The organism is Alteromonas sp. K632G (assembly GCF_017653625.1).
Classification (GTDB): Bacteria; Pseudomonadota; Gammaproteobacteria; order Enterobacterales; family Alteromonadaceae; genus Alteromonas; species Alteromonas naphthalenivorans.
On sequence record NZ_JAGGDM010000002.1, the window covers coordinates 173,015 to 341,704 of the forward strand.

Here is a 168,690-nt window from a genome sequence, read left to right on the forward strand (position 1 = left end):
TCTAGTTGTTGCTGCTGCGAAGACAGCGCTTCGTTTAAGGCTTCAATAGTATGCTCTTGAAACGCTATTTTCGTTTGGAGCTCTTCAATACTGTTGTTCGTACTATCGAGTTCTACCCGAAATGCGACACTGTCAGTACCGCTATTTTTATCTGTCATAATCTACTCTATTTACTGCGCTGCCATACTTCGGCAAGACCACTGCTACTTTCTGTCACAATATTACCATTGGACATAAAGCCAACGCCATAAACAACTGCAGTTGGCGGTGAAACAGTGTCTCGTGAAGCAACCTGCCAAGCATCTACTTCCTTACCACTTTTCAAATCCCACAAATACACTTGGCGTGATGGTGAGCCTGTTAGCAAATACTTACCATCATCAGAAAATACAGCATCAGTGAAGATCTTTTGTCTCGCAATAAAACTCAGCCCACTAATGGCCTCGCCAGTTTGCACGTTCCACACTTGTGATTTGCTTTGGCTATCGGCAGTAAAGGCAAAACGGCCCTTGTCGTCTAACGCCACTTTAGTTACCCGGGAAGGGTGCGTGAAGGTATGGATTATTTGCCCTGTATCTGTGCTCCACAAATACGCGATATAGTCGTTGCCACCGGTGAGCGCAAACTTGCCATTCGGGGAGATATCAATAGAGTTCACTTTTTCTTGATGCCCTAAAAACTCTAACCTGCGCTGCGTTTTAGGCTCAAAAAACATGACCTTACCATTCGAACGAGCCACCAAGATGCCATTACCGTTATTCGAGATGGCGACATCTCGAATCGACGCTTCGTCAATACGCCAAAAGCCAATTGGGTCGCCGGTTTCAATGCTCCACAGCGCAAACGCTTCTCTGTCAGCAGTGACTACATGAGTATTGTCGGCTGATATATGTAACGAAACGACTAAATTATTGCCTTCCCCTTGATGGCTCCATTGATATAAAGGAGTGTCTTCGCCAATTCGCCATACATTGATGCCATTGTTGATACCTGATACAACGGAAATAGTGCCATCCGGCGATATATCAGCTGCATAGGCCCCTTCTTCAACGTGCCGCCATTGTTTAATTGGTGTGGTCTCGGGGAAGCTACATCCTATAGATCCACTTATTAATAAGGTGAGTAACAATAATCTGGGGAACATTTGAGCCCTAAACATAATCAAATAGGTTTCGCTTTGTGAATGCTAGGTTTAACATAGCATGGATCACGCATCTTTCACTATCGTGCAGACTGCCCTGGATGCAGCAGTTTAAACATAGACGCATGATGATAAAAATTTATGGAGACGTTTTATGCAGAAGTCGCTTGTTGCCTTATCTACTATTGCTGCCCTAGGCCTTTTTGCCTGTCAGCCAAATACCTCTGATGAGGCCGCTACTACCGGCACTGACATCGCTGAAACCGCCGATGTTTCGACAGAATCAATGACAGACGTACAAAAACAAGCGTACGCTATGGGTGCAAGTATGGGCTTGTTCGTGAGCAACCGCGCACAACAGCAAGAGCAACTGGGCTTTCCGCTAGATGAAGCGGCGTTGAAAGAAGGCTTTGAAGATGGCCTTAACGATACATTGAAATTTACCCCACAAGAAATTCAGCAAATTGCTCAGCAAGGCGAAGAAGTACTTCGTGCTAAGCAACAAGAAATGGCGCAAAAGGCCGCACAAGACAATATTGAAGCCGGCGCGGCGTATTTAGAAGAGAACGCTAAAAAAGATGGCGTAACCACCACCGAGACTGGCCTTCAGTATGAAGTGTTAGAAGAAGGTGAAGGCGCAAGCCCAGCGGCTGAAGACATCGTTAAAGTTCACTACCGTGGCACATTACTAGACGGTACTGAATTCGATTCCTCATACAAGCGTGGTGAGCCAGCTCAATTCCCACTTAACCAAGTTATTCCTGGTTGGACTGAAGGCGTGCAACTTATGAAAGAAGGCGCGAAGTACCGCTTCCATATCCCTTCTGACTTAGCCTATGGCGAACGTGCTACCGGTTCAATTACACCTAACTCAACGCTAATTTTCGACGTTGAATTGCTAGAAATCGTTGAAGAAGAAGCTGCTGAGTAATATCACGCCGCGCTTTAACGCCGAGTAGCGGCTACGCAATTGCGTTTGCCGTTGCTATTAAAAGCCGATACTTGTTTAAGTGTCGGCTTTTTTAATGCGTTAACTGACTGTAGTACTGGGAAAAACGGATAGAAGTGAAGGCTGCACCATAGACATCACTGCAGATACAGCAAATGCACACCTTACGCACAAGGTGTATTAGACAGTTGGCCATTCGATAACTCGCTTATTGTGCGGCCTATCGACAACTTATTTAAGTATGACGTGGTGGCGCGCGACGCCGTTCACGCTGCACTTTAAATACCGCAAAGTGATTTAACAGATATTGCCCAACCTTATACATCAATAAGCCAATCACGAGATACCCTGCGGTTATTAGGCTGTCCATACGTACGACAATATCAAGCAAGCCGTATAGCACCAATAACGCGCCAGTTAAAAACAACATGAAGCCTGCAATAGTGCCGCCCATTGAACTGTTAGTTACAGCTCTGCGCCTGTCTACAAGCTTTTTTTCCACCTTTCGTGCATCATCTTCCATTCGAGTTCCCGCTCATTAGCCGGTTATTATTTATACTGCGACAACAACCTAAAGGTTTATGTTCAATATTTACACAAAGTGGTTTAAATGGGAGATTTCGACGCATTTGTTTATTGCGTTCTATTAATTCACCCACATACACTAGCCATAAGATTTCAATTTAGCTAAATAATTGTGAAAACACCACTGATAACACGAAAAGGATATTTAAAGTTAAAACAGGAACTTGACCACTTGTGGCGGGTAGAACGGCCTGAGACCACCCGAAAGGTAACGTGGGCTGCTAGTTTAGGTGATCGGAGTGAAAACGCAGATTACCAATATAATAAGAAAAAATTACGTGAAATCGACAGGCGCGTACGTTACTTACGTAAGTGTTTGGAAAACCTAAAAGTTGTAGATTATAGTCCCCAGCAGGAAAATAAAGTTTATTTTGGTGCTTGGGTAGAAATCGAAAACGAACAAGGGCAGGTGCTAGAACTTCGCCTTGTGGGTTACGATGAAATATTTGGCCGTCGAGATTATATTTCTATCGACTCTCCTATGGCTCGAGCCCTAGTGGGGAAAGAAGAAGATGATGATGTTACGGTAAAAACTGAAACAGATGTAAAAGAATGGTGGATAAACCGTATCTGGTACGATCCAACCGATAAACTGTAATAAAGTTAAAACGTTTTCCATGAATACTGACCATACAAACAGGCTTCTCCTGACCCGTCGCGGTGGTATAATTGCCGCCAGTTATTCCAACTAAAATGAAAGCGGTGTAAAAAGGCTAATGCTAGCCCCTACATCCTTATTTGCTATTGCCTAGAGCGTATTATGATTATTAACAAAATTGCCGAAGAACTTGCCGTACAAACTTCCCAAGTCAGTGCTGCGGTTAAGCTTCTTGATGAAGGTTCAACGGTGCCGTTTATTGCACGTTACCGTAAAGAAGCCACTCAAGGGCTAGACGACACTCAGTTACGTACGCTTCAGCAACGTCTTACTTACCTTCGTGAACTAGAAGACAGACGCCAAGTCATCTTAAAATCTATTGATGAACAAGGAAAACTGTCTGATGAGTTGAAGCGCAATATAACCGGCGCTGACAGTAAGACCACATTGGAAGACTTATACTTACCCTTTAAGCCTCGTAGACGCACCAAAGGTCAAATAGCCATTGAAGCAGGCCTTGAAGGCTTAGCAGATACCTTATTTGCTAACCCTGACCAATCTATCGACGAATTAGCTGCTGAATATGTTAATGCCGAAAAAGGCGTGGCTGATACTAAAGCCGCGCTTGAAGGCGCTCGCTTTATTTTAATGGAACGGTTTGCTGAAGATGCGGCACTGCTTGGTAAAATTCGTAACTACCTTGTTGAAAACGCACATATTAAAAGCACAGTAGCAAACGGTAAAGCGCAAGAAGCGGTTAAGTACAAAGACTATTTTGAACACAGCGAAAAATACAAAAATGCACCCTCACATCGCGCCCTTGCTATGTTTCGTGGTCGTAACGAAGGCATGTTGAATATTCAACTTGATGCCGACCCGCAGCAAGATGATGCCAGTGCGCCTTCTCACTGTGAACACCTTATTGCTAGCCACTACAATATTATGCACCGTCAACGTCCTGCCGATGATTTCTTAACGCAAGTAGTGCAGTGGGCGTGGAAAATTAAAATCGCCTTACACATGGAAACTGAGTTATTCAGTAGCCTTCGTGAACGCGCTGAAGAAGAAGCGATTGAGGTGTTTGCTAAGAACCTTAACGATTTGCTAATGGCCGCTCCTGCTGGCGCTAAGACCACCATGGGTCTTGATCCTGGTCTGCGTACGGGAGTGAAAGTCGCCATCGTTGATAAAACAGGTAAAGTTGTCGCTAAAAATACCATCTTCCCCCATGCGCCTCAGAATCAGTGGGACAAGTCACTGCGTACCCTCACCACTATATGTAAGCAACATAAAGTTGAGCTTATTAGTATAGGTAATGGTACAGGCTCCCGCGAAACCGATAAGCTTGTCGGGGAAATGCTTAAAAATAACCCAGAGCTAGGTGCACAAAAAATCGTGGTAAGCGAAGCCGGCGCCTCGGTTTATTCAGCCTCTGAATTAGCCTCAAACGAGCTACCTGATTTGGACGTGTCTATACGTGGTGCAGTTTCAATTGCTCGTCGTTTGCAAGACCCGCTAGCCGAGCTTGTAAAAATTGAACCTAAAGCCATTGGTGTAGGCCAATATCAGCATGACGTTAGCCAAAGCCAGTTAGGTAAATCTCTCGACCGCGTTATTGAAGACTGTGTAAATGCTGTGGGTGTAGATTTAAATACGGCCTCACCCGCGCTACTTAGTTATGTGTCTGGGTTAAACAAGACGCTGGCAAATAACATTGTGCATTTTAGAGATACTAATGGCGCCTTCGACAATAGAAAAGCACTAATGAAAGTCGAGCGTTTGGGGCCAAAAGCCTTCGAACAAGCCGCTGGATTCTTACGTATTGTAAATGGAAGTAACCCGCTAGATGCGTCTGCGGTTCACCCCGAAGCTTACCCTGTGGTTGATAAAATTGTGGATACGGCCGCAGTAGCGGTTAACGATCTTATCGGTAACACAGAGCTACTAAAAACCTTATCGCCTGATACATTTACCAGTGATGCTTTCGGCTTACCCACGGTAAAAGATATTTTAAGTGAGCTTGATAAGCCAGGCCGCGATCCTCGCCCTGAGTTTAAAACTGCCACCTTTAAAGAAGGGGTAGAGACCATTAAAGATCTTACCCCGGGTATGATTTTAGAAGGCGTGGTGAGCAACGTTGCTAACTTTGGCGCATTCGTGGATGTTGGTGTACACCAAGATGGTTTAGTGCATATTTCAGCGCTAACCAACAAGTTCATTTCAGATCCACGGGATGTAGTGAAAGCAGGAGACATCGTTAAAGTTAAGGTACTTGAGGTAGACGTACCACGTAAGCGTATATCGTTTACTATGCGTTTAGAAGATACCCCAACCTCGTCGAATCAAGCAGACAAAAGCAATAACAGCAATGGCGCTGCTAACGCAAAGTCTAATGGGAATCCACGAACTAATGGGTCTCAGCGTGGTAATCCTCGCGCAGATAAGCCCCACAAGCGTGGTGGCGGACAAAGCCAGCAGCAAAACAGTGCTATGGGTAATGCCTTTGCCGATGCGTTCGCTAAAGCAAAGAAATAACGCCTAACGCCATTGTTTACTCGCGCGATTATAATTTTAAAGCCAGCATACATGCTGGCTTTTTTGTATCTATCCAATGGAAGTTTGTATTTATGAGAGTGGTGCTGTTAAGAATACATGTTGTTGGTCGTGGGCGGTAAGCGGGGCTAAATAAGCGCTATAAGTATTAAGTGATAGGCACCAAACCCTAGGCGCTAGCGGAAAAACCTTCACGTACTGGTGTATAGGCTTGCGTGTAGAAATTTTGGATGCGGCCAATACGGGCTGAATTGGCTTGGCTTTCTTGGTCACTGCCGCTATTGGCTTCATCTTGTAAGGCTTGGTCACCAAATGCTAATGAGCGCGTATCAAAACCACCACCAATCTCATTTGAAGCTTCACTAGTACTTTGTGCTCCTTGGCTCGCGGCGCTTGGTGATCCTTGGCTTACAGCATCTTGCTCAACCGTTTGCGCTTGTAAAACAGCTTCGTCTAATGCCCTTGTAGGGCGTTCAACACCCGCATTATCGGTAATTTCATCAATATCAGGGGGCGTGATATCTGATGCGCTAGGCGATACCGATGATGTTGTAGCATTGTCTTCAGCGATTTCGCTGCGAGCTTCAAACGATTTTTGGGTAGCTTCTGCTGCCACTTTTAAATCTTGTGCCGAAGGCTCAGCTGGGGCGAGTGCAGCAGCACGTACTTGCTGCATTTTACGAAGGGTTTCTTCAGGGCTATTTAGTTCAGAAATATCAATAGACACTTCACCATCGGTAACATAACGCTTGTTATCTGGCCCAGTGGTATATTCGTATTGCGGCGACCCAGCGTATTGTCCACCCGCAGCGGCATGCGCCTGTTCGTGAGTACGGACCTCTTGATCACGTGCCTCTAAATTACTTATCTCTTGCTGTTCTTCTGTTTGCTGTTCAGACTGTGAGGCTTGCTGTTGGCTTGATTCCCGTTGGCTTGATTCCTGTTGATCGTGGGCATTTTGTTTACCCGCGCTTTCATCAGAGCCATTGTCTTTTTGTTCGCCAAACACGCTTTCAAACGCGCTTTGCAGTTCAGTTTGGACTTGGGGGCGATCGTAGGTAACAGGCGCAGGCGTTTGTCCCGGATTTCGAGCTTTGTCACTGTCCGAACCTAGGCCTTTTTGCGATGCCCCTTTCTCTGCATCTCCCGACTGAGGGATAGTTTCACGTAATGCATTGTCTCTTCTTGCAGACTCAGTATTAACGTTTGCAGTAGGGTACGCTATGGCCGTGAGGATAGGGGTAACAATGTTCACATTACACTCCTACACTACTACGCTAACGTATCGATTATGGTGCCTATGGTGTCATTTGCCACATCAAGCACCTTGGCGGAAGCCTGAGCATTGATACTGTTGATTTTCAATGACAACAGATTAGTGGTGACATCATCTTGGGAAGAGGGAAGTATATTGCGTACATTCTGTAAGCTTTGGGTGACAGGATTGGCTAAAACTGCTTGCGGATCTCGCTCTGCGTTCGTGGTTTGCTGGGCAATATTAGACGCAGCCTGCGTAATACCATTATTGGCATTCTGCAAACCAAATTGTCCGGACAAAATCGCGGAATTTATATTGTTACTATTTACACCTGATATACCAGACATACACTACCTCTACACTCTCATGTGCAATTATTAACCAAATTGCACTAAATGAAAAGGTCTGTACCGCTCATAAGACTTAACTGGCTGTGAAAACGAGCAATATTCTTCCCTCTCGCCTAGTCTTTCACTGGCTCGACATTAAGGCGTATATACTTGCAGCCGCTATACAACACCTAAACACAATGTTGAAAGCATCGGGTCACGATGCTTTTTGTTGATATACGCTTGATGCAAAGCTAAACAGAATATCGGCGCTTTGTTGAGGGTGAGAAATAAACGGCGCATGCGCTGCGTGGGGTAACACCACCGTATCGGCTTGAGGGTGCAACTCGCAAATACGATCTATGCCACTGGTAGGCACTAGACTATCTAAGCGACCATATAGACGAAGAGTTGGCACCGTTATACGGCCAATGTCTTGGCGTAAATCTTCTGTAGAAAGAATTCTCAAGCCTTGTTTCAGTGCGTGCTGGTCAGGTTCTGGGTATTCACTGATATGCCCGCGAATGGCTTTGATATCTTGGCGGGCCGTATCGCTTCCCATCGCTTGAATAGCCAAAAAGCGCTCTAGCGTTCTATTGTAGTTACTCTCTAACTGACTTTCGAACATGGCCAGTAAATCACCTGCAATACCAGGCCAGCAAGGGCCAGCGATGAATCGAGGTGTAGAGGCTATCGTAACTAAACCTTTAAGCGCTAAACCCTTAAAATCTTTACCAATTAGGGCTAATCGTTGCGCCACCAAACCACCTAAAGACCACCCTACAACAATACTTTCTGGTGGGATATATGGCGCTATCATTTGTGCTAAAGACTCAGCGTCATAAGGGGAAGGCACGTGCTGAGCGTTTTCGCCGAAACCGGGAAGATCGATAGTGGTGACTCGAAAACTATTCGTTAAATAGGGGATAAACGAGGTAAAAGCGCCACTATTCATACCCCAACCGTGAAGGAAAACCAGATCGTTTCCTGTACCTTGAGTTCGGGTGACAAGCGGTGTGTTTGTATGCAAATCTTTCACTGTATACATCCTTTGGCTGTTGCATGAAGAAGCAAACCTAATAGGCTGCCATGTATGCATGATTACCCATTATCTCAAAAAATGCTTAAAGACACGTCATCGCACTGTCGCTACGTGCGAGAAAAAGCGACTTAACATAGGAATACAAAAATTCACGTACTATGAATCTTTCATGCTTACTATGTTATCAAGCAAGTCCTGCGCCAGTATGTCATTGGTGTGAACATGATATATTTTTTTTCTCGGCCAAAGATCACGGTAATAATTTACTATCCTTTGGGCCAGTTGGTCGGCACGTTAAGCATAGTGCGTATCAGCAACTGTCGGTACTGGCTTTACATACTTACCCAATAACCACCTTAATTCATGGCTTTAAGTTTCAACATTCACTCACTTCGGGGAAGGTATTAGCCAAGTGGTTTGTCGGTAAACAGCAACACTTAGCTCATCATACACCGCCTCTACCACACACCACGGCGCAACTTCTCTTACCAGTGCCTTTAAGCTCGTGGCGGCTGGCAACGCGGCATTATAATCAGGCTGCAGTGCTAGCTAAATCCATTGGTAGTGCACTGAATATTCCCATTTGCACCAATTGGGCGATTCGACAAGGTAGGTCTGCTCAGCATCATTTAGGGAAAGCACAAAGGCTTCAGCATGCTAAGCAGGTGTTTTCACTAACGCCACAATGTATTGATAAACTAGTCGCTTCTAACCCTGATCTTAAGCGCATTGCCATCGTGGATGATGTCATTACTACCGGTGTTACGGTAAACGCATTGGCAAGCTTATTGAGAGCTCGCTACCCACAACTTAGTATTTTAGTGTGGGCAATGACCTTTACACCGCCCCCCAAAAGCTCACTGCTGGCAGCAAGGTAATCGAAACCGCTACCACTACAATTCTTACTACCTAACAACTCGCGACTTACTTAAGAAAGCCTGACTGATAAATAGCATTACTTAGCATTTTGTTCGTGCCATACCAATAGCCTCGGAATTGCGTATTGTCGGTAAACCCAATCACTACACCTTTACCCTGCTTTGTAGTTATCACAGCAGGCGTTTCGGCAATAAGTTTCACCAGCTTTTCATCACTGAATCCTGCCAGCAACGGCGCTGAGGTATAACGCGCTGGCGTAGTAAATGGCGTGTAGTAATTGTTCACCACCATATTACTGGTTTTAAACATAGGCAGGGTGGTGTCGGTATAACCGTAAAAAAGTGGATGGGTAATATCAATTTCAGCTTCATAAACCGCGCCAGCCACCAACTTTCTTGCATATAACGCCGATTTATCGCCAAACGTCAGTTTATCTTCATCAAACTTACTGTCTATTTCTTCTCTATCTACTATATCGACGTTTAACCATTCATTGGCTGCAAAATAACGAAGGGCAGATTTTTGTCCAATCAACACACCGCCATTTTTAACCCAAGTAGATAGTGCGTCTATCGTATCATTCGATAGCGAATAGCGACCACTGGCAAACACAATATGGGTATAACCTGACTGTAGCGCATTACCTAGCTTTTGTTGCTCCACAATACTAACCGGCAACCCCACTCGGGTGTCGAAATAATGCCACATTTCTCCCACTTCATATTCACTTACGCCCTCGCCCCCCACTAGCAATACTTTAGGCGCTGAAATGGGCTGGATTGAGCGGCTTCCTATATCACTGCCTGTAGGCGTTAACCCACTTGCCAGTGCGTAAACCGGAATTTTTAAAGCGCTAGCCTGTTCTGTCAACAGGTTAAGTAAGTTATCAGGTTGTGCTAAGTCCGTAGGAATAACAATGCTTCCCGAGGTAAACGTATGACGCTGATTATTAACCAGCTTAGCTTCAAACGCATTTTCGCTACTTCTTACACTTACCCCTGCTTCTAATAACGATTGAAGCAAGGCTGGCGCGTAGTAATCGTTCCATGAAAAGGCGTATGCATAGGCATTGGCAGGTAACGAATCGCTAAGTACAGGCATTGCTAATTGTGCATTGGCAGCCGTTTTTACGTCGCGAAAATCCCGTTTTTCAACCACCTCAAACGGTAGATTAAACGCCATCGCCATGTTCCACGATGACACGTCGTAGAAGGTGTTATTTTCAAACGAGGTTTGGGTTGAGAATATAGACGTGATGAGTCGATACTGGGCCTGCGCGGCAGGAATATAGATAGCACGATTAGCGCGAAAGGTTTGCTTGCCTATTTCAGAATCTTTGCTTACCACCTCGAACTTAATGTTGTGCTGCTTAAGCAGCGACAACATGGCGTTAAATCTGCCGCTATCATTCGATTCACCCACAATGTAACCGCTAATATCACCGTCTTTTGCTAGTGCTTGCGTGTCTTTAACAAAAGCAGACTGATAATCTAAAATAGCCGGTTTGTTGGCAAGGGCGCCTTCAAAAGTACTTAACGACGTTGTAATTTGATTTGCGATGGTGGTAGAAAATGCCAATGGCCCATTGATAGATTCTTGTAAATGTCCGCGAGAGCTCGCTTGTTCGAACAAAATACCTATGCTGCCATGTAAATCAGGGTAGGTACTGCCCTTACCGGCGTAAAAGTCGTCAAATGCCTCTTCCGAGAAATACAGCTTCCCTTGTTTATCAAAGGCTTTGGCGTGATAAGCCGCCAGCGCTTCGGTTAAGGTTACGTTCTCATCCGGCGTAATTGGGTTTTTACGCGAGCGTACACCTGGCTGAAAAAAGTAGGTACTATCGGTGCCCATTTCATGAAAGTCGGTAAGAATATGCGGGCGCCAGCGGTGAAATTGCTTTATACGCGCTTGGGACTCAGGGTGAGCCAACAACAACCAGTCGCGATTTAAGTCAAACCAATAGTGGTTTGTGCGCCCTGATGGCCAGCCTTCATCATGTTCACGGGTATTACTATCTGCAACAAGTTGCTTTCCTCTGTGCATATTCGCCCATTGCGCGAAACGAGATAACCCATCGGGGTTGAAAGATGGGTCTAACAGCACAATATTGTTGTTCAGTAACGCATCGATTCGCGTACCTTGCCCAGCGGCTAAGTAGTAAGCTAGGGCTAATGCAGCATTGGAGCCTGAAGGCTCATTACCGTGAATGCTGTAACCCATATAGAAAATAAGTGGCGCACCCGCTTTTACTTTATTGCCTGAATTCATGGCATCGATATGCGCGGTACGCATACTTTCTATGTTAGGGCGGTTCGACGGTGCAGTAATGGTAAGTAGCAATAGCTCACGATTTTCATGGGTTCTACCGGTGACTTCTAATGAAATACGGTCGGAATGATCAGCGAGTACACGCATGTAGTGGGTTAGTTGATCGTGACGCACGTGCCACTGACCAATGTTCGCACCCAGTACTGATTCTGGCGTAGGAATATCTGGATTGTATGTCACATCGGTTGGTAAATAGGCCTGAACCGGTTTACCGCCCTTATCGAGAGTCACCATATTGGCATTTGCCGAAGCACATACGCACAAGGCGGTTAACACGATAAATGGCGCAAACCATTTTTGAAAATTCGAGTTTGAGGCGGTGCGAACCAAAGTTGCGAGCATAGTGATATCCGTCTTGTCGTTATGCGGTTACATCGAAACTAGTCAATACTTGACTGTTTTAGTCAGGTAAATTTGTTATCATAAACCAAATTTTAAATTAATAGGACTTACTGATGATTACTATATCAGAAGAAGCCCAGGCTCACTTCGTAAAACTGTTGGATAAACAAGAGACTGGCACAAATATTCGTGTATTCGTCGTAAATCCGGGCACATCAAGCGCCGAGTGTGGCGTGTCCTATTGTCCGCCAGATGCCGTTGAAGAAACTGATACTCGTTTAGAGTTCAATGGCTTCAATGCAGTGGTAGATGAAGAAAGTGTTCCATTTTTACATGAAGCAGAAATTGATTATGTCACCGATCAAATGGGATCTCAGCTTACGCTTAAAGCGCCAAATGCTAAAGCACGCAAAGTCGCTGATGATGCGCCTTTGGCTGAACGCATAAGGTACATGATTGAAGCTGAAATCAACCCTCAACTTGCTAGCCATGGCGGCCAAGTCATGTTGGCTGAACTTACCGAAGATGGCTTTGCTATTCTTCAATTCGGCGGCGGCTGTAATGGCTGTTCTATGGTTGATGTCACGTTGAAAGACGGCATAGAAAAGCAAATGCTTGAGCAATTTGCTGGGGAACTAAACGGTGTTCGTGACGCTACTGAACATGAAGCCGGTGAGCATTCTTACTACTAAGATGTTGTATCTCAACTATGTTTGATGTGCACAAAAGCTGGCGACGATTTAAATTAGGCCTTGCCTTGTTCGTTGCTGGCGTTGTGCAGCTTTTCACGTTAAGTCATCTAAGCACCTTCCTTTACTATTATTCTGTTACCACCTTGCTGGTAGGCTTTGTGATTGCCATGTCTGGCTATATAGGCATTTTCATGCAGCGTTTCGCCTTTTTAAAAGACAAGAAAATCCCCTCTAGCTTTAAAGACGATTAGTCGTTTACCTTCCGTTTTTTCACTCATACGTTTTCTTACATACTTTTGCTAATTCTCACGTTCAATGACCTTGTACTGGGCCGCTGATTGCACGTAGTCTAGTATTTATAACCTTACATTGGTTGTTCTTAACGTCATGTTTGTGACGGTTTTGCATACGTTTTTTGTCGTGCTTATTAAAGGGGGCTTAGATGAAAACCATTGGGCTTATTGGTGGTATGAGTTGGGAATCAACGGTTAGCTATTACCAAGTAATTAACCGGCTGGTGAATAGCCAACTTGGGGGACTACACAGTGCAAAAATATGCCTCTACTCGGTTGATTTTGCCGAGATAGAAGCTTTCCAGCGTAGCGGTGAGTGGGATAAAGCTGCCGATGCGTTGAAGCATGCCGCCCAGTCATTAGAGGATGCCGGCGCCGACTTTCTACTTATATGTACCAACACCATGCATAAGGTCGCTGCACAGGTAGCAAGCGCAGTAGCCATTCCTTTGTTGCATATTGCCGATGCCACCGGCGTGGCCCTGTGTGAAAACTCGGTCAAAAAAGTGGGCTTGTTAGGCACCCAATTCACCATGGAACAGGCGTTTTACAGCGAACGATTAGCGCAACAGTTTGATTTAGATGTAGTCGTGCCAGATAGTGACGACAGATTAGCCGTACATAAAATTATTTATGAGGAATTATGCAAAGGGGTTATTTGTGAAAAATCCCGTGACGCGTATATTGATATTATCAACAAACTAAAGGCGCAAGGTGCACAGGCCGTTATTTTAGGCTGTACCGAAATTGCCTTGTTGGTAAAGCAGTCAGACACTGATATGCCTCTTTACGACACCACAGCGCTCCATGCTGCTGAGGCTGTAAAAATGGCGCTAGAATAATCAGATAACAATATTTTGCCGATAAAAAGGAAATGCTATGTTTAGTCATGTAATGATTGGCGCGAACGACATTGAAGCCTCGAAGAAATTTTACGATGCCTCTCTTGCTGTATTTGGATACGATGAAGGTGTTTACGATGAACACGGGCGTGTTTTCTACTTCACCCCGAAAGGTGTATTAGCCCTTACCAAGCCAATTAACGGCGAAGCCGCTACCCACGGGAATGGTTCAACGATTGGTCTTGCGGCGGCAAACCCTGGGCTTGTTGATGAATGGCATAAAGTGGGCGCAGCCAACGGAGGTGTTCCTTGTGAAGATCCTCCCGGTATTCGTGGTACCGAAGAACGCCAGTTGTACCTTGCGTATTTACGCGACCCTTCTGGCAATAAACTATGCGCAACTCACTTCGTTAAGAAATAGCCGAGAGTTTTTACACAGCTTTGAGCTTACAAACAGCCTTGAGCTTATAAACATCTACGATAAGCTCGTCAGTGCTACACTGGCGAGCGATTAGTCAAAATAGGTAAGCGACCATGACACCAGTAGAAACCGGGCTTGCTTACGATCAAATTACCCAGCGCTGGACTCGCCCAGAGTTTAATCGTAACAATGGTATTGCTCAGCATAAGGTCGCATTATCATTTCTTGACGTATTTCCGTCAGAACATGACTCCCCCCGAGCAACCTCAAATCTTCCGCCCTTAGCCCTTGATGTAGGGTGCGGATGTACGGGTAGATTTATTGATTTACTGCATGACAACGAGTTTGTTGTAGAGGGCATAGATATCTCAAGTGAGATGCTGACGTTAGTCAGAGAAAGGCACCCTAACAACACGTTTTATTTTGGTGACATTTGCACCTTCAACTTGCCCCATCAGTATCGTTTTATCAGCGCTTGGGACTGCCTGTGGCACGTACCACTTCACAGCCAAGCGGCGCTAATTACCAAACTTTGCCATGCACTACAGCCAGGTGGCGTATTGATATTTAGTTGTGGCGGTGTGGATGAACCCGGCGAACATACCAATACCATCATGGGGCCTGAAGTTTATTACGCTTCACTAGGTATCAACGGTTATGTGCGCCAAATTATCGAAGCCGACTGCTTTATTCGGCATATTGAATACGAGCAGCTGTCCGAGTTTCATACCTATTTTGTGGTGCAAAAGGCAATACCGCAAAAATAGTCGGGTATTATTTTATTCAACTTTGTATTGTTTGCTTAACTTAGATAACGCTAGTAACGTATGAACCCTTTATATCTTCGCCTTGATAAGGTTGCCGACGCCATTACAAAAGCGCCCGAGCGTGCCAGTGATCTTAGTCAACTTGCCTCCCTCGCGTGTACCTCTGAGTACCATCTTCATCGCGCATTTAACGCAAAGTTTGGTATTAACATTGGCGACTACGCTAGACAGCTTCGGTTGCACGAAAGCGCGTATAAATTAGCGTTTCGGCCACAAAAACGCATATTGGATATTGCAATAGAAGCGGGATTTAGTTCCCATGAAGGCTATGCCAAAGCCTTTAAAAAACATTATCGCCTGACGCCTTCAAGCTTTCGAAAAACACCTAACATTGAAGCGCTACATCAAGGCACGCTCGTCACCTCGCTATTAAACGCAAACGAAAAAGGAACGTCGGTACTTATGAACGCTTCACATAACGTAAATAGCGCTTCTGAAAATCATCAACTCGATGTGTCAGTGGTTCAATTTCCAGCCCTAGAGATTGCGATGATGATGCATGTCGGCCCACCTAGCCGCATTATGAGCACGGTAGGTGAATTTATTACGTGGCGCAGAGAAAACAAGCTTCCTCCATCCACCAACCGCACTTTCAACTTACTGTATGATGACCCTGACAACACCCCACATGAGTTTTACCGGTTTGGTGTGGCGTGCCAAATTTTTGCGCCTATTACTGGGTCAATTCCTGCGCCAAGTAGCCAGCCCGCAAAAACAAGCGACCCTATCGCCACGCAGCAGTCTACAGTTACCAATCACGCTAACGTCATCACCACTACCATACCGGAAGGTTACTGCGCTAAAGTCCGCCATATTGGCACCGATGCAGCGTTAGGGGCGGTGGTGCACGATTTATATCACCAGTGGTTGCCTGATACACAATTTGAACTAAGAGACTTTCCTATTTTTTTAGAGCGTATTCGCTTTTTCCCCGACGTAGCCGCACATGAAGCCGTTACCGATGTATTTCTGCCTATCGAGATTGCTAAGTGATGTGGCCTTTTCCTTTGGCTAGGCTTAATTTGGTTTAGATTAGCTGTCGCACAATGCATTGCGCTGACTTAGCCGTTCGAAGCTCCATCCAAGCGTAATACCACGAGCAAGTAAGAACGCCAGCAATGCATACCACAAGCTGATATTGCCGAGAGACTGAGTAAAAAACCATACAGGGAAATATACTGCGATAGCACTAATAATCATGGTGTCGCGCATAGAAGATGACTTTGTAAGGCCAACAAATACACCGTCGTACAAAAAGCACCAATGTGCCAGCAGTGGCAGAATAACCATTAAAGGAAGGTAGGTTAATGCTGCGCTTACAATATTTTGATGTTCAGTTAGTAAGCTTATAATACCGTGACCGCCAAAATAGAAGATAGCACTGTAGCCTATTGCAAAAAGCGATGACCAAAATAACCCTTGGTACGTTCTGCGTTTTATTTCTGACGCATTGTTTGCGCCTTTGGCTTCACCCACCAGCGCTTCTACTGCGTAGGCGACCCCATCTAATCCTAGCGCTATTAATACGAAAAACTGCAGCAGAATAGCATTCACTGCCGCCGGCATTTCACCGAAACGTACGCCTTGTATCGTCAAAAACGCTAAGCAGGCTTGTAGCGCCAAATTACGCAATAGCATATCAGTGTTGAGCTTCATCAGTATTTTACGCGCTGCACGGTTGAACCAGCTTGCTTGTGGAGTAATACCTCTCACTTGCTTTAAGGCAACATACATCGCCATAAACGCCATGGAATATTCAGCAATAAGACTGGCTAAGGCAACTCCAGCCACCGACATAGACAGCACATAAACGAAAGTAATATCTAATCCTGCATTCACGAGGTTGCCGATTATCTGAATAATCATCACCGTGCGCGTTTTTTGCTGGCCCACCAAATAACCGATAAGCGCTAAATTAAGCATAGCAGCGGGCGCGCCCCATACTCTAACCTGATAATACTCCGTCAAATGCACCGCCACTGCATCTGATGGGCTCGCCAATGCCAGTCCTGCTGTAAGTATAGGCGCCTGTAATATGAGTAAACCCAGCCCTAAAATTGAGGCGACAGCAAGGGTCTGCCAAAGGACTTTGGCAGAGGAAAGTGTTGCATCTTTATGCCCTCTTGCCTGTGCGCTTAAGCCTGTTGAAGACATGCGCAGAAAACCACACACCCAGTAAATTTGGGTAAGAATAAGCGCCCCAACTGCCGCACCGGCTAACATGGCGGGCGCCGACATATGCCCTAAAACAGCCGTATCCACCAAACCTAGTAAAGGAGTGGTAATATTGGCCAAAATCATGGGCAGCGCTAAAGTGAGTAAGCGTGTATGATCGTGCCAAAACGACTCAGATTGGTGTAGAGATTGCTTACGTTTATGCTCTTGCACTCGCTTTTGCATTAATTATAGTCTCTGCATTAGTAGAACGCCGTGCTGACACGCAGTACAAAGCACTGCTATTAAATCAACTTCAACTCGGAGAAAACATGAAGTTTATCATGCCTTTCAATATCATTTCGTGGATTAAATGTGACGCTATATTGGCGCAAATGAAAGGCAACCGACCACACTGGTTAGCACTTTTCTCTCTTGTTTGTTTTTCTGGCTATAGTCTGGCTGCTACTGATAACACTACGCAGCCAACCCGTGAAATTCTCACTCAAAACGGTGTTATTTTGCTGTATCATCATGTGTCTAACCACACGCCGAAAAGCACCAGTATATCGCCAGATATGTTTAAACAACATATGGTGTATTTAAAGCAACATCACACAGTTTTGCCTTTAGCAAAGGTCGTTGATGCTATCCAAAGTAAAACACCTCTGCCTGCCAACACTGTGGTGATAACCTTTGACGACGGGTACGAAAACATCCTCAAAAATGCCCACCCGATTATGGTTGATATGGGCTTCCCGTACACAATATTTATCAACCCGGGGGAAATTGGTACCAATAGAAGCCAACTCACGTGGGCACAAGTTGAGGCAATGCATAACGACGGCGTTACTTTCGCTAACCATACACTTGACCACTTGCATATGCTGGATGGCAGAGTTTCTTACAACGGCGCTGATAGCGGAACTAATGACGAAGCATGGCTTAATAAGGTATGGCAGAATGTTGCTGAAGCCGAGGCTATTATTGATAGCAAAATTGGCGAATCACTTAAATATCTGGCCTATCCCTTTGGTGAGTTCAATCAAAATCTAGCAGATAAGCTGGCGCAAGAGGGCTACATTGCGTTCGGACAGCACTCAGGCGCTGTAGGCCCTCACAGTAATTTTCAAGCATTACCTCGCTTTCCTGCAGCTGGCCCTTATGCCAACTTAACCACACTAAAAACTAAGCTAAACAGTATTGCTATGCCGGTCTTATCCACCAGCTTTGAGGGTGAGCATATCCCAGAGGTAAATCGAGATACGGTGCAAGGTTCTAGTGACGAATCGAGAGTCCCCCCTATAACGCTAACGATTAAGGGCGATGATGTCCGCTTAAGCCAAGTAAATTGCTTTTTTTCAGGCTCTGTGGTTGAAACCAACGTTGAAGGCAATGCGGTTACCTTCAGTATTACTCAAGCACTTCCTGTAGGCCGTTCGCGAGTAAATTGTACCGCTCCGAGTAACTCTCAATCAGGAAGATATTATTGGTATTCTCAGCCATTTTTTGTTGCAGATAAGAACGGGAATTACCCAGATTAGTTAAGCCGAAAGTGCATGAACAAAACGCACGAAGGTGCCGTTCACTGATTGCTCTTTAAAATTAACGTTTTGATAAAACCGAATGGCAGCAATATTACTAATTTGCACGTCTAGCACCAATGCCTGCTTTTTAAGTTCTATGGCGTAATCACGCATATGGGCAATCATAGCCCTGCCGATTCCGCCGCGCCGAGCAATGCTATCTACCGCCACATGACCTAGCATAAGCTCTGTTGTACTTGGCGGCGTTAAGCCTACAGCAACCGCTTGATTGCGCATTAGCACTGCCATTGCATCATCGAGATTGTAGAAGGTGGTAATACTGTCTAACGAAGCACGGTCAAATACTGGCCCCAACTTGGTATGCCACGCCGTAATGACACCTACAACAACGTCATCGACTAACGCAACCCAGTGATTATTGCAGCCATATTGCCCATACTTACCTTTCCATGCATGGGTTAAAAAATCGATAGTATGACTTGTATCGCCATTGCCAAAAACGGAAACCAATAGATCTTCAGCGGCACTTAATAATAAGGGAACCGCTTGGCTAGCATCAGACACAAGACCTTGTCGGATTTTTATATCCATGCCTCCCATACCCACCTATAGTGCCGAGTTTAAATTAAATGATGATGTAATCCCTGGCATATCATTGAGAATTTGCTGTGCGTCACTAATCGACAACTTTCCAGGTTCACGTTTTGGTTTAAAACGCCCTATCACCTGTGCTTTAGGATTAATAAGTATTACAGATGCACTATGATCGACAAGATAATTAGGGTTGTCTGTACTTTCAGCAATGGCGTACATCATGCCCAAGTTTCTAGCGAAGGGAAATAAGGCTTTATGCTCTCCAGTCGCGGCAATGAAATTAGGGTTAAAGTAGCTAATGTACTCGTCTAGTCGTGCTATTGAGTCACGGTTAGGATCGATAGAAATAAACACCACTTTAATTGGAAATTCAGACTCAATAGCCTGCATTTGTGGGTAGATGCTGTTCAGTTCGGCCATCGTAGTCGGGCAGATATCGGGGCAAAACGTGTAGCCAAGAAATAACAAACTCCACTGATTCTCTAGCGAAGCTTGGTTAAATTCATTCCCTTTACTGTCTGTCAGCGAGAAAGGAGCAATGGCGCGAGGCTCAGGATAAGCCTGAAAATATTCGGGAGAGCTGCCATTAGACTGCCCCGTTGGCGACAAATAAATTGCCCCAAACACCCCAGTCAATAATGCTAATAATGCAACAACGCCTACAAAAATCCGTCGGTTCATAAACTCAGTGGTACGTAGTGATCAAGCAACAATACTACAAACAATACCATGAGATGAACAATTGAGAACTTAAAAGTTTTCATCGCCGTTTGACTAGTGGCGGCAAATTTTAGTTTTACCGCATAATACATAAACCCAATATTTAAAAGCGAAGAGCCAATAAGGTAAATTAAATCGCTCATGCCCACCAAGTAAGGCAATAGGCACACCAAGCTAAGTAACACGGTATAAAGTAGCACCGAGGTTTTAGTAAATTCTACCCCATGGGTAACCGGTAGCATGGGCACTTTCGCTTTCGCATAATCTTTTTCACGATGAATAGCCAATGCCCAAAAATGTGGTGGGGTCCACGTAAACACTATGAGTACTAACAACAACGCATGCGCATGAATTTCACCGGTGACAGCGGTCCAGCCAAGAAGCGGCGGTGCGGCACCTGCAATACCACCAATCACAATGTTTTGCGGCGTGGCCCGTTTTAGAAACATGGTATACACCACGGCATAGCCCACTAAGCTAGCAAGGGTAAGCCAAGCGGTAAGCATGTTCACCCATAAACTCAATACAACAAAGCCCATTACGCCAAGGCCCGCAGCAAACCATGATGCTTTAGCGATACTCACTTTGCCTTTCGCCACAGGACGATTAAAAGTACGTGCCATTTGGCTATCGATTTTGTGGTCGACCACATGATTAATCACTGCGGCTGACGCCGACAACATACCAATACCGAGTAATCCACACACCAACGCTGTGACATCTACCCAGCCCGGCGAGGCTAGGCACATCCCCACTAACGCCGTGAGTAAAAGTAGCATCACCACATTGGGCTTTGTCATTTCGTAATAGTCACGCCAGGTGATTTTTGCGTGCGAGTTGCTCTTTGTTTGCGAGATTGGCGAGTGCTTAGCTGCAACAGCGTTATTTAAAGGGATAGATTTAGCCATGATGACCTCCAGTAGAGTAGGAGAAAGAAGAGGTTGAAGGAGCAACTGACCACGTCAGCCATATCAATGTGAGTAATAGCATGGCGGCAACTGCATTATGCGATACCGCGATAAACAAAGGTAAACTAAACAAAACGTTACTTAGACCAAGCGCGACCTGCACACATAGCACCCCAATCATAAGTACACATCCCCTCTTTACAGAAGGTGGCAACCTGCTGCTTCGTAGCCACATGAAAGCCAATACCGTAAGGTAAACAAAGGTAATTACAGCGCCGAATCGATGCACGATATGCATGGTGGCTCGCTCACCATAATTGTGTGCGCCAAACTCATAGTTTTGTGCTTCAGGCACACTGTATGCACCTTGAAAATCTAACCGCTGCTGCCAGCCAGGCTCACAAATTGGCATATCGGTACAGGCGAGGGCTGCATAGTTGGCTGATGTCCAGCCGCCTAAGGCGATTTGCCCTACTAAGATGGCCATACCTAAAAATGCCATTGCAGTCAGCTTGTTGTTTTTACTTGGGTAATAGGCATCCTCATTTAACGGTAGCGACGTATTGCTTTTGGGTTGTTGCACGCTAACTGCGCTGTGCTTTCTAAGGCGTAAATAAAGTAAAAATAAACAACTTAGTACAGTAAAGCCTCCTAACAAATGCCCCATTACCACCACAGGCAATAAATTAAGGGTGACTGTCCACATGCCAAGCGCCGCCTGAAAAGTCACAAGACCGAGCAGCAACAAAGGCAGCTTAACGGGTGTACCTTTATGACGCTGCCTTACTGCGATAACGGCAATGGCCAAAATACATATCCCTAATGCCCCTGCAAAATAGCGGTGAATCATTTCGTTCCATGCTTTGTGCGCCTCCACAGGGCGCTCTGGAAACGCCGTATTGGCCGCAGCAACTTTCGCATCGCTTAATGGCACGGTAAGGTTACCGTAGCATCCCGGCCAATCAGGGCAGCCTAAGCCAGCGTCGGTAAGGCGAGTATAGGCCCCTAAAATGATGACTACTGCGGCAAGAAAAAGACTAAACAACACCAGTTTTTTCATGGCATCTCCTACCCAATCCGGGACAGTTTCAGAAGCTTTTTAATGTCAGCCAGCATGCTTCGGCTTTCCATTACAGCAGTACTTCTGTCACTGTCTATTTGGTAATACAACATGGCATTATTTAAGGTATCGACGATGTACACGTTTTGCTGTTTAAGGTTGGTGATAGGCGCATCGCTGACGCTCAAGGTATGCACGTTGGCGTACTCAGATAGTTGCTCTAGTGCTGTTACATCACTTTTTCCAGTGAACAAAACTAAAGCTTGTGCCCTGTCAGACTCTTTGCCTAACGCCAGCCATACTTGGTTAATGCTAAACAATGCATTTTCACAAATCGCATCACAGTTTTCGGGCAATACATACAACAAGCGCCATTTCGGCTCAGTGCCTTCTAAATGCGATGAAACATCAATGGTAGGCTGCAGCAACGCTCCTTTATTTGTAGCACCTTGGTTGAACCAGTCATTTTCTAACGCAAGCTTAGCTAGAATCACTGGTAGCACGAACACGGCGACCATGATAATTAAGGTTTTCTTCGAGGCAGGATTACTCATATTGACGTCCTTTTTTCATAATTGCGAAACCGCCAATCAAGGCGGCTGCGATAGCAAGACCAAACCATTGAATGGCATAACCCAAATGCTTTTCAGGCGGCATGACAACACTGTTATAACGCCTAACAAAAAGGTCATTCTTTGAAGTAAGTACTACTACATAAGGTAATAAGTTAAGTGATAGCAATTCACTGGCGGTACTGATTGAAATTTGCTGAATACGTGCCGGAAAGCGTGATGCTGATGTAAGCGTTTCTTTTACTAACGGGTTATGACTGGGCTGACTCACCACCCCTTCAAATTGTTGTGAGTGATGACTAATTTTCACAGCCGGTAGCGAGCGCGATAAATCTGGTGCAGGCAACCAACCATAGTTAACCAAAACCCACCCTGCGTTGGTCTGCACTGGCGCCAATACATCGTAACCTACCCGTTGTTCATGTATTTGGTTATCGAGCAATAACACCTTGTCGCCGTTTGGCGTACCTTCAAAAGAAACGATTCGATCTTCGGGCGCTTTCATTGAAAGGGCATCGATGAGCGACAAGCTTTCTTTCCCCTGTTTTTCGGTTATGCTAGCTATGCGTTGTTGCTTTTGTGCCATTCGGTCTAGTTGCCAGAACCCCAAGCTACACATCGCCATTACACATAAACTGGTTATGACGATAGCGATTAATTTGGATGCTCTCACCTGATTCATTTGGCCAACCTGCACACTACTATTGAGGTTTATATGTTGATAAAAATAATCTTGGTTGCGTTGGTACTTTTCATGATCGTTAACCTTTTTATGGCCATGCGAGTCATGATGAAAAACGATCCCAAAGACGGTCCAATGAGTAAATACATCGGTCGCAGGGTGCTCACTTCTGCCATCATTGTGATTTTAATTTTAGTGGCAATCGGCACCGGTTTAATTACGCCAAACCCTCGACCTTACTAGGGTTTGACGGTGTTTTTTAATCGGCATTTATAAAACGTAAACAAAGATATAAAGCATCACCCACACCACATCAACAAAGTGCCAATACCAACTTCCGGCTTGAAAGGCAAAGTGGTTATGCGGAGTAAAATGCCCTTTTAGCACTCTAAAAAACATAACAATCAGAATGATGGTGCCAAGCGTCACGTGCATACCGTGAAAGCCCGTCAGCATGAAAAAGGTATTACCGTAAATGCCTGACTGTAGCGTTAGCCCTAGGTCGCGGTAGGCGTGAACATACTCTTCAACTTGTAAGAATAAAAACCCAATTCCCAACAAGATAGTAACGCCTAACATGAAGGTGAGTTGCTTGCGTTTGTTCTGCTCTAAACCAACATGAGCAAAGTGCAATGTGACCGATGATATAAGTAAAATAACTGTATTAATCGTGGGTAAACCAACAGCACTCATTTCTTGCGTAGTGATGCCCCCAGGGGTAGAGACTAGTGGCCACATGGCTTCAAAGGTGGGCCATAACACCTCGTTAGTCATTGCGTTATTTGATGCACCGCCTAACCAAGGCACTGAAATGAATCGGGCGTAATAGAGTGCGCCAAAGAAGGCGGCAAAAAACATAACTTCAGAGAAAATAAACCAACTCATTCCCTGTCGGTATGAGCGCCCTAATTGGTCGCTATAAAGCCCAGACATAGACTCATCAATTTGGTTTTTAAACCAGCCAACCAACATCACCATTAATACGACAAACCCAGCGAGAAGTGTATAACCTCCATAGCCTGATTCACCTTTAGTGGCTTCAATTACAAAGTTGCCCGCGCCAACGGCAATTAAAAATAGCGCCACCGCACCTACAATTGGCCATGGGCTTTGGGCTGGTACATAGTATTTCTGATAATCTGGGTATTTCTGATATTCTTGCTGCATTACTCTCTCCTTATCCCAATACCTGTTATTTACCACTTTCAGGTTGAGGGACCATGTAGGGATTCGGTTTTGTTTTCATATCTCTCGCGCGCGCGGTCACATCAAACAAGGTGTATTGCACAGTAAAATAACTAATTTCTTCAGGAAGCTGTGGGTCGACATAAAACTGCATGGGCATATACGCCTCAGCCCCCGCACTTAAAGGTTGCTGATTAAAGCAAAAGCATTCCGTTTTATTTAAATATAGCGCTGCCATACCTGGTGAAACAGACGGAATAGCTTGCGCCATCATGTTGTTAGATGCAGGGTTTCTAACGTAAAACGACACCGTATTAAGCTCTCCTGGATGCACTTTCATACGGGTAGTTTGTGCGCGAAACTCCCAAGGCATACCGGTATTCGTGCGGGTGATAAACTCCACCGTCACCTCACGGCTTTCATCTATTTCAATAAACTCATATACCGCTGCAGTATTTTCGGTTTTGCCGTTTATCCCGGTTACATCGCAAAACACATCGTATAGTGGCACTAGGGCGAAACCAAAACCAAACATGCCAAACACAATAACGACGAGTCTTATCACCATTTTGTTGTTTGCATTTATTTGTGTCATGGTTATCTCCCGTGCCTACTTTTTGTGCTGATACATCACCACAATTTAGCGACTATTTTGCCTGTATTGCTTATCTCACTTTCACTTAACAACAGGCGGCGTTTCAAAGGTGTGATAGGGTGCAGGAGAAGGAATTTCCCACTCTAGTCCCTCAGCACCTTCCCACACTTGAGCAGATACTGGCTCACCTTGCTTCTTACAGGCCTTAATCAACAACGCTAAGAAGATAAGCTGAGACAGCCCAAAGGCAAACCCACCTAGGCTTATCCATTTGTTAAAGTCAGCAAATTGCAAGGCGTAGTCAGGAATACGACGTGGCATTCCTGCCAGACCCACAAAGTGCATAGGGAAGAACAGCACATTCACCGACACTAGTGAGCACCAGAAATGCCATTTTGCTAGCCCCGTGTGGTACATTTTTCCTGTCCACTTGGGTAACCAGTAATACACCGCAGCCATGATCGAGAAGATGGCACCGGTTACCAGCACGTAATGGAAGTGTGCGACCACGAAATAGGTGTCGTGGTATTGGAAATCGACGGGTACGATAGCCAGCATTAACCCTGACAGGCCCCCAATGGTAAACAATACGATAAACGCAATGGCAAACATCATGGGCATTTCAAAGGTAAGGGAGCCCCGCCACATAGTCGCCACCCAGTTGAAGACCTTCACGCCCGTTGGCACCGAAATAAGCATGGTGGCAAACATGAAGAACATTTCCATATACACCGGCATACCGGTAGTAAACATATGGTGAGCCCACACCACAAAAGACAGCAGCGCAATAGAGCCTGTGGCGTATACCATAGAGGCATAGCCAAACAGCTTCTTGCGGGAAAACGTAGGGACAATTTGAGAGATAATGCCAAAGGCTGGCAATATCATTATGTATACCTCGGGATGCCCAAAGAACCAGAATATATGCTGGAACATAACGGGGTCGCCGCCACCTGCTGCATCAAAAAAGCTGGTGCCAAAAAACTTATCTGTCAGCACCATGGTGACCGCCCCCGCCAACACCGGCATTACTGCAATAAGTAAGAAAGCAGTAATAAGCCAAGTCCAGACGAATAAAGGCATTTTCATCCATGTCATGCCAGGGGCACGCATGTTGAAAATGGTCACTATTACGTTTATCGCCCCCATGATGGATGAAATACCCATGATATGTACCGAGAACACAAACAAAGCCGTAGAGTCACCGCTGTAAGTGGTGGAAAGCGGTGCATAGAAGGTCCACCCAAATGCTGGGCCGCCGCCCTCTAAAAAGAGCGAGCTAAGTAGGATCAGGAAGGCTCCGGGTAATATCCAGAAACTCCAGTTATTCATTCGCGGCAGGGCCATATCTGGTGCCCCTATCATCATTGGAATCAGCCAATTTGCTAGCCCTGTGAAGGCTGGCATTACTGCACCAAACACCATGATAAGACCATGTACAGTCGTCATTTGATTAAAGAAATTTGGCTCAACAATTTGTAATCCAGGCTGAAAAAGCTCAGCACGGATCACCATTGCCATGGCGCCGCCAATTAAAAACATGATAAAGGCGAACCATAAATACAAGGTGCCTATATCTTTGTGGTTAGTGGTAAACAACCATCGAGTTATTCCTTTTGGAATATGGCTATGATGGTCATGATCTTCGTGATGCGCCGCGGTATCCGGCGCAATGACATCAGTTGCTTTACTCATTACGCACTCCTAGTTTCCATTTACGACAGCATTAACATCTTTGGCCTGCACCATATCGCCCGTATTATTGCCCCACGCATTTCGTTCGTAGGTCACCACAGCCGCAATGTCTTTTAGGCTTAACATTTTTCCGAACGCCTGCATCGCCGTGCCGGTTTTACCGTTCAACACAATATCGATATGTGCAGTTTGGTCTTCAAGCACCATTTCACTGCCCTTAAGCGCAGGAAATACACCGGGCAACCCTTCCCCATTAGGCATATGGCAAGCTGCACAGGTGGCGTTATAAACTCGCTTACCTTCCTTCATTAGTTCATCCATCGACATATTCATCGACAGTAAACGTTGTTCTTCTTCTTTCGCTTGGCGAGCGGCTTCTTCTTGCTCGTTCATCCACGCATCAAATTCGGCAGGTTCTTTTGCGATAACCACTACCGGCATAAAGCCATGATCTTTTCCGCAAAGCTCGGCGCACTGCCCGCGATAAATACCAGGCTCGTTCACCTTTGCCCAAGACTCATTAATAAACCCTGGATTAGCATCTTTTTTCACCGCAAAATCTGGAACCCACCAAGAGTGAATAACGTCATCTGAGGTAATAAGAAAGCGCACTTTTTGCCCTGTGGGGATCACCAGTGGACGGTCGACCTCAAGCAAATAATTCGTGCCTTTCTCGAATTTGTTTTCAATTTGTTCTCGCTGAGTCGCCATTAACGAATAGAACTCAACATCTCTGTCCATGTATCGGTAATGCCATTTCCACTGAGAACCTGTAACGACAACAGTAAGATCGGGCTCACTGGTATCTTCCATCGCAATAAGGGTTTTAGCGGCGGGAATAGCCATAAGAATAAGAATGATGAAAGGTACTACTGTCCACGCAATTTCAACTTTTACATTTTCATGGAAGTGAGCAGGCTTCGCTCCTCTGGATTTACGGTGTAAGTACATTGAGGTAAACATAACCCCAAAAACCACAACGGCAATGGCGATACAGATAAAGAACATCAACATATGAAGGTCGTACACTTGACCACTTATGTCGGTTGCGCCTCGACGTAAATTCATGGTTGAGCCTTCACCTGTTGCTACATCCGCAAACAGCAGTGGTGAGGTAAGCAAAAGTGGCAGCCCGTAAAGCCACTTTGTCGCTTGTGTCGCCGCTCGTGTCGTTACTCGTTTCACTCAACACCTCCGTTATAACAGAAGCATTACCGCAATAAATGCGCTGCGCTTCTGGCAACTGATACCCGAAATCCAACTTTTAACTTAATTGCCCAGCTTTAGTTGTAAAACAAAGTTGCAGCTATTGTTATTATTTTGTTAAATACAGTATAAGAATTGCTCAATAAAACGCACAAGTCTAGTCTTTTCTAAGAAAAAACAATTCCAGCGTTTAATTTTTAATCAAAAGTTGTAAGTAAGAGAAATGAATCACGCCACAGCGTATGGGCGTTATAAGGATAATTAATGTGGCCGTTTGAAACGCTCATTTTGAACGAAATCGACGAATATAAAGTGTAATAAGTTTCTTATAATCAAAAGGTAGTTACGTAATATTGAATGCTTTTCAAACAGAATAGATAACAGACATAGCGGTAGTTAGTACTATAAAAGATGACATAAATAGAAGATAAAATGTAGGAGCCGAATCAACTGGCCTCTAAGGTATTTCTGAGGCTTAAACAAGATTATTGTGCAAGCAAGGTATGGTAAACATACAAAAAAGCGGCCTATAAGCCGCTTTCTTTACTAAATAGCTAAAAAGTTACATCCAATCGGCATTTCGAATAACACCAACGGCAATACCTTCAATAGAAAAAGGCTCTGAAGCTAAGTCGACCTTAATAGGAGAAAATTCATCATTTTCAGCATGAAGTAGCACTTCACGGCCACGCTTTTCAAGGCGTTTAACGGTAACGTCTTCATCGACACGTGCCACTACCACCTGCCCATTATGGACATCCGTAGTGCGGTGCACGGCTAACAAGTCACCATCAAGTATACCTATGTCTTTCATACTCATACCGCTTACACGAAGCAAGAAGTCGGCGTGAGGCTGAAATAGGGCAGGGTCGACCTTATAATGAGATTCTATATGCTCTTGCGCTAGAATAGGTTCGCCCGCAGCCACTCGGCCAATAAGAGGTAGCCCTTCTTCTTCAGGAGCTTCATCTTCAAGTGGGATATTCAATTTAATACCACGGGAAGTACCTGGAAGAATCTCGATGACACCTTTTCGGGCCAACGCTTTTAAATGTTCTTCAGCGGCATTCGCAGAGCGAAAACCTAAATGACGGGCAATTTCTGCACGGGTAGGCGGCATGCCAGTTTCGAGCATGGTTGTTTTTATCAGCTCGAGAACTTCTGTTTGTCTTGCTGTGAGTGGGCGCATAAAAGACCTGTCTGTCTATACAGTTCCTGTAAGTATATACACCTAAAAGGAAATGACAAGCACAAAGCTTTGCAAAGCATGTTTTTTATACTGACCTAACCACAACGCAAAAAGCGGCCATGAAGGCCGCTTTGTATATCACTACTATTTAGCGTGACTAAAACTTATATTGCAAACTCAAACGCGCATTAAGCGGCTCGCCGGTGGCAATATTGTTGTCGTTATGTGCTGACGGAAAATAATCTTCGTCGAATAGGTTTTCCACGTTTAGCTGAATTTTAACGTCTTCGCTATAGTCGTAATAAAGTGCAGCGTCTACGCGAACAAAGTCAGGTAGCTCAACCGTATTATTTAATGAAGCATACTGCTCAGATTGATAAATCACGCCTAATGCAACACGCCATTCATCATTTACTTCATACTGATTCCATAACGTCAGCATATGTTCTGGTAGCTGCGCTAAGTCGCGGTTCGCCAATGTGCCATCTACAATTCGACCCATTTCTTCGCCATCAAGGTTGCTGTAACCAGCATTGATTACCCAACGTTCTGAAAGTTTACCCACCACCTGCACTTCAAAACCTTTGGTTTCGGTACCGGTCAAAATAGACGCTTCCGGGTTGTTAGGATCTTGCGCTGTGCCGTTTTCACGTTCAACTTCAAATGCCGCTGCTGTCACGCTAAGCGAGTCAGATAAATTCCACTTCACGCCAATTTCTTTATTTTCAAACTCTTCAGCTTCTAGCGCTTGGCTTGTCAGCGACAGTGAAAGGAATTGATCACCTGAACGAGGTAAAAACGATTTGCTGTAACTTGCGTAAATCGATACTGATTCCGCTGGCTTGTAAATTAAGCCTGCACGCGGAGACACTTGTGAATCAGAACTTGATAGAAAACCGTTGTTGCCATCATCTGCACCGTCAGCCACTTCAATACTATCTACGACATCGATATCGAAGTTGTCGTAGCGAAGACCCGCTACCACGATCCAATTATCGTTAAGTTTAATTTCATCTTGAACAAACGCTGAGGTAAAGGTGACATCAGAAGCACGATCTCTTACTGGGTCGGTCAGCGTCATTGAAGGAATAACTAGTGGGTCACTAAACACGAAGGATACTTGGTCGTCTTGACTGTCTGCAAAAAACGCATCACGGCGAGCATTTTCTGTATCTTGGCTGCCGTATTCCATTCCCGTCAGCAAGGTATGGTTAATATCACCCGTGGCAAACTGCCCAATAAGGTTCAATTGAACCAACGTGTTCTCACGGGTTGTAGTATCACGATATCCGTCTAACGTAACTGTGCCTGCATCAGCATCAAAATTAACGGGGTACAAGTTTTGATAAGCTTTGTCATAGTCAGCATACTGAACCGTACCGTTCAAGTTCCAATTTTGCGATAGTGAATGGTCAACGCGAATGCGGGCAATATGTGCTTCAAGGGTAGTATTGTTGAAGTCTGGATCACCAAAGTAGGTATCGTCATAGCCTTCCAGCGGCGCACCATCTAATGAAGGAATCCCCCTATCGACTAAACGGTCATCGTTTACGTATTCGTAAGATGCCACCACCGTAGTGTCGTCGTTAGCCATCCATGTATAGGTAGGGTTTAATGCGTAACGTTCACCATCTTTAAAATCACGGTGGTTATCAATGCTGTCGAACACACCATTAAAACGAAACGCATTGTTGGCATCTATGGCTCTATTGGTATCTACGCTAATAGAGCCAGCGCCAAAAGTATCAATACCTGCTGACAATGTGGTGAAGTCTTCCGCAGTACTGGCTACTTTAGTCACACGGTTAACCACGCCACCGCCGCCACCGCGTCCAAATAAAAGTGCGTTCGCACCACGTAATATTTCAACGCGTTCTAAATTATATAATGGGCGGAAGTACTGAACGTCGTCGCGAAGCCCATCAACAAAGAAATCGGCAGTAGTGTTCTGACCACGAATAGTCACCTGATCGCGATGATCTTCACCCAGCCCAATGCTCACACCTGGCGTGTATTGCATGACATCGGCAATACTAAACAGTGCTTGTTCTGAAATTTGCTGTGCACTTACTACCGATACAGATTGTGGCACGTTAACCAATAGTGTTGGGGTTTTTACCGCTGTGGCGACTTGTTGACCAAAGAATGCGCCGCGTACTGTAATACGTTCAACGCTTTCATCTGATTCAGCTACAGTGTCTTGAGCCAAAACAGATGTGCCATAAAGTGCCAATAGAACAGCAGTAGAAATAGTTGCTTTACCAAGTTTCAAGCAAGTCTCCTCGAGTGATAATTCAAACAGTATTGAAAATGATAGATATTCTTATTTAGAGCGGATTCTAGTCATAATTGTTAATAATTAAAAGGTGTATTAATAAAAATTAAACTTTTGTTATAAATGAAAGCGTCAGTTTAACTAGACAGTCTGTTTAGACAGGAAATAGTGAATAGGCGCCTTACCTTTAATTGGGTTTACGCCGAGGTGACAAGTTTGGCATTAAGGCATAAAGTAACCTTTCTTTTATCTATCTTTCATCAGTGTATTTAATTCCGTCATGTTGCATTACCTCGACTATACCCCCGAGCTAGCCCCCCACTTTGACCGCATAAATAGAGAGTGGATCACCAAGATGTTTCGTTTAGAGAGCGTTGATGAGGCCGTTATTGGCAACCCTCAGCGTAATATTATCGATAAGGGTGGATACATTTGGTTTGCTGAACATCCCGATTTTGGCATTGTAGGCACATGCGCATTAATGAAAAAAGGGGAAGGGGTATTCGAACTTACTAAGATGGGTGTGGTCAGTGAAGCAAGAGGATTAAAAGTAGGCGAAGGCTTGTTGCAATATGTATTGAATAACGCCCCTGCCATTGCTTTTAATACATTATTTCTTTTAACCAATAAGAAGTGTGAGGCCGCTATTCATCTTTATAAGAAAAATGGCTTTGTTCATTGTGAAGAAATCATGCAAAAATTTGGTTGTTCTTATGAACGCTGTGACGTGGCTATGCATTACAAAGGTAATGCCACTAATTGATATGTAGGTAAAAACACGCTCAATCAATATGCTATGGCGACGATTTATACTAATGACTCTTTCAAACAGCCCCACGCCCTCTGCATGACATTGCACGAGATGTGGTACACTTCTCCCGTTTTAATTTCATAGGATTACAGAATTCATGTCGTGGATGCGAAAAGCCCTTTTGTCGCTATTTCATTATCCTGTTAAGTTGCTGGTTAAAGCCCACAGCATTCCCGTAAACGTAGAGACTGAGCTTGGCATTGATAAGTCGAAGCCCATCGTTTACTTGCTTCCAGCAAACTCGGTAACCGATCAATTAGCACTTAGAATGTCAACAGAAGCACTAGGTCTACCGAGCCCGACTGATACGCTTACGTTAGCGGGCAGAGAATACCCTTCTACGCTGTTTCTGCGTAAAACCCAACCGATTTTTCGTTCACAAGCTGACGATACCGGTATTGAAGATGTATTTACTGACTTGTTTCATTTGCATAGAGACCATCATCAATTAGATCTTCAAGTGGTTCCAGTATTTGTAACTTGGGGCCGAGCGCCTGGGCGAGGTACGCCTGGATTAGCTGACCTTATTGCCGATAATGCCGCGCCAAGTTGGCTGAGAAAACTCTTTATCGTGATGTTTTTAGGCCGCGATAATTTTATCAATTACTCAAAAGCCGTTTCGGCTCGTGCCATGTCAAACCAACATGGTAGTGATAAAAGCATTGCGCACAAACTGGTGCGTGTAGCAAGCACTCACTTCCAGCGTAAGCGCCAGAGCATGACTGGCCCTACATTGTTAGAGCGCCAAGAGTTGAACAACAGTGTACTCGGTTCTGATGCCGTGCGCCGTGCTATGGCAGAAGAGTCTCGCAGTAAAAAAATTACCCATGACGCATCTAAAGACAGAGCGCAATCGTACGTTACCGAAATAGCGGCTGATTATCGCGAAGGGTTAATTCGTTTTGGCGATCGACTGCTTACCCGTATTTGGAACAAAATTTACAATGGTATTAGTGTTGGCCACTCTGAACGTATTCGCGAATTAGCCGCTAACGGCCATGAGATTGTTTACGTGCCTTGTCATCGCAGTCACATGGATTACCTGTTGCTCACTTACGTGATTTATCATGAAGGCATGGTAACTCCCCATATTGCCGCGGGTATTAACTTAAATTTCTGGCCGGTGGGTAAAATTTTTCGTCGCGGCGGAGCCTTCTTCTTACGCCGTAGCTTTGCTGGGAACAAATTGTATACCGCGGTATTCCGCGAGTACTTAGAGCTACTTTTCAACAAAGGCTATTCGGTAAAGTATTACCCTGAAGGTGGCCGTAGCCGCACTGGTCGACTTATCCCACCGAAAACAGGCATGCTTGCCATGACCATTCAAGCCATGCTGAAAGGTGTGAATAGACCCGTTAGCCTAGTACCAGTCTATATTGGTTACGAAAACGTGATGGAAGTGAAAAGCTACCTGAACGAGTTAAAGGGGACTAAGAAGCAAAAAGAATCTAACTGGCAAGTGTTCTCGGCCATCCGCAAGCTTAAAAACTACGGTCATGGCTATGTGAATTTTGGTGAGCCTATTCAGCTGAACCAATTTTTAGAAACTCATGTGCCAAACTGGCGCGATTGCCGTGATGCCGAGCCAGAGAAAAAACCCGCTTGGCTAACGCCGGCGGTAAACGAGTTGGCCAACAATGTTATGACCCGTATTAATCGCGCAGCAGCGGTTAATGGCATGGCATTAACATCGCTGTGTTTACTGTCATCAAAAACACAAACCATGAGTGAGTCTGAGCTTAAACAAGCGATGGGCGACTTTATCAGTTTGTTCAAAAACGTGCCTTTCAGTGCCGATGCCACCATCCCTGATGCCAGCGCGAAGGAATTATTCGACGATACTTTGAAGCTTGGCAAGTTTGAGGTTAAGGAAGACGATTATGGGCGATTAATTAGCCCCAAGCCTAAGTCAGCGGTTTACCTCACCTACTATCGCAACAATATTCTGCACTTATTCGCATTGCCGGGCTTAATCATGGCCTGTGTATTTGCTCATAAGGGCACTAGTAAAGCCACAGTATTCCAGTTAATTGCTGCGTTATACCCACTGCTTCAGCGTGAGCTATTTTTACACTTGTCTCAAGATGAAGCCCTTGCACACACAGATGCTCTTATCGATGCATTAGTTGACCAAGGCTTACTGCGCATTAAAGAGGGTGATTTACTTCCACCTGATGCTCAGCAAAAACAGTTTCATTCAGCATGGTTGTTAAGCCGTTGTATGCAAGAAACCTTGCAACGTTATGCGGTAGTTCTAACTATTTTAGACAAAGAAAAAGTGATAAGCCGCGGCGCACTTGAACGCACTAGCCGCCAAGTGGCAGAACGCTTATCTACCCTTTATGGGCTAAGCTCACCTGAGTTTTACGATAAGAACGTACTGTCTAGCTTTATTAGCGCTTTAAAAGACAATCATTGGTTAGACTCTACAGAAGATGGCAGTCTGAAATACTCTGAAGAGTGTGAAGCACTTCGGGAAGACGTGATGGCGCTAGTATGGCCTGAAATGACCCAGCACCTAGAGAACGTGGTATTGCATAACTAGCCTATACTTCGTCAGTGTGTTTGCAACTAGTTAGTAGTTACAGTGCTGCACACTGAAGAGACTGTTATCGATGCCACAAAAAAGCCGAAACGTTGAAATACAACGCTTCGGCTTTTTTATTGATTTGGAATACGCTTTACCTCGCCCCAAGGTAAGCCGTGCTTAACATGAAGCGAGGTAAAGCGAAAACGGTTTGCTCTTTACTTAGATGGTTGTGACAAGAAGAACTTATAGGCAGGATCTTGTGTTACTTCATCTACTTTGTAGCCAAGCTCAATAACATGCTCATTGAAAGCGTCTCGGCTTTCTGGCGCAATATCAAACCCAACCAATACTAAGCCTTCTGCCGCACCGTGGTTACGGTAATGGAACAAGGTAATGTTCCACGATTCACCCAAGGTATTTAAGAAGTTTAGCAATGCGCCAGGGCGCTCTGGAAATTCAAAACTGAACACTTGCTCGTTCAATATCGCCGGAGGTCTTCCCCCTACCATGTGACGAACGTGTAGTTTGGCTAATTCGTTATTGGTTAAGTTAAAGCATTGGTAGCCTTTATTTTCTAAGTCGCTTTGCAAGCTTAAGAACTCTTGCTGGCCGCCTTTTAATTTAACGCCAACGAAAATATGAGCTTCGTCGTCATTAGCATAACGATAGTTAAATTCAGTAATCGCTTTTGCGCCAACACATTCACAAAACTGCTTAAATGCCCCTTTGCGCTCAGGTATTTTCACTGCGAATACGGCTTCTTTTTGCTCGCCCAGTTCACAGCGTTCAGACACATAACGCAAAGTATGGAAGTTAATATTCGCGCCGCATAAAATGCCGCCTAGCTTCTTGCCGGTAAGGTCGTGCTGCTTGGCATACTTTCGAATAGCCGCCACAGACAAGGCACCGGCAGGCTCAGCAATAACGCGGGTGTCATCAAAAATATCTTTAATGGCACCACATATTTCATCGTTGGTTACCGTCATGGTTTCATCAATTAGGCGATTACACAGCCTAAAGGTTTCTTGCCCCATCACTTTAACGGCAACGCCATCGGCAAAAATGCCTACGTTTTCAAGTGCAGCAGGTGCACCTTCTTTTTGCGCCAAGGCAAAACAGGCAGACTCTTCCGATTCAACGGCAACAATTTTAATCTCTGGCTTTAACTGCTTTAAATAAACCGCAATACCGGCCGCTAAACCGCCACCGCCTACCGCAACAAACAAAATATCCAGATTAGGGTTTTGCTCTAGCAATTCCCTAGCAACCGTTCCTTGACCCGCGATTACATCAGGGTCATCGAATGGCGGCACAAAGGTATAACCATGTTCTGCACAAAGCGCTTTCGCGTGGCCACTGGCTTGATCGAAACTCGTGCCATGAAGCACAACGCTTACATGGTCGCCGCCAAAACGACGTACTGCATCCACTTTGATGTCAGGGGTCGTTTCAGGCATCACAATAGTTGCCTGAATGCCCTTGCGCCTCGCACTGTACGCCAAACCTTGTGCATGATTACCGGCTGAAGCACCGATAACACCTGCTTTAAGCTGTGCTTCGCTTAACGAACTTATTCGGTTGTAAGCGCCGCGTAACTTAAATGACTTAACGGGTTGCTGGTCTTCACGCTTTAAGAATATTTCATTGCCTAATTCGGCAGACAACAACGACATGTAAGAAAGCTCACTGCTTACGGCTACGTCGTAAACAGGGGCTAATAGAATTTTCTTTAAATAGTCGTGATCGCTAACGGTCATAGATTTTCCAGTTTCGATACATCACGTACTGCGCCTTTATCCGCACTGGTGGCCAATGCGGCAAAGGTTTTCAATGATGTTGATACTTCACGAACGCGATCTTTCGGGCGCCAAGGCTTATCGCTGGCTTCCATTTTCGCGCGGCGCTCTGCAAGCTCCTCATCGCTAATAGCGATGTTGATGCTACGATTTGGAATATCAATTTCAATCTTATCGCCGTGCTCAACTAAACCAATACCACCGCCACTGGCAGCTTCTGGCGAGCAGTGACCAATCGACAGACCACTAGTACCACCAGAGAAACGGCCATCGGTAACGAGCGCACACGATTTACCTAAACCTTTCGACTTCAAGTATGAAGTGGGGTATAGCATTTCTTGCATACCCGGTCCGCCGCGTGGGCCTTCGTAACGAATGAATACCACATCGCCTGCTTTCACATCGTCAGCCAAAATACCGGCTACGGCATCATCTTGGCTTTCATAAATACGTGCAGTACCGGTGAACTTCAAAATTGAGTCATCAACACCAGCGGTTTTAACAATACAGCCATCTTCTGCCACATTACCGTATAACACAGCTAGGCCGCCTTCTTGGCTAAAGGCGTTTTCAACCGAGCGAATACAACCGTCTTCGCGATCTGCATCTGCTTCATCCCAACGACAGCTTTGGCTGAACGCTTGGGTCGTACGAATACCAGCAGGGCCTGCGCGGAAAAATTTAATTGCATCGGTATTCTCTGGGTTAGTGATATCCCAATCGGCAATCACTTCTGTAAGCGACTTACCTAACACATGGTTTGCATCACCATGCAGTAAGCCACCTTTATTTAATTCATTCAAAATACCCAATACGCCACCAGCGCGGTGCACATCTTCCATATGGTATTTCGGGGTGGACGGTGCCACTTTACATAAGTGCGGAACCTTACGTGACAGTCTATCGATGTCGTTCATAGTGAAGGGTATTTCACCTTCCATTGCTGCTGCTAACAAATGCAAAATCGTGTTGGTTGAACCGCCCATGGCAATATCTAAGCTCATGGCGTTTTCAAAGGCATTGAAGTTAGCAATGTTACGCGGCAAGACGCTTTCATCATCATCGCCATAGTAACGTTTACACAGCTCTACAATTTGCGAACCCGCTTTTTTGAACAAACCTTCACGGTCTGCGTGGGTCGCTAGCATTGAACCGTTACCCGGAAGCGATAAACCTAGCGCTTCGGTTAAACAGTTCATTGAGTTTGCAGTAAACATACCTGAGCATGAACCACAGGTAGGGCATGCAGAACGTTCAATTTCGTCGGTATCAGAATCACTTACTTTATCGTCAGCAGCGGCCACCATGGCATCTACTAAGTCGAGTTTGATGATTTGATCAGAAAGCTTGGTTTTACCCGCTTCCATCGGACCGCCTGATACAAACACTACAGGTACGTTTAAGCGCAATGACGCCATTAACATTCCTGGGGTGATTTTGTCGCAGTTAGAAATACATACAATGGCGTCGGCGCAGTGCGCGTTCACCATGTATTCTACTGCATCAGCAATAATTTCACGGGAAGGCAAGCTGTAAAGCATTCCGCTGTGGCCCATAGCAATACCATCATCTACTGCGATAGTATTAAATTCTTTTGCTACACCACCCGCGGCTTCAACGCTTCGTGCGACTAATTGACCCATGTCTTTTAGATGCACATGCCCCGGCACAAACTGCGTGAAAGAGTTAGCAATAGCAATAATAGGTTTACCGAAATCAGAATCCTTCATTCCCGTTGCACGCCATAAAGCGCGTGCGCCGGCCATATTTCTACCTTGCGTAGTCGTTGCAGATCGTAACTTGGGCATAAAATCCTTCCCGTTTAATAAATAGCTAAATTAATTACTTGTAAACCGGTGTTAACCAGTTCCATTTGTCTTCGGTAGTACCGTTGAAAAGACCGAAGAACATATCTTGTACTTCTTTGGTGATTGGGCCACGGCCGCCCGCACCTACTTCAATGCCATCTACACTGCGTACTGGCGTTACTTCTGCCGCTGTACCACACATGAAGACTTCATCAGCTAGATACATAGCTTCACGAGGAATATTTTCTTCGCGAACTTCGTAGCCTTTATCTCTAAGTAGCGTCATACACGTATCACGAGTGATACCTGGAAGAATGGCTGCAGTTTTAGGCGTGGTAATCACAATGCCGTCGCGAATAACAAAAATGTTTTCGCCAGCACCTTCGCTGATGTAACCGTTGGTATCAAGGGCAATACCTTCACCGTAGCCATGACGACGGGCTTCCATCGAGATAAGCTGTGAAGATAAGTAGTTACCACCGGCTTTAGCACCCGTAGGCATAGTGTTAGCGGCTAAGCGGTTCCAAGAAGAGATACCTGCATCTACACCATTTTTAAGGGCTTCTTCACCTAAGTAAGCGCCCCATTCAAATGCAGCAATAGCCACTTCAGCTTCCGTACCGAAAGGCACTTGAAGTCCCATACCAATATCACCGTAAAACGCGATAGGGCGAATGTACGCTGATTTCAATTTGTTCTCACGAATGATATCAAGGGTAGCTTGGTTTATTTGATCTAGCGTGTATGGAATGGTCATACGATAAATTTTCGCTGAATCGAACAAGCGGCGGTTGTGATCGTTTAAACGAAAAACACAAGTACCTTGATCGGGAGTGTCGTATGCACGTACACCTTCAAATACAGACGAACCATAATGAATAGCATGCGTCATTACATGAACAGTCGCATCTTTCCAATGTTTCAATTCGCCATTAAACCAAATATGTTCGGCAGGTTGCTTAGCCATGAGTAATCCTTCAAAAATTGAGCGTAAAGCCCGAACCGCGTTTTGCGGAAATATTAATACCGAGACGAATGATACATGACAGTGCGCGAGCGCCCAATACGCTGGATGCAATACGCGACGCGCGGACACATAAATTTACGCATCTGTGCTTTATCACTGACATTGAAACACTGTCGTTTGTCGTGAAAACAAAGGACATCAGATAAAAACAATAAGCTTATGCTATTGAATTTAAAGATTTAATTGACGAGCAACACCCAGTTCCTTGGATGAATGCTAAAATGAATGGTTGTACGATAGGGCTATGGCTTTTTCACCCCAATTAAACGTGAATTGGCCGTTACACGATTAATATGCGCAAAGAAATAGCATGAAACCGCTGCCGAAATCAAGTATTTTGCGGTTCAAACGCTGTTTTCGTCAGATAAAAAAGGGTATCGCAATACAATGGTAGACTGGTTTCACTGGTTAAATTTAGCAGGGGTAGCGGTGTGTGCTATTTCTGGCACCCTGATGGCGTACCAAAAAAGGATGGACGGGTTTGGCGTTATTGTATTGGCAAGTGCCACTGCTATAGGAGGTGGAACACTGCGCGACATGATGCTGGACGTTCCCGTATTTTGGATTGCCGATAACGATTACCTGTACACCACACTGATTGCTGCCTTCATCCCTATTATTTGGTTACGATTAAGCCCACGCTTTCCTTATCATTATTTGCTTATTGCTGATGCGTTTGGGTTAGCGTTATTTAACGTGGTAGGCATAGAAAAAGCATTAGCTAACGATACTGGCATTGCAGTGGCGATTGCCATGGGCACCATTACAGGGGTATTTGGTGGTTTGTTACGTGATGTTATATGTCGAGAAGTACCATTAGTCTTAGGCGGGGAACTCTACGCAACGACCTGTATTGTGGGGGGAATGGCCTACGGTCTCGCCATGTATCTGGGCTTTGAGGCCCAGTGGTGCGGTGCAGTTGCCCTTGCAACCACAGTATTAATGCGGCTAGGCGCTTTGCGCTGGCACTGGGAAATGCCGGTCTTCTATAACGAAAATTAGTCCTTCTTCTTGCCCTAAGTACAGTTTCAGCTTTTATCATGCTCACTTAAAGTACGCCTCTTAGGGGACTTCCTTCAAGAGCGACAAAGTATGAGCATGGCAGTAGTTAAAACCTTTGCGGGGCAGGGCGTGGCAGCCCCCGAGGTATCAGTAGAAATTCACTTGGCCAATGGTTTACCAGCGTTCCAGTTGGTAGGTATGGCAGAAACCAGTGTAAAAGAAGCCCGAGAGCGGGTGCGCAGTGCGCTCATAAACAGCGGTTTCGATTTTCCCGCTAAACGTATAACCGTAAATTTAGCCCCCGCTGATATTCCTAAGTATGGTGGGCGTTTCGACTTACCCATTGCAGTAGGTATTTTGGTGGCATCAGGGTATCTCCCTGACACTAGCGTACTCAACATCGCCTTTGTGGGCGAACTCGGGTTAAACGGTGAAATTAAGCCAGTAAGTGGCCTAGTTCCTGTTTTAATTGCAGCAGCCGACGATGACACCCCCCTTGTTTTTCCGGGGGTTAACGATGTAGAAGCCTCGTTAGTATCCTACGCCACTCGTTACCCAGCGTTTGATCTTTTATCGGTTTACGAACACCTAGCGAATAATAAAAAACTCAATAAAGGTCAGCCCTTTAGCTCGTGTTCTTCCTCTACTAGTAGTATGGGTTGGGATGATATTATTGGCCAAACACAAGCCAAGCGTGCATTAACCATTGCCGCAGCGGGTAGCCATAACCTGTTGATGGTAGGCCCTCAAGGCACGGGTAAAAGTTTACTAGCCAGTAGGTTACTTGCCCTATTACCCCCCATGACTGAACAGGAAGCTCTGGAAGTAGCCTCCATTCATTCGGTAAAAGGGGAAAATTTAAATGTAGAGCGGTTTTTAAAGCGCCACATGCGCAGCCCACATCATACTAGCTCTGCTGTAGCGCTTACCGGCGGCGGGTCGCAGCCTGTACCTGGCGAAATATCGTTAGCCCATAACGGGGTATTATTTTTAGATGAATTACCCGAATTTGGCCGCCGCGCATTAGATGTACTTAGAGAGCCATTAGAAACCGGTGATGTGCATATATCGCGGGCGATGGCGAGCGCTACCTATCCTGCCAATTTTCAATTAATAGCGGCCATGAACCCTAGTCCTACTGGCGATATTGACGACAACCGCTTAACTCCACAACAGCAGCTAAGTTATTTAAATCGCTTGTCGGGCCCCTTATTAGACAGAATAGACATACAAGTAGAGGTACCCAGGCTTGCCAGTTACGATTTATCGCCACCGGTAAATTCTGAATCTGATTCCATGTTAGAAGCCAGGGATAACGTATTACGGGCAAGAGAAGTGCAACTTCATAGGCAAGGGAAGCCCAATGCACAGCTTGCCGCGGGGGAGCTTGCTGATTTATGCCAGCTAACCGATAGCGATTTACGCTTTTTACAAGCAGCTGCTAAGCAATTAAATTTGTCGATGCGGGTATTCCACCGTACCCTTAAGGTAGCGAGGACACTGGCAGATTTGTCAGAACAGCCTACGGTTACTCGCGCCCATTTAGCCGAAGCGCTAGGTTACCGCGCATTGGATACCTTAATTAAGCAGCTAAGTAGTCAGTAGCCCATTAGGTGATACTCAACAGCAAGTAGCATGAAAGCTTAATGCTTTTAGCTTTTAATCCAGCTTAAATGTCTAAACAACTCATCATTAATTAGATAAGGGAGCCATTTCCAATTGTAAAAACGCGTTGATAAGTGGTTCGTTTTGCTTATCTTGCAAGCAACATAGCCCTAGTCCATAGGGCTCGATATCATCTACTGGAATTTGGGTTACCAAGCTAGCCATACTGGAATGATCAAGCACCACTTTAGGTACAAAACCCACACCGCATTCTAACGCCACCATGCTGACAATGGCTTCATTACCCCCTACCGAAGCATACACATTTGGCCTAATACCATGCTCTGCAAACCAGTGGTAAGCAATGCGCCTGGTAGGCCCATGCTCTGGCATGATCACCTGATGCTTAGTCCAATCTACCTGCGTCAACTGGGTTAACCGCCAATCTCGCGGCGCAATCAGCACCAAAGGCACATTGTCTAAAGGGGAAAAATGTAAGTCTGTAGGCAAGTCAGGCGTATAAATAGCTATCGATAAGTCACATTCTTTCTGCTTTACCTTATCTATCGCTAGTGCAGGGTCGCCGGTAATTAAGCGAATATCCACACCAGGATGCTGTGCCCTAAACTGACGCAATATAGCAGGCAAATGACTTTGACTGGCCGTTACAGAACAAAACAAGCTTATCTCACCTTGCAACGAATTACTGTCTTCTCGCAAGTCTACCTTCAATTGTTGCCAGTCTTTTAAAGACTGGGTAGAGAATGAAAGCAGTTTATGACCACTATGAGTAAGCGCCACTTTACGGTTGTCGCGTTTAAACAAGGTACAACCCAATTCATCCTCTAGCCTTTGTATAACGCGGCTTAGCGTAGAAGGCGACACATACATGGCTTGCGCGGTATCGCCAAAATGTAGGCTGGTGGCAAGATGCGTAAACAATTGAAGGCTACGAAAATCCATAGTGTTTCACTTATTGCAATATTATCTTGCAAATATATCATTTTCCAAAACAAAAGAAATCCCTTAATCTGCGTAGCAAGTCGTCATAGACGAGGTCGTCAACGCCACGGTTGGTTGTTGATAATGACGAAAATGAATGTTGTTCGGAATTTTTATGGCTAATTATTTCAATACCCTATCGCTACGCCAGCAGCTAGATCAGCTTGGCCGCTGCCGCTTCATGGCACGCGAAGAATTCGCTGACGGTTGTCAGTTCTTAAAAGGCAAGAAGATTGTCATTGTAGGCTGCGGTGCTCAAGGTCTTAACCAAGGCTTGAACATGCGTGACTCTGGGTTAGATGTTTCTTATGCGCTGCGTCAAGCAGCCATTGAAGAGCAGCGTGACTCTTACAAACGTGCTACTAGCAATGGTTTCACTGTTGGCACTTATCAGGAACTAATTCCTAGTGCTGACTTGGTGTACAACCTAACGCCTGATAAGCAGCATGCAAGCGTTGTAGAAGCGGTAATGCCGTTAATGCAAAAAGGCGCAACACTTGGATACTCACACGGCTTCAACATTGTTGAAGAAGGCCAACAAATCCGTAGCGATATTACGGTGGTTATGTGTGCACCTAAGTGCCCAGGTACAGAAGTACGTGAAGAATATAAGCGCGGTTTCGGTGTACCAACTCTGATTGCCGTTCACCCTGAGAACGACCCTGAAAACAAGGGTTGGGATACTGCTAAAGCATTAGCAAGTGCAACAGGTGGCGATCGTGCAGGTGTACTTGAGTCTTCGTTCGTAGCTGAAGTTAAATCTGACCTTATGGGCGAGCAAACCATTCTATGTGGTATGCAACAAGTTGCTGCAGTGCTTGCCTTTGAGAAAATGACCGCTGACGGTATTGACGCAGCGTATGCTGGTGCACTTATTCAGTTCGGCCTAGAAGCTGTCACTGAAGCACTTAAAATTGGTGGCGTAACCAACATGATGGACCGCCTATCAAACCCAGCTAAAGTGAAAGCGTACGATTTGTCAGAACAACTTACTGACTTGCTTCGCCCACTATTTGAAAAGCATCAAGACGACATCATTAGCGGTGAGTTCTCTCGCACTATGATGGAAGATTGGGCAAACGGCGATGCTAACCTACTTAGATGGCGCGAAGAAACCGGTGAAACTGGTTTTGAAAACGCACCTGTCTACGAAGGTGAAATCAGCGAGCAAGAATTCTTTGACCACGGCATCCTTTTAGTTGCCATGATCAAGTGCGGTGTAGAAGTAGCCTTCGACGTAATGGTTGAAGCGGGTATCTTACCTGAGTCTGCATACTACGAATCACTGCATGAAACACCACTTATCTCGAATACTATCGCGCGTAAGCGTCTGTATGAAATGAACGTGGTAATTTCAGACACGGCAGAATATGGAAACTATTTGTTTGCGAATGCAGCAATTCCAATTTTGCGTGAGAAATTTATGCCTACTATCGATACTTCAGTTATTGGTAAGGGATTGTCAGAAACCTCTAATCAGGTTGAAAACAAGCGCCTTGTTGATATTAACGAAGCTATTCGCACTCACGGTGTTGAGCAAGTAGGTAAGACCCTGCGTGGCTACATGACTGACATGAAAGCCATCATCGGTTAGGACAGTTTCTGTCGTTAGGTGCTTTATATAAGCCCTCTTGCCCGACCAATTTGGTCGGGCTTTTTTATGCCTGCTTGTTTTTACCTATTCCCCGCATTCGCGAACCCGCTCTGCATATCTCACCGCAAAATAAGCCAATACGAAGAAGACAAAAAAGCCAATGCCTATGGGGTATAGATTACCGTCTAAAAAGCTATCTACGAACAGCGCAATGGGCACAGAAAACAGGCTTGAGAGAGAACCGATTATAGCAGCACCAAGCCCTGCCATATCCCCTAATGGCTGCATAGCAAGTGCGTTTAAGTTACCGAATAAAATACCCACAAAAAAGAAACCAACGAACATGGTAACAACGGTAAGCACAAGTGGCGGTAACCCGTCATAAGCGAGTAATAACCCAAGATAGACAACAGCAAACCCGTTAACCCCTTTAAGGGCAAAGCGACACAAGCGTCGCATGCCGAATTTCATTACCATGGTGCCGTTGAAATAAGATGCTAAACCAATCGAAAATGCCAGCACTGCGAATATAAGGAAACATATCGCCCACACCGTAATACACCTGAAAAATGGTTTGTGAGGCACTCAAATACGCCAGAAACGAACCAAAAATACCCGCCATTGCGAAGGTGTAACCCATTACCGTTGCATGAGTAAGGATAAATTTTGATGACAAGTAAAACTGCTTAAACGAAAACGGCCTGCGTTTATGCCGCGGCAAAGTCTCGCCTTGACGACTGAAAAACCATGTACCCGCTAAGGTTGCCACTATCAAAAATAGGGTGAATATATGAAACCACCCAAAAAAAGCCATTACTGCTTGGCCCACCATAGGCGCTATCATAGGCACAAGGATGAACACCATCATAATAAATGACATCACCCGTGCCATTGCATCACCCACGTACAAATCGCGAATAATCGCCATAGCGGCAATACGCGGTCCTGAGACACCAAAGGCTTGTATCACACGACCCACCAGCATGGTCTCTAAATTAGTGGCCGACATACACACAAAAGTGCCAATCGCAAAAATAAACAGCCCGATCAAAATGGTAAGCCTTCTACCACGACTATCTGCAAATGGACCGAAGAACATCTGCCCAAAGGCCATTCCCATAAAGAAAACAGTCACAATAAGATGGGTATGGTGCGGCTCGTCTACGTTTAGCGTCTCACCTATTTGCAGTAGTGCAGGCAGCATAGCGTCAATGCTTAACGCCACCAGCGATGTCATGGTAGCCATCAGTGCTACAAATTCAATTAACCCTAAAGGGGGCTTTCCTTGAGGCTGGCCAGCATTAGGCGCGGTCTCGCTTGAATGGGACATAATTTCTCTATTTAACGAAGAAGGGGGTATAAGTTGTGTTGCTCAGGGTGATGATTGCCACGTTAGTGCATCATAATTGCACGCTGAATGGGCAGAAGTGTAACGTAAAGATGAACAAAAAGCCGCCAGTTTCACGCTATTTGGTCGTGGAACTTGGCGGCTCTGGCTTTTTTAAGCGTACAGTGTGAAAAAAGGTTTATTCTTTTTTCAAATACTTATCTAAGAATGCATCCATTTCAGCAAAGAAGCGATGACGATTACCCTGTATAGACAAGTAATGGTCGCCCGATTCTAGTTCGACATATTTAAATGTTTTATCTAAATCTTCTAGTTCGTCAGCCATGTAACGGCTTTGCAGTGGTCTAACGATGCGATCTTCTTCGCCATGAACCAATAAAATAGGCGTTTTTATCCCTTCTGCATTGTAATAAGGAGACCGCGATTCCAAGTCGTCAAAGTCATCACCAATTTGGTCTTTCACCAAGTCTGAATTTACAAACCGTCTGGCGTGTATAACGATATGCTTTAACGAACTCACACCGGCAAAGCTGACTGCACATTGAAACAATTCAGGGGTTTTCACCGCTGCCATTAACGCAGCATAGCCACCATAGCTCGCGCCAACAATACACATATTGTCTTTAGTGGCATAGCCTTGCTCAACCATCCAGTTTGCTGCATCGGTAATGTCATCTTGCATCGACAATCCCCAGCTTTTCATCTGGCTTTGCGCAAAGTCGAAGCCGTAACCCTGAGAACCTCTAAAGTTAGGGCGAAGTACCGCGTAGCCCTTATTGGTAAAGTACGATGTCCAGTAATCGAAACCACTAAAATCTCGCGCACCTGGCCCACCGTGTGGATGAATAATCGTGGGAAACGGCCCATCACCTTTAGGTAAGGTTAAGTAGGCTTCAATTTCCATATCATCACGAGCAGTGTAAGTTATGAGGTTATGCTCGGTTAACATGCCCTCTTCAATTTTAGGGTATTGCTGAAACAAATAGTCCAGAGAACCTTTCTCGCGGTTACCAATAAAGTAAGCACCTGGCATAGTGTCTGACTCGGAGTAAACAATATAGTTGTTTTCATCACGACTGAAACTAACTAACGTATTGCTGTAGTCGGCTAACGCCTGATCTAGCCCATTCTGAAGCGCCACGTAGCGCTCATCCCAGTAATGTCTTCCAAGGTGACGAATACCAATAGCATCGTTGGTAACAGGAGAGTAGATTAGACTACCATCTACGTCATAACCTTCATCTGAGAAAATTTCTGTATGCTCATTGGTCTCAAGGTTAAGCGTAAACAAGGCTTTGTAGTCTCCCTTGTAACCGCGATAATAAAGAATGTTGGGATCAAGACCAAACCCGAGAGGCATTTCACCTTTTTCACTCATGGCATTGTAACTAAACAGGGTACGCCAACTATCATCTTCTTTAAGTAATACGTGGCGCTCACCGCTGTCATAATCTAGCGTGATGCCAACGCGAACATTATGCTGTCGATCAACTACCCAGTCTCTGATACTGCGCTTCCCACGCTCCAATCTTGTAGTGCTGCCAGTATAGACATTCACTTTAAATACAGAGGGAAGGGCGAAAACTTCTACATCGATGGCCATTAAGATGTGTTCAGGGTCATCAGGTAGCCAATCAATCACATTGTCTTGAAATTGGGGGACACGATTAGGGTCTGCCGCTCTTCGTTTCAGTCTTCGCCAATCTAAAAGGTGTTTAGGTTTTTCGCCTTGCGCATCGAAGTTCATAGCGAGTAGACGAGTATCATAAACCCGTGTGTTACCGCGACGACTTTCATAACGAGCACTAACAACTATTCGCTCATCGTTAACCCACCGGTACCAATTAATCTTAACTTTTTCATTATCGGAATGAAGAAGATAGTGAATTTTACCTGTAGTAAGGTCAAAGGTTGCTAACACCGATAGTTCGTCAGGTTCATTAACGTTTTTCACAAACGCAATTTTATCGCCTTTGGGCGACAGCGCAGGAGTTCGGTAAGCGGGTAGGGCACTAAATACGGTGTAAGGAAGAGGCGGTGAAACAGTTTCTGCTGGCTCGGCGGTATTTTCGTCACTTAGTGCACAAGCGCTGACTAAGCTGAATAAAAATAGAACCACTAAAGAGGTAACTGAGTGAATACACGAGAACAAACGACAGCGCATATATTTTCCTTTGCTTATTAATAAACCCTTATCGAACTATTCATCCTGTGATTAGCTCGAAGACCACTATACAACATTTTATAATTTAAAAAGAAAGTTCAATTGTAATAATTGGTTACATTCAGACAAAACACTACACTAAAAAGTGCTTAACATTAACATGTACTTTAGTTGTGCTTTTTTACTCAATACACAGTATACAAAGGGGTATGGTATTATCGGCATTGTCGATGCTGTGTTGCTTATCTCGTATCATATTAGCGCCCCCTTTTTCGTAAAGGCTGAAACCGCGCCGTCTCTTTTTTTTGCTACAAGGAATCGCATTTTTCAATGCCACTGTGCTTTATATCTTCTTTAAAAACGCTGCTAACGGGTATTAAAGCCCGGCGCAACCAAGGGTACGCTCTTCGATTTTTATCGCTGTGCCTATTGGTAATTTTTATCGCCTCTGCTCATGCAGTTACCTATAAAATCAATGGGGTAAAGCAAGACAAGCTTAAAGATAATATTCGCCTGCACTTGAACAATTTAGATGTAGAAACTGAGCTATTGAATGACCCATTCTGGCAAGATGAAGTTATCGCTACAGTAGCCACCGCTGTGCAGCCCTTTGGCTATTACAATAGCAATGCAACGGTAGAAGTCACTAAGGACGATGAGGTCGTTGTAACCGTTTCACTTAGCGACCCTCTTCTTGTATCAAAGGTCACTCGAGAAATTATTGGTGTAGGCCGAGAAGATAGCGACTTTAGAAGCCGTTTTAATGCGTTTTCACTTAAAGAAGGAGATGTACTTGATCAGCCCGTTTACGAGTCGTTTAAGTCATCGATGTTCAATTATGCCCTATCTCATGGTTACTTTGATTTCTATTGGCAGGCCACGCGGTTAGATTTAGTTAGAGAAGAAAAAGAAGCTAATATTCTGCTCATAGCCCAAAGTGGCTCTCGTTATAACTTTGGTAAATTGAAATTTATTGGGGAAGACAAAGCAAAAGCGATTATTAAACGACTAACTCCGTTTGAAGAAGGTGAGCCTTATTCTTCAGCAAAATTGTCTGACTTCAACCGTTCGTTAAATCAATCAGGGTATTTCAACCGTGTTATTGCACGGCCTGTAGTAAGTGACGCTGAGGGACTAAATGTCCCTATTGAAGTTTCGCTATCACATCGCCCCCGAGATGCGTTTGATGTCTCTATTGGTGCTGCTACCGATACCGGCCCTAGAGTCACTTTAGGCTGGGAGCGCCCATGGGTAAATGATCGCGGTCATTCGATTTCCTCCGATATTTTTATCTCTCAACCTGAGCAATCGGTTACGGCAGACTATCGCATTCCGATGCAGAACATCACTAAAGATTACGTTAGCTTTGAAGCCGGCTATCAATTTATTGAATACAGCAATACCTCGATTGAAAGTGAAACTTTATCACTTGCGGCTCACCGATATTTTCAAGAAGAGCATTCGCCTTGGCAACACGATGGCTCTATTACCTATTTACGAGAAACCTACGATCAAGGTGACACTGACGACACCACAACCTCACTGATACTGCCGGGCTACTCTATTACCTATATCACCAAAGATAACGACCTTAATATTAACAACGGCAATTATTTTCAGTTTTTGACCCAAGTAGGGCGAGATAATCTTGGCTCTGACATCAATATCGTAAAATCTGTAATGGAAGGCATGGTCATTCGTACCTTTTCCGACGTACATCGGTTTTCTATTCGCGGCGAACTTGGTGCAATTAAAACCAATGACTTTTCGCAAGTTCCGACATCACTACGGTTTTATGCCGGTGGTGACCAAAGCATTCGCGGCTTTGACTACCGAGAAATATCTCCTACTGAAGACGTTATCGACCCTGAAACGGGTGAAACAGTAAACGATGCTATTGGTGGAAAATACTTAGCCACTGCCAGTGTGGAATATGCTTACCGCATTGCGCAAAATTGGCGTATTGCGGCCTTTACTGATGCGGGTACGGCAACCAATGATTTAGATACCACATTAACTTACAGCGTGGGTTCCGGCTTTCACTGGCTGTCTCCTATAGGCCCAGTTCGCGTGTACGTAGCTCGTGGATTTGCACCAGATGAAAAGACATGGCAGCTGCATCTTCTGCTGGGGCCTGAGTTATGAGAAAGCGCACAATTTCAACTATCCTACTAACACCAGTGCTTATCGTGGTGTTTGTTTACGGTTTATTAATAAGCCCATTGGGTGGGCCTACCATTCGCCTTGTTGCCAATAACCTAGTGAGTGGACTAAGTATTGAAAGCATTGAGGGCGGCCTGGCTGACAATCTCACTATTACAAAAGTTGAGTGGGAAAATGCGCAGTGGCGAGTAAAAACGGATTATGCGTACCTTGATGTCACGTGGCGCTGTATTTTTGAACCTAGAGTCTGCGTAAATGAAGTTAACGCCAACGATATTGTTGTTGAGCAGTTAAGCGCTGCGCCTGAAACTGAATCAACCGAAGAAACTGGAAGTTTTACGCTGCCTTTACCTGTAGAGGTAAACCAAGCCCAAGTTGAGCGCTTTACACTAAAAATGCCGGGGCAGACGGTTGAACTAGGGAAGTTAAACTTAGATGATTTCTTAGGTAACGAGACGCTGGCGATATCGTCGCTATCGCTTGAAGATTTAGCCGTTACCCTCCATCAAACCGAAGCGTCCACTCAAGCTACAGCCTCTTCGACTAACGCGAACAAGGATGATGCTGCTTCTGAAAGTAGCACTGACAATAGTGCCACGAAAAAATCACTGCCAAAGTCCTATTCGCTATCGTACACCGCCCCAGAACTGCCGACGATTTCATCGCCTATTCCAATAAGTATTGATGAGTTTTCATTGACCAATGGCACATTAAATCAAGGCGATTCAGCCCAAACCTTATCGGTATTTGCCTTTGAGGATTTTGAATTTGCGAATGCCAGTGTGTCCTTGACCAATTTGAATGTGGAACACCCTCAAGGAACACTCAATGGCGACATTGCCATCACCCTAGATGGTGCCTATCCGTTGTCAGTTTCACTGAACGGTAGCGGTATGATAAGCGACAACCAACAGCAAGTAGACTTTCAAGCATCAGGGTCGTTAGCAGCGCTTGAAGCTGACCTTAAAACTGAAGGGGCGATGAATGCAAAAGTGAATTTGTCAGCCGATGTACTTAGCGACAACCTGCCCATTTCATTTAGCGCAACATGGAAAGAACAACCCCTACCCACTATGGAATCCGGCACCTTGCACGATGGCGCGCTAACCCTTAATGGCACCATGGGTGACTACCTATTAGATGGCAGCGCAGCAGCCACTTTGCCAGATGTAGGCAAGGTGCCTGTGGCGCTAAATGTGGTGCTAAAAAAACACAATATCTTCGTGAACGAAGCCAAAATTGAAGCTTTAGAAGGCAGCATTAGTAATACCGGCACCTTGTATTTAGATGAGGCTATGTCTTGGGAAGGAAACACCACCTTTACCAATGTCTCAGGGGTTCAGTTTTCCAAGTTCGCGCCAGAGCAATTAGAGGGCGGTTTTACCAGTGTGATGCAGTACACAGAAAAAGGCCCCCAAGTCAGTATTCGGAAATTAGATCTTAAAGGCATCTTGCAAAACAAACCCTTCTCGGTGGCAGGATCTTTTGTGTACTCAGGTCCAAGCGATTTATTGGTTGCCTCTTTAGCCGTTGAACAAGCCGAAAACAAAATTAATGTGGTCGGGCAACTACTTAATAAACGTTACGTTAATGCTGATATCGGCCTTGATGTAGCTACCATTGCCGACCTTTACCCTGAAGTAGCTGGGGCGATATCTGGCAATATAAAAGCTACAGGCCCGTGGACTAACCCCGTTGCCAAAGGCGCAATTAATTTTTCAAATCTTGCGGTGTCGCCTTCACTTTCAAATGCGGCAGCCCAACAAGGCGAATTCAACGGCAAGCTTGTCATTGACGGCTCATACACAAACCATAAGGCCGACCTAGATGTAATCTTACCGGAGCATAGTGTTGCCCTAAGCGTTGCAGGAAAATGGCAAGACAACACTTGGTCAGGCCAGGTAGAGCAAAGCAAACTGAAGCTGGCAAACATGCAATGGGCGCTTTCTTCTCCTTTTACTCTAAATCTTGGCAGCGCCCCCTTTAGCGCAAGCGTGGGCGAACACTGCTGGCACTCTAGGGAAGAAGGCGAGCTTTGCATCACCAGCTTGAACTACCAAGAGAATAAAGCGAAATGGAATGTATGGGCCAAAGCATTACCTGTAGGGTTATGGGCCCACGAACTTGCGCCGGATATGGTTGCGGCAGCCGCACCGGCAACCTTGTCGGTGAAAAGCCAAGGGCAATATTCTCAAGCCGACCCTATCGATGCCACTTTTACGGCCTCTTTATCGCCTGCCACGTGGCAGTTAGGAAAAGAGCGACCACTAGCAATAACGATTAATTCTGTGGAAACAACCGGTACTTTTAAGCAAGGAGAACTTAAGTCTCAGTCGCTTATTGCCAGTGAAGACTTAGGCAATGCGACCCTAAATGTAAATACGTCTCCCTTTGAAACCCGCAAACCTATAAGCGGTAATCTTGAGGTTGTTAATATAGACGTAGCACCGCTTAAACCACTGTCTCCTGCCATTCGTACACTTACGGGTGTTATGAATGGAAATATCACCTTGGCAGGGTTTGTAGATTCGCCCGAACTATCCGGAAAACTACAAATAGAAAACGGCGCCATTGATATTCAGGACACACCGGTATCATTAGAAAACTGGAGCCAATCAATTACGTTAAACGGCCAACAAGCCAACTTCGACGGCACATTTTTACTGGGCGGTGGTAAGGGGGCGCTAAACGGCGATCTAGATTGGTCTGATGTACCAAGCGCGAACATTAATTTGAAAGGTGACAAATTTGAGGTGCGCCAACCAAACATGCGTTTACGGATATCGCCAGATTTGAAAGTAGCGGCAACTGCCGACAAGGTTGATGTAACAGGCAGTGTAAATATACCGTGGGCGCGTATTGAAGTTGAATCATTACCTGAAAGCGCGGTGTCACCGTCTAAAGATGTTCACCTTCGCGGCGAACCCCCAAAAGAAGAGCCCCTTGATATTGTACATGCGTCTGTGATGGTCAATATCGACAAGGCTAAAACCGGTGAGGTTAAGCTTGAAGCATTTGGTTTAACCGCGAGCTTACACGGTGGTGTAAAAGTGAATAACCAACCCGCCTTGGTGGGCTTTGGTGATTTGCAAATACTTAACGGCCGTTATAGCGCCTATGGGCAGCAGCTTGTTATTCAAACGGGTGAAGTGCAGTTTAATGGTCCTATCGATCAACCTATGCTGCTGATTGAAGCCATTCGCGACCCAGATAAAACTGACGATGATGTAATTGCCGGTATTAGGATAGACGGGGCAGCCGATTCTCCCAGCATTAATTTATTCTCTGAACCCGCCATGGATCAGCAAAACGTACTTTCGTACCTACTTACAGGGTCGGGGCCTGACGCTGAAAGCGAAGATCCTAACTACGCTGCATTACTGGTAGGTTTTGGGCTTTCAAATACTAAAACCCTAACCGGTCAAGTAGGCAATGCCTTGGGTATTGATGATTTCAGCTTAAGTACTAACGAGAACAAACTGTCAGTAACCGGCCAGATTAATGACAGATTAACGGCTGAATATAATGTGGATGTGGGATTGAGTAATAATGATTCCAGCAGCACTTTGCGTCGTAGGCAAGACCCACCCGATTTAGCCTTGCGATACCGTTTATTGCCTCGTTTATTTTTAGAAGCGGTACAAACCACCATTGAAGATCAGTCTGAATTCGCCTTAGATTTATACTATGAATTCTTCTTAGGTGAAGAAAAAGATAATGATGAAGGTGATAGTGAAAATGAAGGGGACGGGGACGGGGACGGGGACGGGGCAGGGGACGGGAACGACGCAAACAATGCAAACGATGCAAGCAGCGATGCCATTAACGGCGAAGCTGCCACCCCAAAAGCCGCGAATAGCGATACATTAGGTAACTAATATTGACGAGGGCGGCAGGCTCAGCCCAGTATTACTCATCAATAGCGTGCGCCACGCCTTAACTGAATAAGAAAATGGCTATCGTTATTAATGGACTTTGTTGGTTGGCATCCATTCAATAAGCTTTCACGAAAGGCTAGTCACCATCACTCATATCATTTAATGCCGTTAATTTTTTTTCAAATTGCTTTTGTCTACGATGGGCCCAAACATACCACACCGCCATTATGCCGGCGGTGACTGCCGTTACCAATAGCACTACCCCATACTCCCTTTCTTCAGCCGCCTTAGCCAAGGTGAAGATGGTATTAAACGCAATAACAATAAGTACGGCTAACCATGCAGAGTGTTTGTTGATAAAAGCAATACGCGCATTGTTTTTAAACTGCTTTTTCAATTGTTGTACATGATTGCTAGTTTGCGCATTACTGCCAAACGCAGCTACTCTTCTAAGCCAAAGCTGATAGCCTAGCAATGGTAAAATGAAAACAATGAGGCCAATATTGAGTATGCGAACCAATGGAGGAAATTCATTCCAGTAATCTATAAACATCCATGCCATCGGGATAAGTGAGAGACAATCTACCATTATGTAAAGACGCTGCTTTCTTGTTTGGCTTTTAAAGGTTTTTTTTACCTCATCCACATCTACATTCGAGACGGGTTGGGCTTGCCATAGCGCGCTGAGGTCGTTGTCACGGCTATTATCAGTGCTTTTGTTATTATCATTCATCAGAGTTTCCTTCCAATACACTTGCTTTAGCACGCTTTAAAATAACCCCTACATGAGATTTAGTGAGGCCGCAAATATCCGCAATCTCATCGTAAGATAAGCCTTCTAAAGAAAGGGTAAGTACTTGGCGTGGCTGTACCGCGAGAGCGCGTACTTTAACGAGTAATCGCGATAGCGATTGTTGCTGGCTGGTGGCCGTTTCAGGGGAAATTTGCGACGATTGCTCAACAACAACGTCATCATTGTATTCATCGGTATCGATGCGCTTCACCTGATTGGCCACGTGAGTAACGGCGCGGTTATGGGCTATTTTTAAAATATAAGTTTTTACACTGCTATCGCCTTTGAAACGAGTAAGCCCCTGCCACACAGCTATGGCTATTTCTTGTAGCAACTCTTGCTGTAGCGCATGGTTAGCCTCGTAACTGTTTGCGACACGGCTTAATAGACTGCCGTACTGCGCAAACACATCTTCAAATCCTTGCCCCAATCTCTCGTCCTCAGTATTTCTTATTATTAACTGCGCTGCATTGCCAACTATGACGGTAAAAGCCACTCATTTACTTTTCTTACATGCATGTGATGATAGAAATCATTCGTGCTTATTTTGTGTAGTCTTTGGCTTTCGAAAAAAATTACATCTATCTGTAATTTTTTTCGAAAGCCAAAGACTAGTAATGGTGAAGAGGGTGATGAAAACACCTTCATCGGTTACGACACCTTTACCTCGGAGCACACTATGTCTACGCTAAGCATTTTTTTACTTATTGGTTTTATTGCCACTATTGCCCTTGCCGCAAGTTACTTAGATGCCAAGTTTCAATGGCGCCTCAACGACTGGATGAACGGCACCTGTAGCAATCCTTTCATTGCTAGCAAAGCGACACAGCAACAACAGCTTATTGCAAAAAAAGATAAGCAAATTGAGGCCTTGATTGAACGGGTAGAAACACTTGAAGCTATAGTGACCGAGCCCGCATACGAGCTTAATCAAAAAATTAATGCGCTAAAGTAAACGCTAGCTACTTCATACTTAGCTACTTAGGGGTGGTCGACGCATAAAAATGGGCACTTTACCCATAGCTATGGCGTTGCCCACCAGCACCACTACTACGCCAAGTACAGACAGCCAGCTCCACGTATAACCTTCAAAAAAAGTGGAGATAACAAGCGCCACAATGGGGTAAACCAGTACCACATAAGCGGCTTTGTCTGCGCCTATTTGCTTTAGTAGCTTCATGTAAGAGCCAAACGCCAGCACCGAACCGAAAATAGCCAAATAAAGCAACGAAATATAGAACTCAGGGGCAGTAGGAATGACCAAGGTGTCGTTTGTGAACCACGCGGTAACATAGAGTATCACCATGGCATAGCTCATGGCGTAAAAATTCATTTGAATAACCGGTGTGCCCGAGGTGAGGATCCGCTCTGATATCACGTTACCAATTGATGCACTAAAAAAAGAAACAAATGCAATAGAAAGGCCCGCCGCTAACGCAGCGTCCATCGATACTTTTGAAAACTCGGGCACAAACAAGCAAATAATACCCGCAAGCCCAAACGTAGCGCCCACCACCACTTCCAATCTAATAGGCTGCTTTAACCACCATCGTCGAAGAACCACATTAAAGTAAATAATGCTGGAACTCATAAGGGCGAGTAACGCGCTGATAATATGCGCCTGCGCCATATATAGCAGGGTATAGTTGAGGCAATATAGGAAGAAGCCTACTCCGGCCATTTTAATGTGAATGTGTAGCGGTAACTTAAACGGCAAGCCGCGCACCATACAAAATAGCCCTAAACACAGTGCAGCTAACGTATAGCGCCATGCTACGGCCAGGGTTTCAGCGGTATGCCCTATCTGATACGTAATGGCTATCCAGGTTGAACCCCAAATGAGTGTACAAATGGCAAACAGCACGCCATTGCTCATGGGTGAGCATCTATAAACTGAATTAGATGGTTTATAGCCATGTTAAACAGCCGCTGACGAGACTCATTCGCCATCCACGCCGTATGGGGGGTAACAATAAGATTGGGGATAGTACCGGTTAGCAATGGATGATCGGCTGGGGGAGGCTCTTGGGATATAACATCAACCGCCGCGCCGCCTATTTTCCCGCATTGTAGCGCAGACACCAGTGCGTCTTCATCAATTAGCCCACCTCTGGCGGTATTAATAAGAAAACTGGTAGGTTGCATCAACGACAACCGGGTTTCGTTAAAAAGGTGATAATTATCGTCTGTTAGTGGGCAATGCAGGCTAACCACATCGGCGCTAGGTAATAATGATTCTAATGAAGGTCGAATGTCTCGCTTATTATCATAAAGCTCTTCTGTAGAAAGCCCCCCTGGCCGCGCTGCAATACTCACCTTCATACCCATTGCGATAAATAGCGCTTCAACTCGCTTTCCCAACTCTCCATGACCTACTATAACCGCGTGCTTTCCAGCAAGCTCCACAATGGGGTGCTCGGTTAAGCAAAAGTGCGGCGATGTAGTCCATTTACCTTGGTTTACATCGTTATGGTACTGAGGAAACGCTGTGGCCAAATTAAGCAGCAACATTAAAGTATGCTGGGCCACACTGTCGGTGCCATAACCTTCCACATTTTGCACGGTAATATTGTGCGTTTGGCAGTAATTAGTATCTACATTGTTAGTACCTGTGGCCATTACACCCACATACTTTAGCGACTTGGCGTGTTGTAGCGCCTCGCTATCTAATACTACCTTGTTGGTAAGTACGATATCGGCTTTCGCTATTCTGGCAACGACCTCTTCTGGAAGGGTGTTGTCATAGCAAGTTAGCTCAACATTTACGTTATTAAGCAATGACGTATCTATTGAGTCAGAGTTCAGTAAATCTGCACTAAACGTTTCAGCATCGAGAAAAACCCCTGTTAGCTTGTTCTGAGTAAGGTTTTTCGTGCTTTTAGTGCCTGCTTGGGCCGCTTGACTATTGGTCACCGGCATTTCCTTGATTGTCTGCCTCGCCGATAGACTCGCAAATAGACTCAAGGGCAGTTTTTATATTAACAGGTATAGGCACCGCTTTGTCAGACAGTCTATCAACAAATACATGTACAAACTGACCGTGCGCCACGCGGCGTTTAGCCTCACCAGCATAAACCGACAAACCGTATGTCACTGAACTTCTACCTAACTTTATCACCCTTAACCCAACATAAATCGTTTCTGGATAAGCGGCTGGCGTAATATATTGGCACTGGCTACTGACTACATAAGCCACCGCGCTGCTTTCTTGAATATTAAGGCCGCCCTCGTCAATTAAAAAGCGATTTACGGCGGTATCAAAAAAGCTGTAATACATCACATTGTTAATGTGGCCATAAACGTCGTTGTCTTGCCAGCGAGTGGCAATTTCAAGGTGATAAGGGTAATCGTTGAGCGATGGTGTAATGTCTGTCATGCGTGGCGTTATCCCAAAAGTTAAAAATGTGGAAACTAAAGCAATACCAAGTCGTCGCGATGTACAACTACGTCGGTCGTTTCATAACCTAACACATCCGCAATATGCTGCGAATTTTTCCCTTTTATAAGCATTAAGTCTCGGGCGTTATAAAGGGCTAAGCCCTTTGCAATAACTTGTTTTTCAAAGCAAATCTCTACCGCTTCCCCTTGGTTAAAATTACCTTCTATGCTCGTTATCCCTGAAGGTAACAGTGACGCCCCGCGGTCAACCAAAGCAGCTTTCGCACCTTCATCGACATGAATACGGCCACACGTTTTAAGCGTATGCGTTAACCACAGACGTCGTGCTTTTTTAGGGGAATTACTGGCGTGAAATAAGGTACCAGGAATAGAGCCGTTTAGCATGGCATCGAAAGACGCCCCTTTTCTACCGTTCACAATAATGGTTTGAATACCGCTACTGGTGCACTTATCAGCCGCTTCAATTTTCGTTCGCATACCGCCAGTACCTACTGAGGTGCCAGCACCGCCCGCCAACTTATAAATCGACTCGTCAATATTGTGTACTTCACTGATTAACGTGGCGTCTGGATCTTTACGAGGGTCGGCCGTGTACAAGCCGTCAATATCTGAGCAAATAATCAGCGTATCGGCTTGAGCGACTAGCGCGGTATATGCACCAAGGTTATCGTTATCACCTACTTTCAGCTCGTTTACAGCGACGGTATCGTTCTCATTAACAATGGGAAGCGCATTATGGTTTAGCAGCTCTCTAAGGGTGTTTTTGATATTTACATAGCGAGTGCGGTCGCGAAGATCGTCGGCAGTAAGTAAAACCTGCGCACAAGGAAAATCGAAAAAGCGTTGCCAATTTGCCATCATTTGGGTTTGACCAATGGCAGCCATGGCTTGCTTTTCAGCAATAGACGCATTGTGACGAATCTTCACTTTGCTTCGCCCTGCTGCCACGCTGCCCGAGGAAACCAAAATAATTTCTTTGCCAGATTCACGGCTTATCGTGATAAAGCGCGCCAGTGCTAACAAAAATCGGGCGCTACACTCATCGCCATTTGGCGCAATAAGGGCGCTACCTACTTTAATTACGGCACGCTGCCAATTGAGACGGTTCATAAGAAGATGATGCAAGAAAACAGGGGGTTAAGAATACGACACTTCGCTTTTTAAACAAACGTTATGTTACAGTTTTTTGCGTTAAAATAGGGTGAGTTTACGCCCAAAAACTGGGATAAAAGCAAAAGGGCTTATATACTAGTTCGCTTATTTTATTATAAAAATAACTGGGAAACTCCATGAATAAGCACCAACGACATCTTTTCTGGCTTGCGCCAGTGCTGTCTATGCTGATTTACCTTCCATTCGCCAACGCAGCAATAAATCAAACTAAAGGCGATTTTGAAGATAAGTTCCGTCAGCTAGACGAATCTCTTCCTACCCCCAATGTATATCGAAATGCAGCGGGTGAGCCAGGTCATCAATACTGGCAACAACAAGTAGACTACAAAATTGACGTTAAGCTGATTGAAGATACGCGCCGTATTGAAGCCAGTGAAACCATTACCTATCACAACAATGCACCAGATACGTTGAAGTATTTATGGATCCAATTGGATCAGAATAAATTCCGCGACGATTCTATGTCTGCCCTTACCACCACTTTTGGTGGCATTGGCAATCGTGGACCTGCTACAAAAACAGCCAGTGGCAGTAAACCTGCACAACTGAGCATGGCCGCACTTCGCCGCCAACAGTTTGTTGACGATAACGAATTGGGTTACACCATTTCACGGGTGCAAGACAGCGCAGGTAACGATTTACACCACGTTATTGTTGGTACGCTAATGCGTGTAGATTTAGCGCAACCTCTTCAACCTAAAAACAACGTTACTTTCGATATCGATTTTGCGTTCAATATTGTTGAAGAAGATGCCGTTTCTGCTCGTGCGGGTTACGAACACTTCCCAGATGACGAACGTGAAGGCGGTAACGATATTTTCTTACTCGCCCAATGGTTCCCTCGTCTAGCGGCTTATACCGATTACGAAGCATGGACAAACAAAGAGTTTATTGGCCGTGGTGAGTTCACGTTAGAATTCGGTAACTACGAAGTTGATATTACGGTTCCAGCCGATCATATCGTTTCTTCTACCGGTGAATTGCAAAACGCAGACGACGTGCTAACTAGCACGCAGCGTAAACGTTTGAAAGAAGCGGAAGATGCTGACCGTATTGTATTCGTGGTTACTGCTGAAGAAGCGCTAGAGAACGAAAAAGCTGGCACCAACAAACAAAAAACATGGCGTTTTAAAGCCGACAACGTGCGTGATTTCGCATGGGCTTCGTCACGTAAATTTATGTGGGATGCGCGTGGCTACCACCAAGGTGGCGACACTCAGCCATTAGTCATGGCGATGTCTTTCTACCCGAAAGAAGGTGGCGAGCTTTGGGAAAAGTACTCTACTGAATCTATCATCCATACTATGGATGTTTATAGCCGCTTTAGCTTTGATTATCCGTACCCTGTTGCCCAGTCAGTAAATGGACCTGTTGGCGGCATGGAATACCCAATGATTACCTTCAACGGTCCACGTACCGAGCTTCGCGACGATGGCTCTCGTACTTATTCTTTGGCTGAAAAACGCTTTTTGATTGGCGTAGTTATTCATGAAGTGGGTCACATCTACTTCCCAATGACGGTTAACTCTGATGAGCGCCAGTGGACATGGATGGATGAAGGCTTAAACAGTTTTCTAGACGGTGTTGCAGGACGCGAATGGGATCCAACTATTCCGTGGGGCGTTGAGCCGCGTGATATTGTTAGCTACATGAAGTCTGAAACCCAAGTGCCAATTATGACCCAGTCTGATTCAGTACTTAGGTTAGGCCCCAACGCTTACACCAAGCCAGCCGTTGCTCTAAACATATTACGTGAAACTATTCTTGGCCGTGATTTGTTCGATTTCGCCTTTAAAGAGTATGCACAACGTTGGATGTTCAAGCGCCCTACACCTTCTGATTTTTTCCGTACTATGGAAGAAGCTTCTGGTGTTGATTTAGATTGGTTCTGGCGCGGTTGGTTTTACACTACCGATCACGTTGATATCAGCCTAGATAGCGTTTACAAGCTTCGTTTGAACACTGAAGATCCTGATATTGATTTCGCCCGTGAGCGTGAAGCCGAACTTGATAAACCTAAATCACTTACCGATATTCGCAACAAAGAAGAAGGGAAAGAACTTTGGGTAGACCGTTTCGAAGATATCAAAGATTTCTATGACGAAAACGACCGTTACACGGTAACTAACAAAGAGCGCAACAAGTACCGTAGTTTCTTGAAGAAACTTGAGCCTTGGGAACGTAAAGCGTTTGAACGTGCGGTACGTGAGGACAAAAACTACTACGTGCTCGACTTTAGCAACAAGGGCGGCTTGGTTATGCCGATTATTCTTGAGCTAGCATTCGAAGACGGCACTACAGAAGAGATGCGTATTCCTGCTGAAATTTGGCGTCGTACACCGAAAGCGGTAAGCAAGCTGATTGTCACTGAAAAAGGCAAAGAGCTAGTGAGCGTAACGGTTGACCCACATTGGGAAACCGCAGACGTAGATGTTGAAAACAACCACTATCCGCGTCAAATTATTCCATCACGTATTGAAGCGTACAAGTCTAAGCCTCGTAACACTTACGAGTATCGCGATCTTATGAACGATGTAAAAACCGAGCTAAAGACCGACGATGACGATGACGAAGACGAAGATGACAACTAAGGTTATGCCTTTTAAGTTATCTGCTAAAAACCACAAGCAGAGCCTAACGGCGCTGCTTGTGGCTGTTTTTTTATGTACCGGTTTATTCAGTACTTGGGCTAACGCGCACCAAGTTAAAGCCGCTATCACAACAGTGTTGTTCAACCCTAGAACGCAAAACATTGAAGTCATGCACCGCTTTAACCTGCACGATGCCGAGCATGCTGTAAAAGTGCTGTTCGATAAGCACGCCGATATTATGGAAGAAGAGAAAACCCAACAAGCCTTCGCTGATTACGTGAGCAACCATTTTGCGTTGTTAAACGGTGAGGAAAAGTCATTAGACTTAGGTTTGGTCGGTTTTGAGTTGGATGGTAATCACTTTTGGGTGTACCAAGAAACCGCTCAACCGCCAGAGTTAGATGGTTTGATGATTCGTCACGATGCCTTACGTGACTTGTGGCCAACGCAAGTGAATACGTTAAATGTAGAAGGGAATGGGCCTTTAAAAACCCTGACCTTCACCGACAACGTCACCTTGCTTGAAGTGGAATTTGCTAGCGACCATCATTAATGCACTAAGTGCATTATGTACGTGTTACTTAATCTTTATTCAACTTCCTATTACTGATTTAAAGCACTGCCACTTCGCAGTGCTTTTTTATATCCCCCTGAAGTCTTATTCCCATTTGCGTTAATCTCGCCTAAGTTAACCTAATACCCAGTTTTTAGAACAATCGGTTTATATTAATAAATGAATGTCGATTTTTATAAAAAAGGGACAAGTAAGGGCATGCTTTTAACTCACACCATGGGGACTTTCCATGAGCGATAATACAACCACCAATGCGTTTTCCAATAACAAGAATATTATGTGGGTGCTACTTAGCGGCGCCATGGCACTTACCTTCATTGTGATGATGTTTTTACCTAACAGTGGTACTGGTGAGGGCATGATAGCGGTATATTCAGCCATGCTATGGTGTGGCATATTTGGCGCGGCATTATTTCGCTATATGACAAGGAATGGTTGGGTAGGGTTCGCAATAGGCAGCGTAGTTGGCCTTATACTACAAATGGTAGCTCAGATAGTCTAAACGCCCATATTGAGCACCGGGAATTTGAGAGCTGATTGTGTGATCATCTGTAGTTTTATCCCCATTAGCGTAGCTAGAGTTTCGTAAAACCTTATTGCAGCACTATTTAACTAAGCAATATACAAAAAATTAAGAAGTAATCGACCAACGACACTTTAGCGTATAAGTACTAAGATAATTTGGTACTCGTAGGCTGAGTGCCGTAGGTTGGACCTCACAGATTGAGCCTCACAGGGTGATCTTCATTAAATGGGGCTGCACGCGTTTCATAAAAGATTAAAGGCTTCCAAGGTTACTTCATGGCAAAAAATACCGATGAACGAAAAGCGCGAGCAGTACCTTCTTCTCGAATTGGGAGAGTAGGGCGCTTAGGTGCTTTGGCAGGCAAAATTGCGGGTAATGTTGTTACTAATGGTGCCAGCCAATGGATTAAGGGCGAACGCCCTGCACTTAGCGCATTGTTACTGACACCAAAAAATATTACCAACATTGCCGATCAGCTCGCCACCATGCGTGGTGCCGCCATGAAGCTAGGTCAGCTTATTTCTATGGATACGGGCGACTTTTTACCGCCAGAACTCGCTACTATATTAGCTAGGCTAAGGGAAGATGCCGACCCTATGCCAAAAGCCCAATTAGATACCACGCTAAAGGCTCAATGGGGAGAAAGTTGGCATGATGACTTGCTGTATTTTTCCTATGCGCCCGTTGCCGCCGCTTCCATCGGTCAGGTACACAAAGTGATTACTATGGACGGGAAAATGCTGGCCGCAAAGGTACAGTATCCTGGTGTACGTAAAAGTATCAGTAGCGATGTTGATAACGTCGCAACACTAATTAAACTCACAGGTTTGGTGCCGAGTTCGTTAGATATTGGCCCGCTGTTAGAAGAAGCAAAAATTCAACTTCATCAAGAAGCCGACTATCACCGCGAAGCCAGCATGCTATCGCGCTATAAAGACGCAGTTACGCAGCATAACGATGCTGAATTCGCTTCCCAATTTGTAATACCCAGTGTTCATCCACAATTAACAACAGACTCTGTGCTGACAATGGACTTTATTGAAGCTAGCCCCCTTGATGCTGCAATGAACGCTCCCCAAGAAACTCGCAACACGTTAATGACGTCACTATTCCAATTATTTTTTAACGAGATATTTGGCTTTAAGCTACTTCAAAGCGACCCGAACTTAGCCAACTATCGATACAAAGAAGATACTCAGCAATGGGTATTACTAGACTTCGGGGCTACGCGAGAAGTCCCAGATGATATTGCATTGGGCTACCAAGCTCTGCTTCAAAGTGCTGCCAGCGGTAATAAACAAGACATGCAACACGCAGCCCTGCAGATTGGTTTAATAAACCAAGAACACAGTGATGCACAGCAAGAACTTGTAGTGGCATTGGGCATGGAAGCGTGTGAAGCAATTAGAGAAGACGGCCCCTACGATTTCGGCAATAGCGACCTGTTGCCAAGACTGCACGACAAAGGCGTGGCGTTAACCATGCAGCATGATTTCTGGCATACACCGCCAGTTGATGCCCTGTTTATTCATCGCAAGTTAGGAGGGCTGTACATGCTGGCTAAGCGGCTAGACACACAAGTTAATATGCGCGCCGCAGCAGAGCCTTGGTTAAAGCCCTGATATTGCGAGCTCTGATATTGCGTTAGTACCGTCAATGACTAATAAGGCAACTGCATGCTAAATGGCAATGCCATTTGTTGTGCACTTTTGGGCGGATTACCAATCATTTCGTCATAAGGGGAGTCGTATTTCATAACGGCCTGCTGTACGGTGCAGTGAGAAAATACTTCTCGTATTTGGCCTGTACTGAAAAAACGCATGGGTCGGTCTTGCTTATCGTACACCATGCCACTTTTGTTCCCCACGGTGAGGTACACCAAATAAACGTTCATCTCATACGACTGAACTTCAAGATAATCGATGCTTAAAGACTTACCTTCAATTTGGGTAAATAGAAACTTGTGCATAACCGCCCCTCAGCGCACGTAAATCAACCGATGACTTTTTTGATAATTTTTACGCTGATTTTTACGTTGCTGGTGACAAACAGGTTCATTACGATGATATTGATACTGGGGTATCGGTATCCTCTGAAGACACGCTATTAGACATATTACTGAGTGTTACGCTAGAGCGCACCGCTCTAACGAGCATGATCATACTGATCAAACACGCGCCACTAAATATGGCTGCAGGAAAAACAATCCCACTTCCTAACCACATCAGTGGAAATATCAGTAATCGAGGCCCTTCTAGCGCCAATGCCAGTTTTGAACCGGCCAAAACAAACCCATTTTGGATACTCATCGCCACTATTGTCACCACCAATATTAATTGGTGAGCACCACTTAAGGCTTCAATAAAAAGCAATAAGTATACGGTGATAGACAACACGATAACGTGCTGCACAACACTGTAATAAGTAACAGGGGCAGCCAATGCAGGGTTAAATTTTTTGAACGAGGACAGCGGCGCTTTTTCATGGGGAAAGCGTTCGGCCACATCATCGGGGCGCCACCCCGTGCGACCAAACCACACACGCAGTTTATCTTGCCAACGTGAGGTATAAAAACTGTCTTTGACTAATTGACTATAAAGCTGTGCATTCGCCCACAAAGGATTAAAACTTTTCAATGCACCACGAATACCGAATATTGGTTTGTCGCTTTCTAATTCTGGAATAAAGGTATTGAATAAACGATCCCATATGATGAACACACCACCATAATTCTTATCGATATAAACTCGGTTTTGGGCGTGATGTACACGGTGGTTCGAGGGGGTAACAAACCATTTCTCCATCCAGCCTAGTTTATCAATATGCTGAGTATGAACCCAGAATTGATATATCAAGTTAAGTGCGCCAACGGTAATTATCATTTCTGGAGGAAAACCTATTAGCGCTAAAGGTAGGTAGAAAACCCAGCTGAAAATAGCACCACTTGTTTGTCTAAGTGCGGTAGTTAGGTTGTAGTCTTCACTGGAATGATGCACCACATGGGCAGCCCATAAAATACTCATTTCATGGCCCATACGGTGATTCCAATAATAAAAGAAGTCGTACAATATGAATGCAGCTATCCATACCCAAGGTGAATAACTCAGTTCGACAACCGCAAAAGTATTAAACACCAATACGTAGAAAGTGAGTGGTATAAGCTGATGCCCAATAGCCATGACTCGCGATAATACGCCCATGCTTAAACTGGCAATCGCATCATTTGCACGATAGTGACCGGTTTTTTTCCGTTTATCGACAAGTATTTCAATGGCGATAAGAAGAACGAATAAAGGAATAGCAAAAAGGATAACAGTCATAGTATCTACGTTTTGTAAATTCACCTTAATTGTTAATAAAATGTACAATATAAGCAAGTTATTTTACATTACTCTGCAAAATTAGGAATTTATATAACGATGATACCGAAGTTACCCTTTCTAGCGTTTCGTAGCATTTGCTGCTATCGCTAAGAAATTGCTACAAATTACGATCGAATTGCGAACCAATTACGTTAAAAAGTGTTCTAAATAAGGAAATTACCTTCATCAGAGAACAATTCTCTTGCGTGATATCCAAATATTGGGTGTTATCTCTGATAGTATTATTATTAGATCAGTTATTGCAGCGGAGATATTATGAGCGAATCGTCAGAAAAGCGTACGTTAGGTCCCCATTTACTTATTATCGGGGTAATAATTGTAGTCATCTTGGCTCTCGTGTTTTGGCCTTCGAAAAAAGAAGAGGTCGTCGCCCCCGAGCCTGAAGTTGTTCAGCCAGACGTAGAAGTGCCTGTTGAAGAAGTACCCGACGTTTTTGAAACCAAGCCTGCTCCGCCACCGTTAGAACTTGAAGAGCCCGACGAAGTCCCACCAATGCCAGAACCTGTAGAGCCAGATCCTGAGCCGTTAGATGTGAGCGACCCGGCCATAAAATCGTCACTGCAGGAGATTTCTACCGCCACTGACGACAGCGTAAACCGTATGATTGTGAATGAAGGTTTATTACAGCGATTTGTGGTATCGGTTACCAACTTAGCGAATGATGAAATGGCGCCCAATCACCAGTTGCTTACGCCTCCTGAGCAAACATTTCGTGTTTATTCTCAGGCTGGAAAGCAATGGATTGATGCAGCAAGCTATAAGCGCTATACACCTTATGTAAACATGCTTGAGTCGTTTGAAAGTGAAGCGTTATTGGGCATGTATGATATTTATAAGGGTGACATTCAAGACAAATACGCAGAAATTGGCGATTCGGATAAGAACTTCAATGAAGTGGTATTAGATGCTATCGATCAGTTGCTCGATACACCTGAAGTGCCGGTACCTGTTGAAGTGTATACCGATTCAGTTACCTATAAGTACATTGATCCTCGTTTAGAGAATCTAAACGAGCCGCAGAAGCAGTTGCTTCGTACAGGCCCAGACAATATGCGCCGTATTAAAGCAAAGCTGCGTGAAATTAAAGTGTTGCTTGAAGAAAATGGATCTAACTAGATTTCAACAGCAATTAAAGGGCACGTCTGACAAGGCGCGCCCACTTCCGCCGGTGGAAAAGTGGAACCCGCCTTTTTGCGGAGATATCAATTTAACCATTGCGCTAGATGGCCGTTGGTTTTACGAAGGTAGCCCCATAGGCCGAGCAAGCTTAGTGAAGCTATTTGCCTCTGTACTTAAAAAAGAAGAAGACGGTTACTTTTTGGTTACCCCTGTTGAGAAGGTGGGGATTACCGTAGAAGATGTGCCTTTTTTGGTTACCGAGTGGCGTTTTGATAACGATTGCTTAGAGCTCACCACGCAAACTGGCGATATCGTTACACTGAGCGCGGCAGAACAACTCAGCTTACGCAAGCCCCCCGCCGACTTACAAGATACTGACGCAACGCCCATTCCCTATGTTTTAGTTAGACGCAATTTGTGGGCGCGTTTGCATCAGAACGTTTATTATCAACTGCTTGAGCACGCTAGCGAGCAGCAAAACGGTGATGAAACGCAATTTGTGGTTACCTCGAATTCTATCCCCTTCATTATTGGCGCCGTGCCCACGAAATAGTAGTGACAAGCGTTAACATTAAGCTTCGATGTAAGCCTTTGATTAAAAGTCACGAGTTAAAAGCCCGGGCAGAAGCTTATGCTGGCGATGGCAAGCAGTTTTAAATAGCACAGCAAGTAAAATAACACCGATAACGTAGCGCAAATTTTTGCGTTAGCTTTGCTGGTGTTCTACATTGGTTCTTCGTCTATTCACACATCATAAGAAGAACCATCATGAAAAAGACACTGACTTCATTAGCTATTTCCTTAGGACTGGCAACGTTGGGCGCAATTGCCCTTTCAGCGCCTGCCGTTTCCGCCACCCTTGTGCATGCAGGTAAAGCCTTCACCGGCACGTCGGACAAGCTTAAAAGCGAAGTAACCATTGTTATCGAGGGCAACAAAATTGCGTCGGTAGAGTCTGGTTATAAAACACCCTCAAAATCAGACACGGTTATCGATTTAAAACATGCCACTGTCATGCCTGGCTTGATGGATATGCATGTTCATTTGTCTTCACAGCATGGAGGCCCTCAAACCTATTTAGAGCGCTTTTCATTAAATGAAGCCGACTATGCACTTAAGGCCGCTAACTATGCTGAAATTACGCTAGATGCGGGGTTTACCACAGTACGTAATTTAGGTGACGGCTATCATGAAACTGTCTCTCTTAGAAATGCGATCAGTAAAGGTTATGCCACAGGCCCGCGTATATTCACGGTAGGAAAATCAATAGCCACCACAGGCGGACATGCCGACCCAAGCAACGGATTATCTCACTTACTGCGCCCCGACGTTGGCCCTAAACAAGGCGTGGTTAACGGCGAAGTAGAAGCCCGTGAAGCCGTTCGTTCACGTTATCAAGACGGTGCAGATTTAATTAAAATCACTGCCACTGGCGGCGTATTGAGCGTAGCGAAAAGCGGTCAAAACCCACAATTTATGACCGATGAACTAGAAGCTATTGTACAGACCGCAAAAGATTACGGCATGACGGTAGCAGTTCACGCTCACGGTAAAGAAGGCATGAAACGCGCTATTGTCGCTGGCGTTGACTCCATTGAGCACGGCACCTACATGGACGACGAAGTGCGCGACCTAATGAAACAAAAAGGGACTTACTATGTGCCAACGATTTTGGCAGGTAAATTTGTTGCCGACAAAGCAAAGATTGACGGTTATTTTCCTGAACTAGTGCGCCCAAAAGCCGCGGCGATTGGCCCGCTTATTCAAAATACCTTTGAAAAGGCGCATAAAGCAGGCGTAAAAATTGCTTTTGGAACTGACAGCGGAGTTTCTGCACATGGCGACAATGCTCAAGAATTCTCTTTAATGGTAGAAGCGGGTATGTCTGAAGCAGACGCGATTTTAAGCGCTACCGTTAATAGCGCAGCATTGCTGGGTGTTAGTGATACCTTAGGTACATTAGAGGCTGGAAAATTCGCCGACTTAGTAGCCGTAGTTGGTAATCCGCTAGAAGATATAACGCTATTAGAAAGTGTGTATTTTGTGATGAAAGACGGCAAAATTTACAAACAATAATGGAAAGGCTTTGGGTATCAGGGCCGCATTAACTTCAAGGCAGTAAAAATAAAAGATGGCACTGGGTAAAAAGGTAAAGAAAAAGACGAAGCAACTCGTAGACTCCAAACACATGCTTACCGGCATCACGTTTGCGTCTTTTTTAGAGTCGACCATTGTGCCGGTGCCTCTTGAAGCGATTATGGTGCCCTTGATGCAAGCCCGCCGTGATAAGCTTTGGCTGATAGCGCTAATGGCAACCTTAGGTTGTGTAGTGGGTGCGATATTTGGCTACGCGCTAGGGTATTATTTATTCGACCTACTCGGCCAGTGGGTAATTGATACGTTTTTCAGCCAACAACAATTCGACAGTGTTAAACAACAAATGCAAAACCAAGGGTTTTGGTTTGTGATGACATTGGGTATTGCCCCCATCCCCTTTCAAGTGGCCATGTTAGCAGCAGGTGCCACCAAATTCTCTCTCGGCCTTTTTCTGTTAGCCACGGTGATCGCGCGGGCCATCCGCTATTTTGGCTTAGCCGCCGTAGTGTATTTCGCGGGGAACAAGGCCGAGCAGCTTATTAAGAAATATAAAATTGCCGCCATTGCCGTGCTCACTGCGTTAGTTATAGGCGTATGGTTTACGGTTAATATGTTGAAAGGTTAGTGGTTTTTCCAGCACTATTAAATGTGTACTTAACGCGCTAATCTGCTTTGTAAATTACTTCGATAAAATTTTTCAATTTTACATTTGATAATAATTCTCATTTGCACTAATGTAGTTTTTAGGAGGTGCAAATTATGAATTTACAACGGTTATGCCCAGTCTACAGAAAGTGGTTACAGCTAAACCCTTCACACGCCCGCGAGCACAGGATCGCGATGCAGGTACAAACGCAGCAAGCTCACCAAGCGGGCAAATATAACGAGGCGAGGCGCCTTGGCTATCAAACCTTCGAAGCCGCTAAAGTTGTTCTTACTGCCTTACAGCCGGTTACCGATACGGTGGATAAATCTATTCACGAAGATGTATTGGCCTTTGGCACTATGGCCATGTATTTATCCTCGTTACTGCACAAAGAAAATAAAAAACACGAAGCTCACCAAATTCTACAAGAGTGCCACCAGCAACTTATCGCTATATTGCCTTTACATGCCAGTAAGCCCTCAGTGTGTAAGCTTATTTGCGCTATACAGGTAGCGCTTGAAAAGGGCGGTGGCGCGATGCCTGCGGAACATCAGCAGGCGCTAACGTTGCACTAGTGATACAACCTATCAACCGTAAAACATACCCCATGAAGGCGAGGGACATTAGCATGACAGTAGAATCATTTCAGGATAACAACGACTTCATATCGTTAAACGTAAAAGCATCGGTGCTTCAAAAAATGTTGAGTGGGCAAAACTTGCATGTGTCAGACATTCATTGCGACTGCTCTCGTAGTAAACAACAATTGCAGCAGCTTCTGTTGCAAGCCGTCAGTGGTGACAACGAGTAGGTAATCCGGTAGATACATATAGAGGTAATAGCAAGTAAGACGCGCCAAAACGCTGCGCAGGTTTATTATTTACGCCTTTATTATTAGTGGTTCGATTCTTGATAATCGTAATAGACGAAATTCAATTATACGAACGAGGAGCGCACCGTGCGCGATACATCAAACTGGCTTTCAGCCATTGCCAGCGCAGGTTACAGTGCAAAAACCATCATGTACTCCATGCTTGGTGTCTTTATTCTTTCCTCGGTAATTACTGCCGCAGACCGTGAAAAAGCGACACAAGAAAACGTGTTTTCCACCCTCAAATCACAGCCATTTGGCCAAGTGCTACTCGGTATTTTAATAGCGGGATTAGTGAGCTATGCCCTGTGGCGATGGCTTCAAAGTATTTTAAATACCGAATCGCTAGATATGACAAAAGCGAAAGACATTATTATGCGCGTGTTTTTGTTTGTATCAGGAATATTCTATTTCGGCGCTGCGTTTTTAGGCGCAAAAGTGCTAATTGGTAGCAACTCTGGCAGTAGTTCAAATAGTGGCGGTGGTTCCAAAGGGGAACAGGTAAGCCATCAACTTTTACAGTATCAATGGGGAACCTATTTGGTTGCTGCTATTGGTGCAGGAGTGCTTATATTTGCTTTTATGCAGTTTAAACACGCTTACAAAGCAGATTTCCTCAAAAAGTTTGAACAAGCAAAGCTAACAGGTCATAAACAGAAAACGACCAAAGTGGTTGGTAGACTAGGCTATTTCGCCCGAGGTGTGGTGTATTTGCTGGTGGGCAGTTTTTTTGTTATATCTGCGGTAAAAAACGACCCTTCTGAGGCGGGAGGGCTGCAACAAGCACTACAAACCCTTACCCAGCAAGCGTTCGGGCTCTACATGTTAGCTGCCATGGGAGTCGGGTTTATCATGTTTGGTATTTATTGCGGGTTTGAAGCCAGATATCGACGAACCTGAGTTGACTAACAGCGCTAAGAGCGCCCTACACCCCTTTTTTGATCACATACTGATACGGCATTACATCGGTTTGTGATGCCACTAGGGTATGCTCCATAAATCGACAAAAGCTAGGCACATCTCGTGCCGTTGAAGGATCGTCTGCCGTTATCGACAAAGTCTGACCGTCTTCCAGCTTACGTATTTGCAAACGCACCATCATCACCGGCTCAGGGCAACGAAGCCCCAACGCATCTAAATGCGTTGTGGCTTCATCAAAGGCTTGTTGAAATTCAGTCGCCATACTTAAATACCATAGGTTTCACGGTATGTATTTATCGCGTTGATTTCATTAGTCATGTTGTCTTGCTCAGTTAAGTAAGTCACCACATCAGCTAACGTGACAATAGCAATTACTGTAGTACCAAAATCGCGCTCGACTTCTTGAATAGCAGATAATTTACCCTTACCGCGTTCTTGCCTGTCTAGCGCAATAAGCACACCGGATAAACTCGCGTTGTGCTGCTCTATCAAGGTCATAGACTCACGAATAGCCGTACCTGCGGTAATTACATCATCCACTAACATGATGCGACCTTCCAGCGGGCTACCTACTAAGTTGCCCCCTTCACCGTGAGTTTTCGCCTCTTTGCGATTAAAGCAATAAGGTACATCACGATGATGACTATCGGCTAAGGCTACCGCTGTCGTTGTGGCAATAGGAATACCTTTATAGGCAGGGCCGAACAATACGTCGAATTCCACTCCAGCATCTACAAGTGCATCGGCATAAAAGCGCCCCAACTTGGCTAAGTCACCGCCAGAGTTAAATAACCCTGCGTTAAAAAAGTACGGGCTTACACGGCCAGACTTTAAGGTAAACTCACCAAATTTAAGTACACCACGTTCAATGGCAAATTCAATAAAACTGCGCTGAAACGCTTTCATGGTAACTCCTTACGCCAGTGCTGCTTTTTGAATATCGAACAATTCACGCAAACCATGCTTAGCAATAGTTAGCATTTCATCAAGCTCTTCAAACGCAAATGGTTCGCCTTCTGCGGTACCTTGTACTTCAATAAGCTTACCGGTTTCTGTCATGACGATATTCATGTCTGTTTCGGCTACTGAATCTTCGGTGTACTCAAGGTCAGCAATAGGCGTACCTTTATAAATACCTACCGACAACGCCGCAATCATGTGCTTAAGAGGGTTGGCTTTCAAAATGCCTTTGCTACGCATATATGTTAACGCATCAACTAAAGCCACACAGGCACCCGTGATAGACGCAGTACGTGTACCGCCGTCAGCTTGAATAACATCACAATCAAGCGTGATCGTGTTTTCGCCTAGTAGTTTCAAATCTACTGCAGCGCGAAGCGAGCGCGCGATAAGGCGTTGAATTTCTAGCGTACGGCCACCTTGTTTACCACGAGCAGCTTCACGACCACTACGAGTATGAGTAGCACGAGGAAGCATGCTGTATTCCGCCGTGATCCAACCTTTGCCCTGGCCTTTCATGAAACGAGGCACGCCTTCTTCAACCGTGGCGTTACACAACACTTTAGTGTTGCCGAACTCCACCAGCACTGAGCCTTCAGCGTGACATGTGTACTGACGAGTAATAGTAACTGGACGAATTTGATTGGCGGTTCTGCCGCTTGGACGCATAGAGTTCTCCACGAGATGAATGCTTATAAAAGAAATAATTCTGGCAAGTAACGCACTTAATAATGGGTAAGTGTTCAGACAAGCCTAAGTTTGGGGCGTAAGTATAACGCACTAATAGCAGCTGTTAAAAACGAACTTTCGCCCTTTTAGCATATCGAACTCTTATCAATGTAGGCTACTATAGTGAATACAAGAAAACCTGCCTGATGATAATGATGACACAATGCGCGACAGCGGGTTGTTTTTGCAGGCTTTCATTTGCAAAAAGTGCAATAAAAGGACTATTTATGATTTACAGCATGACCGCATTCGCGCGGGTTGAAACGAAAAAAGAGTGGGGCTCCGCCGTATGGGAAATACGTTCTGTTAACCAGCGTTTTCTAGAAACTTATTTCCGCTTACCCGAGCAATTCCGCTCTTTAGAGCCAGTACTTCGCGAACGTTTTAGAAAAAAACTGGCCCGCGGGAAAGTAGAGTGCGCGTTACGTTTCACCGCCAACGATGCTGCTGTAACCACACTTAGCCTTAACGAAGCGTTGGCTAAACAAGTACTTCAAGCCTCCGACTGGGTACAAGCTCATGGACAATCTACCGGTGTAAACCCGCTAGACGTATTGCGCTGGCCTGGTGTGATTGCTGCCGAAGAAGCCGACATGGATACCATTCATGGCGATGTTATGGCTGCGTTCGACCAAGCACTTAACGATTTTATAAGCGCACGTGCCACCGAAGGCGAAGCGTTGAAAGGCATGATTACTCAGCGCTTAGACGCCATTGAAATAGAAGCCGAGAAAGTCACCGCCCGTATGCCTGAAATTATGGTGTGGCAGCGCGAAAAAGTACAAGCTCGCTTCGAAGAAGCAAAAATTGAGCTAGACGCAGGCCGCTTCGAACAAGAAATGATTATGCTTGCGCAAAAAGTGGATGTTGCCGAAGAGTTAGACCGATTAAACGCTCATGTAATAGAAACCCGCAACATTCTTAAAAAGGGCGGGGCAGTTGGCCGCCGTTTAGATTTTATGATGCAGGAATTTAACCGCGAGTCGAACACGCTTGGTTCAAAATCAATTAATACTGATATCACCCAATCGGCGGTTGAACTTAAGGTGCTGATTGAGCAGATGCGTGAGCAAATTCAGAATATTGAATAGTTTTTTTACCCGTCCAAGAATGTCTTAAAAGCCCTGTTATTTGCTTGAAAATACAGGCTTTTTTATTTTCCCCGTCCAAATCGGTTTGCAGATGTCCGTTACCAACTACCTGTTTAGTGGTGGGCAGAATGGTGGGCAGTCCCCTCATTTTTGCTCAATAAGCATTTTGCGGTGAGCAAATTGGTGGGCAGTAAGTTACCCAATTTTCGCATTTAACTCGCCACCACAACAGGTTAGCTGCTGATTCAATAAGCAAATCGGTGGTGGGCAGCCATTATTGCCCCCTCCATTATTTCAGCAACTATGGAGTAAACATGGGAAAACTCACAGCAAAACAGGTTATTGCATACAGCAAAGCCGACCCAAAAAAATATTCAGACGGTGAAGGGTTATACTTTTGCGTCCGCAAACAAGGCTCGCCTTACTGGATGATCCGCTACACCACAGCCAAAGGAAGACGAGAAGCAACCTTGGGGCAATTTCCTTTAATGTCGTTGGCAGACGCTCGAATTGCCGCCGCATACTTTCGAAAGGAAGTACGTGACGGCATAGATCCTCTTCTAGAAAAACAGAAAATCGAGTTACCTAACATTGAAACCGTGGATCAACTGTTCCATGACTGGTATCGAACCGATCTTAGTCGACGACTTAAGCATCCCAAGATTCCGTATCGGGTTTACACCAAAGACATAAGCCCAGTCATTGGCATTAAGTGTATTGCTGAGGTGACTGCACGTGACGTGCGGGAGGTGCTAGAGCGCATTCGAGAAAGTAACCGCCCTACCATTGCCAACGATACCTTGATGTACATGAAGCAGCTGTTTCGGCATGCGATAAAGCTCGACTTAACGCTGAACAACCCAGCCGCAGCATTTACCGTAGACGATGCCGGTGGCGTGGAGTCCAGTAAAGACAGGATGCTTAGCAAAGAGGAAATTCACTACGCCTTTAGCGTGTTTTATACCCATATCAATAGCTTTGGCCGCGACAACTACCTCGCTTGCTGCCTGTTTTTGGTATTGGGTGTACGCAAAAGCGAACTGTGCGAAGCCATGTGGCGTGAAATGGATTTAACCACAGGCGTGTGGGATCTGCCCAAAGAACGCAGCAAAACCGGCGTCCCAATCAGCATTTCCTTACCACACCAAGCCATTGCTTGGTTTAACGAGTTGCAAATCCGCGCTTGTGGCTCGCCTTATGTTTTCCCAGCCAGACGAGCAAGCCATCGTCCACATATGGGGCCAGATACGCTTAACCGTGCCATTTCTAAGCTCTTTGGTCGCGAGCCTGGGCGCAAAAAGCAGCCTCCCAATAAAATGGGCAAACTTGAACACTTCACCGTACACGATTTGCGCCGCACCTTTCGCAGCCTTGCCGCCTCTTTGGGCATTGCAGGCAACGTGGCCGAACGCTGCTTTACCATAAGCTAAAAGGCGTTGAGGGTATCTACGACCGCCACGATTACTTTGAAGAGCGCCGAATTGCCCATCAAACCGTAGCTGATGTGGTTGAACCACTGGTGAACTTTGAGCCCGCTTCACAATACCACACAGGAGGGCGTTAACATGCAATTTATGATGCGACTCGCCCCCATTACCTTTCCAATAGCCATGCTGGCAGGACTTGGCTGGTGTATTGGCATTGCCCTACTCGAACAGCCTCATGGCATAGGCTACGCACTTACTCGGCAATGCCTGATGGTATTCGTGGTACTCGCTCCTTGGCTGACGTTAAAACTCACGTTCTACGTGATTGTCGGCCTAGGACGTAAACTAGGGCTCATCCCGCCTGCACGCCCAACGTACAGCCTAGGTTATGAAGAATCGCTCTATTGGTTCAGAGTATTGGCGTTCTTCGATGGCAAACGCAGCCGCATGCCGAAAAGGCCCATCAGGCGAAACTAACAAGCCATTTGCTCACTTACCGTGGGCAGTTGGGACAATGGGGCAGCACTTGATATGCCAAGCTTTAGAGGGTGAATAAAAGGAAATTACACTGCCCCAAGGAATGGGGCAATTGGGGATGCGGTAACAACTCCTAACCGCATCAAGAATACCAAACTTGCAAAAGTCCCAAATTGGGACTAACATCTGTTTATGAGAATTATCGCATTATCAACCTTAAAAACATTTTGGGAAGACAGCCCAGAATACATTGACGCTAAAGAGCCAACTTTAGCGTGGTATAGGCATGCATTAAACGCTGATTGGGGAGCACCGGCGGATGTGAAACAGGACTTTAGAAATGCCAGCATCCTCAAAGATGGACGTGTCGTGTTTAACATTGCCGGTAATAAATACCGGTTAGTCGTTTGGATCAATTATGCCTACAAGGTGGTTTACATACGGTTTATCGGCAGCCATGCACAATACGATAAAATTGATGTGCAAACGATTTAAAGCCAAAAGGTAGTAACAAGAGGTAAATATAATGGACATCAGACCTATTAAAACAGATGCCGACTACCGCGCGGCATTAAACGACATCGAAAACCTAATGATGGCGGAGCCAGATACCATTGAAGGCGAAAAGCTGGACATTTTGGTTACGTTAGTTGAAGCCTACGAAGCAAAGCATTTTCCAATGGATTTGCCAGACCCTGTTGAGGCAATAAAGTTTGAGATGGAGCGCAAAGGCTTAACGGTTAAAGATCTTGAACCCATGATAGGTAAAAGCAATCGTGTTTATGAAATCCTAAACCATAAGCGATCACTCACGCTAAAAATGATTTGGAAACTTCATGAAGGGTTAGGTATTCCAGCAGAGTCACTGATCAAGCCACCGCAAGTTCGCGCTTCATAGCGCTGCGAATCAAAATTAGTTTGTTATGAATGACGCTCGCTACCCAAACATTTCTGCTATTGATAACAGGCTAGCTGAGCTTGAAAACGAAAAGCAGCAGCTTCTCGCATTAAGAGAGGCTTTGCGTAGCGCTCAAAACGAGCGTTCACCCGTTAGTCCTTACAGAGCGCAGAGTACATACACTCACGACTTACCGAGATGGGTATAAGCACTGTCGTACTCAAAGGCGCCATGAAAGCTGCGGAACGCAAGAACGCTGACAATCATCTACAATCGGCTCAAGTTGTCGTCGCAACAGGAAAATATGTGGGTGAAGGGTTTGACCTGCCAAGACTGGATACGTTGTTTTTGGCCATGCCAATCGCATGGAAAGGTACGTTGGCCCAATATGCCGGTCGTATTCATCGTGAATCGGAAGGCAAAACACAAGTCACTATTCACGACTATGTGGACTGCGCTCTCCCTATGCTGCAACGCATGTTTAAAAAACGCGAGAAAAGCTACAAGGCTATGGGGTACGCCCTCGAGTACTTTGAGGGTAACAGTGACAAGCAACCTTCACTAAAGCTGGAAAAGGCCTCTTCATAAAATACCAGGTCAAATTAGCAAGCTGCTCTTCGTTCAACACTTCCCCATGCCTTTACCCCCCATACGCCAAAACCACTATCCGTTTGGCTTTTGGATCGAAACGCCAAACAGGGAAATTAGTCCATTTACTGTTTGGCGTCTCGATTGAAATCCAACGCTGGTAGGCCTTGCCATTACTGGCTCAAAGCAAGGTTTGGCACTTTTTGTACCCTAAACCAACCTCGGCATCAAAGTACAAACCGTTTGGTTTTTTAAACCCAGAATGCAAACGATCGTTTGGCGTCTCGATTTTTTGCACTAGCCAAATGCCGCCAAACAGCGCCGTATTGGACGATATATTTCAAACAGTTAGCCGCGCACAGGTGATCATAAAAAACCGATTAGACTGGTTAGTTTGATGGCCATTTCTTTCATCTAATTCACCACCGCGTCTGCATCCGACAACTGAAAATAGACGGCATGAAAAACCAATAAGGTGATAAGTGACGTGTTATGGGCAAGTGCTAACGATTGGGATAGAGAATGGATACAGCAGGTGGTCGCGTTACTGGTTGGGCATGGCGCGTTTACCCTCTACCCAGCATTAAGCCAGTGCGATAATGCAGCCGAACGCTTAACCCGCTGGCTGACCTATCAGTTACCGCGCGTTAAACAAGCGCACCCTGGCTGCCCGATTCACCAATGGCTGAACAGCATTGGCGCACAAGTGATCGTAGAAAAATGGCAAAGCCCCGAGCAATGGCCAAACCTGTATTGGCTACCTTTACCTGAGGTTGATGGCCATGCCCAAGGCGGACTAGTTTTGTTACCGGCACATTTATTACCGGTATATGGGGATTGCACAAGCCAAACCAGAACATTGCAAGCAAACACACCGGCCAACGCCTGTATTTTTTGGTGCATCACGCCTTTATCTAAAACGGGAAAGCGCGCTACCTTGCACCCCAAACAGCAAAACCGCGCTTTTTGCCTGCCCAGTTCGCCGGAGCAAATGGGTAAATCGTGCACAGGTTTATTACTGAGAGGTTTGAAAAAAGAGCGCCAAAAACGAAACGCCAACGTGATCAGCCACCAGATCAACCTAGCGCTGCTGCACCACCTTTGTGGACCGGAGAATGATGTGTGGATTACGAACAAATGCTTTGTTAACGACGAGAAGGAAACTCAACAACAAGGCTAAATAGCTTGATATTTGTTATGATGAAAACCACAATTTCACTCAAGCTCTTTAAAGCTGGTTGAGCCTTTACCTAGTGTTTTGGCTCGTGGCTGCGCCTCAGTCGCCGTTAAGACTGGGGCCTATATCTTACAAACTACTCGAAATCACAAGCCCCAGAAACGAGTAACCCCTCGCAGGGCGCTGATCTAACGGGTAGCGGGAGGGGTGTTGTTGGTGCAATTTTAATATCAAAAGCGCCAAATAGCTCGATATTATTTGATGTCGCTTTTTAATTGGCAGTATGTATCAGACTGTTTTAAGCTCCTGCTTTTTAGAGGCATTCATGGCAAGCTTATTAAAACGAGCTTCATCTGCACCTGCCTGTTCACTATTACAGTAATCACACATTGAATACTGGCTTTCAATTTGGCCTTGTTGCCCCAAATGCTCAACCGTAATCTTTTCAGTATGCAGGATGAGTTGGCCCATCTCGCAAATTGAACAGGTTCGAGTATTCATAACAAATCATCCCCACTGCTTTGACTAACAGCTAGAAAACGAAAACCACTCTGAATCACGTGTTGCTACCGACATTCATGTCGGTAGCAACACCCTAAGGCTCACAGCCAAAAAACAAACTCGAACTGTCGGAGTACTGTTTTTAAAATTGACGGGGAAAAGGATCCAGACAAAGTAAAAATAAACTATCTGGAATTTCCGAATAGTTACGTTATTTATTAACTATGCAGTTATCCAGCTTTGATCTGTTAACACCTGCTCTGCAATAGCAATTTGCCTTGCAGTAAACATTTGTTTGCGTGCATTCCATGAGTGTACCTTTTGTACAAGTTCTTCGGTGCTTTGTACTGGCTCATGTTTACTTAACCAATGCACCGTTGCCAAGAGTTCTAAGCCTTGTGGGGACTCAAAACCTTCGACTAACTGCGACACTTTCTCAAATCGTGTTCGAGTGTCAGGGTGTTGAGTAAGAAACTCCTGCGCATCTTCTTTAGCACTGGGCACTAGCCGTAACTCTTTTTCAGGTGCATCTCCACCATCGGCATAACCAGAGATAAAGTGCCCCTCAATCGCATTGAGCACATGCCGCAAATTTTGTGCATAAGGGCCATAATGCGCTTTTTCGTATTTTAATCTTAATGGCTCACCTGCTTCTTGCATAAAATACAAAAGCTTATGAACTTCAAGTAACGAAACGGTTGGGTCAAGCAAACCTCTTAAATAGCGTTGCACTAACTCAATTAATACAGCCCTACCAGCCGTCATGTTAGGCACTGCTTTATGTTTTGCTATTTTGTCGTTTTGAGGTGCACCTAGAGGCTCGTAGAGAAAAACATCCACATCACGCAAAGGCTTCATTGCCTCTTCAATTTTTTCACGCACAATTGCCCAATCTAAGCCACCTAAACCAGCACCTAGCGGTGGAATAGCAACAGATTTTATTCCAAGCCGTTGAATATCATGAACCAGCGCTACAAGGCCAGATTCAATATCTTCAATACGACTTGCAGCACGCCAGTGGCGTTTTGTCGGGAAATTAATAATATAACGAGGATTGGCTAATTGACCCGTTTCAAAAATAAACATTCTACCTGGCTGTACGTCTTTGTTTTTACAAGCAAGAGCATAAGCATTGAAATTGTTTGGCCACGCCTTTTTAAATTGTAGTGCTATGCCACGCCCCATCACGCCAACACAATTAACAGTATTAATTATCGCTTCTGCATCAGCGCGTAAAATATCACCATGTGTCATTCTAATCATATCTACGGCCTCCTCAGTAATACCAGTTAGAATTTATTGTTAGTGTGGGCTTAAATGCTGCTGTTCGCAAGATGTTTGCAACTTGCTGATAAATAGCGGGGGATTTTACCACAATAGCTTCTATCAAGTGCCAAGGAAAACTGTGTTCCATCAAAAACTCAGCTTGTTTTCCCTCTTTGCAATTTTGCCATTGCGTTGCAGCAATTGCCTGCCAATCCAGCTCATTCAACTGCGCTAAATCATTTTTATCTTCAAAAAAACGTGAGCCCGCATTCGATAAAGTAAATGCCCAACGGTGATTTTGCTGCCGTGCCCATTGAACACTTGCATTTAAATCGGCTTGTAAATGAATGATTGGCTCTTGCCCGCCTTTATATGCTAACTCCTCACTATCAGCTCTATGAATTACATACAGCATGATGGAACGAGGACAAAAATAAAATGGCACACATTGTCCAACAAACAAATCCGGATAACTGCTCAAGGTTAACTCTGTTAAACGGCGCTGCTTGATGGTATTCATTCCTATCGTTGTGCCTATGGCATTTTGTGCAATGATTTGGGCATCACATAACAATCCTTGAGATGCCAAAATAGAAACGAGCCTGTCTACATGAACAATATGATAAATTTTAGGTTGAGCTGGTACCATATCTACTTTACCAATACTATTAAATGAACAAAGTCATATTTAAAAACCCATACCCACTCATGCCAAAGCCTCTAGGTAAACTGCTTTGGCTTGATTTAAGTACTCTGCTCGTTCTAATTGCTCCATTGTAGTGATTTTTATCGAATGCCTAAATGTACCATTAGGCTGGAAAACAACCGGAGCTTTTAATGAAAAAGGTTTACCCAGTTCAAACAATATATAAGGCTCATCAGAGTCGCTTTCATATCCTGTGATGGATAATTCGATTTCTCGTCTCTTTACATATTGAATATCTCTAATTGGCCAGACCAGTCTAATATCGTGGATCACTTGATAATTTGGAATCAAGGCTAAGTATCTAATCTCATTGACAACATGGGATTTAAAATTTAATTCAAATGTCGAAACTGGAAGGTGATAAAAGTGTAATTCCTCATTTTTAAACTTCTCAAAGCAATCTATGAATCTGTCATTATATTTGCCCAATGCCACTGTCATCGTCAAATCAGGGTACAGTACTTGGCGCATGCCGTAATACGGTATGCGTGCTGCTTCTTGTACGTAGAGCCTTTCCGCCATGCCAGCCACAGGATACATGGCTTCATTGTTTTGCCCTATTTGTGCATTTGGCGCAGTGCCAATTTGCGCTTGCAAAAACGCTAGCAACCATTGATGGCCGGAATAACTGCTCTTAGTCTGGGTTGATTCAGTTTGACTAAGTTCGTTTTGGCTAGGTCCATTTTGACTAGGTAAGAGGGCAAATGCGCCAATACCCACTTCTTCTATCGCGGCTGCGTAGGGGTTGGGGGTTGTGGCTTGATCAAAAAAACCTGGGTATAAAGCAAAGGCACCAAAAACAGGACGGCTTTTCTTAGGAGATTGGGCAGCGTTTCCACTTGATGATTCAGGTCCGTGAGGCTCTGATAGACGAATCAAGGCATCCCGATAACGATGCATTTGGTTGATAGCATCGTCTGGTACGTAATCCTTACTTTCGATATCTTCATTACTGTCATCAAAGCGATTTTTCTCAGTTTTAATACGGTACTTGGCATCAAATAGCCAAATAAACTGCTTTTCTTCTGATGAGTCTGCTTTCGTTGAACCAGCGCTTTTAGGCAGTGTCACTTCCAACACAATATCCGGCTTTTGGTTAACCAAATAAGACCGAATTACACCGTCTTTATTGAATACAGGCTCGTGTGCTAGCCTTGCAGTGACACCATCGCTACGTTTAAAACGAAACGCGCCTTTCAAGCCATCTTCTTTAAAGCTGTACTCAAAAAAATCATTTTGTTTTAACTCTGCCGCACCATTTTCAACCAATTCAAAGCCGAGGTTCTGCTCTAAAATCTGTTTCAAACACAAAAAGCACCACACTTCGTAAATCTCGGCCACTGATTTCATTGAAATGCTCGACTGATTGCCAAACACATCTAAATAAAATTTCAGCTCCTGCCAAATACGATACACCGCGCTATAACCTGTTTTTTGCTGAAGCACTAACGACTCACGGCTTAACCCTGTGTAGGCGCCAACCTCTTTTAAAAAACTTTGGCCTAACACTTTTTGTAGTGGCTGCTGCCAACTATGCACTTCATCAATGAAGAATTCTGATAAACGTGGCCGCTCTAGTGCTTGGTTACTTTGCCTAAGCTTTTGTTCAAACTCCGCTAATTGCCGCTTGCTTTGACTCACCGCCATTTTGATAAAGCGGTTTTCTGGGGTATCCACACTCAGTTGCTTTTTTTCGACCGCGTAGCGCTTATCGTACTGGCCATTCGCAAAGTCTTGCTTAACTTGCTCGGCTAACTTATGGGGCAAACGGCCTTTTAACTTGGCCGCTTTGATGTTGGCCACTGTAGGTTGCAAACGGCTATGCGGTGCAGCACAAATCACTTTTAAGCCTTGCTCAAAGCGCTTTCTTAGCTCTTTAAAGCTTTCAAGCCACATTAGAGGAAAGTGAACCCGCTTTTTGCTTCGTGCAACAGTTTGGTCAGTTTTTTCTACCAAACTAAAACGCCAATGAGGAAATACAGCATCAATGGCTTGGTACATGGCGGGTAAGTCTTGGTGCAGTGCCATTTTGGTTGGCAGCACTTCAAAGGCAATATGCTGAGTCTGTGTTTTACCACTGTGCTCAAAGGTAAGTGGCAAGCGTAACCAGCCCACATCATTGCCGGTATTAATGGTGCCGGTTAAACGTGCGGGCACCACGCCCCTTGCGGTTTTTACTTCGGGAGCAAAACGAAATGCCTCATTCACGTTTTGGCTTCGGTGAGTTAGCCGCGCATGAGTTACTTCACTAAAAAAGACCCACTCAAACTGGTACTGAGTATTCTCAAAAAACAGCGGGGAATTTAATGTCAGCTCAGCGTGTTTCGCTAAGCCATTGGCAACAAGTTCATGTTCGGCTAAGTCACTTTCATCTAACCCACTTTTTACCAGATCATCTGCAACTAGCCCTTGCGGTTCAATCGCATTGCTCAGCTGCGCTGCTGGCGCAAAGCGCAATTCATAGCTAGGTTGCGTATGATTAGCGCTCACCCTATGTGCCATTGTATTCTGGTACACGCTCAACCGCTGGCTAATATCATTCGCCCAGACTGAAAACTCAAAGTCAGGGGTTTGTAATCGTATTAACTCTGGCATTCCCTACCACTCCTTACACCATCACTGTACGGGTTCTGCTTATAGGTTGCATTCATTGCAAAAAGCATCAAACAACACCAACCCATTAAGGCCAGAAACTGGTAAAGGTGGCACTGGCTAATCGCCCGCTCATCCACTGCAACTTCGCTTTTGAACGGCAAGGTATACGAAGTACTTTTTCCTCATCAGTAGCACCGTCGGCCACGATTTTCTCACGATACAAGTCAGGGCGTTGATTGGTTTCGTCCGTTTCAGAAGCTAACCAAATAGGGGCTAACTGGTCTGCCAACACAGTATTAAGTTCAACCAACAAAGCCTTACCATCAGATGTAGTTAGTTTGTCGGTATCGCCTTCGATACGCGGCAGAACCTTACACATCATAAAGTCGTCCCATACAGCTTTTAGAGTCAGGGCATCTTGTGGTTGGCTGCTAGCCACCGCAAGTAGCAGTTCATTGAGCGCACGAAATGCCAATTCAAACGGTGTATTTTTTAGCACGGCATTAACGGCCGATAAAAACGCAACGGTTTTGGTACCATCAGCATCAAAAGTATCAGCTAAATCCGCTTTGCTGGCGTTTGACCAAATAGGATAGCTAAGGCGTTTATTGCAGCTGGTTGGGTTGAAAAAGTCGTTATAATCGTTAGGGAAAAACGCACCAAAATCAAAGCTCAGGGCACGGTCAATCACTTTGCGTGAAAAACCATGGGTGGTTTCATCCATATTCACTGTACCTGCAACCAACAGGTTAAACGGAATACCTAAACCATATTGGCAAATATGTGCCCACAGCTCATCGTATTGCGCGTCATCAAAACCTAGCGCTTCGCGTAGCTTTTCTTTGTCCGCAATTTCTTTAATGGTGGCGGGTTTTAATAGCGCATCACAGCTGTAGATAAAGCTTTCACCTGTCCAACGCCATTCGCGGGTTTCCAGTACCGATAAATAATCAGCAAAATATTGCTCTACTGGGGCAAGGTTCATTTCATCCAAACACAGCCAATAAGGCAGCACCTTATCTAACTCATCACGCTCACCTGCCACAACTAAACGCTCGCCTTGATCTTCGCTCTCTTGCACCTTAACGGTTAAGCCGCTATCAGCAATGGCACGCCAAGCTTTGGCGATAAACTGCAATACATCAGTAGTGATGTATTCCGCAGCGCCATTTAGGCGTGAAATATAACCAAGCAAATCGCTCGGCTCATGCCAGTCGGGGCGCACCGAGGTTAAACAATAAGTTTCAGCAAACTGCTTTGATGTTTTTGCTTGCTCACGCACAAAGCGGGTTTTACCTGTGCCAGAGATACCTGCGAGAAGGAGGAAAGGTTTGGATAAAGTTGAGCATCCCCAACTTTTATTACTCAAAAGAGTTTCCGTTGATTTTTGCACTTTAGGTGTGAATATGGGCTTAAATGAGTTTTTTAGTGCTGGGTTTTCAGACAGTTGCTTTGCTATTTCAGCTACTGCACTTTGCGTTTCTGCCAACAAATTGCCAGCCTGCAATAATGGGGATACGTAGTAATCATTGCGATCTATTGTTTTACCTCCTCCCCAACTTTTGTAATCCGATACGAATGATAAAAAGCACTCAAGATCATCATTTGTATAACCCTTTGAGCTGAAATAATTTTCAATCTTGCTTTTTTCTTGCTCGGAAACTCCATCTCTTAGAGCGACGGCAGCTTGTTGAAGATCTGTATCCTTATATATATCTTTAAAAATATTTTTTTGTTGTGATAGACCATCTAAGTAATTAGAAAGCTCTGCAGCAATATAGAACCAAAAGTTAGTGATAAAAATAGCTTTACCAGTTGATGTTGTAATTTTGGTAGAAAACTCAGCAAATTCAACTTTAGAATAACCATTTGCCTTATTCTCATTTAGATAAAGCTCATATTCATTCTTGAATTTTTCTGTTAGCTTAACATCAGTAAAGTTGACTCCTTCAACTGAGCTTCTGATTTCTCTAAACTTCTCACTTAAATCAATTAATGCCATCTAATATATTCCTGATTTTTTTAGCTAATCCATCAATTACATTAACAGTAACGCTATTTCCGAATTGTTTATAAGCCTGTACTTTTGAAGTGCTTGGTTCAAATTCATCTGGAAAACCTTGCAATCGTGCAGCTTCTCTTGGGCTAATCTTCCGAGGGTTTTTTCCAACCTGAGCAATCAATACTTCGCTACCATCTTTGTAATATCTTGCAGAGATAGTATTGGTGTAAGGGGATTCTTCTGTAACTAAACCAAAACCAAAGCCTTTGCCATTTTTTTTGTTTTCGATTTTTCTACGTTGATGGCCTTCCCATAATCTATCAGAAATAGTTAATTTAGGATCTGGGTTTTCCTCAAGCTTATCACCAACTTTAACTTCAATGCCTAGTGGTTTTGGGTACTCAAAACTTTTAACTTCGCCATCACGCCATAAAACGATGTATATGCGCTGTCTATTCTGCGGTATTCCAAAGTCCACTGATTTCAGAACCATTTCTTTGGCTAAGGCTTGAATTTCCTTTGTAGAACCATGCTCAATAACGCTTTTAGGAATATTACAGCTATATCCCATTTTGGTTAGCGTTTTTAAAATAACCTTGAGCGTATAGCCTTTATCATGGCTAATTAAACCTTTCACATTTTCAAGCAACGCAAACTTAGGCTTTTTCGTTTCTAGAATATTGGCTATGTCATGAAATAGAGTACCTCGGGTATCTTCAATCCCTAGTTTAAGGCCCGCATGCGAAAATGGTTGGCATGGGAAGCCAGCCAAAAGAACGTCATGATCAGGGATTTCATTCGCGGGGATCTTTGTAATATCGCCAAATGGAATCTCGCCATGATTATTTTTGTAGGTTTGCTGGGCATGCTTATCAAATTCGGAAGAAAATACACAAACACCGCCATTTTGTTGAAAACCGAGTCGAACTCCACCGATCCCTGCGAATAAGTCGATAAAACGAAACTTAGCATCAAAGTCAGGTTTTAGCTTTAAAGCACCAAACACATCATTAAAGAACGCGTTACGCGTTGTGTATAAACTATTTTGCTGTAGCAGGCTGATTACACTCTCTTTGAGCTGTTCTGGCTTGCTGATATCTGGCTTGCAGTAAAACTGGCTATCAGTCGCAATGGCGTGTAACCATTGGTCAATTACCGCTTCAACGTCACTGTCTTGTGGCACATGCTCAAGTGCTACGGGCTTAATAATTTCTTCTGCTTTCAGAAGGACGTTGGTTTTATTGTTCATTATTAACTACTACTAAAAATTCTTGATGGGTGACGGTAGGGCGAAGCATGTTTTTAGTACTTTGCATTTCAACTAAGTTGTACTTGCCCAATGTTTTTAATGTTCTCGACACATTACTGACCGCTCGGCCCGTAAGCGTGGCCAGCTCAGTGACCGATTGCGGCTGTTGCTCGGCGATTACTTTTAACAACTGCTGGTTTTCTTTCGACAGCACATTGGCCACCGATTTCAGCGAGTCGAACCAGATATCAACGGGGTAATCGGGGTCGGGCGTTTGCCCTTTAATCCCAATCACGCAGCGCGATTGTTTGAGGTTTTCCATATTTCTCTACTGACTAAAATTGAAGATGAAACCTAAGAATGGAAATAAGCGATCAAGTCTTTAACGTCACCGGATCTAAAAATATCGTTCTTGGATGTGTCGCTATAAATTTCAGGGTTTTCATCATCCCCTTCGTTGATGGCGCAGCTTATGGCATATCTTGGTAAGTCATCACGCTCTCGATACTCAACATTTTGGTGCTCAACCCAAAGCAGATAGTACTCACCATCCTGACGAAAGTAGAACGACGCGCAAGCATCGTTTGGCGATGTATTGTTAACCAGCGTTACTGGTATATCGTGAGAATTAAACCCAAATTTAAGCTCTTCCATTACACGGCCCTTGATAACTGTGCATTTATACATGCCCGACATCTTATCATCTACTGATTAGATCACAAGATTATTTTCCATCATTCAGCGCAATGGCGATCACCAATCACAGCAAGTACACAACCAGTACACTAGCGGTCTTGTCTGCCTTAACCTTTAAACCTCGTCCAGCCCTTGTGTTGACTGGCGGTGCACTGCAAGGCGACAAGCCTACATAGGATTCATCGCCTTTTTAGTCATCCAAGATGCTGCCTTTAACACAGTACATGCGTGGGCGGGTGTTGTCGGGCAGGCTGACTTTGCGCTGTGGGCGGTTGCCATCGGGGATTAGGTAGCCTGCGGCCATCAGTGCTTTGGCGGCGCGATCTGGGCTTAGGCCTTCGGTGGCTTCACGCCAGCCAGTTGGGTAAAACAGGTAAAGGGTTTGTGGGCCGCTGGTGTTATGTTCAGGATGAACGGTATGCCGCGAGCGCATGGATGCGCAGGAGCGGCCAAGCCAACCTGCACGCTGGCGTACTTGACTGCTGTAACCGATTTGTTTAGGTGTAAAACGGCTTTCACCATGCTGTTCAATAAAGCTACGCACTTGGCGAATCGCTTGTTGGTCTTCATTGGCGGCCACACCACCGCGGGCGAGTATCCATTGGTTAAGCTGGCTTAAACAGGCTGCCTCGACACTTTGGGTTGGCCAATCGAGTACTTTGGCTTGAATGGCTAACAACCCAGCGCTGGCCAGTAAGGCAAACTTTTCGGCGACCCGGCGCACTTGGCCGTCAGCCTCGGTTGGTAAGCTAGCTAAAAAACGTTGGCGTACGTTTTGAAAAACGGGTCGCACCTGCGCGCTGTGCTGCGTTAAATACCGTAACCAGTCCAAGGCCAAGCAGCCGTAATGTTGGCGACTTTGCTGTTTTAGGTGATCGGCTAAATCGGCGGCGTTCATACCATGACTCTGGTTAAACACGCCCATTTGCGCACCAGCATCGGCACTGAGATCAATCACTCGCACTTGCTGGCCAGCTTTTACGCGCTTGCCGATACTGGCAAGATGGCTTTCAAGCGTCACTTCGCCAGTGGATAAAAACACCAAGCGCCAACGGGCGGGTAAGCGCATTTCACCGTATTTGCCTGCACGGGTTTTACCTTGGCCATTGGCAAGCATGTAAGCGACATCACCTGCCTCTTTTGGGTCAACTTCGCCCATTTCATCGAGCGCCAGCAAGGCATCGTTATGCGCTAATGCAGTGCCTTCTAAACCGTTGGCCGTGGCACGCCAACTGTGGCGCAGCTGATTAGGTTCGCCCCACACCGATAATGCCGGATACAGCGCTGCGGTTTTACCAGTACTGCTGGCACCGTAGAGGTGTAAACCAAAACCATCCACCCCGCACAAATGCAACAAAGGCGCAGCCAGTGCAGCGCAGACACCAACAATTAATAGCGGGTTATCCAGACAATCACTGCCAACGTGCTGCCGCCAACTGTCGCTACTACCTTGTTGAATAAAGCCTTCTATCGGGTGCATGGTTTGCAGCACCATACGCGGGTTGTTACTGTGTTCGCTTGGGTAAAAGGTGAGGCGCGGATGCACATAAGCGTGGTGATGCCAGCCAATGCAGTTCACGCTGATGGCCTTTTGCGTGGCCAGTTCGCCCATTTGTTGAATAAATAGCGAGAGCAACTGCCGCGCTTTGACACTGTTGCTCAGCCGCATGCCTCGGCTGAGTAGGATTCGGCGGTACTCGCTGCCGTCTCCGGCCAATAGTTCTGCTGGCATGGCCCAGTAGCGATGGCGATTGTCATCGTCTAACCAGTGCAATAAATAGCCGTAGTTGTCCCCTTGCGGATCGCGAGTACGAGCAGCTACTTGCAGCCAAGAACAGATTTTAACTGGGCTATCTTGCCCTGCTGGTTGCATCACCAGCCAGTTTTGCGCGTTATAGGCAAAACCAGCCGGTAATGTTGGCATGTTGTTATTCACCTCATTGGCAGGTAACGGGGTTGATGCTGATGGTTTATCCACGGCCACAAGCAGCACCGATACGGCGAGTTTCAATCCACTGGTCGATATCGCTTTCTAACCAGCCCACGGCACGCGCACCAATACGAATGGATCGCGGAAATTCACCGTTGGCCCCTCTCTGTATATAAAAAGGGCATAAATGGTGCTGCGGCCAAAGCCCGTTTTGGCCTTTACCTCGGGCAAGCGCAAAATCCGCTGCTGACGCGCTGGGTGTGTTGATGTGGTGGATGATTGTGTCGTTGGGTTCATCGTTTGCTTCCTCACTGATCTGTTAAGTTCAGTTAGGAGTTTGCCCCGCTATTATCAAAGAGTTAAACGGACGCAGTAGGCAGATAAATGCCCAGATCGTGCAGCTTTCTGAGGGTACAAGTAGCTACTTGCCCCAGTTTGTAGATAGTGCCCCAAATAATAATTGTTCTGTGGGCAGGGTTGGTGCGTGGCTAAGTGGCGTGAACTAAGGCTTTGCCCAAACTGCCCCAAAAGCCCAAGGGATGAGCGAAGTGTTAAAACACATGGAGTATGAGGCAAAGCATAAAGTGAAACTAAAACTTCTTTATCTGCTGAAAAATGAAAATATAGTTTCACTGACTCATTAAACGTTAAACGCTGATTGTTTCATGGCTTGCTCCGCTCGGCTGATCCCTAGCCGCTTAGCAACGGTTTGCCATTGCTTAACCGCCATTAATACTTCATCGTAAATTTGCGTGGCTTGGGTTTGCGAAAGTCTGAAGAAGTCTTTCACATCAAAGGCTAGCTGGTAGTCTAAAGCGTTGTCTGCATCGGTAATATTCAGATGCAGGCCATGCTTACCCACTATCGGGTTTAAATCATAAGCGGGTGATAACTTCCAGCCATTCTTTGTTAATAAAAACCCATGGTTACGCAGGTGATCATCCGTGTTGGACACCGCAATATTAAACACGATTCGACGCCATAACTGAGCTAAATCGGCTGCGGTTTGTGCACCAGAATTGGAAATAAATTCAGCAATCTCTAAGTAGCTAGCACCTTGAGATTGTTCACCATCATAGTATTGAAGCTGTGTCATGGCCGATGAAAAATGCAGCCGCTTTTCACCGTCGCGGTCAAACCGTTTGGTTAAAAAGGTATGGTGCTGTGACGAAAATTGCTTGATCTCACTTGGAAACATGTGAACACCTGCCGCAAGAGCCAATTCATAACAGACCATCTCCCATGCGCCCACGTCATGGGTATCATTTAGATTGGGAAACTTGGCAATCCACAAGTGGCCTTGTTCATCTGTGACACAAGCCTTGGGCCTTGCACCACCTAATGATGAGCCTGGAGAAATCAGCATTTTCAACCAGCGGTAATACTCGTCACTGTCGATGTTATCGTCTTTTTCAATCTGCATTGCTGCGTGCTCTAGCTCTCGCAAAGAAGCCATTGGTGGCGCAGCAAACTCAGAGTTGCCGTCCAAAAAAGCATCCGAGCCTACTCGCTTAAATCGAATCCCCCCCATCCGATAAGAGTCATGTACGCCCAGCAGGTAATCCAATTCGTTTAATCGACTTGTTGCTCGAATGCCTTTGCGCGCCTCAATCGCCGCACGCCGCTGCATTAAAATACGCCCCCATCTATCAGGCGATGAATCAAGAAATGCGCGAAAGTTTTTATCGGCTTCATCGTTATAGAGTTCACCGGAGTGAAGCGTTAGGATTGGATCAATTTGCAAGCGATAGGCTGAGGTTAAAAATGCTTTATCGTAGGCAAAACTAAATACGCCACCTCGGCTTGAATCACTGTGAGCAAGCAGCCCAATTAGCAAAGGCGCTTCAATTGGCTGCCAGTCGGCATAGACTTCGACGATTTCACGGCTCATTTTGAACCTTCCAGCAATTTTATGTTTTGCAGCTTGATACCCACTTCATCATGAGCGGCCATTTCTGCAAAGTTGCTTTCCATGCCAAGAACAGCCATCACTTTTAAGTAAGTGCCTATGGCAACGCCCGGATCACCGGCGAAGACTTTATTCACGGTTTTATGATCAAAACCAGTACGTTCACACAGTAGCTTTTTTGTAAAACCACGTCGTTTCATCGCCAACAGCAAGTCTTCACCAAAATGCCTCAGGATTTTGCGCTGCTTTGGAAACAGTACATTGTGTAAGTCACGCTTAGCCATATCACCAACCAAAGGGACTATATTCCCACTATTTAACCGTTAATGGGAATATAGTCCAACTTTGAATCCCAAGCAACTCCAACAATTTATATGTAGGACTATATTCCTACTTTACTCTATATAATTGGATTTATATCCCACCTTTAGGTTTAGCTTGCGCGTTGGTCAAGGCGATGAAATGGATCCCTGAATGCCAAAGGTTGCGGATTACACTTTTATGCGCATAAAAATGTATAATTCCACACTTTTCTGCGCGTTAAAGTGTAGACTGAGTTATACTACAGGCAGTTAACAGTCTTAATTGGCGGGAAATGACAATGCAGCGCAACTTACTCAACGCCCTAATAGCATGGAAAAATCAACCGGTGCGCAAGCCATTATTGATCGATGGTGCAAGACAAACAGGTAAAACCTATCTGCTACAAGAGATATTTGGGAACACCTTTGCCAACATCCTTCGTATCGACTTCCTTGAAAACCCTGCCTACAAAGAAGCGTTCGATGGCTCTCTGTCACCTGACGAGCTAGTAATGAACATTGAGTTGTTAACCAACCAAGCGTTCAACCCAGAAACCGATCTGCTGATATTAGATGAAATTGGCGAATGTGAACGTGCCGTTACCTCACTAAAGTACTTTGCTGAAAAAGCACCGTCCTATTTTGTCGCTGCCAGCGGCTCGAATATTGGTTTGCTCAACACCTTCCCTGTGGGCAAGGTAGAACAATACAATTTACGACCACTGACCTTCCAAGAATTTATTTACGCATCCAACGAGCAAGCGCTGATCAAAGCGTTTGATAGTCAAGCAAGCACACCGGCAGTACACACCAAATTGATGGACAAACTCACTGACTACTTTTTTACTGGTGGTATGCCGGAAGCCGTTTCTGCTTGGTATCAGTATAAGGATTCAAGCATTCTAGAGCGTGTTGAAAAAGTCACAAAAATTCATGCCGATTTAGTGGAAGGTTATCGCCGCGATTTTGGTAAGTACGCGGGCAAGGTCGACGCCACACTGATTGAATCGGTATTTAATAGCATTCCAGCCCAGCTATCACTTGTCAGCGATGAGTCGGTTAAACGCTTTAAATTTAAGCATGTGCATGAGCGTAAATCTCGTTATAGCGATTTTGAAACCGCGATCCATTGGCTTAACTGCTGCCGCTTAGCTTTGCCAAACTACCCTATTGAAGGATTGTCGAAATCTCCGTTAGCGGCCTATAAAAAAGAAAATATGGTGAAACTGTTTCTGTTTGATGTGGGCCTGCTTAATCATATGCTCGGCAGCAGTTATAAAGAGATTAAACAGCAAAACTATGATCTCTCTGTTTATAACTACAGAGGCTATGTGGCTGAAAACTTTGTGCAACAAGAGCTCACTGCCATTGGCGTTGACCCAAGCTATTCATGGAATGACGCCCGCGCCGAAATCGAATTTATTTTGGCGACCGATGAAGGCGATATCGTCCCTGTGGAGGTCAAAAGTGGTAAACGTAAAAGAGCAAAATCGTTGGCATCCTACGTTGAAAAATGTACTCCAAGTAAAACCTTTAAGTTAACGGGTACACAAGGCTCATCCGCATTAGAGCAAACCAATATCGTGATGCCTTTGTATTTCACGCAGTATTTACCACAGAGATGGTAAAAGCGCGTTGCTTAGACCCCGAGGTCTACACAAAGTGACTTCATAGGTAACAATTTGTAGACCTTTGGTGGGCTTACAACCTTTCAACCAACCCTCAATCGGTTTTTTGCTAACGTCATTTGGCCAGCCTATCGCCTCATCGTTTAAAGCAAATCACTCAAGCGATTTAACAGTGCTTTACGGCTATTATTCGCCACAACAAAGCGCTTAAATCGTTGTTCAAACGCCGCTTCATCAGCTTTGAACTGATAGGCCTCAAACAGCTGATGCAGATAGCGTGATGCCGCATCGTAACCACTGGCGCAAGTGCGATCCGCTTGCTCTTGTGCTTGCTGCCAGTAGTGCTCATGTTGATTGTAGATATCCGTCAACGCTTTTTCTTTTTCCGCTTTTTCGATAGCTAATTTTTTTGCGAGTGCTGCGGCTTGCTCTTGCTGTAATTGACTTTGCGCTTGCTCAATGAAAGGAGAAATGACGGCGGAGGTTAACCAGTATTGATAGATCTCGTCTGTGTTGACAGGTTCTTTTCGCGTCAGCGCTAAGGCTTGGTGTCGGGTTAGCTGGCCTTGCTCAAACAGCGTGCGTAAAAGCGTGTCTTTCTCTGCTTGCGAGAGATTATGGAGCCACGAATCAAACTGAAATTGGGTTTGTTTGGCTAGGTGACTGGGTTGCTCCTTCAGCACCATGGCCAGAGCCTTAACTAATGCTAAGGGAATATCATACAGCGCTGCAAACGCCTGCTCCTCTTCACTGAAGTGCTCAAAATCGAATTGAATTAACGGCACTCGCTCAACGTCATCATTAAAATCAAACATTTTGAGCCACATAAAGTACACAAGGCGCCAATCCCCTTGCATTAACCCGCTGCGTAACCCAGCTAAATGCTGGAAAAAGTCGTCAGCATGCTCATCGTCAAAATACTCATCATACTCCTCAAGGGAAAAAATCAGCAACTGCCACTCATCGTTTTCGTGAATATGAAGTCCATCACTTGAAAAGCCAAGTAACGCATCTGGAAGCGTTCCTGCTGGTAGCTTGATGTATACATCGATTGAGCCCCAATCGGCATAGTAAAAACCGATATCAAAGTATTTTAACATCAGCTCAAAAGGCTCGGCCTTTAGATCACTGTAGGTGTAATACACCTGAAAGGACGTAGCGCTGATCTCGGCACGGCTTGAAATGGCCCTGAGTGCTTGACGTGCTTTAGCATCTAAATACCCATCCAGACGCTCAAATTTATAGTATTGATATTCGCTCACGATGACCTTGCTATCTATTTATTGTGAATTGAAAAGTTTGTTTTACTTTCATTGAAAAAGCGCTGCATTTTCTTGTTTGCGCTGCTCCAATGTCTTAGCAATCGCAGACACTGTTGTTTTACTGATCTCTAGCTGCGTCGCAAGATAAGCAAATTGGCTGATGGCTTCTGCAACTTCTTCAATGACTTGCCTTGCATCATGCCAACTCCCATAGCCCGCACTGGTCGCTAGTTTTTGCATCACCTTAAGCGGTGGCGCTTTACCATAACCTCCGAACACAGTGGCGTGTTCGTTGAATGGATGTGGGCTGTAAGTCACATCGTAAAAAGGGGCAGGATCCCATTGACCGTCATCCGCTTGCAAAAACGCCCAGTTTTTACTGTGGTCGTCTTGATTAGACGACAGCAGATTAAAAATGGCGCGGCGAAATTGCAGTTGTCCAGCCGCTGGCGATTTACACAACTGACGGCTGGCTTTAATTAAATCAATGTAATCTAAACTTGGCGTTCGAAAGTCTGCATCCATTAGCCCGCAAGCGCTGTGCATATGCAGGCGACCTGAACTGCGATTACTGCCTAAATCGGCCTGTTCAGTGACATAATCAAAACGCTTAAGCGCTAACCAGGCAGGCGCACCGCTGGTAGGTGGTGCTTCAATGAGTTGCCATTGCGGCGGTTGACACTTAGCAAGTTCTGCCATTTGTAAATAAACTGCCTCGCACAAACCTTCTTCATGCCCGAGCGCGAGATTTTTAGAAGTAAATTTAATCAGCCAAGCCTCATCTCCAAGCTGAGCGAAGGTTCGACAATACTGAGTTTCCCCAGCAGGCATATAAATTTGTGCCTTAGGCCTTGCCCCACCCGAACTACCTCCGGCGACTAATGCGGCCAACACCTGTTGAGTATGCCCATCTAACTCATCGTGATTATCATCCATATAATCTGACATCGAAGAATCGAACAGCGTTTGTGCTTCTAAGCCTAACGTCGCTAAATCAATATCCGCGTGCGTGGTGGCTGAAAACTCAGACACCGGAGAAAAAGACAATGCTCCCATGCCTTTATCACCGACAAAGGCCAGTCTATCCATCGCCGTTAATTGATTAGGTAGGATGCCCTTTTGCCGGAAAATACGATCTTGTAACAGCATGCCCCAGCCATCGGGTAAACAATCTCCAAATACGCCATGTACACCTTGGTGCGGCGCTTTAGGAGCGACTTGAACTTGCGCGTTCGCATGCAAGGTAAAAGGTGATAAGTTGCCAAACTGCTGCAAGTAGCTGTCTGCATACTGGAAAAAAACGCCTTGCCGATTCTGCGCCAAGACCCCTACTGCAACCTGCTCACCTGAACTTAAGGTGCGAGTCACGGCGAGTTTTTGAATGGGTTTAAAACTCATCTTTTAGCACCTCATCAATACTAGAGGGCATAGTGACCCGTTCTTTGCTAGGTTGTGTGAGTTGATAGAGCCTCTCTAGCGAATCAAGGGTCTGCCATAGCAACAGCAATTGGCGAAATGAAATTTGCCCGGTCAGCTCAAATTTCTTAATGGTGGCCGCAGGTACGCAGCTTCGCTCAGCAAGCGCCGCTCGTGACAGCTTTGCCTGCTTTCGTAACTCACGTAAATAAGCCGCATAGGCGTGGCTTACATCGGTATCATCAAGTAAGGTAAATTTCATCCGCAAAGGCCAAATGGATACAGTCATATCCATTATATCGAAATAAAACATAAAGTGGATATTATTGTATCCATTATTAAATAAAGTGTTGAAAAAATTACTCGATAAAGCCCTTCAAAACTGCTATGTTTTGCTCTAACAGCAGCATAAAAACGACACTGTTTTTCCATTGCTAACCACTAAGATTTAGTAAAAGCCATAGGCAAGTGGTGGGCAGTTTGGTGGGCAAACAGGCATTTTTGAACGGTTTCTTTTCGATAACTCATTGAGTTTGTTAGGGTCTAGGCCGCTACTCAATGAGCAAATTCAGAATATTGAATAAAGCTCAGTAACCCTTAGTAAATCGAACAATAAACTTAGAAACCTCGCGATATCGCGAGGTTTTTTTAAGCTTTTACCATAAGTGCTTATCAGCGCCCTCCCTCAACCTATAGTTACAAATCAAAAGTGGTTATTTGAGCTATATATCTGTTGCTTTATATTTGAGTAAGCAGTGAATAAATCAGTCGTACTCAATAACAATAAATGCATCAGGGGCAGTGGATGTTTTCAATTCATGTAGAGCGGATTATCGACCAGCCAATAGACTTTGTTTTTGCCACGTTAAGTGACCATGCAAACTATGCACAATTTAAAGGCGTGGAAGCATCCAACCTTATTGTTGAAGGTAAGTTGGAACAAAATGGTCTTGGTGCTGTGCGAGAGATTATTGCGGGTGGGGCCAACTTGCATGAAGAAATAGTCGCTTACGATCCTCCCTATAAATTAGGCTATAAAGTGGTGAAGTCAAAACCGCTTCCTTATGATCACCAATTAGGTGAAATTACGTTGAAGAAAATCGACGGCAAAACCCATGCGACATGGCGCTCGGTAGGTCATATCACCGTTTTTGTTTTAGGTAGTTTATATTTCGATAAGCAAATTCAAAAAAATGGCGGCAAAGCCTTCGGCAGTATTCTTAAGCAGATTGGGAATATGCCACGCTAATTGATAACACTTCCATTCGCACTAGGCCGAGCTTGGATAGATAATTCATCTCCCCACTTCCGGCATAGTGCTTATGGCGTATTGTTGAAGAGCCAACGCGACACTAATGCGGCGGACACTGCGCTAACGCAATATCAGGCTTTGCCTTCAATCAAAAAGTGATTACTGATGGTGCCAGCTTGACGTGCCTTTAAATGGGGAAGATAAGCTGGGTCTGACATAAACGCTTTACCAGCATCTACAGATGGCCATTCGATAATAACCCGCGCCGCTTCTTTATTACCGCTACCTTCTACAAATTCGTAGTTAGTGCTATTAGCTAAATATACTCCACCGTGTTTCGACACTATGTCGCCCACGCTTTCCATATACGCTGGAACCCAACTCTCATCTTTAACGATTACATCCAATACTGAGTAAGCTTTCATCTGGCTATTTTCCTATTTAAGAAATATTTGTGCACCACGCTAAGGGGCGAACTGTGCATGCGCTGTTAGTAAAGGCTACTGGTAAAAAAATGATTAGCAGTATCTTCTACTCATTTAGGCGCTAGTGCTTAATGTTGGCTAAAGCATAGCAGTTCACCATAAATTGATAATTAGCCTAATCATTGAATGAGTTTATGGTGAAACAGGATAATCAACTTCGCTCTATTAATTACAGGTATTTCTTAAGGAAGTCTTGATGATACGGTAACGCCGATACCTGTTTATCTACCTGTTGTTTTAAGCCGGCTAGAAACCGCTCAAGTTCGGTTTCAGACATTTCATCGGCTACCCGATGATATTGCTCTGGCACCACGCCTTGCCCCATCATAACTTGTGTCCACGAATCGACGCGGAAGATATCCCCATCATCTAAAAACACTCTTCCAGTTTGTTTAAATAGGTTTATTTTGTGAGTGAGGGAAGGGGGAATATCCATGCTATTGCAATGTTCCCAGAATGGGCTGTCTTTTCGGTTGGTCACTTTATAGTGCATCACAATAAAATCGAGAATGGCTGCCATTTCACTGTTGTACTTATTATTGTATTCATCTACGGTCGATTGGGTTATTCCATCAAATGGAAACAAGCGCATTAAGCGTACAATACCGGTCATGATCAGGTGAATACTAGTAGACTCCAAAGGTTCGATAAAACCGCTGGCTAACCCTAATGCAACACAGTTTTTATTCCACCCTAACCGACGTTTACCTGGTGTAAATCTTATAATTCTTGGTTCATTTAACGTCTCGCCTTCTATGGCACTTAATAAGGTGTCTTTAGCTTCGTCGTCGCTCATATAATTGCTGCAGTAAACTAAACCATTACCCACTCGATTTTGAAGCGGAATTTTCCAGCGCCAGCCCGCAGTATGTGCCACACTTTTTGTATAAGGAATGGGCGCGCCCGTCGACGCGGTTTGTACTGCCAAAGCACTGTCGCAGGGAAGCCAATGGCTCCAGTTTTCATACCCGGTATGAAGTGTTTTTTCTATCAACAGCCCTTTGAACCCAGTGCAGTCGATAAATAAATCACCCGCTATTTCCTGACCATCCGAAAGCTTTATACTAGATATACAACCGGTATGTGAGCATTTACTTACATGCTGAATATCACCTTCAATATGCGTCACTCCCGCTTCTACCGCTAGCTCTTTTAAAAAGCGTCCGTAAGCCACGGCATCAAAGTGATAGGCAAAGTTCATTGGCATGCGTTCGCCATAGGCAAACTTACCTTCTTTCGCGGCTTTTAATTCGGTGCAGTAATCACCGAAGTCACCACCAAAACCCAGGTCTTTTGCTCGTAACCAAAAGTGATGAAATTCGCCTGCCCAGCACTCTCGACCTGTTACCCCAAATGAATGGATGTAACTGTGATTTTGCTCTCGCCAGTTTTCGAATTCTATGCCCAATTTGAAGGTGGCATTGGTGGCACGCATGAAGGCTTTTTCGTCTATACCGAGGAGCTTGTGGAACGTACGAATAGGGGGGATGGTCGCCTCGCCAACACCAACAATGCCGATATCTTTTGATTCTACCAGCGTAATGGAAAGGGATTTGCCGAGTAATTTTGAAAGCGCTGTCGCCGCCATCCAGCCAGCGGTGCCACCACCTGCAATCACGACACGCTTTACTGGGCTAGTTTTCGCTCCCGAAGTGTTTGAATTATCGGAATCCGATGACATCATGGCGAGGTCCTTCTTTCTTGTCGTTATCATTTGTTGTGGTTTCTTTCTCTACACAATGAGAAATGGCGGTGAGTAAATCGCGGTTGGTTGGCAACCCAGCAAGCAATTGGCGTTTGCCTTTTTGTAGGCTTTGTTTTAACGCGAAGGCTTTTTTAACCATGTTGCTGTTTTTATCAAGCTGTCTGCCGGTGGTGTGAAACCCCATACCGTACAAAATGTATTGATAGCTTGCCGAAGGAAAGATTTCCTCATTTTCAATAAGATCGTAGCGAGAAGGCGCTTGATATTGCCACAAATCAAGTAGCGCGTTCAGCGAGTCTGGAATACTGGATTCACTTCGCTGTGCTAACCAGTAGGGCTCTTCTCTTTCGCTTAACACATAGTGTAATTTTAGAAAGTCGATAACTCTTTCCCAGCGATAGGTAAAACGCTGATTGTAACGCGAGGCCACGTGACTCATGTGTTGTCGGTTCTGCGGAAATTGGTCGCACAGCATGCGAATACCTAGCTCAACCATCGCAATTGCCGAGGCCTCTAACGGCTCGATAAAGCCTGCTGACATCCCCATACCAATACAATTATTTACCCAAAACTGCTTTCGATAGCCTGGGTCAAACTGTAAATGTCTATATGTGAGGTTTTCTAACTCACTTTGGGGTAACCGCTTTGCTAAGTGCTCGCGCAGTATAGATTCTGCATTTTCCTCGCTTGCATAGTCACTGGCATACACTAGCCCCACACCACGACGGTGTTGCAAGCCAATATCCCACGTCCAACCGCAGGTTTGGGCTGTGGCGATTGTCGTTGAAGCAATGGTATCGGCAGATGCCGACAAGTCGATGCTGCCATAAGGCACCTGTACGGCCACGGCGCGGTTATTTAGCAGCACCGACGACACTGAATGCCATGGCACATGGTAATGTTTGTCGATTAATAGCCCTTGTTGACCGCTACAATCAATAAACAAGTCACCTTTTATCGTATCGCCGTTTTCAGTCACCAGCGACTCGATATCGCCATTATCTTGTGTAACCACGTTCGCAATATGCGCTTGCGTGTGCTTTACACCTAAGCTGGTTTTACAATGGTTTGTAAGCAGGGTCGCTAATGCGGAGGCGTCAAAATGATAGCCGTAATTCAGTACGTAAGCATATTCAGGCGTGGAGTTTTGCTTTGGTGCTAGTCCAGCATGACAAATATCGGGTTGTAAGCAGAAACTTTGTTCAAACGATTCGCTGCTGAAAAACTGTTGCCAGCAACGGTGAATGTCCAGTTCAGTATAGCCTGTGGGTGTCGTGAAAGGGTGTTGGTATTTGTCACCTTGATGGCCGTTGCGCCAACCAGCAAAAGTAGAGCCTTGTTTAAAGGATGCGTGACAGCAAGTAAGAAAATCCGCTTCCTTAATACCTATTTCTTGCAGTGTATCCCGTAAGGAAGGCCAAGAGCCTTCTCCCACGCCGATACTCGGCACATTAGGCGACTCCACCAGCGTTATATTAATTGCGCTTTCGTCACTGTTGCCGATGCGATTACCCAGCCTAGCGGCTAATACTCCAGCGCACAGCCAACCAGCGGTTCCACCGCCCACAATGACTACATGCTTAATAGGTTGGTTCGACACTGTTTATCCCTTTTTCATTAAGTGTAGAGGGCTTGTTTCTTTATTGCTAAGCGTTGTGTTTACTTTACTGTTTTATTCAGTCTCCACTATGACAAAAAAGCCCATTGAGGTGCAACGCATTCCACCCCAATAGGCCATATATCATCTAAGCGTACGCTTTATTTAAAAGGTGTAACGCGCACCCAATGCATAACGCGCTCCTAATTCATCTAGTTGCCACAGCATAGCGCTGGTTCTTCCGTGTCGACGAATATTTTCATCGGTAATGTTTATTCCTTCAAACGATACCGTCAATGCTTCAGACACTTCATACGACATACTAAAATCAATTTGCGAGTATGCTTCTGTATAGCCTGGCTCATTCACATATTGAGACGTGGTATCTAAGAACTTATCACGCCAGTTATAGGCAATACGTGCTTGAAGTGCATCCATTTCATACATGAATATCAAGTTGGCGGTATCACTCAAGCCGACTAACGCAAACTGGGTAATACTTGGGTTTGCATTATTATCAAACCCGATGTCACCGGTAACCGTTGTATAGTTCGCTTGAATACCAAAACCGGTATCGCCGAAGAAGTGTTGTGCAGCCAGCTCAAATCCGTAAATATTGGCATTTTTGTTATTCACAGGCTTCGAATTGATGAAAGTCATCAATGGATCGTCACCATTTGGAATAATGTCGTATTCTGCTTCGAACTGTTCATCGGTCATAGAGTCGTAATCGACGCCATTTTCCATTGCAGCAACCATGTTAAATAACGAGGTATCGCTGATAGGAATACCGCGCGCTTCAAGCTCGTCCATAGCAGCTTGTGCACGAGGGCCTGCGGTAGCATCAGTTAGGCCAAAAATATTCTCTTCAACCTGCTCGTTACCAATAAAGTTTTTAACGCGTTTATCGTAAAAACCTACCGATACGTAACTGGTTTCATCAAAGTAGTATTCCAGTGACAAGTCTACGTTGTCAGATTCAAGAGGTATAAGGGCCGGGTTACCAGAACTTGCCGTTGCCGTTGGGCCATCGCTAAGAAGGGTGGGGCTACTTGGCGTACCAACGGTAGAAGCTGCACTTAAGTTGTTATAAGTCGGTCTGGCGATGGTTTTGCTATATGAGAAACGTGCAATCACATTTTCCATTACTTCAATATCGAAATCTAACGCAGGAAGGAAGTGATCATAACTTGAATCAACTTCCACATCTTCCATGTCGCTACCGAAACGAACGTTAAAGTCGTTGTTACCTTCCCATGCAATCCCGCTAGGCAAACTGATATTCGCAATAGAAGTAACATCTGTATTTTCGTAACGAATACCGGTCAATAGGTTGTATTCCATACCATTGAGCTCACCGGATAAATCGAGCTCGAAATAAACCGACGTAATATCTTCTTCAATGGTACGGTTAGTTGCAAATGGGTTATTGGCAAGTAAATCGAAACCATACTCGTCAGCGGCGAAAGCACCAATTTCAGCCACGCTTCCGGTGAAACCTTGTGAAAACATACCTGTGGTATTGAAGTCGCTGAATTCACTGGCTAAATCGAGAGGGGTTAATGAACCTGCTGGCAATTCACCTGGATTTTCAATACCCCAGTTACCCATGGTATGACGAGTAAGTGATTGTAGCGACGTACTTTCCATAGCACGAGATTCAATACCGAAGTTAATACTTCCGGTATCCATAGCATAGCTACCGTCAATACGAGCTTGGGTAATTTCTGTTTCTTGTGAAGCAAAGTTCATATCAAGAATTGATGTACCCACATCGTCTTGGTCAAGTACGCCGTTTCCATTTAGATTCGTACGAGAAACATCGTCGAAATCTAGCATCATGATAGGGAAGTCGCCGGAGAAATCGACACCTTGACCGCGAGCAACGTTCGCACCAAGTCCAAGGTTTGTCCATGTACCGTAAGGTGAATCTGGTCGACCTTCTGCAGTAGAATTATGCAAGTCGAAATGCAGCGTTAAATCATCGGTAGCAAAGTATTTAACGTTAAAACCTACTGATTTATTTTCGTTAACCTGATTAAGCTCTTGTATCGCTAAGCCCAAGTCACGAGGCAATAAATCTCTACGCTCTTGCGTAATCAGCACGGGAGTTTTAACCGTATTGTCATCGAAGGTTAGGTTGGTAAAGTAACGGTCGTCCATCCAAATCGACTGCTCTGCACGAGCTTCGTATAAGTCTTGTTTTGAATACGTGTAGTCTAGGGTAGCCACGAGATCATCACTTGGCGCATACTGAAAAGTAAGCTGGGCGTTGGTACGCTCACGCTCTCTGTCCGCCATGTAGTAACGTAAATCTGAAGGGATACCAAATAATTGCCCCATTGCTGGTGCATTATTTAGAACGATAGGATCACCACTATCTGGATTAGCCGGATCTGGAGATTGTGGTACCGTGCCATTAAACGGATTTACTCGCCATTCATTAACGAATGCGCCTTGTGCGGCACTATCACGTTGCTGGTAGGACCCAGTAAAGGTCACCCCAAATACTCTGTCGTCGTTTAAGTAGTTAATAAACCCAGACAGCTCTGGCGTGACATCGTCACCCACGCGATTTGTCGTGTCATGCAGTGCTTTCGCACCGACACTCGCCATGATGCCAGTTTCAGACGCATCGAATGGTCTTGCAGTACGAATATTAACTGAGGCACCAATACCACCAGTAGCTATACTTGCGCGACCGGTTTTAAAAACCTCTACAGCACGGACACTTTCAGATGCTAAATCAGAAAAGTTAAATGCACGAGAATTACCAACACTACCGCCATTAGGTAACGCAGCGCCTGGCATCGTTCTGCCATTTAACGTCACCATGTTGAAATCGGGGCCGAAACCACGCGCCGTAATTTGGCTACCTTCACCGTTATTTCGGCTTATCGATATACCGGTAATACGTTGAAGGGATTCTGCTAAGTTTGTATCAGGAAACTTACCAATGTCTTCAGCGGAAATAGCATCAACAACACCCGCTGAATCGCGCTTAATGCCCATCGATTCTTGAACACTGCTTCGAATCCCAGATACTTGAATGACTTCTATATTGTCATTTTCGCTAGCTTCCTGTGCTTGTACTGGGAACATCAGGCCTGTTCCCAATATTAAAGACAGACTAGTAGCGATTTTAGATTTGTATAGCTTGTTATGTGTCACTGTCTTTCTCTCTTATGTTGTGCTGAGTAATGAGCGCTTCCCAAGAAAGGGCTTTCTCAGGTTTACCAACGAAACACCCGCAAGAGAAAGCGCTTTCTCAAAACTAAGTCATCCTAGACTAAAGATCAACATTTTTTTCACACAAACTTCACAACGAAAAATAAGCTTAATATTAGATAACTGTTCTTATTTATATTTATTATTATAAATCAAAAACTTGAATTATACCCTCAAGTGAAATCTGTGAACATCAACCAGCCAAATGTAAACAGGGAATCTGTAACGTAAAGATAAAATATAACAACTTTACAAAGAAAGCGCTTTCTCAAAATGTTGTGTTCATGCTATAAACAAAATAGGTGAAGTCATCCGTAGCGTTTATTTTTCACGCATTCAAACTTTCACCTCGCTACATTACCGAGAATTGTAATAGGACCCTAAGAAATGATGAAAGACATCGAGCTACCCAAAACAAGCCCCATGTTAGATAAAGAATTTACCTTTGGAACAGCGACTTCTTCTTTTCAAATAGAGGGAGATGCTGAAAATCGAATGGAAAGTATTTGGGATGTTTTTTGTCGCACGCCTGGGGCAGTAGCTGATAATTCTGATGGCGTGGTAGCTTGTGAACATATTCTTAGGTGGCGCGATGATGTTGAAATGCTCAAACAACTTGGCGTAGATGCGTATCGTTTTTCTATATCTTGGCCTCGAGTGATGACTCAGGATGGCGAATTAAATGAAAAAGGCGTTTCTTTTTATATTCAATTACTTGATGTGCTAATTGAAGCGAATATAAAACCGTTCGTCACCCTTTACCATTGGGATTTACCACAGTATTTAGAGACAAAAGGCGGATGGCTGTATCGTCAAACCGCTTACGATTTCGCAAACTATGCTGATAAAATTACCACAGCCCTTGGCGATCGAGTTTATTCTTATGCCACTTTCAACGAACCCTTTTGTTCTGCATATTTAGGCTATGAAATTGGTGTTCATGCGCCTGGCCGAAAAGGAAGAAAGTTCGGTCGAGCTGCCGCCCATCACATTTTACTTGCCCACGGACTAGGTATGCAGGTACTAAGAAAAAATGCGCCTCATGCTTTGAACGGTATCGTGTTGAATTTTACCCCGTGCTATAGCGCATCAGATTCTGAAGCCGATAAGCTCGCCACAGAAATGGCAGATCAATATATAAATCAATGGTATATGCAACCTGTGATGGAAGGGAGTTATCCCTATGTTATCGAGGCATTAGCAGATAGTGACAAGCCTCCCATCGAATCAGGTGACATGGAAATTATTTGTCAGCCTTTAGATTTTCTTGGCATTAACTTCTATACCCGTCTTCATTACTCTGCTCCACATAAAGCAGAAGATCTCTTTCACGAGCACGCCCAACAAGCCCCCATGACGGATATTGGTTGGGAAATTTACCCTGAAGCTTTACGTGAACTGCTCGTTTCTTTGGATGAGCGTTATAAACTTCCACCTGTATACATTACCGAGAACGGGGCTGCCATGGCAGATGTAGTCCAAGATGGTATGGTAGACGACGAAGATAGAATAGACTATTACACTGGCCACCTAAACGCGGTTAATGAAGCGATGGAATCAGGCGTGAAAGTGGGTGGTTACTTCGCGTGGAGCCTCATGGATAACTTTGAATGGGCCGAGGGCTATGAAAAGCGGTTCGGTCTTGTCTATGTCGATTTCGAAACCCAAGAACGTACTTTTAAAAATAGTGCGAAGGCTTACCAACGTTTATTAGCTAGTCGTAAATAACAAATATAAAAGGAATACGCTGTGAATCATTCGTTGAGTGTGCGGGAAAAGATTGGTTATGGGTTGGGCGATGCAGCGGCTAATCTAGTCTGGCGAGGCGCCCTTGCATACTTGGCGGTGTTTTACACAGATACCTTTGGGTTAACTGCTGCGGCCGCTGCCATGCTTTTTTTGGTGGTACGTCTTACGGATGGCGTTACTGACATCATCATGGGAATGATTGCCGATAGAACGCAAACTAAACTCGGTAAATTTCGACCCTGGATATTAGGCTCTACCCCTTTTTTAGGCTTATTCATGGTGCTGTGTTTCACCACACCTGATTTTTCTTATACGAATAAGCTCATCTATGCCTACCTAACCTACATAGGGCTAACCTTAGCTTACACGGTTAATAACGTACCCTATTCAGCGCTAATGGGCGTGATGACAAGCGACGACCGAGAGCGAACCAGTTTATCCGGCTTTCGATTTGCTGGAGCTTTTATGGGAGGACTGCTCGTCATGGGGTGCTTACCTATGCTAGTTGCGTTCTTCGGTGAAGGTAATACTGCAAAGGGTTATCAATATGCCATGTACCTTTTTGCTACTCTCTTAGTCGCATTGATGTTCACGACTGTGGCCACCACCAAGGAGAGGGTTCCAGTAGTGCAAAACGACGGAGCAAGCTTACTTCAAGAACTAAAAGACTTGTCTCGTCAGCTACCGTTAATTCTGTTCCCGCTGTCGGCCATTACTGCCTTTTTCTATTATAGAAATTGGCCAAGTGGCATCGCTTTCGTTGTGGTCATTTCGATAACATCCATCTTTATTAAGCGCCTTGTAAATCGACCTGAAGCGAGCAATAGTCGTTCACAACAAGACATCATTGATTTACTTACCAATAAACCCTGGGTCATTTTGCTAGGCATGGGCTTCCTTACTATGATGTTTAACGGCATAAAGTACGGTGTCATTGCCTATTACTTTAAGTACTACATTGGTGATGAATTGCTCACCGGATATTATTTTATTGCCTTATTGGTGGTATCGATATTAGGCGCATTGGCCACGTCAGCATTATCGCGTTTTATGGGCAGGAAAAAGCTATTTATTCTCTCGTTATTGGCTAGCAGCGCACTTACATGTGCAATTTACTTTGTGCCACTAGGTTCTGTTACGGGCATATTTGTATTGGGATGTAGTGCGGAGTTTTTCGCTGCGATCATGCCAACCTTATTCTTTTCCATGCTTGGCGACTCTGCAGATTATAACGAATGGCGTACAGGCCGAAGAGCGACAGGCTTAGTTTATTCAGCAGGCTCTTTTGTACAGAAAACCGGTGGAGGCTTTGCAGGTGCTCTCGTTCTGTTGGTACTAGGAAGTTATGGTTATGACGGCATGCAAGTCGATTCCATTTCGCAAACCTTACCGGGCATGCAGGCATTGATGAGCTGGATACCTGCCTGCTTTGGTATAGCAGGCGCACTCCTAATTATGCTTTATCCGCTCACCGATGCGCGCCAACAAGAAGTAACAGAGACTTTACTTAAGCGACGTAGCGCAACTGCCTGAATAACGGCATAATGCGCAGTATATAATGCGAACACCGTATTGATGGGCATTGGAAAACTAAGTTAGGGGAAGTAATACGTGGCAACAATCTATGAAGTAGCTGATAAGGCAGGGGTCTCGTTGTCGACGGTATCTCGGGTATTGAACGGTAAAACTACTGTAAATCCCGCCTTAAAAGCCAAGGTAGAAGAAGCCATGTTAGCGCTAAACTATCGCCCCAACTCCATTGCTCGTTCACTGGCCACCAGCCGCTCAGATAGTGTAGGTATTCTCGTTTCAGAGTTAAACTCACCATTTTTTGGTGACTTGATGCAAGCAGTAGAGTTGACGCTGAGAGCCGCTGATAAGCACGTCATTATTACAGTAGGGCACAATAACTTAGAAACCGAACAAGACGCGGTCGAATTTCTAATTGGTCGTAATTGCGATGCTATTATCATGCATGCTGAAGCCATGAGTGATGAGTATTTAAAAACGCTGAATTCATCTCGCCTCCCAATTTCTTTGGTAAACCGCCAAGTTGATGGAGTGGGAGAGGGATGTATTGTGTTAGACAATGAAAAAGGCGGCTATTTAGCCACGCAGCACCTTATTAGCCTAGGCCATAAAAATATTGGCTATATATCAGGGCCTTCTGATAAATGCGATGCAAATCAACGACTGGCAGGTCATAAGCGCGCACTTAAAGAAGCAGGGATAGCCTTTACACCGAATTTAGTCTTTGAAGGAAGCTACACCGAAGAAGACGGTAAAGCAGGTTTGTTAGAGTTACTTTCAGGCGACTCGCCTTTTTCAGCACTGGTATGTGCTAATGATTGGATGGCCTCAGGGGCGATGAGCTGTGCCAGAGATTTAGGAATGAACCTGCCACAAGATTTGTCTATCGTGGGTTTTGATGATGCCGTTTTTGCGCACCATGTATTCCCACGCCTAACCACGGTTAGCAACCCTATCTCAGACATGGCTGCTATGTCAGCACGTCATATTTTAAATGTAGTTTATGGCTACAAAGATGAAGTGCAAACCTTGTTTCAACCTTCATTGATAATACGAGAATCGACTATGGCGTATGAGGCCTAAGTTATTGCTATAACTCCTTATAAGTACTCCCTTTAAAGGGCGCATAAGTACACTTAAGCAATGCGTAAACAGCTCTATGGCGCAGTTTCAATTTAAGATAAACTGATTTGTACTGTTTCATGTGAAACCTTTTCGTCCTTCGGAGCGACACATATATGCGTTTAACTATTACCGCCATCTTATTACTCAGTTGCGTGAATACTGTTGCTGCTGAGGTGTTGACCTCAACAACACAGCCGCATAGTGATACCAAAGTTCAGCCATTGCTAGAAGACGAGATAAAAGTAAACAAGGTGCTCGATTCACTACACCAATTTGCCTCCGATGCAAACTTCGACAGCTACTTTTCACTGTATAGCGACAATGCTATTTTCATTGGTACAGATGCTAGCGAGGTATGGACAATGAGTGCCTTTAAAGCTTATGCACAACCTCACTTTTCGAAAGGACGTGGATGGACATATACCCCCCATTCAAGACATATATATTTTTCAAATAACCGCGATGTGGCGTGGTTCGATGAACTTCTAGATAACGATAGCTTAGGAGTGACACGTGGAACCGGTGTATTGATATTAGAGAACCATAAGTGGAAAGTAAGCCAATATCACTTAACCATTCCCGTTCCAAATGCGCTTGCCGATAGCGTTGCAGAGCAAATTAAATCGCATAGAAAAAAGGGCCAATAAAGGCCCTTTCTTATTAGTTAGCAGCGAACGTTATGACTGAGTTAGCGGCTGAATCTCTAACTCCACACGACGGTTCATCGATCTATTTGCCGCAGTGTCATTTGGCACTTTAGGCTGATATTCACCCATACCTACTGTGGTAATGCGAGTAGAATTAACGCTGTAATTCAATAATACATTTCTAACCGCACCCGCACGGCGCTCAGATAAACCTTGGTTATATTGCTCTGACCCTGTGTCATCAGTATGACCTTTTATCATCAGTACTGTCTTTTCATAGTTATTCACTACTTTGGCAACATCTTGAAGTACGGGGTTAAAGTTAGGGCTGATAGAAGAACTATCGGTAGCAAATGTTATATCGCCAGGCATGATCAAACGTAAATTGTCGCTTTCTCGAACTACTTGAACGCCGGTATCAGATAATTCACTTCGAAGCGCTTCTTCTTGCTTGTCCATGTATCCACCAATCGCGCCACCCGCAATGGCACCAACTGCCGCACCCCACGCGTAGCGACTTTTGTCATTATCTCCCGTCGCCTTACCTAACAACGCGCCCATGACAGCACCAATAGCTGCACCTTTCTGCGAGTTCGATGGATCGTTAGCACAGCCAGCAACGGCTAAAGATGCCGCAATTAAAGTAATTCCTATTTTCTTTTTCATAACATCCTCGGTACGTCGTTATCAACTTTTCAAGTGATGGCGAGCTTACGCCTACTTTTAAACTTTACAGTTACATGCTCGCGTCACTGCTATCTTTACTGTTACTAATTTATCGTCTCAATCTATTGTCCAATACGTATTGAGCGAAATTTGTCGAGCACTAATTATTAACTAACTATTAAGTAGTACAGCAATATGCATTCCACATTCATTAACTGGCATGAGTGTAACCAATAAAAGAAAATCGTTAAGGGCATTATAGAGGAAGTTAACTGAACGTAAGCTAAATGGCAGCTTATAGTGCAAGCCTTGAAGTGCCTTCCTACGATACGTAATATTTCGATAGGCGGGTGATAACAAACTTATTACGCACGCCGCGTTTGAATAATGTTCGGATGTATAATGTGAAGGTGTTTGTAAAGGGTACAGACAAACGCAACGTTCTTACTTAGTCGCGTTTTTACGACAGTGTGTGTTTAGCGTTCTGCTCAACTCGTACAGAACATATCCATTGGAATATGTTTTAGTGCTTACCCGATAGAGACCGAGCGTTCGAAAAAGGCGTTCACGTCAATTTTATAATCGGAAGCAATAGCCGCTTTTGACACCTTAACGTTTTTTTCTGATGCTAAATCGATATCTTTTGGCTCAAGAAAATGTGCATTTCGAACAGAATAAAATACCTTAACTTTAGGCGCTAATGGCGAGTCAGTTTGTTCAATAACCATGGCAAGTCGTTCATTCGACAATAGGACTAGGCTTCCTACCGGATAGATACCCATACATTTTATAAATTGTTGTACCAATGGTAAATCTAATCGTGACGGCGCATCGCTTAGCAATATAGAAAACGCTTTTTGGCTCGACATACCAGATTTATACACTCTATCTGCAGTTAAGGCATCGTACATATCCGCAATAGCTAACATGCGGCCTTCACGGCTGATGTTTTCACCTTTAGTGCCCATAGGGTACCCTAAACCATCTAAGCGCTCGTGATGCTCACTGATAGTTCTAATTAAGGTTTTGTCTAAGTCGGTTTCATTTAAATAATCTACCCCGTGTTTAACATGCCCTTTCATGATGTCCATTTCATCGTCAGTTAAACGGCCAGGCTTATGCAGAATTTCATCCGGTATTTGAATTTTACCCAAGTCATGTAGAAAACCTGAATATGAGAGATCTTGAACTTCGCTTTCAGACATTCCTAAATGACGACCAAAGTTAGCCAGTAATATAGCAACATTTAAAGAATGTTCTAAGAGGTAGTCATCTTTTTCACGAATTTTCGTCAGACACAATAATGCATCGGGGTTACGGTCTACTGAAGACACCAACTTCGCTGAAAATTCTTTAGGAATACTGCTATCAAAAGGCTGTGCTTTTTTAACACTGCTAAGTAACTGCTTTTGAATTCGCTTGCCTTGAACGTGCAACTTGGTTGCGCGGGTCAATTCGCTTTCAAGGCTTGCCTTAGGTGCTTTCTCTGCAACCTTTTTGCTTACCGGCGCTTCCTTGTTAGGTTCAGGTTCACCTGAAGATACGCTAAACGCTTTATCAGTATCAACAACAAGGGTTAACACGCCCTTTTTTTTAAGGGCATCAGCAATCGCCTGCGAGGTAACTCGTCCTTGGCTTTTAACTGAAAGTTGACCTTTCTGCTCCAGGATTTGATGAACAAACATGCCTGGTTTCAAGTCTTTTATTGTAATTTTCTTAAGCATTATGAGTGAGATACCACTTTAAAAACGCCACGCCAACTGGTGATAAATTATGCCAAACACGAGTACATATTCCTACTGGTCTAGTTCGGCCAATAAAGTATACAAACTAGGTTTCCAACCATAAATTTTCATATTCACTCTATGGTTTCTAACTACGACCCCTTCTGATACCAGCAAAGAACGCTGCTCTTCTGCTAGCTCAGATCCTGCCGGAAATGCTATTTTTCCATCAGCTCTTATAACTCGATGCCATCGAGTAGTAACATCAGAGCCTTTTAAGCACTTTCCTACAAGTCTAGCTTTACCCGGCAAACCTGCAAGGTCTGCTAACTGCCCATAGCTGATTACGTAACCACTTGGTACAATTGAAAGCGTTTTTAGTATTTTGGATTGTATCGCTACATCAACCATAACGTATATTATCCATTCTAACTATTTTTAACTGTTTAAGGACTGGGGTTTATACAAAACACGACTATGAGATCTAAATGTGAAAAGTGCAATTACCCTACAAGCACCTGTATTTGTGAAGCAATTTCATCGGTTATAGTACCAATTAAGGTTATTATAATTCAACACGTTAAGGAATCTGCCAATGCTAAGAATACAGCAAGATTAATTAAGCTTTGCGCTAACGATGTAGAGATAATTCCCACTGATAGTATTAGCGAAATGGCTACATTAGCTTCACGATGTAACGTCCAATCAACAGCACTTTTATACCCTAGTGATAACAGTATCGCCCTTGAGTCACAGCGGGAACACATTGCTTCATCACTACAAACACTATTGGTGATAGATGGTAGCTGGAAGCAAGCTTACGCTGTATTGCAACAATTCCCTTGGTTGTCGTCTATACCGAGCTTCCATTTCGAGCACGCCCCCTCTACACAATATAGAATACGGCATACTCGAATTCGTGCAGGGTTATCAACCCTTGAAGCAACGGCCTATACCTTAAACACACTATATAATATTGATACTCAGCCTTTCATTAAGTTACAAGAGGCTATGCAAGAGAATTGGGGAGGGCCCAAAGCACACCAGCGAGAGACCTAATCACTAGGCCTCCATTGGAATAAACCCTTTTTGATCTTTAATTAGTGTTATCCAATTTCTTATCGCGGGGTAAGCCGCTAGATCGAAGCCTCCCTCGTGTGCAACATGGGTATAAGCAAATAATGAGATGTCTGCCAGCGAAATTTGGTTACCTAGCAAAAATGGGGTTTGACTAAGTTGTTTATCCATCACTTCAAGCGCTCTGTAGCCTCCAGCTTGCTTCGCCTCATATTCTGCTTTTCTGTCCTCAGGTAAGCCAAGATAAAGATTGATATAGCGCGCAACCGCAATATAGGGTTCGTGACTGTATTGCTCGAAAAATTGCCATTGTAATAAAGTGGCAAAAGTAAAAGGAGAGGTGGGAATAAACGCAGAGCCCGAAGCTAAATAATGCATGATGGCATTGGACTCAGACAACACACGTCCATCATCCAGCTCTAGAATAGGAATTTTACCGTTAGGGGACTTTGCTAGAAACGTATCTGTTCGACACTCTCCTTTAAGAATATCGACATCAATCCACTCACATGCCTTCCCAAGTAATGCCAGTAAAAGCTGTAATTTATAGCAATTACCTGAGCGTTTATCGCCGTAAATCAGCATGTCACTCTCCTAATGAAATTTGCTTATTCTATAAGCTACCCTTAGTAGAAGGATTCTACAAATAGAAAGGCAAGCCAAGAGGCGGGTAAAGGCATCATGCACATAAGTAATCTAAGCTTTTGGGGTTTGCTTAAAACTCTACGTAAGGTTTCTTTATTGGTTTCTATCGACTCTATTTCTTTGCTGAGCGATGACTTTACGGCGCTATTTGCTTGCTGACGAATTAACTGTGTAATTTCGCTTTCATAATCTTTCATCACTATATTTGCCACTGTGCGCATTCGTTTCGCCACTATAATCATGGGTAGAAACAAATACGCTGAAATAAAAATGGCATAGACAGTAAGAACAACAATATCGAAGAATGGAACTGGCTTGTTGATCCAAAAAATCGGCGTTAGCGCAAACCCTGAGACCGCTATTAAGGTATTCGACAGCGCCATATTAAAAATCTCTCGCAGCAAGTACAGTTCTTTTACAGCGTCAGAATGTTCCGTTGATGCGAGCTTCTGTAAATAATGAGTGTTACTGAAGACTTGTAAAATAAAGAGCGTTAACAATAACCAAAAAGGGATTGATGTGAGTGCAATAACAAGCACTTCTGGCTCATCTATTCGTGTCACTAAGCCTTCGGATAATAAATACGCAATAGGCATGATCACCCCAATAGAGGTTGACCACATTAAATGTCTAGCGAACTGCCTTCCTAACAGACTGCGATGATGATTAAACTGACTAAGTTTTTCTAAGCTTACTAATGCTGCAATTAATGTACTTGCCGCATTCTTATGAACATTTCTTATCGTAAGCCAAAAAAACCCAGAAAGCAGCGTGGTGCCTAGCGCAGTATTAAAATCTCGCTGATGATTTGCGTCTAGAACAGGCCACGTTAATGACCCAGTCCAATTATGTATAAGTAGGAGGATCAAAACTAAAAAGAGTGGGTACGCCCATACACTTACTACATTGCGGTTACTCTCGTAAGCACTGAACTTCATCGTATTTTTTAATCGCTAGTTATAATAATAGGAAAGTGACACATACGCGTTTACTAAACGCCGAACTAGGAATTATACGGATATCAGAAGTACAAACCAAATTTAAAAAGTACTTAAATATCGCCTTTTAATTTTAGGCGTAAATCTGAAAATTTAAATTAGCGTTTCGACCATTGAAACTAAACCCCACGAAACAGGAATCAAAACAACTGCCACTATAGTTTTTAGTTTATCACTATTTTTAAAAGCTTCACTTGGGGCTCGGGCCATTCTTGACGGCCTATTTTTATCAATATGATTGCTCTGTTCACTGTGGCCTTCGTTTAAGGCTCGAGTCTTCTGCTGTTTTAAGATAGCTTTGAATTTTAACAAGGGCGTAAACGTATATGCCACTATTAGCAGTGACAGACTCACCACCGCTACCACCTCTAAAGATGATACGACTACATTGAACCAAAATATAGGCAGAACGGTTAATAGGCCTAAGGCAATAGTGGCATTGGTCAGAGAAAGCTTGGTTATTACACTAAAAGACGCCCAGTAGTCTGAAGGTTTATTGGTTCCTGGAAGCACCTCCTTTAGCAGGTAGGTCACATTGGATCTGACTTGAAATAGAAATAAGGAAGTAAGAAGGCTAAAAGTAACGAATGATGCGATGTATGAAATGCTTTTAATATTATAGCCTTCGTCACTAATATCCCCTAAAAATGCTAGTAAAACCATAAACATACATGAAATTATTACTGAGTTTACAACTTGATGATGAAAGACCTTGGTTAGCCTTTGTCTATGTACTGAAAACTGACCTAACTGATTTTTTTTAACCAACAACGAAATTAAACTGCTTGCTACGTTTTGGTGAATATAACGAAATCCAAACCAGAAATATCCAATAAATAATGAAATACTTACTGCAGAATTAAAACTGCGCTGAGCAGAAATATCGCCAGAATTCGGCCAGTAAAAAGCGCCCGAATACATATTCAATAGCGGTATCGCTAATAAAATTAAGAGAGGAAATAAGCCAATAAACTGTTGTGGTTTATTGGTTGGAGGAGCTATCTTCATAAAACCATCGTATCTACTAACGAGAGAATACAGACAGACTGCTATTGTAATACTACGAATTAGCCACAATCTGCGTAGACAATCATTATATTCAGCAATCCTTATGTTAATCGATTGACGTATTTATTTACACTGTTTATCTATCTATTCAAATAAAAAAACCCGCCAAAAGGCGGGTTTTTATAAACAGCTATTAGATTACTTGCGTAACTTCTGAATAAGGCGAAGTTGTGCGATAGCTTCAGACAACTCTTGAGCTGCTTCTGCGTAATCAAAGTCTGCGCCTGGGTTGGCGATGTGCTCTTGTGCACGTCGTTTGGCTTCTTCTGCTGCTTGCTCATCTAGATCTTCTACACGAACCGCAGTATCAGCCAGTACGGTGACGTTACCAGGCTGTACTTCTAGTACACCACCTGCAACGTAAATAACTTCTTCTTCACCGAACTGCTTAACCAAACGCACCATACCAGGTTTAATAGCAGAGATAAGTGGCGCGTGACCTGGGTGTATACCTAGTTCACCTTCGCTACCTGTCACTTGAATCGTTTCAACAAGACCAGAAAAAATTTCTTTTTCTGCGCTTACTACGTCCAAATGTACTGTCATTGCTGCCATAGAACCTCCTGATTAGGTACGTTAGCACATTAATAGGCTGACAGGGTCAGCCACATAATTATGCTTTATTGGCTTTCTCTTGCGCTTCTTCGATAGAACCAACCATGTAGAAGGCTTGTTCTGGTAGAGAGTCATACTCACCTTCCAGGATACCTTTAAAGCCACTGATAGTGTCTTTAAGCGATACATATTTACCTGGAGAGCCAGTGAATACTTCTGCTACGAAGAAAGGCTGAGAAAGGAAGCGCTGAATTTTACGAGCACGTGATACCACTTGCTTGTCTTCTTCAGACAACTCGTCCATACCTAGGATGGCAATGATGTCTTTCAACTCTTTATAACGCTGAAGTACAGTTTGTACGCCACGTGCTACGTCATAGTGCTCTTGACCAATAACTAATGGGTCAAGCTGACGTGAAGTTGAATCTAGTGGGTCTACCGCAGGGTAGATACCAAGAGACGCGATATCACGAGAAAGTACAACTGTTGCGTCTAAGTGAGCAAAGGTTGTTGCCGGAGATGGATCCGTCAAGTCATCCGCAGGTACGTATACCGCTTGGATTGAAGTGATTGAACCTGTCTTCGTTGACGTAATACGTTCTTGAAGTACACCCATCTCTTCTGCAAGCGTAGGCTGATAACCTACTGCAGACGGCATACGACCTAGAAGTGCTGATACTTCAGTACCTGCTAGGGTATAACGATAGATGTTATCTACGAAGAATAGTACGTCACGACCTTCGTCACGGAACTTCTCAGCCATAGTAAGACCTGTCAAAGCAACACGTAAACGGTTACCAGGAGGCTCATTCATTTGGCCGTAAACCAACGATACTTTATCAAGTACGTTAGAGTCGTTCATTTCATGATAGAAATCGTTACCTTCACGAGTACGCTCACCAACACCGGCGAATACAGAGAAACCACTGTGTTCGATTGCGATGTTACGGATAAGCTCCATCATGTTTACTGTTTTACCTACACCAGCACCACCGAATAGACCAACTTTACCACCCTTAGCGAATGGGCAAACCAAGTCGATTACTTTGATACCAGTTTCTAGTAATTCTACTGAGCTAGACTGATCTTCGTAGCTAGGCGCTGCACGGTGAATAGACATACGGTCTTCTTCGCCAATTGGGCCTGCTTCGTCGATTGGGTTACCCAATACGTCCATGATACGGCCAAGAGTAGCTGTACCCACTGGAACCATAATAGGGTTTTCAGTGTTCTCTACAGCCAAACCGCGCTGTAAGCCATCAGTAGAACCTAGGGCGATAGAGCGAACTACACCGCCACCTAATTGTTGTTGCACTTCTAGGGTTAACCCAGACAAGCCACCTTCGGTAACTCGTAGTGCGTCATAAACTCTTGGTACCGCAGTTTGTGGAAACTCAATGTCCACAACGGCGCCAATGATTTGGACGACCTTACCTTGACTCATAATTTGTCCTCGTTATCTTTTAGAAACCTTTGCCTACACCGCTGCGGCACCGCTCACAATCTCACTAATTTCTTGTGTGATTGCAGCTTGACGCGCTTTGTTATATATCAGTTGCAACTCATCAATTAAGTCGCCAGCGTTGTCGGTTGCTGCCTTCATGGCAACCATTCGCGCAGCTTGTTCTGACGCCGCGTTTTCTACAACACCCTGATACACCTGAGACTCAATGTAACGTACCATCAATGCTTCCAAAATTTCTTTTGGATCTGGTTCGTAAATGTAGTCCCAACGATGCTTATATTCTTCGTCTTCAGACTTTGGCAAAGGCAATAACTGATTGATCACAGGGCTCTGTGTCATGGTGTTTACGAAGTCATTAAATACCAAGAAAACTCGGTCTAATTTGCCTTCGTCGTAAGCTTTAAGCATTACACGTACAACACCTACTACATCGCTCGCAGACGGCTTATCACCCAATCCAGATTCAGCGGCAAGCAAAGTGCCACCAAAACGGTTGAAGAAAGAGCACGCTTTTGAACCTAATGCAGCGAAGTCCACTTCTACACCTTGGTCACGCCATTTTTTGACGTCCTGAGTGACAAGCTTAAATTCATTACTGTTTAAGCCACCACACAAGCCTCGGTCAGTGGAAATCACAATGTAGCCGACGCGCTTAACTTCACGCTCTTCCAAATAAGGATGGCGGAACTCAAGGTTACCGTTAGCAATGTGACCAATCACTTTTAGCATGTTTTGCGCATATGGACGGCCAGAGGCCATACGTTCTTGCGCCCGTTTCATTTTGGACGCAGCAACCATTTCCATTGCACTGGTAATCTTTTGAGTATTTTTGATACTCCCAATCTTACCTTTTATTTCTTTACCGCTGGCCATGACTATTTCTCCGATTACTCAACGTGAAGCCGATGGTGTTTACACATCATCGGCTGCATTGATTACCAAGTTTGTGTCGCTTTAAATTGTGTTAAAGCGTCAGCTAACTTAGCGGCGATTTCGTCGTTGAAGTTACCAGTTTCGTTGATAGTCTTCATAAGGTCAGCGTTTTCGCTGTTCATGTAAGAATGAAGAGCAGCTTCAAAATCTAGGATTTTGTTAAGCTCAACGTCCTTAAGGAAACCTTTTTCAACCGCGAACAATGATACGCCCATATCTGCGATAGATAGTGGTGCATATTGTTTCTGTTTCATTAGCTCTGTTACGCGCTCACCGTGCTCAAGTTGCTCACGGGTTGCATCATCAAGGTCAGATGCGAACTGCGAGAATGCCGCCAATTCACGATACTGAGCAAGTGCAAGACGAATACCACCGCCCAACTTCTTGATAATTTTAGTTTGCGCAGCACCACCAACACGAGATACCGATACACCAGCGTTAACCGCTGGACGGATACCTGCGTTAAACAAGTCAGTTTCTAGGAAGATCTGACCATCTGTAATCGAGATTACGTTGGTAGGTACGAAAGCAGATACGTCACCAGCTTGCGTTTCGATAATTGGAAGCGCAGTTAATGAACCGGTTTTGCCTTTCACTTCACCGTTTGTATAACGCTCAACGTATTGTTCGTTTACACGAGCAGCACGTTCTAGCAAACGAGAGTGAAGATAGAAAACGTCACCAGGGTATGCTTCACGACCAGGAGGACGCTTAAGTAGCAATGAAATTTGACGGTAAGCAACAGCTTGCTTAGACAAATCATCATATACGATTAGCGCATCTTCACCGCGGTCACGGAAGTATTCACCCATAGTACAACCAGAGTATGGTGCAAGGTATTGCAATGCAGCAGACTCAGACGCAGAAGCAGCAACGATAATGGTGTGACCCAATGCGTCGTGCTCTTCAAGCTTACGTACCACGTTAGCGATAGTAGAAGCTTTCTGACCAACCGCTACGTACACACATTTAATGCCTGTACCTTTTTGGTTGATGATAGCGTCGATTGCCATTGCGGTTTTACCACACTGACGGTCGCCGATGATAAGTTCACGCTGACCACGACCCACTGGGATCATGGCATCAACTGACTTATAACCAGTTTGGATTGGCTGATCTACTGATTGACGCTCGATTACACCAGGTGCAATCTTTTCTACTGGCTCAAAGCCAGCTGCATCAATGGCGCCTTTACCGTCGATAGGCTCACCAAGTGTGTTTACAACACGACCTAGTAGGGCATTACCAACAGGTACTTCAAGAATACGGCCTGTAGATTGTACTTTTACGCCTTCCTGTAAGTCCGCATATGGACCCATTACAACCGCACCTACAGAGTCTCGCTCAAGGTTTAGTGCAATAGCGTAGCGGCTTCCAGGAAGCTCAATCATTTCACCTTGCATTACATCGGCAAGGCCATGAATGCGGATAATACCGTCAGTTACTGCGACGATAGTACCTTCATTGCGTGCTTCACTGCTTACATTGAACTGTTCAATTCTTTTCTTGATCAGTTCAGCAATTTCAGTGGAATTAAGTTGCATGCTCTTATCCCCGTTATGCTTGCAACGCGTCTGCTAGACGGTTCAATTTCGATTTTACGGAACCATCTATTACTGTATCGCCGGCTTTAATAACCATTCCAGCGATCAGGTCAGGATTCACGTTACAATTAAGCTTCACTTTACGTGCCAAACGTTTTTCCAACGATGCAACCAAATCGGTTTTCTGTGCATCGTTCAGCGCAGAGGCTGAAGTTACGTCTACTTCAATTTCTTTGTCGTAATCTGCTTTAAAGGCATCAAACACATTTGAAATTTCAGGCAACGCGGCTAAACGTTTATTTTCAGCCAGTACCTTTACAAGGTTCTGGCCATGATCATCGAGTTGCTCACCACAAACATTGATGAAAACGTCAGCTAGCGTATCTGCAGCTACTGCTCCAGATAACAACTGATGTATATCATCGTTTTGTGCTACTGCACCTGCAAAGGTCAGCATTTCTTGCCACTTCGCAATGGCATTCTTCTCGACGGCGAAATCGAAAGCTGCTTTAGCGTAAGGACGAGCAACGGTTGTCAATTCAGACATGGCTCATCTCCCTCTTAAAGCTCAGCGACAAGTTTTTCAACAATGTCGTTTTGTGCGTTAGCATCAATTTCACGTTGTAAGATTTGCTGTGCGCCAGCTACTGCTAATGCAGACACTTGCTTGCGCAAATCTTCTTTGGCACGATTGCGTTCAGCTTCAATTTCGGTGTAGCCAGAAGCAATAATCTTCTCGCGTTCTGCATGGCCCTTCTGCGTTTCTTCGTCAACCAATTGGTTGGCGCGCTTTTTGGCTTGCTCGATAATTTCGGCTGCTTGCGCTTTCGCATCTTTCATTTGCTCAGTGGCTTTCGCTTGAGCAAGTTCTAAGTCTTTCTCTGCCCGTTCAGAAGCTTCAAGCCCATCGGCTATTTTCTTCTGACGTTCTTCAATCGCTGCCATCAGCGGTGGCCACACATATTTCATGCAGAACACCACGAACACAGCGAAGGCGATTAATTGACCAATAAAAGTGGCGTTAAAATTCACAATCGCCCCTCCTCTAAAAGTTCGCTAAAAAAGTGTGTAGTAAAATTAGGCACCAACAGCGAACAATAGGTATAGAGCGATACCAACACCGATCATCGCGATAGCGTCAATAAGACCTGCTACGATGAACATCTTAACTTGAAGTTGAGGTGCTAGTTCAGGTTGGCGAGCAGCAGATTCTAGGAATTTACCACCCAGCAGACCGAAACCAATAGCGGTACCAAGGGCACCAAGACCGATCAGTAGTGCAACTGCGATGTATAACATGTACGTCTCCGATTTAAGTTAAATTTAAAGTTAATGTTAAAAGTAGAACTCGGTTATTAACCGCGCCGGTCAATCCAGGTATTACCAGCGCGGATCAATGCTTACTAGTGGTCTTCACACGCCAAGCTTAAATACACGATGGTTAGCATCATGAAAATAAACGCTTGTAGAGGGAGAACCAAAATATGGAATACAGCCCACATAAAATGTAAAGGTAACTGGAAGTAACCAATGGTGGCTATCAAGATAAAGATTAGCTCACTGGCGTATAAGTTACCGAATAAACGCAGTGCTAATGAAAGCGGGCGTGCAAGTAAGGTAACTGATTCCAGAATAAAGTTTACTGGGATGAATACAGGGTGACCGAATGGTTGCATAGTAAGTTCTTTTGCAAAACCGCTGATACCCTTCATTTTAATTGAATAGAAAAGAATTAGGATGAATACACCAGACGCTAATGCAAACGTCAGGTTAAGGTCAGTCGTAGGTACAGCCTTCATATAAACATCATGAGGGTCCATACCGAAGGCATGCTGACCTACAAGACCAGCAATCCAAGGAATAAGGTCAACAGGCACTAAATCCATCAGGTTCATCAATAAAACCCAAACAAAAATAGTTAGTGCAAGTGGTGCAATTAGTGCACTTCTTCCGTGGAAGGTACTTTTTACGTTGTCGTCAACGAACTCAATAACCAATTCTACAAACGCCTGCATTTTGCCAGGTACGCCCGTAGTGGCTTTTGAAGCTACGCTTCTAAAAACAACAAGAAATAGTATGCCAAGGCCAATTGACCAGGCTAGTGTGTCGACATGCCACGCCCAAAAACCTGCATCAGAGCATGCTTTGTTAAAAGCAATTCCGTTGTCGGTTGAGCACATGGTGGCATTGGTCAAGTGGTGCTTGATATATTCTGAGGTAGTGTATTCAGATGCCATTGTTTAACCTAAGTTGTAAAGTGTAAAAATTGGTGACTGGTTCCAGTACATATTCGTAAGCAAGTATTCAGTAGTTATTTATTAATCGTTATTGTTTGACTACTTCGTACCATAACGGAACATGGCCAGTGCGTGACTGGCGGTTGTAACGACATAAGCCACAAAAACTTCTAGCGGCGCGGCATTTAAGCCTGCAAATGTCACTACAAATAAAATGATTGTCAGTGCCAGTTTCAATTTTGAACCTTGGCTAAAACTTTGGGCAACAAGTTCGTTTTTACTTGCACCAGCATATTTAAATGCAAACCCCGAAAAAATCGCTGTTGGCAGTATGCTTATCACTGCGCCAGCGGCGGTTGATATTGCAGAATGTTGACCTGCGATAATACCCGCCAAAAGGGTTATTATTAGTGCCGTGACTAACTGAAACAGAATGCCTTTTTTGGCAATAAATACTCCATGTTCAGCTAACTTGTTTTTCACGTTGCCCTTCTGCTTGTTCATGTCTAACGAAAAGCGTCAGAAGTATACTGTTTTACCGACATTTTTCAACAGTACATCGCATTTTGAAAGCTATTCTGAAGATATTCTAAGGCTATAACCGGAAAGGAGGCTGTCCACAGCCCAAGTTTAAGGAATGAATGACCTCGTTATTCATACTTACCATCTTTCAGAATATAAACATAACCTACTGAATTTTATTGATTATTCCGTCTAATTGTTGTAAGTCGTCGAAGCTAATGACTAATTTACCTTTCCCTTTTGCGTTATGGTCTATTGTTACCGGTGCCCCTAAATTTTCTGAAAGTCGGGTCATAAGGTTTTGCACATCTGGATCAATTTGCTTCTCTTGCTTCGGTTTTTCTGGTTCAAGTAGCTTTTTGACCAGCTTTTCTGTATCACGAACCGTTAAACCTTTACCCGAAACAACATTTGCCGCTTCTGATTGTTGCTCACCGTCAAGGGCGAGTAATGCGCGAGCATGACCCATTTCAATATCACCATGCTCAACTAGCAACTTAACGTCATCATTAAGATTGTTAAGTCGAAGCAAGTTGGTCACGGTTGTACGAGATTTACCCACAGCTTCAGCAACTTCTTGGTGGGTTAAGGAGAATTCATTCATTAGACGGTCTAATGCTTGCGCCTCTTCCATCGCGTTTAAATCTTCACGCTGAATATTCTCAATTAGCGCGATGGCAACCGCGGCCTCATCAGGTACATCTTTAACAAGACAAGGAACTTCATCAAGTTGCGCAAGTTGCGATGCACGCCAGCGACGTTCACCCGCAATAATTTCGTACTTATTGTCGTCTACTTTGCGAACAACGATGGGTTGAATAATACCTTGGGCACGAATAGAGGAAGCAAGGTCTTCAAGGGCATCAGGTGACATGTCTTTGCGAGGCTGATATTTGCCAGGCACAAGAAATTCTATAGGTAATTTACTAAGTTCGCTTTGTGTAGCTTCTGTCGCCGCAGCATCTGTTTCTCTTTGCGACGTCGATTGACTGGTTGCTAATAGCGCATCCAAACCGCGACCTAGCCCTCTTTTTCTTGCTGACATATTTCCCTCAATGGCCTATTTGCTGATATGCATTACGCTTTATTATAATTTAACTGGCTTTCGCCTGACTTGGCGCAGATTTATCACGACGACGAAGAATTTCACCCGCCAATGCTAAATATGCTTTAGCCCCTGTAGAAGACTTATCGTAGTACATCGCCGGTGTACCGAAACTTGGCGCTTCAGCTAGGCGCACGTTGCGCGGAATGACAGTACGATATACTTGCTCACCAAAGTGACGTTTAAGCTGTTCGGAAACATCGTTGGCAAGGCGATTACGAGGGTCGTACATAGTACGCAATACCCCTTCAATCTTCAATTCAGGATTTACCACTGATGCGAGTTTTTGAATGGTATCCATTAACGCCGTTAACCCTTCGAGTGCGTAATATTCACATTGCATCGGCACCATGACTGAATCAGCAGCAGCTAATGCATTCACCGTAAGTTGGTTTAGTGAAGGAGGGCAGTCAATAAAGATAAAATCGTAATAATCGAGAACAGGTTTTAACGCATTTCTAAGGCGCACTTCACGGGCAAACATTTCCATCAACTTAATTTCAGCTGCCGTCACGTCACCGTTCGCAGCCACTAAATCAAATTTACCCGCTGTATTTTTTACAATAACGTCGTTGATAGGTTGTTCTTCGATAAGCAATTCAAACGCGGTAGCGTGAACATCGTATTTGTCGACGCCGCTTCCCATGGTTGCGTTACCTTGTGGATCAAGATCAATCAGTAGCACTTTACGTTTTGTTGCAGCCATTGATGCTGCAACATTCACTGCAGTAGTGGTTTTACCCACACCACCTTTTTGATTCGCGATCGCGATTACCTTTGCCACAATAAGTCCTGTTATGCCTTTTTAATCCAAACGAGGTGTCGTTCGCCCACCAGATTAGGAACAGTGAGACTCTCCGTTTTGATCACCTGATAGTGATCACTCACTTCTTTCAATTCGTCTTCTGGAAACTGCCCTTTAAGTGCAAGGAACTGCCCGTCTGAATTTACCAGATGTTGGCACCAGTGCAACATATCTTTTAACGAAGCGAACGCTCGGCTAAGTACTATATCATACGGTTGCGCTGGGGTATGTGCTTCAACACGACTTTGAACAGGCGTAACGTTAGATAATTTAAGGGTATGGACACATTGGGTCATAAACCGAACACGCTTACCTAAACTATCTAGCAAGGTAAATGCTGTGTCAGGAAACGCTATCGCAAGGGGCATACCTGGCAAACCAGGGCCAGTGCCGACATCAATGATATGTTTGGCTTCATGTTTAGCTAAATATGGATATATCGCTAATGAGTCCAAAATATGTTTTACCATCATTTGTTTCGGATCGCGCACCGATGTCAGGTTGTAGGCTTTGTTCCATTTATCAATCAATAATACAAAGCCCACTAGCTTCGCTTGCTGATCATCGCTTAATTGAAGTGATTGTGCCGCAAGGCCCGAGGCCAGTATTTCGTGTAATTCTTGCTCTAAACTCATAAATTGAAATCTGCTTAAGCGCTTAATTTATCGTGTTTTCTTAACATGCCGTGCTTTTTCAAATACACCAAAAGCAAGGAAATAGCGGCCGGTGTAATTCCAGAGATGCGCGACGCTTTACCTATGGTCTCAGGTCTCGCTTCTGTGAGTTTCGCTACCACTTCGTTTGATAAACCTGAGATTTTAGTAAAATCGAGATCAACCGGTAACAGTGAATTTTCGTGACGTTGTGTTTTGGCTATTTCGTCCATTTGACGGGCAATATAACCTGCGTACTTAATTTGGATCTCAACTTGTTCTGCCGCAATGGGATCGGCTAAACCAGGCCCAATACTTTCAATATCCATCAATTGACGATAGGTCATTTCAGGTCGACGTATCAGTTCTTCTAGCGAATGCTCTTTGCTTACTGGCGTTTTAAGCAGGGTGTTAAGTGCTGGCGTAGCACCATGATCTTTATGTACCCATTGACCACGCAAGCGTTGCAACTCACCTTCAACCGCTTCCATTTTAGTATTGAACGCCGCCCAACGTGCGTCGTCTACCAAGCCTATCTCACGACCTAACGCGGTTAAGCGACTATCGGCGTTGTCTTCACGAAGGAGTAATCGATACTCTGCACGGCTGGTAAACATGCGATAGGGTTCTTTCGTTCCCATAGTAGCCAGATCGTCAATCAATACACCCATGTAGGCTTGATCGCGACGTAAAATAAGCGGATCTTTTTCTTGTGCTTGCAGCGATGCATTAGCACCAGCAATAAGGCCTTGCGCACCGGCTTCTTCGTACCCGGTTGTGCCATTAATTTGGCCAGCAAAAAACAAACCTTTGATAAATTTATTTTCTAAAGTTTGTTTCAAATCTCTAGGATCAAAGAAATCATATTCAATCGCATAGCCTGGACGAACAATATGCGCGTTCTCAAAACCTTTGATTGAGCGCACAAGATTCATTTGAATATCGAAAGGCAAGCTTGTTGAAATACCATTTGGGTAAACCTCAATGCTATTTAACCCTTCTGGCTCTACAAAAATTTGATGCGAATCTTTGTCTGCAAAACGGGTGATCTTATCTTCAATGCTTGGGCAGTAACGAGGGCCAATACCTTCAATTACGCCAGTGAACATAGGAGAACGATCAAGTCCGCCTCGAATAATATCGTGTGTCTTTTCGTTAGTGTGCGTGATGTAACACGGGATCTGTTGTGGATGCATTTCACGGTTGCCCATGAATGAAAATACCGGCGTTGGATTATCACCAGGTTGTGCCTGCATCACACTAAAATCTAACGAACGGGCATCTAATCGTGCAGGTGTACCGGTTTTTAAGCGGTCTACACGAAACGGTAAGGCACGTAAACGATCTGCGAGGGCTATCGAAGGGGGATCGCCTGCGCGTCCACCACGATAGTTCTCAAGGCCTATGTGAATCGTGCCGCCTAAGAAGGTTCCTACTGTGAGTACCACGGTTTTGGCTTTAAATTTTAGCCCCATTTGGGTAACCACACCAGTCACCTGATCGTTTTCAACAACAAGATCGTCAACGCTTTGTTGAAACAACGTGAGGTTTTCTTGGCTTTCTACGATTTTACGAATGGCTTGGCGGTAAAGGGTTCTGTCAGCTTGAGCACGCGTTGCTCGTACCGCTGGTCCTTTGCTTGAATTCAAAGTTCTAAACTGAATACCACCTTGATCGGCAGCCAAACCCATTGCACCACCAAGTGCGTCAATTTCTTTTACCAAATGACCTTTGCCGATCCCACCGATCGCTGGGTTACAAGACATCTGTCCAATGGTTTCAATGTTATGAGTTAACAGTAAGGTGTTTGATCCCATGCGAGCAGCAGCTAGCGCAGCCTCTGTTCCAGCATGACCACCACCGACTACGATGACATCAAATGCTTGGGTGTAATACATATCGAACCTCACTATTAACGTAAATGGAGTAACTTTTTTCTTTTCTGTACAAGTCGAAAAAAGGGCGCGTATTTTAGCTGACTTATTGACTAAAGAAAATGGTTAAATTTTCTTCAATGCTGTTGTTCATTTCTTTTCGACTTGGCTTTATTGATCTTAAGATCTTATATAGATCTGTTTATTTTTATTATTATTAGGATCAGCAAGATCTGTTAGTAACCCTTTAAAGCAGTTTCAGATCATGAAGTTACACGATCTAAAAGGTTGTGTAATACAGATCGATAACCCCCTCATAATCTTGTGTATAAACCCCTTAGTTATCCACATGGGCAATTGTGAATAAAGTTACTCATTCTTCAGTAAGAGCTTATACACAGTGGTTTGTAGGATCCTATCCACAACACTGATCAAGATGTGATCGCATTGGGGATAAAATGTTGGTTATTGCTACTGTTAGATCGTTAACTAAGCATAGAATATGGCTTTCAGAGCGATCTAACTGTGGATGAGATCTTTCCACAATTTATGAATGGATCATATGATCACCCATGATTTTTTATTTTGTGATCAGGAAAATAATTTAAAATTTATGGAGGAAACAGAAAAATTAGTGCCACAAGGGAGTAATGATCATCATTAATGACACTCTTTTAGAGAATCACGAGGGGGGATTTAATGATCTTTTAACGCTTACTGCCTGTGGCTTTTGGTTTAGCGTACCTGATTAGGTTGATATCTTGGTGTGATATTCTGTGCTTCGGCTTCATCTTGGGTTAAGCCTTCACGTCTACTTGGCCCTTGAAAGCGTACTTTGTAAGTATCGTATTCTTTGACTGACTCAAAGCAATAGCGCCCCATAGCGTGCTCTAGCTCGCCTAAACTGTGGTTAGTGATCAAGATACAGTTCTTTTTATTCACCAATCGTTGCCGCAATAAGTTGCCTAACCAGCTTTGCGTATTCTTTTTAAGTACGGTTTCATTCACACACACTTCATCAAGAATGAGCAAATCGACTTCAAGTAGTTCCTGGTTTGCTTCTCTAAATTTCTGGCCTATGTTGTCTGTGGCACTAAAATCGTAAGAGGAATAACGCATTTCCAATAGGGTTGAAAGCTGCCTATACAACACGGAAATCTCATATTGTTCTATGAGTTGATGGGCGATCGCACCTGCAATATGAGACTTACCTCGGCCATAATCGCCGTAGAATAACATCATGTGTGAGCCGCTTTGGCGCCATGCTGGATCATCGTGGGCGGCAATGAAAGACTGAGCGATAGATACTGCTTCAATAACATCGTCACTGTCTTCAATTAAATTAGCGAATGTCCATTTTGGATTTAGATCAGAACGCCCATGAATGGCTTCTACACGCGCTTTTTTAGAGCGCTGTTGTAGTTGACCAATCTCTTGGTTTGCTTGGTTCTCATATTGCTTTCTAAGCGTTGCGTAATCGATATATTCATCACTAGGCTCTGAAGGCTTGTTAAGTGCCTTTGCAAGATTCGCAATTTTGTCTGTAATTCGATCCATAGCGTTAGTTCTTCTTTGTCGATGTGGCGTATTTTTCCACCAGCTTTCTTGCATTATCATCCGCTTCGATACCAGCTGCAACTTTCACTTGCTGATTTCCTACTTTTCTTACAGGAGAATAGCCCGCGGCTACGCGTTTATGTTTAATATTGTGTGCGAATTTTTGTGTCCACTGGAATTCACTAAGTATCGTTCCAGGCCTGCCAAGCCAGTATGAAATGAATTCTCCAACTTCATTGTCATCATATTCAGTATCAATAATACCGAGTAGAGAAGCCATTTCTAAGAATAGATCCTTGTTTGGTTTCCAAGCTGCTGAAATAGCAAAATGGGATTTATGCAGGGCATCAAAATTCGATTGTGCATTATTTATTAAGGGCAGAAGTAGGGCTTTGCCATTGATAGAATGCTCTAAATCCAACGCTTCTGGAAAAACCACCAGCCCAACAAGTTCAAGCTGTTTCAACAGGCTATTGATTTGCCGACCACGTTGATAGGGGAGGTCTTTTTGTTCGCCGTTTAATAGCGACAGTAAGAACTTATAATCGATAGGGGCAGTTGCCGTTGACGCCGTATTGGCTGTTGGGCGTAAGCCAAGCAAGTAAAGTACGCGGCAATCGTTAGATAATGGCGATTGCAGTACCGCGAGTTCAGCTTGCGTTAGCGTGGTGCTCATGCAGTTTCCAGCGTGCTTTCAAAGCGGGCTACCGCTTCATCTTCTGGAATAGGGTGTTCTAACACATCAATGTGTATGGGCGCGGCAAGAAGGGTAGCGCCGGTATTTTTCATCGCGGTTTCTATCTCTTTTGCGCCATGGCAGAAGGTATCGTAACTAGTGTCACCTAAACCAATCACATAGAAATTCACGCCATTCAAATCTGCGCCTTTTAACGATTTCGTAAAAGGTTGGATATTATCAGGTAGTTCACCGGCACCATGGGTTGATGTACACACTATCCATGTTGAATCTTTATTAACGTCGCTAAGCGTTGGTTCAAGATGAATAGTGAAAGTATTGCCCTGCTGTTCAAGTGTTTTCGCGATAGCTTCGGCTACATATTCTGAAGCGCCGAGCATGGTACCCACAATTATTTCGTAGTGCGTTGTCATCAATTATTTACCAATGCAGAAAGATGAAAATATCTTACCAAGTAAGTCGTCTGAGGTGAATTCACCAGTGATTTCACATAATGACTGATGGGCTAATCGAAGTTCTTCTGCAAGTAATTCACCGGCCATAGCATCATGAAGTTGTTGTTCGCCTATCACCACATATTCGTAGGCTTTTTCCAACGCATCTAGGTGACGTCTACGGGCGATGAATTGCCCTTCAGTGGTAGTGTCGAAACCCATGGTTTTGGCTAAATGATCCCGAAGGGTATCTATACCGTCGCTTTGTTTTGCTGAAATATTAAGAACGGGAATGTCGCCATGTTCTGTTTTCACTTGATTCAGGCCTACTTGTAAGTCGCTTAAATCCGCTTTGTTTTTGATTACCGTGGTAGGAATACCCTCTGGTAAGCGCGCCATAAATTCAGGCCAAATTTTATAGGGATCTGCTATGTCGGTAGTGGTTGAATCGGTAACAAACAGTACGTGATCGGCTTCGCTAATAGCTTGCCAGGCTCGCTCAATACCAATTTTTTCTACTTTATCAGGGCTATCACGAAGACCAGCGGTATCAATGATATGTACCGGCATACCGTTAATGTGAATATGCTCTTTTAATACATCACGGGTAGTACCTGCAATCTCGGTGACTATGGCGCTATCCCGGCCAGCCAAGGCATTAAGTAAACTTGATTTACCCGCATTAGGGCGCCCGGCAATAACCACCTGCATCCCTTCTCTAAGCAGGCTTCCCTGTTTGGCTTGCTCTCGTACCACTTGAAGATGCGCAAGTATGGCGGCTAAGTCACCAGACACTTTGCCATCAGATAAGAAATCAATTTCTTCTTCAGGAAAGTCGATTGCGGCTTCAACGTACATGCGTAAATGAACGATTTGATCGGATAAGGTTTGAATTTGGGTTGAAAACTCGCCCTGTAAAGAACGTAGCGCGCTTCTTGCCGCTTGTTTAGAGCTGGCATCTATTAAATCAGCGATAGCCTCAGCTTGCGCTAAATCGAGCTTGTCGTTAATAAAGGCTTGTTCACTGAACTCACCTGGGTTGGCTAATCGCGCCTTGCCAGTGGATAACACTGCGTCAATAAGCATATCCATCACAACCTGGCCGCCATGACCTTGTAGTTCTAATACATCTTCGCCCGTAAATGAATTAGGCCCTTTGAAGAACAGCGCGATACCTTGGTCGATAACGTTTTGTTGGCTATCGACAAACGGGGTATAGGTCGCCAATCTTGGCGTTAGCGCTGTGGGAACTAATACCTCAGCGATAGCCCTTGCGTAGGGACCTGAAACCCGCACTATTCCAACACCACCGCGCCCAGGGGCAGTGGCTTGAGCGGTAATGGTATCGGTTGTGATGATATGTGAATCCATATTTTAGTCGCGAAAGTTCTTAAATTGAAAAGGCTGACCTAAATCTGATGATTTAACCAAGGCCATGGCTTGTTGTAAATCGTCACGCTTTTTACCGGTTACTCGAAGTTCTTCACCTTGAATAGCCGTTTGTACTTTAATTTTCGCGTCTTTAATTATTTTTACGATCTTCTTCGCAATAGGCTGTTCTATGCCTTCTTTAAAAGCAATCGTTTGACGATAGGTTTTGCCGTTAGCATCAAAGGGCTTCATATCAATAAAAGAAGTATCTAGGTTTCGTTTAGAACATGCGGTTCTAAACATACTTTCCATTTGCTGCAACTGGAATTCAGCTTCCGCTTTCATTACCACAGTTTTTTCTTTGTATTCAAAGCTCGCTTCAATACCGCGAAAATCAAAACGTGTGGCAAGTTCTCGGTGAGCATTTTCAGTGGCGTTACGCACTTCTTCCATATTGATTTCAGACACAATATCAAATGATGGCATAGTTAATTTATCCTCGTAGACAAAACAGCCCGCAATTGGCGGGCTGTTTATTATAAAAGAAATAGACGTTGCTATTTAATTCCCCGCTTCTCCATAGAAGCATATATCATTTTGGCTTGTACTAACGTAATGATGTTACTTACTAACCAGTATAATACTAGACCTGCTGGGAACCATAGGAAGAACACACTCATTGCCACAGGCATGAACTGCATTATCTTCTGCTGCATAGGGTCCGTAATCGTTGTAGGTTGTAGTTTCTGCAACAAGTACATACTTGCGCCCGTTAATATAGGCAATACAAAGTACGGGTCTTTCACTGATAAATCAGTGATCCACAATGCGAAGTCTGCATGGCGTAATTCAACACTTTCCATTAACACCCAATAGAGTGCTAGGAATATTGGCATTTGAAGTACGAGCGGTAAGCAACCACCCATTGGGTTAACTTTTTCTTTCTTGTAAAGCTCCATCATCGACTGAGACATTTTTTGTCTGTCATCGCCAAAACGGTCTTTAAGTTGTTGCATTTTAGGCGCTAAGTTACGCATGCGAGCCATAGACTCGTATTGCTTCTTAGTCAGCCAGTACATAGCACCTTTCACTACGATAGTTATTAAGATGATGGCCACACCCCAGTTATTCACCAAGCTGTGAAGGAACGTAAGCAAAGAAAACAGTGATTGCGATATCCACCACAAAATGCCGTAATCGACGGTTAAATCTAATCCGCGGGCGATCTCTTTTAACTTGTCTTGATCTTTTGGACCCATATAAAGGGTGCTAGACAACGTTTTTGCTTCGCCGGTATTAACCACTGCCGCAGGCATCAATACACCGATAACCGCGTATTGATTTGAAATATTGCGCGAGTAAATGGTGTTAACTTGATCTTGTGGTGGTACCCAAGCAGAAACAAAATAGTGCTCTAGCATACCAGCCCAGCCAGCCTTGGTCGTTTCACGCAACTTGTCATCTGCAATATCATCAAAGGTGTATTTTTGATAACGGTCTTCTTCGGTTGAATACGCTGCGCCGCGATAGGTAGGCATAAACATGTTGCCATCGTCTTCCGCATCAATAACTTGTTTCAGTTGTGCATACTGCTGCACATTAGCCGCAGCACCTGAGTTATTCTGAACCGTATAATTTACCGCAACGTTGTAATGGTCTTTTTTGAAGATGAACGTTTTGGTAACAGTAAGTCCTTGGTCGTTTTTCCATACCAAAGGTACTTCTAGCGTATCACCGGTCATCTCGTAGAAATTGCTGTCGGTACGATAAACAGGGCGACCACTGCTGCTAGCATCTGGGCCATTAGCACCAATAAGACCACTTTGCGCTACATATAGGTTGTTACCTGAACGTAATAAGCTATAAGGTTCATCAGAGCCTTGGGTAACTGGAAACTTCAATAAGTCGGCGGTAATAACGTCGCCACCCAATAAGTCGATGCGAAGGTCTAAGCCATCAGTTTTAACTTCGATAATGCGGTTAGCATTTGATGCGCTAGCCATTGGTTTAGCTGCAGGTACGCTATCACCGGTAGGCACATCTTCAGATTGCGCTTCATCAAATGATGGCACACCTTGTGATACCTGTTCGGCTTGCTCAGTTTGTACTTGCTGTACAGGTTGAGGTCCGTATTCTTTTTGCCATTGTTGCCAAAGCAAAAAGCTGACCAGCGCTAGGCCAATTATCAGAAAACTACGTTGCGATTCCATATAGGTCTCTTTATTTTGAGTGTTTATCTTGTTGTTTTTCCGGTACTGGGTCGTAACCACCGGCATGCAAAGGATGGCATCTTAATATGCGTTTGATTGATAGCCAACCGCCTTTTACTAATCCATGTGTTTTTAATGCTTCAATAGCATACCAAGAACATGATGGATGAAAACGACAGCGTTGTCCTAAAATAGGAGATATAAACCATTGATACAGTTTTATGAGTATCAGTGGTATCGCGATTAAGACGCGTTGCAACGTTTGGCTAATTTTTTCCATAGCTTATCCATCGTTGCGAAAATCTCTTGATTGCTAAGTTTATCAGCACCAGATTTACCAATTACGATAATATCCACATTTGGGAGATCATGTTGTTTATGGCGAAAACTTTCACGAATTAGACGTTTTAAACGATTACGGTCGTGAGCTTTACGAATGCGCTTTTTGGCAAGTGTAATGCCTAAACGTGGAGATGGTAGAGTATTGGTTCTTGCAAGGATGGTAAACGAGGGAGATACAGCTGGAATTGCATTATCAAACACATAGGTAAAGTGGGTGGGAGTTAACAGACGTAACTCCCGTGAAAAATGATTTTCGCCCACTTTAGGTGCTTTCTACTTAAGCTTAAGCAGAAAGACGAGCGCGGCCTTTTGCACGGCGAGCTGCTAGTATTTTACGACCATTTTTAGTCGCCATACGTGCACGAAAACCGTGAGAACGCTTACGCTTCAAATTGCTCGGTTGAAATGTTCTTTTCATGACCAAAGTCTCACTTATATTTAATTAAACATAGGCGTTTTTGGTAAACACTTTATTCTGTTGCCAGAGTAAGTTGTGCTTATCACCAGAAAAGCCCATCGAAAAAGGACGCTGAATTCTAGAGATCTCGGGGGCTACTGTCAATCAATAATCCATTATTTCGGTAGAAATTGTGAACAAAGTTTGCTGATAAGGCTTAAAAGCTAATCAGTCGCGATAATTTTAACTGTGAATAAGCTGGTTATAATTGGCGTTTTATCCACAGTTTTTTAAATTTTACGCCGTTAAGTACCGCATTTAGGCTGCGATCTCATTTAAAAATACGTATTTTAATTCTAATTTTAGCTAAATTAAGCACATTTTCGAATAAGCAGTCTTTTCATATTTATCAGCTAGTTACGAGCTTGATCCTAATGATCTCCAAAGATCGCCATTTACTTTTTGTTGATAAAGTAAGATAATCCACAGCTATTAAAACGATAAAACAAATTCTCGCTGCTACCCAACAATATACATCCGCCTGATTTTTCTTCTTGGCGCGCATTTCGGTGCCTGTTTCTTTGTATTGGTTGTTATTTGCGAGTTACCGGAGCTAAGTAACTTACATGTCTTTATGGAATCAATGTCTTGAACGTTTGCGTCAAGAATTACCCACGCAACAATTTAGTATGTGGATCAGACCTTTGGTTCCTCAAGAGGAAGAAGGTGTTGTGGCTTTATTTGCCCCTAACCGTTTTATTCTTGATTGGGTAAGAGATAAGTATCTTGATAATATTACCGGGTTACTGCGGGAATTTGCAGGTCCAAATGCACCTCAGTTACGTCTTGATGTTATGAGTAGAGAAAGCTTGAGCCGCAGTAGAGCTGCTGCTTCACCTGCGCCGCAGCAAGCTCAAAACCAAAATCAGGGGCACAACGAAAACCAAGGCCAAGCTGTTAGTCAATCGTATAACCAAGCACCTAGTCAGTCATTTAGCCAAGGTTCAGGTCAATCGTCTAACCCATATTCAGGACGATCGTCAGGAAATAAGACTGGGCAAGCGGGAATCGATCAGCAATCTATTGATAATAACAACAATACTGCGCCATCACCTGTTCAGGCGAGTGCCCGCTCTGCCATGCCCCAAACGGGCTACAGTCAGCAAAGCCACTCTGCGTCTAATCATGACAATAGACAGTATGATCAACGAAGTGCTGGATCTAACACAATGCGATCTGCGCCTCAGCAGCCTAAAGTGATCCCGATCCCAGAAGCGGCCAAGCATAAAAGTAATATTAACCCGACTTATCAGTTCGATAATTTCGTAGAAGGTAAATCTAACCAATTGGCTCGTGCCGCTGCTACGCAAGTAGCGAATAACCCGGGTAGTTCTTATAATCCGTTATTTATTTATGGCGGAACTGGTTTAGGTAAAACCCACTTATTGCATGCAGTAGGTAATGGCATTGTCGCGAATAATGAAAATGCCAAAATTGTGTATATGCACTCTGAGCGCTTTGTTCAAGATATGGTTAAGGCACTACAAAATAATGCGATAGAAGACTTCAAACGCTTCTACCGTTCAGTGGATGCGTTATTAATTGATGACATTCAATTCTTTGCTAATAAAGAACGTTCTCAAGAGGAATTCTTTCATACCTTTAATGCGTTACTTGAAGGTAATCAGCAAATCATACTTACGTCTGATAGGTACCCTAAAGAAATTGATGGGGTAGAGGACCGTCTTAAGTCTCGTTTCGGTTGGGGTTTAACCATTGCTATAGAACCCCCTGAATTAGAGACTCGAGTTGCCATCTTAATGCGTAAAGCTGCCGAGAACCGTATTCACTTGCCTAATGAAGTTGCTTTCTTTATTGCTAAACGATTGCGTTCGAATGTTCGTGAGTTAGAAGGGGCACTGAATCGAGTGATTGCCAACGCTAACTTCACCGGTCGCCCGATAACCATCGATTTTGTACGTGAAGCCCTAAGAGATTTATTAGCGCTTCAAGAAAAATTAGTTACGGTTGATAATATTCAGAAAACTGTGGCAGATTATTATAAGATTAAAGTTGCTGACATTTTATCTAAGCGAAGAAGTCGAAGTGTTGCACGGCCCAGACAAGTGGCGATGGCATTAGCGAAAGAGCTAACCAATCATAGTTTGCCTGAGTTAGGAAATGCCTTTGGTGGTCGAGACCATACAACGGTACTTCATGCCTGCAGAAAAATAACGCAGCTTAGAGAAGAAAGTCATGATATAAAAGAAGACTATAAGAACCTCATTCGGACTTTGTCTTCCTAAAAATGACCTTTAGAGGCGAGATAGCACAGCAATGAAATTTAGTATAAGCCGCGAACAATTCTTACAACCCCTTCAGCTGGTATCGGGGGCTGTAGAGCGTAGACACACATTACCTATTCTCTCTAACGTGCTCATTAAAGTTAGTGAAGACGCACTATGGCTAACAGGTACAGATTTAGAGGTTGAGCTCATTTCTAGCGTTAAGTTGGAAGGGGAGTTCACCGAAGGCGAAATCACCGTTCCTGCTAAGAAGCTCTTCGATATTATTCGAGGTATTTCTGAAGGCACCGATGTTCATTTCTCTATAGATGTTAACAAAGCGCTGATAAAAGCAGGGCGTGGTCGTTACACTCTATCTACTTTATCAGCCAACGATTATCCAAATCTAGAAGATTGGGAAGGTGAAGTAGAGTTTGAGATCACTTGTAGCGATATGAAGCGCTTGATTGATTCAACAAGTTTTTCAATGGCGCAACAAGATGTCCGCTATTATTTGAACGGTATGTCTTTAGAGACGGAAGAAAATATTATTCGCACTGTGGCAACTGACGGTCATCGTCTAGCACTATGTCGTTTAAGCTATGAGACCACGCTTCCTGCCCGACAAGTTATTATTCCTCGTAAGGGTGTGCTTGAAATATCTCGTTTGATCACTGAAGACGATAAGTCATTAAAAGTACAAATAGGCGCAAACCATTTACGTATTTTTTCAAACGACTTCATCTTCACCTCTAAACTTGTAGATGGCCGATTCCCTGATTATCGTCGTGTACTACCTCAAGATGGTGATAAAGAAATTATTGCCAGTAAAGCGGTACTGAAAGACGCGTTTTCACGAGCAGCCATTTTATCTAATGAAAAGTTTCGTGGGGTTCGTTTAAATCTTTCTTCTGGTGAACTGAAAATTACAGCTAATAACCCAGAGCAAGAAGAAGCCGAAGAAATTGTAGATGTAAGCTACCAAGGCGACGATTTAGAAATTGGGTTCAATGTCGCTTATCTTATTGATGTATTGAATTCGCTAGGGTCTGACGATGTGAAAATCAGTTTGTCTGATTCTAATGCGAGTGCATTGATTGAAGATGCTGCTGACGATGCTGCACTTTATGTCATTATGCCAATGCGTCTGTAATTATTAATATATTTCATTATCTATCGGCGATGGTGGTTACGATTAATCGTTTTCTTCCATCGCTGCTGTTTATCTCTTATTACCGTCCTTTTTACCGAGTCCTCTTATGAAACTGGACAAAGTCCAGCTTACGAACTTCCGTAACATTTCATCTGCTAATCTTTCACCTTCTCCTGCGTTAACAATTATCCGCGGTGTAAATGGCAGTGGAAAATCATCACTGGTTGAATCCATTTTCTATTTAGGTTTTGGCCGCTCCTTTCGTACTAATAAACACACATCTGTTATTAAGACGGGGGAAGAGGAGTTTAGTGTATTTGCTAGCTGCAAAAACGAAGAAAGTGAAACGTTAAACGTAGGCTTTCAGCGTAGAAGAAACGACACATTCACATGTAGTATTAACGGTGAGCATTCAAATAAACTTTCTGACTTAGTCAGTCTAGTACCCGTTCAACTGTTTACACCCCAAAGTACTGACCTCATTTTAGGTTCGCCTTCTGAACGTAGACGATTTTGTGATTGGGGATTGTTTCACGTGGAACATGACTTCCAAATGCTGTCAGTACAGTTTTCAAAATTTCTTAAGCACCGTAATGCACTATTGAAACAGCAGTCTGATTTGTCGGCACCACAAAACCAGTATTGGGAACAATGTTTTTTAGAGCGGGCAGAAGCGCTGTCGATAAAACGAGAAGACTATATATCAAAACTGACGCCTATTTTTGAAAAATATGCGACAACATTTCTAGCTGAGTACGAAGTTTCCCTTAATTACTACAAAGGATGGGAAAAAGATGCGTCTTTAGCAGAAAGCTTAGTTAAAAAACGTGAGTATGATGGTAAAATAGGTCATACAACTTCTGGCCCCCATAAGGCTGATATTAAGCTAAAAGTTAATGGGGTTAATGCCCAAGAGTTATTATCACGTGGGCAGCTTAGAATGGCTGTTGCGGCGCTGCAAATGGCGCAAACAGAACTATTTAATACTTTAACTAACAGGAAGAGTATCTTCTTGTTAGATGATGTAGGCGCAGAACTTGACGCCGATAAACGTGAGTTATTTATAGACGGGCTGTTGGATATGGATACGCAGGTTTTCGTTACTGCAATTGAATCTTCGCAGCTTGAATTCATACAAAAATATAACGAAAAGAAAATGTTTCACGTGGAACATGGAAGCGTGAAAGAGGAGTAAAACCTAGTATGTCAGAACAGAATAATTACGACTCGTCCAGTATCAAGGTACTTAAAGGATTAGACGCCGTACGAAAGCGTCCTGGTATGTATATCGGTGACACGGACGATGGTACAGGACTTCACCACATGGTTTTCGAGGTTGTTGATAACTCGATAGATGAAGCATTGGCTGGACACTGTTCAGAAATCGTTGTGCAAATACACACAGATGGCTCTGTTTCTGTATACGATGACGGTAGAGGAATTCCAACTGCAGTGCACGAAGAAGAAGGTGTGTCTGCGGCTGAAGTTATTATGACAGTTCTGCATGCTGGCGGTAAGTTCGATGATAACTCTTATAAAGTATCTGGCGGACTACACGGCGTTGGTGTTTCAGTAGTAAACGCATTATCGAGCAAGTTGAAGCTTCGTATTCGTCGTGAAGGCAAAACACACGAACAAGAATATCAACATGGTGTTCCTCAAGCGCCTTTAGCTGTCATTGGTGAAACTGATAAAACAGGTACTAGTGTTCGCTTTTGGCCAAGCTCAGATACCTTTACTAACACCTTATTTCATTACGATATTCTAGCTAAACGTTTAAGAGAGTTATCTTTCCTTAACTCTGGTATTTCAATTCGATTGAAAGACGAGCGTGACGGTAAAGAAGATCACTTCATGTACGAAGGTGGAATTAAAGCTTTTGTTGAATACTTGAATCAAAAGAAGACACCTGTTCACCAGAAGGTTTTCCATTTTACGCATGAACAAGAAGATGGTATTTCAGTAGAAGTGTCTATGCAGTGGAATGATGGCTTCCAAGAAAACATTTACTGCTTTACTAACAACATTCCTCAAAGAGACGGTGGTACTCACTTAGCCGGTTTCCGTGGTGCGTTAACAAGAACGCTTAATAACTACATGGAAAAAGAGGGTATGAACAAAAAGGCCAAAACTAACACGAGCGGTGATGATGCGCGTGAAGGTTTAACGGCTGTTGTATCAGTGAAAGTTCCTGACCCTAAATTCTCATCTCAAACTAAAGATAAGCTGGTTTCATCAGAAGTGAAAACAGCAGTTGAATCAGCAATGAACGAAAAACTTGCTGAGTTCTTACTTGAGAACCCTGCCGAAAGTAGAATTATTGCAGGTAAGATTATCGATGCTGCACGAGCTCGTGACGCAGCACGTAAAGCACGTGAAATGACTCGCCGTAAGGGCGCGTTAGACTTAGCTGGTTTACCGGGTAAGCTTGCTGATTGTCAGGAAAAAGATCCTGCACTAAGCGAACTATATATAGTGGAAGGGGACTCTGCTGGCGGTTCTGCCAAGCAGGGACGAAACCGTAAGAACCAAGCTATTCTTCCGCTTAAAGGGAAAATATTAAACGTTGAGAAAGCACGTTTTGACAAAATGCTTTCTTCACAAGAAGTTGCCACGCTAATCACTGCACTAGGCTGCGGTATTGGCCGCGACGAATATAACCCAGAAAAACTACGTTATCACAGCATTATTATCATGACGGATGCTGATGTGGATGGCTCGCACATTCGTACATTGCTACTGACATTCTTCTATCGTCAAATGCCAGAAATCATCGAACGTGGTTATATTTATATTGCACAGCCGCCACTTTATAAAGTGAAAAAAGGTAAGCAAGAGCAGTATTTGAAAGATGATGATGCGTTAACGGCATACCTGACTTCTATCGCAATTGATGGTTCATCTCTGCACACCAGTGATGATGACCCAGGTATTAGCGGTGTAGCGTTAGAGCAATTGGTAACCTTATACCAATCAGCAGAGAAGATGATTACGCGCATGAAGCGTTTAATGCCTTCCTCTATTCTTTATAGAATGATTTATACGCCTACATTGAATCTAGAAGATTTAAAAGATGAAAGCACACTAGCAAACGTAGCTGAACACTTTGTTGCACAGCTTACTGAACGTGAAAATGATGGCGCAACATACCGCTATGAAATTCGCAGAGACATCGAACTTAGCGAGTTCTATATCACCATTATCATGCGTATGCATGGTATCGATTACGAATACGTAATTGGTCACGACTTTATTGAGTCTACTGAATATCAGCGTCTTAAAGAGCTTAATTTGGCGATTAACGACATGATGAGCGCAAATGCGTTTATACAACGTGGTGATCGTAAAATGCCTGTAGAGTCATTTAAAGAAGCACTAGATTGGTTAATGAGTGAAGCTAAACGTGGTCAGTACATTCAGCGCTATAAAGGGCTAGGTGAGATGAACCCAAGCCAGCTTTGGGAAACCACCATGGATCCTGAAGGTCGTAGAATGCTTCAAGTTAAAATTGAAGATGCTATAGCGTGTGACCAGTTGTTTACTACGCTAATGGGTGACCAAGTAGAACCAAGAAGAAACTTCATTGAAGCTAACGCGTTAAGAGTAGAAAATTTAGACGTGTAAGAGGTCAATGACCCCACACGTTAGATTAGTGTGAAAAGATAAAGAAAAAGCCTGGCTTCTTTAGAAAGGATCCGGGCTTTTTTATTGTTAAACCCCACCTAACATACGCAATATTTACACTTACACCTAGACTTGTGGCCTTAGGATATCCTCCTACAACAGATTACCTGCCGATTGACTTGCTACCCCCCCCAAAAAAATGCCACAAGAAAACCTCTGTAGTACTCACAGAGTCGCGCCTGAAGTATATGGAGTGGGGCAAAGTGAGTGTGAGGTGGAAAATAATATACCTTACAGAAGAGGACGATATTGCATCGGGTTATGATGGTCATGAAGACAAAATAACGCCGCGCTATGTCTTTTAAAAATTCGATAATGATGCCATGGCGGGAGATGTGGTTAAGCAAAGACAATTAGGCAACGTAGTGACGATTGAGAGCCTTAATCAGCGTTAATTAAAAAGATAATACGCTAATGCAAAAAGGCTAGGTCAAAAAAAAGAGTAGGGTTTGATACCTACTCTTTTCTAATTTGTAGCGCTATGTATAAGCGACATATAAGCAGCTAGGAACCAAACCTTACTGCGTTCGAGTTATCACCAAACTCACTTCATTGTCGTCTGCAGGCGCAATCTGAAAACGATAAATACCGGTATTAGAGGGGGTAAATTGTAGGTTCTCAGAACCTTGTTTACAGACTAAAAATATCTTAGTACTTACCATGACCGGCTGACCCTTGTAATTACCTCCACAACTTTGACTCGGTGTCCAAATAGCATCAGACAAACGAAAGTCATAGGGTTGTCCATCAGCGATAAGCTCTACATTGACATACCAACCGTTACTATCTTTTTTAAATTGATAGGCTGATGTGGCTTCCCACCAATTAAATACGCCTCGAAGATACAAATTTTCGAACTGTATTTTTGGCGCGGGTTGGGCTACCTCGGGGATAGAAAACCCACTAGTGCTTGAACAGGCAGAAACAAAAAGCGAAAAAATAATGACTAAAAGGGTTCTATTCACATTAACTCCAATAAAAAACGCCCAACAGATGTTGAGCGTTTGTAGTCTATAGCTTACTTACCAAACTAATTTAAGACTTCGCCAACAGGGAAATGTCTGCGGTAGTAAGGAAAAGTTGCCTTAAAAGCGATAACAACGCAAGTCTGTTTTGTTTAACCGCGTCATCTTCTGCCATTACCATTACGTCATCGAAGAAACTATCAATGGCACTTCGTAGTGTAGCCATAGTAGAAAGTATCTTAGTGTAATCTTGAGTAGTAACAGCGGAAGTTACCACAGATTCAGCAGACATTAGCGCGCTATAAAGTGCCTTTTCAGCGTCTTCACTTAACAAAGATTCATCGATAGATGCATTAACGCTGCTATCAACACCTTGCTTAGCTAGAATGTTCGCAACACGCTTATTAGCTGCTGCCAATGCTTGGGCTTCTTCAAGTTGTTTAAACTCTGCTACGGCGTTTACACGGGCCACATAATCGCTTGGCTGAGTAGGGCGTCTTGCTGAAACCGCTTGAATAACATCAATAGCGATACCTTGGTCTTGCAACACCGCGACAAATCTTGCTAGTACAAAGTCGACAACCTGTGCTTGGAAGTCTTGATTAGAAAGCTTATCTCCGTAAACTTCACCCGCTTTAGCAACAAGCACTTCAAGGTCTAGAGGCAGTGAAAGCTCGGTGATAATACGTAGCACACCAATAGCGGCACGGCGTAACGCGAACGGGTCTTTGTCACCTTTCGGTAATTGACCTATACCAAAAATTCCAACCAGCGTATCTAGCTTGTCAGCAAGCGCTAATGCAGCACTAACGCCTGGTGAAGGCAAAGCGTCACCGGCAAATCTAGGCATATACTGTTCGTAAAGCGCTTCAGCAACCGCCGCATCTTCACCATCATTTAACGCATAGTATTTACCCATAACGCCTTGTACGTCTGGGAATTCCATTACCATGTTGGTCATCAAATCAGTTTTAGCAAGTAAACCTGCACGAGCCGCAAGGGCTTCATTCGCGTCGATTTGTGACGCAATAAAACCAGATAGCGCAGAAATACGTTCAGATTTTTCTTTAAGTGTTCCTAATTGCTTTTGGAAAAGCACGCTCTCAAGGCTGGCAAGTCTGCTTTCAAGTGATGTCTTTTTATCACTGTTAAAGAAGAACTCAGCATCAGCTAGGCGAGGGCGAATAACTTTTTCATTTCCGCTTATTACCTGAATAGGATCTTGGCTTTCAATATTACTGACAAATAAGAACGTGTTAGAAAGCTGACCTTCGCTATCAAGCAATGGCACATATTTCTGATCGTCTTTCATGGTGTAAATAAGCGCTTCTTTAGGCACCGCTAAGAAGCCTTCTTCAAAGCTTGCTTGCATCACTACCGGCCATTCAACCAATGAAGCAATTTCTTCAAGCAGGTCTTCGTTAAAATCAGGTGTAAGCGAAAGCGCATCAGCAGCAGTTTGTAGTTGCTCACGTACCTTGTCTTTACGCGCGGTAAAATCAGCTACCACGTAATGCGCTTCCAAGGCACTTGCGTAGTTGTCAGCATGGTCTAGCTCAAAACGCGCTTCACCATGGAAGCGATGACCTTGAATAGTCCTTCCGCTTGCTAAGCCTAACGCGGTTAAGTTCACTACTTCACTGCCATACAGCGCCGTAAGGGTATGAACTGGGCGAATAAATTGCGTAGTGTAATTACCCCAACGCATCGCTTTAGGGATAGGAAGCTTAGCAATAGCCTGGTTAAGTAAAGACGCTAGTAACTCGCCAATCTGTTTGCCTGGCACGTGCGCTTTGTGCAACAGCCATTCACCTTTGTCGGTAACAAGGCGTTCAGCATCTTCTACACTAATACCATTACCACGGGCCCAACCTTGAGCGGCTTTAGTAGGGTTGCCATCTGCATCAAAAGCGGCACTTACAGCAGGGCCGCGTTTTTCTACCGTTTTATCAGCTTGGCTTTCAGCCAACGCAGAAACATAAACAGCTAAGCGACGTGGTGCTGCAAACCAGCTTACGCTGGTAAAACTAAGCTCAGCAGCGCTAAGTGCTGCCTCAAATTGCTGTGCAAAGGCTTCGCCAAGAGACTTAAGCGCTTTAGGTGGAAGCTCTTCTGTTCCAAGCTCTATCAAACAATTCTCTGTTCGCACCCTTAAGACTCCTTATTACAAAGTGGGAAACCAAGCGCTTCACGCTTCTGGAAATAACTTTCAGCACATGCTTTTGCAAGAGTACGCACACGTAAAATGTAGCGTTGACGTTCTGTCACTGAAATAGCATGGCGAGCATCTAGCATATTAAATGCATGAGATGCCTTCATGACTTGCTCGTAGGCAGGTAGTGGTAAATTCTTCTCGATAAGTAGTTGGCTAGCTGCTTCACATTCATCGAATGTACGGAACAGGGCATCAACGTTGGCATATTCAAAGTTATAGGTAGATTGCTCTACTTCATTTTGATGGAATACGTCGCCATAGGTGACTTTACCCATAGGGCCATCAGCCCATACTAAGTCGTAAATGCTATCTACGCCTTGTACATACATGGCTAAACGTTCTAGGCCGTAAGTAATTTCGCCCGTAACTGGCTTACATTCAATACCGCCAACTTGTTGGAAGTAAGTGAACTGCGTCACTTCCATACCATTAAGCCATACTTCCCAACCAAGGCCCCAAGCGCCAAGGGTAGGTGACTCCCAGTTGTCTTCAACAAAGCGAATGTCATGCACCAGTGGATCGAAACCTAATTCTTTCAAAGAACCCAAATACAATTCCTGAATATTGTCAGGAGAAGGCTTCAACATAACTTGGAACTGGTAATAATGTTGCAAGCGATTTGGGTTTTCACCGTAACGACCATCAGTAGGACGACGGCAAGTTTGAACATAGGCACTGCTCATAGGCTCTGGGCCTAATGAGCGAAGAAATGTCATTGGGTGAAAGGTACCCGCACCTACTTCCATATCAAGGGGCTGAATGATTACGCACCCCTGACGCGCCCAATAATCTTGAAGCGCAAGGATCAAACCTTGAAAGGTATTAATATCGTATTTCTGCATACATCCGCTGCTTATTGGTTATCTGTATCTTTAAAGGTGGGATAGTATACAATTTGTAACGCATAGTATGTAGGTGTAAAGCGTTAAAAAGCGCCATGAAAACCGCTAAAAGATGACTAAAAGGTCGATTGAAGAGGCTATTTAAGATTATGACATCAACTGGATTGAATCGGTGTGGCTGGGTGAGCGATGACCTTCTATATCAAAAATACCACGATGAGCAGTGGGGGCGACCTGTTTTAGATAGCAAAGAGTTGTTCGCTAAACTTTGTTTGGACGGTCAACAGGCTGGATTGTCGTGGATAACCATTTTAAAAAAACAAGACAATTATGAAGCTGCTTTCCATGACTTTGAGCCTACAAAAATAATTCAAATGGATGAGCAAGAAATAGCGGCATGCTTGCAAAACCCAGGCATTGTGCGCAACAAGCTAAAAGTCGCATCAATTATTAAGAATGCCCATGGCTATTTAAACATCGAAAAACGCCAAAGTTTTTCTGACTTTATTTGGCAGTTTACCAACGGTAAAACTATTATCAATGAATGGAAAGACTTTAAAGAAGCGCCTACCTTTACTGCTGAATCCAAAGCAATGTCGAAAGCGCTGAAAAAAGAGGGCTTTTCCTTTGTAGGGGAGACCATTTGTTACGCATTCATGCAAGCGGTAGGCATAGTGAATGACCATATTACAGGCTGTCATTGTTACGAAGAAACCTGTCAACTAGCAAGACGATAACCCTACATAAAACCCAATAAAAAAGCGCTTCATACGAAGCGCCTTTAAAGGGGGGACTGAAATTATAGCAACCGGCTAGGTAATAGACTGACAATACGCCTTTATTGCTGGCATTTCACTTAACACTTTAGATTCATAATCTGACTCAATCTGCTCTCTAGCTATGTCTTGCTTACGCTTTTCTTGTTTAGACAGTTTCTGCCTATCTTCTAGCACGGCAAAACCGCTCACTTCTACGAATAACGCATAAGTATGAGGGTAGGACGCTTTATGATCTGGAGGAGACAAAATAGGTAATGCTCCCAACAAATTAACTATCCGAATAACCCCTTCAGATAAGTCGCACTGTTGTTGCTCCATTGCCTTAGCGATAGTGTAAATACTTTCGCTAATCGTTTTTATACGCTCGTCTCTTACTTTCTGCTGGCGTTGGTTTTGTTGCTTTAGCTGGAACAACAACCGACCGGCATAAAAACCAAGTGCGACTATAATTAATAGCGCCACAATAACTAACACTGTCCACAGCATAAAACAGAGCCCGCCTTACTATTTCTTAAAGTCGTTAATATCTATAGCGTCCAAATCATCTAATGGATCCATTTCGTCGTCATCCTCATCATCGTCTTCAACGATGCCAAGCAAATCACAAAGAATGCGGTGGCGTGCCATTTTATCATCAACGTAAGATTGTTGTTCTTTAGTAAGTTGCTTGTCGTCATCAAGCTTATCTAACAATGACGCTAAACGCTGATCTGCTTCAAGTGCCGCTAGCTCTTCGCTTGGTGTGGCGAATTTCTGCTTTTGAGTCGGCGTAGTAATTGTCGTTTTCTTAACAACTAAAGGAATAGGTTTCTTGCTGCCTAAACGAGGGTCTTGGTTCTCACGACGTTTAGAAGTACCGTTCTCACCTTGCTCAACGTTATGACGGCTGCCAGCAGGTTTACCTTTATGCTTCTTTGGACGAGGAGTACTCTCCAGACGTTTTTGCCCAGGTTTACGATCAGGATCTTTCCTGACGCCAATGAGTCCAACTTTACGAGACTTTTTTGATCTTGCCATATATAAAAGGTATCAAATTTTTAGTGATTGAAAGGGCGTATTATAGCGCGAATTGCTCAAAGCTTCTTCATCAATAAAGCATGATTCATCGGAAAGTGAATATGCGGTTGGGTCTGTTCGCGATAATACAACTTGAAGGTCTACGAAAAAGTACGTGTTTGCCGAATAATGCGTAATACAAACGCTAGGTAATACGTGAATTTAGGCAAGAAAAAAGGCGATGGCTTTCACCATCACCTTACATTGTTTGAGTGTCAGATGACACCTCTCCCGTTATTTACACCTCTATGTGTAGTTGTGCTTCCCAGCTTGGCTCCCCTTTTTATTGGTTTTAGCAGAGCTCATTTTGTTCTTGGCCTTCTTGGCGCTTTATCCAATCTTCCGTGTTGTATTTTTATTATTATTCCTGTTATTTAGCCTGTAGAGTTTCAGACAAACCTACAAACTATTGCGATAGACTACACGAATAATTATGAAATACAACTTTATACGCAACAATTAATTAACAAATGCGCATATATTTTCAGAGTCTTAGTGTAAGCCCGCGATATAATTAGATAAAATTTCGATATCTTCGTCGGTTAATTTCATCGCAATATCACGCATCATGCCATTCATATCGTTATGGCGCTCGCCTGCACGGAAAGATTTTAATTGTGCTGCAGTATAGGTTACGTGCTGGCCACTGATATCAGGGAAGCCGGCTAAGCCCATTCCGTTACCTTTAGGACCGTGACATGCTATACATGCGGTCACGCCACGAGACTCATCACCGCCTTGATATAAAGCGCGACCAGCTTCAATGTATTGCTCTGCCGTTTCACCTTCTTTAGGTGTTTGGCTAGAGAAGTAAGCGGCTAAGTCTTTCATATCTTGTTCTGAAAGAGGGGCTGCCATACCGTTCATTACGGCATTGTTACGTCCTTCTTCGCCACCTGTCTGTGACGCAAGCTTGAACTCCATTAATTGCTTAACAAGATACTTTTCGTGTTGTCCTGCTATTTTGGGATTCATGTCTATCATGCTGTTACCATCAGGTCCATGACATGCTGCACATACTGCAGATTTTGCTTTACCGGCTTCAGCATCACCTTCTGCCATCGCAGAAACTGAAATACCTAAAGACACACACAATAACAAACACAGTTTTTTCATAATAAATCTCTTAAATGGATCCAACGGCTCGCGTAACATACGTGATATCATGCGTATTTTACACATTTAACGCGTCAGAAAAACCTATTCCATGATAAAACTATGGTTTTTAGCAGGTTTAGATCATTAATAGAGTTTAATTCTAGGGTTATGACGCATTTGAGGTAAGTCTAGATGTCGTATTACACCAAAGCAAAGTTCTTTACCAGTGCACCTGATATTCGCCATTTAAAAGATGATAGCGGTATTGAGGTAGCGTTTGCTGGCCGTTCAAACGCGGGCAAGTCGAGCGCGTTGAATACACTCACTCGTCAAAAGAACCTGGCAAGAACCAGTAAAACACCAGGTCGTACACAGCTCATCAATGTTTTTAATCTTGAAGAAGATCGTCGTTTAGTTGATTTGCCTGGTTATGGATTTGCCCAAGTACCGCTTGCGATGAAAAATAAATGGCAACAAGCATTAGGTGAATACCTTCAAAAGCGTAAATCGCTTAAAGGTTTAGTGGTGCTTATGGATATTCGTCACCCATTTAAAGATCTTGATCAAGATTTGATTCACTGGGCAGTAGATTCCAATATCCCTGTATTAGCCTTACTGACTAAGTCAGATAAGCTTAAATCAGGAAAGCGAAAGGCTCAGCTACTTATGGCGCAGGAAGCTGCACTGGCGTTTATGGGTGATGTGACGGTAAATACCTTCTCATCTTTAAATCGTCAGGGATTGCCAGAACTCGAAAAAGTGTTGAATAAGTGGTTGGCACTTGATGTAGAAAAACCTGACGCAGAATAAAATAAACAGTTTGAACGACTGAGCTAAACAAAGGGCCAGATAAAAGAAAGCCCCGCTAAAAAGCAGGGCCAAAATACTGAGAGAAAACACATAAAAACCGAATATATAGAGTGTGCATATTTCGGTTAGTTCATTTTAAAATACTAAAAGATTCGTTCTTTGTTTTAAGTTTAAGATTTTAATGGACTTTTTCTTTCTGAGTATTTGGAAAATTTATTGCAGACATAAAAAAACCCCGACAAATCTGTCGGGGTTAAAGCAAAGGTTTGAAAACAGATTTCTCACCTCTGTACCCTACACGCATTAGGGTACAATAATGGTGAAAAAAGGCAAGTAAGAGTGTAATAAAATTACCAAACTTGCCCATTTTTGAGCTATTGCTCACTGTTTTCTGTAATCTAATTACTTTTTAGTGAGCTTCATCCCAGTTATCGCCCACGCCCGCTTCAACCATCAGCGGCACATTTAATACCGCAGCTTGCTCCATTAAGCTGACGATATTTTTAACTTGTTCCTCTAGATGTTCTTCTCTAATCTCAAATACCAATTCATCGTGTACCTGCATCATCATGAGTACGTCGTCACTTTCAAGTGAGGTGATCCAATCATCAACCTTTATCATGGCCATTTTAATGATGTCGGCGGCTGTACCTTGCATAGGTGCGTTGATTGCCGCGCGCTCTGCTCCTTTGCGACGTGCGCCATTACTGGCTTTTATGTCGGGTAGGTACAAGCGTCGACCAAACACAGTTTCCACGTAGCCTTTTTCTTTAGCGCCTTCTCTGGTGCTGTCCATGTACTCAAGTACGCCCGGGTAGCGTTCAAAATACAAGTCCATGTATTTTTGTGCTTCGTGACGTGGAATATTAAGTTGTTTAGCAAGGCCAAAGGCACTCATTCCATAGATCAAACCAAAGTTTATAGCTTTAGCACTACGACGTTGTTCCGTCGTCACTTCGTCAAGGGTTACCCCAAACACTTCTGCCGCGGTCGCTTTGTGAATGTCTCTGCCATGAGCAAATGCATCAAGAAGACCTTCATCGCCCGACAAATGGGCCATTATTCTAAGTTCAATTTGAGAATAATCGGCAGCAACAATCTTGTAACCTTCACGTGGAACAAATGCTTGTCTTACCTTACGACCTTCTTCATTTCGAATAGGAATGTTTTGAAGGTTAGGATCTGTTGACGACAAGCGGCCCGTTGCCGTAATAGCTTGATGGTAAGAAGTATGAACACGACCCGTACGATGATTAATCATTTTAGGGAGTTTGTCAGTATACGTATTTTTAAGCTTGGTTAACCCTCTATACTCCATTAACTTTTTAGGTAACGGGAACTCAAGGGCGAGTTCTTGTAATACTTCTTCAGAAGTAGAAGGGGCGCCTTTGGGGGTTTTCTTAATAACCGGTAACGACATTTTCTCAAACAAAATGTGTTGAAGCTGTTTTGGCGACCCTAAATTAAATACTTCGCCGGCTTCTTCATGCACTTCTTTTTCTAGCTCAGCAATACGCGTAGCTAAATCTTGGCTCTGCTGGCGTAACCGTTGGCTTTCAATTAATACACCTTGCTGTTCCATACGAGATAAAACACAAGCAACCGGCACCTCAACATCTACCAATAGTGCTTTAAGCTTGGGTTCGTTTTCTAGTTTTGCCCATATTGCTTGATGAAGGCGCATAGTAATATCAGCATCTTCAGCGGCGTAAGGACCTGCTTCTTCTAATCCAATTTGATTAAAAGTAAGCTGTTTGGCACCTTTACCTGCAATTTCCTCAAAGTGAATTGTTTTATGACCTAAATAGGCTAGGGCTAGCGAGTCCATATCATGGCGCTGCGCGGTACTGTTTAACACATAGCTTTCCAGCATAGTGTCAAAGCCGATGCCATTTAGCGTTATGTCATAATGGGCGAGTACATTCTTGTCATATTTAATGTGCTGGCCCACTTTAATGATGGTTTCAGACTCTAAAATAGGCTTCAATGCCGAAAGTACGTAATCTCGTGATAACTGCGTGGGTGCATCGGGATAATCATGAGCAACAGGCACGTAAGCCGCAGCTCCGGGTTCGATGCAAAAAGAAACACCAACAAGTTCAGCTTCCATGTAGTTAACACTGGTCGTTTCAGTATCAACAGCAATAAGCGGCGCTGCTTTTAGCTTTTCTATCCAAGCCTCAAATGTAGCTTCATCAAGCACCACATCATAGCCTGACTTATCGATATTACTTTCTGGCTGTGCTACGTCAGTATCGTTAGATTCAGAATCGCTAGCGTCAGACGTACTTTTTCCATTTTCTGCTTTTGAAGGTTCATTACTATCACTTGCGATCAATGCGCTAATTTCTGTATGCCAGCGCTTGAATTCGTACTCTGCGAACATCGACTGTAAGGTTTCGTTATCTGGTGATGTAGGGCAAAGCTCATCTATTTTGTATTGTAAATCTAAATCAATGGCAATCGTGGCAAGGGTGTATGACAGGCGAGCTTGTTCTTCATACTCTTGCATTTTAGTTGCCATGGTCTTGCTCCCTCTAAACGAGAGGTCGGCAATTTTATCAAGGTTGTCATAGATAGCACTGATGCCACCAATACCATTTAATAGTGCTTGTGCACTTTTATCACCCACACCAGGTACGCCAGGAATGTTATCGACTTTGTCACCCTTAAGGGCTAAGAAATCGATAACCAGTTCTGGTGGAATACCGAATTTCGTATTTACCCCTTCAATGTCCATAATCTGATTTGTCATGGTATTGATCAAGGTGACATTTTCGTTGACCAGTTGTGCCATGTCTTTATCGCCAGTACTGATCAGAGTATCAATACCATGTTCTGTGGCGCGACAGGCTAGGGTACCAATAACATCATCGGCTTCAACGCCAGACTCAACGATGACAGGTAAACCCATCGCTTTAATGATGGTGTGCAATGGTTCTATTTGACTGCGTAACTCTTCCGGCATAGGTGGGCGATTCGCTTTATATTCTTCATAAATATCGTCGCGAAACGTTTTACCTTTGGCATCGAAGATGACTGCCATGTGAGTAGGATTGTATTGTCTAATCAAGCTTTTCAGCATGTTGACAACACCATAGATCGCACCGGTATCCTGACCTTTTGAGTTCGTCAGGGGCGGCAATCCGTGAAATGCTCTAAATAGATAAGATGATCCATCTACTAGAATAAAAGGGGGCTTTTTCGAATCTGTCATAGCTATGCATTAACCAAGCTTAGAATAAGGCGCAAGCATGCCATAGGCGCTGGTGGATCGCCATAGAGCATAGCAACATAAATAAAGGGATCATCTGTGGATAAGATTGTGATCTAATAAAATAAGCACAACGAAACTAACGATCTTTGTAAATAGAAAGATCGTCCTGTAAAGCAATAAAAATAAGGGAATGAAAAATAAGAGTGTGGACTGCGTACCTGCAACTCATCATTCCTTTTTATGTGGATAACTTGGTGAACTTATTTTTTTCGTTTAACCAAATTGGTCAGATAATGTAGCATAAGAAATTAGCAATCCAATACTGGTTATTAAGACTTTTTTTTGAACAGCTGATGGTTTTATAGCCAAAAATAGAATAAGTCGGCTCGGCGAGGTCTAGGAGGACATTATGAAGCAAGTTGCAGTGATTTTAAGTGGTTGTGGTGTATTTGATGGCGCTGAAATTCATGAGTCAGTATTAACGCTTTTAGCTATTGAACAAGCTGGGGTAGGTTATCAATGTTTTGCGCCAGATAAGGCTCAAATGCATGTAGTGAATCATTTAACGGGAGACGTTTCAGAAGATGAAACTCGAAATGTATTGGTTGAGTCTGCACGCATTGCCCGAGGCAATGTAAAGCCTATTACAGAATGTAAGGTATCAGACTTCGATTATCTTATTGTACCTGGTGGTTTTGGTGCTGCTAAGAATTTATGTTCATTTGCCGTTGATGGTGAAAAAAGTAGGGTAGATAAAGATGTGCTTGCGGTGTGCAACGACTTTGCGAAAGCAAAGAAACCTGTAGCCTATGCATGCATTGCCCCTGCTATTGCAGCCAGTGTATATGGAAACAATGTTAAACTGACCATTGGTAGCGATGAAGATACCGCCAATGCCTTGAATGCGTTAGGGGCATGCCATGTAAACTGTGAAGTAGATGAAGTGGTGGTAGATGTTGAAAATAAATTGGTTACTACGCCAGCCTACATGACGGCACAAAATATCTTACAAGCCCATGCTAGTATTAATAAAATGGTAGAAACGGTACTAGCAATGAAATAATTTGCTTATAGCCCTATAATCGCGTCAATGTAGTAGAAACCTTGTATCCTCTAAAAACCGCGAACACTGTTAATCGCGAGTTTACTAATAACGAAAGGCATAACGAAGCATGCACTACCGTGCCATTGTACGAATTCTAGGGCTCCTTATTGCGCTATTTAGCGTAACCATGATCCCACCTGCTGTGGTATCTCTGATTTATCAAGACGGTAGTGGTTTGCCTTTTACCCTTGCGTTCTTTATTTGCGTAGGTGGCGGTATGGTGCTTTGGTACCCAAACCGCCAGCAAAAAAACGATTTACGAGCGCGAGAAGGCTTTTTAATCGTTGCCCTGTTCTGGTCGGTACTAGCCAGTGTGGGTGCCATTCCTCTTATGTTGCTAGAACAGCCTAGCATGACCGTAACGGATGCTTTTTTTGAATCATTCTCAGGGCTAACCACAACCGGTGCAACGGTAATTGAAGGCATTGATTTCTTACCTCATTCGGTACAGTTTTATCGACAACAACTACAATGGCTAGGCGGAATGGGTATCATTGTACTCGCCGTCGCTATACTGCCTATTTTAGGGGTTGGGGGTATGCAGCTGTACCGTGCAGAAACTCCTGGGCCTGTGAAAGATAATAAAATGACACCGCGTATTGCCGATACAGCAAAACACCTTTGGTATATTTATCTTTCTATCACTATTGCATGCGCCGCTGCGTATTGGTTGGCTGGCATGGATATGTTTGATGCCATTTGCCACGCGTTCTCAACGGTTGCCATTGGGGGCTTCTCAACTCACGATGCTAGCCTTGGCTACTTTAATAGCCCAATGGTGAATGTGGTTTGTACGGTTTTTCTATTAATTGCTGCACTTAACTTTTCACTCCATTACGCAGCAGTGAGTACCCGTTCGGTAAAAGGCTATTTTAACGACCCAGAATTTAAAGCCTTTTTCTTTATTCAAGCCACACTTATCATGCTGTGCTTCTTGGTACTCACGCTATCAGGTTTTTACGACTCGGCTGAAACCGCGCTCGATCAAGCTATGATTCAGGCCGTATCAATCAGTACTACGGCGGGGTTTGCGACTACAGACTTCTCAATTTGGCCCACGTTTTTGCCCATACTACTCATCTTTTCAAGTTTCATTGGAGGTTGTGCAAGTTCAACCGGAGGCGGCTTAAAAGTGGTTCGAGTCTGTTTACTGTTCCTTCAGGGGAAGCGTGAAGTAGACAGGCTTATTCACCCTAAGGCAGTGTATTCCGTTAAGTTAGGAGAACGTGCAATGCCCGATAAGGTAGTAGAGGCGGTATGGGGCTTCTTCTCTGCTTACGCGGTGGTGTTTGTTGTACTTATGATAGGGCTAATTGCAACAGGACTAGATAACTTAAGCGCGTTTACCGCTACCGCAGCCATGCTAAACAACCTTGGTCCTGGATTGGGCAGTGTTGCGTCTAACTATGCGGGCGTAACCGATGCTGGAAAGTGGATTTTAGTGGTGGGAATGGTGTTTGGGCGACTGGAGGTCTTTTCGTTACTGGTACTATTTTCACCTACGTTCTGGCGAAGTTAATACGCTTTCGATACTTGCATTGTTCTATTTACCCAAAGAAGAATGCGCTGGGTTGGAACAGCTTTTCTACATCGCCAATGTATTTTTTGTCGACTAAGAACAGAATAACGTGGTCATTTGCTTCAATAAGCGTATCGCTATGGGCAATGATCACTTGGTCGTCTCTTACTACCGCGCCTATGGTAGTACCAGGAGGAAGTTTAATTTTACCGATTTCTTTACCCACAACTTTAGAGGTATTTTCATCACCATGTGCAATCGCTTCTATCGCCTCTGCTGCACCGCGGCGCAAAGAATATACGTTTACAATATCTCCGCGTCTAACATGGGTAAGTAGGGCCGAAATCGTCGCTTGTTGTGGTGAGAAAGCAATGTCTATTTCACCGCCTTGTACTAAGTCTACATAAGCACTACGTTGAATCAGTACCATGGCTTTTTGTGCGCCCATGCGCTTGGCTAACATGGCAGACATAATGTTAGCTTCATCATCATTGGTCACCGCAATGAATGCATCAACTTGCTCGACATTCTCTTCACTGAGTAACTCTGGATCTGATGCATCACCGCTAAAGACAATCGTCTTGTCTAAGTGAGCAGAAAGGTATTTTGCTCTTTCGTGACTAAACTCAATCAGCTTCACGTTATGTTTGTGTTCAAGTTTTTTCGCTAGTCCTGCACCAATTAAGCCGCCGCCAGCTATCATAATGCGTTTATAGCTAGACTCTAATTTTTGAAGTTCACTCATTACCGCACGAATATGCTTAGTTGCAGCAATAAAGAATACTTCATCATCGGCTTCGATAACGGTAGTACCCAGTGGTCGAATAGGGCGACCACGGCGATAGATTGCTGCCACCCGTGTTTCCACATTGGGCATGTGGTCTTTTAACGCAGATAACGCATGACCTACCAGTAAACCACCATAATAGGCTTTTACCGCCACTAAGCTGGCTTTACCATCAGCAAATTCAACAACCTGTAAAGCACCAGGGTAGTCTATAAGCCGTTTGATAGCTTTAGTCACTAGCTGTTCAGGAGCAATAATGTGGTCTACAGGTATGTCCTGCTGCTTATAGAGTTGTTCTTGGTAAATAATGTATTGTTCTGAGCGAACGCGAGCAATCTTGGTCGGGGTTTTGAATAAACTAAAGGCAACTTGGCAAGCGAGCATATTGCTTTCATCACTGTTCGTTACCGCGATAAGCATGTCGGCATCTTCTGCACCGGCTTTTCGTAATACGTCCGGGTGAGAACCCACGCCATTAACCACCTGTAAATCTAATCGGTCTTGAAGCGCACGCAAGGTATTGGGATCAGAATCGATAACCGTAATATCGTTCTTCTCTCCTACAAGGTTTTCAGCAAGTGTTCCGCCAACCTGACCTGCGCCTAGAATGATGATTTTCATCGGTGTTTATGTGCCTTATTGCTTTTATTTGCTCAACGACTTTACCAGTCTCGCATAGTAGAAACCATCCATTTGTTGCTCGCCAGGTAGGATTTGTCTACCGGGCTTACTCGGTGTTTCGGTTTTTATAACAGGTACTAATGTGGCATCTGCATTGCGTTCTAAAAATGCGCTAATCTGTTGGCTATTTTCTTGTGGCAGAATAGAGCAGGTGGCGTAAAGCAATGTGCCACCAGGCTTAAGTGTTTGCCATAAGCTAGTTAGTATTTCAGCTTGAAGTGCTGCAAGTGCATCAATATCACTAGACTTTCTTAGCCAGCGAATATCAGGGTGGCGGCGTATAACACCAGTGGCAGAGCAGGGTGCATCAAGCAAAATTCGGTCGAAGTGTTGTCCATCCCACCATGTTTCAGGCTTAGCCGCATCGCCTTGCTTTATAACGGGCAAATTGGTTTGCGTATGCTGCAGGCGAGTCATGTTTTCTTCAACGCGCTTTAAGCGGTTCTCGTCAGCATCAAGGGCTAGGCAATACGCTAATTCAGGGGTGCGCTCAATAATATGACCCGTTTTACCACCAGGTGCAGCGCAACAATCTAATACGCGCTCGTGTGGTTGTGCGTCTAAATAATGGGCTGCAAGCTGAGCGGCACCATCTTGTACAGCAAAGTGGCCTTTTTCAAACCCTGGCAGCCCGGTAATGTCCTCTCGGCCTTCTAGTCTGATCGCATCTGCGTGTTCAGCACTTAATGAATAGTTAATCTCAACAGCATCCAATGCAGCAGCGTAATCGGTAATCGATATTTGTTTGGTATTAACCCTTAGCCAAATAGGCGCCATGCCATTGGTAGCTTCGCGCACGGCATCAGCATCTTGACCATAGGCATCTTCTAGAGCCTTATATAACCACTTGGGTAACCCACTAGCAATAATGGGGTTATCGATAGGTTTGTTAACCAGTTCTTGGCGCATAAAGTTACGCAGTACAGCATTAACTAAGCCTTTTAATGCTGTCCCGCCTAAATAAGACGAGGCATTAACGGTTTCGCCCACTGCAGCATGCTGGCTTACGCGAGAAAATGCTAACTGGTATAGCCCCAACAGAATAAGGTGCTCGATTACTTTTTTATTCCCTTTTAAAGGACGGTCGAGTAACTCGCGCAACCAGTGCTGTAATATAGGGAGTTTACGCATGACGCCCAAAGACATTTCTTGGATCCATGCGTTGTCTCTAGGATGATGGCGACGTTGAACACGCTCTAGGCAATCTCTTGACGATTTACCTTGTTCTAGAATTTGGTATATCACCCATGCACAATCGGCACGCAGATTTTTTTGTTTCGGTAATGGAGTGGGTTTCACTATTCTTCCGTACTGGCAATGCAGTTACCTGGTGCGAACCAGTCTTTGCGAGCATTAACGACATCTGCAGCGGGCAATGCTTTTTTCCCAGGTATTTGCAGGGTGTTGATTCGAAGGGCACTTGAACCCGTGGTTACCACAATGCCGTGCTTGTCAGCTTGAATGATAGTACCTGGGGCATCTGAAGTTGGTAAGCCATCAATCACATCCACCGACCAAATTTTAATATTTTGCGACTCAATTTTAGTCCACGTTACAGGCCATGGATTAAAAGCGCGTACGTTTCGTGCAATTTGCTCTGCGCTATCGTGCCAATTAATAAAGGCTTCTTCTTTGGAAAGCTTTTTAGCGTACGTTGCTTCGCTATCATCTTGCTTCACAGGCGAAAGGGTATCGATACTGTTTACTACATCTAGTAGTGCAGTAGGACCAAGTTCAGCAAGCTTTTCGTAAAGCGAGGCGCTAGTATCATCTTCACTAATGGGCAAGGTTGCTATATGCAACATGTCACCAGTATCTAGCCCTTCATCCATCTGCATGATGGTAACACCAGTCTCGCTATCGCCGGCCCATATCGCCCGTTGGATAGGCGCAGCTCCACGCCATTTAGGCAAAATTGAACCATGCACATTAAGACAACCCAATTTGGGCGCATCAAGTACCGACTTAGGTAAAATTAATCCATAGGCAACCACAATCATTAAATCGGCGTTGATGTCCGCCAATGTTTGCTGTGCTTCGTCATTTTTTAAACTGGCTGGCTGATAGACTGGAATCTCATGTTCTTGAGCAAGCACTTTTACGGGGCTTGGGGTAAGCTTTTTGCCTCGTCCAGCAGGACGGTCTGGTTGGGTATACACAGCAACAACGTCATGAGTGCTAGATAATAAAGCACTCAAATGCTGAGCTGCAAAATCCGGCGTGCCGGCAAAAATGATGCGTAATGGTTTTATCAAAACTAACCTCAGTCGCGTGCAGCTAAACGTGCTTCTTTTTCAAGCTTTTTACGAATTCGCTGGCGCTTAAGCGGAGACAAGTAATCAATAAACAGTTTGCCTTTGAGATGATCCAATTCATGTTGAATACAAATAGCCAATAGACCGTCTGCTTCCAACTCAAATGCTTCACCGTTTTCATTCAGTGCTTTTACCGTAATTTCTTCTGCGCGCTCTACTTTGGCGTAGTTACCTGGAACAGAAAGACAACCTTCTTCACTAATAGTGCTGCCGTCTTTTTTGGTGATTTCCGGGTTGATAAAAACACGAGGCTCGTCTTGATCTTCCGCTACGTTCATTACAACAACTTGAACATGTCTGTCGACTTGAGTAGCAGCCAACCCAATTCCATTCTCGTCTTTCATGGTTTCGAACATATCCGAAACCAATTGTTTAATGTCGTCGTTCACTTCTTCTACCGGTTTTGCTACGGTACGAAGTCGTTCATCGGGAAAACTTAATACGTCTAAAATTGCCATGTGTCGCTTATTTAACCTTTTCGCTGTATAAATTCATATACGATCTAGTCGCTCGTACACTTTACAGTGCCTTTTGAGTTACTATTCTAACGTATATCGAGTTATATCGTGCAGTTTTTTGCTGCCGCGCCACAGTATTGAGGCACAATATCGATATAGTAGTATTGTCTGAAATTTCAACAGTAAATGGCAGTGGAAAAATTGCGGAAGGTTAATTTGAAAAATCGATTGAAGAAAGCAGTACGTACAATTGTGTTAGTTGTGGCATGTTTTGCCGCATTTTCAGCAATGGCCAAACCCCTAAAAGAAACTGCACCGCAAACTTATACTGTGAAGCAAGGTGATACCTTATGGGGCATTGCTAATCTTTTTTTAAATCAGCCATGGCTGTGGCCTGAACTTTGGCGTCACAACACCCAAATAGATAACCCGCATTTAATATACCCCGGTGATATCATCTCGGTGTCTTACATCAATGGTGAACCCGTATTTTCGATAAATCGAGCTAAGCCTAGCTTAGTGCTTTCGCCTGGTTCTGCCCGAAGAGTAAAGAATGCGGCTATAGAGACCTTGTCATGGTCGGTATTAGCTCCCTATATTAAACAACACACCCTACTTTCTGAGGAAGAGTATGAATTACTCCCTCATTTGTTGGGAAATCACGATGGTAATGTGAGTTTTGTGTCTAACGACTTAGTGGTAAGCCAAAAAGAAAACCGCACTGAAGATCAGTATCAGGTGGTAAGAAAGCAATCTATTATACGCAATATGCAAGGTAAGGTGCTTGGTGTGCAGCTCACCCATGTAGCAAAAGCTAGCTTAGAGACTGACGTGTCGTTACCAAAGGCTAGAATGGTAAAACTTTCAGATTCAAATCAAGAAGCGAAACGTGGAGATAAGTTACTTACTGGTGACTTCACGTTAGACGATGACTTAGTTCTGCAAGAAGCAACGTCACAACGAGGTTTTGTGATTGGCGACTTACACGATCACGACTTACTCGGCCGCTACGATGTGGTGGTACTAGATTTAGGCGCACATGAGCTAACGGCGGGTACCGTGATGGGCATCTACGCTGGTGGCCCTGACATTATAGACGGCGAAGAACCTCAATACGCTAGCAATAGTGATGTCATAAAAGGAAACGGGCTCTTTACAGATAAAGTACAGCAACCTGCACTTAAAATTGGTGAAGTCATTGTGTTTAAAACTTTTGAGTCAGCTAGCTACGGCATTATAACTCGAGCAAAAGAAGGCGTAAGACGCGGCTTCATTGTGGCAAAACCCTAACATGTTATTGCCGCTTATTATTTAGGAGCGGCTATGACAACTTTCCAGCCACATGAAGCAAGCAGTAATGCTGTTAAAGCATTGGATAAAGCCCTAGGCAAAGAACAGATAGCATGGCTGACAATGGCTTCAGCAATAAATATCGCAACAGGGAAGTGGCTTAAGGCGCTTGAAGCAGAATCGCTTAGCGCACTAGCATTACTGGATGGTATTCATAAAACGGCTTTCACTTCGGGCGCTCTCTACACCCTTACACAAGCAATTTCTCCTAACTTACTTGAAAAAGCGATACGCTGGCATGCTTCACATGCAAAGCATCATATTGTCACCCTAGGGTGCACATACTACCCTGAGCGATTAAGGACCCTGCCAAATCCCCCGTTGGTGTTATTTGTTATAGGTAACATTAATACGTTAGTTATGCCTCAAATAGCGATTGTAGGGAGTAGACGGGCGAGTCATCAAGGTAAGCAAATTGCCACTGATTTTGCCGAAGCGTTAGCAAATAACGGCGTAGCAGTAACCAGCGGGTTAGCAGCAGGAATAGATTCAGCTGCGCACAAAGGTGGTTTGGTGTGCGAAGGCGGCACCCTTGCGGTAATGGGGACTGGGCCTGATATTGTGTACCCTCCTAAAAATGTATCACTACACAGGGACATCGTGAATGCAGGGGGCGCTTGTATTACCGAGTTCTTTCCAGGTGTATCTGCTAAGCCTTGGCATTTTCCCCGAAGAAACCGAATAATTGCTGCGATGTCGCTTGGAACCCTAGTTATAGAGGCAAAAATAAAGAGTGGCACCTTGATAACTGCGAATTTGGCCGCAGATATGGGGCGTGAAGTATTTGCAGTTCCTGGAAGTATCTTCCATGCTTACTCCGAAGGATGTCATTGGTTAATTCAGCAAGGCGCTAAGCTGGTAACCTGTGTTGATGACATTTTCGATGAAATTGTAGTGTCGACTGGTGAGAGAGAATGCCAGAACGAAGCGTTAAGTAAAAAAAGTGAAGTGAATAACTTGGCAACCGATAAATTATTAGATAGTGTGGATTACGACATCACCGCTATTGATGTTATAGCGCAGCGCTGTACCTCTCCTGTTAATGAGGTTATGGCATCATTATTAGAATATGAGTTGCGTGGTTTAGTAGCCGCTGTCCCTGGTGGCTACATTAAATTGAGGGGAAAATAATATGTTCGATATCCTCATGTACCTGTTTGAAAACTTCATTCACAGTGAAACTGAAATTCGAGTCGATCAAGACGAGCTTACCGAGGAGTTGGTACGCGCGGGTTTCCATCATGATGAAATCTACAAAGCATTAGCGTGGCTTGAAAAGCTAGCGGCTTTGCAAGAAACAGATATTAAGCCTTATTTTTGTAAAGGGATTAGTACCAGCCTCAGTCGTATTTATACGCATGAAGAGCAGATGCGATTAGACGTAGAGTGCCGTGGCTTCTTGTTATTTTTAGAGCAAGTGGGCGTGGTAGATGCGTCAACGCGAGAAATGGTAATAGACAGAGTAATGGAAATAGACTCTTCTGAATTCTGTTTAGAAGACCTAAAGTGGGTAGTGCTAATGGTACTGTTCAATGTGCCAGGTAAAGAAAAAGCCTACGCACAAATGGAAGATTTATTATTTGATGAACCTGACGGCGTGTTGCACTAATGTGCTTCATGTCGTGCTAGTTGCTGGTTTATGTCGAAAATTGATCATTCACTTTTCTCTGCGCACGAACATGCCTTAGAAGACGCTTTCGGTGATTGTCCCGATTGCGGTAAACCACTGCATATAAAAAACAGCAAATCAGGCCCTTTTATTGGCTGCACCGGTTACCCAGATTGCCACTTCAGCAAGCCATTACACGATAAGCAAACCACCTTATTAAAACTACTGGATGGGGTTACCTGCCCAGAGTGTGATTCTACCTTGGCTATTAAGAAAGGGCGTTTTGGTATGTTTATAGGCTGTACCAATTTTCCTGAATGCCACTATATTTCGCCAATTAAACAGCAAGAAGACACCCACGTTACTTGCCCTAAGTGTCAAAAAGGACAACTTGCGTCCCGCACCAATAAATACGGTAAGCAGTTTTTTGCGTGTGACCATTATCCCCAGTGTCGTTATGTGCTAAATTTCACGCCAGTAAATGAAGCATGCCCCGATTGTGGCTGGGCCGTTCTGATAAAAAAGAAAGGCCAAATTTGTTGCCCTCAGCCAGGGTGTAGCTTCAAAAAAGACGATAAATAACACCTACAGAGAAAAGCACTAATGAGTATCCCGACCAAGGGGCAAGTAGACACTAGCGACCCCATTGTATCCGCGTTTAAAAATGGTGACTTATTGGTTTACCCTACTGAAGCGGTTATGGGCATAGGCTGTGACCCAGACAACGAAGCGAGTGTGTTAGCGCTCTTAGCATTGAAGCAGCGCCCCATCGAAAAAGGGGTAATTTTGATTGCCGCTAACTATTCTCAGCTATTACCTTATATAAATGATGAAGCCATACTTCAGCACAGACGTACTGAAATTGTGTCCAGTTGGCCTGGGCCAAATACTTGGCTGCTACCCAAGTCGGCGTCGACGCCACAGTGGTTAACTGGCAAGCATGAAAAAATAGCGGTTCGAGTAAGCAACCATCCAGTGGTTAAAGCTTTATGTGAAAAGCTAGAAAAGCCACTTGTATCTACAAGTGCCAACCTAACTGGCCAACAACCCGCAATCACCCAGCAGGACGCAATCAATATATTTGGTGATAGTGTTTTCTATATTGATGGAGAAGTAGGTGGCCACGCTAAACCCAGTACCATCCGTGACGGCGATACCGGAGAGATAATAAGATCATGATTGACCCCCAACACGTAAATCAACAGTTAGACGGTAAAGACGCCGATGAAGTAATAGAACAAGTAAAAGCATACTTACTATCATTGCAGGACAACATTTGCCAAACCTTAGAACTTGCCGACGGCAAAGGACAGTTTAAAGAAGACTCTTGGGTTCGCGAGGAAGGCGGTGGCGGGCGTTCACGGGTTATTAAAAACGGCGCAGTAATAGAGCAAGGTGGGGTTAACTTTTCTCATGTATTTGGAAGTCAGATGCCGGCGTCTGCCACGGCTAACCGCCCAGAACTTGCGGGTAGAAACTTTCAGGCCATGGGGGTCTCGTTGGTTATTCACCCACACAACCCCTATATTCCGACGTCTCATGCAAATGTACGCTTTTTTATTGCCGAAAAAGAAGGTGAAGCGCCTATTTGGTGGTTTGGCGGTGGGTTTGATTTAACCCCGTTTTACCCCTTTAAAGACGACGTAGTGCATTGGCACAATACCGCAAAGAAATTGTGTGCTCCCTTTGGTGAAGACGTGTATGGGAAATATAAGAAGTGGTGTGATGACTACTTCTTCTTAAAGCATCGTAATGAAACACGTGGGGTAGGCGGTTTATTCTTTGACGATTTAAATGATTGGGGGTTTGAAACTTCATTCAACTTTATGCAGGCAGTGGGTAATGGTTTTGTTGATGCTTACGTACCTATCGTAGAAAAGCGAAAAAGCACCTCATACGGTGAAAGAGAGCGTGACTTTCAGCTCTATCGACGTGGTCGCTATGTAGAATTCAACTTGGTATTCGATAGAGGCACTTTGTTTGGGTTACAAACTGGTGGTAGAACCGAATCAATTTTAATGTCTATGCCACCACTTGCGCGATGGGAGTATTGCTATACTCCAGCTCCAGGTAGCGCGGAAGCAAAGCTAACTGACTGGCTTCAGCCTACAAACTGGTAATATTTTGCACCATGGGTTCTTCCTGTGGTGCCATTCCCTTGATCCACATCAAATTCCCTTATTACCAAGGTATGTAGCTAGATTGCACCTTGCGCTGGATCAAATTATTTTCTTTTTAAACGTTTACAGTGTCGTCATTATCATTAAACACATGAGAGACACACAATGCGTACACACACACTTTCAGCCATATGTATTTCTTTAGCGCTTGCCGCTCCTTTTGCTTCAGCTCATGAAAAGGGTGATTGGATAGTTCGTGGTGGATTAACAACCGTTGCGCCCGACGAATCAACCTCTAACATCATTGCCGGTGGTAGCGATTTAGGTGTAGCACTGACTATCGATAACGATACCCAGTTAGGATTAAACGTTGCTTATTTCATCACCGACAATATCAATGTTGAATTGTTGGCCGCAACGCCGTTTACTCACGATGTGAATTTTTCAGTCAACGATCCACTAGGGACAGGTAATACATTGGGAGAAGTCACGCACTTGCCCCCAACTGTTACTGTTAACTACTACTTCAACGATGCTAACGCTGCTTTTCAACCTTATATTGGTGCAGGTTTAAACTATACCTTTATCTTTGATGAGTCATTTACGGATGCAAATAAAGAAGCAGGCCTTGAAGATTTGTCTTTAGATAATTCTGTAGGTATTTCTGCACAAGTGGGAATGGACTATCAAATAGATAAAGAGTGGCATGTTAATGCGTCAGTACGTTACATCGATATTAATACCGAAGCGTCATTTACCGTAGGTGGTGCAGAAGGTAGCGTAAACGACATTGATATTGACCCTTGGGTTTATACATTGTCTGTAGGCTATACATTCTAAGATTCATCTAATGAGGTAAGTTACGTTTATATAAGTGGCCTCTTAAGCTTGGATAACCTTGAATCTTAATCTGAAGCGTTCCGTATCTCACGGAGCGCTTTTTATTTAGTATTAATCATATGCGTGGCAAGTTGATCTAGCGCGTTAAGAAGTTGCTGCGCCAACGGAAGGTCATCAACCGTCTCGTGCATGGCTTTTCGCATACAGTACATCCACTGGTCTTTTAATTCTGGTGTAACACTAAAAGAAAGATGTCGTGAACGTAGCCGTGGGTGACCATATTGCTGCTGATAGGTATCAGGCCCGCCTAACCATAAACTTAAATAAAGAAAAAACACTTCTCTGATTCTATCTGTTGGCTGAGGATGAATAGCGTAAAGCTCTTTTGCAATAGGATCATCACGCATAATGTCATAAAAACGGTTTGCCAAAAGGCGTACCTTATCCTCTCCACCTATTCGGTAATATGGTGTAGTCTCTGACACAGCAGGTTTTTCCTTTCGTATCGATTTAAAGAAGTTAGACATTCCCATGACAGACAGCCTTATTAATAACAATTCAATGAAAAAGTTTGCCGTTTTCGGTAACCCTATAGTTCAGAGTCTATCACCAACTATTCATCAAATGTTCGCTAAGCAATGCGGCGAGCAAATTAGTTACGAAAAAATCCTCGCCCCAGAAGATGGTTTTACGCCTGCAGCGAACACATTCTTATCGCAACCTGGCGCGGTAGGCTGCAATGTCACTATGCCTTTCAAACAAGATGCCTTTGCGCTTGCCAGTGTAGACGACCAAGCTGCGTTAGATGCAAAAGCGGTTAATACATTAATGAAGCGTAGCGATGGCACCATTGCAGGTTTTAATACCGATGGCGTAGGGTTAGTTAATGACTTACTTAATCATGGTGTACAACTGCAAGGTAAACGCGTGCTATTAATAGGTGCAGGTGGAGCGGCAAGAGGCGTAATAGCACCGCTTATTGCTTCAGGTATTGCATCGCTACATCTTACTAATAGGACAAACGCGAAAGCTGAAACAGTGGCAAGTGAAACGGGTGGAGGTAAGGTGAAGGTAGTAGGTATAGAAGACTGCGATAAAGTAGCTCCACATATCATTATTAACTCAACCGCAGCGAGCTTAAGCGAAACTCTGCCTTTTGATATGAGCGCAACGTTATTTAAAGAATGCGAAACAGCGTATGACATGGTTTATCGCGCAGATCCGACTTACTTTATGCAACAAGCATTATCGTTAGGTGCGTTACAGGTACTTGATGGTTTAGGTATGCTGGTGGAACAGGCTGCCGCGTCATTTACAATATGGACAGGCTACAAACCAAAGACCAGTGCGGTAATTGATGTATTACGTAGCCAGTTAAAGGCAAAGTAATCGAGAATGGTATAAGCAAGCAGGCCGTTAAGCCTGCTCTTCTCTATATTCATCTTTTAATTTTACGTAGTTCAACGCTGACTGTTTTAGAAAGGCTGTCTCGCTTTCCTTTAATGGGCGTTTCTTCACAGCTGGGTTCCCAACATAAAGGTAACCACTTTCGAGTCGCTTATTTGGTGGTATTAAAGCACCAGCTCCAATAAAGACATCATCCTCTACAATAACACCGTCCATTACGATGGCGCCCATTCCTACCAAGATACGATTTCCAAGCACGCAGCCATGAAGCATACATTTATGCCCTACGGTAACGTCATCTCCAATAATAAGGGGGAAACCATTAGGGTTAGAAACGGATTTACGAGAAACATGCAACACACTGCCATCCTGAATATTACTGCGTGCTCCAATTGCAATGTGATTTACGTCACCTCGAGCAGCGACTAAAGGCCAGATACTTGCGTCTTCGCATAAGGTAACGTCGCCAACAATAACAGCTGACTCATCTATATAGCAGCGTTCGCCGAGTGTGGGAGAAGTTGATTGATAGTTTCTGATTGTCAAAACTGCACCTTTATATATAAATTCATCTGTTGAAAACGCATTAAAACAGAGAATAGGGGTGAAGAACCAATCTTATTCAACCATTGCCTAAGTAAAAATAGGCAATGAGACTAATAGGAAATCAGTGAAAATCCGAATTTATGTGTGATTTATAGGCTGCGTGGTTGGTATTTTAAGCACTTAAACGAAATGTGACACTTTTTTGAAATCAGAGGTTGACGCAGGCTCAGAAATCTCTAGAATGCGCATCCGCTTCGACAGGAAAGTGAAACAACTTACACTGACAAAGCAAGTCACTACTTACCTTTAAGGTCAAGTGTGACGGGGTTTTAAAGAAAACGCTTCAGAAAATAAATTTTCAAAAAGTGTTGACACTGAAAACTTCAAGCGTATAATACGCACCTCGCTCAAGCAGGGTGAGTCACCAAAAACCAACGGCTTACGGTGAGGTTACGTTAAGTAACCACGTTCTTTAACAATTTAGACAAGACAATCTGTGTGGGCACTCATTAAGAGTGTCACACAACGACGATTCATATTCGATATATTTAATTGAAGAGT

Annotated in this window: 155 protein-coding genes and 3 pseudogenes (1 of these 158 running past the window's edge); 61 read left to right on the forward strand and 97 right to left on the reverse strand. The window is 44.2% G+C overall.

Going from position 1 to position 168,690, the window contains the following annotated elements; genetic code table 11:
* Nucleotides 1-158: the 5' portion of a SlyX family protein gene (locus J5X92_RS03460; protein WP_013786694.1), read on the reverse strand. It extends 103 nt beyond the left edge of the window; only the first 158 of its 261 coding nucleotides appear in the window; its start codon is at nt 156-158; the stop codon falls past the left edge of the window.
* 8 nt (nt 159-166) lie between these two features.
* Nucleotides 167-1,099, reverse strand: coding sequence for a hypothetical protein (locus tag J5X92_RS03465; protein ID WP_193352912.1), 933 nt, complete (start codon nt 1,097-1,099; stop codon nt 167-169).
* Nucleotides 1,100-1,295: 196 nt separating this feature from the next.
* Here J5X92_RS03465 and fkpA point away from each other — a divergent pair, with 196 nt between their 5' ends.
* The gene (gene fkpA / locus J5X92_RS03470; protein ID WP_013786696.1) at nt 1,296-2,072 is read left to right on the forward strand and encodes an FKBP-type peptidyl-prolyl cis-trans isomerase; all 777 of its coding nucleotides are present in this window, start codon (nt 1,296-1,298) and stop codon (nt 2,070-2,072) included.
* Between the two features lie 253 nt (nt 2,073-2,325).
* Here fkpA and J5X92_RS03475 read toward each other — a convergent pair whose 3' ends face one another.
* On the reverse strand, nt 2,326-2,613 hold the full coding sequence (locus J5X92_RS03475; RefSeq protein WP_013786697.1) for a hypothetical protein: 288 nt from the start codon (nt 2,611-2,613) through the stop codon (nt 2,326-2,328).
* 174 nt (nt 2,614-2,787) lie between these two features.
* Between J5X92_RS03475 and greB the strand changes: the two genes are divergently transcribed.
* Both greB and J5X92_RS03485 read left to right on the forward strand, forming a co-directional pair.
* A complete protein-coding gene (greB, locus tag J5X92_RS03480; RefSeq protein WP_126872123.1) occupies nt 2,788-3,273 on the forward strand; it encodes a transcription elongation factor GreB in 486 nt (161 codons plus the stop codon).
* A 162-nt stretch (nt 3,274-3,435) separates the two neighbouring features.
* Nucleotides 3,436-5,808 carry a Tex family protein gene (locus J5X92_RS03485; RefSeq protein WP_126872124.1) on the forward strand — a complete coding sequence of 791 codons (2,373 nt, stop codon included), beginning with the start codon at nt 3,436-3,438 and terminating at the stop codon, nt 5,806-5,808.
* Between the two features lie 187 nt (nt 5,809-5,995).
* Here the strand turns inward: J5X92_RS03485 and J5X92_RS03490 are convergent, their stop codons facing one another.
* The 3 genes from J5X92_RS03490 to bioH form a co-directional block, all read right to left on the reverse strand.
* Nucleotides 5,996-7,081 carry a putative metalloprotease CJM1_0395 family protein gene (locus J5X92_RS03490; protein ID WP_126872125.1) on the reverse strand — a complete coding sequence of 362 codons (1,086 nt, stop codon included), beginning with the start codon at nt 7,079-7,081 and terminating at the stop codon, nt 5,996-5,998.
* A gap of 17 nt (nt 7,082-7,098) precedes the next feature.
* Entirely contained in the window at nt 7,099-7,431 is a 333-nt protein-coding gene (locus J5X92_RS03495) for a hypothetical protein (protein ID WP_013786715.1), read from the reverse strand.
* A gap of 199 nt (nt 7,432-7,630) precedes the next feature.
* Nucleotides 7,631-8,452 (reverse strand): pimeloyl-ACP methyl ester esterase BioH, encoded by an 822-nt coding sequence (gene bioH / locus J5X92_RS03500; RefSeq protein WP_013786716.1) that lies wholly within the window; start codon nt 8,450-8,452, stop codon nt 7,631-7,633.
* A 161-nt stretch (nt 8,453-8,613) separates the two neighbouring features.
* Here bioH and J5X92_RS03505 point away from each other — a divergent pair, with 161 nt between their 5' ends.
* Nucleotides 8,614-9,333 (forward strand): phosphoribosyltransferase family protein, encoded by a 720-nt coding sequence (locus J5X92_RS03505; RefSeq protein ID WP_126872126.1) that lies wholly within the window; start codon nt 8,614-8,616, stop codon nt 9,331-9,333.
* Between the two features lie 46 nt (nt 9,334-9,379).
* Here the strand turns inward: J5X92_RS03505 and J5X92_RS03510 are convergent, their stop codons facing one another.
* Nucleotides 9,380-12,004, reverse strand: coding sequence for a M14 family metallopeptidase (locus J5X92_RS03510; RefSeq protein WP_208804642.1), 2,625 nt, complete (start codon nt 12,002-12,004; stop codon nt 9,380-9,382).
* Nucleotides 12,005-12,117: 113 nt separating this feature from the next.
* On the opposite strand from J5X92_RS03510, the gene nfuA reads away from it, so the two are divergent.
* The 6 genes from nfuA (at nt 12,118) to J5X92_RS03540 (ending at nt 16,072) form a co-directional block, all read left to right on the forward strand.
* Nucleotides 12,118-12,696 (forward strand): Fe-S biogenesis protein NfuA, encoded by a 579-nt coding sequence (gene nfuA / locus J5X92_RS03515; RefSeq protein WP_013786719.1) that lies wholly within the window; start codon nt 12,118-12,120, stop codon nt 12,694-12,696.
* 17 nt (nt 12,697-12,713) lie between these two features.
* On the forward strand, nt 12,714-12,947 hold the full coding sequence (locus J5X92_RS03520; RefSeq protein WP_126872129.1) for a hypothetical protein: 234 nt from the start codon (nt 12,714-12,716) through the stop codon (nt 12,945-12,947).
* 191 nt (nt 12,948-13,138) lie between these two features.
* Nucleotides 13,139-13,831: an aspartate/glutamate racemase family protein gene (locus J5X92_RS03525; RefSeq protein WP_129740458.1), complete on the forward strand. Its 693-nt coding sequence runs from the start codon at nt 13,139-13,141 to the stop codon at nt 13,829-13,831.
* Between the two features lie 37 nt (nt 13,832-13,868).
* On the forward strand, nt 13,869-14,252 hold the full coding sequence (locus tag J5X92_RS03530) for a VOC family protein (protein ID WP_013786722.1): 384 nt from the start codon (nt 13,869-13,871) through the stop codon (nt 14,250-14,252).
* 113 nt (nt 14,253-14,365) lie between these two features.
* A complete protein-coding gene (locus tag J5X92_RS03535) occupies nt 14,366-15,019 on the forward strand; it encodes a class I SAM-dependent methyltransferase (protein WP_208804644.1) in 654 nt (217 codons plus the stop codon).
* A 60-nt stretch (nt 15,020-15,079) separates the two neighbouring features.
* Complete coding sequence (locus tag J5X92_RS03540) at nt 15,080-16,072, forward strand: GyrI-like domain-containing protein (protein ID WP_208804646.1); 993 nt, start codon at nt 15,080-15,082, stop codon at nt 16,070-16,072.
* 39 nt (nt 16,073-16,111) lie between these two features.
* On the opposite strand, the gene J5X92_RS03545 is transcribed toward J5X92_RS03540, so the two are convergent.
* A complete protein-coding gene (locus J5X92_RS03545; RefSeq protein ID WP_244360156.1) occupies nt 16,112-17,380 on the reverse strand; it encodes an MATE family efflux transporter in 1,269 nt (422 codons plus the stop codon).
* A 23-nt stretch (nt 17,381-17,403) separates the two neighbouring features.
* On the opposite strand from J5X92_RS03545, the gene J5X92_RS03550 reads away from it, so the two are divergent.
* The gene (locus tag J5X92_RS03550) at nt 17,404-18,777 is read left to right on the forward strand and encodes a polysaccharide deacetylase family protein (protein WP_208804650.1); all 1,374 of its coding nucleotides are present in this window, start codon (nt 17,404-17,406) and stop codon (nt 18,775-18,777) included.
* Here the strand turns inward: J5X92_RS03550 and J5X92_RS03555 are convergent, their stop codons facing one another.
* From J5X92_RS03555 to J5X92_RS03580, 6 genes are read right to left on the reverse strand one after another with little or no spacing between them, the layout of a single operon-like run.
* Entirely contained in the window at nt 18,778-19,371 is a 594-nt protein-coding gene (locus tag J5X92_RS03555) for a GNAT family N-acetyltransferase (RefSeq protein ID WP_208804652.1), read from the reverse strand.
* A gap of 15 nt (nt 19,372-19,386) precedes the next feature.
* On the reverse strand, nt 19,387-20,055 hold the full coding sequence (locus J5X92_RS03560) for an SCO family protein (RefSeq protein WP_057795180.1): 669 nt from the start codon (nt 20,053-20,055) through the stop codon (nt 19,387-19,389).
* Nucleotides 20,052-21,002, reverse strand: a complete 951-nt coding sequence (cyoE, locus tag J5X92_RS03565; RefSeq protein WP_167542091.1) for a heme o synthase — start codon at nt 21,000-21,002, stop codon at nt 20,052-20,054. The genes J5X92_RS03560 and cyoE overlap by 4 nt, the downstream gene beginning before the upstream one ends.
* Nucleotides 20,995-22,062 carry a COX15/CtaA family protein gene (locus J5X92_RS03570; RefSeq protein WP_208804654.1) on the reverse strand — a complete coding sequence of 356 codons (1,068 nt, stop codon included), beginning with the start codon at nt 22,060-22,062 and terminating at the stop codon, nt 20,995-20,997. Before J5X92_RS03570 ends, cyoE begins: the two co-directional genes overlap by 8 nt.
* Nucleotides 22,063-22,070: 8 nt before the next feature.
* Nucleotides 22,071-22,616: a hypothetical protein gene (locus J5X92_RS03575; RefSeq protein ID WP_208804656.1), complete on the reverse strand. Its 546-nt coding sequence runs from the start codon at nt 22,614-22,616 to the stop codon at nt 22,071-22,073.
* Nucleotides 22,609-23,316 carry an SURF1 family protein gene (locus J5X92_RS03580; RefSeq protein ID WP_057795174.1) on the reverse strand — a complete coding sequence of 236 codons (708 nt, stop codon included), beginning with the start codon at nt 23,314-23,316 and terminating at the stop codon, nt 22,609-22,611. Before J5X92_RS03580 ends, J5X92_RS03575 begins: the two co-directional genes overlap by 8 nt.
* A 33-nt stretch (nt 23,317-23,349) precedes the next feature.
* Here J5X92_RS03580 and J5X92_RS03585 point away from each other — a divergent pair, with 33 nt between their 5' ends.
* Complete coding sequence (locus J5X92_RS03585; RefSeq protein ID WP_057795172.1) at nt 23,350-23,559, forward strand: DUF2909 domain-containing protein; 210 nt, start codon at nt 23,350-23,352, stop codon at nt 23,557-23,559.
* A 27-nt stretch (nt 23,560-23,586) separates the two neighbouring features.
* Here J5X92_RS03585 and J5X92_RS03590 read toward each other — a convergent pair whose 3' ends face one another.
* The 6 genes from J5X92_RS03590 to J5X92_RS03615 form a co-directional block, all read right to left on the reverse strand.
* Nucleotides 23,587-24,483, reverse strand: a complete 897-nt coding sequence (locus J5X92_RS03590) for a cytochrome c oxidase subunit 3 (protein ID WP_208804658.1) — start codon at nt 24,481-24,483, stop codon at nt 23,587-23,589.
* Nucleotides 24,484-24,508: 25 nt separating this feature from the next.
* The gene (locus tag J5X92_RS03595; RefSeq protein ID WP_208804660.1) at nt 24,509-25,096 is read right to left on the reverse strand and encodes a cytochrome c oxidase assembly protein; all 588 of its coding nucleotides are present in this window, start codon (nt 25,094-25,096) and stop codon (nt 24,509-24,511) included.
* An 81-nt stretch (nt 25,097-25,177) separates the two neighbouring features.
* Nucleotides 25,178-26,791 (reverse strand): cytochrome c oxidase subunit I, encoded by a 1,614-nt coding sequence (gene ctaD, locus J5X92_RS03600; RefSeq protein ID WP_057795166.1) that lies wholly within the window; start codon nt 26,789-26,791, stop codon nt 25,178-25,180.
* Between the two features lie 9 nt (nt 26,792-26,800).
* Nucleotides 26,801-27,913: a cytochrome c oxidase subunit II gene (gene coxB, locus J5X92_RS03605; RefSeq protein WP_244360197.1), complete on the reverse strand. Its 1,113-nt coding sequence runs from the start codon at nt 27,911-27,913 to the stop codon at nt 26,801-26,803.
* Nucleotides 27,914-28,559: 646 nt separating this feature from the next.
* Nucleotides 28,560-29,186 (reverse strand): transcriptional repressor LexA, encoded by a 627-nt coding sequence (gene lexA / locus J5X92_RS03610; protein WP_057795164.1) that lies wholly within the window; start codon nt 29,184-29,186, stop codon nt 28,560-28,562.
* A gap of 157 nt (nt 29,187-29,343) precedes the next feature.
* Nucleotides 29,344-31,458, reverse strand: coding sequence for a TonB-dependent siderophore receptor (locus tag J5X92_RS03615; protein ID WP_208804662.1), 2,115 nt, complete (start codon nt 31,456-31,458; stop codon nt 29,344-29,346).
* A 283-nt stretch (nt 31,459-31,741) separates the two neighbouring features.
* Here J5X92_RS03615 and J5X92_RS03620 point away from each other — a divergent pair, with 283 nt between their 5' ends.
* Entirely contained in the window at nt 31,742-32,224 is a 483-nt protein-coding gene (locus J5X92_RS03620) for a GNAT family N-acetyltransferase (protein WP_057795160.1), read from the forward strand.
* Between the two features lie 145 nt (nt 32,225-32,369).
* Nucleotides 32,370-34,817, forward strand: a complete 2,448-nt coding sequence (plsB, locus tag J5X92_RS03625; RefSeq protein WP_208804664.1) for a glycerol-3-phosphate 1-O-acyltransferase PlsB — start codon at nt 32,370-32,372, stop codon at nt 34,815-34,817.
* A gap of 200 nt (nt 34,818-35,017) precedes the next feature.
* Here plsB and ilvA read toward each other — a convergent pair whose 3' ends face one another.
* From ilvA to J5X92_RS03640, 3 genes are read right to left on the reverse strand one after another with little or no spacing between them, the layout of a single operon-like run.
* On the reverse strand, nt 35,018-36,559 hold the full coding sequence (gene ilvA, locus J5X92_RS03630; protein ID WP_208804666.1) for a threonine ammonia-lyase, biosynthetic: 1,542 nt from the start codon (nt 36,557-36,559) through the stop codon (nt 35,018-35,020).
* Nucleotides 36,556-38,406, reverse strand: a complete 1,851-nt coding sequence (gene ilvD, locus J5X92_RS03635; RefSeq protein ID WP_208804668.1) for a dihydroxy-acid dehydratase — start codon at nt 38,404-38,406, stop codon at nt 36,556-36,558. The genes ilvA and ilvD overlap by 4 nt, the downstream gene beginning before the upstream one ends.
* A 34-nt stretch (nt 38,407-38,440) precedes the next feature.
* Entirely contained in the window at nt 38,441-39,373 is a 933-nt protein-coding gene (locus tag J5X92_RS03640; protein WP_057795152.1) for a branched-chain amino acid transaminase, read from the reverse strand.
* A 447-nt stretch (nt 39,374-39,820) separates the two neighbouring features.
* On the opposite strand from J5X92_RS03640, the gene J5X92_RS03645 reads away from it, so the two are divergent.
* The gene (locus J5X92_RS03645; protein WP_013786745.1) at nt 39,821-40,435 is read left to right on the forward strand and encodes a trimeric intracellular cation channel family protein; all 615 of its coding nucleotides are present in this window, start codon (nt 39,821-39,823) and stop codon (nt 40,433-40,435) included.
* Between the two features lie 90 nt (nt 40,436-40,525).
* The gene (locus J5X92_RS03650) at nt 40,526-42,040 is read left to right on the forward strand and encodes a YifB family Mg chelatase-like AAA ATPase (RefSeq protein WP_126871503.1); all 1,515 of its coding nucleotides are present in this window, start codon (nt 40,526-40,528) and stop codon (nt 42,038-42,040) included.
* 87 nt (nt 42,041-42,127) lie between these two features.
* Here the strand turns inward: J5X92_RS03650 and ilvY are convergent, their stop codons facing one another.
* Nucleotides 42,128-43,003: an HTH-type transcriptional activator IlvY gene (gene ilvY / locus J5X92_RS03655; RefSeq protein WP_126871504.1), complete on the reverse strand. Its 876-nt coding sequence runs from the start codon at nt 43,001-43,003 to the stop codon at nt 42,128-42,130.
* A gap of 154 nt (nt 43,004-43,157) precedes the next feature.
* Here ilvY and ilvC point away from each other — a divergent pair, with 154 nt between their 5' ends.
* Nucleotides 43,158-44,636 carry a ketol-acid reductoisomerase gene (ilvC, locus tag J5X92_RS03660; RefSeq protein ID WP_013786748.1) on the forward strand — a complete coding sequence of 493 codons (1,479 nt, stop codon included), beginning with the start codon at nt 43,158-43,160 and terminating at the stop codon, nt 44,634-44,636.
* Nucleotides 44,637-44,720: 84 nt separating this feature from the next.
* Here the strand turns inward: ilvC and J5X92_RS03665 are convergent.
* Both J5X92_RS03665 and J5X92_RS03670 read right to left on the reverse strand, forming a co-directional pair.
* Nucleotides 44,721-45,966: pseudogene (locus J5X92_RS03665) on the reverse strand (multidrug effflux MFS transporter).
* 196 nt (nt 45,967-46,162) lie between these two features.
* A complete protein-coding gene (locus J5X92_RS03670) occupies nt 46,163-48,148 on the reverse strand; it encodes a prolyl oligopeptidase family serine peptidase (RefSeq protein WP_013786750.1) in 1,986 nt (661 codons plus the stop codon).
* A 330-nt stretch (nt 48,149-48,478) separates the two neighbouring features.
* On the opposite strand from J5X92_RS03670, the gene J5X92_RS03675 reads away from it, so the two are divergent.
* On the forward strand, nt 48,479-50,293 hold the full coding sequence (locus J5X92_RS03675) for an autotransporter assembly complex family protein (RefSeq protein ID WP_208804670.1): 1,815 nt from the start codon (nt 48,479-48,481) through the stop codon (nt 50,291-50,293).
* Entirely contained in the window at nt 50,290-54,189 is a 3,900-nt protein-coding gene (locus J5X92_RS03680) for a translocation/assembly module TamB domain-containing protein (protein ID WP_208804672.1), read from the forward strand. Before J5X92_RS03675 ends, J5X92_RS03680 begins: the two co-directional genes overlap by 4 nt.
* Before the next feature lie 136 nt (nt 54,190-54,325).
* Here the strand turns inward: J5X92_RS03680 and J5X92_RS03685 are convergent, their stop codons facing one another.
* Nucleotides 54,326-54,922, reverse strand: coding sequence for a hypothetical protein (locus tag J5X92_RS03685; protein WP_013786753.1), 597 nt, complete (start codon nt 54,920-54,922; stop codon nt 54,326-54,328).
* Nucleotides 54,915-55,412 carry a sigma-70 family RNA polymerase sigma factor gene (locus J5X92_RS03690; protein WP_041453215.1) on the reverse strand — a complete coding sequence of 166 codons (498 nt, stop codon included), beginning with the start codon at nt 55,410-55,412 and terminating at the stop codon, nt 54,915-54,917. The genes J5X92_RS03685 and J5X92_RS03690 overlap by 8 nt, the downstream gene beginning before the upstream one ends.
* Before the next feature lie 249 nt (nt 55,413-55,661).
* Here J5X92_RS03690 and J5X92_RS03695 point away from each other — a divergent pair, with 249 nt between their 5' ends.
* Nucleotides 55,662-55,937 (forward strand): hypothetical protein, encoded by a 276-nt coding sequence (locus tag J5X92_RS03695; RefSeq protein WP_041453216.1) that lies wholly within the window; start codon nt 55,662-55,664, stop codon nt 55,935-55,937.
* A gap of 18 nt (nt 55,938-55,955) precedes the next feature.
* Here the strand turns inward: J5X92_RS03695 and J5X92_RS03700 are convergent, their stop codons facing one another.
* The 4 genes from J5X92_RS03700 to proB are packed head-to-tail and all read right to left on the reverse strand — an operon-like array spanning nt 55,956 to nt 59,491.
* A complete protein-coding gene (locus J5X92_RS03700; RefSeq protein WP_208804674.1) occupies nt 55,956-56,858 on the reverse strand; it encodes an EamA family transporter in 903 nt (300 codons plus the stop codon).
* Complete coding sequence (locus tag J5X92_RS03705) at nt 56,855-57,895, reverse strand: D-2-hydroxyacid dehydrogenase (RefSeq protein ID WP_208804676.1); 1,041 nt, start codon at nt 57,893-57,895, stop codon at nt 56,855-56,857. The genes J5X92_RS03700 and J5X92_RS03705 overlap by 4 nt, the downstream gene beginning before the upstream one ends.
* On the reverse strand, nt 57,885-58,358 hold the full coding sequence (locus J5X92_RS03710) for a thioesterase family protein (protein ID WP_013786758.1): 474 nt from the start codon (nt 58,356-58,358) through the stop codon (nt 57,885-57,887). The genes J5X92_RS03705 and J5X92_RS03710 overlap by 11 nt, the downstream gene beginning before the upstream one ends.
* A 35-nt stretch (nt 58,359-58,393) precedes the next feature.
* The gene (gene proB, locus J5X92_RS03715) at nt 58,394-59,491 is read right to left on the reverse strand and encodes a glutamate 5-kinase (RefSeq protein ID WP_013786759.1); all 1,098 of its coding nucleotides are present in this window, start codon (nt 59,489-59,491) and stop codon (nt 58,394-58,396) included.
* 179 nt (nt 59,492-59,670) lie between these two features.
* Here proB and J5X92_RS03720 point away from each other — a divergent pair, with 179 nt between their 5' ends.
* The 4 genes from J5X92_RS03720 (at nt 59,671) to J5X92_RS03735 (ending at nt 64,867) form a co-directional block, all read left to right on the forward strand.
* The gene (locus J5X92_RS03720) at nt 59,671-62,145 is read left to right on the forward strand and encodes a M1 family metallopeptidase (RefSeq protein WP_208804678.1); all 2,475 of its coding nucleotides are present in this window, start codon (nt 59,671-59,673) and stop codon (nt 62,143-62,145) included.
* Complete coding sequence (locus J5X92_RS03725; RefSeq protein ID WP_013786761.1) at nt 62,135-62,698, forward strand: DUF6702 family protein; 564 nt, start codon at nt 62,135-62,137, stop codon at nt 62,696-62,698. Before J5X92_RS03720 ends, J5X92_RS03725 begins: the two co-directional genes overlap by 11 nt.
* Before the next feature lie 250 nt (nt 62,699-62,948).
* Nucleotides 62,949-63,221, forward strand: a complete 273-nt coding sequence (locus tag J5X92_RS03730) for a hypothetical protein (RefSeq protein WP_013786762.1) — start codon at nt 62,949-62,951, stop codon at nt 63,219-63,221.
* Nucleotides 63,222-63,520: 299 nt separating this feature from the next.
* Nucleotides 63,521-64,867, forward strand: a complete 1,347-nt coding sequence (locus J5X92_RS03735; protein WP_013786763.1) for an AarF/ABC1/UbiB kinase family protein — start codon at nt 63,521-63,523, stop codon at nt 64,865-64,867.
* Between the two features lie 38 nt (nt 64,868-64,905).
* Here J5X92_RS03735 and J5X92_RS03740 read toward each other — a convergent pair whose 3' ends face one another.
* Both J5X92_RS03740 and J5X92_RS03745 read right to left on the reverse strand, forming a co-directional pair.
* The gene (locus tag J5X92_RS03740; protein WP_013786764.1) at nt 64,906-65,214 is read right to left on the reverse strand and encodes a DUF6482 family protein; all 309 of its coding nucleotides are present in this window, start codon (nt 65,212-65,214) and stop codon (nt 64,906-64,908) included.
* Between the two features lie 88 nt (nt 65,215-65,302).
* Entirely contained in the window at nt 65,303-66,565 is a 1,263-nt protein-coding gene (locus tag J5X92_RS03745) for a sterol desaturase family protein (RefSeq protein ID WP_208804680.1), read from the reverse strand.
* Nucleotides 66,566-66,883: 318 nt separating this feature from the next.
* On the opposite strand from J5X92_RS03745, the gene J5X92_RS03750 reads away from it, so the two are divergent.
* The 7 genes from J5X92_RS03750 (at nt 66,884) to J5X92_RS21375 (ending at nt 72,261) form a co-directional block, all read left to right on the forward strand.
* Nucleotides 66,884-67,744, forward strand: coding sequence for a DUF3014 domain-containing protein (locus tag J5X92_RS03750; protein ID WP_208804682.1), 861 nt, complete (start codon nt 66,884-66,886; stop codon nt 67,742-67,744).
* On the forward strand, nt 67,731-68,300 hold the full coding sequence (locus J5X92_RS03755) for a DUF1285 domain-containing protein (protein ID WP_208804684.1): 570 nt from the start codon (nt 67,731-67,733) through the stop codon (nt 68,298-68,300). The genes J5X92_RS03750 and J5X92_RS03755 overlap by 14 nt, the downstream gene beginning before the upstream one ends.
* 215 nt (nt 68,301-68,515) lie before the next feature.
* Nucleotides 68,516-69,823 (forward strand): amidohydrolase family protein, encoded by a 1,308-nt coding sequence (locus J5X92_RS03760; protein ID WP_208804686.1) that lies wholly within the window; start codon nt 68,516-68,518, stop codon nt 69,821-69,823.
* 55 nt (nt 69,824-69,878) lie between these two features.
* Nucleotides 69,879-70,469 (forward strand): VTT domain-containing protein, encoded by a 591-nt coding sequence (locus J5X92_RS03765; protein ID WP_013786770.1) that lies wholly within the window; start codon nt 69,879-69,881, stop codon nt 70,467-70,469.
* Nucleotides 70,470-70,603: 134 nt separating this feature from the next.
* Entirely contained in the window at nt 70,604-71,065 is a 462-nt protein-coding gene (locus J5X92_RS03770) for a hypothetical protein (protein WP_126871518.1), read from the forward strand.
* Nucleotides 71,066-71,118: 53 nt separating this feature from the next.
* Nucleotides 71,119-71,301, forward strand: a complete 183-nt coding sequence (locus J5X92_RS03775) for a hypothetical protein (protein ID WP_126871519.1) — start codon at nt 71,119-71,121, stop codon at nt 71,299-71,301.
* A gap of 147 nt (nt 71,302-71,448) precedes the next feature.
* Complete coding sequence (locus J5X92_RS21375) at nt 71,449-72,261, forward strand: DUF1206 domain-containing protein (protein WP_208804688.1); 813 nt, start codon at nt 71,449-71,451, stop codon at nt 72,259-72,261.
* Between the two features lie 25 nt (nt 72,262-72,286).
* Here J5X92_RS21375 and tusA read toward each other — a convergent pair whose 3' ends face one another.
* Genes tusA through rph form a run of 3 tightly spaced genes read right to left on the reverse strand, consistent with a single transcriptional unit; the run spans nt 72,287 to nt 73,911 of the window.
* Nucleotides 72,287-72,544: a sulfurtransferase TusA gene (gene tusA / locus J5X92_RS03785; RefSeq protein ID WP_013786774.1), complete on the reverse strand. Its 258-nt coding sequence runs from the start codon at nt 72,542-72,544 to the stop codon at nt 72,287-72,289.
* Between the two features lie 2 nt (nt 72,545-72,546).
* Nucleotides 72,547-73,188 (reverse strand): orotate phosphoribosyltransferase, encoded by a 642-nt coding sequence (gene pyrE, locus J5X92_RS03790; RefSeq protein ID WP_126871521.1) that lies wholly within the window; start codon nt 73,186-73,188, stop codon nt 72,547-72,549.
* Nucleotides 73,189-73,197: 9 nt separating this feature from the next.
* Entirely contained in the window at nt 73,198-73,911 is a 714-nt protein-coding gene (rph, locus tag J5X92_RS03795; protein ID WP_013786776.1) for a ribonuclease PH, read from the reverse strand.
* A 287-nt stretch (nt 73,912-74,198) separates the two neighbouring features.
* Here rph and J5X92_RS03800 point away from each other — a divergent pair, with 287 nt between their 5' ends.
* The 7 genes and pseudogenes from J5X92_RS03800 to J5X92_RS03830 all read left to right on the forward strand — a co-directional run bounded on the left by J5X92_RS03800 (nt 74,199) and on the right by J5X92_RS03830 (nt 79,632).
* On the forward strand, nt 74,199-75,062 hold the full coding sequence (locus J5X92_RS03800) for a YicC/YloC family endoribonuclease (RefSeq protein ID WP_208804690.1): 864 nt from the start codon (nt 74,199-74,201) through the stop codon (nt 75,060-75,062).
* 314 nt (nt 75,063-75,376) lie between these two features.
* Nucleotides 75,377-76,626: pseudogene (locus J5X92_RS03805) on the forward strand (integrase arm-type DNA-binding domain-containing protein).
* 1 nt (nt 76,627) lies between these two features.
* On the forward strand, nt 76,628-76,966 hold the full coding sequence (locus J5X92_RS03810; protein ID WP_015485388.1) for a hypothetical protein: 339 nt from the start codon (nt 76,628-76,630) through the stop codon (nt 76,964-76,966).
* 192 nt (nt 76,967-77,158) lie between these two features.
* Nucleotides 77,159-77,461, forward strand: a complete 303-nt coding sequence (locus J5X92_RS03815; protein ID WP_102309607.1) for a type II toxin-antitoxin system HigB family toxin — start codon at nt 77,159-77,161, stop codon at nt 77,459-77,461.
* Nucleotides 77,462-77,492: 31 nt separating this feature from the next.
* Nucleotides 77,493-77,864: a transcriptional regulator gene (locus J5X92_RS03820; protein WP_000354813.1), complete on the forward strand. Its 372-nt coding sequence runs from the start codon at nt 77,493-77,495 to the stop codon at nt 77,862-77,864.
* A gap of 198 nt (nt 77,865-78,062) precedes the next feature.
* Entirely contained in the window at nt 78,063-78,452 is a 390-nt protein-coding gene (locus J5X92_RS03825; RefSeq protein WP_244360159.1) for a hypothetical protein, read from the forward strand.
* 487 nt (nt 78,453-78,939) lie between these two features.
* Complete coding sequence (locus J5X92_RS03830) at nt 78,940-79,632, forward strand: hypothetical protein (RefSeq protein ID WP_208804691.1); 693 nt, start codon at nt 78,940-78,942, stop codon at nt 79,630-79,632.
* A gap of 285 nt (nt 79,633-79,917) precedes the next feature.
* Here J5X92_RS03830 and J5X92_RS03835 read toward each other — a convergent pair whose 3' ends face one another.
* The 12 genes and pseudogenes from J5X92_RS03835 to J5X92_RS03890 all read right to left on the reverse strand — a co-directional run bounded on the left by J5X92_RS03835 (nt 79,918) and on the right by J5X92_RS03890 (nt 92,767).
* Nucleotides 79,918-80,130 (reverse strand): hypothetical protein, encoded by a 213-nt coding sequence (locus J5X92_RS03835; RefSeq protein WP_208804692.1) that lies wholly within the window; start codon nt 80,128-80,130, stop codon nt 79,918-79,920.
* A 222-nt stretch (nt 80,131-80,352) separates the two neighbouring features.
* Complete coding sequence (locus J5X92_RS03840) at nt 80,353-81,393, reverse strand: macro domain-containing protein (protein ID WP_208804693.1); 1,041 nt, start codon at nt 81,391-81,393, stop codon at nt 80,353-80,355.
* A 13-nt stretch (nt 81,394-81,406) separates the two neighbouring features.
* Complete coding sequence (locus tag J5X92_RS03845; RefSeq protein ID WP_208804694.1) at nt 81,407-82,045, reverse strand: DUF4433 domain-containing protein; 639 nt, start codon at nt 82,043-82,045, stop codon at nt 81,407-81,409.
* A 57-nt stretch (nt 82,046-82,102) separates the two neighbouring features.
* Complete coding sequence (locus J5X92_RS03850) at nt 82,103-84,697, reverse strand: restriction endonuclease-like protein (RefSeq protein ID WP_208804695.1); 2,595 nt, start codon at nt 84,695-84,697, stop codon at nt 82,103-82,105.
* An 85-nt stretch (nt 84,698-84,782) separates the two neighbouring features.
* On the reverse strand, nt 84,783-86,699 hold the full coding sequence (locus J5X92_RS03855; RefSeq protein WP_208804696.1) for a restriction endonuclease: 1,917 nt from the start codon (nt 86,697-86,699) through the stop codon (nt 84,783-84,785).
* A complete protein-coding gene (locus tag J5X92_RS03860; RefSeq protein ID WP_208804697.1) occupies nt 86,686-87,948 on the reverse strand; it encodes a DNA cytosine methyltransferase in 1,263 nt (420 codons plus the stop codon). The genes J5X92_RS03855 and J5X92_RS03860 overlap by 14 nt, the downstream gene beginning before the upstream one ends.
* On the reverse strand, nt 87,938-88,270 hold the full coding sequence (locus J5X92_RS03865) for a MarR family transcriptional regulator (protein ID WP_208804698.1): 333 nt from the start codon (nt 88,268-88,270) through the stop codon (nt 87,938-87,940). The genes J5X92_RS03860 and J5X92_RS03865 overlap by 11 nt, the downstream gene beginning before the upstream one ends.
* Nucleotides 88,271-88,302: 32 nt before the next feature.
* Nucleotides 88,303-88,602 (reverse strand): hypothetical protein, encoded by a 300-nt coding sequence (locus J5X92_RS03870; protein WP_208804699.1) that lies wholly within the window; start codon nt 88,600-88,602, stop codon nt 88,303-88,305.
* Nucleotides 88,603-88,834: 232 nt separating this feature from the next.
* On the reverse strand, nt 88,835-90,628 hold the full coding sequence (locus J5X92_RS03875) for a DUF927 domain-containing protein (protein WP_208804701.1): 1,794 nt from the start codon (nt 90,626-90,628) through the stop codon (nt 88,835-88,837).
* Nucleotides 90,615-90,871, reverse strand: a pseudogene (locus J5X92_RS03880) (AlpA family transcriptional regulator). Before J5X92_RS03880 ends, J5X92_RS03875 begins: the two are co-directional and overlap by 14 nt.
* A 343-nt stretch (nt 90,872-91,214) precedes the next feature.
* The gene (locus tag J5X92_RS03885) at nt 91,215-92,465 is read right to left on the reverse strand and encodes a type II toxin-antitoxin system HipA family toxin (RefSeq protein WP_015485376.1); all 1,251 of its coding nucleotides are present in this window, start codon (nt 92,463-92,465) and stop codon (nt 91,215-91,217) included.
* Nucleotides 92,462-92,767: a helix-turn-helix domain-containing protein gene (locus J5X92_RS03890; RefSeq protein WP_041453222.1), complete on the reverse strand. Its 306-nt coding sequence runs from the start codon at nt 92,765-92,767 to the stop codon at nt 92,462-92,464. Before J5X92_RS03890 ends, J5X92_RS03885 begins: the two co-directional genes overlap by 4 nt.
* Nucleotides 92,768-93,084: 317 nt before the next feature.
* On the opposite strand from J5X92_RS03890, the gene J5X92_RS03895 reads away from it, so the two are divergent.
* Entirely contained in the window at nt 93,085-94,413 is a 1,329-nt protein-coding gene (locus tag J5X92_RS03895; RefSeq protein WP_208804703.1) for an AAA family ATPase, read from the forward strand.
* A gap of 143 nt (nt 94,414-94,556) precedes the next feature.
* On the opposite strand, the gene J5X92_RS03900 is transcribed toward J5X92_RS03895, so the two are convergent.
* Genes J5X92_RS03900 through J5X92_RS03910 form a run of 3 tightly spaced genes read right to left on the reverse strand, consistent with a single transcriptional unit; the run spans nt 94,557 to nt 97,353 of the window.
* Nucleotides 94,557-95,675, reverse strand: coding sequence for a hypothetical protein (locus J5X92_RS03900; protein WP_208804705.1), 1,119 nt, complete (start codon nt 95,673-95,675; stop codon nt 94,557-94,559).
* 48 nt (nt 95,676-95,723) lie between these two features.
* Nucleotides 95,724-97,073, reverse strand: a complete 1,350-nt coding sequence (locus J5X92_RS03905) for a type II toxin-antitoxin system HipA family toxin (protein WP_013786793.1) — start codon at nt 97,071-97,073, stop codon at nt 95,724-95,726.
* The gene (locus tag J5X92_RS03910; protein ID WP_000673265.1) at nt 97,063-97,353 is read right to left on the reverse strand and encodes a helix-turn-helix transcriptional regulator; all 291 of its coding nucleotides are present in this window, start codon (nt 97,351-97,353) and stop codon (nt 97,063-97,065) included. Before J5X92_RS03910 ends, J5X92_RS03905 begins: the two co-directional genes overlap by 11 nt.
* 543 nt (nt 97,354-97,896) lie before the next feature.
* Here J5X92_RS03910 and J5X92_RS03915 point away from each other — a divergent pair.
* Nucleotides 97,897-98,340 (forward strand): SRPBCC family protein, encoded by a 444-nt coding sequence (locus tag J5X92_RS03915; RefSeq protein ID WP_013786794.1) that lies wholly within the window; start codon nt 97,897-97,899, stop codon nt 98,338-98,340.
* 134 nt (nt 98,341-98,474) lie between these two features.
* Here J5X92_RS03915 and J5X92_RS03920 read toward each other — a convergent pair whose 3' ends face one another.
* The 4 genes from J5X92_RS03920 to J5X92_RS03935 all read right to left on the reverse strand — a co-directional run bounded on the left by J5X92_RS03920 (nt 98,475) and on the right by J5X92_RS03935 (nt 105,301).
* Entirely contained in the window at nt 98,475-98,768 is a 294-nt protein-coding gene (locus tag J5X92_RS03920) for a DUF1330 domain-containing protein (protein WP_013786795.1), read from the reverse strand.
* Between the two features lie 229 nt (nt 98,769-98,997).
* Complete coding sequence (locus tag J5X92_RS03925; RefSeq protein ID WP_013786796.1) at nt 98,998-100,512, reverse strand: tryptophan halogenase family protein; 1,515 nt, start codon at nt 100,510-100,512, stop codon at nt 98,998-99,000.
* Nucleotides 100,490-102,133: a tryptophan halogenase family protein gene (locus J5X92_RS03930; protein ID WP_208804707.1), complete on the reverse strand. Its 1,644-nt coding sequence runs from the start codon at nt 102,131-102,133 to the stop codon at nt 100,490-100,492. The genes J5X92_RS03925 and J5X92_RS03930 overlap by 23 nt, the downstream gene beginning before the upstream one ends.
* Before the next feature lie 162 nt (nt 102,134-102,295).
* On the reverse strand, nt 102,296-105,301 hold the full coding sequence (locus J5X92_RS03935; protein ID WP_208804709.1) for a TonB-dependent receptor: 3,006 nt from the start codon (nt 105,299-105,301) through the stop codon (nt 102,296-102,298).
* A gap of 447 nt (nt 105,302-105,748) precedes the next feature.
* Here J5X92_RS03935 and J5X92_RS03940 point away from each other — a divergent pair, with 447 nt between their 5' ends.
* The 4 genes from J5X92_RS03940 (at nt 105,749) to J5X92_RS03955 (ending at nt 110,409) form a co-directional block, all read left to right on the forward strand.
* The gene (locus tag J5X92_RS03940) at nt 105,749-107,086 is read left to right on the forward strand and encodes a GH1 family beta-glucosidase (RefSeq protein ID WP_208804754.1); all 1,338 of its coding nucleotides are present in this window, start codon (nt 105,749-105,751) and stop codon (nt 107,084-107,086) included.
* Between the two features lie 21 nt (nt 107,087-107,107).
* Nucleotides 107,108-108,640 carry an MFS transporter gene (locus J5X92_RS03945; RefSeq protein WP_208804711.1) on the forward strand — a complete coding sequence of 511 codons (1,533 nt, stop codon included), beginning with the start codon at nt 107,108-107,110 and terminating at the stop codon, nt 108,638-108,640.
* A gap of 78 nt (nt 108,641-108,718) precedes the next feature.
* Nucleotides 108,719-109,720 (forward strand): LacI family DNA-binding transcriptional regulator, encoded by a 1,002-nt coding sequence (locus J5X92_RS03950; protein ID WP_013786800.1) that lies wholly within the window; start codon nt 108,719-108,721, stop codon nt 109,718-109,720.
* Nucleotides 109,721-109,875: 155 nt separating this feature from the next.
* The gene (locus tag J5X92_RS03955; RefSeq protein ID WP_013786801.1) at nt 109,876-110,409 is read left to right on the forward strand and encodes a nuclear transport factor 2 family protein; all 534 of its coding nucleotides are present in this window, start codon (nt 109,876-109,878) and stop codon (nt 110,407-110,409) included.
* Nucleotides 110,410-110,439: 30 nt separating this feature from the next.
* Here J5X92_RS03955 and J5X92_RS03960 read toward each other — a convergent pair whose 3' ends face one another.
* The 3 genes from J5X92_RS03960 to J5X92_RS03970 all read right to left on the reverse strand — a co-directional run bounded on the left by J5X92_RS03960 (nt 110,440) and on the right by J5X92_RS03970 (nt 113,210).
* Nucleotides 110,440-111,075 (reverse strand): OmpA family protein, encoded by a 636-nt coding sequence (locus J5X92_RS03960; protein ID WP_208804712.1) that lies wholly within the window; start codon nt 111,073-111,075, stop codon nt 110,440-110,442.
* Between the two features lie 530 nt (nt 111,076-111,605).
* On the reverse strand, nt 111,606-112,799 hold the full coding sequence (locus J5X92_RS03965; protein WP_126871538.1) for an HD-GYP domain-containing protein: 1,194 nt from the start codon (nt 112,797-112,799) through the stop codon (nt 111,606-111,608).
* Nucleotides 112,800-112,871: 72 nt separating this feature from the next.
* Nucleotides 112,872-113,210 (reverse strand): MGMT family protein, encoded by a 339-nt coding sequence (locus tag J5X92_RS03970; RefSeq protein WP_013786804.1) that lies wholly within the window; start codon nt 113,208-113,210, stop codon nt 112,872-112,874.
* A gap of 66 nt (nt 113,211-113,276) precedes the next feature.
* Here J5X92_RS03970 and J5X92_RS03975 point away from each other — a divergent pair, with 66 nt between their 5' ends.
* On the forward strand, nt 113,277-113,858 hold the full coding sequence (locus tag J5X92_RS03975) for a tRNA-uridine aminocarboxypropyltransferase (protein WP_013786805.1): 582 nt from the start codon (nt 113,277-113,279) through the stop codon (nt 113,856-113,858).
* A 3-nt stretch (nt 113,859-113,861) separates the two neighbouring features.
* Here J5X92_RS03975 and J5X92_RS03980 read toward each other — a convergent pair whose 3' ends face one another.
* The 25 genes from J5X92_RS03980 to rpmH all read right to left on the reverse strand — a co-directional run bounded on the left by J5X92_RS03980 (nt 113,862) and on the right by rpmH (nt 135,309).
* Nucleotides 113,862-114,461, reverse strand: a complete 600-nt coding sequence (locus J5X92_RS03980; protein WP_013786806.1) for a glutathione S-transferase family protein — start codon at nt 114,459-114,461, stop codon at nt 113,862-113,864.
* Nucleotides 114,462-114,502: 41 nt separating this feature from the next.
* Nucleotides 114,503-115,459, reverse strand: coding sequence for a hypothetical protein (locus tag J5X92_RS03985; RefSeq protein ID WP_013786807.1), 957 nt, complete (start codon nt 115,457-115,459; stop codon nt 114,503-114,505).
* A gap of 153 nt (nt 115,460-115,612) precedes the next feature.
* Nucleotides 115,613-116,527, reverse strand: a complete 915-nt coding sequence (locus J5X92_RS03990) for a hypothetical protein (protein ID WP_208804714.1) — start codon at nt 116,525-116,527, stop codon at nt 115,613-115,615.
* Nucleotides 116,528-116,725: 198 nt separating this feature from the next.
* The gene (locus J5X92_RS03995) at nt 116,726-117,142 is read right to left on the reverse strand and encodes a F0F1 ATP synthase subunit epsilon (protein WP_013786809.1); all 417 of its coding nucleotides are present in this window, start codon (nt 117,140-117,142) and stop codon (nt 116,726-116,728) included.
* A gap of 58 nt (nt 117,143-117,200) precedes the next feature.
* A complete protein-coding gene (gene atpD / locus J5X92_RS04000) occupies nt 117,201-118,586 on the reverse strand; it encodes a F0F1 ATP synthase subunit beta (RefSeq protein ID WP_013786810.1) in 1,386 nt (461 codons plus the stop codon).
* Between the two features lie 33 nt (nt 118,587-118,619).
* Nucleotides 118,620-119,480 (reverse strand): F0F1 ATP synthase subunit gamma, encoded by an 861-nt coding sequence (atpG, locus tag J5X92_RS04005; RefSeq protein WP_013786811.1) that lies wholly within the window; start codon nt 119,478-119,480, stop codon nt 118,620-118,622.
* A gap of 62 nt (nt 119,481-119,542) precedes the next feature.
* Nucleotides 119,543-121,084 (reverse strand): F0F1 ATP synthase subunit alpha, encoded by a 1,542-nt coding sequence (gene atpA / locus J5X92_RS04010; RefSeq protein WP_013786812.1) that lies wholly within the window; start codon nt 121,082-121,084, stop codon nt 119,543-119,545.
* 13 nt (nt 121,085-121,097) lie between these two features.
* Complete coding sequence (gene atpH / locus J5X92_RS04015) at nt 121,098-121,631, reverse strand: F0F1 ATP synthase subunit delta (protein WP_013786813.1); 534 nt, start codon at nt 121,629-121,631, stop codon at nt 121,098-121,100.
* A 14-nt stretch (nt 121,632-121,645) separates the two neighbouring features.
* Nucleotides 121,646-122,116, reverse strand: a complete 471-nt coding sequence (gene atpF / locus J5X92_RS04020; RefSeq protein ID WP_013786814.1) for a F0F1 ATP synthase subunit B — start codon at nt 122,114-122,116, stop codon at nt 121,646-121,648.
* A 45-nt stretch (nt 122,117-122,161) separates the two neighbouring features.
* Nucleotides 122,162-122,383, reverse strand: a complete 222-nt coding sequence (atpE, locus tag J5X92_RS04025) for a F0F1 ATP synthase subunit C (RefSeq protein WP_012520222.1) — start codon at nt 122,381-122,383, stop codon at nt 122,162-122,164.
* Nucleotides 122,384-122,487: 104 nt separating this feature from the next.
* Nucleotides 122,488-123,321 carry a F0F1 ATP synthase subunit A gene (gene atpB, locus J5X92_RS04030; protein ID WP_013786815.1) on the reverse strand — a complete coding sequence of 278 codons (834 nt, stop codon included), beginning with the start codon at nt 123,319-123,321 and terminating at the stop codon, nt 122,488-122,490.
* Between the two features lie 99 nt (nt 123,322-123,420).
* Entirely contained in the window at nt 123,421-123,804 is a 384-nt protein-coding gene (locus J5X92_RS04035) for an ATP synthase subunit I (protein WP_013786816.1), read from the reverse strand.
* Between the two features lie 205 nt (nt 123,805-124,009).
* Nucleotides 124,010-124,888, reverse strand: a complete 879-nt coding sequence (locus J5X92_RS04040; protein ID WP_208804716.1) for a ParB/RepB/Spo0J family partition protein — start codon at nt 124,886-124,888, stop codon at nt 124,010-124,012.
* Between the two features lie 49 nt (nt 124,889-124,937).
* Nucleotides 124,938-125,732 carry a ParA family protein gene (locus tag J5X92_RS04045; RefSeq protein ID WP_013786818.1) on the reverse strand — a complete coding sequence of 265 codons (795 nt, stop codon included), beginning with the start codon at nt 125,730-125,732 and terminating at the stop codon, nt 124,938-124,940.
* 11 nt (nt 125,733-125,743) lie between these two features.
* Nucleotides 125,744-126,388, reverse strand: coding sequence for a 16S rRNA (guanine(527)-N(7))-methyltransferase RsmG (gene rsmG, locus J5X92_RS04050; RefSeq protein ID WP_013786819.1), 645 nt, complete (start codon nt 126,386-126,388; stop codon nt 125,744-125,746).
* A gap of 14 nt (nt 126,389-126,402) precedes the next feature.
* Nucleotides 126,403-128,304: a tRNA uridine-5-carboxymethylaminomethyl(34) synthesis enzyme MnmG gene (mnmG, locus tag J5X92_RS04055; protein WP_013786820.1), complete on the reverse strand. Its 1,902-nt coding sequence runs from the start codon at nt 128,302-128,304 to the stop codon at nt 126,403-126,405.
* A gap of 711 nt (nt 128,305-129,015) precedes the next feature.
* Nucleotides 129,016-129,837 (reverse strand): ATP-binding protein, encoded by an 822-nt coding sequence (locus J5X92_RS04060; RefSeq protein ID WP_208804718.1) that lies wholly within the window; start codon nt 129,835-129,837, stop codon nt 129,016-129,018.
* Nucleotides 129,838-129,841: 4 nt separating this feature from the next.
* Nucleotides 129,842-130,513, reverse strand: a complete 672-nt coding sequence (locus J5X92_RS04065) for a DnaT-like ssDNA-binding domain-containing protein (RefSeq protein WP_208804720.1) — start codon at nt 130,511-130,513, stop codon at nt 129,842-129,844.
* Nucleotides 130,510-130,947, reverse strand: a complete 438-nt coding sequence (mioC, locus tag J5X92_RS04070; protein WP_208804722.1) for an FMN-binding protein MioC — start codon at nt 130,945-130,947, stop codon at nt 130,510-130,512. Before mioC ends, J5X92_RS04065 begins: the two co-directional genes overlap by 4 nt.
* Nucleotides 130,948-130,950: 3 nt before the next feature.
* Complete coding sequence (gene mnmE / locus J5X92_RS04075) at nt 130,951-132,339, reverse strand: tRNA uridine-5-carboxymethylaminomethyl(34) synthesis GTPase MnmE (protein ID WP_208804724.1); 1,389 nt, start codon at nt 132,337-132,339, stop codon at nt 130,951-130,953.
* Between the two features lie 3 nt (nt 132,340-132,342).
* On the reverse strand, nt 132,343-132,825 hold the full coding sequence (locus tag J5X92_RS04080) for a YajQ family cyclic di-GMP-binding protein (protein WP_057795044.1): 483 nt from the start codon (nt 132,823-132,825) through the stop codon (nt 132,343-132,345).
* Between the two features lie 71 nt (nt 132,826-132,896).
* Complete coding sequence (gene yidC / locus J5X92_RS04085) at nt 132,897-134,549, reverse strand: membrane protein insertase YidC (RefSeq protein ID WP_208804726.1); 1,653 nt, start codon at nt 134,547-134,549, stop codon at nt 132,897-132,899.
* Nucleotides 134,550-134,559: 10 nt separating this feature from the next.
* On the reverse strand, nt 134,560-134,808 hold the full coding sequence (gene yidD / locus J5X92_RS04090) for a membrane protein insertion efficiency factor YidD (protein WP_013786827.1): 249 nt from the start codon (nt 134,806-134,808) through the stop codon (nt 134,560-134,562).
* A complete protein-coding gene (rnpA, locus tag J5X92_RS04095; protein WP_013786828.1) occupies nt 134,793-135,152 on the reverse strand; it encodes a ribonuclease P protein component in 360 nt (119 codons plus the stop codon). The genes yidD and rnpA overlap by 16 nt, the downstream gene beginning before the upstream one ends.
* 22 nt (nt 135,153-135,174) lie before the next feature.
* On the reverse strand, nt 135,175-135,309 hold the full coding sequence (rpmH, locus tag J5X92_RS04100; protein WP_049791785.1) for a 50S ribosomal protein L34: 135 nt from the start codon (nt 135,307-135,309) through the stop codon (nt 135,175-135,177).
* 605 nt (nt 135,310-135,914) lie between these two features.
* Here rpmH and dnaA point away from each other — a divergent pair.
* The 4 genes from dnaA (at nt 135,915) to gyrB (ending at nt 142,350) form a co-directional block, all read left to right on the forward strand.
* Nucleotides 135,915-137,594: a chromosomal replication initiator protein DnaA gene (dnaA, locus tag J5X92_RS04105; protein WP_208804728.1), complete on the forward strand. Its 1,680-nt coding sequence runs from the start codon at nt 135,915-135,917 to the stop codon at nt 137,592-137,594.
* Between the two features lie 31 nt (nt 137,595-137,625).
* The gene (gene dnaN / locus J5X92_RS04110; protein WP_208804730.1) at nt 137,626-138,726 is read left to right on the forward strand and encodes a DNA polymerase III subunit beta; all 1,101 of its coding nucleotides are present in this window, start codon (nt 137,626-137,628) and stop codon (nt 138,724-138,726) included.
* 106 nt (nt 138,727-138,832) lie between these two features.
* Entirely contained in the window at nt 138,833-139,921 is a 1,089-nt protein-coding gene (recF, locus tag J5X92_RS04115) for a DNA replication/repair protein RecF (RefSeq protein ID WP_208804732.1), read from the forward strand.
* Nucleotides 139,922-139,929: 8 nt separating this feature from the next.
* A complete protein-coding gene (gyrB, locus tag J5X92_RS04120; RefSeq protein ID WP_013782509.1) occupies nt 139,930-142,350 on the forward strand; it encodes a DNA topoisomerase (ATP-hydrolyzing) subunit B in 2,421 nt (806 codons plus the stop codon).
* 578 nt (nt 142,351-142,928) lie between these two features.
* Here gyrB and J5X92_RS04125 read toward each other — a convergent pair.
* The 3 genes from J5X92_RS04125 to glyQ all read right to left on the reverse strand — a co-directional run bounded on the left by J5X92_RS04125 (nt 142,929) and on the right by glyQ (nt 146,432).
* Entirely contained in the window at nt 142,929-143,375 is a 447-nt protein-coding gene (locus J5X92_RS04125; RefSeq protein ID WP_208804734.1) for a hypothetical protein, read from the reverse strand.
* A 70-nt stretch (nt 143,376-143,445) separates the two neighbouring features.
* The gene (gene glyS, locus J5X92_RS04130; RefSeq protein ID WP_208804735.1) at nt 143,446-145,524 is read right to left on the reverse strand and encodes a glycine--tRNA ligase subunit beta; all 2,079 of its coding nucleotides are present in this window, start codon (nt 145,522-145,524) and stop codon (nt 143,446-143,448) included.
* 2 nt (nt 145,525-145,526) lie between these two features.
* Complete coding sequence (glyQ, locus tag J5X92_RS04135) at nt 145,527-146,432, reverse strand: glycine--tRNA ligase subunit alpha (protein ID WP_013782512.1); 906 nt, start codon at nt 146,430-146,432, stop codon at nt 145,527-145,529.
* A 149-nt stretch (nt 146,433-146,581) separates the two neighbouring features.
* On the opposite strand from glyQ, the gene J5X92_RS04140 reads away from it, so the two are divergent.
* Complete coding sequence (locus tag J5X92_RS04140) at nt 146,582-147,169, forward strand: DNA-3-methyladenine glycosylase I (protein WP_208804736.1); 588 nt, start codon at nt 146,582-146,584, stop codon at nt 147,167-147,169.
* Between the two features lie 75 nt (nt 147,170-147,244).
* On the opposite strand, the gene J5X92_RS04145 is transcribed toward J5X92_RS04140, so the two are convergent.
* The 3 genes from J5X92_RS04145 to J5X92_RS04155 all read right to left on the reverse strand — a co-directional run bounded on the left by J5X92_RS04145 (nt 147,245) and on the right by J5X92_RS04155 (nt 149,383).
* Nucleotides 147,245-147,697 carry a DUF2489 domain-containing protein gene (locus tag J5X92_RS04145; protein ID WP_126871551.1) on the reverse strand — a complete coding sequence of 151 codons (453 nt, stop codon included), beginning with the start codon at nt 147,695-147,697 and terminating at the stop codon, nt 147,245-147,247.
* A gap of 18 nt (nt 147,698-147,715) precedes the next feature.
* The gene (gene yihI, locus J5X92_RS04150) at nt 147,716-148,228 is read right to left on the reverse strand and encodes a Der GTPase-activating protein YihI (protein WP_208804737.1); all 513 of its coding nucleotides are present in this window, start codon (nt 148,226-148,228) and stop codon (nt 147,716-147,718) included.
* A gap of 531 nt (nt 148,229-148,759) precedes the next feature.
* On the reverse strand, nt 148,760-149,383 hold the full coding sequence (locus J5X92_RS04155) for a c-type cytochrome (RefSeq protein ID WP_013782516.1): 624 nt from the start codon (nt 149,381-149,383) through the stop codon (nt 148,760-148,762).
* A gap of 174 nt (nt 149,384-149,557) precedes the next feature.
* Between J5X92_RS04155 and yihA the strand changes: the two genes are divergently transcribed.
* Nucleotides 149,558-150,175: a ribosome biogenesis GTP-binding protein YihA/YsxC gene (gene yihA / locus J5X92_RS04160; protein ID WP_013782517.1), complete on the forward strand. Its 618-nt coding sequence runs from the start codon at nt 149,558-149,560 to the stop codon at nt 150,173-150,175.
* A 409-nt stretch (nt 150,176-150,584) separates the two neighbouring features.
* On the opposite strand, the gene polA is transcribed toward yihA, so the two are convergent.
* Nucleotides 150,585-153,392, reverse strand: coding sequence for a DNA polymerase I (gene polA, locus J5X92_RS04165; RefSeq protein ID WP_208804738.1), 2,808 nt, complete (start codon nt 153,390-153,392; stop codon nt 150,585-150,587).
* A gap of 409 nt (nt 153,393-153,801) precedes the next feature.
* Here polA and elbB point away from each other — a divergent pair, with 409 nt between their 5' ends.
* Both elbB and J5X92_RS04175 read left to right on the forward strand, forming a co-directional pair.
* Nucleotides 153,802-154,455: an isoprenoid biosynthesis glyoxalase ElbB gene (elbB, locus tag J5X92_RS04170; RefSeq protein ID WP_208804739.1), complete on the forward strand. Its 654-nt coding sequence runs from the start codon at nt 153,802-153,804 to the stop codon at nt 154,453-154,455.
* Between the two features lie 109 nt (nt 154,456-154,564).
* A complete protein-coding gene (locus tag J5X92_RS04175; protein ID WP_013782520.1) occupies nt 154,565-156,016 on the forward strand; it encodes a TrkH family potassium uptake protein in 1,452 nt (483 codons plus the stop codon).
* Between the two features lie 28 nt (nt 156,017-156,044).
* Here J5X92_RS04175 and trkA read toward each other — a convergent pair whose 3' ends face one another.
* The 4 genes from trkA to def are packed head-to-tail and all read right to left on the reverse strand — an operon-like array spanning nt 156,045 to nt 160,257.
* Nucleotides 156,045-157,424: a Trk system potassium transporter TrkA gene (gene trkA, locus J5X92_RS04180; RefSeq protein WP_013782523.1), complete on the reverse strand. Its 1,380-nt coding sequence runs from the start codon at nt 157,422-157,424 to the stop codon at nt 156,045-156,047.
* Between the two features lie 24 nt (nt 157,425-157,448).
* Nucleotides 157,449-158,783: a 16S rRNA (cytosine(967)-C(5))-methyltransferase RsmB gene (gene rsmB / locus J5X92_RS04185; RefSeq protein ID WP_208804740.1), complete on the reverse strand. Its 1,335-nt coding sequence runs from the start codon at nt 158,781-158,783 to the stop codon at nt 157,449-157,451.
* Entirely contained in the window at nt 158,783-159,739 is a 957-nt protein-coding gene (gene fmt, locus J5X92_RS04190; RefSeq protein WP_208804741.1) for a methionyl-tRNA formyltransferase, read from the reverse strand. The genes rsmB and fmt overlap by 1 nt, the downstream gene beginning before the upstream one ends.
* Before the next feature lie 8 nt (nt 159,740-159,747).
* Nucleotides 159,748-160,257: a peptide deformylase gene (gene def, locus J5X92_RS04195; RefSeq protein WP_013782526.1), complete on the reverse strand. Its 510-nt coding sequence runs from the start codon at nt 160,255-160,257 to the stop codon at nt 159,748-159,750.
* A 216-nt stretch (nt 160,258-160,473) separates the two neighbouring features.
* On the opposite strand from def, the gene J5X92_RS04200 reads away from it, so the two are divergent.
* From J5X92_RS04200 to J5X92_RS04230, 7 genes are all read left to right on the forward strand, one after another.
* Nucleotides 160,474-161,547 carry a LysM domain-containing protein gene (locus tag J5X92_RS04200; RefSeq protein ID WP_244360166.1) on the forward strand — a complete coding sequence of 358 codons (1,074 nt, stop codon included), beginning with the start codon at nt 160,474-160,476 and terminating at the stop codon, nt 161,545-161,547.
* A 33-nt stretch (nt 161,548-161,580) separates the two neighbouring features.
* Complete coding sequence (dprA, locus tag J5X92_RS04205; RefSeq protein ID WP_208804742.1) at nt 161,581-162,738, forward strand: DNA-processing protein DprA; 1,158 nt, start codon at nt 161,581-161,583, stop codon at nt 162,736-162,738.
* Nucleotide 162,739: 1 nt separating this feature from the next.
* The gene (locus J5X92_RS04210; RefSeq protein ID WP_013782529.1) at nt 162,740-163,216 is read left to right on the forward strand and encodes a DUF494 family protein; all 477 of its coding nucleotides are present in this window, start codon (nt 162,740-162,742) and stop codon (nt 163,214-163,216) included.
* Nucleotides 163,217-163,246: 30 nt separating this feature from the next.
* Complete coding sequence (locus tag J5X92_RS04215) at nt 163,247-163,798, forward strand: topoisomerase DNA-binding C4 zinc finger domain-containing protein (protein ID WP_208804744.1); 552 nt, start codon at nt 163,247-163,249, stop codon at nt 163,796-163,798.
* Between the two features lie 21 nt (nt 163,799-163,819).
* Entirely contained in the window at nt 163,820-164,395 is a 576-nt protein-coding gene (locus J5X92_RS04220; RefSeq protein ID WP_129735603.1) for a Sua5/YciO/YrdC/YwlC family protein, read from the forward strand.
* Nucleotides 164,392-165,336, forward strand: coding sequence for an oxygen-dependent coproporphyrinogen oxidase (gene hemF, locus J5X92_RS04225; protein WP_208804746.1), 945 nt, complete (start codon nt 164,392-164,394; stop codon nt 165,334-165,336). The genes J5X92_RS04220 and hemF overlap by 4 nt, the downstream gene beginning before the upstream one ends.
* Before the next feature lie 165 nt (nt 165,337-165,501).
* On the forward strand, nt 165,502-166,176 hold the full coding sequence (locus tag J5X92_RS04230; protein ID WP_129735605.1) for an OmpW family outer membrane protein: 675 nt from the start codon (nt 165,502-165,504) through the stop codon (nt 166,174-166,176).
* 101 nt (nt 166,177-166,277) lie between these two features.
* Here the strand turns inward: J5X92_RS04230 and J5X92_RS04235 are convergent, their stop codons facing one another.
* Nucleotides 166,278-166,709, reverse strand: coding sequence for a group II truncated hemoglobin (locus tag J5X92_RS04235; RefSeq protein WP_013782534.1), 432 nt, complete (start codon nt 166,707-166,709; stop codon nt 166,278-166,280).
* 28 nt (nt 166,710-166,737) lie between these two features.
* On the opposite strand from J5X92_RS04235, the gene aroE reads away from it, so the two are divergent.
* The gene (aroE, locus tag J5X92_RS04240; RefSeq protein WP_208804756.1) at nt 166,738-167,565 is read left to right on the forward strand and encodes a shikimate dehydrogenase; all 828 of its coding nucleotides are present in this window, start codon (nt 166,738-166,740) and stop codon (nt 167,563-167,565) included.
* Between the two features lie 27 nt (nt 167,566-167,592).
* Here aroE and J5X92_RS04245 read toward each other — a convergent pair whose 3' ends face one another.
* Nucleotides 167,593-168,129: a gamma carbonic anhydrase family protein gene (locus J5X92_RS04245; protein ID WP_208804748.1), complete on the reverse strand. Its 537-nt coding sequence runs from the start codon at nt 168,127-168,129 to the stop codon at nt 167,593-167,595.
* Nucleotides 168,130-168,690 lie beyond the last annotated feature (561 nt).

Excerpts from the sequence above, each read along its gene's own strand:
- fkpA (WP_013786696.1), top strand. The coding sequence starts at position 1,296 with ATGCAGAAGTCGCTTGTTGCCTTATCTACTATTGCTGCCCTAGGCCTT.
- J5X92_RS03475 (WP_013786697.1), bottom strand. The coding sequence starts at position 2,613 with ATGGAAGATGATGCACGAAAGGTGGAAAAAAAGCTTGTAGACAGGCGC.
- J5X92_RS03485 (WP_126872124.1), top strand. The coding sequence starts at position 3,436 with ATGATTATTAACAAAATTGCCGAAGAACTTGCCGTACAAACTTCCCAA.
- J5X92_RS03495 (WP_013786715.1), bottom strand. The coding sequence starts at position 7,431 with ATGTCTGGTATATCAGGTGTAAATAGTAACAATATAAATTCCGCGATT.
- J5X92_RS03505 (WP_126872126.1), top strand. The coding sequence starts at position 8,614 with ATGAATCTTTCATGCTTACTATGTTATCAAGCAAGTCCTGCGCCAGTA.
- J5X92_RS03510 (WP_208804642.1), bottom strand. The coding sequence starts at position 12,004 with ATGCTCGCAACTTTGGTTCGCACCGCCTCAAACTCGAATTTTCAAAAA.
- nfuA (WP_013786719.1), top strand. The coding sequence starts at position 12,118 with ATGATTACTATATCAGAAGAAGCCCAGGCTCACTTCGTAAAACTGTTG.
- J5X92_RS03520 (WP_126872129.1), top strand. The coding sequence starts at position 12,714 with ATGTTTGATGTGCACAAAAGCTGGCGACGATTTAAATTAGGCCTTGCC.
- J5X92_RS03525 (WP_129740458.1), top strand. The coding sequence starts at position 13,139 with ATGAAAACCATTGGGCTTATTGGTGGTATGAGTTGGGAATCAACGGTT.
- J5X92_RS03530 (WP_013786722.1), top strand. The coding sequence starts at position 13,869 with ATGTTTAGTCATGTAATGATTGGCGCGAACGACATTGAAGCCTCGAAG.
- J5X92_RS03535 (WP_208804644.1), top strand. The coding sequence starts at position 14,366 with ATGACACCAGTAGAAACCGGGCTTGCTTACGATCAAATTACCCAGCGC.
- J5X92_RS03540 (WP_208804646.1), top strand. The coding sequence starts at position 15,080 with ATGAACCCTTTATATCTTCGCCTTGATAAGGTTGCCGACGCCATTACA.
- J5X92_RS03545 (WP_244360156.1), bottom strand. The coding sequence starts at position 17,380 with ATGATTTTGGCCAATATTACCACTCCTTTACTAGGTTTGGTGGATACG.
- J5X92_RS03555 (WP_208804652.1), bottom strand. The coding sequence starts at position 19,371 with ATGGATATAAAAATCCGACAAGGTCTTGTGTCTGATGCTAGCCAAGCG.
- J5X92_RS03560 (WP_057795180.1), bottom strand. The coding sequence starts at position 20,055 with ATGAACCGACGGATTTTTGTAGGCGTTGTTGCATTATTAGCATTATTG.
- cyoE (WP_167542091.1), bottom strand. The coding sequence starts at position 21,002 with ATGGCTAAATCTATCCCTTTAAATAACGCTGTTGCAGCTAAGCACTCG.
- J5X92_RS03570 (WP_208804654.1), bottom strand. The coding sequence starts at position 22,062 with ATGAAAAAACTGGTGTTGTTTAGTCTTTTTCTTGCCGCAGTAGTCATC.
- J5X92_RS03575 (WP_208804656.1), bottom strand. The coding sequence starts at position 22,616 with ATGAGTAATCCTGCCTCGAAGAAAACCTTAATTATCATGGTCGCCGTG.
- J5X92_RS03580 (WP_057795174.1), bottom strand. The coding sequence starts at position 23,316 with ATGAATCAGGTGAGAGCATCCAAATTAATCGCTATCGTCATAACCAGT.
- J5X92_RS03585 (WP_057795172.1), top strand. The coding sequence starts at position 23,350 with ATGTTGATAAAAATAATCTTGGTTGCGTTGGTACTTTTCATGATCGTT.
- J5X92_RS03590 (WP_208804658.1), bottom strand. The coding sequence starts at position 24,483 with ATGCAGCAAGAATATCAGAAATACCCAGATTATCAGAAATACTATGTA.
- J5X92_RS03595 (WP_208804660.1), bottom strand. The coding sequence starts at position 25,096 with ATGACACAAATAAATGCAAACAACAAAATGGTGATAAGACTCGTCGTT.
- ctaD (WP_057795166.1), bottom strand. The coding sequence starts at position 26,791 with ATGAGTAAAGCAACTGATGTCATTGCGCCGGATACCGCGGCGCATCAC.
- lexA (WP_057795164.1), bottom strand. The coding sequence starts at position 29,186 with ATGCGCCCACTCACAGCAAGACAAACAGAAGTTCTCGAGCTGATAAAA.
- J5X92_RS03620 (WP_057795160.1), top strand. The coding sequence starts at position 31,742 with ATGTTGCATTACCTCGACTATACCCCCGAGCTAGCCCCCCACTTTGAC.
- plsB (WP_208804664.1), top strand. The coding sequence starts at position 32,370 with ATGTCGTGGATGCGAAAAGCCCTTTTGTCGCTATTTCATTATCCTGTT.
- ilvA (WP_208804666.1), bottom strand. The coding sequence starts at position 36,559 with ATGACCGTTAGCGATCACGACTATTTAAAGAAAATTCTATTAGCCCCT.
- ilvD (WP_208804668.1), bottom strand. The coding sequence starts at position 38,406 with ATGCCCAAGTTACGATCTGCAACGACTACGCAAGGTAGAAATATGGCC.
- J5X92_RS03640 (WP_057795152.1), bottom strand. The coding sequence starts at position 39,373 with ATGGCTAAGCAACCTGCCGAACATATTTGGTTTAATGGCGAATTGAAA.
- J5X92_RS03645 (WP_013786745.1), top strand. The coding sequence starts at position 39,821 with ATGGTAGACTGGTTTCACTGGTTAAATTTAGCAGGGGTAGCGGTGTGT.
- J5X92_RS03650 (WP_126871503.1), top strand. The coding sequence starts at position 40,526 with ATGAGCATGGCAGTAGTTAAAACCTTTGCGGGGCAGGGCGTGGCAGCC.
- ilvY (WP_126871504.1), bottom strand. The coding sequence starts at position 43,003 with ATGGATTTTCGTAGCCTTCAATTGTTTACGCATCTTGCCACCAGCCTA.
- ilvC (WP_013786748.1), top strand. The coding sequence starts at position 43,158 with ATGGCTAATTATTTCAATACCCTATCGCTACGCCAGCAGCTAGATCAG.
- J5X92_RS03670 (WP_013786750.1), bottom strand. The coding sequence starts at position 48,148 with ATGCGCTGTCGTTTGTTCTCGTGTATTCACTCAGTTACCTCTTTAGTG.
- J5X92_RS03675 (WP_208804670.1), top strand. The coding sequence starts at position 48,479 with ATGCCACTGTGCTTTATATCTTCTTTAAAAACGCTGCTAACGGGTATT.
- J5X92_RS03680 (WP_208804672.1), top strand. The coding sequence starts at position 50,290 with ATGAGAAAGCGCACAATTTCAACTATCCTACTAACACCAGTGCTTATC.
- J5X92_RS03685 (WP_013786753.1), bottom strand. The coding sequence starts at position 54,922 with ATGAATGATAATAACAAAAGCACTGATAATAGCCGTGACAACGACCTC.
- J5X92_RS03695 (WP_041453216.1), top strand. The coding sequence starts at position 55,662 with ATGTCTACGCTAAGCATTTTTTTACTTATTGGTTTTATTGCCACTATT.
- J5X92_RS03700 (WP_208804674.1), bottom strand. The coding sequence starts at position 56,858 with ATGAGCAATGGCGTGCTGTTTGCCATTTGTACACTCATTTGGGGTTCA.
- J5X92_RS03710 (WP_013786758.1), bottom strand. The coding sequence starts at position 58,358 with ATGACAGACATTACACCATCGCTCAACGATTACCCTTATCACCTTGAA.
- proB (WP_013786759.1), bottom strand. The coding sequence starts at position 59,491 with ATGAACCGTCTCAATTGGCAGCGTGCCGTAATTAAAGTAGGTAGCGCC.
- J5X92_RS03720 (WP_208804678.1), top strand. The coding sequence starts at position 59,671 with ATGAATAAGCACCAACGACATCTTTTCTGGCTTGCGCCAGTGCTGTCT.
- J5X92_RS03725 (WP_013786761.1), top strand. The coding sequence starts at position 62,135 with ATGACAACTAAGGTTATGCCTTTTAAGTTATCTGCTAAAAACCACAAG.
- J5X92_RS03730 (WP_013786762.1), top strand. The coding sequence starts at position 62,949 with ATGAGCGATAATACAACCACCAATGCGTTTTCCAATAACAAGAATATT.
- J5X92_RS03735 (WP_013786763.1), top strand. The coding sequence starts at position 63,521 with ATGGCAAAAAATACCGATGAACGAAAAGCGCGAGCAGTACCTTCTTCT.
- J5X92_RS03740 (WP_013786764.1), bottom strand. The coding sequence starts at position 65,214 with ATGCACAAGTTTCTATTTACCCAAATTGAAGGTAAGTCTTTAAGCATC.
- J5X92_RS03745 (WP_208804680.1), bottom strand. The coding sequence starts at position 66,565 with ATGACTGTTATCCTTTTTGCTATTCCTTTATTCGTTCTTCTTATCGCC.
- J5X92_RS03750 (WP_208804682.1), top strand. The coding sequence starts at position 66,884 with ATGAGCGAATCGTCAGAAAAGCGTACGTTAGGTCCCCATTTACTTATT.
- J5X92_RS03755 (WP_208804684.1), top strand. The coding sequence starts at position 67,731 with ATGGATCTAACTAGATTTCAACAGCAATTAAAGGGCACGTCTGACAAG.
- J5X92_RS03760 (WP_208804686.1), top strand. The coding sequence starts at position 68,516 with ATGAAAAAGACACTGACTTCATTAGCTATTTCCTTAGGACTGGCAACG.
- J5X92_RS03765 (WP_013786770.1), top strand. The coding sequence starts at position 69,879 with ATGGCACTGGGTAAAAAGGTAAAGAAAAAGACGAAGCAACTCGTAGAC.
- J5X92_RS03770 (WP_126871518.1), top strand. The coding sequence starts at position 70,604 with ATGAATTTACAACGGTTATGCCCAGTCTACAGAAAGTGGTTACAGCTA.
- J5X92_RS03775 (WP_126871519.1), top strand. The coding sequence starts at position 71,119 with ATGACAGTAGAATCATTTCAGGATAACAACGACTTCATATCGTTAAAC.
- tusA (WP_013786774.1), bottom strand. The coding sequence starts at position 72,544 with ATGGCGACTGAATTTCAACAAGCCTTTGATGAAGCCACAACGCATTTA.
- pyrE (WP_126871521.1), bottom strand. The coding sequence starts at position 73,188 with ATGAAAGCGTTTCAGCGCAGTTTTATTGAATTTGCCATTGAACGTGGT.
- rph (WP_013786776.1), bottom strand. The coding sequence starts at position 73,911 with ATGCGTCCAAGCGGCAGAACCGCCAATCAAATTCGTCCAGTTACTATT.
- J5X92_RS03800 (WP_208804690.1), top strand. The coding sequence starts at position 74,199 with ATGATTTACAGCATGACCGCATTCGCGCGGGTTGAAACGAAAAAAGAG.
- J5X92_RS03810 (WP_015485388.1), top strand. The coding sequence starts at position 76,628 with ATGCAATTTATGATGCGACTCGCCCCCATTACCTTTCCAATAGCCATG.
- J5X92_RS03815 (WP_102309607.1), top strand. The coding sequence starts at position 77,159 with ATGAGAATTATCGCATTATCAACCTTAAAAACATTTTGGGAAGACAGC.
- J5X92_RS03820 (WP_000354813.1), top strand. The coding sequence starts at position 77,493 with ATGGACATCAGACCTATTAAAACAGATGCCGACTACCGCGCGGCATTA.
- J5X92_RS03825 (WP_244360159.1), top strand. The coding sequence starts at position 78,063 with ATGGGTATAAGCACTGTCGTACTCAAAGGCGCCATGAAAGCTGCGGAA.
- J5X92_RS03835 (WP_208804692.1), bottom strand. The coding sequence starts at position 80,130 with ATGAATACTCGAACCTGTTCAATTTGCGAGATGGGCCAACTCATCCTG.
- J5X92_RS03840 (WP_208804693.1), bottom strand. The coding sequence starts at position 81,393 with ATGATTAGAATGACACATGGTGATATTTTACGCGCTGATGCAGAAGCG.
- J5X92_RS03845 (WP_208804694.1), bottom strand. The coding sequence starts at position 82,045 with ATGGTACCAGCTCAACCTAAAATTTATCATATTGTTCATGTAGACAGG.
- J5X92_RS03850 (WP_208804695.1), bottom strand. The coding sequence starts at position 84,697 with ATGCCAGAGTTAATACGATTACAAACCCCTGACTTTGAGTTTTCAGTC.
- J5X92_RS03855 (WP_208804696.1), bottom strand. The coding sequence starts at position 86,699 with ATGGCATTAATTGATTTAAGTGAGAAGTTTAGAGAAATCAGAAGCTCA.
- J5X92_RS03860 (WP_208804697.1), bottom strand. The coding sequence starts at position 87,948 with ATGAACAATAAAACCAACGTCCTTCTGAAAGCAGAAGAAATTATTAAG.
- J5X92_RS03865 (WP_208804698.1), bottom strand. The coding sequence starts at position 88,270 with ATGGAAAACCTCAAACAATCGCGCTGCGTGATTGGGATTAAAGGGCAA.
- J5X92_RS03870 (WP_208804699.1), bottom strand. The coding sequence starts at position 88,602 with ATGGAAGAGCTTAAATTTGGGTTTAATTCTCACGATATACCAGTAACG.
- J5X92_RS03885 (WP_015485376.1), bottom strand. The coding sequence starts at position 92,465 with ATGAGCCGTGAAATCGTCGAAGTCTATGCCGACTGGCAGCCAATTGAA.
- J5X92_RS03890 (WP_041453222.1), bottom strand. The coding sequence starts at position 92,767 with ATGGCTAAGCGTGACTTACACAATGTACTGTTTCCAAAGCAGCGCAAA.
- J5X92_RS03895 (WP_208804703.1), top strand. The coding sequence starts at position 93,085 with ATGCAGCGCAACTTACTCAACGCCCTAATAGCATGGAAAAATCAACCG.
- J5X92_RS03905 (WP_013786793.1), bottom strand. The coding sequence starts at position 97,073 with ATGAGTTTTAAACCCATTCAAAAACTCGCCGTGACTCGCACCTTAAGT.
- J5X92_RS03910 (WP_000673265.1), bottom strand. The coding sequence starts at position 97,353 with ATGAAATTTACCTTACTTGATGATACCGATGTAAGCCACGCCTATGCG.
- J5X92_RS03915 (WP_013786794.1), top strand. The coding sequence starts at position 97,897 with ATGTTTTCAATTCATGTAGAGCGGATTATCGACCAGCCAATAGACTTT.
- J5X92_RS03920 (WP_013786795.1), bottom strand. The coding sequence starts at position 98,768 with ATGAAAGCTTACTCAGTATTGGATGTAATCGTTAAAGATGAGAGTTGG.
- J5X92_RS03925 (WP_013786796.1), bottom strand. The coding sequence starts at position 100,512 with ATGATGTCATCGGATTCCGATAATTCAAACACTTCGGGAGCGAAAACT.
- J5X92_RS03940 (WP_208804754.1), top strand. The coding sequence starts at position 105,749 with ATGAAAGACATCGAGCTACCCAAAACAAGCCCCATGTTAGATAAAGAA.
- J5X92_RS03955 (WP_013786801.1), top strand. The coding sequence starts at position 109,876 with ATGCGTTTAACTATTACCGCCATCTTATTACTCAGTTGCGTGAATACT.
- J5X92_RS03960 (WP_208804712.1), bottom strand. The coding sequence starts at position 111,075 with ATGAAAAAGAAAATAGGAATTACTTTAATTGCGGCATCTTTAGCCGTT.
- J5X92_RS03965 (WP_126871538.1), bottom strand. The coding sequence starts at position 112,799 with ATGCTTAAGAAAATTACAATAAAAGACTTGAAACCAGGCATGTTTGTT.
- J5X92_RS03970 (WP_013786804.1), bottom strand. The coding sequence starts at position 113,210 with ATGGTTGATGTAGCGATACAATCCAAAATACTAAAAACGCTTTCAATT.
- J5X92_RS03975 (WP_013786805.1), top strand. The coding sequence starts at position 113,277 with ATGAGATCTAAATGTGAAAAGTGCAATTACCCTACAAGCACCTGTATT.
- J5X92_RS03980 (WP_013786806.1), bottom strand. The coding sequence starts at position 114,461 with ATGCTGATTTACGGCGATAAACGCTCAGGTAATTGCTATAAATTACAG.
- J5X92_RS03985 (WP_013786807.1), bottom strand. The coding sequence starts at position 115,459 with ATGAAGTTCAGTGCTTACGAGAGTAACCGCAATGTAGTAAGTGTATGG.
- J5X92_RS03990 (WP_208804714.1), bottom strand. The coding sequence starts at position 116,527 with ATGAAGATAGCTCCTCCAACCAATAAACCACAACAGTTTATTGGCTTA.
- J5X92_RS03995 (WP_013786809.1), bottom strand. The coding sequence starts at position 117,142 with ATGGCAGCAATGACAGTACATTTGGACGTAGTAAGCGCAGAAAAAGAA.
- atpD (WP_013786810.1), bottom strand. The coding sequence starts at position 118,586 with ATGAGTCAAGGTAAGGTCGTCCAAATCATTGGCGCCGTTGTGGACATT.
- atpG (WP_013786811.1), bottom strand. The coding sequence starts at position 119,480 with ATGGCCAGCGGTAAAGAAATAAAAGGTAAGATTGGGAGTATCAAAAAT.
- atpA (WP_013786812.1), bottom strand. The coding sequence starts at position 121,084 with ATGCAACTTAATTCCACTGAAATTGCTGAACTGATCAAGAAAAGAATT.
- atpH (WP_013786813.1), bottom strand. The coding sequence starts at position 121,631 with ATGTCTGAATTGACAACCGTTGCTCGTCCTTACGCTAAAGCAGCTTTC.
- atpE (WP_012520222.1), bottom strand. The coding sequence starts at position 122,383 with ATGTTATACATCGCAGTTGCACTACTGATCGGTCTTGGTGCCCTTGGT.
- atpB (WP_013786815.1), bottom strand. The coding sequence starts at position 123,321 with ATGGCATCTGAATACACTACCTCAGAATATATCAAGCACCACTTGACC.
- J5X92_RS04040 (WP_208804716.1), bottom strand. The coding sequence starts at position 124,888 with ATGTCAGCAAGAAAAAGAGGGCTAGGTCGCGGTTTGGATGCGCTATTA.
- rsmG (WP_013786819.1), bottom strand. The coding sequence starts at position 126,388 with ATGAGTTTAGAGCAAGAATTACACGAAATACTGGCCTCGGGCCTTGCG.
- mnmG (WP_013786820.1), bottom strand. The coding sequence starts at position 128,304 with ATGTATTACACCCAAGCATTTGATGTCATCGTAGTCGGTGGTGGTCAT.
- J5X92_RS04060 (WP_208804718.1), bottom strand. The coding sequence starts at position 129,837 with ATGGATCGAATTACAGACAAAATTGCGAATCTTGCAAAGGCACTTAAC.
- J5X92_RS04065 (WP_208804720.1), bottom strand. The coding sequence starts at position 130,513 with ATGAGCACCACGCTAACGCAAGCTGAACTCGCGGTACTGCAATCGCCA.
- mioC (WP_208804722.1), bottom strand. The coding sequence starts at position 130,947 with ATGACAACGCACTACGAAATAATTGTGGGTACCATGCTCGGCGCTTCA.
- mnmE (WP_208804724.1), bottom strand. The coding sequence starts at position 132,339 with ATGGATTCACATATCATCACAACCGATACCATTACCGCTCAAGCCACT.
- J5X92_RS04080 (WP_057795044.1), bottom strand. The coding sequence starts at position 132,825 with ATGCCATCATTTGATATTGTGTCTGAAATCAATATGGAAGAAGTGCGT.
- yidC (WP_208804726.1), bottom strand. The coding sequence starts at position 134,549 with ATGGAATCGCAACGTAGTTTTCTGATAATTGGCCTAGCGCTGGTCAGC.
- rpmH (WP_049791785.1), bottom strand. The coding sequence starts at position 135,309 with ATGAAAAGAACATTTCAACCGAGCAATTTGAAGCGTAAGCGTTCTCAC.
- dnaA (WP_208804728.1), top strand. The coding sequence starts at position 135,915 with ATGTCTTTATGGAATCAATGTCTTGAACGTTTGCGTCAAGAATTACCC.
- dnaN (WP_208804730.1), top strand. The coding sequence starts at position 137,626 with ATGAAATTTAGTATAAGCCGCGAACAATTCTTACAACCCCTTCAGCTG.
- recF (WP_208804732.1), top strand. The coding sequence starts at position 138,833 with ATGAAACTGGACAAAGTCCAGCTTACGAACTTCCGTAACATTTCATCT.
- gyrB (WP_013782509.1), top strand. The coding sequence starts at position 139,930 with ATGTCAGAACAGAATAATTACGACTCGTCCAGTATCAAGGTACTTAAA.
- glyQ (WP_013782512.1), bottom strand. The coding sequence starts at position 146,432 with ATGCAGAAATACGATATTAATACCTTTCAAGGTTTGATCCTTGCGCTT.
- J5X92_RS04140 (WP_208804736.1), top strand. The coding sequence starts at position 146,582 with ATGACATCAACTGGATTGAATCGGTGTGGCTGGGTGAGCGATGACCTT.
- J5X92_RS04145 (WP_126871551.1), bottom strand. The coding sequence starts at position 147,697 with ATGCTGTGGACAGTGTTAGTTATTGTGGCGCTATTAATTATAGTCGCA.
- yihI (WP_208804737.1), bottom strand. The coding sequence starts at position 148,228 with ATGGCAAGATCAAAAAAGTCTCGTAAAGTTGGACTCATTGGCGTCAGG.
- J5X92_RS04155 (WP_013782516.1), bottom strand. The coding sequence starts at position 149,383 with ATGAAAAAACTGTGTTTGTTATTGTGTGTGTCTTTAGGTATTTCAGTT.
- yihA (WP_013782517.1), top strand. The coding sequence starts at position 149,558 with ATGTCGTATTACACCAAAGCAAAGTTCTTTACCAGTGCACCTGATATT.
- polA (WP_208804738.1), bottom strand. The coding sequence starts at position 153,392 with ATGACAGATTCGAAAAAGCCCCCTTTTATTCTAGTAGATGGATCATCT.
- elbB (WP_208804739.1), top strand. The coding sequence starts at position 153,802 with ATGAAGCAAGTTGCAGTGATTTTAAGTGGTTGTGGTGTATTTGATGGC.
- J5X92_RS04175 (WP_013782520.1), top strand. The coding sequence starts at position 154,565 with ATGCACTACCGTGCCATTGTACGAATTCTAGGGCTCCTTATTGCGCTA.
- trkA (WP_013782523.1), bottom strand. The coding sequence starts at position 157,424 with ATGAAAATCATCATTCTAGGCGCAGGTCAGGTTGGCGGAACACTTGCT.
- def (WP_013782526.1), bottom strand. The coding sequence starts at position 160,257 with ATGGCAATTTTAGACGTATTAAGTTTTCCCGATGAACGACTTCGTACC.
- dprA (WP_208804742.1), top strand. The coding sequence starts at position 161,581 with ATGACAACTTTCCAGCCACATGAAGCAAGCAGTAATGCTGTTAAAGCA.
- J5X92_RS04210 (WP_013782529.1), top strand. The coding sequence starts at position 162,740 with ATGTTCGATATCCTCATGTACCTGTTTGAAAACTTCATTCACAGTGAA.
- J5X92_RS04215 (WP_208804744.1), top strand. The coding sequence starts at position 163,247 with ATGTCGAAAATTGATCATTCACTTTTCTCTGCGCACGAACATGCCTTA.
- J5X92_RS04220 (WP_129735603.1), top strand. The coding sequence starts at position 163,820 with ATGAGTATCCCGACCAAGGGGCAAGTAGACACTAGCGACCCCATTGTA.
- hemF (WP_208804746.1), top strand. The coding sequence starts at position 164,392 with ATGATTGACCCCCAACACGTAAATCAACAGTTAGACGGTAAAGACGCC.
- J5X92_RS04230 (WP_129735605.1), top strand. The coding sequence starts at position 165,502 with ATGCGTACACACACACTTTCAGCCATATGTATTTCTTTAGCGCTTGCC.
- J5X92_RS04235 (WP_013782534.1), bottom strand. The coding sequence starts at position 166,709 with ATGGGAATGTCTAACTTCTTTAAATCGATACGAAAGGAAAAACCTGCT.
- aroE (WP_208804756.1), top strand. The coding sequence starts at position 166,738 with ATGAAAAAGTTTGCCGTTTTCGGTAACCCTATAGTTCAGAGTCTATCA.